The organism is Cupriavidus sp. GW823-FHT07B10, assembly GCF_058794355.1.
Genome location: NZ_JBXAGS010000002.1, coordinates 338,757 through 563,334 on the forward strand (window position 1 = coordinate 338,757; position 224,578 = coordinate 563,334).

Below are 224,578 nucleotides of genomic sequence, written 5' to 3' on the forward strand. Positions count from 1 at the left end.
CGCGCCTGCGGGTGCGTCGTCACTGCATCGCACAATCGCTCCACCCAGGGCTGCAGGTGCTGCGCATAGAAACGCTGCTGCTCGCCCAGGTTGGACACCGCCAGGTCGTCGCCCGCCACCAGGAAGCGCATCACCTCGCACAGCGTGGCGATATGGTCCTCGGTTTCGCTGACATCTTCATGGCGCTCCAGGCCGTAGCGGGCCAGGTCTTCGCGCAGCGCCACCAGCGGGCGCTCGTTCAGGAAGCCGGTCATGTAGAAGGAGCCGTACAGGAACACATCCTGGCGGCCCACGCCCACGAACAGCTGCCGGTACTCGTCCTCGGCCTCGGCCGCCGTGGTCTCCGATGCTGCATCGCACAATGCGTTCCACGCCTTGCCCAGCACGGTGTTCGCGTCCTCGCCCACGGCGCGGTTGGCGGCGATGTGGTGCAGCAGCGCGGCGTCGGGCGCGTGGTAGAACAGCGTGGCAAGCAGACCGTAGAGGTCGGCGCGGGCGGTGTCTTCGGCATCGTCGGCGGGCGGCGCGGCGGTGAGCTGGATCGGCTGGAAATCTGTCATGTCGTGATGATTTGTCCTGGGTGGCCTGGCCGCTGTCAGCGCAGCGTGGCGCCGGTGGCGGTTCCCGTATCGCGCTCTATCATGTCGATGACGCGGCAGTCAGGGCACATCTTCAGGCGCTCGGCCGCGGCGCCGGCAAAGGCCGGATGGCCGGCCAGGCGCACCAGCATCGACTCCACCATCTGCGCCGTGCCGAACGGCTTGGCGCAGCGGATGCAATGGAACGGCTGGGTCTCGTTCAGGGTCACCGGGCGGCGCGCTGCGTCGCCGGCCAGCAGGCGCGGCACCAGGCTGATGGCGTCTTCCGGGCAGGTCTTCTCGCACAGCCCGCACTGCACGCAGTTGCGCTCGATAAAGCTGAGCACCGGGCGCTCGGGATTGTCGCGCAGCGCCTGCGACGGGCACGCGCCGACGCAGGCCATGCACATGGTGCACTTGCCCGTATCCACCGCGATCGCGCCGATCGGCGCGCCGGCCGGCAGCGGCACGCTTGGCGCGGGCACCGGCGCGTGCCGCGCCAGGTGGTCCAGCACAAAGTCCAGCATCTCGCGCTTGGCCGCGACGGGGCCGAACGGCGCCGGCGGCACTGCGTTGCGGCCCGGGCGCAGCGCCGCCAGGCCGGCATCCAGCGCCGGCGTATCGGCGGCCTCGACCAGCGACAGTACCTCGCCGTCATAGCCCAGGCCGGCCAGCAGAGCGCGCCCGACCGCGATCTGCTCCAGCAGCGCGGTGCGGTACTGCGGTGCCTCGTCGCCGGTCAGCAGCACCGCTACGCGGCTGGCGCCCCAGCACAGCGCGGCGAGCCATAGCTCCAGCCCGGCCGAGGCCGGGTGGAACAGCGACAACGGCATCACATTGGCGGGCACCCCCCTGGCCTTGCCGCCGCGGGCGGAACGGCCCAGTGCCAGCAGCGCGGGCGTGCCGTATTCCTCGCCATGCAGCAGCACCACCGGATCGCGCGCGCCGGCCTGGCGGTACGCTGACAGCAGCGTGCGCAGGCGCGCGCCGGTCACTTCCGGCCCCGGGTAGCCATAGCTGATGGCCCCGCTCGGGCACACAGTGGTGCACGCGCCGCAGCCCATGCACAAGTTGGGCGTGACCTCGATGCGCCCCTTGCCGTCGTGCCAGCGCGAGCCGATGGCCTCGGTCGAGCAGATGTCGATGCAGGCGGTGCAGCCGGTGGTCTGGTTGCGGCCATGCGCGCACAGGTTTTCCTTGTAGCGGAAGAACCTGGGCTTCTCGAACTCGCCCACCAGCCCCGCCAGCATCAGCGCCTGGGCCTGCTGGCGCGCGGCATCGGCGCCGGCGTGCAGATAGCCCTGCGGCGGCTGGTGCATGGTGAAGGCAGGCGTGTCGCACAGGTCGAAGACCAGGTCGAAGCGTCCCTGCACAGTGCCCTGCGGGCGGTCGAAGTCGATCGCCGCGGCGGCGCCGCAGGCGCGCACGCAAGCACGGTGCGAGCGGCAGCGCGACAGGTCGATCTGGTAGCTGAAGTCGATCGCGTCCTCGGGACAGGCGTCGATGCAGGCGTTGCAGCGGGTGCACAGGTCCAGGTCGATCGGGTTGCTGCGGCCGGCGCCGGTCTCCCAGCTGGCCTCGAACGCGCCCAGCCAGCCTGTCAGCGAGGCCAGCCGGCCGCTGTGGACCGGATAGGCGCGCGCCGCAGGCTGCGCCGCGGCGCCTTCACGCATGTCGCTGCCGGTCAGCAGCACCGTGACCTCCAGCTGCATCGCGGCCAGCCGCTCGGCCCACGGCAGCGCCCGCTGGGCCGGGCCCAGCACCAGCACCGCGCCGTCGGAACGGTAATCCACCACCGGCACCGGGTCAGGTTCGGGCAGCGCTGCCACGGCCAGCAGCGCGGCGATCTTGGCATTGGCGGTCTTGGGGTCGCGCCGGGCGCCCTGTGACCAGCCGCCGGTCTCGCGGATATTGACGAAGCGCACCGGCGCGGTCACCACCGGGCGGCCATCGCTGCCCTGCGCGGCCTGCGCCGCGACTTCGGTAAATAGCTGGCGTTCCTGGGTGCAGGCGACGATGACGTCGTCGGTGCCGTCGAGCGCGGCGGTGAAGTCGCCGATCTCGCGCCGGCACAGCAGGCGATGGACCTTCAAGGGGCCCTGGTTGGCGTCCTTGGTTGCTTCGGACAATGCCGCCCCGTCAAGCGGCATGGTGTCGTTGCAGTTGCAGATCAGCGTCGGCATGGCGAATGCGGCTGACCGGTCCGGACGTCCTTCTTGGCGAGGGGTCTGCGGGCCGGCGGATTGTGGGGATGCCTATTGTAGGCTGCGCTGCACCTGTGAGGCTACGCGCATTTATCCGGGTCTTGCGGGCCCTGTTCTGCGCTTTGACTTACAGTTTGCTGCGGCGTTTCGACTGGTGCGGGTATGTCCGTAGTGTCGGCGGTCTCGCCGGATTCGGCGAACTCGGCGGGCGCCGCCGGCGGTACATCCACAGGCCCCGCGGCGGCGGCCGCGGCCTGTGCCGCCGCGCGTTCCTCGTCGGTCGGCTCGAACAGGCCCAGTGTCTCGGACTGGCGCAGCTGGCGCAGGATCTCCGGCGGGATCGGGTCGGGCTTGCTGTAGTCGTCGATATAGATGTCGAGCCCGTCCATGACTTTGAAGTGCGGATCAGCGAACAGCGTCTTCAGCGCCGCGCGCTTGACTGACTCATCCACGCCGCGGGCCACGAACCGGGCGATCTCGTCGCCGGGGCGCAGCGCGGCCACGTCCTCCAGCGTCGGGGCCGGTACTTGCGGCGCTTCGGGCGCGGCCCCGGTGGCCGCGGGGACGGCTTCGGCATGCGCCGGTGGTGCCGGTTCTGCCGGCACGGGCACGCCCTCCCGCACCGCGGCCTTGCGGCGCGACCAGCGCGACAGGAAGGACGAATCGCTCATCGGCAGGGCAAGCTCAGGTCGTCAGGATCAGTAGCGGGCGCGGTCTTCCGGCGCCTTGAAGGATTCGGGCCGGCGCCGCTGCTTGGGCTCGGGCCGGTAGTGCTGGTCGACATAGGCCTGCAGCCACTCGCGCTGCTCGGGCGCCAGCGGCACGTTCTCGACGGTCTCGCCGGCATCGAGCCAGCGGCCGGCCTCGTTGTACGACAGCGTCACGGTCATCGGCACCGGATGGGCCTCTTCGCCAGCGCCGTCGTCCTCTGGCATGCGCCACAGCACGAACCAGCACGGCGTGTTCGAGGTCAGGTTCAGGTAATAGCCTTCGCCCTGGTCGCGGAACAACGTCACCTCGAAGCCCGGGTAGAGCCAGTGCGCGCCGTGGGCGTCGTGCTCCAGGCACACGGGATGCGTGCCGAACTCGCCAAGGTCCGGCAGCACCGCGTCCAGCTCCCACTTCCACGGCTGCCAGCGGTTGGCCAGCGCGACCTTGCGCATCACCACCGCCATGGTGACGGCGGGGCGGGCAGCGGGTGCCGGCAGGTCGGGGGCAGGCTGGCTTTCCATGGTTGCTGCGCGCGGCGCGCGCTCAGGTGTTTTGCACCACGATACTCGGAAACTTGCTGGTCATGTCGCGCGCCTTGTCGGCGACCTTGATCGCCACCTTGCGCGCGATGGCGCGGTACATCTCGGCCACCGGGCTGTCGGGCTCGGCCACCACGGTCGGGCGGCCGGAGTCGGCCTGCTCGCGGATCTGCAGGTTCAGCGGCAGGCTGCCCAGCAGGTCAACGCCGTAGTCGGCGCACATCTTCTCGCCGCCGCCGTGGCCGAAGATATGCTCGACATGGCCGCAGTTCGGGCAGCAGTAGACCGCCATGTTCTCGACGATGCCCAGGATGGGAATGCCCACCTTCTCGAACATCTTCAGGCCCTTCTTGGCATCCAGCAGCGCGATATCCTGAGGCGTGGTGACGATCACCGCGCCGGTGACCGGCACCTTCTGCGACAGCGTCAGCTGGACGTCGCCGGTGCCCGGCGGCATGTCGACGATCAGGTAGTCCAGGTCGTGCCAGTTGGTCTGGCGCAGCAGCTGCTCCAGCGCCGAGGTGACCATCGGGCCGCGCCATACCATCGGGTTGTCCTGCTCGATCAGGAAGCCGATCGAGTTGGCCTGCAGGCCGTGCCCTTCCAGCGGCTCCATGGTCTGGCCGTCGGCGGATTCCGGGCGGCCGTCGATGCCCAGCATCATCGGCAGGCTCGGCCCATAGATGTCTGCGTCGAGCATGCCGACGCGCGCGCCTTCCGCCGCCAGCGCCAGCGCCAGGTTCACGGCCGTGGTGGACTTGCCCACCCCGCCCTTGCCCGACGCCACCGCAATCACGTTCTTCACGCCCGGCAGCAGCTTGACCCCGCGCTGCACCGCGTGCGCGACGATCTTCATGGTCACGGCCACGCTGACGTTGCTCACGCCCGGCACTTGCCGCACCGCAGCAACCACCAGCTTGCGGATCGGATCGAACTGGCTCTTCGCGGGGTAGCCGAGTTCGACTTCCAGCGAGACATCGCCGCCGTCGACGCGGATGTTCCTGGCCGAGCGGGTGGACACCAGGTCCTTGCCCGTATTGGGGTCGATGACGGTGCGCAGGGCTTCGGTGACCTGCTCAGTGCTGACGCTCAAGACAAACTCCGCTTCGATGATTTGGGGGACTGGCGCATGATGGCCTGCGCCTAATGTATCAAAGTATGCAGCACCGGCCATGAACGCCGGAAATCCGCGCGCAATACCCTGCATAGGGTGTGGGATTACAGACATTTACAAATCTCACAAGCTTGCACTTGTGCGCGCGCCGCCATATCCATATTGTAGTGCGGTTGGTCGGCCCGGTACGCCGGCACCGCAGGCGGTGCCCGGGCCGGCCGGGCCCGACGCGTACAAAGGGTTACCTGCCGCTAGCCTTGGCGTTACCATCGCGATGCGGTACCAAGAACATTTACGGGAACATCAGAAGGAGAAAGCATGAAGATCAAGCTCGTTACTGTCTCGCTCACCGCTGCCACGCTGCTGGCCGCAGGTTGCGCCACTGAACAGCAAACCCATACGGCAGTCGGCACCGGCGTGGGCGCCGCGGTCGGCGCCGGGCTTGGCAACCTGATCGGCGGCAATACCACCGGCACGCTGGTGGGCGCGGCAGTGGGCGGTGCCATCGGCGGCGCAACCGGCTACAACTGGAACGCCATCCGCGGCAAGCTGAACAAGGACACCGCGGGCACGGGCACCCAGATCACCGAGCAGCCGGATGGCACGCTCAAGGTCAACATCCCCAGCCAGGTTACCTTCGATACCGACAGCGCCACCATCAAGCCGTCGTTCCGCTCGGTGCTCGACCAGGTCGCGCAGACCCTGGGCCAGCACCAGGACGTGAGCGCCAACGTGGTGGGCCATACCGACAGCACCGGCAACCCCAACTACAACATGCAGCTGTCGCAGCGCCGCGCCCAGAGCGTGGCCGGCTACCTGGGTGATCGCGGCGTCGCACGCAACCGACTGACGGCCGAAGGGCGCGGGCAATCCCAGCCGGTTGCGGACAACGGCACTGAGGCCGGACGGGCACAAAATCGCCGCGTCGAAATTTTTTTGAAACCAATTCAAGGATGACCTAGTCATAGAAACAGGTGCCGCTTGCCACCGTTGCTGGCTCGCGATGGGTGGCTGACCTCCCGGGCGGTACCTGATTTCTCCTCCTTTTCCGTTGTGGAAAGCTGCGCCGGTTCTGACCGGCGCTTTTTTTTGGCCGAACGGATCCGTGGGTTTCGCCATTCCGCCATGCGGAACCGGCGCGCAGGCGCTGGCCAGTTGCTAAAATAGCCCCTTCCCGGCACGCGCCCTCCCTTCCTGGCTGGCGCCGTCCCCTGATATTTCCCCGCTCCTGACCGGCTCCTGTTTATGACCGCACGTCGCATCCTCGTCACATCCGCCCTGCCTTATGCCAACGGCCAGATCCATATCGGCCACCTGGTGGAATACATCCAGACCGATATCTGGGTGCGTTTCCAGCGCATGATGGGCAACGAGGTCTACTACGTCGGCGCCGACGACACCCACGGCACGCCGGTCATGCTGCGCGCCGAGAAGGAAGGCATCACACCCAAGGCACTGATAGACCGCGTCTGGACCGAGCACAAGCGCGACTTCGACAGCTTCCTGGTGTCGTTCGACAACTACTACAGCACCGACGCTGAAGAAAACCGCGAGCTGTGCGAAAAGATCTACCTGGCCCTGAAGGCCGAGGACCTGATCGCCGAGCGCGAGGTCGAACAGTTCTTCGACCCGGTCAAGAACATGTTCCTGCCGGACCGCTTCATCAAGGGCGAGTGCCCCAAGTGCGGCGCCAAGGACCAGTACGGCGACTCGTGCGAGGTCTGCGGCACCACCTATGTGCCGACCGACCTGAAGAACCCGTATTCGGTGGTGTCCGGCGCCACGCCGGTGCGCAAGTCGTCGGCCCATTACTTCTTCAAGCTGTCCGATCCGCGCTGCGAGACCTTCCTGCGCGAATGGGTGGCCGACCTGGCCCAGCCCGAGGCCGCCAACAAGATGCAGGAATGGCTGGGCGCCGAGGGCGAGGCCTCGACCCTGTCCGACTGGGACATCTCGCGCGATGCGCCCTACTTCGGCTTCGAGATCCCCGGCGCGCCCGGCAAGTACTTCTACGTGTGGCTGGACGCCCCGATCGGCTACTACGCCAGCTTCCAGAACCTGGCCGCGAAGAAGGGCATCGACTTCGACGCCTGGGTCGGCCCGCATTCGACCGCCGAGCAGTACCACTTCATCGGCAAGGACATCCTGTACTTCCACACGCTGTTCTGGCCGGCGATGCTGCGCTTCTCGGGCTACCGCACCCCGACCAATGTGTTCGCCCACGGCTTCCTGACCGTGGACGGCGCCAAGATGAGCAAGTCGCGCGGCACCTTCATCACCGCGCAGAGCTATGTCGACACCGGCATGAATCCGGAATGGCTGCGCTACTACTTCGCCGCCAAGCTCAACGCGAGCATGGAAGACCTCGACCTGAACCTCGATGACTTCATTGCGCGCGTGAACAGCGACCTGATCGGCAAGTACGTCAATATCGCCAGCCGCGCCGCGGGCTTCCTGGTCAAGCGTTTCGAAGGCAAGGTCGACGAGGCCGCGCTGGCCCACCCGCTGCTCGAACAGCTGCGCCAGGCCGCACCGCAGGTCGCCCACCTCTATGAAGCCCGCGAGTACAGCAAGGCGTTGCGCCTGGTGATGGAGCTGACCGATGCGGTCAACGCCTTCGTCGACACCGAGAAGCCGTGGGAACTGGCCAAGGACGAAAACAAGCGCGCGGCGCTGCATGCGGCGTGCTCGGTCTCGCTGGAAGCCTTCCGCCTGCTGACGGTCTACCTGAAGCCGGTGGTGCCGAACGTGGCTGCCGGCGTTGAGCGCTTCCTGAACGTCGAGCCGTTGGACTGGCGTGCCATCGACAAGCAGCTGTCGGCCGCCAGCCCGGTGCAGGCCTACCAGCACCTGATGACGCGCGTCGATGCCAAGCAGGTCGACGCGCTGCTGGCTGCCAACCGCGAATCGCTGCAGGCAACCGCGGCGCCGGCCGCCGCGGGCGCGGCGATCGAGCCGATCGCCGACACCATCACCATCGACGACTTCGCCAAGGTGGACCTGCGCGTCGCGAAGATCGTCGAATGCCAGAAGGTGGAAGGTTCGAACAAGCTGCTGCAGCTGACGCTGGATCTGGGCGAAGGCCGCACCCGCAATGTGTTCTCCGGCATCCAGTCGGCCTACACGCCGGAGCAGCTGGTCGGCAAGCTGACCGTGGTGGTGGCCAACCTGGCCCCGCGCAAGATGAAGTTCGGCGTGTCCGAAGGCATGGTGCTGGCTGCGTCTGCGGCGGATGAGAAGGCCACGCCGGGCCTGTATATCCTGGAACCGCACGAGGGCGCGGTGCCGGGCATGCGCATCGGCTGAAGCAGGGCACTCATTGCCGTTCCCCTCTCCCGCTGGCGGGAGAGGGCGGCAAACCCGCGGTAACGCCATGTTCCGCGCGTCCCATCGGTAGCGATCCAAGGCCAGCCGGGCCTCTGGATCGACCCGCCACACCGCCCGAGATTCTGCAATGCAGAACAGAACGGGCAGCACCCCTCCTCCCCCTCGCTCGCGCGCTATGCACGCGCGGCATGTCATACATGGTTCTGGCGCATCGCGCTTGTGACCCCTGGACGAGCCGCGTAGATTCCACCTCGCAGAATCACAAACCAAAAAACAGAAGCCGGCCACGCAACGCTGCTTGCGCGACGCCGCTTCGCATGGAAGGGGACATTTGTGAAGAAGCTCCTGATCGCCAATCGTGGCGAGATCGCGTTGCGCGTGCAGCGCGCCGCACGAGACCTTGGCATCGCCACCGTGGCGGTCTATGCCACCGACGACGATGCCAGCCGGCACCGCCTGCTGGCCGACGAAGCTGTCGCGCTGCAGGGCCAGGGGGCCGCTGCCTATCTCGACATTCCCGCCATCATCAGCGCAGCGCGCGCCACCGGCTGCGACGCCATCCACCCTGGCTATGGCTTTCTCAGCGAGCGCGCCGACTTTGCCAGCGCTTGCGCAGCCGCGGAGATCATCTTTGTCGGCCCCGAGCCCGAACAGCTGGCCCTGTTCGGCGACAAGGGCCGCGCGCTGGCGCTGGCCGCGCGCTGCGGCATACCGGTGATGCCCGCCACCGCGGGCGGCGCCACGCTCGATGCGGTGACCGCATTCTTCGACGAACAGGACGGCGCCGGCGTGGTGCTCAAGGCGGTGGGCGGCGGCGGCGGGCGCGGCATGCGCGTGGTGCGCGAGCGCGACGCGCTGCCCGAAGCCTATGCGCGCTGCCGCTCCGAAGCACGCTCGGCCTTCGGCATCGATGCCATCTACGCCGAACGGCTGGTGGCCCGCGCGCGCCATATCGAAGTGCAGATCGCCGGCGACGGCCACCATGTGATCGCACTGGGCGAGCGTGACTGCACGCTGCAACGCCGCTTCCAGAAAGTGGTCGAGATCGCGCCCAGCCCGGCGCTCGATCCCGCGCTGCGCCGGCGCATTGTCGATGCCGCCTGCACGCTGGCGCGCGAAGCGCGCTACCGCAGCCTGGGCACGTTTGAATTCCTGGTCGAAGAGCCCGAGGACGGTGCGCGCCGCGATGGCGCGGCCCTGCCCTTTGTCTTTATCGAAGCCAACCCGCGCCTGCAGGTCGAGCACACCGTCACCGAGCAGGTCACCGGCGTGGACCTGGTGGCCGTGCAGCTGGGGCTGGCCGAAGGCCGGCGCCTGGCGGAACTGGGGCTGGACCCGCAGCACCCGCCGCGCGTGCGCGGCTATGCCATCCAGGTGCGCGTGAATGCCGAGGCCACCGACGCGCAAGGGCTGGCACGTCCGGCACAGGGGCGGCTGGAGCGTTTCGATCCGCCCACCGGGCCGGACGTGCGCGTCGACACCCACGGCTATACCGGCTATGCACCGTCCGCGCATTACGACACGCTGCTGGCCAAGCTGATCGTCACTTCGGCCAGCGACAACTTCGCTGACGCAGTGCGGCGCCTGCAGCGCGCGCTCGGGGAATTCAATATCGGCGGCATCGTCACCAACCTCGACCTGCTGCGGGCGCTGGCCGAGCGCGACGACTTTGCCAGCCAGCACGTGCATACGCGCTATATGGAAGCCGCGCTGCCCGCCCTGCTGGAACGCGCCGCGCAGATTGCGGCGCAGGACGCGGCGCGGCAGGCCCTCGCAGGAGGCAGCGCCCCCAGGGTGGCGGCACCTTCCAGCACGGCAAGCTTCGAGGAGCGACTGGGCGAGGGCCTGTGCGCGGTGCGCGCGTCCATGAACGGACGCGTGATCGAACTGGCGCGCGAGAACGACCTGGTCAAGGCCGGCCAGACCGTGGCCGTGCTCGATGCGATGAAGATGGAACATGCCATCGTGGCCGAGCATGCGGGCCGCGTGATCGACCTGCGCACCGCTTCCGGCGAGCAAGTCGCCGAGGGCCAGGTCATGCTGGTGCTGGAGCCTGCCGACGCCGGCGCCCATGCCGATGGCGAGGCCGAGCACACCGACCCGTCGGCGATCCGCGCCGACCTGCAGCGCGTGCTCGACCGCCATGCCTTCCTGTACGACGCGGCCCGCCCCGAGGCCGTGGCACGCCGCCATGCGCGCGGCCAGCGCACCGCGCGCGAAAACGTCGACGACCTGTGCGATGCCGGCAGCTTCCGCGAATACGGCGGCCTGGCGCTGGCGGCACAGGCCAGCCGGCGCAGCGAGGCCGACCTGATCGCCAACACCCCTGCCGACGGGCTGATCACCGGCACCGGCGCCGTCAACGGCAGCCTGTTCGCACCGGAGCGCGCGCGCTGCGCGGTGCTGGCCTACGACGCCACCGTGCTGGCCGGCACCCAGGGCAAGCGCAACCATATCAAGACCGACCGCATCCTGGAGGTGGCGCTGCGGAACCGGCTGCCCACGGTGATCTTTGCCGAAGGCGGCGGCGGCCGCCCGGGCGACATCGACTTCCCCACCGTGGCCGGCCTGTACCAGCCTTCGTTCGCCGCCTTCGCCGAGCTCAGCGGCGAAGTGCCGGTGGTGGGCATCGCCTCCGGGCGCTGCTTTGCCGGCAATGCCGCGCTGCTGGGCTGTTGCGACCTGATCATCGCCACGCGCAACGCCAATATCGGCATGGCCGGCCCGGCCATGATCGAGGGCGGCGGCCTGGGCGTGTTCCGCCCCGAGGATATCGGCCCGGCCACGGTGCAGTACCACAACGGCGTGGTCGACCTGCTGGTCGACGATGAGGCCGACGCGGTGGCCGCGGCCAGGCATTACCTGTCGATGTTCCAGGGCCGTGTCGACGACTGGCAGGCGCCTGACACGCTGGCGCTGCGCCAGGTGGTGCCGGAAAACCGCCTGCGCGTCTACGACACGCGCGCCGCCATCGCCGGCCTGGCCGACGCGGGCAGCGTGCTGGAACTGCGCGCCGGCTTCGGCACCGGCATCCACACCGCGCTGGCGCGCATCGAAGGCCGGCCCGTCGGCATTCTCGCCAACAACCCGCGCCACCTCGGCGGCGCCATCGATGCCGACGCCGCCGACAAGGCCGCGCGCTTCATGCAGGTGTGCAATGCGCACGGGCTGCCGATCGTGTCGCTGATCGACACGCCGGGCTTCATGGTGGGCCCGGAGGTCGAGGCCCGCGCCCAGGTGCGCCATGTGTCGCGCATGTTCGTCGCCGGCGCCAAGCTGCGCGTGCCGTTCCTGGCGGTGGTACTGCGCAAGGGCTACGGCCTGGGCGCGATGGCGATGGCCGCGGGCGGCTTCCGCGCGCCAACCTTCACGGTCTCGTGGCCAACCGGCGAATTCGGCGGCATGGGCCTGGAGGGCGCGGTGCGGCTGGGCTTCCGCAAGGAGCTGGAAGCGCTGCCGGCCGGCCCGCAGCGCGATGCGCTGTACCAACAGCTGGTGGCGCAGATGTACGAGCGCGGCCATGCCATCAACGCCGCTGCGGCATTGGAGCTGGACGCCGTGATCGACCCCGCCGCCACCCGCCAGTGGGTGGTCAGCGGGCTCGAGGCCGGTGCCGCCAATCCCCAGCGCCCGATGCGCACCTTCGTCGACGCCTGGTAGGCGCGGCGGCGGACAGAACCAGAGCGAAAGCAAGAGGAGACAGCAGATGAACGAACAGGCGTTCTTCGAGGACCTGGAAGCCCGGCATCGCAAGATCTGGCCCGCAGGCCTGCCCGACGCACCGGTCTACCCCCATGGCGAGGCCCCGCTGGGCGACTACCTGCGCGCGTGGGCGCGCAAGCGCCCGGACCACGCCGCGCTGGTCTGGTACGGCACCACCGTGACCTATGCCGAGCTCGACAACCTGTCCGAGCGCTGCGCCGCGCTGCTCAAGGGCCGCGGCGTGGGCGCGGGCGACCGGGTAGCGGTGATGATGGGCAACTGCCCGCAGTTCCACGTGGTCTTCTACGGCATCCTGAAGCTGGGCGCGGTCTATGTGCCGGTCAACCCGCTCTTCAAGGAACAGGAGCTGGTCTACGAACTGAACGATGCCGGCGCCACCACCGTCATCGTGCAGGACCAGCTTGCGCCGCTGCTGATGTCGGTGCGCGCGCAGACGCGGCTGCGCACCGTCTACACCACCAGTGCCGGCGCGATGTTGCCGGCACAGCCGGACCTGCCGCTGCCAGCGGGCCTCGACGCGCCCCCGCTGACCGTGGAAGGCACCATCGACCTGCTGCGGGCACTGCGCGACACCGCGCCGGTCGCACTGCCCCCGGTCGACATGGACGCGCTGGCCGCACTGAACTACACCGGCGGCACCACCGGCCTGCCCAAGGGCTGCATGCACACGCAGCGCGACATGGTCTACACCGCGGCGGCTTCCTACGCGCTCACCGGCGGTGTCGATGCGGAACGGCTGGCAGAAGGCTCCGGCGACGTGATGCTGAACTTCCTGCCGATGTTCTGGATCGCGGGCGAGAACCTCGGGCTGATCTACCCGATCTTCAGCGGCGCGACCGTGGTGCTGCTGGCGCGCTGGGACCCGGTCGCGGTGATGGCCGCGATCGAGCGCTATCGCGTCAACCGCACCTTCGTGGTGGTCGACAACGCGGTCGAGCTGATGAACCACCCCGAATCCGGCCGCTACGACCTGCGTTCGCTGCAGCACACGCGCGCCGCCTCGTTCATCCGCAAGATCACCCCCGACATCCGCCAGCGCTGGCACGCGCTGACCGGCAGCATCATCGCCGAAGGCGCCTGGGGCATGACCGAGACCCATACCAGCGACACCTTCACCACCGGCATGCAGGACGACGACATGGACCTGCGCGGCCGCCCGGTCTTTGTCGGCCTGCCGGTGCCGGGCACGCGCATCAAGATCTGCGACTTCGACACCGGCGCGGTGCTGCCGGTCGGCGCGGAAGGCGAGATCGTGGTCAGCACGCCGTCGCTGTTCAAGGGCTACTGGGGCCGCCCCGACGTCGATGCCGAGGTATTCCGCGACGGCTGGTTCCGCACCGGCGATATCGGTGCCTATGACGAGGCGGGCTACCTGCATTTCCTGGGACGGCGCAAGGAGATGCTCAAGGTGCGCGGCATGAGCGTGTTCCCGTCCGAGCTGGAGGTGCTGCTGTCGCGCCACCCGGCGGTGCTGGGGTCGGCCGTGGTCGGCCGCCCCGACCCGGACAAGGGCCAGGTGCCGGTGGCCTTTATCCGCCTGCGCGCCGAGCACGCCGACGGCATCACTGCCGACACGCTGCATGCATGGTGCCGCGAGCAGATGGCGGTCTACAAGGTGCCCGAGATCCGCATCCTGCCCGAGTTCCCGCTGACCGCCACCGGCAAGGTGCGCAAGGTCGAGCTGCAGGCCTTGCTGGATACCGAGGCCGGCGGCTGAACGGGACCGCTGTCGGGTAGTACCGCCGTACCGGACCAGGACGCCGCGCGCGCGTCCGGCACGCCTGCGCGTCGAGCAAGCGCGGCTGGCGTGCAACGGCACAACGAGGGAGCCAACGGTTATGCAGGACCGATCCACCGGCAATGCCTTCAAGGAAGACCGCCACTTCGTCACCGCGCTGGCGCGCGGGCTGGAAGTGCTGGCCTGCTTCCGCACCAGCGACCGCGTGCTCGGCAACCAGGAAATCGCCCGGCGCTGCGGACTGCCCAAGTCGACCGTATCGCGCCTGACCTCCACCCTGACCCGGCTGGGCTATCTGGCGCAGGCCGAAGGCAGCCACAAGTACAGCCTGGGCACGGCCTGCCTGCGGCTGGGCAGCGCCATGCTGTCGCGGCTGGACATCCGCAAGGTGGCGCGACCGCTGATGCAGGAGCTGGCGGACTTTTCCGGCGGCACGGTGTCGCTGGGCACGCGCGACCGGTTCTCGATGATCTATGTCGAGCACTGCCGCAGCTGCGCCGCGATTGCGCTGACGCTCGATACCGGCTCGCGCATTCCGGTCGCCACCTCGGCCATCGGCCGCGCCTGGCTGGCGGTGGTGCCGGACGAAGAGCGGCAGGCCTTCATGGAACAGGTGCGCGACGTCGACGACATGGCATGGCCGCGCCTGCGCCAGGGCATCGAACAGGGCCTGGCGGACCACCTCACCCTGGGCGTGACCTGCTCGATGGGCGAGTGGCAGCCGGACGTCAACGGCATTGCGCGCGGCTTCGAGCCCGGCCATGGCATGCCGCCCATGGCGATCAACGTGGGCGGACCGTCGTTCCGGCTGTCCCCGTCATTCCTGCTCGACGAGGTGCGCCCGCGCCTGCTGGAGGTGGTACGCCAGCTGGAAGGCAGCTTCCCGCGCTGAGCGCATCCGTTGTTCACACCAACAGCGCCGCCACGAGACGGCGCAACAGGAGGAGCACCATGCAAGTAAAGTTGACCGACGCCGCCCGGCGCCGCCTGCTGGCCGGCATGCTGGCCGCCGCCACCGTCCCCGCGGCCCAGGCCGCCCCGCCCTCGCCGGCCACCGGCAGCCTCACCGTCGCCTTCGGCGCGGAGTCGACCACGCTCGATCCGGTCAAGATCTCGGCCGGCGTCGACCACTACTTTGTCGGCCAGATCTTCGAGATGCTGGTGCGCCGCAATGCCGCGCTCAAGGACGAGAACTGGCTGGCGGAGAACTGGAAGCTGGAAACCGGCAAGGACGGCAAGCCCGTGCTCGACGTGCAGCTGCGCAAGGGCGTGCGCTTCCACAACGGCGACCCGCTGACCTCCGAGGACCTCGAGTTCTCCTGGCAACGCCAGCGCGACCCCAAGAGCAGCTTCTTCTCGCACTATGTCTCGTCGGTCGAGCGTTTCGAGATCGTGGATGCGCACCGCTTCAGGCTGCATTTCAAGGAGCCGGATGCGCAGTTCATCGTCGGCAACATGCAGCTGTGGGCCATGCCCAAGAAGTACATCCAGAAGGTCGGCGAAGAAGAGTTCGCCCGCAAGCCGGTCGGCACCGGGCCATGGAAGTTTGTCTCGCGCACGGTCAAGGACGAGCTGAAGCTGGAAGCCTTTGACGGCTACTGGAACAAGGAGAAACGGCCCGGCGTCAAGGAGCTGACCATCAAGGTGATTCCCGAGGACCTGACCCGGGTGGCGGCCTTCAAGACCGGCAAGGTCGATTTCATCGACAACGTACCGCCTTCGATGGTCGAAGAGTTCAAGAAGATGCCGGGCGTGAAGACCGTCACGCTGGTGAGCGGCAACAACCTCTTCCTCAATTTCAATACGCAGATGCCGAAGTCGCCGTTCAACGATGTGCGCGTGCGGCAGGCGGCCGCGCACGCCATCGATGTCGACGCCATCATCAAGCGCGTGCTGTTCGGCCAGGGCGAGCGCTATGCGCAGGTGGGCAAGGAGTCGAATGGCTACGACCCCGAGCTCAAGCCCTACGCCTTCGACCAGAAGCGTGCGCGCGAGCTGCTCAGGCAGGCGGGCTACCCCAATGGCTTCGAGACCCCCTGCTACAACCTCACCACGCCGCGCGAACCTGGCGTGAAGGAAGTGGGCGAAGCCATGTATGCCTACCTGAGTTCCGTGGGCATCCGCTGCCAGGTGCGCAACCTGGAGTACGGGGCCTGGATCAGCCTGGGCAAGCGCGGCCGCTCGGGCCCGCCGGAGATGGACGGCGTGCTGAGCTGGATGTGGTCGCAGGGCCTGCCCGGCGACCCGGGCCTGGCCTGGTCCGGCCATTTGCACAGCTACCAGGGCGGCGGCGGCTGGGGCACCTATTCCTACACCAGCGACCCCGAGGTCGACGCGCTGCTGGAGAAGCAGCGCCAGACCATGGACCCCGCGGCGCGCACCGCGCTGCTGCGCCAGATCGCGCGGCTCAAGCAGGAGCGCGTGCTGGGTGGCCTGCCGACCTACCGGCCGCTGGTGACCTTTGCCTGGCGCGACAACAAGATCGACTACGTGCCCTGGCCCATCCGCGACTACTGGCGCTCGTTCCAGGAAGTCAGCTGGAAGCAGCGCTGATCCGCCGCCGCGCCCGGCGCCCGTGCCGGGCGCGGCATTCCCGCTGACGAATCTCCGACGGAGCCTGTCATGCCTATTGCAAAACGCGTGCTGCACGGCCTGATCAGCATTCTTGGCGCGAGCGTGATCATCTTCCTGATCTCGCGCCTGTCCGGCGACCCGCTTGCCTTGCTGCTGCCGGCCGACGCGCCGCCGCAGGTGATCGAGGCAACGCGCCGCCATCTCGGCCTGGACCAGCCCCTGGTGGCGCAGTACCTGGTCTTCCTCGGCCATGCCGTCACCGGCGACTTCGGCAACTCCTACCGCTGGCAGGAACCGGCACTGGGGCTGATCCTGGAGCGGCTGCCGGCCACGGTGGAGCTGGCGCTGGCCGCGCTGGGCTTCTCGATTGCGATGGCGGTGCCGTTCGGCGTGCTGTCGGCGGTCTACCGCGGCTCCTGGTTCGACCGCTTTGCCAAGGTCTTCGCCATGCTCGGCCAGGCCATGCCCAACTTCTGGGTCGGACTGCTGCTGATCCTGTTCTTCGCGGTGCAGCTGAACTGGCTGCCCGCGTTCGGGCGCGATTCGTGGAACAGCCTGGTGCTGCCCGCGATTGCGCTGGGCTGGTATCCGGTGGCGGCGCAGACCCGCGTGGTGCGCTCGGCCATGCTGGATGTGCTGGACAGCGACTACATCCGCATGGGCCGCGCCATGGGCCTGCCCGAGCGCGTGCTGATCTGGAAGTACGCGCTGCGCAACGCGGCGATTCCGCTGGTGACCATCCTCGGCGTGTACTTCGCGGCGATGCTGGGCGGCGCCTTCGTGGTCGAAGTCATCTTCGCCTGGCCAGGCGTTGGCCGCACCGTGGTCGAGGCCGTGTTCGCGCGCGATTTTCCCGTGGTGCAGGCGGGCGTGATGCTCACCTCTGTGCTGTTCGTGCTGTCCAACCTGCTGGTCGACCTGAGCTACGGCCTGATCGACCCGAGGATCCGCCATGCCTGAGATCGCCGCTCCTCCCGCCAGCGCCACGGCGGCGCCGGCCCGCAAGCGCCAGCGGCGTGACCTGGGTGGCCTGCCCTGGTTTGCGCTGGCAATCTTCCCGGTGCTGCTGGTCTGCGCCATCGGCGGCGAGGCGCTGCTGCCGCACGACCCCAACGGCCTCGACCTCGGCCTGGCCTTCCAGCCGCCGGCCTGGCTGGAGGGCGGCAGCTGGGCCTATCCGCTGGGCACCGACAACATGGGGCGCGACCTGCTCTCGCGCATCATGGCCGGCACGCGCATCTCGCTGGTGGTCGCGCTGTACGCCATCCTGATCTCGGGCGGCATCGGCACCGCCGCCGGCATGCTGGCCGGCTACTTCGGCGGGCGCCTGGACGCGCTCATCATGCGGCTGGTCGATATCCAGATGTCGATCCCCGCGCTGGCGCTGGCGCTGGTGCTGGCCGCGGTGCTGGGCCCGGGCTTCAATACCGTGGTGCTGGTGATCGTGGTGACCTACTGGACCTGGTACGCGCGCATCGTGCGCGGCGAGGTGATGTCGCTCAAGCAGCGCGACTACGTGGCGCTGGCGCGCGTGGCCGGCTGCGGCACGCTCACCATCTTCCGCCGCCACCTGCTGCCCAACCTGCTCAACACCCTGCTGGTGCTGGCCACGCTGCAGGTGGGCCAGGTGATCATCTTCGAGGCCTCGCTCAGCTTTCTCGGCCTCGGCATCCAGCAACCCGATGTGTCGTGGGGGCTGATGCTGGCCGATGCGCGCAACTACATCACCAACGCGTGGTGGGCCATCACCATGCCCGGACTGGCCATCATGGCCACCTGCCTGGCGTCCAACCTGCTGGGCGACTGGCTGCGCGACCACTTCGACCCGAAAAGGAGGCAGCTATGACCGGCCCCGACCCGCACGTGACGCAACGCCCGTCGCCAACGCCCGCCGCCGGGGGCTCCCCCCGCGGCGCGCCCATGCTGTCGGTGCAGGGGCTGACCACGCACCTAGGACTGCGCCGCGGCACGGTGCGCGCCGTGGACGGCGTCGACCTGCACGTGCATGAAGGCGAGACCCTGGGCGTGGTGGGCGAATCCGGCTCTGGCAAGTCCATGACCATTCTGTCCATCCTGCGCCTGCTGCCGCGCCAGGGCGGCGTGCAACTGGGCGGCAAGGTGCTGCTCGATGGCGTGGACCTGCTGCAGCTGCCCGAGAAGACCATGAGCACGCAGTACCGCGGCCGCAAGATCGCGATGATCTCGCAGGACCCGCTGACCTCGCTGAACCCGGTCTTCACGGTGGGCGACCAGGTCGGCGCGCCGCTGCGCTACCATGGCCGCGCCGACAGCCGCGAGGCGCGCCGGCGCCAGGTGGTGCAGGTGCTGGACAGCGTGCGCATCCCCTCGCCCGAGACGCGGCTGGACGACTATCCGCACCAGTTCAGCGGCGGCATGCGCCAGCGCGTGGTGACCGGCATGGCCATTGCCAGCGCGCCGCGCCTGCTGGTGGCGGACGAACCCACCTCGGCACTGGACGTGACCATCCAGGTGCAGATCATGGCGCTGTTCCGCAAGATCCAGGCGCAGACCGGTGTCGGCATCATCCTGATCACGCACGACCTGGGCGTGGCGGCCAGCATCTGCCACCGGGTGGCGGTGATGTACGCCGGGCGCATTGTCGAGACCGGCGATGTGCGCACGCTGTACCAGCGCCCCGCCCATCCCTACACGCAGGCCCTGCTCCAGGCCATTCCCCACTTCGGCGAAAAACGCGAGCGGCTCTACGCCATCCAGGGCAGCCCGCCCAGCCTGATCGACCCGCCGCACGGCTGCCGCTTCGCGGCGCGCTGCCCGCACCGCAAGCCGCTGTGCGATGACGCCTATCCCCCCGAGATCGAACTTGAATCCGGCCACAAGGTCAGCTGCTGGCTGGCTTCGGCCGGCTGAGAACCCAGGAGGCGCCATGCTGCTCGAAGTCGAAAACCTGAAGAAGCATTTCCCCGCGCGCGGCGGCGGCACAGTGCGCGCCGTCGACGGCGTCAGCTTTGCCGTGGATGCCGGCCAGACCTATGCGCTGGTGGGCGAGTCCGGCTGCGGCAAGACCACCATCGCCAGGCAGCTGCTGCTGCTTGAGCGCCCCAGCGCCGGCACCATCCGCTTCGACGGCCAGGACGTACTGGCGCTGGACCGCAAGGGCGTGCTGGGCTACCGGCGCCAGGTGCAGGCGGTGTTCCAGGACCCGTCGTCCTCGCTCAATCCGCGCCTGAAAGTGGGCATGCTGCTGGCCGAGCCGCTGCTTGCGCACGGCCAGGGCGGCGACCGCGCCGCGCTGCGCCGGCGGCTGCTGGAGCTGCTGGAGATCGTCGGCCTGCCGCCCGGCGCGCTCGACCTGTACCCGCACGAGTTCAGCGGCGGCCAGCGCCAGCGCATTGCCGTGGCGCGCGCGCTGGCGCTGCAGCCGCGGCTGATCGTGCTGGACGAGCCCACCTCGGCACTGGATGTCTCGATCCGGGCGCAGATCGTCAACCTGCTGTCCGATATCCAGCGCAGCTTCGGCCTGGCCTATGTGGTGATCGCCCATGACCTGGCGCTGGTGGAGCACTTCAGCTCGGCCGTGGGCGTGATGTACCTGGGCAATATGGCCGAAAGCGGGCCCAGCGCCGCGGTGTTCAGCACCCCGCGCCACCCCTACACGCAGGCATTGCTGGGCTCGGCGCCGCGGCCCGACCCCGACCACCAGCCGGCCGAGGGGCTGATCCTGGGCGATATCGGCTCGGCGCTGAACCCGCCAGCGGGCTGCAAGTTCCATCCGCGCTGCCCGCGCGCGGTGCCGGCCTGCGCCACCGAGATCCCCCGCATGCTGCGGCTGGACCCGGCCGCCGGCTCAGCCGCGCCGGCGCACGTGGCCGCCTGCCACCTGCTCCATTGACCGCCGGGGCATGCGTCAGCCGCCCTGCATCTTCGACGGATCGTCGCTGCGCGAGGTCGTGGTGACGGTGCCGTCGCTGTTGAAATGCACGTTGAAGAAGGCCTTGTCGGTGGCGGTTTCCATCCAGCGGTAGCCCCACACCTCTTCCTTCTTCAGCGCAAATGCCTCCACCTTGGTGGGCTTGCCCAGCAGGCGGCGGATGTCGTCCTTGCTCATGCCGGCGCGCACGCGGGCGAAGTTCTCGGCCGACAGCACCTGCTCGATCTTCGCGACCTTGCCATCGGCACTGATGGTGACCATCCAGGTGGTGGTGCCCTCGGGGCCGCGCGGGTATTCAAGCCGGCGCCCGCCGTCCGCTTCTTCCCAGACGATCTCCGGCTTGCCGGCCTGGCGCCGCAGGTCTTCCTCGGTGGACTGACCGGGGACGATGCCCTTGAACAGCTCGCTGTCGGGCTTGATCGCGTTCCAGGTGTTGCGGGCGGTCTCGCCCGCCTTCTTCATGGCTTCATCGACCTTCTGCTGGTCGCAGCCGAACAGCGCAAGCAAAGAGGCAAAGAGTCCCATGGCGGCAAGGCGTCGCGGCGACGCGAAAGTGGCGGGGCGTCCGTCAGCGGCGCACGGGCTCGGCAATGGCTGCCGAGGCAGCCTGTGCCGCGCTGTCGGGACTGGTTGGCTGGCTCTCATCCTGCTGGCTCCTTCTGGTGTCGCTGCGACCCGAGGTCCCGCTGAACAGGTTCGCCCAGCTGTCGAAGCGGCGGTTGAACAAGACCGACAAACCGTTGATGGACCCGCCCTTGGCAATCAGCGACCAGCGCCGTGAAAACTGCCAGGTCAGCTTCACCACGTTCGAGGCCGATGTCAGGCTTTGCTCATAGCCTACCGACATACGCTCGGTAATGGCCTTGCCCATGCTGACCACCTGCTGGTCATTGAGACCCGCGGTGCTGGGCCCGATCGAGAATTCGTCGATGCCGAAATGCTGCACGATGCCCTTGCCGGCCTTGCCGCCGATCATGCCCAGCGCCGCGCCGCCCAGCGCGGCGCCACCCAGCTGGCGCTGCTGGCCGGCACCGGCGCTTTCGGCGCCGTAGCCGAACATCAGCCACGAGAGCTTATCCTCATCCGGCACATTGGGTTCCGACACCAGCCGCACGCGCGGCAGCCGCACCGTGCCGGTCACCTCCACGCCCGCCTCCACTTCCTGGTTGCGGCGCATGGCGCGGATGTTCATGTTCGGGTTGTCGATCGGGCCGTTGAAATTGATGATGCCGCGCTCGATGTCCAGCTTGCGCCCGAAGGCTTCATAGGTGCCGTCGGTCACGCGCACCGTGCCGGTGGCCTTCATCGGTACCAGGGGTTCGCTCTTGACACCCATCTGGCCGGCCAGCAACAGGTCCGCGCCCGCGCCCCGGAAGCGGAAGTTGTTGCCCAGGTCCACGGTCAGGTCGATCACCGGGCTGAACTTGCTTGCCGGCTTGGTCTCCGGCGCCTGCGTGGCGGCAGTCTTAACGGCGCGCTGGTCCTTGCGCCGGATCACCACCACATCGTCGCCCAGCACCGGCGCGCCGGCCTTGGGCAGGTCGAACAGGCCGCGGTCGACATGGATCTTGCCGCGGATCACGACCTGCTTGTTCTCGTTGGCGATGGTGGCGTCGCCCGAGACCACCAGCGTGCGCTCGGGGCTGGCGAACAGCTGCAGCTTGTCGGCGACGATCTTGCCGGTCAGGTTGGGATCGGCCTCGCCCAGCTTGACGTTGCCGGTGGCCGTGATCTTGCCGTCGCCGCCGTGGAATTCCACGTGCTTGAGCTCGACCGTGTTCTGGTCCAGCACCACGCGCACAGTGCCGTCGGTCAGGCGCAGGCCCAGGTCGTACAGCGTGACGGCGAGGTTGTCGCCGTCGACGGTGCCGGTCAGCAGCGGCGCGCCGATCGTGCCGGCCAGGCGCATCGCCGCGGCCAGTTTGCCGTCGAAAGCGTACTGCGGGCCTGTCAGCGCTTCCAGCGATTTCAGCCGCGGCACGTCGACGGTGACCGTGCCGCCCAGGGTCGAGGCCGGGCCCACGGTCTGCAGCCCCTGCTCCTGCACCAGTCCGGCGGAGGCGTCCACCACCACCTTGCCGATGCGGCCCGACACCATGCCGCCGCGCATTGCGATACGGTTGCCGCCGGCGTCGGCGCGCAGGCTGGTCTCGCCCAGGCCGAGCGTGGTGAAGCCCCGGCCGGCGTTGACCGAGAGGTCGCCGCTGCGCCGGCGCAGTTCGGCAAAGCCGGTCGCGGTCTCGGCCAGCGCCAGGTTCCAGCGGCCGTCGATGACCAGGTCGGAGCGCACCGGCGGCTTCTCGCCGGTGATGGTTTCCATCAGTTCCAGCACATGGCCCACCTGCAGGCCGTCCAGGCTGCCCGCGCTGCGGATGCGGCCGTGGTCCCAGTCCAGGCTGTCGATGGTCAGCGTGGCGCGGTCCAGCAGCAGGCGCGCCGCGCCCAGGCGCACCCGCTGGTCGGCCACCAGCAGCTGCGTCGGCGCGGCCAGGCGCAGGTTGACGGTGCCGCGCTCTTCCAGCGTGCGGATGGTGCCGTTCCAGCCGTCCTTGCCCTTCCACGCGCCCTGCCCCGCCAGCGCCAGCTGCAATGGCCGCTTGTTCAGGCTGCCGGCCGCCTTGACGTCGAAGGTATGGTTGGCCTGGGTGCCGTCGAGCGTGGCGTCGAGCGTGCTCAGGCTGGCCTGCGGGCCGCGGTAGTCGCGCGCGGCCAGCTGCACCGAGAGCGGGCCGTCCAGGCCGCCGCGCACCTCGGCGCGGCCGCTGGCGCTGGCCACCTTGTGCGGGCCCACTTCCAGCGCCTGCGCGTTGTAGTCGGCCACCACTTCGGGTTTCTTCAGCGTGCCGGTGATGGTGGCGTCGAGCTTGAGCTTGCCGGCCACGCCAAACTTGAGCCGCTCCAGCTGCGGCGCATCGACCGCCAGCTTGAGCGCATCGCCGCGCGCGCCGAAGCTGCCGCGCAGGTTGGCCTGGTTGCCGGCCATGCTGAGCGAAGCCTCGCTCGGCAAGAGCCGCTCGTCGGCCAGGCGCACCTTGCCGCCGCCGGTCATCGGCAGGCCCGCGTATTCGCTCTCATGCACGGCGAAATCCAGCGCCACACCGAGTTCGGGCGCGATCTCGCCGGTCGCGGTGAAGTCCGCATTGATGCGGCCGGCGGCAACCTTGGCCAGGCGCGAGGGATCGAACGAGGCCAGCTTGCCCTTGAAGCTGAACGGCTGCTTGTCCTTCAGGCCGAGCTTGCCTTCCGCGGTCAGCAAACCCGGCCCCACCGCGGCGCGCAGCGTGGCCAGCGTGAGCGCCTCGGCATCGATGCTGGCATCGGCGAAAAGCTTGAGCGGCCCGCCCGACAGGTCCAGCGCCACGCTTTGCCGGCCCGGCTCCATCCGCACCACCACCGGGCCGGACAGGCTGGCGCTGGTCAGCGAGCCATGCAGCGCGGCCGGGTCCAGCTTGCGCACGTCCAGGTCGAAACCGCCACGGCCGCCGCGCAGCGAACCGCCGCCGGAGATCTCGGCCTTGCCGGCCAGCGCCACGCGCAGGTCCGAGACGGCCTGTGCCATCTCGCTCAGCTCGACATGGGCGCGCACCGACTGCACCGGCAGCCGCTCCTTGTCCAGCGGACCGGCTTCCAGGTTGCTGATCTCGATGTCGCCGGCGACAGCCAGCGGTGCGGGCGCAGGCGCGGCCGCAGGGGCGGATGCGGAGACCCCCGATGCCGCCGGGGGGGCCGATGCCGACACGGCGCTGGCCGCCTGCGCGCCGGCAGCCGCCGCCACGCCGCCCACCGGCTGCAGTTCGGCATGCACGGTCAGGTTGGCCTGTGGCGCCGACGGGCTGAACAGGCGCGGGTTGATGCGATCGCCATCGACCAGCAGGTGCGTGAACGGCACCTTGCCGAACGGCGTCAGGTCGGCGCCGGCGCGCAGGTGGATGCGGTCGCCGCTGGCCTGCAGCTCGGCTCGCAGCGCGTCCAGGTTGCCCTTGGCGGTGGCGTTGACGGCAAAGGATTCATCCTGCCAGCTGCTCTCCAGCAAGGCTTCGGCGCTGAGCGCGAACGGGGCGCGTGCGCCCAGCTGGGCGTTGGCTGCCAGCTTGCCGTATGGTGTTTCCAGCTTGTCCACGCTGACGCGGTGGCGCTGGCCGTCGCTGTGCAGCGCGCCGGCCAGGTTGCTGAACACCATCGGCTCGGCCGTGGGCGCCGTGCCCTGCAGCAGCGACAGCCGCTCAAGCGTCAGCGAATCGACATCGATGGCCAGCGGCAGTTCGAGCGAGGTGGGCTTCTGCATCGGCTCGGTGCTCGGCTCGGACGGGCCGAGCTTCACTTCGGCCTTGCCAATGCGCAGCCACTGCACGTGCAGGCGCCGCGCCTGCCAGCCGAGCACCCAGTTGCCATCCACGCGGTCCACCGCCACGCGCGTCTGGCCGCTGGCGAACACCACGTCGCGCAGGCGCAGGCCGTGCGCCACGGTGCCGCCTTCCAGCCGGCCGCTGAGCATGCCGGCCGACAGCCGCGTGGCCAGCGTCCACAGGTGGCGGGTGCCGGTCTCGGTGCGCAGCGCCGCCACGCCCGCCGCCGCCAGCGCCACCATCAGCAGCAGCAGGATGCCGACCAGCCAGGCCAGCACGCGCCACAGCCGCCGCCGCTTGCGCGGCGCGGGCGGGATCGGGGTCCGGGCCGAATCGCCGCCGGGCACCGAAGGCAGATCGTGGGCGCTCATGCCGGCATCCGGGTCAGGCGTGAAATACAAGGGTGCCGCATCAGAACGCCACCCCCAGCGAGATATGCGGGCGGAACTGCTGCTCCTGGATGCCGTAGCCCACGTCCAGCTGCAGCGGGCCCACCGGCGTGCGCCAGCGCACGCCGACGCCCACGCCGTTGTAGATGGTCACGCCGCGCAGGTTGTCGGCGGCGGTGCCGAGATCCCAGAACACCGCCACGCCCCAGTCCGGCTTGAACCAGTACTGGTACTCCAGGCTGCCGGTGCCCAGGTACTTGGCCGGCAAGATGCTGGAGCCGCTGGGCGTGCCGATCGACTGGTAGGTGTAGCCCCGAATCGAATCGGTGCCACCGGCGCGGAAGCGCAGCGTGGCCGGGATCTGGCTGGAGCTGTCGCCGGTCAGGTCGGCACCGAGTTCCAGCCGTGCCACCACCAGGTCGCGCTTGCCCACCGGTATGTACTGGCGGATACGGCCGTACAGCCGCAGGAATGTGGCATCGCTGAGGAATCCCCTGGCGGCCACCCCGATCTGGGTGCTGATCACGTTGCCGCGGCGCGGGAACACGGGATTGTCGACGTCGCGCCGCGTCCAGGCAAAGGCCGGCACCAGCGCCTTGCTGATCTGGGCGGCCTGGCCCTCCGGCAGCAGCTTGTCGTAGTAGAAATCCAGCGACGTCGTCACGTCGTACTTCTCGCGCGAGCGCGAGCGCTTCAGGCCCGCGCGCAGGCTGGTGGTGTCGGTGTTCTCGATGTCGATGGTGCGCTCGTAGCTGCTGTACACGCTGTTGCGGTAGTTGCCCCTGTCCGGCGGCATCGCGGCCTCGGCGAACAGATAGGAGCGCTTCTGCTCCAGCCGCGCCTGCGAGTCGAAGGTCCAGGCGCGGTTGAACAGGTTATAGTACGAATAGCGGCCTTCGATCTGCGCGCCGGTGTCGGTGGTAAAGCCCACGCCGCTGTTGAGCCGGTGCGCCGGATATTCGCGCACGCGCACCGAGACCGGCGCGGTCACCACGCCGTCTGCCGCCTTGTCGGCGTCCGGGGGCGGTTCCAGGTCGACCTGCACGTTGGAGAAGTACGGCTGGTTCTGGATCGCGCGCTGCAACTCGAGCAGCCGCTCCACGCGGTACGGCTCGCCCTCGTTCAGCGGGTTGACGTTGTAGATGATCTGTTGCGGATAGCGGCGCGTGCCGGTCACCTTCAGCGGCCCCAGCAGGTAGGCCGGGCCGCTGGCGTAATGCGCGGACAGGTCCGCGCGCTGGTCGTCCGGCTCCACGCGCGCCTGCGACGCGGCCAGGCGCGCGCCGTAGTAATTGTGGCTCTGCAGCGTGACCAGCGCATCCTCCTTGGCCTTGTCCCAGTCGCCCTGCCGGAACGGCTCGCCCACCGGCAGTCCCCACTTGGCCTGCAGCTCGGCCACCTGTTCGGGCGAACGCGTGGCCGCCGGGCCCGTCACCTGGACGTCGACATTGCGGATCAGCGTGCGCGCGCCGGGGTCGACCATCACGTGGACCACGCGCTTGTCGCCCTCGCCTTCCACGCGGGTGGTGGTGGTCGGGTCGAAGTAGCCCTCGGTTGAGGTGAACGCCCGCACCTGCTCGCCGACGGTCTCGATCATATAGTCGAGCTGGTCCGGCGAAAGGTCGGCGCGGTCCTGGTAGCGTGCCAGGTCCAGATGCTCTTCCAGCATCTCGCGGATCGGCTTGGGCGCCTCGACTTCGACCTTGTAGGCGGCGCGCGCCGGGGCGGCCGCCAGCGCCAGCACCGCGCCCAGCGCGGCCAGTACGCGAACGGCCACGCGCGCGCGGCCAGCGGAGTCAGCGGTAATAGCGGTGTCTTGCGGCATCGCCGATTGTCCACACATACAAAGTCGGTATTTGACCACACCCGGCCTTATGCCCGGAACTTTCCGGCGCCTTGCACCCGGCCTGGATGCATTCCGGGGGGCCGATACTGTAAAATCGTGGCCCACTGTACCTATCTGGCGCCCGCGCGGGCGCATCACGGTTGAACATGGCCATCTACGAATCCGATATCACCCAGTTCCTGAAGCAGCTCAAGCAAGAGCGCCCGACGCTGGAGGCCGAACAGCGCGACGGCCGTGCCCTGCTGTGGGACAAGTCGCCGATCGACCTGGAAGAGCGCGCCCGCGCCGAAGCGTCGCGCGTGGCGCAGAAGCCATACGTCTACGCGCAGGACAACTGATTTCCCGCCGCCCCCGCGAGCGCACGCCGCCCATGAGCGCAGGCGACCAGGACAAGCTGCCGCTGCCCGTCGAGCTGCCTGCCGTGGCCCCGGCCGTTGCAGCCGGCCCTGCCGGCCCCGCCGACATGGTCGACGGGATGGCCTTCGCGCGCCTGTACGGCGAGCCGCTGTTCAAGCTGCCGCAGGACCTGTACATCCCGCCGGACGCGCTCGAGATCTTCCTGGAAGCCTTCGAGGGCCCGCTGGACCTGCTGCTGTACCTGATCCGCAAGCAGAACTTCAATGTCCTCGACATCCCGATGTCGCAGGTCACGCGGCAGTACCTGTCCTACATCGAGCAGATCCGCAAGACCAACCTCGAGCTGGCCGCCGAATACCTGCTGATGGCGGCCATGCTGATCGAGATCAAGTCGCGCATGCTGCTGCCGGTCAAGAAGGCCGACAGCGACGATGAGGCCGAGGACCCGCGCGCCGAGCTGGTGCGCCGCCTGCTGGAGTACGAGCAGATGAAGCTGGCCGCGCAGCGCCTGGACACGGTGCCGCAGCTGGGCCGCGACTTCCTGCGCTCGCAGGTCTATATCGAGCAGAGCCTGGCGCCGCGCTTCCCGGAAGTGGAGACGATCGACCTGCAGGCCGCCTGGGCCGATGTGCTCAAGCGCGCCAAGCTCAACCAGCACCACAAGATCTCGCGCGAGGAACTGTCGGTGCGCGAGCACATGAGCCAGATCCTGCGCCGCTTGCAACACGCGCGCTTCATGGAATTCTCCGAGCTGTTCGAGGACGCGGTGCGCTCCGGCAAGGGCGTGCCGGTGGTGGTGGTGAACTTTATCGCCATGCTGGAGCTGTCGCGCGAAGCGCTGGTGGAGATCACCCAGGCCGAACCGTTCGCCCCAATTTATGTGCGATTGGCGTACAGCCCGACCTGACCCACCCGCGCTGCGGGGTCCGGCCCCGTCCCAACATGTTCTACAATCCGCCGACAGCCGGCCCAATGGCCCACGGTGCAGGTCCCGAAGGCAAGTGCCCGAAGGCCCCGCGCCCGACAGAAGGCCGAGACCGGTAGTCCATGTGCCGCCCCTCGACGGACCGGCGCCCGGGTCACACCTACCACGACCAGCACACCAAGGCAGATGAAAGTCATTTCCTCCATCCAAGAGCTGCGCGACCAACTGCGCGGCCAGAACCGCGCTGCCTTCGTGCCCACCATGGGCAACCTGCACGAAGGCCACCTGTCGCTGATGCGCCTGGCGCGCCAGCACGGCGACCCGGTGGTGGCATCGATCTTCGTGAACCGCCTGCAGTTCGGCCCGAACGAGGATTTCGACAAGTACCCGCGCACGCTGCAGGACGATATCGAGAAACTGCAGAAGGAAGGCGTCTACGTGCTGTTCGCGCCGTCCGAGCGCGATATGTACCCCGAACCGCAGGAATACCGCGTCGAGCCGCCGCATGACCTGGGCGACATCCTGGAAGGCGAGTTCCGCCCCGGCTTCTTCAAGGGCGTGTGCACGGTGGTGATGAAGCTGTTCTCGTGCGCGCAGCCGCGCGTGGCGGTGTTCGGCAAGAAGGACTACCAGCAGCTGATGATCGTGCGCCGCATGGTGCAGCAGTTTGCCCTGCCGATCGACATCATCCCCGCCGAGACCATCCGTGCCGAAGACGGCCTGGCGCTGTCGTCGCGCAACCGCTACCTGAGCCCCGACGAGCGCGCCGAGGCGCCGGTGCTGTACCGCACGCTGCATGACGTGCGCGACACCGTGCTGGGCAGCGACCGCGCTTCGGCCGACCTGCTTGCGGTCGAGGCGAATGCGAAGGAATCGCTGGCCAGGCGCGGCTGGAAGCCGGACTACGTGTCGATCCGCAAGCGCGTCGACCTGCAGGCGCCGACGCGCGAGGAATTCCTCGCCGGCGAGCCGCTGGTAATCCTGACTGCCGCCAAGCTGGGCGCGACCCGGCTGATCGATAACCTGGAAATCTGAGCGGCAGCGCCGCACCAGGCAAAAAAAGCAGGCCGGCGGCCTGCTTTTTTTCATGCCCGGCGCATGCCGGATCGCTGTGCGGCCTTCACCACATGCCGCTGATGACCCCGCCGCCGCTTCCACCAGATCAGCACGCCGGTCACGGCAAACGCCAGCGGCGCCAGCCCGAACAGCGTGATAAACACCCGCCCCGGCAGCCCGAAGGCCTCGCCGGTATGGAGCGGAAACAGCCAGTTCAGCAGCGTGTCGCCCGCCGGCGCCTGCCGCGGATCACGCATGCCCAGCGGCTTGCCGCTCCAGGCATCGAGCCACAGCCGCGTGGCACCGGTATCCTTGCGCACCTCGCCGGGCTGGCGCAGCCGAATCTCGAACGCGTCGCCCGGCTTGCGCGGGAAGCTGATGCGGGTCACCTGCGCTTGCGGGTACTGGGCCTGCGCCGCCGCCATGATCTCGCCCGCGCCCAGCGGCCGGGCCCCGGCCGGCGCCGGTGCCGAGACGTGCTTCACCGGCGGCGTCACGGTCATCACGCCCGCCACCATCGGTGTCACCCACTTCGGCAGGTTCAGGTACCAGCCCGAAAAGGCGATGATGGCCAGCACCGGCGCGGCCAGGATGCCGCCCGCGCGATGCAGCGAATAGTTGAAGCGCGACCATGAGCCGCCGTGCGTGATGCGGAACGCCTGCACCACCGAGCGCAGCTTCATCCTGGGCCACCACACCGCCACGCCCACCAGCGTGGTCAGCAACAGCAGCATGCCGGCCACGCCGGTGATGGTCTTGCCGGTGTCGCCTGACAGCAGGTAGCGATGCAGGTGAAACAGCGTGGGCAGCAACAGGCGGCGCGACAGGCCCGCCTCGCCCCAGACCCGCTCGCCCTTCACCGCAAGCGTGACCGGATCGACCATCACCTGGCGCGAGCGGCCCGGCACCACGCCGTCGGGCCCCTTGACCGGGTACCAGGCGATAAAGACGCCGTCGGCATGGACGGGCAGCATCAGCAGGTTGGGCTTGCCATAGGGGGGCGCAGCCAGCCGCTCGGTCACTGCCTGGACCGTGGCCGGCGACACCGGCTCCGTCATCGGCGCGGACGCCACCAGCAGGTCAGGGTTGAGCCAGGCATCCAGTTCCTCCCGCCAGGCAATGGTCATGCCGGTCAGCCCGAACAGGACGAACAGCAGGCCAAGGCTCAGGCCGATATACAGGTGCAGTTTGACGAGGGCGACGCGCAGGCGGCCGATGACCATGTGGGGGCTGAAGTACGTTGAGCGGACGCTGCCATGCGTGGAATATGGCGCACAGGCCACCTCCACGCAGAATGCAAATGCGAAAGATTCGCGATTCTAGCAGGGCCCCGCCAGGCGGCCGTGCCGCATGCGTCAGCGCCGCAGCGGCGCCAGCATCGCATCGAGGTCCAGGTGCGCGGTCATGGTGTCGGCAAGCCGCTCGATCGATGCTTCGCGCAATGCGTCGAGGTCCACCTCCTGGGCGCCGTCCAGCCCCGCCCAGCGCAGCAGCGCCTGGCAGCCGGCGGGCTCGTCGAACAGGCCGTGGACATAGGTGGCCAGCACCTGGCCGTCGGCCGAGCGCGCGCCGTCGGGCCGCACCGTGCCGTCGCCGCGCTCGAGCCACAGGGCCGGCTGCTCCAGCCCCGCGCCCGTGGTGACGCCAAGGTGGATCTCGTAGCCGCGCACCGGCGCATCGGCCTGATCCAGCGCCAGCCGGCCGCCGACCTGGCGCAGCTGCTTCTCTGCCGCCAGCGTGGTCTCGAAATCCAGCCAGCCCAGCCCCGCGCTGCTGCCGGCCGGGCCTTCGCGGCCATCGGGATCGTGCACCTGCCGCCCCAGCATCTGCATGCCGCCGCAGATCCCGATCAGCTTGCCGCCGTAGCGCAGGTGCCGGGCCAGCGCCGCGTCCCAGCCATTGGCCCGGATGAAGTCCAGGTCGCCGCGCACGTTCTTGCTGCCGGGCAGCACCACCAGGTCCGCGGGCGGGATCGGCATGCCGGGCCCGACAAACTGCAGGTCCACCTGCGGGTGCGCGCGGAGCGCGTCGAAGTCGGTATGGTTGGCGATGCGCGGCAGCACCGGCACGATCACGCGCAGGCGCTGCGCCGGCGTGCCGGCCTTGTCCGCTTGCGCGCCGATGATGGCGTCCTCGGCATCGAGATGCAGGCCGTGCAGGAAGGGCAGCACGCCGAATACCGGTTTGCCGGTGCGCGCCACCAGCCAGTCCAGTCCCGGCTCCAGCAGGCCGACATCGCCGCGGAAGCGGTTGATGATGAAGCCGGTCACGCGCGCGCGTTCGCTCTCGGACAGGCAGTCGAGCGTGCCGACCAGGTGCGCAAACACGCCACCGCGGTCGATGTCCGCCACCAGCACCACCGGGCAGTCGACGCGCTCGGCAAAGCCCATGTTGGCGATGTCGCGCTCGCGCAGGTTGACCTCGGCCGGGCTGCCGGCGCCCTCCACCAGCACCACCTCATAGGCCTGCGCCAGGCGCGTGTGCGAAGCCAGCACGGCCTTCATCGCCTCGGGCTTGTAGGCATGGTAGGCGCGCGCATCCAGGTCCAGCCGTGCGCGGCCGTGGATGATCACCTGCGCGCCGGTGTCGCTGCTGGGCTTGAGCAGCACCGGGTTCATGTCGGTATGCGGTGCCAGCCGCGCGGCCTGTGCCTGCAGCGCCTGCGCGCGGCCGATCTCGCCGCCGTCGGCGGTGACCGCGCTGTTCAGCGCCATGTTTTGCGGCTTGAATGGCACCACGTGCGTGCCGGCACGCGCCAGCACCCGGCACAGGCCGGCCACGATGGTGCTCTTGCCGGCATCGGAAGTCGTGCCCTGGACCATCAGCGTGCCGCGCAGGGCACCCGGCGGCAGGGATTGCGAGGAGTCGGTCTGCATTGGCGGATTATCGCACCGGTGCCTGCAACACCCCCCGTGCGATGCCCGGATGCGGCGGCTACAATACGCGGATGGAAACCCCGGCCATCGCACCCGCCTCCGCCCCCGACACCGCCACCCGGCCGCGTGCCACCGGCGGACACGGTAACCGCCAGCTCACCCTGGTGCTGGGCGGCGCGCGTTCCGGCAAGAGCCATTACGCCGAACAGCTCGCCACCGACCATGCCACCATCACCGGCGGCCCGGTCACCTACATCGCCACCGCGCACCAGGACCTGGCGCACGCCGACCAGGAGCTCGAGGTCCGCATCGCCCTGCACCGCGCCCGCCGCCCGGCCGACTGGCGCCTGGTGGAAGAGCCGGTGCACCTGGCCGATGCGCTCTACGCCAACGCGCGCCACGACGGCTGCATCCTGGTGGATTGCATGACGCTGTGGATGAACAACCTGATCTTCCCCGACGGCCGCGCGTATCCCGAGCATGGCGTGATCACGCCGCCGGATGCCTTCACCGAGGAAATCGAAGCGCTGCTCACCGCGCTGCCGACGCTGCCGGGCCATGTGATCCTGGTCTCGAACGAGATCGGCTTCGGCGTGATCCCGATGGGCGCCATCACCCGCTTCTATGTCGATGAACTGGGCCGCCTGAACCAGAAGCTGGCCGCCGCCGCCGACTGCGTGCGGCTGATGGTGGCAGGCATTCCGGTTGCGGTGAAGGGCGCCGATCCCACATGCTGATGCTGGCCTGGCCGGCATGCGTGGCAGCGGCACTGACGGGCGTTCTGCTGGACCTCTGGCTGGGCGAGCCGCGCCGCTGGCATCCGCTGGTGGGCTTCGGCCGCATCGCTGCCGCGTTTGAGCGGCGGCTCAACCCTGCGCCGCACCGCGGTGCGCCCTGGCGCCAGCGCCTTGCCGGTCTCGCCGGCTGGTGTGTGCTGGTGCTGGTGCCGGCAACGCTCGCATGGTGGCTGGTCGACGCTGCGGCCGGCCTGCATCCTGTTGCCGCCCTGGCGCTGCATGCGGTGGCACTGTACGCCGCACTCGGCGCGCGCAGCCTGCACCAGCATATCGCCCCGATCGCCGCCGCCCTTGCCGCGGCAGACCTGCCCGCCGCGCGCACGCTGACCGCGCGCATCGTCTCGCGCGACACCACCGATGCCGATGCTGAAGCACTGGCCCGTGCCGCCTGCGAGTCGGCGCTGGAAAACGGCAACGACGCGGTCTTCGGCGCGCTGTTCTGGTTCCTGGTCGGCGGCGCGCCCGCCGTGATCGTGTTCCGGCTGGCCAATACGCTCGATGCGATGTGGGGCTACCGTACGCCGCGGCTGCTGTATTTCGGCTGGGCCGCGGCGCGCATCGACGACGGGCTCAACCTCGTGCCCGCGCGCCTGACCGCGCTGTCCTATGCGCTGCTCGGCGCCACCGCGCAGGCGTTGCATTGCTGGCGCACGCAGGCGCCTGCATGGTCAAGTCCCAATGCCGGCCCCGTGATGGCCGCGGGCGCCGGTGCGGTGGGCGTGCGACTCGGCGGCCCGGCGCGCTATCACGGCGAGATCGAGCAACGCCCGCCGCTGGGCGCCGGCCCCGCGCCACAAGCCGCGCACGTGACGGCCTGCCTGCGGCTGGTCGAGCGCACCTTGTGGCTGTGGCTGGCGCTGGCAGGCGCCAGCGCGCTGGCCGTCCTTGCGCTTGCCACGCCGGCATGAGCAGCGCCCTGCCCCCGATCCGCCACGGCGGCGACCTGCTTGCCGCGGTGCGCCGCTACGGCCGCCCCGCCGGCGACTGGCTCGACCTGTCCACCGGCATCAATCCCGACGGCTATCCGGTGCCGGCGCTGCCTGCGCAAGCGTGGCAACGGCTGCCGCAGGATGACGACGGACTGGCCGAGCTGGCCGCACAGGCCTGCGGCGCGCCGCGGGCCTTGCCCGTCGCCGGCTCGCAGGCCGCCATCCGCACGCTGCCGGGTCTGCTGCGCCCGGGCCGCGTGGGCATCGCCGCGCTCGGCTACAGCGAATACGCGCCGGCCTTCGCTGCCGCGGGCCATGCGGTGGCGCCGCTGGATGAAGCGGCTTTCGCGCAGGCGGCGCTGGCCGACGAGCTCGACCATCTCGTCGTCGTCAACCCGAACAACCCGACCGGCCGCATGCTGCCCGCCGCAACGCTGCTGCGCTGGCACGCGAAGCTGGCGGCGCGCGGCGGCACGCTGCTGGTCGATGAAGCCTTTATCGACTGCCTGCCCGATGGCTCGGTGGCCGCGCACAGCGGCAAGGCCGGCCTGGTGGTGCTGCGCTCGATCGGCAAGTTCTATGGCCTGGCCGGCATCCGCTGCGGCTTCGTGCTGGCGCAGCCGGCACTGCTGGACGCGCTGCGCGAGCGCCTGGGCCACTGGACCGTATCGGGCCCGGCACGCGAGGTCGCGCGGCATGCGCTGGCCGACCACGGCTGGCAGGATGCCACCCGCGCGCGGCTGCAAGCATGCGGGGCGAAGCTGGCCGCGCTGCTGGACCGCCATGGCCTGGCGCCGGTGATGCATCCGCTGTTCTGCTGGGTGCCGCATGGCGACGCCGCACGGCTGCAGCACGGGCTCGCGCAACATGGCGTCTGGACCCGCTGCTTCGACGCCGCCGGCGGCTGCCCGCCGAGCCTGCGCCTGGGCCTGCCGCCGGACCAGCCGCACGCCTGGCAGCGGCTGGACGCGGCACTGGCCGCGGTCACTGCCTGAACCACTTTCCCCGATTCCATGCTGAACCGCCTGACGCCCGTTATCGCTTCCACGCTGCTGCTGGCAGCCCTGCCTGCCGCCGCCACGGTGTCTGCCGTCGACGACGCTGGCCAGACGGTGACACTGCCGCAGCCCGCGCGCCGCGTGATCTCGCTGGCGCCGCACGTCACCGAGATGATCTTCGCGGCCGGCGGCGGCGACCGCATCGTCGGCACGGTCAGCTACAGCGACTACCCGCCGCAGGCGCGCGAGATCGCGCGCGTGGGCGACAACAAGGCGCTGGACCTGGAGCGCATCGCCGCGCTCAAGCCGGACCTGATCGTGGTCTGGCGCCACGGCAATGCGCAGAAGCAGACCGACCGTCTGCGCGCGCTCGGCATCCCGTTGTTCTACAGCGAGCCGCGCAGGCTGGCCGCGATCCCGGAGAACATGGAGAAGCTCGGCACGCTGCTGGGCACCGAAGCCACCGCGCGGCGCGCTGCCGACGGCTTCCGCCAGCAGGTGGAGGCGCTACGCAAGACTTACGCGGCCCGCCCGCCGGTGACGGTGTTCTACCAGGTCTGGCAGCAGCCGCTGATGACGCTCAACGGCCAGCACCTGGTCAGCGACATGCTGGCGCTGTGCGGCGGGCGCAACCTGTTCGCGGCCGAGACGCCGCTGGTGCCGACGGTGTCGGTCGAAGCGGTGATCGCGGGCAACCCGGAGGCGATGCTGACGGCGGGCATGGGCGCCACGCGCTCGGATCAGCCGCTGCCGGATTTCGAGATGTGGCGGCGCTGGAAGCAGGTCACGGCGGTGGCGCGCAACAACCTGTTCGTGATCGACGGCGACCTGGTCAACCGCGCCGGTCCGCGCGTGGCGCAAGGCGCCGAGCTGATCTGCAAGGACCTCGAAACGGCGCGCAAGCGCCGGCCCGCACGCTGATCAGGCGGCGCGGTTCCACCAGCCGAGCCGGACCTCTCCCGGCCCCAGCGTGAAGCCACAACTGGCCCCGAAGCCCAACGCCCAGTTGACCGTCGTCGCCAGCGGCACGCCCAGCCAGTGCGCGGCCAGCATGCGCATCGGGCCGGCATGGCCGACCACCCAGAGACATTCAGCGCGATCCGTGGCAAGCGTTCCCGCCCAGCCGGCAACCCGCGCCATCGCCTGCGCCGGCGCTTCGCCGCCATGCGGGCGCGCGTGCAGCAGGTCGGCCGCCCACTGGTCGAGCGCGGCGCGGTCGATCGCATCCCAGGCCACGCCCTCCCAGCTGCCGAAATCGATCTCGCGCAGCCGGGGTTCGGTATCGATGGCCGGCGCGCCGCCCGGCAGCGCCTGCACCAGCGCCTGCGCGGTGCCAAGCGCGCGCGCCAGCGGGCTGGCGACAATGCGATAAGGCGTGGGCAGGCCCGCGGCGATCCGCGCCGCTGCGGGCGCCAGCGGCGCCACCAGCGGCAGGTCGAGGCAGCCATAGCAGGTGCCCGCCGGCACCTGCGGCTGCGCATGGCGGATCAGGACCACATCCATGCCGCGGCCACCAGGTAGAGCAGGATCTCGGCGCACTGCTGGGCCATGCCCAGGCAGTCGCCGGTATAGCCGCCGATGCGGCGCACGAAGTAGCGGCCGAGCAGCAGGCGCAGCCCCAGCAGCGCGACCACTGCCGCCGCGCAGAACCACGGCGACACCAGCCACAGCGGCACCAGCCCGCACAGCAGCGCGAACGCCAGCCCCGCGCCGGCCAGCTTCTGCGCCACCGGCTTGGCCTTGCCTTGCGCGCGCACGTAGGTCAGCGTGGCCAGATAGCTGACCGCCATCGCGCGGCTGGCGGCATGCGCGGCGACGATCACCGCCAGCAGCACCATCAACCCGCCGCGCCCGGCAATCGCCACCAGCAACTGCCACTTGAGCAGCAACGCCACCACCAGCGCGATCGCACCGAACGCGCCGATGCGCGAGTCATGCATGATGCGCAGCACGTCCTCGCGCTGCCACGCGCCGCCGAAGGCATCGACGCAATCGGCCAGGCCGTCTTCATGGAAGGCGCCGGTCAGCAGCAGCGTGGCGGCCATGCCCAGCAGCACGGCCACGCCGGGCGGCCACCACAGCATCGCGCCCCAGGTGACCAGCGCGCCCACGCCGCCCACCAGCAGCCCGACCAGCGGGAAGTAGCGCGCGGCGGCGTGCAGGTAATGCGGTTCGAATCCGGCCCAGCGCGCCAGCCAGCCCGGCAGCGGCACGCGCGTGAAGTAGCCCAGCGCCGTCAGGAAATAGCGCAGCTCGCCGGCCACGCCGGCGGGGCCAGCTTGTGCAGGCACCGGGTCGGACGGCACGCTCATGGCGAGGCGGTGCTGACGCCGGCGCCGCTGAAGGTCGCCATTTCGTTCAGGAATGCCGCCGCCGAGGCCAGCAACGGCCACGCCAGCGCGGCGCCCGTGCCCTCGCCCAGGCGCAGGTCCAGCGCCAGCAGGGGCGCGGCGCCGAACTGGTCCAGCAGCGCACGGTGGCCGCGCTCATGCGAGCAGTGCGTGAACACGCAGTACTGCAGCACATTGGGGTCCAGGCGCTGCGCCACCAGCAGCGCAGCCGTGGCGATAAAGCCATCGACCAGGATCACCATGCGGCTCGCGGCGGCGGCCAGGAAGGCGCCTGCCATCATCGCGATCTCGAAGCCGCCGAAGGTGGCCAGCACGTCCAGCGGCGCCTGCGCATCGGCATGCAGCGCCAGCGCGCGCTCCAGCACCTCGCGCTTGCGCGCGAGGCCGGCATCGTCCAGCCCGGTGCCGCGCCCGATGCAGTCTGCCAGCGGCAGGCCGGTCAGCCGCTGCATCAGGCACGCGGCCGCTGAAGTGTTGGCAATGCCCATCTCGCCGAAGCCGATCACGTTGCAGCCCTGCTGCGCATGGCGCAGCACGCGCGCCATGCCCGCGGTCATCGCCGCGGCGGCCTGCTCCGGCGTCATCGCGGGTTCGACGGCGAAGTTGCGGGTGCCGTCGGCAATGCGGCAGTTGACCAGGCCCGGTGCCGCCGGCAGCGGCGCGCGCACGCCCGCGTCGACGATCTCCAGCGCAATGCCGTGCTGGCGCGAGAACACATTGATCGCCGCGCCGCCGGCCAGGAAGTTCTGCACCATCTGCGCGGTGACCTCGGCCGGATAGGCGCTGACACCGGCGTCGGCCACGCCGTGGTCGGCAGCAAACACGATCACCGTCGGGCGCTGCAACACCGGCCGCGCCGTGCCGAGGATCAGGCCCAGCTGCAAGGCCAGCGATTCCAGCCGGCCCAGTGCGCCGAGCGGCTTGGTCTTGTCGTCAATGGCGGCCTGCAGCTCGGGGCGCAGGGCATCGTCGAGGGGAGTGATTTCCGGAAACTGCATGATGCGTTGACCTTGTATTCAAAAACGATGCGGCTACATCTCGACGCCGCGCTGCGCCTTGATGCCCTGCTGGAAGGCATGCTTGACCGGCGTCATGTCGGTGACGGTGTCGGCCGTCTCCACCAGCGCCGGCGGCGCGCCACGGCCGGTGATGACCACGTGCTGCATCGGCGGGCGCGCGCGCAGGTCGGCAATGACCTGCTCCACATCAAGATAGTGCAGCTTGAGCGCGATGTTCAGCTCATCGAACAGCACCAGGCCGATGCCGGGGTCGCGCAGCATGCCGCGCGCCACTTCCCAGGCAGCCTCGGCCTTGGCCACGTCGCGGGCGCGGTCCTGCGTTTCCCAGGTATAGCCCTCGCCCATCACGTGGAAGGCGCACTCGTCCGGGAAGCGGCGCAGGAACATCTCTTCGCCGGTGGGCTGCGCGCCCTTGATGAACTGGACCACGCCGGTGCGCATGCCGTGGCCAAGCGCGCGCACCACCATGCCAAAGCCCGAGCTGGACTTGCCTTTGCCGTTGCCGGTGGTGATGACAATCACGCCGCGCTCATCCTGCGCGGCGGCAATCCTGGCGTCGACGATTTCTTTCTTGCGCTCCATGCGCGCCTTGTGGCGGGCATCGCGGTCCGGGTCTTCTGCAGGCGGGTTCTGGGTATCAGTCATGACGTGTGTGGGGTATGGGTGGGGCGGCGCCGTCGGGAATCAGCGCAGTATGCGCGCCGTCGGTGACGCTGACGATGGCGGTGCGCAGCGCGCGCGAGCAGTGTTCAGGGGTCAGCACCCGGGCGGCAGTGCCATGCAGCGTAGTGCCGTCTTCGGCCATCAGCAGGGCGTGGGTGGCGTAGCGCAGCGCCAGCGTCAGGTCGTGCAGGATCACCACGATGGCATGGCGCCCGGCCCGGGCCAGCGCGGCCAGCTGTTCCAGAACCAGGATCTGGTGGCGCAGGTCCAGGTGCGAGACCGGTTCGTCCAGCAGCAGCAGCGGCGCCTGCTGCGCCAGCGCCGCGGCCAGCGAGGCGCGCTGGCGCTCGCCGCCGGACAGGGTCAGCACATCGCGCACGGCCAGCGCTTCAATATCCATCGCTCGGATCACTTCCTGCACGATGCGGTCATCCTCGCGCCCGGTCCAGCCCCAGCCGGACAGGTGCGGATGCCGCCCCACGCGCACGGCATCCTGCACCGACATCGAGAAGGTGTCATGCACGGCCTGCGGCAGGTAGGCGCGCTGGCGCGCCAGCACCGCCGGCGCGATCTGCGCCGCCGCGGCGCCGTCGATCTCCGCGCTGCCGCCGTCGGCGTGGCGCAGCCCGGCCAGCACCGTCATCAGCGTGGACTTGCCAGCACCGTTGGGCCCGGCAATGCACCATAGCTGCCCCGCGCCGATGGTCATCGTCAGGCGCTCCACCAGCACGCGCTGGCCGGTGCGCAGCTTCACATCGCGCAGCACGAGCTGCGGACAGGCAGTGAGCGGATGGGACCAGTGCGGGGCCTGGCTCATCGCGGCCTCCGCAGCAGCAGGTAGAGGAAGGTCGGCACGCCCAGCAGCCCGGTGATCACGCCCACCGGCAGCTGCGCGGGCGCGACCACGGTGCGTGCGATCAGGTCGGCGGCCATCAGCAGCGCGCCGCCCAGCAGCGTGGCGGCCGGCAGCAGCAGGCGCTGGTCGTTGCCCCAGGCGAGGCGCACCAGATGCGGCACCACCAGCCCGACAAAGCCGATCGAGCCGGCCGTGGTAATGGCAGCGGCAATGCACAGCGACGCCAGCAGGAAGGTGGCCAGCCGCACGCGGCCCACGCGCACGCCCAGCGACTGCGCCACGGTCTCGCCCAGCAGCATCACGTTGAGCGCGCGCGCCATCGGCATGGCCAGCAGCAGCGCCACCACCAGCATGGCCAGCGCGCCGCCGTAGGCGGCGGTGCCGCCCAGGTCGCCGGTCAGCCAGAACAGCATGCCGCGCAGGCGCGACTCCGGCGCAATGGAGAGGATCAGGGTAATGAGCGCGCCCCAGCCCGCGGCCAGGATCACGCCGGTCAGCAACAGCCGGGCGCCCGCCTCGCGGTGGCCGCCCTGCACCTGCGGATGCAGCAGGTCCCGCCGCGCCAGCGACGCCACCAGCACCATCGCCGCCAGTGCACCGGCGGCGGCGGCGGCCTGAACGCCCCACCACGGGGCCAGCAGCAGCATGGCCAGCAGCGCGGCAGTGGAGGCGCCGCCCGACACGCCCAGCACATAGGGCTCGGCCAGCGGGTTACGCAGCAGCACCTGCATCAGCGCGCCGGACAGGGCCAGCAGCCCGCCGCAGGCAAACGCCGCTGCCGCGCGCGGCAGCCGCAGTTCGCGCACGATCGCTGCGGGGGTGCCGGTGTCGGCACTGCTGAGCGCAAGCCAGAGCTCGCGCGCATCGAGCGGCACGCTGCCCAGCGCCAGCGACAACGCGAACGCCAGCAGCGCCGCGAGCGCCAGCACCAGCCAGATCGCCAGGGCGCGCCGGAACTCAGACATGGCGCGCCCGTGCGCTCATCGCTGGCGCCAGCCCAGCGTGATGAAGCCCGCGCGCCCCTGCGTGTTGTAGGGGTAGGCGAGCTGGTAATCCTTGTCGAACAGGTTTTCGACGCGGGCGGCGATGAACCATTGCTTGTCGATGTTGTAGCGGGCGTTCAGGTTGACGATACCGTATCCGCCCAGCCGGCGCGAGCCGGAATCCATGCGCGACGACGACACCAGCCATTCGCCGCCGAAGCGCCAGTTGCCGAAGTCGCGGCCCACGTCGAGCGCGGCATGGCGGCGCGCTCGGCGCAGCAGCTGGGTGTTGGTCTGCTCGTCGACCGGGTTCTGGAAGGTCACGCTGGCGCCGAAGTCGGTGCCATACACGGTGGCGCGCCACGAAGCCTCGATGCCCTGCACCTTGGCCTTGTTGACGTTCTGCGCCAGGAGCATGCCGCTGGGCTGCTGCGCCGACACGATCAGGTCGTCGTAGCGCGTCTCGAAGGCGGTCACGCGCAGCAGGCCGGCGCTGGCGGTGGCGTACTGCACGCCGGCCTCGACCGACTTGGCACGTTCGGGCTGCAGGTTCGGCTGGCCGAAGTTGGGGAAGTACAGCTCGTTGAAGGTTGGCGCGCGGAAGGCATTGCTGACGCTGGCGATCAGCTTGAGCGCATCGGTCACGTAGTAGCCGTAGCCGGCGCGGAAGCTGCCCTGATTGCCGAAGTCGGAATAATGGTCGTTGCGCGCGTTGAGCTGCAGCTGGTGCTTGCCGATGCGCCCGTCATAGCCGCCGAACACCGAGAACACATTGCGTGTGGGCGCGCCGTAGGCGCTGGAGTCGAGCTCCTGCTGCAGGTAGTCGGTGCCGAACAGCAGCGTGTGGTTGGCGGCCAGCGCATACTCGTTCTGCCAGTTGAACTGGCGGTTGCGGGTATTGAAGGTGCCGTTGGGCCTGCCGTTGAGGAAGGTGTCGCTGCGGTCCTCGCTCTGTGACAGCTTGAAATGGGTGGACCAGTCCGCCCCCACCTTGCCGTTGACGAAGGCCGACAGCGTGTACAGCTCGCTGTTGGTGCGGTTGTCGTCGGTCGGGCGGCCGAAGGCGCTGTCGAACGACAGCTTGCTCTTCGAGTAATAGCCGGTGAAGCCCGCGTCCCAGTTCGGCGCGAAGCGGTGCTTGACCTGGCCCGACACGCTCTGGTTCTCGTACGGGTTGTCGTTGGGATTGGCGCGCGGCGCCTGCTTCGTGTTGATCGACGAGAAGCCGTCGGTCTTGAACGCCGAGCCGGTCAGGTTGAACGAGGTATCGCCGATCTGGCCGCCATAGCCGACCGTGCCCTGGCGCGTGTTGTTGCTGCCGTATTCCACCTGCGCATTGGCCGCCGGCGCCTGGCCCGCGCCGCTCTTGGTGAATATCTGCACCACGCCGCCGATGGCGTCCGAGCCGTACAGCGCCGACACATTGCCGCGCACCACCTCGATGCGCTCGATCTGGTCGGGCAGGATATTGGCCAATTGCGCGGTGCCGCTGCTCGCGGACGATACCCGCACGCCGTCGATCAGGATCAGCGTCTGGTTGGAGTTGGCGCCGCGCATGAACAGCGTGGTGTTGGTGCCCATGCCGCCGTTGGCCGAGAACTCCACGCCGGCCTGGTTGCGCAGCAGCGTGCGCAGGTCGGGCGCCTGCGAATTGACGATGTCCTGCTGCGTCACCACCGTGGTGTGAGGCAGCGCCTCGGTAATGGCTTGCGCGGTACGGGTGGAGGTGACCACCACCGGCGCGAGCTGCGTGGTGCGGCTGTCGGTGCCGCTGTCGGCCGCCTGCGCGAACGAAGTGGCCGGAACCAGGGTGAACGAGGCAATGGCCGCCAGGATGGCGGGCACGGACGGACGCACCGCCGGGGTTGCCGGGCGGGTCGACCTGTGGAGCGATGAACGCATGATGCAGGACTGGATAGGAACGGCCGGGCCCGTTCCCCCGCGGACCATATGGCGATGAGGCGTGCCGCGCACGGGCGGCAGCCCGCGTTCAGGCCGGTATCCGGGCTGGCGACACTGGGCCGGCGCCTTCCCGAACCTGCGGTTCAGTGGCGTGTGGCCGGTCCTGCGGTGCGTGTGGCCGGGAATGGGATCCGGCCTTGCCAGCGGCGTTGCCGGCAGGCTGGCTGTCGGCTATGTCGGAGTCTGGCAGATGCGCACCGCGGTCGCTTACCGTTGCGGGGGCAGCACAGGTTGGCCTGTCCGGCGCGCAGCCGGCCTGGCTCCCTGTTTCCCGTTGAACTGCCCTTTCGCCAGGGACGAAAAGGGCGAGCACCTGGAACGTGCGCGAGTCTAGGGCGTTTCGCCCCCCGCGTCAACGCGGCTGCCAGTAGTGTTTTGTCACAACTCTGGTGGCGTTTTAGGTGCAGAAGCCTGCAACTTCCACGCGGGTCGCCAGTCACAAACCCTTTCCTCCGCATTGTGCAAGCCGGCGCATCGGCTAGAATCGCGATACCTGACACTTCTCCCATCATGACAGGCCCTATGCTCACCGAACTCGAACAACTGGCCGCCAAGATCGGGCGCGTGCTGCACCATGCGGACACCCTGGCGGCGGAGAACCAGCGGCTGCGCGACGAGATCGCCCGGCTGGAGGGCGAAGCCGCGCAGTTGCGCGGCGAGCGCGAGGCCATGGCAGCCGACCGCGAACTGCTCAATATCAAGATCGAGGAAGCGCAGCTGCGCATCCAGTCCATCCTTGACAAGCTGCCGACTGCCAGCGACACGCGCCAGCTCGACCTGCTCGGCGAAGAGGCTGCGGCGCAGGACGCCGAGCCGCACAAGGCCCCCGGAGAACACGCATGAGCAACAAGCAAGTCGAAGTCAATATCGCCGGCCAGCCCTACCGCTTCGCCATCGCGCCCGAGAACGAGGCCGCGCTGCTCGAAGCCGTGGCCCTGGTCGACACGCAAATGAACAAGCTGCGCAACGGCATCGCGGCCAAGGGCGTGGAGCGCGTGGCGGTCATGGCCGCCATCAGCATCGCCTCGGACCTGCTGTCGATGCAGCGCAAGCAGCAGGCCGAGGGCGCGATCCCGGTCGATGCCATCCGCGCGCGCATCCGCGAACTCAACGACCGCGCCGACGAGGCCCTGCGCCAATACGCGCACGTGGGCACCGGTACGCGCGGCTGAGCAATGAAAGGGGGATGTGCTGCGGATGCCGCGCTGCCGCGCAAAATGTAACGATACGCGCGAGTGGACTTGGTATGCCCTGCAACGCGGTGTATAGTGTAGCCAGACTGCACGAGGCACCATAGATGTGCAGCTACAGGCTAGGTTATCGCGCCCGGCCGCCGTTCTCATCCCATCCTAGTCAGAAACGGCAAACGTCTGACATCCCGCACGCGGATCCGGTTTTCCGGGCACGATGATGCGCCTGGAAAGTCAGACGTTTGACAGTTTCCCTGCCTGGTTCGTGAGGGTCATAAACTCCTTGAACCGATATGCATTGCATGGTGCGGGATCATGTCGCGTGGGCGAGCGCGTCGTCGCATTCATAGTCTGGGCCTGGCCTGGACTCCCTGAGTGGATGATGTACCCGAAATGCGACTTCCGCAGCCACTCTGAACCTCACTTGGGTTCAGGATGCCGACCCAGCGGCCAAGGCGGGGACCCCTTAAAAAGGCGGTGGTTTTCTGAACCATCGCCTTTTTTCTTGCCTGCGCGTCCGCGTGTACACCCTGTGCACGCGGCGCCCTGATCTGCTTCGATTCCTGAGCTGCGCCGTGAGCCCGAACCAGAACCAACGCGCCCGCCAGTACTGGCTGATGAAATCAGAACCGGATGAAGCCAGCATCGACGACCTGGCCCGGGAAGGCACGCTGCCCTGGACCGGCGTGCGCAACTACCAGGCGCGCAACTTCATGCGCGACACCATGCGGATCGGCGACGGCGTGCTGTTCTACCACTCGTCGTGCCCGGAGCCCGGCATTGCCGGCCTGGCCGAGGTCTGCTCAGTACCCTACCCCGACCCCACCCAGTTCGACCGCAAGAGCCCGTACTATGACGCCGCCTCCAAGGCTGACGCGCCGCGCTGGCTGCTGGTCGACGTGCGCTTCGAGCGCAAGAGCGCGCTGATCCCGCTGGCCGCCTTGCGCGAGCATGAGGAACTGGCCGACATGGTGGTGCTACGTCGCGGCAACCGGCTGTCGATCACGCCGGTGACACCGGCCGAATGGCGCTTCATCACCGGCAAGCTGATGCGCTGAACCCTGCCCGGCCGGCCCCGGGCAAGGCTGATCACAACAACCCTGAAGATACGATGCAGTTCGACAACCTGCCGGTGCTGGTCCCTGCCCTGCTTGCCCTGGGCGCTTTCACCGGCTTCTGCGCCGGGCTGCTCGGCGTCGGCGGCGGCATGATGATGGTGCCCTTCCTGACGCTGCTGTTCACCAGCCTGGGCTTTGCCGACGAGGCCATCGTCCATATGGCGATCGCCACCTCGATGGGCACCATCCTGTTCACCTCGTTGTCGTCCGTGCGCGCGCACCACCAGCGCGGCGCGGTGCGCTGGCCGATCGTGCTGGCGCTGGCGCCGGGCATCGTGCTCGGCGGCATGATCGGCGGCGGCAAGGTGTTCGCGGCGCTCAAGACCAGCTGGCTGTCGCTGGCGTTTGCCGCCTTCGTCGGGTTTTCCGCGCTGCAGATGCTGCGCAACCGTCGTCCCAAGCCCGGCCGGCAGCTGCCCGGCTTTGCCGGCATGGCGGGCGCGGGCGGCGTGATCGGCTTCCTGTCCAGCCTGGTTGGCGCGGGCGGCGCCTTTGTCTCGGTGCCGTTCATGACGTGGTGCAACGTGCCGATCCACAACGCGGTGGCGACCTCGGCTGCGCTCGGCTTTCCGATTGCAGCGGCCAGCGTGGCCGGCTATGTCTGGAGCGGCTGGCAGACGCCGGGGCTGCCGGCGGGATCGCTCGGCTATCTCTACCTGCCGGCCCTGCTGGTGATCGCAGCGGCCAGCGTAATGACCGCGCCGCTGGGCGCGCGCACCGCGCACCGCATGGATGTGAGCCAGTTGCGCAAGGTCTTTGCCGCGTTGCTGCTGTGCCTGGCGAGCTATATGTTGTGGAAGGCCTGGCAGGCATTCTGACCCGGACGGGGGAGGCGCGCCCGCGCCGGCTTCGCAACAATCGTTTGCAATGTCGCGGAACGATCGGGCACCCGGTCACGTCTGATACCCATCACGTTTGAACGGGAGAACAACATGAAACAATGGCTTGCCGCCACCCTGCTGGGCACCACCGCCATCGTTGCCTCGGCGCACGGTGGCCCCACTGAAACGCCGTCGGGCGTGCTGTCGCTGAACGCGCAGGCCGTCACCGAAGTGCCGACCGATATCGTGCACCTGACGCTTGCCGCGGAGCAGGAAGGCGCTGAACCGGCCGCGATTTCCTCGGGCCTGTCTACCAGGACGCAGGCCGTCATCACGCAGGCGCGCCGCGTCCAGGGCGTGACCGCCGAGTCGGGCGGCTTCACCATCCACCCCAACACCGACCGCAACGGCCGCATCAGCACCTGGCGCGGGCGGTCCGAAGTCATCCTGAAGTCGCGCGATTTCTCGGCCGTGTCCAAGCTCGCTGGCGAGCTGGCCAGCCAGATGCAGGTGCAGAACATCGCCTTCTCGCTGTCGCGCGAAGCGCGCGAGGCGGCCGAAGCCAAGCTGGCCGAGCAGGCCATCGCCTCGTTCCGCAGCAAGGCGCAGTCGACCACCAAACTGTTCGGCTACAACAGCTACACCATCCGCGAAGTCAGCCTGAATGAAACCGGCGTGGTGCCGCCGATGCCGCGCATGTACGGCGCTGCCAAGGCCATGATGGCCGACGCTGCGGTGCCGGTGCCGGTTGAGGGCGGCAAGACGCAGGTGACGGTGTCGGTCAACGGGTCGGTGCAGATGCTGAAGTAAGAAGGGAGCTTGACCACCAGACGGCGCGCTCCCCTCTCCCGCAAGCGGGAGAGGGGAGCAAACCCGCAGCAGTTGAAGTCGCTCAGCCTTCCCAAAGACCCTCAGAGCACCGCGAACTGCTCGCGCAGCACGTTCTTCTGCACCTTGCCCATGGTGTTGCGCGGCAGCTCGTCCACCACGTGCACACGCTTGGGCACCTTGAAGTTGGCGATGCGGCCCTTGAGCGTGCCGATCAGCGCCGCTTCATCGATATCCGCACCCGGCTTGCGCACCACCACCGCCACCACGGCCTCGCCGAAATCCGCGTGCGGCACGCCGATCACGGCGCTCTCGGCCACGCCCGGCATCTCGTCGATAAAGCTCTCGATTTCCTTCGGGTAGACGTTGTAGCCGCCCGAGATGATCAGGTCCTTGCTGCGCCCGACGATGGTCAGGTAGTTGTCCGGCACCGCGCGCTCGCCGGCCTGGCTGGCAATGGCGCCGCCGAAGCGGCCGACGTCGCCGGTCTTGAACCAGCCGTCCTCGGTGAACTCTTCCCTGGTCTTCTCCGGCATGCGCCAGTAGCCCTTGAATACGTTCGGGCCCTTGACCTCGACATTGCCGATCTCGCCCGGCGTGCACGGCTGGCCCTCGCCATCGACCACGCGCACCGACACGCCCGGCAGCGGCATGCCGACGGTGCCGCCGATGCGCTCGCCCAGCGCGGCATCGTACGGGTTGGACACCAGCATCACGGTCTCGCTCATGCCGTAGCGTTCCAGGATGGTATGGCCGGTGCGCTCGCGGAAGGCATCGAAGGTCTCCAGCAGCAGCGGCGCCGAGCCCGACACGAACAGCCGCATGCGGCGGCAGGTGTCGTCGTCGAAGCGCGGCTCCTGCAGCATGCGCACGTAGTAGGTCGGCACGCCCATCATCACCGTGCAGCGCGGCAGGAATTTCAGCACCTGCGCCATGTCCAGCCTGGGCGCCCAGATCATCTTGGCACCGGCCAGCAGCGCGCCGTGCGAAGCCACGAACAGGCCGTGCACGTGGAAGATCGGCAGCATGTGCAGCAGCACGTCGTCGCTGCGCCAGCCCCAGAATTCATGCAGCGTCTGCGCATTGGAGGCCAGGTTGCGGTGCGTCAGCATCGCGCCCTTGCTGCGGCCGGTGGTGCCGGAGGTGTAGAGAATGGCGGCGAGGTCGTCATCCTGGCGCGCGACCGTCTCGAAGGCATCTGGCTTGCCCGCCGCGCGCGACAGCAGCGAGCCGCTGCGGTCGTCGTCCAGCGTAAAGACGTGGTTGACGCCGTGGCGGAACGCCACCTTGGACACCCAGCCGAAATTCTTGCTGCTGCACACCACCACCGACGGCTCGGCATTGCCGACGAAGTAGTCGATCTCTGCCTCCTGGTAGGCGGTGTTCAGCGGCAGGTAGACGTAGCCGGCGCGCAGCGTGGCCAGGTACAGGAACAGCGCTTCGGGGGACTTCTCCACCTGCACCGCCACGCGTGCGCCTTCGGGCAGGTGCAGCGAGGCCAGCAGGTTGGCCAGCTTGGCGGTGGCGCGGTCAAGGTCGTCCCAGCTGTAATACAGCCCGTCATGCGTCTCGATGCAGCAGGCGGTGCGGTCGGCGGGGAAGCGGGATTCGAACAGGGTGAACAGGTTGGCGTTCATGTCGGGGATCGAACGAAAGGCTAAGGAAAACGAAGAAAACAATGGCGTGTGGAAGCAGTGCTGGCAGCGTGCCCTACTCCCCACGGAACTGCGGTGGCCGGTGCGCGAGGAAGGCGGCCACCCCTTCCGCATGGTCCGCGCCTTCGGCGTAGGCAAAATGCGCGTCCAGCTCGGCGGGCGACAGCGGTGCCGGCAGCGGCGCCAGCCGGCGGATGGTGGCCTTGTTGATGCGGGCGGCCACGGGCGCGCCGGCGGCAATGCGGCGCGCCGTGGCCTCGACCTCCGCGGCCAGCGCGCCGGGCTCGACCACGCGCGTCAGCAGCCCTTTGTCGCGCGCCTCGGCGGCGTCGAAGACCCGGCCTTCCAGCAGGATCTCCAGCGCGGCGGCGCGGCCCGCCAGCGCCAGCAGGCCCTGCAGCTCGCCGGGCGCCATCGGGAAGCCCAGGCGGTTGATGGGCACGCCGAAGCGGCTGTCCGAGGCGGCGATGCGCAGGTCGCAGTGGCTGGCGATTTCCAGCCCGCCGCCCACGCATACGCCTTCAATCATCGCCACGGTGGGGTGTGTGCATTGCGCCACCGCCGCCAGTGCCGGCGCGATGGTGGCCATGTGGTAGTGGCGCACCGCGGCCTCGTCGGCGCGCTCTGCCGGGAACTCGGCGATGTCGGCGCCGGCGGCAAAGTTGCCGTCAGCCCCGCGCACCACCACGCAGCGCAGCGAGGTATCGGCGGACAGGCGTGCAAAGCCCGCGGCCAGCTCGCGCCACATCTGAGCGGAAATGGCGTTGAGCTTGCCCGCGTGCGACAGCGTCACGGTGGCGGTGGTGCCCTGCGTGGCAAACAATACGGTGCCGCTCATCGCCGCGCCCCCTTGCATCGGATCAGCGTTGACATGGCGCCCCGTCAGTCGATCTTGGCGCCGGACTGCTGCACCACCTGGGCCCAGCGGCGAATCTCGGCGTGCTGGAACTGCGCGAACTGTTCCTGCGTAAACGCCGGCGTCTCGGAACCGTTGTTAAGCCAGACCTGCTTGAGCTCCGACGTGTTCAGCGCCTTCTCGGTCTCTGCGTACAGGCGGTCGACGATCTCCTTGGGCGTACCCTTGGGCACCCACATCGCATACCAGGTCGACACGTCATAGTTGGGCACGCCCGCCTCGGCCGCGGTCGGCACGTTGGGGAACGCCGCCGAGCGTTTGCTCGAAGCCACCGCCAGCGCCTTGATGCGGCCCGCGCGGATATGCTGCGCCGACGAGCCCAGGCCGTCGAACATCAGGTCGACCTGGCCCGCGATCAGGTCGGACAGCGCCGGGCCCGCACCCTTGTAGGGGATGTGGGTGATGAAGGTCTTGGTCTGGAGCTTGAACAGCTCGCCCGCCAGGTGGTGCGACGAGCCGTTGCCGGCCGAACCGTAGTTCAGCTTGCCAGGATTGGCCTTGGCGTAGGCAATCAGCTCCTGCAGCGTGTTGGCCTTGACGCGGTTGGGATTGACCACCACCACTTGCGGCGGCTGCGCGATCACCGTGACCGGGATGAAGTCCTTCTCGATGTCGTAGTCCAGCTTCTTGTAGAACGACGGCGCAATCGCGTGGTGCGCGCCGCCGATGAACACCGTGTAGCCGTCCGGCGCGGCCTTGGCCGCAATGCTGGCGCCGACCGTGCCGCCGGCGCCGCCGCGGTTGTCGATCACGAACTGCTTGCCGAGCTGCTTGGACAACTGCGCGGTCAGCGGCCGCGCAAAGGCGTCGGTGCCGCCGCCGGCGGGAAACGGCACGATCACGGTGACGGGCTTGGACGGCCAGGTGTCGGCATGCGCGGCGGGTGCGGCGAGCATTGCGCCGGCGCCCAGGCCGGCCAGGCCCAGGGCCACGCCCGTTGCGCGCGCGCACGCGGCCAGGCTGAACTGACGACGATTCATTGGTTGTCTCCTCTCTCTTCTGCGGAAAGTCAATCTGATGGCCGCGCGACACTGCCGCGGCGCGAAGTTACTGCTCAGGTCCCGACAAGAAAACGCGGCGCGCCAGGCGCCGCGGGTGCGGGGGCGACCCGCGTGACCGGACCAGGGTCACAGCAGCTTCCCGACGCTACGGCTGATGCGCGGGTTGCCGGCGCCCAAGCGTGCCAGATTGTCATCCAGCGCCTCGGGCACGTAAAGATAATTGACCATCATCCCGCAGCTCTGGCTGCGGCCTTTGCGCGACAGGTCGGCGCCCCAGTTCAGCCGCTCCACGCATGCCCCGTTGCCCAGGTGGAAGCGCGCGACCGGGTCGGCGGGCATCGACTGGTTGCGCTCGCGCACCAGGAAATGCGCGGCCAGGGTCATCGCGGTATCGCGGATCACGGTATCGGCGGCGTCCGGCACCAGCGCCTCCAGCCACCCGGCGCCGTCCGCTGGCGCCTTGCCGTGGCGCTCGCTCCAGCGCGCCAGGCGCTTGTCGCCCAGCACGCGCGCAACGGCATCGCCGTCCTGCTTGCGCAGCCAGTCGGCAAATCCGGGGATTGGTGAGAGCGTGGCGAACTGATTCACTTTTGGGAATTCACGCTGGACCTCCTCGATCACGCGCTTGAGCAGAAAGTTGCCGAAGCTCACGCCGCGCAGGCCCGCCTGCGTATTGCTGATCGAATAGAAGATGGCCCACTTGACGCGGCGCAGGTCTTCCAGCGGCGCGGCTTCATCCAGCAATGTATGGACATTGGCCGCCATCTCCGGCGCGAATGCCACCTCGACAAAGATCAGCGGCTCGCGCGGGATGCGCGGGTGGAAGAACGCAAAGCAGCGGCGGTCGGAATCGAGGCGGTTGCGCAGGTCGGTCCATGAGGCGATTTCATGCACGGCCTCGTAGCGGATCAGCTTTTCCAGCAGCGATGCCGGCGAATCCCAGGTGATCGGCTGCAGCTCCAGCAGGCCCACGTCGAACCAGTTGGAGAACAGCGCCTCGAGATCGTCGTCAAGCGGGCGCAGCCCTGGCATGCGGCGCTGCCAGCGCAGCATGTCGGCGCGCAGCTGGATCAGGAAGTGCAGGCCGCAGGCGCTGCTGCCGCGCTGGCCGTGCAGCGCGGCCAGCCGCTTGAAGAAGCGGATGCGCGCATTGGACAGGGCCTGGGCCAGGCCCGAAGACGCGGCCTGCGCGCGGGCGGCGCGCGCGCCCTTGTCGCCGTCGGCCCCGGCCTCTTCGCTGCCCTTGCCGCCGCTGCTGGCGACTTCGGCCAGCACCGCCAGCATGCCGCGCCGGGTGGCCTCGCCAGCAGCCTCATACTCGGCCTGCCATGCCTGCGCGGCGGCATTGGCGGCGCCATCGGTCAGGCGCGCGTCGAAGCAAAGCCGCAACTGCTCGCGCTGGCGGCGCACCGCGCGCGCCGCCAGCGGCGCCTCGCCATCGACCGGCGTTGCCGGGGCCTTGGTGTCGCCCTCGCCCTTGCGTCCCCACCAGCGGCCCAGCCGCGACAGGAACTTGGAACCTGCCGGCTCGCTTTCGCCCAGCGGCGCACTGATCTTCTGGTCACCCGTGTCGAAGGAATTCATGCGGTACCTGCCTTGATGCATCGATCTGAACGTGGGAAAAACGTCGGACTGGGGTTGCGGCGCCGGCTACTCTTCGGCGCCGGCCACGCGCAGCACCGGCGGCGCGCGCACGGCCTGGGCCTCGGCTGCGCCGGCGGTGGCGCCGGCATCCAGCGTCTTGAGCGCCGCGCGCTGGCGCAGCAGGTGGGTCTTCATCATCGCCTCGGCGCCTTCCGGGTCGCGGGCCTTGAGCGCGGCAAACACGGACAGGTGCTCGGCGCAGGATTCCTGGATCCGGCCCGGCAGCTTCAGGCTCTTGTGGCGCGACAGCCGCAGCACCTTGCGCAGGTCGCTGATCAGGCCCGACAGCCAGCGGTTGCCGGCCAGCCGCTGGATCGATTCGTGGATCTGGAAGTTGGTTTCGTAGTAGGCGTCGATGTCGCCCGCCTGCGCATAGCGCGCCAGGTCGGCATGCAGGCCGTCCAGTGCGTCCAGGTCGGCGCGCGTGGCGTTGCGCGCCGCCTCGTAGGCACAGCGCCCTTCCAGCAGTGCCATCAGCGGGAAGATCTCGTCCAGGTCCTGCTCGGACAGCTCATTGACGAAGCAGCCGCGCCGCGGCTCCAGCCGCACCAGGCCTTCGGCGGCCAGCACCTTGAGCGCTTCGCGCAGCGGCGTGCGCGAGATGCCAAGCGTTTCGGCCATCGCGCTCTCGTCGATCCATGCGCCGGGCACGAGCGTATGCGCGTCGATCATGGCGCGCAGCCGGTCTGCCACTTCCAGGTACAACGCCTGCTGGACGATGCGCATACTTCCCCCGGGTCGGATCGCGTGACCGATGCGTCCCGGTCACGATCTGGCGTCGGCCAGGGCAGATGCGCCCGGCCAGCCATAATTCATAATTATGGATTAGGACGCGAACGATACAAGGAATTTCGATGCTGCTCTGCAACAAGCAGTAGCGATGGTGGCTGGTGGTCGACCGGCAGGTGCGGTCTGTGAGGATGCGGCGCGGGGTGCGGTATGAGGTGCGGCGGGCGTTTCCATGCCTCCCTGCAAGGAAACACCCGCGCCTGAAAATTACTGCAGTACTGCTTTTCATCGTCGGCGGATACTTGCAAAAATATCTGCCGCGTGGGTCCATGGATTGCCGGCGCTGGCCCTGCGCCCCCCTTTTTGAAACGCGCTTGTTGCGCGGATTTTCCCGTCGCCCTGGCTTTACGTGAAGTGCCGGCAAGTGCGGCCTGTCGGCCTTCACTCCCTCCCTGGCACTTCCGTTGGCGGCTGTGGCTTGCCGCTCATCTTTGTAACAATCAAGATAGCGATTTACGTGCCAGCGGGACTAACCCCATGATTTCATTGGCAACACGCATTCAGAAGTTGTTACAGAATACGTCTAGTGTAACAGGATGTTTCTAGATTGTTACGAGGGTTTTCCCACATTTTCTTATACGCCTGCCCGCCTGGCGGCAATGGCATATGCAGATTGTGCCGTGGTCGCTATTTATCAGTGCGAGAATGTGAGCGCATCGCCGCAAGTGCCCGAACTGAAGTGGTTGCATTCCTGAAACTGCGGTCGAGGCCGCAATCCTTACTGTCGCTTTCCACACACACTGGAGCTCCGCCATGCAAGCTGGCAGCGATTTCACCCTGGCCGGCACCCCGGCAGACGAGACACCGGCGCCTGCCGAGCCGCGCTACGCCGTGCCGCGGGCGCTGGGCCTGTCCTTTACCGGATCAGGTTCGGAATACTTCCGTATCTGGATCGTCAATGCACTGCTGACCATCGTCACCTTCGGCATCTATTCGGCCTGGGCCAAGGTGCGCACGTTGCAGTATTTCTATCGCAACACGCGGCTCGACGGTGCGAGTTTTGACTACCACGGCAAGCCGTCCGCGATCCTGAAGGGCCGCGCCATCGTGTTCGCGCTGGTGCTCGCCTTCCAGTTCGCCTCCACGGTCTCGCCCTTCCTTGCGCTGGCGATGCTGGTGGCGCTGCTGGCGGTGTTCCCCCTGCTGCTGGTGCGCTCGTTGCGTTTCCGCATGGCCAACTCCAGCTACCGCGGCCTGCGCTTCGCCTTTACCGGCGGCGATGCCGATGCCTACAAGGTGTTCGTGCTGTGGCCGCTGGCCGCAGTGGCCACGCTGGGCCTGCTGGGGCCGCTGGCGCACCAGCGCTTCAAGCGCTACCAGCACAACCACACCCGCTTCGGCACCGCGCCGTTTGCCTTCCATGCCGGCGCGGGCGATTTCTACGGCGTCTACCTGCGTGCCTTCGGCGTGATGGTCGCGCTGGTGGCGGCCGCGGCACTGGCCGGCTTCATGCTGGGCGCGACCGCGTCGGGCCAGGCGGGCATGATGTTGTCGTTCGGCATCGGCGTGACCGGTTTCTACCTGGCGCTGCTGGCCGTCAGCCCTTACGTGATGGCACGCTTGCAGAATGTCGTGTGGAGCCACACCACGCTGGCGCCGCATGCGTTCCGCAGCGAGGTGGGGGCCGGCCGCATGGTCTTTATCTTCGTCACCAACCTGATCGCGATCGCGCTGACGCTGGGCCTGTACCTGCCGTTCGCGCGGGTGCGTTCGGCGCGCTACCGGCTCGAATGCGTGACCATGCTGGCGGCGGGCCCGCTCGACACCTTCGTGGCCGGCGAGGCGCAGCAAGTGGGTGCGCTGGGCGATGCGGCAGTAGACTGGTACGACATCGACATCGCGCTCTGAACACGCCGTGCGCTGACCCGGCCCGCACCATGATCCCAGTCACCTTCTTCGATGGCCGCTCGTCGCGCGCGCATCCGGCCACGCTGGCCGTTGAGGCGCAGCAGGCCGTGCTGCGCGACGACTCCGGCGCCGAGCTGCGGCGCGCGCCGCTGTCGGACGTGCGCGTGTCCGAGCGCGTGCGCCGCGCGCCGCGGCTGGTCACCTTTGCCGACGGCGCCTTCTGCGAGATCACCGACCACGCCGCCTTCGACCACCTGCTGGCCGCCACCGGCCATCGCGACAGCCTGGTGGCGCGCGCGCAGAACAGCTGGCGCCTGGCCGGCCTGGCCGTGGCGGGGCTGGTGGCGGTGCTGGTGCTGGGCTATTACGTGCTGCTGCCATGGGGCGCCGGCATCATGGCGCGCACGGTGCCGCCCGAGGTGGAGGCCCATCTCGGCAAGCTGACGCTGGCGAGCCTGGACAACGGCATGGTCAAGCCGACGCAGCTGCCGCCCGCCGAGCAGCAACGCATCCGCTCGGCCTTCGCGGCGCTGAAGCGCCCGCGCGATGCCGGCCACGACTACCAGATCCTGTTCCGCCAGGGCGGCGAGATCGGCGCCAATGCGCTGGCGCTGCCGGGCGGCACCATCGTGGTCACCGACGAACTGGTGAGCCTGGCCGGCACCGGTGCCGGCATGATGGGCGTGCTGGCCCATGAAGCCGGCCATGTCGCCAACCGGCACGGCTTGCAGCAGGTGATTCAGGGGTCGGCGCTGGCGGCGCTGTCGGCCTACCTGTTCGGGGATATCTCGACGGTGCTGGCCGGGGTGCCGGCCGCGATCCTGACGCTGCGCTATTCACGCGACCACGAGCGCGAGGCCGACGCCTTTGCGATCGAGGTCATGCAGCGCAACGGCCTGCCGCCCGCGGCGCTGGCCGAGGTGCTGGTCAGGCTGGACAATCGGCGCGGGGCGGCGTCGGACGCCGAGCCGGAACGCGGCCAGGACTTCATGTCGACCCACCCGCAAACGCAGGCGCGCATCGACGCCTTGCGCCGCGCCGGCAAATAGCGCGCCGACGGGTTCTCAGGCCACCGGCTGTGATGCGCCGGCGCCGGGCTGGCGCCGGTAGGCCCAGACCACCATGGCGATGCCGGCCAGGATCATCGGCAGGCTCAGCCACTGGCCCATCGACAGCTTTAGCGCCAGCAGGCCCAGGAAGTTGTCGGGCTCGCGCGCGAATTCCGCGGCAAAGCGGAAGGCGCCATAGCCGATCAGGAATACCCCCGACACCGCGCCCATCGGCCGCGGCTTGCGCGCGAACAGCCACAGGACGATGAACAGCGCCACGCCCTCGCCGGCAAACTGGTACAGCTGCGACGGATGGCGCGGGATGTTGTCGCCCGCCTGCGGGAAGATCATGCCCCACGGCAGGTCGGTGGCGCGGCCCCACAGCTCGCCGTTGATGAAGTTGCCGATGCGGCCGGCGGCCAGCCCGCAGGGGATCATCGGCGCGATGAAGTCGGTCACCTCCATCCAGTGGCGCCGGCGCAGTTTGCCGAACAGCCACATCGCCACGACCACGCCCAGGAAGCCGCCATGGAAGGCCATGCCGCCTTCCCACACCTTGAGAATCTCGAGCGGATGGGCCAGGTAGTACGACGGCTTGTAGAACAGCACATAGCCCAGCCGCCCTCCCAGGATCACGCCCAGCACGCCGAAGAACAGCATGTCGTCCAGGTCGCGCGTGGTCCAGCCCTTGGCCGCGATATGCGGCTGGCGGATGCGCAGGCGCCCGAAGCCCAGGAACATGATGAACCCGGCCAGGTACATCAGCCCGTACCAGCGGATGGCAAGCGGGCCCAGGTGGATGGCAACCGGGTCGAACTGGGGATGAATCAGCATGTTGGCGTGAATGGAGGTTGTAAAGGCCGCGGCCTGCGTATTGTCAGTGGCCTCGGTGACATTGGTGACGTGTCAGCGAGGGGCGGGCCCGGCTGCGCCTGCTTCTTGCGCGAGCGCGGTCGCAATATCGATGAACGAGCGCAGCACCGGCGCCACGCCGGCGGACGCGCCGTCGCGCCAGACCAGCCCGGTCTCGATCTGCGGGCCGGTCTCGCGCAGCGCCAGGTAGGACACCCCGGTGCGGCGAAGGTTGCACAGCGAGGCCGGCACCAGCGCCACGCCCATGCCCGCCGATACCAGGCTGACGATGGTCTGCATCTGGATGGCTTCCTGCGCGATCACGGGCACCAGGCCCTCGCGCGCATAGTAGCCCGTAATGATGTCATAAAACGCCGGCGCGCTTCGGCGCGGGAAGATGATCAGCGGTTCATGGGCGGCCTCGCGCAGCGACACCGCGGCGTCGCCCGCCAGCACCGCGCCCGCCGGCCGCCAGCCGTCGGGCACGGCCAGCACCAGCGGCTCGCTCACCAGCGGCAGGTAGGCCAGCCCGTGCGGCATGGCCGGCAGCTGCGGCCGGATCACCAGGCCGGCGTCGATCGCCCCCTCCATCAACGCCTCGAGCTGCACGTCGCTGGTGGCCTCGCGCAGTTGCAGCTGCACCTCCGGGTGGCGCGCGCGGAAGCGCCGCAGCAGGTCGGGCAGGATGCCGTAGTCGGCGGTGCTGACAAAGGCCAGCGACAGCGACCCCACCTCGCCGCGCGCCAGCCGCTGCGCCAGCCCGGGCAGCGCCGCGGCATCGGCCAGCACGCGCCGCACCTCTGGCAGCCACTGCTGGCCGGCCGGCGTCAGCGCCACCGAGCGCCGCGTGCGCACGAACAGCTGCACGCCGATTTCCTCTTCCAGCGCCTGGATCTGCTGCGACAAGGGCGGCTGCGTCATCGACAGGCGCCCTGCCGCGCGGCCGAAATGCAACTCTTCCGCCACAGTGACAAAGTAACGCAACTGCCGCAGGTCCAAACCCCCTCCTGATATGTTTTTCGACTCAATAAAGGTCAAATAATATATTTGACACTCCAAAACGCAAGGGTCATTCTTTGGCCCACAACATCGCCGCCGTGCGTTCGTGCCTCCTGGTCTTCGGGCGCAGCGCGGAGCGGCACTGAAGATCCCGGAGATTCCCCACCATGGCATTCAACAAACGCTCGCAGAACATCACGCAAGGCGTGGCGCGTTCGCCCAACCGTTCGATGTACTACGCCCTCGGCTACAAGAAGGAAGACTTCGACAAGCCGATGGTGGGCATCGCCAACGGCCACTCGACCATCACCCCTTGCAACGCTGGCCTGCAGCGCCTGGCCGATGCGGCCATCGACGCGATCAAGGCCTCGGACGCCAACCCGCAGGTGTTCGGCACCCCGACCATCTCGGACGGCATGTCGATGGGCACCGAGGGCATGAAGTACTCGCTGATCTCGCGTGAAGTCATCGCCGACTGCATCGAGACTGCCGCGCAGGGCCAGTGGATGGACGGCGTGGTCGTGATCGGCGGCTGCGACAAGAACATGCCGGGCGGCATGATCGCGCTGGCGCGCACCAACGTGCCGGGCATCTACGTCTACGGCGGCACCATCAAGCCGGGCAACTGGAAGGGCAAGGACCTGACCATCGTGTCGTCGTTCGAGGCCGTGGGCGAATTCACCGCCGGGCGCATGAGCCAGGAAGACTTCGAGGGCGTGGAAAAGAACGCCTGCCCGTCGACCGGCTCGTGCGGCGGCATGTACACCGCCAACACCATGAGCTCGTCGTTCGAGGCGCTGGGCATGTCGCTGCTGTACTCGTCGACCATGGCCAACCCCGACCAGGAAAAGGTCGACAGCGCCGCCGAATCGGCGCGCGTGCTGGTCGAGGCGATCAAGCAGGACATCAAGCCGCGCGACATTATCACGCGCAAGTCGATCGAGAACGCCGTGGCGCTGATCATGGCCACGGGCGGCTCGACCAACGCCGTGCTGCACTACCTGGCCATCGCCCACGCCGCCGAGGTGGAATGGACCATCGACGACTTCGAGCGCATCCGCCGCAAGGTGCCGGTGATCTGCAACCTGAAGCCGTCGGGCCAGTACGTGGCGACCGACCTGCACAAGGCCGGCGGCATCCCGCAGGTCATGAAGATCCTGCTCAAGGCCGGCATGCTGCATGGCGACTGCCTGACCATCACCGGCCGCACGCTGGCTGAAGAACTGGAAAACGTTCCCGACACCCCGCGTGCCGACCAGGACGTGATCCTGCCGATCGAGAAGGCGCTCTACGCCGAAGGCCACCTGGCCATCCTGAAGGGCAACCTGGCCGAAGAAGGCGCGGTCGCCAAGATCACCGGCCTGAAGAACCCGGTCATCACTGGCCCGGCGCGCGTGTTCGAAGACGAGCAGAGCGCGATGGAAGCGATCCTGGCCGACAAGATCAACGCCGGCGACATCCTGGTGCTGCGCTACCTTGGCCCCAAGGGCGGCCCCGGCATGCCGGAAATGCTGGCCCCGACCTCGGCCATCATCGGCAAGGGGCTGGGCGAATCGGTCGGCTTTATTACCGACGGCCGCTTCTCTGGTGGTACCTGGGGCATGGTGGTTGGCCACGTGGCGCCGGAAGCGTATGTGGGCGGCACGATTGCGCTGGTGCAGGAAGGCGATTCGATCACCATCGATGCGCACAAGCTGTTGCTGCAGCTGAACGTGGCGGATGAAGAACTGGCCAGGCGCCGGGCCAACTGGAAGCAGCCGGCGCCGCGTTATACCCGTGGAGTGCTGGCGAAGTTCTCGAAGCTGGCGTCGACGGCGAGCAAGGGGGCAGTGACGGACTGATCTTCGTCCTGCTCAACAAAAAAGCCTGCGAGCGATCGCAGGCTTTTTTGTTTGCCGACGTCTGTCGAGACCCGCCGGTCCGCTCCAGCCCTTCAGCCGCCGTTAATCCTCCCCCGGCGTCTTCTCGATCTCCTCCAGCGTCGCATCCAGCCATTCCACCAGCCGCGCCTCCAGCGACTGGGTCAGCTCGCTGGCCAGTTGCGCCGTCAGCGGCGCCAGGCGCGACTGCAGCGTGGCTTCGGTATGGGCCGCCACGACCTGCGGCCATTCGGTGCGGAAGCGCATCATCACGCGCGTCAGCAACTCGGTGCGCACGGCGCGCAGGTCGTCCTCGCCCGGGGCGCCGCTATCTGCCGGCATCGCCGATGCCGGCGCGGCGCCTTCGTCCGCCACGGCGTCGCCGGTATCGCCGACATGCATGACCAGGCCCGAATCGGCCATGCCGAAGGTATCGATCACGCCCTCCTGCGCAGCGGCAGCCGGCGCTGCTGTCCCTGCGTCCGGCAGTTCGAAGACCTCGGTCAGCAGCGGGATGCTGTCATTCGGATCGAGCCGCGGGATCACCCGCGAGGTGGTGCGTTCGCTCATGCGGCGTCTCCCTTGGGCTGGCCGATGTCGTGGTGCGTCAGCGGATAGCCGCGTTCGCGGTAGAAACGGTAGCGCTGGCGGCCGGCTTCGCGCGCGGCATCGCCCGCGCCCACTACCTCGATCAGCCGTTCGAAGCTGGCAAACTGCGCCGGGGCCTGGTCTGCCAGGTTGATCAGCAGCTGGTGGTGCGGCACGCCTTCGGTGGTGGCGGCCAGCAGGATCGGCGTGACCGCCGCATTGGGGCTTTCCAGCCCGCAATGGGGCAGGAAATCCAGCGCGGAGAAGGTCCACAGGCGCGCATCCAGGTCCGCCAGCTGCGCCGGCGCCCCGTGGATCACCACCTTCTGCCCGGCGCCGTAGGCCTTGCGGACCAGCCGGCAGACATAGCCGAGCACGTCCGGCACGTTGCTGTGGAAATCGATGCGCGTCATGGACCCTTGCTGCCTCTGTTGCCTGCCGCCGCCATCAGGCCGCGCGGTCCATCAGGAACTGCGCCAGCAGCGGCACCGGGCGGCCGGTGGCCCCCTTGGCCGCGCCGCTCTTCCAGGCGGTGCCGGCGATGTCCAGGTGGGCCCAGTCGTATTTCTCGGTAAAGCGCGAGAGGAAGCACGCCGCCGTCACGCTGCCGGCCGGGCGGCCGCCGATATTGCCCATGTCGGCAAAGTTGGACTTGAGCTGGTCCTGGTACTCGTCGTCCAGCGGCATGCGCCAGGCGGTGTCCATGGCGCGGCGGCCGGCCTGCAGCAGGGCATCGGCAAGCGCGTCGGAGCGCGCGTACAGGCCGCTGTTGATGTGGCCGAGCGCGATGATGCAGGCGCCCGTCAGCGTGGCCACGTCGATCACCGCGGCCGGCTTGAAGCGCTCCACATAGGTCAGCGCGTCGCACAGGATCAGGCGGCCTTCGGCGTCGGTGTTCAGGATCTCGATGGTCTGGCCGGACATGCTGGTGACCACGTCGCCCGGCTTGGTGGCGATGCCGCTGGGCATGTTCTCGCAGGTCGGCACCACGGCGATGACGTTGAGCTTCAGGCCCATCTCGGCCACGGCCTGGATCGTGCCCAGCACCGAGGCGGCGCCGCACATGTCGTACTTCATCTCGTCCATGCCCTCGCCCGGCTTGAGCGAGATGCCGCCGGTATCGAAGGTGATGCCCTTGCCCACCAGCACCACCGGGGCCTGCTTGGCGCCGGCGCCGTCGTAGCGCAGCACGATGAACTGCGGCGGCTCTTCGCTGCCCTTGGTCACGGCCAGGAAGGCCCCCATGTTCAGGGCCTCGATCTGCTTGCGGCCCAGCACCTCGGCCTTGAGCTTGTGGCGCTTGGCAATGCCGCGGGCGGTATTGGCCAGGTAGGTCGGCGTGCAGATATTGGACGGCAGGTTGCCCAGGTCGCGCGTCAGCTCCATGCCGTTGGCGATGGCGGTGCCGCGCACCACGGCCTGGGTGGCGGCGCGGGCATCGCCGGTGTCGACCGCGATCACGACCTTGCGCAGCGAGGACTTGTCGTTGCCGTTGGGCTTGCCGTTGGCATTGGCGCGCTTCAGACCCGGATGGCGCTCCAGCAGCCGATAGCCGGCTTCGCGCACCAGCGTGATGGTGGTGATCACCGCCCAGGCGACATCGCGCTGCTGCGGCGCCTGTTGCGCCAGGCACCACAGGGCCGAGGCCGCACGCGTGGACGACAAGGCACGCACGGCGGTGCGGACCGCGTCGGCAAAGGCCTTGTCGCTGAAATCGGCTTCCTTGCCCAGGCCCACCAGCAGCACGCGCGCGGCGCCCACGCCGGCCACCTCATGCAGCATCAGTTGGGTGCCGCGCTTGCCTTCGAAGTCGCCCTGCTTGACCAGCCGCCCCACCAGGCCCTTGGTGGCCACGTCCAGTGCCTTGGCTACTCCGGCCAGGTTCTGGCCTTCGAACAGGCCGACCACCAGGCAGTCGGTCTTGGTCGCCAGGAAACCATTTTGGCCGGCTTTGCTCCAATCCAAGGCTTTTGTGCTAAATTCCATCGCGCTTCCTTCCAGGGGCTCGTTAGACACGAAAGCCTCCATTATCCGCGATTTTTATCCCGCGACCTGCCGCCGCTGATACGCCCCGGTCACGCTGACAGCATGCTGTGCTGCCAGCCAGCTGTTCTGCCAGGCACCTCGCACGGCACATCGCCCGCTCCGGCCGGCAGCCCGGAACCGAACCCGCATGATCCTTCAACAAGCCCTGCGACGCGAGCTTGCCTACACCGCCGGGGCGGTGTTCCTGGTGATGCTGACCTTCATGCTCACCTCGCTCGTGATCCGCATCCTGGGAATGGCTGCCAGCGGCAAGGCCAGTCCCAACGACGTGCTGATGCTGATCGGCCTGGCCACCATCGGCTACCTGTCGATCCTGCTGTCGGCCACGCTCTTCATCTCCACCCTGATCGTGCTGACGCGCTGGTACAAGGATTCGGAGATGGTGGTGTGGTTCTCGGCGGGCATCTCGCTGCGCGAACTGGTCAAGCCGGTGCTGCAGTTTGCGGCACCCTTCATCGTGCTGGCGCTGCTGCTGGGCATGTTCGCCTGGCCCTGGGCCAACCAGCAGAGCGCGCTGTTCCGCGACCGCTTCGAGCAGCGCGGCGTGATGTCGATGATCGCCGCCGGGCGCTTTATCGAGCCCGCCAAGGCCAACTATGTGCTGTTCATCGAGGGCATCGACGCCGACATGAAGCATGCGCGCAATGTCTTCGTCGCCAACTCCGAGGCCGACAAGATCGGCGTGGCGCTGGCGCACCAGGGCAAGTTCGAGACCATGCCCAACGGCGACCGCCTGGTGGTGATGGAAAACGGCCGCCGCTACTCGGGCATGCCCGGCCAGATCGACTACCGCATCGTCGAGTTCGAACGCTACGCGGTCAAGGTGGACAACAAGGCTCCCGAGTCCGAAGCCAAGCTGCCACCCAAGAGCCGCGACACCATCGAGCTGATCCGCAACCCCACGCGCGAAAACCTGGGCGAGCTGATCTGGCGCATCTCGCTGCCGATCCTGGCCTTCAACTTCGTCATGATCGCAATCCCGCTGGCCTACGTTAACCCGCGCCTGGGCCGCTACACGCCGCTGGTGTTCGCGGTGCTGATCTACCTGACCTACAGCAACCTGATCAACCTGACGCAGTCCTGGGTGCGCTCGGGCGCGATCCCGTTCTGGCTGGCGTGGTGGCCGATCCACCTGGCGGTGTTCCTGGGGGCGCTGCTGCTGTTCCGCTACCGCCAGAACCGCAGCCTGGGCGGGTGGCGCGCCGTGTTCGGCCTGCGCAGGCGTGATGCCGCGGCCACCGGAGGCCGGGCATGAGGATCCTGCGCGTCTATGAACGCTACTTCGGCCGGCTGATCTATGGCGTGTTCGCCTTCATCCTGTTCGCGGTGCTGTCGCTGTTCGTGTTCTTTGACATGCTCAACGAGCTGGAGAACGTCAACAACCAGTACACCTCGCTGGTCGCGCTGTTCCACGTCCTGCTGCAGGCACCCACGCGGGTGTATGAGGTGCTGCCGATCGCGGTGCTGATCAGCGCGATCTATGTGTTCTCGCAGCTGGCCAGCCAGTCCGAGTACACCATCTTCCGCGTGGCCGGCCTGAACACGCGCCAGGCGCTGTTCTCGCTGTTCAAGCTGGCGGTGCCGCTGGCCATCGTGACCTTTATCTTCGGCGAGTTCATCGCCCCCCGCGCCGAGCAGTACGCGCAGAAGATCAAGCTCGAGGCGATCGGCGCAACCGTGTCGTCGGGCTTCCGTTCCGGCGTCTGGGTCAAGGACCGCGACAAGGATGCCGCCACCGGCGGCGGCGAGATCACCCGCTTCGTCAACGTGGCGGGGTTGCGGCCGGACCAGACCATCACCGGCATCACCATGTATGAGTTCGACCCGCAATACCGCCTGCGCATGATCCGCGTGGCGCAGGAGGGGCGCTACCAGGGTGGCCAGTTGTGGGAGCTGCAGGGCGTCAACGAGACCCGCTTCATCGAACTGGCGTCCCCGGCCCAGGGCGCGAAGCCGGCACGCGATTCGCTGGCCCCGGATTTCCGCGCCGAGCAAGTCAAGTTCCCGCGCGTGACCATGCATTCCGAGCTGACGCCGCAAATCCTGTCAGTGCTGCTGGTGACGCCTGAGCGGATGTCGACGCTGGACCTGTTCCGCTATATCCGCCACCTGCGCGACAACAAGCAGGACACGCAGCGCTATGAGATCGCCTTCTGGAAGAAGGTGATCTACCCGCTGACGCTGTTCGTGATGATGGCGCTGGCCCTGCCCTTCGCCTACCTGCACGCCCGTGCCGGCGCCGTCGGCGTGAAAGTGTTCGGGGGCATCATGCTGGGGTTGTCGTTCCACTTGTCGAACACGCTGTTCTCGCACGTCGGCCTGCTGCATACCTGGCCGCCGATCATCTCGGCACTGGTGCCAGGTACGCTCTACCTGATGGTGGCGCTGCTGGCGCTGCGCTGGGTGGACCGGCACTGAGGGGCGGGCTGCCATGACCGCACCCACCCGGGCCCTGGTCCTGTTTGCGCATGGCGCGCGCGACGCGCGCTGGCGCGAGCCGTTCGACCGCCTGCAGCAGAAGGTGGCCGCTGCCCTGCCCGGGTGCGAGGTGCGGCTGGCGTTCCTGGAGCTGATGGCGCCCGCTCTGCCCGACGCGCTCGCCGACCTGGCAGCGCGCGGCGTGTCCGACGCCACCGTGGTGCCGGTGTTCCTGGGCCAGGGCGGCCACCTGCGGCGCGACCTGCCAGCCTTGCTCGACCAATGCCGGCAAGCGCATCCCGGGCTGCGCATCCATTGCGCGACGGCGGCAGGCGAGGCCGATGCGGTGCTGGATGCAATGGCCGCATACTGCGTTGCCTCAATGCCCGCAAGCGGCCAGCCCTGAGCAGAAATGTGGTCCCCGATGAAAAAAAGCCCTGTGCCGGCATGCCGGTACAGGGCTTTTTCTAGTGGCGCGCAGCGCGCTCAGGCAGCGCGCGGCGTCTGCACGACGGTTTCACCCACGCCTTCGCGCGGCGTTTCGGTAGCCCGCGCAGCCAGCGCCGCCCCGATCATCAGCAGGCTCGGCTGCACCGGATCGATCCAGGCAGCGGCCTCGCCTGCTGCCATTCGGCCCAGCGTGAATTCACGGCTACGCTGCCGCGGCGTGCTGGCGGCTTCCACCACCCACGCCGGCGTCGACGCCGGCTTGCCATGCGCGATCAGCTGCGCGGCAATCGACGCCGCCTGGTCGCGGCCCATGTAGTAGACCAGCGTATCGGCCTTGACCGCCGCTTCGATATCGGCCGAGCCCTCGCCATCCGCAGCCTTCGCCTGCGTGGCAAACGCCACGCTGCGCGACACACCGCGCTTGGTCAGCGGCTTGCCGATCGCCGAAGCAGCCGCCAGCGCCGCAGTGATGCCCGGCACCACTTCATACTCGATGCCAGCGGCTTCCAGCGCCTGCAGCTCCTCGTCGGCACGGCCGAACAGCATCGGGTCGCCGCCCTTCAGGCGCACCACGCGCTCGTACTTGCCGGCCAGGTCGACGATCTGGCGGTTGATGAACAGCTGCGCGGTGGAGCGCTGCCCGCAGCGCTTGCCCACCTCGACCAGCTCGGCCTGCGGACACCAGGCCAGCATCTCCGGCGCTACCAGTGCATCATGCAGCACCACCTGGGCTTCGCCCAAAAGCCGTGCACCGCGCACCGTAATGAGGTCTGCCGCACCGGGGCCTGCCCCGATGAGGAACACCTTGCCGTAAGTCTTCTGCGCCTGCTTGTCCATCTGCTGCCCCTTTCCTGCCGTTACCGATCAGGAGAACGCACGGATCATGCCTGCGGCCACCGTGTGGTTGGTCGCTTCGTCGATCAGCACGAAGGCACCCGTTGCCGGGTTGTCGCCGTAGGCATCGCACACGATCGGCTTCTGCAGCGAGATCTGCACCGAACCGATGTCGTTCAGGCGGATATCGTGGCGACCGGTCTCGTGCGACAGCGTATGCACGTCCAGCACGCGGTCTACCGCCGACACGCGCGCGAACACGCTGGCCGTGGTGTGCTTGAGCACGTACTTGCGCGCCGGGTTCAGCGATTCGTCGTCGAACCAGCACAGGTCGGCCTGCAGCTTCTTTGCCGAAGCCGTGGTCGCATCGGCGGCAACGAACATATCACCGCGTGATACATCGACGTCCTCGGCCAGGCGCACCGTGACGGTATCGCCGACGTTGGCCGATTCAGCGGCACCATTGGGCGTCAGCACTTCAGCCACCACGGCTTCGCGGTTGGCCGGCAGCACGCGCAGCTTCTGGCCCACGCGCACGGTGCCGGCTTCGATGCGGCCGGCATAGCCGCGGAAGTCGTCCGACTGCGAACCGTCCTGGCGGATCACCAGCTGCACCGGGAAGCGCAGCGCGGCGTCATCCTCGGGTGCGGCCTCTTCCACCGGCAGTTCTTCCAGCAGCGGCAGCAGCGGCTCGCCCTGGTACCAGGCCATGGCATCGCTCTCATGCACGATGTTGTCGCCGCGCAGCGCCGACACCGGCACGTAGCGCACGTCCTTGAGGCCCAGCTGCTCGGCCAGTTCGGTGTAGGCGGTGCGGATCTCGTTGAAGCGCTGTTCGCTGTAGTCGACCAGGTCCATCTTGTTGACGGCAACGATCACGTGCCGGATCTCCAGCAGCTTCAGGATCGCCGAGTGGCGCTTGGTCTGCGCCAGCAGCTCGGCACGGCCGTCGGTGACGGTGACGCGGGTGGCATCGACCAGCACGATGGCCGCGTCCGCGGTCGAGGCGCCGGTGACCATGTTGCGGGTGTACTGCTCGTGGCCCGGGGTATCCGCGATGATGAACTTGCGGCGCGCGGTCGAGAAGTAGCGGTAGGCCACGTCGATGGTGATGCCCTGCTCGCGCTCGGCCTCGAGGCCGTCGGTCAGCAGCGAGAAGTCGATCTGCTCGCCGGCGGTGCGCTTGTTCTTGGCGTTGGCCAGCGCGGTCAGCTGGTCGGACAGCACGGCCTTGCTGTCGTACAGCAGGCGGCCGATCAGCGTGCTCTTGCCGTCGTCGACGGAGCCGGCGGTGATGAAGCGCAGCAGGCCTTGATGGGTTGCTTGGTGAGTCATGTCTGGATCCTTTGCTGCGTGCGGCTTAGAAGTAGCCTTCCTTCTTGCGGCGTTCCATCGAGGCTTCGCTCGTCTGGTCGTCCATGCGGGTGGCGCCGCGCTCGGTGATCTCGGTCACCGCGGTCTCGGCGATGATCGCTTCCGGCGAATCGGCAACGCTGGCCACCGGGCAGGTGCAGCTGATGTCGCCGACGGTACGGAAGCGCACCGACAACACTTCGCTGACGTCGCCGTCCTGCTTGGGCGTGATCGGCGTGACCGGCACCAGCAGGCCGTTCTTGCGCACCACTTCGCGCTGGTGCGAATAGTAGATCGGCGGCAGCGCCAGCTTCTCGCGGGCGATGTACTGCCACACGTCCAGCTCGGTCCAGTTCGAGATCGGGAACACGCGCATCTGCTCGCCCTGCGCCATGCGGGCGTTGTACAGGCTCCACAGCTCGGGGCGCTGGGCCTTGGGGTCCCACTGGCCGAACTCGTCGCGGAACGAGAAGATGCGCTCCTTGGCGCGGGCCTTCTCTTCGTCGCGGCGGGCGCCGCCCATCAGCGCGTCGAACTGATGCTCGCCGATGGTTTCCAGCAGCGTCACGGCCTGGGCCGCGTTGCGCGAATCGGTTTCCTTGCGCAGGCGCACGGTGCCCCGCTTGATCGAGTCCTCGACATGGCCCACCACCAGGCGCGCGCCCAGCTCAGCCACGCGCTGGTCGCGGAAGGCGATCACTTCCGGATAGTTGTGGCCGGTGTCGATATGCACCAGCGGGAACGGCAGCTCGATCTTGCGCTCGCCCAGGCGGAAGGCCTTCAGCGCCAGGTGCAGCATCACGATCGAGTCCTTGCCGCCCGAGAACAGCAGCGCCGGGTTGCGGCACTCGGCCACCACCTCGCGGATGATGTAGATCGACTCCGCTTCGAGGCGGTCGAGGTGATCGTTCTGTACTTGCAACAGGTGCGCCACGCTGCTGGTGGCTTCTGCGATGTCGTTCATGATGCCCATTTTGTCCGGCCTCAATGCTTGATGTTCTGTTCGTGGAGCCCGCACTCTTTCGAGTCCTTGCTCTCCCACCACCAACGTCCCGCGCGCACATCCTCGCCCGCGCGCACGGCACGCGTACACGGCTCGCAGCCGATGCTGGGGTAGCCCTTGGCATGCAGGTCGTTGACGGGCACGTTGTGGCGCTTCAGGTAGGCCCACACTTCGGGCTCGCTCCAGTCCGCCAGCGGATTGAACTTGGGGATGCCGCGGGCTTCGTCCTGTTCCTCGAACGGCAGCTCGGCGCGCGTGACCGCCTGCTCGCGGCGCTGGCCGGTCAGCCAGGCGTCGGCGTGCGAGAGCGCGCGGTTGAGCGGCTCGACCTTGCGGATGCCGCAGCATTCCTTGCGCAGCTCGACGCTGTCGTAGAAGGCGTTGAGCCCGTGCTTCTTCAGGTAGTTCTCGACGGCCTCGGCGTCCGGCGTGAACTGCTCGATGCTGTAGCCGTAGTGCGCCTGCACCTTGTCCAGCACCGCCAGCGTCTCGGCGTGCAGGCGCCCGGTCTGCAGCGTGAACACGCGGATGCCGGCGCGCACGGCTTCGGTGCCGCGCAGGATGGCGTCGGTCAGCACCATGTCCTCGGCCGCCAGGCTCGAGGCAAAGCGCGCGCGGAAGAAGCGTGCGGCGATGCCCGCCAGGCGCTCACCCAGCTCGCGTTCCTTCTGCGCCAGCGCTTCGATGCTGCCGGTGTATTCCGGCGCAACCCACAGCGCGGGCGGACGCAGCGCCGACACCGCTCCGGCATCGACCACCGCGATTTCGCTCAGCACCGTGCTCATGCCGTTTCCTTCGACTGCACGGCACCACCTTCGGTGCGCGCACGGCGGAACAGCGGCAGCGGCTCATCCACCGAAGCCTGGTAGGTCACGGTGAACTCGGTGAAGCCCTTGATGGCGTCCTCGATGTTCTTGTCGGCGCGCACCGCGAAGGCATCGAAGCCGCAGCGCTTCATGAAGTTGAGCTGGTCGCGCAGCACGTCGCCGATGGCGCGCAGCTGGCCCTTCCAGTGGTAGCGGGTGCGCAGCAGGTAGGCCGTGGAAAAGCCGCGGCCGTCGCGGAACACCGGGAAGTCCACCGCCACCAGCGCCACGCGCGCGAAATACGCCTCGGCATCGCCCGGCTCGTCTTCCGGGGCCAGCCACACGCCGGTGCGGGCCGCGTCGCGGCCGGCCAGCAGCGCTTCGTTGGCCTTGAACACCGACAGCGGGAACAGCACCGCGTCCTGGCTTTGCACGGCCGCTGCGATCTGCTCGTCGGTCAGCGGCTGCTCGGCGGTGCCGCGCAGCACGGTCCAGCCGTCATCGACGATGACGGGGGCGACGGTAGCGCCATCCTGTTGCAGTTGAATGATCTTTGCCATGTTCAGTCTCCGGTCCTCAGGCTTCAGCGCGCTCGCGCGGCTGCTTGTCGGCATAAACGCGCTCCTTGAACGGGGCGATGCCGATGCGGGACAGGGTTTCGATAAAGCGTTCGTCCTCGATGCGGTTGGCAACGAAGGTGTCGATGATGCGGGTCACCACCTCGGGCATTTCCTCGGCGCTGAACGACGGGCCGATCACCTTGCCCAGCGCGGTCTGGTTGCCCTGGGCGCCGCCCAGCGTGACCTGGTACCACTCCGAACCGTCCTTGTCGACGCCCAGCACGCCGATATTGCCGACGTGGTGGTGGCCGCAGGCGTTGATGCAGCCCGAGATGTTCAGCGAGATCTCGCCCAGGTCATAGACGTAGTCGAGGTCGTCGAAGCGGTCCTGGATCGCCTGCGCGATGGGGATCGACTTGGCGTTGGCCAGCGAGCAGAAATCGCCGCCCGGGCAGGCGATGATATCGGTCAGCAGGCCGATGTTCGGGGTAGCCAGGCCGGCCTTCCTGGCCAGTTGCCACAGCGCGTACAGGTCCTGCTTCTTCACGTCCGGCAGGATCAGGTTCTGCTCGTGCGCGACGCGCAGCTCGCCGAAGCCGAACTGGTCAGCCAGGTCGGCCACAGCTTCGATCTGCGCGTCGGTGGCGTCCCCCGGGGGCGAAGCCACGCCCGGCTTGGTCGACAGCGTCACCGCGGCGTAGCCCGGCACCTTGTGGCCGTGCACGTTGCGACTGACCCAGCGCGCAAAGGCCTTGTCTTCCAGCAGGTGGTTCTCGTACGAAGCATCGGTGTCGGCCAGCTTTTCATAGGCGGGCGGCGTGAAATACTGCGCCACGCGGTCGAACTCGGCCTGCGTCAGCGTGGCCGGGCCGTCCTTGCTGTGCTGCCACTCTTCCTCGACTTCCTGCGCGAACTTCTCTGCGCCGATGGCCTTCACCAGGATCTTGATGCGCGCCTTGTACTTGTTGTCGCGGCGGCCATAGCGGTTGTACACGCGGATGGCCGACTCGACGTAGGACAGCATGTGCTGCCACGGCAGGTCGTCCTTGATGATCGTGCCCAGGATCGGCGTGCGGCCCAGGCCGCCGCCGGCCAGGATGCGCAGGCGCGTTTCGCCTTCGGCGTTCTTGTAGGCGTAGATGCCGATATCGTGCATCTGCACCACGGCGCGGTCATTGGCCGAGGCCGAGATGGCGATCTTGAACTTGCGCGGCAGGAAGGCGAACTCCGGCTGGAAGGTGCTCCACTGGCGCAGCAGCTCGGCCAGCACGCGCGGGTCCACCGACTCGTCCGGCGCGACGCCGGCGAAGTGGTCGGTGGTGATGTTGCGCACGCAGTTGCCCGAGGTCTGGATGGCGTGCATCTCGACGCTGGCCAGCTCGGCCAGCACGTCGGGCACGCGCTCCAGCTCCATCCAGTTGTACTGGATGTTCTGGCGCGTGGAGAAGTGGCCATAGCCGCGGTCGTACTCGCGCGCGATATGGCCCAGCTTGCGCATCTGCTTCGACGACAGCAGGCCGTACGGAATCGCCACGCGCAGCATGTAGGCATGGCGCTGCATGTACAGGCCGTTCTGCAGGCGCAGCGGCAGGAATTCTTCCTCGGTCAGCTCGTCGGACAGGCGGCGGCGCACCTGGTCACGGAACTGGGCGACGCGCTCGGCGACGATGCGCTGGTCATATTGGTCGTACTGATACATGGCGGGGTCCGTTCAGTATTCGTTGAATTCAGGAAACGAGCTTGATGGCGACCAGCGTCAGCGTGGTCGCCAGTGCGGCACGCACCAGCCGTTCGGGCAGCGCCCGCGACAGTTGCGCGCCCAGCCAGATGCCGGGGATCGAACCCACCAGCAGCGCCAGCAGCAAATTCCAGTCGACCGTGCCGAGCCATACATGGCCCAGCCCGGCAAGCGCCGTCAGCGGGACGGCGTAGGCAATGTCGGTGCCGGCCACTTCAGCCGGCTTCATATGGGGATACAGCAGCAGGATCAGCGTGGCGCCAACCGCGCCGGCGCCGATCGACGACACCGTCACCAGCACGCCGATCACGGCGCCGACCACGATGGTGGCAATGACCTGGGTGCGGCCGTGCAGCTGGAAGCGCGGATTGCGTTCCAGCCAGGCCAGCATCTGCTTGCGGAACAGCAGCGACAATACGGTCAGCAGCACCGACACGCCGATGGTCAGGCGGATCGCGTGCAGCCACTGGGCGTTGAGCTCGCCGGCGCTCTTCAGCACCAGGATGGCGGCCACAGCCGCCGGCAGGCTGCCGATGCACAGGCGCCGCACCACCTGCCACTGCACATGGCCGTGGGCACGGTGCGCGATGGTGCCGAAGCCCTTGGTGATGGCGGCGAAGGCCAGGTCGGTGCCAACCGCGGTAGCCGGCGAAAAGCCGAACAGCAACGTCAGCAGCGGCGTCATCAACGAGCCCCCACCCACCCCGGTCAGACCGACGAGGACGCCTACAAACAGACCGGAAACCGTATAGGCAACAGACATGGGGGACTCGGTGGGAACCTGGCCCGTGGGTCTCGCATCACAAAGTGGCTGCTGCGAGAGGACGCACTGAGGGCTGGCCATTAATTAACAAAGTTCGAGAATCGTAATAAACTGGCCTCATACCTCAAACTAATAAGAAGTTGTTTGTTTATACGAACCCAGATATATGAACCTGCACCAGTTTCGCTTCGTGCGTGAGGCCGTCCGGCAGAACTACAACCTGACTGAGGCCGCCAAAGCGCTCTACACGTCACAACCCGGCGTGTCCAAGGCCATCATCGAGCTGGAAGAAGAGCTGGGCGTTGATATCTTTACCCGCCACGGCAAGCGCATCCGCAGCCTGACCGAGCCCGGCCGCCGCATCCTGAGCTCGGTCGAGAAGATCCTGCAGGAGGTGGAAAGCCTGAAGCGCGTCGGTATGGACTATGCGGCACAGGATCAGGGCAACTTCACCATCGCCACCACCCACACCCAGGCGCGTTACGCCCTGCCGCGGGTGATCAGCGAGTTCACCAAGCGCTACCCCAAGGTGCGGCTGTCGATCCAGCAGGGCAACCCGGCGCAGATCGCCGACATGCTGCTGCACGACCAGGCCGATATCGGCATCGCGACCGAAGGCATCTCCGCCGACAAGAACCTCGTGTCGCTGCCGGGCTACCAGTGGACCCATATGGTGATTACGCCACCCGAGCATCCGCTGCTGGACAAGAAGCACCTGGCGCTGGAAGACCTGATGGGCTACCCGCTGATCACCTACGATGCCAACTTTGCCGGCCGGACCAAGATCGACAAGGCCTTCGCGCTGCGCCACCTGGAGCCGGACATCGTGCTGGAGGCCATCGACGCGGACGTGATCAAGACGTACGTGGAGATCGGGCTGGGCGTGGGCATCGTCGCCGGCGTCGCCTATGATGCCGAGCGTGACCGCAACCTGCGCGGCATTTCGGCCGGCCACCTGTTTGGCAGCAACGTGACGCACCTGGCCGTCAAGCAGGGTGCCTACCTGCGCAGCTTTGTCTACACCTTCATCGAGCTGTTCTCGCCGACGCTCAACCGCAAGCTGGTTGAGCAGGCCATGTCCGGCGAACACGAAGCCTACGAACTCTGAGGACGGCCCGCCGCCTCTCCCTATATAAGAAGCAAACCCAACCATGCATCTGCTGCCCATCACGCCCTGCCGGCCGGAGGCCCTGTGAGCGACCTGCCCCGCATTCACTGGACCGAGGACGGCATCGAGCGCAGCGCCGCCTGGCGCTCTGAAGCCGGCCTGCCGCCGCCGCGCCGCGTGATCATCGCCGACGACACCACCAGCGCCGACACCGCCTACCGCCTGGCCTGCGAGGGCACCGCGCTGCTGTGGCGCGGCGACTTCCAGAACGCGCGCCAGCTGCTGCACGCGCTGGCCCGCCGCACCGAGCGCAAGCCCAAGAAGGCCAGCCGCCCCGGCCAGAAAGCCAGGGACAAGGCCAAGGGCGGGGCCGCTTCGCCAATCGAGGCCTTCAACCTGCACCGGCTGGCCCAGTCGCAGCGCGCCCGCACGCTGGGCATGCTGCTGCTGCCGTTCGAGGCCAGCCACGAGGTGCCGCTGCGCCGCGCGCCGGATGTGCGCGACGCCTGCGAACAGGTCTACGGCCCGGCCAGCGAGCCCTACGTGGCGTCGATGCGCGAGTTGCTGGGCATGATCGGCGCCTATGAATGGCGCAAGAAGGGCGTGGAGATCCCGGCGCTGGAAGACCGCATCCACCCCTGGTACGGCGTGTTCTCGCCGGTGCGCGGCGAGTATGTCGACCTGGTCGCGACCGAGCCGCTGCCGGCCAAGACCCTCGCCTTCGATATCGGCACCGGCACCGGCGTGCTGGCCGCGGTGCTGGCCCGCCGCGGCGTGCAGCGCGTGGTCGCCACTGACCAGGACCCGCGCGCGCTGGCCTGCGCGCGCGAGAACATCGCGCAGCTTGGCTACGCCGGGGAGGTCGAAATCGTGCAGGCCGACCTGTTCCCCGAAGGCCGGGCGCCGCTGGTGGTGTGCAACCCGCCCTGGGTGCCGGCCCGGCCCAGCTCGCCGGTCGAGCGCGCGGTCTACGACCCTGACAGCGCCATGCTGCGCGGCTTCCTGCAGGGGCTGGCCGAGCATCTGGCGCCGGGCGGCGAAGGCTGGCTGCTGCTGTCGGACCTGGCCGAGCATCTCGGCCTGCGCCCGCGCGAGGAACTGATGGGCTGGATCGACGCCGCCGGGCTGAAGGTGCTGGGCCGTTCCGATATCCGCCCGCGCCACCCGCGCGCGACGGATGCTGCCGACCCGCTGCACGCGGCGCGTTCCGCCGAGGTGACCACGCTCTGGCGCCTGGGCGTGCGCTGACCGGCACGGCCGCGGCGGGGCGCAGGCGTGCCCCGGCGGCCGAGTTCGGCTATCCTTCCCGTCACATATAAGAACGGAGGAGACCATGCTGACAATGCCCCTGCGCCCCCTGCTGCTGGCCGGCGCCCTGCTCTTCACCAGCGCCGCCGCGCATGCCGACATCCGTGTCGGCATCGATGTGTCCACCACCGGTCCGGCGGCCTCGATCGGCATCCCCTCCAAGAACACCGTGTTGATGTGGCCCCAGACCCTGGGCGGCCAGAAGGCGCACTACGTCATCCTTGACGACGGCACCGACCCGGCCGCGGCGGTGCGCAACGTGCGCAAGCTGATCTCCGAGGAAAAGGTCGACGTGATCGTCGGCCCCAACATCACCCCTACCGCCATCGCCGCGCTCGACGCCGTGGCCGAGGGCGAAACCCCGATGGTGGCACTGGCCGCCTCGGCCTCCATCGTCGAGCCGCAGACCGACGCCAAGCGCCGCTGGGCCTTCAAGATGCCGCAGAACGACTCGCACATGGCGACCGTGCTGACCGAGTACATGAGCAACCACGGCGTCAGGACCGTCGGCTTTATCGGCTTTGCCGACGCCTACGGCGAGAGCTGGTGGCGCGAGTTCTCGAAGCTGGCCGAGGTGCGCAAGATCAAGGTGGTCGCCAACGAGCGCTTCTCGCGCAACGACACCTCGGTGACCGGGCAGGTGCTCAAGCTGATGGCGGCAAACCCGGACGCGATCCTGATCGCCGGCGCCGGCACGCCGTCCGTACTGCCGCAGAAGACGCTGGGCGAGCGCGGCTACAAGGGCAAGGTCTACCAGACCCACGGCATCGCCACCTGGGACTTCCTGCGCATGGGCGGCAAGGATGTGGAAGGCACGCTGTTCCCGACCGGGCCGGTGGTGGTCGCGCGCCAGCTGCCCGAGAGCCACCCGGTGCGCAAGGTGGCGCTGGACTTCGTCAACCGCTACGAAAGCAAGTACGGCGCCGACAGCGTCACGCAGTTTGCCGGCGACGCCTGGGGCGCGTGGATGCTGCTGGACGACGCCGCCCGCCGCGCGCTGAAGACCGGCGCCCAGCCCGGCACGCGCGACTTCCGCGCCGCCATGCGCGACGCGCTGGAAGCCACCACCAACCTCACCATCCCCAACGGCGTGATGAACCTGAACCCGAAGGACCACCAGGGCTTCGACCAGCGTTCGCGCGTGATGGGGGTGATCCGCAACGGCAAGTTCGCCTATGCGGGCGATAAGTAGCCCGCCGCATCAAGAAAGGAAGCATGGCATGAGCACCACTCTCACCCCCACCACCGTCGCCTTCATCGGCCTGGGCGCCATGGGCTCGCACATGGTCCGCCACCTGCTGGCCGCCGGCCACACCGTGCGCGCCTTCGTGCGTCGCCCGGAAGCGGCCGAGGCCGCGCTCGCGCTGGGGGCGGAGCCCTTCTTCACTCCGGCCGAAGCGGCGCGCGGCGCCAGCGTCGTCTTCACCAACGTGACCTCGTCCGAAGACGTGCGCGAAGTGCTGCTGGGCGAGCAGGGCGTGATCCACGGCGCCGCGCCGGGCACCATCTGCGTGGACCACAGCACCATCTCGCCGATCGCCACGCGCGAGATCGCCGCGGCGCTGGCCGCGCGCGGCATCGAGGCGCTGGACTGCCCGGTCTCGGGCGGCACCATGGGCGCCGAGGCGGGCACGCTGACCATCATGGTCGGCGGCAAGCCCGAGATGCTCGAGCGCGTGCGCCCGCTGCTGCAGCAGCTGGGCAAGACCATCACCCATATCGGCGACCACGGCGCGGGCCAGGTCGCCAAGCTGTGCAACCAGATCGCGCAGGTGGTCAATATCGAAGGCATTGCCGAGGCCATGCGTTTTGCCGCCGCGCAGAACGTCGACACCGGCCGCGTGTTCGAAGCCATGGCGACCGGCATGGCCGGCAGCCGCATGCTCGACCTGATGGGCCCCAAGATGGTGGCGCGCAACTTCGCCGCCGGCATCGAGGCGCGGCTGCACGACAAGGACTTCGGGCTGGCGCGCGATATCGCCGAAGAAATCGGCCTGGACCTGCCCGCGATGCAGGCCACTTCGGCGCAGCTGCGCACGCTGATGGCCAACGGCTGGGGCAAGGACGACACCTCGTCGCTGCTGCGCGTGCTGGAGGGCTGACGCCCTCGCGCCCGGTGCGCGCTCAGCGCTCCATCAGCCGCAGCACCGCGCGCGTCAGGGCACCGTCCGGGCTGGCAAAGCCGTCCAGCACGTTGAAGTGATGGCAGTCCGGCAGCACCAGGTCGCTCGCGGCCGGATGCGCCACCTTGGCCGGCCACGCCGCGCGGATCAGCGCGTGCTGGCGGTGGTATTCGGCGGCCTCGAGTTCCCCCACCGCGATCGCCAGCGGGGCACCGCTGGCCGGCGGCATGTACGCGGGCGACAGCCGCGCGACATCGTCTTCCGAGAACCGCAGGTCGCGCTGCAGGAAGGCAGCGCGCCGCAGCGGCTCCATGTCGTACAGCCCGCTGACCGAGAGCCCGCCCTTGACCAGGTCGGCCGGCAGCTCCGCGCCCAGCTGCGGCCAGCGCGCGGCCATCAGCATCGCCACCAGGTGGCCGCCGACGGAATGCCCGGCCAGGAAGAGCTTGTCCGGATCATGGCCCAGCCGGTCCGCCTGCCGGTACAGCCAGACGACGCTGCGCAACACCTGCCGCACGATCTCCGGCACCGTCACCGCAGGCACCAGCGTGTAGTTCACCACCGCCACCGACACCCCCAGCGCCGGCAGTGCGCTGGCAACAAAGCTGTGGTCGTGCTTGTCCAGCGCCCGGTAGTAGCCGCCGTGCACGAAGACGAGCAGCGGCGGCAGCGCCCCGTTGGCCCGCTGCGCGGGGAAGTAGTCCAGCGTCTCGTCCTGCGCATGGCGCGAGTCCTCGCCGGCATAGCTCAGGTCCGCCAGATAAGCGCCGCGTGCGCGCACCCCGGCGGACCACTGCGCCCAGCGCGCCATATGCACGGCGTTGTCCGGCACATTGGCGCGGTTGTTGTATTCCCGGTCATAGAAGCCGGGGTCCTGCGAAGGCAGGCTGGCGAGGCGCGCCAGCGAAGCTTGGTCGGTCATGGCAGTCGGGGGTGGTCGGGACGATGGGCGAGTGAGAGGCTGGGCGCCATGCTACCGGATTTGCGCAGCCGCGCACTGGTTGTCCGACGACGGGATTTCCGGCATAATTCCCGGCTCAGCACGGTGCCGGTTCCGGCGCCATACACCCTGCCCGGGTGGTGAAACAGGTAGACGCAGGGGACTCAAAATCCCCCGCCGCAAGGCGTGTCGGTTCGAGTCCGACCCCGGGCACCATCGGCTTCTTCCCGACTAGTTCCCAGCATTGCCTCCGTGGCGCCATCTCGGCCGCGGGTCGGCGCACGCCTCCTGGCCTCGGACGTGCCCCGCCAGCCACTTTGCCTGAGCGCCTGTCGGACGGCGCCCACTGGCGCGCCCTCGCCCGGCTACCTATCCTATGGCATTGCCAACCCCCTTTCCCGGAGCGAACCATGAAGCGACTCGCCCTTTCCGCCCTCGCCTGTTCCGCGCTGCTGGCCGGCTGTGCCGGCGCCAATATGGAAAGCCTGACGCAGGCCGGCGGCAGCCTCTTCACCGCCGCGACGCTGTCGGACAGCAACGTCAAGATGCTGTCCGACCAGTCCTGCGCGGAAATGGACCAGAAGAACACCATCGCGCCGGCGGACAGCACCTACGCCAAGCGCCTGGCCAATGTGATGAGCGGGCTGGGCAACACCGGGCTGCCACTCAATGCCAAGGTGTATGTGACCAAGGACGTCAATGCCTGGGCCATGGCCAACGGTTGCGTGCGGGTCTACAGCGGCCTGATGGACTTGCTCAGCGACGATGAAGTGCGTGGCGTGGTGGGCCATGAAATCGGCCATGTGTCGCTGGGCCATACCAAGGCCGCGATGCAGGTGGCCTACACCACGGCTGCGGCGCGCGGGCTGCTGGGGTCGACTGGCGTGGCTTCGCTGACGGCGCTATCGTCGTCGCAGATCGGCGCGCTCGCCGAGCAGTTCGTCAATGCGCAGTTCTCGCAGCGGCAGGAAACCGCGGCCGACGACTATTCGTTCGACCTGCTGACCAAAAACGGCGCCAACCGCCAGGCCCTGGCATCGGCGTTCCGCAAGATGTCGACCCTCGATGGCGGACAATCGAGCATGCTCAGCTCGCACCCGGGATCGCTGGAGCGCGCCAAGCATATCGAAGCCCGCCTGGCCGGCGGGCGCTGACAGCGGCGCATTTGCCCTTGCCGCCGCACCCGTTCGGGTGAGGCGGCACCTCCCTCCCGACTGCCCCGCTTCACTTCCCTCGCGCACCGCTCCCGACACCGTTTCCACGCTCGCGCGGCCATGCCCGCGGCGTGTTGACTGCGCTTAATTCGCCGACAAAAGCTTTCACTACGCTGGCCGGAAACCCGCGGAGATAATGCCTCACGCTGCATTAACGCGGTTGATGCGGTCGCGCCACTGCATGCGCGATCCGCGGCGCCAACGCTGCACCTGCCAGCTGCGGTGTGCGCGCCGCCACCGTGATTGCCGTGATCGCCATGATCACCTTCATGCACGAAGGACACGCCCCCGCGCCATGGACATGCCCCGCCTCCGCTCGCCCCGCACCCGCAGTCCTGCGCTGCCCCGTCCTGCCCTGAATTTCCCGCACCCCCGCAATCCGATGCAACGACTCACCCAACCCGCATCACTCGCTTCAGGAGCCTTCGATGGAATGGTTGCATGAGATTTTCCAGAAGTCGCCCGAATCGGCGCTGTTCCTTGCGCTGTCGGTCGGCTACGCCATCGGCAAGATCACCTTCGGGCGCTTCCAGCTAGGCGGCGTGGCTGGCTCGCTGCTCGCCGCGGTGGTGATCAGCCAGGTCGGCGTCGAGATCGACAACGGCGTCAAGGCCGTGATGTTCGCGGTGTTCATCTACGCGGTGGGCTATGAAAGCGGTCCGCAGTTCTTCAACTCGCTGAACCGCAGCTCGCTGCGCGAGATCGCCATGGCGGTGTTCATGGCGGTGTGCGGCCTGGTCACGGTGGTGGTGCTGGCCAGGCTGTTCCACCTCGACAAGGGCCTGGCCGCTGGCCTGGCCGCCGGCGGCATGACCCAGTCGGCGATCATCGGCACTGCGGGTGATGCCATCACCAAGCTGGGCTTGCCGCCCGACCAGGTCAAGACGCTGCAGGCCAATGTGGCGATCGGCTATGCCGTGACCTATGTGTTCGGCTCGCTGGGCGCGATCATCGTGTGCGTGAATATCCTGCCGCGCTTCATGAAGTCGGACCTGAAGACCGACGCCAAGAAGATCGAAGCCCAGCTCAGCGGCGGCCTGCCGCAGTACGGGCCGGGCCAGCGCGGCGCCCTGCCGCGCCTGGTGGGCCGGATCTTCCGCGTGACGGGCGCGGCCGGCAAGACCGTGTCGCAGATCGAGATCGGCGGCGAGGACCTGGTCACCGTGGAAAAGGTGCAGCGTGGCGGCAAGCCGCTGGACGTCAAGCAGGACCTGGTGCTGCAGGCCGACGACCTGGTGCTGCTGGTGGGCCGGCGCGATGCCATGGTGCCGACTGCCGCGCAAATCGGCGAGGAAGTGGCCGATGCCGAGGGCATGGGCGTGGTGATGCAGTCGCGCAACCTGGTGTTCACGGCCAAGGGCATGAACAACATGACCGTGGCCGAGATCGTCGACACGGTCGGCCGCGACGTGCGCCACGGCGTGTACATCGAGCGTATCGAGCGCTTCGACCATCCGCTGCCGCTGCTGCCCGACCTCAAGCTGCAGCACGGCGACATCATCACGCTCTACGGCACCCCCGCCGACACCAAGCGTGCCGCCGAGATCGCCGGCTATGAGCTGGTGCCCAGCGAGAAGACGGACTTCGTCTACTTCGGCGCCGGCGTGCTGGTGGGCCTGCTGATCGGCCTGCTGGTGTGGCGCGTGGGCGCGATCCCGCTGACGCTCGGCGCCGGCGGCGGCGCGCTGCTGTCGGGCCTGGTGTTTGGCTGGGCGCGGTCCAAGCACAAGATGTACGGAGCGATGCCGACCGCGGCCTGCCAGCTGCTGAAGGACTTCGGCCTGGCCGCGTTCGTGGCCATCGTCGGCATCAACTCCGGCCTGCAGGCGGTGACCACGCTGCGCCAGAGCGGCCTGACCATCTTCCTGCTGGGCGCGGTGGTGACGCTGCTGCCGCTGTTCCTGACCATGCTGTTCGGCCGCTACGTGCTGAAGTACGACAACGCCGCCGTGCTGGCTGGCGCGCTGTCAGGCTCGCGCAGCGCCAACCCGGCCTTCGGCGGCATCCTGGACAAGGCCGAAAGCCCGGTGCCGACGGTGCCGTTCGCCATCACCTATGCCCTGGCCAACGTGCTGCTGACGCTGCTGGGACCACTGGTGGTCGGGCTCGTCTAGCGCGCGTTTCCTTCGATATCCCTCCTGCTGCGCGGGCATTCGCTCTCCACCGGCCCGCCAGCCCTACCGACAAGCGTCCACACAGGAGCAAGCCATGAGCAAGTTCGATATCTCCAAGCTGTCCAGCCTCTCCCCCTTCGAGCTGAAGGACGAGCTGATCAAGCTGGCCAGCAGCGACGCGGAACGCCTGATGCTGAACGCCGGCCGCGGCAATCCCAACTTCCTCGCCACCGTGCCGCGCCACGGCTTCTGGCAACTGGGCCTGTTTGCCATGCGCGAGTCCGAGCGCTCGTTCTCCTACATGCCCGAGGGCGTAGGCGGTTTCCCGCGCCGCGAAGGCATCGAGGAACGCTTCAACCTGTTTGCGCGCGAGTTTGCCGACACCCCGGGGGTGAAGTTCCTCGCCGGAGCGGTGTCGTATGTGCGCGACCAGCTCGGCCTGAGCGCGGGTGATTTCCTCTATGAAATGTGCGAAGGCATCCTGGCCTGCAACTACCCGGTGCCGGACCGCATGCTGAAGCTGTCTGAGGTCGTGGTCGGCCAGTACATCCGCAAGGAAATGATCGGCGACCATCCGTTCATCGGCGATTTTGACCTGTTCGCGGTTGAAGGCGGCACCGCGGCGATGACCTACCTGTTCAACTCCATTCGCGAGAACCACCTGCTCACGGCCGGCGACACCATCGCGCTGGGCATGCCGATCTTCACGCCGTATATCGAGATCCCGGAACTGAACGACTACCAGCTGGTGGAAGTGTCGGTCAATGCCGATCCAGAGTCGCACTGGCAGTATTCGAAGAAGGAGCTCGACAAGCTGCGCGACCCCAAGGTCAAGGCCTTCTTCCTGGTCAACCCGAGCAACCCGCCCTCAGTGCGCATGAGCGACGAAAGCCTGGAGTACCTGGCATCGATCGTCAAGGAGCGCCCGGACCTGATCATCCTGACCGACGACGTCTACGGCACCTTTGCCGACAACTTCGTCTCGCTGTTCGCGATGTACCCGAAGAACACCATCCTGGTGTACTCGTTCTCCAAGTACTTCGGCGCGACCGGCTGGCGCCTGGGCGTGATCGCCACGCACCGCGACAATATCTTCGACCTGCAGATCGGCAAGCTGCCCGACGTGCAACGCCAGCAGCTGAACCAGCGCTACAGCTCGATCACCACCGAGCCGCAGAAGCTCAAGTTCATCGACCGCCTGGTGGCCGACAGCCGCACGGTGGCGCTGAACCACACGGCCGGCCTGTCGACCCCGCAGCAGGTGCAGATGGTGCTGTTCTCGCTGTTCTCGCTGATGGATACGCCGGACAACTACAAGAACGCGATGAAGCGGCTGATCCGCAGCCGCAAGGCCGCGCTGTACCGCGAGATCGGCATCGCGCCGGAAAGCGACGACCCGAATGCCGTGGACTACTACACGCTGCTCGATATCGAGCAGCTGGGCGGCAAGGCGATCGGTCCGGACTTCGTCAAATGGGTGATGAACTCGGTCGAGCCGAACGAATTGCTGTTCCAGCTGGCCGATGAGGCAGGCGTGGTGCTGCTGCCGGGCCGCGGCTTCGGCACGCGCCACCCGTCAGGGCGGGTGTCGCTGGCCAACCTGAATGAAGCTGACTATGCCAAGATCGGGCGCTCGATCCGCAAGTTGTTCGAAGCGTATGTGGAGAAGTACAACGCGGCGACGGGGAGCAAGGCCGACAAGAATGTCGTGAAGAAATAGGCCTTCGCTGGCGTGGCTCGCAGCCCGGCTTCAGGCCGGGCTTTTTTGTTCAGTGTTGCGTTATGCCGGGGCCGAGATGCGATCAAACCCTCAAGCGGATCCTGCGCCCGATGACACCGCAACGTTTTCCAGAATCCCCAAGCGATAACCTGAGGTAAATCGGAGATTCGATCATTTGATTAGAAGCATATTCCAGCCATTGCTATAGTTGTCTCCACTTTCCTGCGCGCAGACCATTGGCTCTGCAGCAGGCTCAAGCCGCATTCTGGTTGCGCGGCGCCGCCAATTACCCATTCCAATAAGATCACCGCCCTTTGAAAGGGCGGATGGAGACATTCGGTCATGCAAGCTGCTGTCCCACTCAGTTCAGGCGTATCACACGCGGCGCCGGTGCTGGCCGCCGCAACCGCCATCTAGCTGCGCCCGTCCCGCCAGACAAGGGTGGCGGCACAACACCGGCCACAGCGTGTCGCCAGCACGCGGGCGATCCCGGTATAGCGAAACCTCGCCACCGCTATCCACCCTCTGTCCCATTCAAAGGAATTCTCCGCGCATCAGGAGATCGGAAATGCCACCTGCGCTTCCCGCGGCCGTGCGCTGGATATTGCCGCTCGGCCTCACGCTTTGCCTCTGCATTCTCGGCGCGCGGGCCGCGCCCGGCTGGCCCGCGCAATGGCTGAGCCGCCCGATTTCCGGTACCGCCGCCGCGCACCACGTCGTGCCCTGGGTAGCCTGGCATGGGCGCCTGATGGTGCTCAGCTGGGGACTATTGCTGCCGCTCGGCATCCTGGTCGCCCGCTTCTTCAAGGTGACGCCGTCGCAAGCCTGGCCTGCCGTGCTCGATCGCAAGACCTGGTGGCGCGCCCACTTGTGGATGCAGGGCAGCGGCGTTGCGCTGATGTCGGTGGGCGTGCTGCTGGTCCTGGGCCACGGCGGCGGCATGCCCGATACGCTGGCGCGCTGGCACCACCTCGGCGGCTGGGCACTGGTAGCCTGCGCCGCGCTGCAGGTAGGCGGCGGGCTGTTGCGCGGCAGCAAGGGCGGGCCCACCAGCAACTGCCTGCGCGGCGACCACTACGACATGAGCGCGCGCCGGGTGGTGTTCGAGTGGCTGCACAAAGTCATTGGCTGGAGTTCGCTGCCGCTTGCCATCGCAACCATCGGCATCGGCCTCGCGCTGGCCGATGCGCCGCGCTGGATGCCGCTGCTGCTGGGCGCCTGGTGGCTGACGCTGGCGGCGCTCGCGCTGGCATTGCAGCGCGCGGGCTTCTGCATCGACACGTATCAGGCGATCTGGGGCCCCGATCCCAGGCACCCGGGCAATCGACGACGGCCCATCGGCTGGGGCATCACCAGCTTTCCCTCACAGCCGGCATCGTCGTCCGGCACGCACCGGCCGCAGGCGTGGCCGGCTGAACACAAGGATTAGACGTGGCAATACTGATATTCGGCGGTGCGGCAGCGATCCTGCTGTTGCTCGCCCTGATCCTGATCGCAAAGCTGCACCCCTTCCTGGCACTGATCCTGGTGGCCACGGGCGTCGCCGTCGTGGCCGGCGTACCGGTGAGCCAGATTGCCGATGCGGTCGAAGGCGGCCTGGGCAAGACCCTGGGCCATGTCGCCGTGATCATCGCCTTCGGCGCGATGATCGGACGCATGATTGAATTGTCGGGCGGCGCGCAGGTGCTGGCCAACCGGTTGATCGAGCGCTTCGGCGACAAACGCGTGCCGCTGGCCATGGCCTGTACCGCATTCGGCGTCGGAATTCCGGTGTTCTTTGAAGTCGGCGTCATGATGCTGATGCCGCTGGTCTACGGGCTCACGCGCACCCGCGGCATTCCGCTGGTGGTGATTGGCCTGCCGGTGTGCGCGGTGTTGCTGGTGGTGCATGCCCTGCTGCCGCCGCACCCGGGCATGGTGGCAGTGGCCGGGGAACTCGGCATCGAGATCGGCCGCCTGCTGCTGATCGGCCTGCCGGTCGCGCTGGTCACTGGCCTGGTGACTTTCCTGGCATCGCGGCGACTGACCAGGCGGCCGTTCCATATGGCAGCCGATATCGCCGCCGAAGTGGGCCAGGCCACAGGCAGCACCCCAAAGGTCCACGCGGCATCCGCCAGCCTGGGCAGCGGTGCGCCGCCGGGCGCCCGTCTCGTCGCCGGGCTGATCGCGCTGCCGATCGTGCTGATCCTGGCCGGGACGCTGGCCCAGGTGCTGTTGCCGCAAGGCTTCTTCGGGCGCTCGGCGCTGATGTTTCTCGGCATCCCGTACGTCGCGCTGTTGCTGGGCCTGATGCTCTGTGCCTACCTGCTGGGCACCCGTCGCGGCGCGCCGCTGGCGACGGTGTCCGAGGTGGCCGGCGCCGCCATCCCGACCGTATCGGTGGTGATCCTGATCACCGGCGCCGGCGGCGCTTTCGCCAAGATCCTGGTGTCGACCGGAATCGGCCCCGCGCTGGCGACGTCGCTGCAGTCTTCGGGACTGCCGCTGGCCGTCCTCGCGTTCCTGCTGGCGATGCTGTTGCGCGCGGCACAGGGGCCCACCACCGTGGCGCTGATGACCACGGCCGGCATCATCGCCCCGCTGGTCGCGCAGGCTTCGCCCGGTCCCAACCATCTGGCCCTGATCGGTCTGGCGATGGGCGCGGGCGGCATGGCAGTCTCCCACGTCAACGATGCGGGCTTCTGGATCGTGACCCGGATGCTGGGCCTGAGCGTCGGCGATGGACTAAGGAGCTGGACGGTGCTGACGACGCTTGCCGGTAGCGCAGCCCTTGGCCTGATCCTCTTGCTGTGGCAGTTCGTGTAAAGACTGCTTGGGTGTCTTTGCAACGGGATAAAGGAAGACCATGGATACAGTCCGGATATTCGATGAGCGCGCACGCGAGCTGCCGCTGGCGGGCGAACGGCTCGAGCAACTGGCATGCAGGGCAACCTGGAGCGAGGGGCCGGTGTGGTTGCCCGACGAGGATGCGGTGCTGTGGAGCGACATCCCCAACGACCGCATCCTGCGCTGGAGCGCCGCGGATGGCATGTCGGTCTGGCGTACGGGCGCCGGGTTCACCAACGGCCACGCACTGGAGGCGGACGGCTCGCTGCTGCATTGCTCGCACGGAAAGCGGGCCATCGTGCGGACGCATCGCAGCGGTGCCCGCCTTGGCGAGGACGAACTGGTCGTCAGCCACTATCAGGGGCGGCGCCTGAATTCGCCCAATGACATCGTGGTCAAGCGCGATGGCACCTTGTGGTTCACCGATCCGCCGTATGGGATCCTGTCGGACCGCGAAGGCCACCGGGCCGATCCCGAGCTGCGACACAACTATGTGTTTCGCTACGATCCCGCCGTCGGTGCGCTGGAAGTCGCCAGCGACTTGATCGAGGAGCCGAACGGGCTGGCATTCTCGCCCGATGAAGACGTGCTTTATGTCTCCGATACCTCGGCGGCATTGCGCGACGATGGTCATCACCATATCGTCGCCTTCGACGTCGTTGCGGGACGGGTGCTGGCCAACCCGCGGGTCTTCGCCGTCATCGCGCCCGGACTGCCGGACGGATTTCGCGTGGACCGGCGCGGATGGCTCTTTACCAGCAGCGCCAGCGGCGTGCAGGTTTTCCATCCGGACGGGACGCGGCTTGCGCATATTCCCGTGCCGGAGAAGGTCGGCAACCTCGTTTTCGGCGGCGCCGAGGGCGATGCCTTGTTCATCGCCGCCAGCACTTCGCTCTACCGCCTGCGGCTTGGTCAGCGCTTGACGTGAGCTGGCAGCGCTGCGCGGCAGCCATCGTGCCGCGCCAGCGCCTTAGCGCGTTTCGACGAACTCCAGCACCGTCGCCAGCATCCCTCGCAAAGCCGGCTGCAAAGCCGCCGCACGCGCCTCATCGTAGGCGAACGGATACGTCTCGCTCATGTAGGCGACCTGCGACAGCTCGAGCTGCACCGCATGCACGCCGTCCTGCGGCTTGCCGTATTGGCGCGTGATATAGCCGCCCTTGAAGCGCCCGTTGAGCACCGCGGTATGGCCGGCCACCGCGCCAGCCTGCTCAAGCAGCTGATGCGCAAGCGACGCGTCGCAGCTCTCGCCGTTGGCCGTGCCGAGGTTGAAGTCCGGCAGCCTGCCTTCGAAGAAGCGCGGCAGCACCGAGCGGATCGAATGCGCATCCCACAGCGCGATGGTGCCGTGCTCCGCCTTCAGGCGGGCCAGTTCCGCGGCCAGCGCCTGGTGGTACGGGCGCCAGATCGCATCGCGGCGCGCGGCGATTTCGGCATCGTCGGGGCCGTTGCCGTCGACGTACAGCGGCGTCTTGTCGAAGGTGTCGACCGGGCACAAGCCCGTGGTGTCCTGGCCGGGATACAGGTTGGCGTTATCGGGCGGTCGGTTCAGGTCGACCACGTAGCGCGAATGCGTGGCCACCAGCACCGACGCACCCAGCTCGCGGGCGAAGCTGTAGAGGCGTTCCAGGTGCCAGTCGGTGTCGGGCACGGTGCGCGCTTCGGCCGTCAGGCGCTGCGAGACCGAAGCCGGCAGGTGCGTGCCGACGTGCGGCATCGATACCAGCAACGGGCGCGTGCCGCGATGCAGGGTGAAGGCGGGGGTATCGGTGGAGAAGGACATTGTCTTTGCGATGCAGTGGGCGTGCGCCCGGTTTCAGTCAGTCGGCCAGCAGGCTGGCGCGCGCCGCGATGAACAGGCGCCCCGCATCCGCCTGCAGCGGATGCGCGCCATGCTGCACGCGGCTGCGTCCGGCGGTGCGGACATCCGCTAGTGTCTCATGACCATGACAGGCAAACACATGCGTGGCCAGCGCCTGCGGCCCGTCGAGGCCCGCCAGCGTCGGATGGGCGCCATCCAGCACCACGAAATCGGCCTGCTGGCCTGGCACAAGCCCCGCCACGGCGCGGCCGCTGGCACGCGTGCCGCCAGCCACGGCTTCGAGATACAGCCGGTCGGCCACCTGTGCATGCGTGTCGGAGGCCAGCACATTGCGCCGCTGCAGGCCGAGCCGCTGGCCGTATTCGAACAAGCGCAGCTCCTCGGCCACGCTGACGCTGGCATGGCTGTCGGAGCCGATGCCCCATGCGCCCTGCTGCGCCAGGTAGGGCGCGGCCTCGAACACGCCGTCGCCCAGGTTGGCCTCGGTGGTCGGGCAGATGCCGGCCACCGCGCCGCTGTGCGCCAGGCGCCGGCGCTCGTCCCAGTCCATATGGGTGGCGTGCACCAGGCACCAGCGCGCGTCGACCTCTACATGGTCGAACAGCCAGGTCACCGGGCGCGTGCCCGACCACGCGATGCAATCGTCGACCTCTTTCTGCTGCTCGGCGATATGGATATGGATGGGCGCCTGCGGGTCGATCGCCTGCAGTCCCGCCAGTGCGTGGGCGAGGCTTTCCTCCGGCACCGCGCGCAGCGAGTGCGGTGCCAGCCCCAGCCTCGCGCCGGACTGCGCGCACGCGGGGGCCAGCCGTTCCAGCAGCCGCAGCATCGCGTCGGTGTCGTGCAGGAAGCGGCGCTGCTCGGCCAGCGGCGGCTTGCCGCCAAAGCCGGCGGTCTGGTACAGCACCGGCAGCAGCGTCATGCCGATGCCAGTACGCCGGGCCGCGCGCAGCAGCCGCAGCGACATCTCGGCGGCATCGGCATAGGGCGTGCCGCCGGCATCGTGATGGACGTAGTGGAACTCGCACACGCTGGTGTAGCCCGCACGCAGCATCTCGATATAGAGCTGGGTGGCGATGGCCTCCAGCGTGTCGGGCGAGAGCCGCTGCGCGAAGCGGTACATCAGCGTGCGCCAGCTCCAGAATGAATCGGCACCCGCCGGATCGTCGCCCTGCGGGCGGCTGCGGAATTCCGTCAGGCCGGCAAAGCCGCGCTGGAACGCATGCGAGTGCAGGTTGGGCATGCCGGGCAGCACGGGACCGGCCGCATGCGGCACGCCTGCAGCTGGCTCCGTGCCGGGCTGCACGGTGGTGAAGCGGCCCTGCTCATCCCAGGCCAGCAGCACATCGCGCGCCCAGCCGGCCGGCAGCAGCGCAAACGGAGCGAAGAGTTGCGAGCCACTCATGCCGAGGCTCCTTCGTGCGCATGCACACGCCCTTGCCGCACCACCGTCGCGACCGGGTTGCGGCCGAACCAGTACGCCAGCTCGGCGGGCGAATCGATGCGCCACAGCGCGAAGTCGGCCACGCGCCCTGCTTCCAGCCGCCCGTGGCGATCCGATGCGCCCAGCGCACGCGCGGCGTGCACGGTCACGCCGGCAAGCGCTTCGGGCACGGTCAGGCGGAACAGGGTGCAGGCCATATTCATCATCAGCAGCAGCGAAGTGACCGGCGACGTACCCGGATTGTGATCGGTCGAGATTGCCATCGGCACGCCGTACTGGCGTAGCAGCGCGATCGGCGGCAGGTTGGTGTCGCGCAGGAAGTAGTAGGCGCCGGGCAGCAGCACCGCCACCGTGCCGGCCTCCGCCATCGCCGCGACGCCGGCCTCGTCGAGATGCTCGAGGTGATCGGCGGACAAGGCGCGGTGGCGAGCGGCGAGCGCGGCGCCGCCGAGGTTGCTCAGTTGCTCGGCATGCAGCTTGACGCGCACGCCATGGCGCGCCGCCGCCTCGAACACGCGCCCGGTCTGTGCAATCGAGAAACCGATCGATTCGCAGAAGGCATCGACGGCGTCGACCAGTCCTTCCCCGGCCAGTGCCGGCAGCATGGTGTTGCAGACCAGGTCGATATAGTCGTCGGCACGGCCCGCGTACTCCGGCGGCAATGCGTGCGCGCCCAGGAAGGTCGTGTAGACCGAAATCCCGAAGTGCTCGCCAAGCCGGCGCGCCACGCGCAGCTGCTTGCGCTCGGCTTCCAGGCTCAGCCCGTAGCCCGACTTGATCTCGATGGCGGTGACGCCCTCGGCCAGCAGCGGCTGCAGGCGCGCGGCGGCCTGGGCAAACAGCGTTTCTTCATCTGCGGCACGCGTGGCGCGCACGGTCGAGACGATGCCGCCGCCGGCGCGCGCAATCTCTTCGTAGCCGGCGCCGGCCAGCCGCATCGCGAACTCGTCGGCGCGCTGGCCGCCGTAGACCAGGTGCGTATGGCAGTCGACCAGCCCGGGCGTGATCCATGCCCCGTGTGCATCATGGCGCGCCGCGCCGCGATAGGCATCCGGCAGGTCCGCCGTGGCACCCAGCCAGGCGATGCGCCCATGCTCCACCACCAGCGCGGCATCGCGGATCGCGTGCGCCGGATCGGCATCGGGCAGCAGGTGGCAGTTGTGCCAGACGCCGTCCGCGCTGGGCGCGGACGATACAGAGGGCAGCGTCATTGACCGGGCTCCGTCTCAAGGGTGACGCACAGGCACAGGGCCGCGTCACCCACAGGTTCAAACGATGGCGTGGATGGGGGTTCCGCAGCGCCGCAGAGCGCTCCTTCGCCCGCTTGCAGCAGCAGGCCGGCATCCTGCGCCTGCCATGCGCCGCTGACGGCCAGCAGGCAGACGGCATGGCCGCCGGTGCCAGGCACGAACCCCTGCCGGAACATCTCGACGCGCGCGCGGCAGTGGCCGCGCCGGGTCATCACGTTGAAGTCGCGCGTGACGCCGTCGATCAGCGTCGCCTGCAGGCTGGTATCGCCGGAGAAGGCGAACGGCTCGCCGATATGGTCAAGGCGATGGCTGAAGCTGGCGTCGTCCGCACGCAGCGTCACGCCGGCGCCCTCCAGCAGCACGATCTGGCGATCGATGCCGGGAAACGCCGAGAACGGCCCGTCCTGCCCGATATCGGCCACGCTCAGGCGCCACATGAAGTCATCCATGCCGGCGCCCGGCGGCCACACCGCGATCTCGCGCGTGTTGCCGCCGCCGTTCTTCCAGCGCGTGGGCGCGATCTCGGCCAGCGCGAACCGTTGAAATAGCGTCAGGCTCATGCGCCCTTCACCATCGGCAGGTTCAGGCCCTTCTCGTGCGCGCATTCGATGGCGATGTCATAGCCCGCGTCCGCATGGCGCATCACGCCGGTGGCCGGGTCGTTCCACAGCACGCGCTCGATGCGCCTGGCCGCGGCATCGGTGCCGTCGCACACGATCACCACGCCCGAATGCTGCGAGAAGCCCATGCCGACGCCGCCGCCGTGGTGCAGGCTGACCCAGGTGGCGCCGCCCGCGGTGTTCAGCAGCGCGTTGAGCAGCGGCCAGTCCGACACCGCATCCGAGCCGTCGCGCATGGCCTCGGTCTCGCGGTTGGGCGAAGCCACCGAGCCGCAGTCCAGGTGATCGCGGCCGATCACCACCGGCGCCTTCAGTTCGCCCGACTTGACCATCTCGTTGAAGGCCAGGCCGGCGCGGTGGCGTTCGTCCAGACCCACCCAGCAGATGCGCGCGGGCAGGCCCTGGAAGGCGATGCGGTCGTGCGCCATGTCGAGCCAGCGGTGCAGGTGCTTGTCCTCGGGGAACAGCTCCTTCATCTTGGCATCGGTCTTGTAGATATCCTCCGGATCGCCCGACAGCGCGACCCAGCGGAACGGGCCCTTGCCGCGGCAGAACAGCGGGCGGATATAGGCCGGCACGAAGCCCGGGAAATCAAAGGCGTTCTTCACGCCCTCGTCGAACGCGACCTGGCGGATATTGTTGCCATAGTCGACCGTCGGCACGCCCATCTTCTGGAAGTCGAGCATGGCCTGCACGTGCTTGACGATGGACGGGCGCGCGGCGGCTTCCACCGACTTGGGATCCTGCGTGCGCGCCGCTTCCCATTGAGCGACGGTCCAACCGGCCGGCAGGTAGCCGTTGACCAGGTCGTGCGCCGAGGTCTGGTCGGTGACGATGTCCGGGCGCATGCCGCCGGCCTGCGCGCGCTTGACCAGTTCCGGCAGGATCTCGGCGGCGTTGCCGAGCAGGCCGACCGAGATCGCTTCCTTCTTTTGCGTGGCCTCGGCGATCATCGCCAGCGCTTCATCCAGCGTGGTGGCCTTCTTGTCGACATAACGCGTGCGCAGGCGGAAATCGATGCGCGACTCCTGGCACTCGATCGCCAGCACGCAGGCGCCGGCGAGCACGCCCGCCAGCGGCTGCGCGCCGCCCATGCCGCCCAGGCCGGCGGTCAGGATCCACTTGCCCGACAGGTCGCCGTTGTAGTGCTGGCGGCCGGCCTCGACAAAGGTCTCGTAGGTGCCCTGCACGATGCCCTGCGTGCCGATGTAGATCCACGAGCCCGCGGTCATCTGGCCGTACATCATCAGGCCGGCGCGGTCCAGCTCGTTGAACTTGTCCCAGTTGGCCCAGTGCGGCACCAGGTTGGAGTTGGCGATCAGCACGCGCGGCGCATCGGCATGGGTGCGGAACACGCCCACCGGCTTGCCCGACTGCACCAGCAGCGACTCGTCCTCACCCAGGCGGCGCAGGCTGTCCAGGATGGCGTCGAAGCATTCCCAGTTGCGCGCGGCCTTGCCAATGCCGCCGTAGACCACCAGGTCCTGCGGACGCTCGGCCACGTCCGGGTCGAGGTTGTTCTGGATCATGCGGTAGGCGGCTTCGATCAGCCAGTTCTTGCAGTGCAGCTGGCTGCCGCGCGGGGCGCGGATTTCGCGCTGGCCGCGCTGGATGAATTGGTTTTCGTTGGCGTTCATGTCTTGTTCTCCTGCTGCGGGTCTGGTCTGGCAGTGTCGGCGCGGGGCGCGTTACGACAGGTTGGTCGGCAGGATCGCGCGCACGGCATCGGGCCAGCCCGCGCCGGCATCGCCCTGCACCACCCATTGCTTCATCGCTTCGATATCCGGTGCCAGGTAGCGGTCCTCTTCGACAAAGGCCACGCGCGCACGGATGCGGGCCAGTTCCTGCTCCACCAGCGGCGACGACTTCAGCGGGCGGTGGAACTCGATGCCCTGCGCCGCGGCCATGGCCTCGATGCCGACCACCACTGCGGTGTTGGCGGCCATCTCGCCCAGGCGGCGCGCACCGTAGGTGGCCATCGACACATGATCTTCCTGGTTGGCCGAGGTCGGCAGGCTGTCGACGCTGGACGGATGCGCCAGCGCCTTGTTCTCGGAGGCCAGCGCGGCCGCGGTCACCTGCGCAATCATGAAGCCCGAGTTCAGGCCGCCGTCGCGCACCAGGAACGGCGGCAGGCCCGACAGCCCGGTATCGAGCAGCAGCGCCAGGCGGCGTTCGGAAATCGCGCCGATCTCGGCAATCGCCAGCGCGATGATGTCGGCGGCAAATGCCACAGGCTCGGCGTGGAAGTTGCCGCCCGAGACCACGTCGCCCTGCGCGGAGAATACCAGCGGGTTGTCCGAGGCGGCGTTGGACTCGATCTGCAGGATGCGCGCGGCGTGCTGCAGGTTGTCCAGGCACGCGCCCATCACCTGCGGCTGGCAGCGGATCGAGTACGGGTCCTGCACGCGGCCGCAGGTCTTGTGCGAGTCGACGATCTCGCTGCCGTCCAGCAGCGCGCGCACGGCGCCGGCCACGGCGATCTGGCCGGCCTGGCCGCGCGCCTCATGGATGCGGGCGTCGAACGGCTTGACCGAGCCCTTGATCGCTTCCAGCGACAGCGCGCCCGCCACCAGTCCGGCGGCAAAGGCGTCTTCGGCGGCGAACAGGCCGGCCAGCGCCAGCGCGGTCGACACCTGGGTGCCGTTGAGCAGCGCCAGGCCTTCCTTGGGGCCCAGCTCGAAGGCCTGCAGGCCGGCGTGCGCCAGGCCCTCGGCGGCGGGCACGCGCTTGCCGTCGACCAGCACGTCGCCCACGCCGATCAGCGTGCACGACATATGCGCCAGCGGCGCCAGGTCGCCCGAGGCGCCGACCGACCCCTTGGCCGGGATGCACGGCGTCACGCCGTGGTTGGCCAGCGCCAGCAGCGCCTCGATCAGTTCCGGGCGCACACCCGAATGGCCGCGCGCCAGGCTCACGGCCTTGATCGCCAGGATCAGGCGCACCGTGTCTTCGGCCAGGTCCGGGCCGGTGCCGACGCTGTGCGACAGCACCAGGTTGCGCTGCAGCTGCGCCAGCTTGTCATTGGGGATGCGGGTCTGCGCCAGCTTGCCGAAGCCGGTATTGATGCCGTAGACCACGGCATCGGCGTCGATGATGTCCTGCACCGTGGCCTGCGCGGCGCGCACGCCGGCCCAGGCCGATTCGGCCATGGCCAGGCGCACTTCGCCGCGGTAGATGCGGCGCAGGTCGGCCAGGGTGACTTGGCCCGGCTGCAGGGTCAGCAGCGGGCGGGAAGCTTGGTCGTCGTGTTGGCTGGCGCTCATTTGTATGTTCCTGTCTATACAGCTTAGAGTAAAAAGTTGAACCGTGCGGCCGGATCTTGTGGATTCAGCCGAAAGCAGGGTTGCCGTCGGCGCGGAAGCGGCTGCCGAGGCGGTAGCGGTTGCCCGGATGCAGGCAGCGCACAAAGGTCACCGGCACGCCGTTGGTCCAGGTGCGGCGCGTCAGCATCAGGCAAGGTTGCGTGGGCGGCATTTCCAGTTGCGCGGCCTGCTCCGGCGTCGCGGCAATGGCATCGACCACGTGCTCTACCTGATCGTAGGGCACATGGCGCAGCAGGTATTCGCCGGGCTGGGTCTCGCTGAAGTCCTGGCTGATGAAGTCCGGCGCCACGCGCGCATTGACGTAGCGGTCCTCCAGCTGCACCGGCACGCCGTCCTCGCGATGCACGCAGACCGAGTGGTACACCGACTCGCCGGTGCGCAGCTCCAGCGCGGCGGCCACCTCGATCGATGCCGACACACGCTCCACCAGGATCACGTCGCAGGCATAGTCATGGCCGCGCATGCGGATCTCGTCCTGCAGGTTGACCACGGACAGCAGCGTCGACTGCGGCTTGTGCTCCGCCACGAAGGTGCCCACGCCGGCAACCCGCACCACCCGGCCCTGCTCCTGCAGCTCGCGCAGCGCCCGGTTGACAGTCATGCGCGAGACGCCGAAGCGGTTCACCAGTTCCTGCTCCGACGGCACCCGGTCGCCCGGCTGCCACGCGCCGCTCTGGATCTGGCGGGCAATGTACTCCTTCACCTGCTGGTAGAGCGCGGTGGGAGAGGCAGAAGCGGAAGAAGCGGTGCCGGCGGCGTGGTTCATGGCGTTGGTTGGATGCCTAGTGCTCGGCCGAGGCCATGGCCTCGGCGCGGATCTCCTCGGTCAGCCGCGCCTTGAGCGCGGAGAACTCCGGAGTGGTCTTGACGGTGTAATGGCGCGGATGCGGGAAATCCACCGCGATCTCGCTCTTGATCCGACCCGGCCTGGCAGAAAACACCGCCACCCGGTTGGCCATGAAAATGGCCTCGTCGATATCATGGGTCACGAATAATACCGTCTTGCGCGACGCCTCCCATATTCCCAGCAGCAACTCCTGCATCAGCACGCGGGTCTGGTTGTCGAGCGCGCCGAAGGGTTCGTCGAGCAGCAGGATCTTGGGATCGTTGGCCAGCGCGCGCGCAATCGCGGTGCGCTGCTGCATGCCGCCCGACAGCTGCTTGGGGAAATGGTGCTCGAAGCCGCGCAGTCCCACACGCTGGATAAAGAAGTCGCTGCGCTCCTTCTGCTCGGCGGCGCTCATGCCGCGCTCGCGCAAGCCGAAGCGCACGTTCTGCTCGATCGTCAGCCACGGGAACAGCGTGTACGACTGGAACACCATGCCGCGGTCCGCGCCGGGGGCGGACACCGGCTGGCCGTCCAGCAGCACGCGGCCGCTGGAGGGCGTATCCAGCCCCGCGACGATGCGCAGCAGCGTGGACTTGCCGCAGCCCGAAGGCCCGAGGATGGTGACGAAGTCATTGTCGCGGACCTCGAAGTCGACCGGCTGCAGCGCCAGGGTCTGGCCGCCGCGCGGGTTGGAGAAGGTGCGCGAGACCTGCTGGATGGACAGTGCGCTCATTGGATCGAACTCCACGGGAACAGGCGCTGGTTGGCGCGCTTGAAGACAAGGTCCGAGACCAGGCCGATGCAGCCGATCACGATGATGCCGAAGATGATCTGCCCGGTATTGAGCAGCGCCTGGCTGTCGGTGATCATGTGCCCGATGCCCGACGATGAGCCGATCAGCTCGGCCACGATCACGTAGGTCCAGGCCCAGCCCAGCACCAGCCGCAGGATCTCGGCAATCTCGGGCGCGGCGCCGGGGATCAGCACGCGCCGCACGATGCCGGCGCTGTTGGCGCCCAGCGTGTAGGCCGCCTCCACCAGGTCCTTGCGCGCGCCGCCGACGGCCACCGCCACCATCAGCACGATCTGGAAGAACGAGCCGATGAAGATCACCAGCAGCTTCTGGGTCTCGCCGATGCCGGCCCACAGGATCAGCAGCGGGATAAAGGCCGACGCGGGCAGGTAGCGGCAGAACGACACGAAGGGCTCGAAGAACGCCTCGGCCGCCTTGTACGCGCCCATGAAGATGCCCAGCGGCACCGCCAGCACCGCCGCCAGCACGAAGCCGCCGACCACGCGCCACACGGTCATGCCGATGTCGCCGATGAAGTTGTGCTCGGTGAACAGGATGAAGCCCTCTTTGGCCATCGTCATCGGATCGGCCAGGAACGTGCGCGGCACGAAGCCGCCCAGCGTTACCACGGCCCAGATGCCGAAGAACAGCACGAAGAAGGACAGGCCCAGCATCCAGCGCGTGTTGGGCGCCACCGGCACCAGCGGGGCCAGCCACGGGTGGCGCCGGCGCACCGGCGCCGCCGCTGTGGCAGGAACCGCCGCGGCAGCGGCCGGGGCGGGTGTTCCAAGTCTGGCTTGCGTCATGACGTCACGCCTCCTGAAGACTGTCGGTTACTTGAGGAAACGCGCGTCATACAGCGCCGTCACGTCCGGCACCTGGCGGATCACGCCGATTTCCAGCAGCACCGCCGCAGCTTCCTTGCTGAAGCTGGCAAGCTCGCCGGCAAAGAACTTGCGGTTGGCCTCGCGGTCCTGCCAGCGCAGGTAGGCAGAGGACTTGGCGAACTGCTCGCCGGTCTGCTTGACCGCAGCGCCCATGATGTCGTTGGCCTTGGCCGGCTCCTTCCGGATCATCTCCAGGGCCTCGAAGTAGCTGTCGACCAGCGCCTGCGCGGCCTTGGGATTCTCTTTAAGCCACTTCGGCGCGCAGCCCAGCGTGTCGGTCACCATCGGGTAGTCGAGCGTGGTCGCCAGGATCTTGCCCTTGTCCGGGTTCTGGCGCACCGTCGACAGATACGGCTCATAGGTCATGGCGCCGTCGTTCTGGCCGGCCACGAAGGCCTGCGCGGCCGCCTGCGGCGACAGCGTGGTGGTCTTGATGTCCTTGAGCGTCATGCCGTTCTTCTTCAGCATCCAGGCCAGGCCGAAATACGGCGCGGTGCCCGGCGCATCGACGCCGATGGTCTTGCCCTTCAGGTCGGCAAAGCTCTTGACGTCGCTGCGCACGGCCAGGCCGTCGGCGCCGTAGGACTTGTCGAGCTGCACGATCTGGGTGATGGGCACGCCGTTGGCGTTCCAGGCCACATGCGTTTCCACCGTGGTGGCCGCGCACTGGATCGCGCCCGAGGCCAGCGCCAGGTGGCGGTCCTTCTGCGGGATCATCTTGATGTCGACGTCCACGCCATGCTTCTTGAAGATGCCGGCCTTGTCGGCCAGCGTCAGCGGCGCGAAACCGGTCCAGCCGCTCATGCCCAGCGTGACCTGGGTATTCTGCGCCTGGGCCGCACCGGCCCCCAATGCCGCAACCAGCACCGCGGCCTGCACTGCCATCCGACCGCGAATCCTGCTGTGATTCCTCATCTGTACGCTCCTTTGGTGTGTCCGTCGACGGCAGGCCATGCGTGTGGCCGCGCTCGTTTTCGGACATTAAACAGTACCTGTATATACAAGTCAACGTAGGGCTTCCACCAAGCATCCAGGCGGATAAACACCTTGAAAGGCGCTTTCCAGAGCGGGGAGCCCTCAACAGGCCTCGCACCACCCCGGTTCACGGATTGCAGTGTCGGCACCAGGCCGGGGCGATGGAAGTGCTGCTGTATAGACAGGACAAAAACGACGCAAAGGCACAGCAATCCCCGTGCCACCCGCACCGGGACGCGCCGGCAAGGCGGTCAGGTGTCGAAGAAGGAGGTGACAGTCGGGTAACGCAGGCGCAGGCGCAGCTCGCGTTTCAAGCGGCGGTTGTCGAGGCGGCGCGATTCGCTCATGAAACTCAGCAGCGTCTTGTCGATCACTTCATGCGCCTGCCCGCGCGTGATGCGCGGCGGGCGCGGCAGGCCGCGGCGGTCCGCGACCAGGTCGAAGTAATCGGCCATGCGCAGCTCGGTGTCGTCGCTGGCATGGACCACGCGCTGCGCGCGGCCGCGGAACAGCGCCGCGACCATGGTGCGCGCCAGGTCGTCGGCATGGATATGGCTGGTGTAGACATCGTCCTGCGGCACCAGCGCGGGCGTGCCGCGGTGCAGGCGCGCCAGCGGCAGGCGGTCTTCGGCATAAATGCCGGGGATGCGCACGATGCTGGCACGCCAGCCGGCATCGCGGCCGAAGCCGCGCACTGCCTGCTCGGCGGCCACGCGGCGGCGCGCGCGGGCGGTCTGGGGCCGCACGGCGTGGAATTCCGAGACCCGGGCGCCCTGCCGGTCGCCGTACACGCCCGACGTGCTGGCGTAGACAAACGCAGCGCGGGGCCTGCCCCGGTCGGGTAGAATGGCGGGCTCGCCGGGAAGCATGCCGGCCGACGTCCTGGCCTTGCGCCAGGCCGCCCGGCGCAAGACGGCGAGCAAGGCACGCGTGCGCGGATCGCCTTCGCCCTGCCCGGGCGGCGGCGCCAGGTCCAGCACCTGCGTGGCCAGCCCATGCAGCCGTGCCAGCGTGGCCGGCCGGTCCAGGTCCGCCACCAGCGGCACCGCGCCGGCGGCGCGCAGTTCAGCCCGGCGCGCCGGCTGTGAGGTCACGGCAAAGACACGCATGCGCGACGACAGGATTCGCAGGCAGCGCGTCCCCACATCCCCGCAGCCGACGATCAACAGGCGCGGGCGGCCCAGCCGGCGCGAAGGCGCCGGCAGCCGCGGGACTTGTGGGAGGCGCGAGGGCTGCAGCTTCGACAGAATTTGGCTCATAGACCGATTATGGCTTATCAAGTAACCGTCATGCCCAGCGGCCACAAGTTTGAAGTGGCAGCGGACGAAACCATCCTCGGCGCGGCCCTGCGCCACAGCATCGGGCTGCCCTACGGCTGCAAGAACGGCGCCTGCGGCTCGTGCAAGGGCCGCGTGCTCGAAGGCACCATCGTGCAGGGCGACCACGCCCCGGCGGCACTGACCGCGCAGGAGAAAACCGAGGGCCGCGCCCTGTTCTGCTGCGCCAACGCCGCCTCGGACGTCACCATCGAGTGCCGCGAAGTCCACGGCGCGGGCGACATCCCGATCAAGAAGGTGCCGTGCCGCGTGACCGCGATCGAGCGCCTGGCCGACGACGTGATCGCCATCAGGCTGCAGCTGCCGGCGACCGAGCGCATGCAGTACCTGGCCGGCCAGTACGTGGAGTTCCTGCTGCGGGACGGCAAGCGCCGCAGCTATTCAATCGCCACGCCGCCGCATGAAGACGGCCCGATCGAGCTGCATATCCGCCATATGCCGGGCGGCGCCTTCACCGACTACGTGTTCGGCGCCAGGGAAGGCCAGCCGGCCATGAAGGAGCGCGACATCCTGCGCTTCGAGGGCCCGCTGGGCAGCTTCTTCCTGCGCGAGGAATCCGAGGCCCCGATCATCCTGCTGGCTTCCGGCACCGGCTTCGCGCCGATCAAGGCCATCGTCGAGCACGCCGCCTACACCGGCATCCAGCGCCCGATGACCCTGTACTGGGGCGGCCGCCGGCCCAAGGACCTGTACATGCACGCACTGTGCGAGCAGTGGGCGCGCGAGCTGCCCAACTTCCGCTACGTGCCGGTGATCTCCGACGCGCTGCCTGAAGACAACTGGCAGGGCCGCACCGGCTTTGTCCACCAGGCCGTGATCGCCGACCATCCCGACCTGTCGGGCCACGAGGTCTATGCCTGCGGCGCCCCGGTGATGATCAATGCCGCGCGCGGCGACTTCACCCGCCAGTGCAAGCTGCACGAGGACGCGTTCTTCGCCGACTCGTTCACCTCCGAGGCCGACATGCACCCGGCCACTCCCGCGGCCTGAGGCCGCCCGAGAGCCGTTCCCTCAGCGCAACAATGCCCGGGCCAGCCAAAATTCGTTTTGACACCCGGGCGCATGCGCCTTATATTTGCCCGCATGCACATGACCTTCAACCGACGCCGCAGCTTCCGTACGTCGCTCCCCGCTGGGGTGCCGCGCGGCTGACCGTCGACTGCGTCTGTTCATGTCAACGAGCCACGGGCAACCCCCGTGGCTTTTTGTTTTTGTCCCGGTTGTTACGCCCGTCCGTCCATCGTTTAAAGCCGACCCCTGGAGTCCGCCATGGCATTTGCTGAGTATCCCGTCCAATCCCTGATGTACATCACCAACCGGCCCGAGCTCGTGTTCACCGAGGGCAAGGGCTCCTGGCTGACGGATCACAACGGCAAGCGATACCTGGACTTCGTGCAGGGCTGGGCAGTGAACTGTCTGGGCCATTCCAACCAGGGCATGATCGACGCGCTGGTGGCCCAGTCGCACCGGCTGATCAACCCGAGCCCGGCCTTCTACAACGAGCCGATGCTCAAGCTGGCCCGGCAGCTGACCGACCACAGCTGCTTCGACAAGGTCTTCTTCGCCAACAGCGGCGCCGAGGCCAACGAAGGCGCGATCAAGCTGGCGCGCAAATGGGGCCGCAAGCACAAGGACGGCGCCTTCGAGATCATCACCATGGACCACAGCTTCCATGGCCGCACGCTCGCCACCATGAGCGCGTCGGGCAAGGCCGGCTGGGACACCATCTTTGCGCCGCAGGTGCCGGGCTTCCCGCGCGCCGATCTCAACGACCTGGCCTCGGTGGAGAAGCTGATCACCGACAAGACCGTCGGCATCATGCTGGAACCGGTGCAGGGCGAAGGCGGCGTGATCCCCGCCACGCGCGAGTTCATGCAGGGCCTGCGCGCGCTGGCCGACAAGCACAGGCTGCTGCTGATCGTCGATGAAGTGCAAACCGGCTGCGGCCGCTGCGGCACCCTGTTCGCCTACGAGCTGGCAGGCGTGGAGCCGGACATCATGACGCTGGGCAAGGGCATCGGCGGCGGCGTGCCGCTGTCGGCGCTGCTGTGCAAGGCCGAGGTCGCCAGCTTCGAGGCCGGCGACCAGGGCGGCACCTACAACGGCAACCCGCTGATGACCGCGGTGGGCAGCGCCGTGATCGAGCAGCTGACCGCGCCGGGCTTCCTCGACGACGTCAAGGCCAAGGGCGAATACCTGCGGGAACAGCTGCTGGCGCTGTCCGCCGAGTTCGGCCTGGCCGGCGAACGCGGCGACGGCCTGCTGCGCGCGCTGATGCTGGGCAAGGACATCGGCCCGCAACTGGTGGAAGAAGCCCGCGACATGGTGCCGCAAGGCCTGCTGCTGAACGCTCCGCGCGCCAACCTGCTGCGCTTCATGCCCGCGCTGAACGTGACGCGTGAAGAGATCGACCAGATGATCGGCATGCTGCGCACGCTGCTGAAGAAGCTGGCCTGAGTCCTGGTCATTCGCCAGACGGAAAAAAAGCCTCGCGCGCGCGAGGCTTTTTTCTTTGTGGTGCCGCAGAGGAGTGAGGGAGAGAGCCAGCGCCGCAGAACCCGCGCACACCAGCCTGAGCAGGCGTTGCGCGGGGCCCCGCGGCAAGGGGAAAGGCCTTGCGCCTGCGTGCGCCTGCCCTCTCCCTCACCCCTCTTGCGGCGGGGTGGGAGGCGGCAGCGCGCGCCTTACTCGCCCAGGTAGGCGGCCCGCACCTTGGGATCGTCGAGCATCTGCTTGGCGTCCCCGCTCATGGTGATCAGGCCCGACTCCATCACGTAGCCGCGGTGGGCAGCCTGCAGCGCCAGGCGCGCGTTCTGCTCCACCAGCAGCACGGTCACGCCCTGTGCCGAGATGTCGCGCACGACCTCGAAGATCTTCTCGACCATGATCGGCGACAGGCCCATCGACGGCTCGTCCAGCAGCAGCACCTTGGGCTGGCTCATCAGCGCGCGCGCCATTGCCAGCATCTGCTGCTCGCCGCCGGACATGGTGCCCGCCAGCTGGTTGGCGCGTTCCTTCAGGCGCGGGAAGATGCCGAACATGCGCTCGACGTCGGCCTTGATGCCGGCGTCGTCGTTGCGCGTGTAGGCGCCCATCTGCAGGTTCTCGGTGATGGTCATGCGCGCGAACACGCCGCGGCCTTCCGGCACCATCGCCAGGCCCTGCTTGAGCAGCGCGTAGCTGGGCACGCCCTTGATCGACTTGCCCATGTATTCCACGTCGCCGCTGGCCCAGCCCTGCAGGCCGGTGATGGCCTTCATGGTGGTGGTCTTGCCGGCGCCGTTGGCGCCGATCAGCGTCACCAGCTCGCCGTCCCGGATTTCCAGGTCAATGCCCTTGACGGCCTGGATGCCGCCGTACGCGACCTTGAGGCCGGAGATCTTCAGTACTGTCTGTGTCATTGCTTGTCCTCCGGCCATCAGTGTGCCGATGCGCCGAGGTAGGCCTCGATCACCGCGGGGTTGTTCTGCACTTCGTGCGGCAGGCCCTGGGCAATCACCTTGCCGTAGTCCAGCACCGTCATGCGGTTGCACAGGCCCATCACCAGCTTCACGTCGTGCTCGATCAGCAGGATGGTCTTGCCATCGTTGCGGATCTTGTCGAGCAGTCCGCGCAGCTCCACCTTCTCGGTCGCGTTCATGCCCGCGGCCGGTTCGTCCAGTGCCAGCAGCTTGGGCTCGGTCGCCAGCGCCCGCGCGATCTCGAGCCGGCGCTGGTGGCCGTAGGAGAGGTTGCGCGCGGTGAAGTTGGCGTACTTGCCGATGCCGACATAGTCGAGCAGGTCGTGCGCCATGTCCTCGATGCCCTCTTCCTCGCGGCGCACCGCGGGCGGGCGGAAGATCGCGCCGAACACGCCGGCCTTGGAGCGCACGTGGCGCCCCACCATCACGTTCTCGAGCGCAGTCATCTCGCCGAACAGGCGGATGTTCTGGAACGTGCGCGCGATGCCGGCCCTGGCGACCTCATGCACGGCGGTCGGCTGGTAGGGCTTGCCGCCCAGCACGAACTCGCCTGAATCCGGCGTGTACAGGCCGGTGATCACGTTGAAGAAGGTGGTCTTGCCGGCGCCGTTGGGGCCGATCAGCCCGTAGATCTCGCCCGGCTTGATCTGCAGGCCCACCTCGGACAGTGCCTGCAGGCCGCCGAAACGCTTGTTGACCCCCTGTACCGACAGGAGGAAATCGTTGTTGCTCATGTTGTCCTCCTGGTCAGAAACGGCCCACGCTGCCCGCACGGCGCACCACCGGGCGGTCTTCCTTGCGCGGCGACGGCCAGATGCCCGCCGGGCGATACAGCATGACGCCGACCAGGGCCAGGCCGAACAGCAGCTGGCGCAGCACTTCGGCATCGACGATGACATGGCCGAACAAACCGGTCTGCATCGGCTCCGCCACCACGCGCAGCAACTCCTGGAAGCCCACCAGCAGGACGCCGCCCAGGATCACGCCCGGGATATGGCCCATGCCGCCAAGCACCACGATGGCCAGCACGTAGATCGATTCCCACAGCGTGAACGATTCCGGCGACACGAAGCCCTGGAACGCGCCGAACACCGCGCCCGAGGCGCCGCCGAACGAAGCGCCCATGGCAAAGGCCAGCAGCTTGATGTTGCGGGTGTTGATGCCCATCGCCTTGGCGGCGATCTCGTCTTCGCGGATGGCCACGAAAGCGCGGCCGATACGCGAGGTCTGCAGCCGCAGGCTCACGAACACGATCACGATGACCAGGAACACCAGCAGGTAGTAGTACATGAACACCGGCGTGAACTTGAGTCCGAAGATCTCGTGCGACTTCGAGAAGTCGAAGCCGAAGATATGGACCGGGTCCACCGCGGTGATGCCCTTGGGCCCGTTGGTGATGTTGACCGGGCGGTCAAGGTTGTTCATGAAGATGCGGACGATCTCGCCGAAGCCCAGCGTCACGATGGCGAGGTAGTCGCCGCGCAGCTTCAGCGTTGGCGCCCCGAGCAGCACGCCGAAGGTGGCGGCTACCAGGATCGCGATCGGCAACACGAACCACATCGACAGGTGGATGCCGGTGGGGAACAGTTGCTGGATCCACTCGAACTGGTTCGCCAGGTGGGGCGAGCCCAGCAGCGCCATCAGGTAGGCGCCGACCGCGTAGAACGCGATATAGCCCAGGTCAAGCAGGCCGGCAAAGCCCACCACGATGTTCAGGCCCAGCGCCAGCATGATGTACAGCAGCGCGAAGTCCAGCACGCGGACCCAGTAGTTGCCGCCCAGGGTCTGGACGAAGAACGGTGCGCACAGGGCGATCACCAGGAAGCCAATCAGTGCGGCCAGGGTCTTGGCCGGCACCTTGGTGGGCGCCGCGACGGCTGCCGTGGATGGAATCGGAGTATTCATGGATTCGCTCTCCTCAGGCGCGATCCGCCACGCGTTCGCCCATGATGCCGGACGGACGGAAGACGAGCACGGTGATCAGCACGATAAAGGCAAAGACGTCCTGGTAGTTCGAACCGAAGACGCCGTTGGTCAGGTCGCCGATATAGCCGGCGCCGAGCGCTTCGATCAGGCCCAGCAGCATGCCGCCGACCATGGCGCCAGCCAGGTTGCCGATGCCGCCCAGCACCGCGGCGGTAAACGCCTTCAGGCCGGGGATGAAGCCCATGTAGAAGTGGGCATTGCCGTAGTTGGTGGCCATCATCACGCCGGCCAGCGCGGCCAGCGTGGCGCCGATCATGAAGGTGGCGGAAATGACGAAATTGGGGTTCACGCCCATCAGGCCGGCCACCTTCTGGTTCTCGGCGGTGGCGCGCATGGCGCGGCCGAGCTTGGTGCGGTTGACCAGGGCCAGCAGGCCGGACATCACCATCACGGCCATGCCGATGATGACCATTTCCTTGCCGGTGATGGTGGCGCCGGTCGTGCCGATGTCGATCGGCTCGGACGGCAGCAGCTGCGGGAAGGTCAGCGGGTTGCGCGACCAGATCAGCATGCCCATCGTCTGCAGGATGATGGAGACGCCGATGGCGGTGATCAGCGGGGCCAGCCGTGGCGCATTGCGCAAGGGCCGGTAGGCGATCCGCTCGATCGAATAGGACAGGATCGCGCAGACTGGCATCGCGACCAGCGTGGCGATCACCAGCGTCAGCCATTCAGGCAGGCCGGGGGCGAACTTCTGCAATCCGAGGATGGCTGACAGGGCGGTCAGCGCGCCGATCATCAGCACATCGCCGTGGGCGAAGTTGATGATGCCGAGAATACCGTAGACCATGGTGTAGCCCAGTGCGATCAGCGCATAGATGCTGCCGAGCACCAGACCGTTCACGATCTGCTGGATAAAGATATCCATGAAAACTCCTGCTTCAGTCCCGGACCTTGCGGCATGGTGTGGATGCCGGGGGCGGGACCATGGTGTGTAATGGGTAACGTTGCGGTGGTTGGTTTGCTGGTAAGCGACCTGCCCTGCTCCATCCATGGTAAGGATGCTTCTACATTAGGCGAGGCTAAAAAGAACGGCACCGCAAAATACTCACGGTGCCGTTCGGATGGGCCGGTAAGCCCAGATTACATCTTCACGACGTCGAGGACGGACTTCTTCTTGTCCTTGTACTCGTACAGCGTGATGGTGCCTTCCTTCATGTCGCCCTTCTCGTCGAAGGCGATATTGCCGATCACGCCCTTGTAGTTGGTCTTGGGCATTTCGGCCAGGATGGCAGCCGGTTCGGTCGAGTTGGCGCGCTTCATGGCGTCGACGACGACCATCACGGCGTCATACGTGAACGGTGCATAGATCTGCACCGGGGCGTTGAAGCGAGCCTGGTAGCGCTTGGAGAAGTCCGCGCCCTGCTCCATCTTCGACAGGGCCAGGCCGGCCTCGGAGCAGATGATGTTGGTCACGGCGTCGCCCGCCAGTTCGGCCACCTTGTCGGTACAGACGCCGTCGCCGCCGACGATCTTGGCACCGATGCCCAGTTCCTTGGCCTGCTTGGCGAACGGGCCGCCGGTGGCGTCCATGCCGCCGTACATGATCACGTCAGGCTTCTTGCCCTTGATCTTGGTGAGAATGGCCTTGAAGTCGGTGGCCTTGTCGTTGGTGGCCTCGCGCGCCACCACGTTCACGCCGGCCGCCTTGGCGGTCTTCTCGAACTCGTCGGCCAGGCCCTTGCCGTAGGCGGTGGCGTCGTCGACGATCGCCACGCTCTTGGCATGGAGCGTCTTGCTGGCATAGTTAGCCAGTGCCGGGCCCTGCTGAGCATCGGTGGCCACCACGCGGTAGGTGGTCTTGAAGCCCTGCTTGGTGTAGTCCGGGTTGGTGGACGAGGGCGAGATCTGCACGATGCCGGCATCGCTATAGATCTTGGAGGCCGGGATCGACGTGCCCGAGTTCAGGTGGCCGACCACGGCCACCACCTTGGCGTCGACCAGCTTCTGCGCCACGGAGGTGCCCGTCTTGGGGTCGGCGGCATCGTCTTCGCCAACCAGTTCCAGCTTGATCTTCTTGCCACCGATCTCCAGGCCGGTCTTGTTGACTTCTTCCACGGCCAGGCGGGCGCCGTTTTCGTTGTCCTTGCCAAGGTGCGCGATGCCGCCGGTCAGCGGGGCCGCGTGGCCGATCTTGACGACGACTTCACCGCCGCCCGCTGCAGGAGCGGCTGCCGCCGGCGCCGAAGGCGCCGCATCAGCCGGCTTCTCTTCCTTCTTGCCGCAAGCGGCTACCAGCGCCACTGCGGCCGCAATCGGCAGAATCTTGGCAAACGTGATTTGCATGAGTGATCTCCTAGGATTCACGAAGACAGGGATTTTCAACGCCTCCCGGACGTTTCCCTGGACCGCCTTTGTTTAGTTTCAATTTGAAACGCGCGCATTGTATCCCCTTTCTTAGTCGATGCAATACGCGACGCAACATCCTTAACCATTTACCGGTCAAATGAGCTAGGGAATTTCCCCAATGCACAGATTGCGGCAATTCCCGCTCACATGACGCGGCCGCCTCACCTACTTACAAGAATCGTGCCTGCGCCGCCCGATGGCGCGGATAAGCATCGCCGGCACCACCTATAATGCGCCTTTATTAATTAGGTGTTTCATTTAAATTCAGCTGCACCGTTCTCTAATGTGCAGAATGTAGCGCCGCACCATAATAGGGAAAACCCCAAACCGGGGGATTACCCTGATTTGTCTGATCAGCAGGACAGCCATGTATTACCTGCACCATCACCGTGCATTATTCGTGCCGGCCGGCTGCAAATCGGGCGTACCAAAGACAAAGGGCGCCGCATCAAGCGGCGCCCTTGTTCAAGGCGGGGCTGGCAGGCGGGCACGGCCCGCACCGGGTCAGGCGGCGGCGCTGGCCGGCAGCAGCCCACGCGGCAGCGGGAAGGCCATGTTCTCTTCGATGCCGTCAAGCGGGCGCACCTGGCTCGCCCCAAGCTCACGCAGGCGCTCGACGATGGACTGGGCTAGCGCCTCGGGCGCCGAAGCGCCGGCGGTCAGGCCGATGCGGCGCTTGCCGGCGATCCATTCGGGGCGCACCTGCTCGGGGGCGTCCACCATATAGGCCGGCACGCCCAGGCGCTCGGCCAGCTCGCGCAGGCGGTTGGAGTTGGAGCTGTTGGGGCTGCCCACCACGATCACCACCTCCACCTGCGGCGCCATGAACTTCACCGCGTCCTGGCGGTTCTGCGTGGCATAGCAGATGTCCTGCTTCTTGGGCTCGCGGATTTGCGGAAAGCGTGCCTTGAGCGCGGCCACGATCTCGCGGGTCTCATCCACCGACAGCGTGGTCTGGGTCACGTAGGCAAGCCGCGACGGGTCGGTAACCTGCAGCGTGGCGACGTCGGCCACCGACTCCACCAGCAGCATGCCACTGCTGGCCTGGCCCATGGTGCCCTCCACTTCCGGATGGCCGCGATGCCCGATCATCACGATCTCGCAGCCCTCGGCGCGCATCTTGCTCACCTCGACATGCACCTTGGTCACCAGCGGGCAGGTGGCATCGAACACGTGCAGCCCGCGCGCGGCGGCGTCGGCACGCACTTCGCGCGACACGCCATGGGCGCTGAAGATGACGGTGGCGCCCGCGGGCACCTCGTCGAGCTCGCGCACGAACACCGCGCCCTTGCGGCGCAGGCCGGCCACCACATAGGCGTTGTGGACGATCTCGTGGCGCACGTAGATGGGCGCGCCGAAGCGCTCGAGCGCACGCTCGACGATCTCGATGGCACGGTCCACGCCGGCGCAGAAGCCGCGCGGCTGCGCCATCAGGATTTCTGCGTCGGGTGCGGGAGTCAGGTCAGGCATGCTGCGGTATCAGGATGGTTCGGCACACGTGCGGCGCGCTCAGAGAATGCCGATCAGCTGCACGTCGAACAGGATGGTCTGCCCGGCCAGCGGATGGTTGAAGTCAAAGAGCGCGGCGGTCTCGCCGAACTCCTTGAGCACACCGGCGTACTTGCCGCCGCCGGGCGCGTTGAACTCCACCAGGTCGCCCGGGCTGTAGTCCTCTTCGAAGGAACTGTTCTCGCGCAGCGTGGCCAGCGACACCCACTGCAGCAGCTCGGGGTTGCGCGGGCCAAAGGCCTGCTCCGCTGCCAGCCGGTAGGTCATGCGCTCGCCTTCGGGCATGCCGAGCAGCGCCTGCTCCAGCGTTGGCGCGAACTGGCCCTGGCCGAGCAGCAGCGTGGCGGGCTTCTCCTCGAACGTGCTGACGACCTCGGTGCCGTTCTCGAGCGCGATGCTGTAGTGCAGGGTCAGGAAAGAGTCGGCCTGGACAGTCTTGCGGCCAGCCGTGCCGCCGTCGGTTTCCGACGCGAAAGTTTGCAAATTCATGGGTGATCAACCGGTCAACAACCCGTATTGTATTCGACTGGCCCATTGCCCGCCGCCCCCGGACCCGGCCTCACCCTCATCACGGCGTGACTACCCTGGAGTGCTCATGACCATTGCCAACTGGCCCGCCTGCGAGCGGCCCCGCGAGAAACTGATGGAAAGCGGCGCCGCCGCCCTGTCCGACGCCGAGCTGCTGGCCATCCTGCTGCGCGTGGGCGCTGCCGGCAAAAGTGCCGTGGACCTCGCACGCGAGCTGTTGCACCGCTTCGGCTCGCTGACAGCCCTGTTCGCGGCAGAGGGGCGCGCACTGACAAGCGTCCGGGGCATGGGCGAAACCAAGTATGCCCAACTGCAGGCCATTCCGGAGCTGGCACGGCGTGCGCTGGCCGAATCGCTGCGCCTGCCCACCGGCTTCGACGGCCCGGCGGCGGTGCGCAACTACCTGCGCCTGACGCTGGCGCCGCTGCCGCACGAGGTCTTCCTGTGCCTGTTCCTGGATCCGCGCAACCGCATGGTGGCCAGTGAAGAAATGTTCCGCGGCACGCTGACGCGCACCGCCGTCTACCCGCGCGAAGTGGCGCGCCAGGCGCTCGTGCATAATGCGGCCGGCATCATCGTGGCGCACAACCACCCGCGCGGCACCACCGCGCCGAGCCAGAGCGACATCCGCCTGACCCACGAACTGGCGCGCACCCTCGATCTGATCGACGTGCGGCTGCTCGACCATTTCATCGTGGCCGGCCAGGAAATCCGCTCGCTGGCCGACTGCTGCGACCGCCTGCCCGGGCTGTGACGCCAACGCCACGGCACATACAGCGCAGCAACACCGGATAACGCCAAAGCACAGAAGGCATTGATTCGGCGCGGGAATCCGGTCTATAATGCCCGTTTTGCTGAAGTCTCAACCGCTGCAGTCCGGGCCCGCGCGCCTTTTGTTGATCTGTTGCGAACATTGTCCACGAATAGAAGATTTAGGAGTGCTTCATGGCACGCGTCTGTCAAGTGACCGGGAAAGCGCCGATGGTCGGCAACAACGTTTCCCACGCAAACAACAAGACCAAGCGCCGTTTTCTGCCCAACCTGCAGAATCGTCGTTTCTTCGTTGAATCCGAAAACCGCTGGGTGAGCCTGCGCGTCTCGAACGCCGGCCTGCGCCTGATCGACAAGAAAGGCATCGACTCCGTGCTCGCCGACCTGCGCGCACGCGGCGAAGTCTAATTAGGAGCACATCATGGCAAGCAAGGGCGGCCGCGACAAGATCAAGCTGGAATCGACCGCAGGTACGGGTCATTTCTACACGACCACCAAGAACAAGCGCACCATGCCGGAAAAGATGGAGATCATGAAGTTCGATCCCGTCGCCCGCAAGCACGTCGCTTACAAGGAAACCAAGATCAAGTAATTGATCCCGGTTCCCGCCAGAAAGCCCCGCCATGCCGCGGGGCTTTTTGTTGCCTGCGCGCCGCGCAGGCCTGCGGGGCGATAAGCGCCCACCCCCACGCGACGCGCTGATGCGCGGGATGGCGCTTCAGGTGTAGACTTTCCCGTTTCCTCCTTTTTGCCTGGCGCCCCCCAGCGCACTCCGCACCATGAATTTCGACGTCGCCATCGTCGGCAGCGGCCTGGCCGGCCTTACGGTCGCGCTGCAACTGGCCGACACCCACCGGGTGGCCATCCTCAGCAAGCGCGCCATGACCCAGGGCGCCAGCGACTGGGCGCAGGGCGGTATTGCCGCCGTGCTGGATTCCGGCGACAGCCATGACGAGCATACGCAGGACACGCTCGTCGCCGGTGCGGGGTTGTGCGACGAAGAGGCCACGCGCTTCATCGTGGAGCATGGGCGCGAGGCCATCCAGTGGCTGATCGACCGCGGCGTGCCGTTCACGCGCGACGAACAGGCCGAACTGGGCTTCCACCTGACGCGCGAAGGCGGCCACAGCCGCCGGCGCATCATCCACGCCGCCGACGCCACCGGCCATGCCGTGGTCAGCACGCTGCTGCAGCAGGCCATGCAGCACCCGAACATCACCATCCTGGAAGACCACTTCGCAATCGACCTGATCACCTCGCGCAAGCTGGGGCTGCCGGGCAACCGCTGCTACGGCCTGTACGTACTGGACGACAGCACCGGCGCGGTGCGCACCCTCACCGCCACGCACACCGTGCTGGCCGCGGGCGGTGCCGGCAAGGTCTACCTGTACACCACCAACCCGGATACAGCCACCGGCGACGGCATCGCCATGGCCTGGCGCGCGGGCTGCCGGGTTTCGAACATGGAGTTCATCCAGTTCCACCCGACCTGCCTGTACCACCCCTACGCCAAGTCCTTCCTGATCTCCGAAGCGGTGCGCGGCGAAGGCGGCCTGCTCAAGCTGCCCGATGGCACCCGCTTCATGCCCGAACACGATGCGCGCGCCGAACTGGCGCCGCGCGACGTGGTGGCGCGCGCGATCGACTTCGAGATGAAGAAGCGCGGCCTGGACTGCGTCTACCTGGATATCAGCCACCAGCCCGAATCCTTCCTGAAAGAACACTTCCCGACCATCCACGCGCGCTGCCTGGAGCTCGGCATCGACATCACGCGCGAGCCGATTCCCGTGGTGCCGGCCGCCCACTACACCTGCGGCGGCGTGGTCACCGACACCTCCGGGCGCACCGATATCGGCAATCTGTACGCCGTGGGCGAAACCGCCTGCACCGGCCTGCATGGCGCCAACCGGCTGGCCTCCAACTCGCTGCTCGAATGCATGGTGATCGGCCGCGCCGCGGCCGAGGACATCGCTTCCAAGGACAAGGCCGGGCTGCCTGACATCACGCTGCCGGCCTGGGATGAAAGCCGCGTCTCCGATGCCGACGAGGAAGTGGTGGTGTCGCACAACTGGGACGAGCTGCGCCGCATGATGTGGAACTACGTCGGCATCGTGCGCACCAGCAAGCGGCTGGAGCGCGCCCAGCACCGCATCGGCCTGCTGCGCGAGGAAATCGCTGAGTACTACGCCAACTTCCGCGTCACCAGCGACCTGCTGGAGCTGCGCAACCTGGTCGAAGTGGCCTCGCTGATCGTGGACAGCGCCTATTCGCGCCACGAAAGCCGGGGCCTGCACTTCAGCCGGGACTATCCGGATACCCTGCCCAAGGCGCTGCCGACGGTGATTCAGCCGCCAGCCACAAGGAAGCGCTGACGGCTGGCCAGGCAAAGCAAAACGGGGTGGCGCCGCAAGGCCCCACCCCGTTTTTCTGGTATCGCGCGAAGCGTCAGCCGATGATCCGCAGCGAATAGTCCGTCGCCCGCACGTCCTTGGTCAGCGCACCAACCGAGATCCGGTCCACGCCGGTTTCGGCAAAGGTGCGGATAGTATCGGCATTGACGCCGCCCGACACCTCCAGCAGCGCCCTGCCCCGATTGATCCTGACCGCATCCTGCATCATCGGCACGGTGAAGTTATCGATCAGCACCGACTTCGCACCGGCCGCAAGCGCTTCTTCCAGTTCGGCCAGCGTTTCCACCTCGATCTGCACCGACGCCCTGGTATCGAGCGCCAGCGCCGCCTGCATGGCCGCGCTGATGCTGCCAGCCGCGGCGATATGGTTTTCCTTGATCAGGATGCCGTCGTACAGCGCCAGCCGCTGGTTCTCGCCGCCGCCGATGCGGACCGCGTACTTCTGCGCCAGGCGCAGGCCCGGCAGCGTCTTGCGCGTATCCAGCACGCGCGCGCGGGTGCCGGCGATCAGGTCGGCATAGCGGCGCGTGGCGGTGGCCACGCCCGACAGCAGCTGCAGGAAATTCAGCGACGGGCGCTCCGCCGTCAGCAGCGAGCGCGCCGGGCCTGTGATCTCGCAGACCACCGAATCGTGCGCCATGCGGGCACCTTCCTGCTGCAGCCAGTGCACCTCGAGCGCCGGGTCGACCGCGCGCATGCAGGCATCGAACCACGGCTGGCCGCACAGCACTGCGGACTCGCGCACGATCACGCGCGCGCGTGCCGCCTTGGCCGCAGGCACCAGCAGGCCGGTCAGGTCGCCGCTGCCGACATCCTCGTCAATGGCGGCCTGCACATTGGCTTGCAGCGCTGCCTGCAGCGCCGGACCGTAGCTGTCGAAAATCGAATTCACGCTCATGCCGGGCCAATCCCCTTGAACAGCGCCTGTTCCTTGGCCAGGTCTGCCGACGGACGCACATTGCGCTTCTGCGCGGCGGCGAAGTCCAGCATGCGGTTGATGCAGGTCACCGCCTGGCGCCCGATCACCGGGTCGACATGGATCTCGTTGCGGCCGGTTTCCAGCACCTCGGCCAGGTTGGTGAGCGCGTTCATGGCCATCCACGGGCAGTGCGCGCAGCTCTTGCAGGTCGCGCTGTTGCCGGCCGTGGGCGCTTCAATGAAGTGCTTGCCGGGCGCCGCCATGCGCATCTTGTGCAGGATGCCGTTGTCGGTGGCGACGATGAACTCGGTCGCGTCCAGCTTCTGTGCGGCCTCGATCAGCTGCGAGGTCGAGCCGACCACATCGGCCTGTGCCACCACGTTTTCCGGCGACTCAGGGTGCACCAGGATCTTGGCGTTGGGGAATTCGCGGCGCAGCAGGTCCAGCTCGATGCCCTTGAACTCGTCGTGCACCAGGCACGAGCCCTGCCACAGCAGCATGTCGGCACCGGTCTGCTTCTGGATATAGCTGCCCAGGTGCTTGTCCGGCGCCCACAGGATCTTCTTGCCCTGCGCATGCAGGTGCTCGACGATCTTCAGGCCGATGCTGGAGGTCACCATCCAGTCCGCGCGCGCCTTCACGGCGGCGCTGGTGTTGGCGTAGACCACCACGGTGCGGTCCGGGTGCGCATCGCAGAAGGCGGCGAACTCATCGGCCGGGCAACCCAGGTCGAGCGAGCAGGTCGCGTCCAGGTCCGGCATCAGCACGGTCTTCTCGGGGCTCAGGATCTTGGCGGTCTCGCCCATGAAGCGCACGCCCGCCACCACCAGGGTCCGGGCCTCGTGGTCGCGGCCGAAGCGGGCCATTTCCAGGGAGTCGGAGACACAGCCGCCGGTTTCCTCGGCCAGGTCCTGCAGGTCGGCGTCGACGTAATAGTGCGCCACCAGCACCGCATTGCGTTCCTTGAGCAGGCGGCGAATACGCGTCTTCAGGGACTGGCGCTCGTCGGGTGTCAGCACCGGCGGCACCTTGGCCCAGGCATGGGCCACGCAGCTGCTGCCAGTGGCGTTTTCGGCATCCGCCAGGTTCGGCTTTTCGAACTCGACGGTCTTGATCGATTGTGGGGTCATCTCCGGTACTCCTCTAGACCTTCGCCAGCAAGGATGCGGCCCGGCCAGAATATTGGGGAGTTTATCTAAAACAAAAGCCCCGCCATGGGCGGGGCTTTGTCAAACCATACGGCGCGGCCGGATTGTATCAGGCGTAGCGGCGCAGGCGCAGCGAGAAATCTTGCAGCGCCTGGATGCCGCTGGCCTCGGCACGATGGCACCAGGCCTGCAGCTGCTGCAGCAGCTGCTCGCGCGTCAGGTTGGAACGGCCCCAGATGGCGGCCAGTTCACGGCGCATTTCGACGAAGGTCTGCAGCGCCTTGTTCTGTTCAACGATGCTTGCCAGCTGTTCGCGCTGCGGCGCGGCCAGCTTGGTTTCCTCGCGGTGGAACCACTTGCTGGCGGGCTTGAAGCTGCGGTACTCGGCCACGCGGCCTTCCTTGAGCTTTTCCAGTTCCTGGCGGAACGCGCCCTTGACGGCCTTGGCATAGCGCGCCATCACGTCATAGCGGTTGGCGATGATCGCTTCCAGCGTGTTGTGGTCAACCGGGCGGGCTTCCACCAGGCGTGCCTTGGGCGGAGTCTTCTTGACCTTGGCCAGGCCGACTGCCTGCATCGCGCGGATATAGCCCCAGCCCACATCGAACTCATACCACTTGATCGAGAACTTGGCCGAGGTCGGGTACGTGTGGTGGTTGTTGTGCAGCTCTTCGCCACCAATGATCAGGCCCCACGGCGACACGTTGGTCGAGGCGTCCTCGCAATCGTAGTTGCGATAGCCCCACCAGTGGCCCAGGCCATTGATGATGCCGGCGGCATGGATCGGGATCCACAGCATCTGCACGGCCCAAACGGTCATGCCGATCACGCCGAACAGCGCGAGGTCGATGATCAGCATCAGGCCGACACCCTGCCAGCCGAAGCGCGAGTACACGTTGCGCTCGATCCAGTCATTGGGGCAGCCATGGCCAAACTTGGCGATGGTTTCCTTGTTCTTGGATTCGGCACGATACAGCTCCGCTCCCTCCAGCAGCACCTTGCGGATGCCGCGGGTCTGCGGGCTGTGCGGATCTTCTTCGGTTTCGCACTTGGCGTGGTGCTTGCGGTGGATGGCGGTCCACTCGCGCGTGACCATGCCCGTGGTCAGCCAGAGCCAGAAGCGGAAGAAATGCTGGGCGATCGGGTGCAGATCCAGCGACCGGTGCGCCATGCAGCGGTGCAGGAAAATGGTGACACTGGCGATCGTGATATGCGTCATCACGAGCGTGTAGATGACGATCTCCCACCAGGTCCAGTTGGCAAGGCCGTTGGCGGCCCAGTCAAGAATAGTGTCGAACAAACTGTTCTCCGTCGGTTAAACAGGGACTTTCCCGTGCAGCCCGGCGGGGCCGGTGCACGCAACGCGCAGAAAAAAGGCTGCGAATCCAAGTGATTGCGATAGCTTTCTGGCGCCTGCCACGGGACCCGAAGTCATACCGGGCTCCCAGGCACACGAGTCTCGCGCCGGCGCCGGGATGGCCTGCGCTGGCGGGACAAGGTACGAGCCGCTGCAATCTGGCGGCTGTCTGATGTGGGAGCGTGCGCTGCAACCTGAAGCTGCAACCCGCGACAACCCGGCATTCTACCGGATCGCGCGACGCGCAAGCATACGCTATTTCCCGGATTTGGACGGAGCGCCACAGTTTTCGTTCCGTGGGTGGCGCATGCTGCGCCCATCTTGCGGTCTATGCGGCACTCGCCGCATTCGCTGCATCCGCTACCGTCTTAGATGGGGGCAGATCGTTGCCGGGCAAGGGTGCCTCGCCCAGCACGCGGAGTTCACGCTGCGGATAGGGGATGGAAATCCCATGCTCGCGCAGCGTGCGCCAGATCGCGCGGTTCATCGCCGACTGCACCCCCAGCTTGCCGTTCTGCGGATCGGCCACGAAGACCGCAACCTCGTACTCGATGCCGCTATCGGCAAACAGCACCAGGAAAGCGGCGGGCTCCGGGTCGGGCAGCACGCGCGGCAGGTCGCGCACGCATGCGGTCAGCAGCGCGATCACCGTTTCCGGATCGGCGTTGTAGTCTGCCTGCACCCGGGTGGCCACGCGCACATTGGTGTTGGAGAACGAATGGTTCTGCACCGGCTGCGCCACCAGCTGCTCGTTCGGCACCAGGGTTTCGCCATCGCCATTGCGCACCACCGTGTAGCGGGTGCGGATCTGCGACACGATGCCGGTGTACTTGTCCACCGTGATCTGGTCGCCCAGCTTGACCGAGCGGTCCAGCAGGATGATGAAGCCGGAGATGTAGTTGCTGGCGATCTTCTGCAAACCCAGCCCCAGGCCCACGCCCAGCGCGCCGCCGAACACCGACAGCACGGTCAGGTCGATCCCCACCAGAGACAGGCTCAGCAGCAGCGACACCAGCAGCAGCACGGCCTTGGAGATGCGCGTCAGCACCACCTTCAGGTTGCCGTCGAGGTTGGCCGAGCGCATCAGCCGCTCTTCCAGCCAGGAACCGAACCAAAGCGCCACCAGCACCGTCAGCAGGATCCAGACCACCGCCATCAGGGTCTCGGCCAGGTTGATCTTCTGCTTGCCGCCGATCGAGAAGCGCACGCCCTCCATCCACGCCACCACGTCCGCCAGCACCCCCACCACGTACAGCGCCATGCCGACCCACACCAGCGTGGTCAGCACCTTCTCCACCAGCAGCAGCATGCCGTGCAGCTGGCCGCTGCCCGACATTACCCGGCGCAGCACATAGAAGGTGAAGTTCAGGAAGGTGATGCCGAACAGCGGCACCAGCGCCAGGCGCAGCACGCTGACCGGGATCAACGGCTCCAGCGCAAAGCGGGCGATCAGCACCAGCACCCAGCCGGCCAGCGGGAACATGGCGCGCTCGAGACTGGCGGCGGCAAAGCGCACGGAGAAGCTTGAGCTTTCGTAGCGCGCTTCCAGGCGCCGCACCACGAAGCGCGCCAGCGGCCACGCCACCAGCAGGCAGCCGGCCAGCACCAGCAGCTGCCAGAAGAAGCCCGGCCCGCCTGCGTCGCGGATCAGGTCGTCCAGCATCTTGCCGAACATCGAATGGGAGGCCTTCAGGTCCTTCAGGCCGCCCAGGTCGGACAGGGTCTCACCGTTCATGGAGGAAACTCAGGGTTGGCGCGGCCGCCCGCGCGATCGGCAGGCGGCCCGGCAGGCACCGGCGCTCAGCTGGTGCGTTCCAGCACCGCGGCAAAGAAGCCGTCGGTCTGGTGCAGGTGCGGATACAGGGCAAACATGCCGTTGTCCGGCAGCCCGGTCACTTCGATCTTCTGCTCGGCCAGCACTTCGGCGGCCGGCACCAGGCGGAAGTTGGGGTGCGCAGCCAGGAAGTCGCGCACGATCTGCTCGTTTTCGGCTTCCAGCACGCTGCAGGTCGCGTAGACCACGCGGCCGCCGCCCTTCACCAGCCGCGCGGCCGAATCCAGAATCGCGCTCTGCTTGGCAGTCAGTTCCAGCACCGACTCCGGCGATTGCCGCCATTTCAGGTCGGGGTTGCGGCGCAGCGTGCCCAGGCCGCTGCAGGGCGCGTCGACCAGCACGCGGTCGGCCTTGCCGGCCAGGCGCTTGATCTTGGCGTCGCGCTCGGAGTCGATCAGCACCGGATGGACGTTGGACAGCCCGCTGCGCGCCAGCCGCGGCTTCAGGTTGGCCAGGCGCTTTTCCGATACGTCGAAGGCATAGAGCCGGCCGGTCGAGCGCATCGCCGCGCCCAGCGCCAGGGTCTTGCCGCCCGCGCCGGCACAGAAGTCGACCACCATCTCGCCGCGCCTGGGTGCGACCAGGTTGCACAGCAGCTGGCTGCCCTCGTCCTGCACCTCGACCAGGCCGTTGACGAAAATCGGCAACTGGTTCAGTGCCGGCTTGCCGGCCATGCGGATGCCGGCCGGCGCCATCGGCGTCGGCTCGGCGCCCAGGCCGGCGGCGTGCAGCTCGGCCAGCGCGGCCTCGCGGCTGGTCTTGGCCAGGTTGACGCGCAGGTCCAGCGGCGCCGGGCGCAGCAGCGCGTCGCCCAGGGCTGCGGCGAAGGCCTCGCCGTGGCCGCGCACCAGTTCGTCGTACAGCCACTCGGGCAGGTTGGCGCGCACGCGCGGCGCCAGGCTGGAGCGCTCGATCGTGGTCAGACGGTCCAGCCACTCGGCTTCTTCGGGATGCAGGAACGGCGTCAGCGTGTCGCGGCCCAGGGTCGCGGCCAGGCCCAGCAGCGCCAGCCGGCGCGAGGTCGCGCCCGTGCCGCTTTCGGCAAACTGGGCAAACTCGACGCGCCGGCGCAGCACCGCGTAGATGGCCTCGGCGATGATGCCGCGCTCGCGGTGGCCAAGCTTGCTGTTCTCGCGGAAGTAATAGCTCACCACGGCATCGGCCGGGCGCGCAAACAGCATGACCTTGCCCAGCAGGCGGTCGATATGCTGGATATGGGTGGCATGGAGGCCGCCATGCGAGCGGACCGGGGCACCGTTGGCATTGGGCGACTTGCGGATGGGGCTGCCCTTGCCCTTGCCCTTGCTGCGCGCGGGGGCATGTCCTTCGCTGCGCGGGGATCGGGTTCCTGCCTGGGTGCGACTCATGCCTTGACTCCTCCCGCCGGGGTATCGGCGGAGATGGCCATCAGCAATTGCGATTCGGCCGGGTTGATAACGTTGACTACGCCGTCCTGAAGTTGCAGGCGGTCCTCTACGAACCATTGCACGGCGCGGGGATAGATCACGTGCTCGCATTCGAGCAGGCGCGCGGCCAGGCTCTCGGGCGTGTCCGCCGGCCGCACATCAAGTGCAGCCTGAATCACGATCGGGCCATGGTCGAGTTCTGGGGTGACAAAGTGCACGGTGGCGCCATGCAGCTTGACGCCGGCGTCGAGCGCCTGCTTGTGGGTGTTCAGGCCCGGGAAGCATGGCAGCAGCGACGGATGGATATTCAGCAGCCGGCCCGCATAGCGGTCGACGAAGCCGGGCGTGAGTATACGCATGAAACCGGCCAATACCACCAGGTCGGGCGCGTGGGCGTCGATGGCCTCGGCCAAAGCCGCATCAAAAGCGGCACGGTCAGGGTGCTGGCGATGGTCGACCACGCCGGTTTCGATGCCATGCTGCTGCGCGAATTGCAGCCCGGCGGCGTCCGGCCGGTTCGACAGTACTGCCGCCACCCGGGCGGGCCAGCCGCCACCCGCGCAGGCACGGACGATGGCTTCCATATTGGAGCCTCGTCCGGAAATCAAGATGACAATTTTTTTCATCGCGCAATTCTACCAAGGCAAGGCGCTAAACTCTGGTAAAGCCAACGCATTACGTGCTTAATTCACGAGATTCGGACAGGGCGCGATGTCTCTAACATGTGACGGCATGCCCGTATACCCCCGATTGATGGATTGTGACGCTTCGCCCCCTCTGCTAGAGTGGGCGCTACGTCCACGCGCCAACCCTGTGCATGACACAGTGCTCGCCAAGAGCTGGTGACAACAAGGACGAAACGGGAATTTGAACGGGAATTCGCATGTCGAACGCTGCACCGACGTTGTTGGTGGTCGATGATCATCCTATGGCTTTGTCAGGCACTACGGCTTTCCTCGCCGAAGTCATGCCGGATGTGGCAGTCCATGCCGCCGGCAGTGCCCGCGAAGCCCTGACAAGCCTGCAGCAGGGTCTGCGCCCCGATATCGTGCTGCTCGATATCTGGCTGAACGATGGCACCGGCTTCGATGCCATGCAGTCGTTCAAGACCGTCATCCCCGGCGCACGCTTCATCTTCATGTCCGCCGAGGCCACCCCCGAGATCGTCGGCCGCGCCCGCGCGCTGTCGGCCTGCGGCTTCGTCGGCAAGCACCTTGATGCCAATGCCTTCACCGCCGCGGTGCGCAAGGTGCTGGCAGGCGACACCTCCTTCCCCACCGATGAGGCCCTGAACGGCCGCGCGCAGTCGTTCGGGCCCGCCCACGGCATTCCGGTCACGCCGGCCGAGCTCGGCCTGACGCCGCGCCAGGGCTCGGTGCTGGCACTGGTGCTGGAAGGCCTGCCGAACAAGGTGATCGCGCGCCGCCTGGGGCTGACCGAGAACACCGTCAAGGAGCACGTGTCAGCCATCCTGCAGCGCCTGGGCGTGCGCACGCGCATGCAGGTGATGTCGCGCATGGAGCGGTTCCGCCTGCGCCAGTAACGCAGGCCGGTACCCTACGCCGGCCGCAGCCAGCGGCGCAGCAGCAGCCGCAGCGAAGCCGGGTCCACCGGCTTGGGCAGCACGAAATATCCCGCCTCTTCCGCCGCCGCCAGCGCGGCGGATTTCAGGTCGCCGGTCAGCAGCGCGCTGCGCGCCTGCGGCTGCGTGTTCTGCCAGCGCTCGAGCAAATCCAGTCCGTTCTCGCTGCCGGGCAGGCGCAGGTCGCAGAAGATGATATCCGGGCGCAGGCCCTTGGCAAACAGCTTGTCGGCCTCGGCGCCGTGCGCGGCGCAGGCCACGCGGATGCCCCAGGCCTCCATCAGCGCGATCCAGGCCTTGCGGATCTGGCTGTCGTCGTCGACCACCAGCACCGTGCCCTGCAGGCGGTCGGGCTTGGCCTCTTCCGCCTGCGCCATCGCGCGCATCTCGCGCACGCTGGCCACGGTCTCGGCCGGCACCGTCGCCAGCGCGAACCAGAACACCGAACCCTTGCCCGGCACCGAGCGCACGCCATAGGTGCCGCGCATCAGGCGCACGCATTCCTTGAAGATGGCCAGCCCCAGGCCCAGGCCCTGCGACGGGTCGCGCTGCGGGTTATGGACCTGGTAATACGGCGAAAAGATGTCGGGCAGGTGCTCGGGTGTCACGCCGGCGCCGGTATCCCAGACTTCCAGCCGCACATGCTTGCGGCGCTGGCGCGCGGTCACCAGCACACCGCCGCGCTGGGTGTAGCGCAGCGCGTTCTGCACCAGGTTGAACAGGGCCCGGCGCAACAGCACCGGCTCGGCCATGGCGTAGAGCTCGTCGGGCACGCGCGGGGTCAGGGTCAGGCCGCTTTCGCGCGCATCGGCGGCAAACTGGCTCATCACGTCGCGAATCAGCGCGCCCAGCTCGCATGGCTCCAGCGTCGGCAACACCTTGCGCCCTTCCAGCTTGGACAGGTCCAGCAGCGAACGGAACAGGAGGTCGATGGTCTGGGTGCCCGCCGCCACCTGCTCCACCAGCGGATGCAGCGCCGACGACTGGTTGCGCGCGCGCAGCGCCTCCACCAGCATCACCAGCGCATGCACCGGCTGGCGCAGGTCGTGGCTGGCGGCAGCCAGGAAGCGCGACTTCTCCTCGCTGGCATGCAGCGCGCGCTCCTTTTCCTCCTGGAACTGCTTGGCCAGGCGGCGGCTGTCGCCCTCGAGCTGGATGGCGCGCACCAGCGTGACCTGCAGGTGCAAGGCATGGCGCGACAGCATCAGACCATAGATCACCAGCAGCACCTGCACATAGACGCCATGGCCGGGGAAGGCGAATTCCGCCATCAGGATATTGGGCACCAGGATCGGCACGCCGGCATAGACCAGGTTCGACGGCACCGGCGCCTGCGACACCGCGCCGCCTGCCAGCACCCCAAGGGTCAGCAGGTACAGCACGCTGGAGAACACGGCCGAGCCCGTATACAAATGCAGCAGCGCCGAACTGCCCCAGGTCACGCCGGTCAGGAAGGCAACCGCGCGCATATTGTTCCACCACTTGCGCGTGTGCGCGGAGCGGCTCATCGAGGCATGGTCGCGCTGGTAGCCGACATAGAACCACAGGCCGCCGACCGTCAGCAGCAGCATCACCGCGCACCAGCCGAGCAAGGCCGCGCGGCTCACGTCGTTCCAGAATCCCAGCGTGGTCAGCGCGGGCAGCAACACCGAGGCCACGATCGCCGTGGGCGAGTTCTTGTGCACGATGGCCATCAGCTTGGCGCGCGTCTCGACGTCGAGCTGGGCGGTCGCCTGAGGCAGGACTCGGGGCAGGAGCCGGGAAAAGAACCGGTTGGGCAGCGCTTTCAAGTGTGGCTGGCTTGGAATGGGCGGATGTCGGGGGCAGCAGGTGCCAGCGCCGAAGTGAAGCCGAAGTGGGCCATATCATGCCGCCTTTTGCGGCATTGCGCCATGCCGCGAGGGCCGGTTGCGGCACAAAAACAGCAGCGCGGCACCGGCCGCGGGCGGCGGGAGCGGCAAGCGGACCCATTCGCCTTATAATGCTCGCTTTACCTGAAACGTTTCCCGCCGTCCCCGTGAAAGTCTTCCGCGGCCTGCCCAACGCCGAAAGCCGGGCGCCCTGCGCGCTCACCATCGGCAATTTCGACGGTGTGCATCGCGGCCACCAGTCGCTGCTCGCGCGTGCGCGTGCAGCCGCCGACGCACGCGGCCTGCCGCTGTGCGTGATGACCTTCGAGCCGCATCCGCGCGAGTTCTTCACCCCGGACAAGGCCCCCACCCGCATCGCGCTGCTGCGCGACAAGCTGGAAAGCCTGCGCCGCAACGGCGTGGACCGGGTGGTGGTGGAACACTTCAACGCCCACTTTGCCGCCCAGTCGCCGCAGGCGTTCGTTGAGAACGTGCTGTGGCACGGCCTGCACGCGCGTTGGGTGCTGGTCGGCGACGACTTCCGCTTCGGCGCCAGGCGCGCCGGCGACTTTACCTACCTGCAGGAAGCCGGGCGCCGCTACGGCTTCGATGTCGAGCAGATGGGATCGGTGTCCGAAGGCGGCATCCGCATCTCCAGCTCTGCCGTGCGCCAGGCGCTGGCCGACGGCGATCTGGAGCATGCCCGGCGCCTGCTCGGCCACGGCTATGCCATCAGCGGCCACGTGATCCACGGCCGCAAGCTGGGCCGCGACCTGGGCTTCCCGACGCTGAACCTGCGCATCTCGCACAAGCGGCCGGCAGTCAGCGGCATCTTCGTGGTGCAGGTGCACGGCATCGCCGACCAGCCCCTGCCGGGCGTGGCCAGCATCGGCGTGCGCCCCACCATCGAGGACGCCGGCCGGGTGCTGCTGGAAGTCCACCTGTTCGATTTCAAAGAGAACCTGTACGGCAAGCTGGTGCGGGTTGAATTCATGAAGAAGCTGCGCGACGAAGCGCGCTTCGACAACCTGGACGAGCTCACCGCCGCCATCGCCAAGGACAGCGCCGATGCGCGCGCCTTCTTCGGCCTGACCGCCCCGGGCGCGGCCGAAGGCAGCGGCGGGCGCGACTTCGCCACCTCCGCCACCGACCGAATTAGGTAGCGGCCGGCGCCCGCCCGCACGCCAGTGGCGCGGGCCCGGCACGCACGCCGCCGCCCCAGTCTTTCCGCGCGCCCGCCGGCCTGCCGCCGCCCGCGCGCCAACCCGAATTGCCCTGAGAATCGAAATGCCTGACGACAAACGCGCCAAGCCCGAGAAAAGCAAATATCCGGTCAACCTGCTCGACACGCCCTTCCCGATGCGTGGCGACCTGCCCAAGCGCGAGCCGCAGTGGGTCAAGCAGTGGCAGGACAAGCAGCTCTACAAGAAGATCCGCGCGGCCCGCAAGGGCGCGAAGAAGTTCGTGCTGCACGACGGCCCGCCGTATGCCAACGGCGACATCCATATCGGCCACGCCGTCAACAAGGTGCTCAAGGACATGATCATCAAGGCGCGCGGCCTGACCGGGCTGGACGCCGTCTACGTGCCGGGCTGGGACTGCCACGGCATGCCGATCGAGATCCAGATCGAGAAGAAATTCGGCAAGGGCCTGCCGGTGCAGGAGGTCCAGGCCAAGGCGCGCGCCTACGCCACCGAGCAGATCAAGCGCCAGATGGTGGATTTCGAACGCCTGGGCGTGCTGGGCGACTGGGACCACCCCTACCTGACCATGAACTACAGCAACGAGGCGGATGAACTGCGCGCACTCGGCAAGATCATGGAGAAGGGCTATGTGTTCCGCGGCCTGAAGCCGGTGAACTGGTGTTTCGACTGCGGCTCGGCGCTGGCCGAGGCCGAGGTCGAATACAAGGACAAGGTCGACCTGTCGATCGACGTGGGCTTCCCGTTCGCGCAAGCCGACAAGCTGGCACACGCCTTCAAGGTGCCCTTCGAGCAGCTCGACGGCAAGCCCGGCTGGATCGTGATCTGGACCACCACGCCATGGACCATCCCGAGCAACCAGGCGCTGAACGTGCACCCGGAAGTGGAATACGCGCTGGTCGAGACCCCGCGCGGCTACCTGATCCTGGCCACCGAGCGCGTCGAGGAGCAGCTCAAGGTCTACGGCCTGGAAGGCAAGGTCGTGGCCACCACCACCGGCGCGGCATTGTCGGAAATCCGCTTCCACCACCCGCTGGCCAGGATGGACGCGGGCTATGACCGCCTGTCGCCGGTCTACCTGGGCGACTATGTCACCACCGACACCGGTTCGGGCATCGTGCACTCGGCGCCGGCCTACGGCGTGGAAGACTTCCAGTCGTGCAAGGCGCACGGCATGGCCGATTCCGACATCATCAGCCCGGTGATGGGCAACGGCGTCTATGCCGGCACGCTGCCGCTCTTTGGCGGGCTGTCGATCTGGGACGCCAACCCGAAGATCGTCGAGGTGCTGCAGGCCTCGGGCAACCTGTTCAATTCGCACAAGTACACCCACAGCTACATGCACTGCTGGCGCCACAAGACGCCGATCATCTACCGTGCCACCTCGCAGTGGTTCGCGGGCATGGACGTGGACCCGGCCGACGAGAACGGCAAGACCGGCCCCACCCTGCGCGAGACCGCGCTGGCCGGCATCGACGCCACCGAGTTCTTCCCGGCCTGGGGCAAGCAGCGCCTGCACAACATGATCGCCAACCGGCCGGACTGGACGCTGTCGCGCCAGCGCCAGTGGGGCGTGCCGATGGCCTTCTTCCTGCACAAGGAAACTGGAGCGCTGCACCCGCGCACGCCGCAGTTGCTGGAAGAAGTGGCCAGGCGCGTCGAGCAGCATGGCATCGAGGCCTGGCAGACGCTGGACCCGGCCGAGCTGCTGGGCGACGAGGCCAGCCAGTACGAGAAGAACCGCGACACGCTGGACGTGTGGTTCGACTCCGGCACCACGCACTGGTCCGTGATCCGCGGCTCGCACCGCGACGACCTGTACGATCCGTCCGCCGATGAAGCCGATGGCCGCCTCGCCGACCTGTACCTGGAAGGCTCGGACCAGCACCGCGGCTGGTTCCACTCGTCGCTGCTGACCGCGTCGATGCTGTACGGCAAGCCGCCCTACAAGGCGCTGCTGACGCACGGCTTCACAGTCGACGGCGAAGGCCGCAAGATGTCCAAGTCGATCGGCAACACCGTGTCGCCGCAGGACATCTCGAACAAGATGGGCGCCGAGATCATCCGCCTGTGGGTAGCCTCGACCGACTACTCCGGCGAGCTGTCGATCTCGGACGAGATCCTCAAGCGCGTGGTGGAAGGCTACCGCCGCATCCGCAACACGCTGCGCTTCCTGCTGTCCAACCTGTCCGACTACGACCACGCCAGGCACGCGCTGCCGGCGTCGGAATGGCTGGAGATCGACCGCTACGCAGTGGCGCTGACCGCGCAGCTGCAAAAGGAAGTGCTGTCGCACTATGAGGCGTATGAATTCCACCCGGTGGTGTCCAAGCTGCAGACCTTCTGCTCCGAGGACCTGGGCGGGTTCTACCTCGATGTGCTGAAGGACCGCCTGTACACCACCGCGCCGGACTCCAAGGCCCGCCGCGCGGCGCAGAACGCGCTGTACCACATCACCCAGGCGATGCTGCACTGGATGGCGCCGTTCCTGTCGTTCACCGCCGAGGAAGCGTGGCAGATCTTCGCCCACGGCACCGAGCACACCGACACCATCTTCACCAGCACCTACTACGCGATACCGGAAGTCGACGATGGCGCCGACGACCTGCTGCAGAAGTGGCACACGCTGCGCGAAGTGCGCGCCGAGGTCACCAAGCAGCTGGAAGCGGTGCGCGTGGAAGGCGAGATCGGCTCGTCGCTGCAGGCCGAGCTGACCATCCAGGCCGGCGGCCCGGTGCTGGACGCGCTGCAGAGCCTGGGCGACGACCTGCGCTTCGTGCTGCTGACCTCATCGGCCAAGGTAACGCACGCGCCCGAGGCCGGCGACCTGCTGGTCACGGTGACCCCGTCGACCCATGCCAAGTGCGAGCGCTGCTGGCACTACCGCGCCGATGTCGGCCACAACCCGGACCATCCGACCCTCTGCGGGCGCTGCGACAGCAACCTGTTCGGCGCCGGTGAACACAGGAGCCATGCCTGATGGCATCGACCACTTCCCGTTCCGCGCGCCCGGCACGCCGCAACAACAAGGCCGCCAGCACCACCCCGCTGCTGTGGATGGCCTTCGCGCTGCTGGTGGTGGTGCTCGACCAGTTCTTCAAGATCGTCATCGTGCGCACCTTCACCTATGGTGAATCGCGCCCGGTGACCGGCTTCTTCAACCTGGTGCTGGTCTACAACAAGGGCGCGGCGTTCAGCTTCCTGGCCGATGCCGGCGGCTGGCAGCGCTGGTTCTTCACCGGGCTGGGCATCGTGGTGGGCGCGTTCATCGTGTGGCTGCTGTATCGCCACACCGGACAGCGGCTGTTCTGCTTCGCGGTGTCGCTGATCCTGGGCGGCGCGGTCGGCAACGTGATCGACCGCGTGGTCTACGGGCACGTGGTCGATTTCATGGATTTCTATGTGCGCAACTACCACTGGCCGGCCTTCAACGTGGCCGACTGCGCGATCACGGTCGGCGCGGTGCTGCTGATCGTGGACGAGCTGCGCAGGGTGCGGCGCCACTGAGCGCCCTGATTGTGTTCCGCTCTCCCCTCACGGGGAGAGGCCAGGGTGAGGGGCGGTTCAGCAAGGCACCACGCCACCAGAACCGCCCGCCCTCACCCCCGGCCCCACTCCCGCCGTGCGGGAGTGGGGAGCCAACCCTCAGCCGGCTTCCCCGGTATCATTTCCCTTTCTCCCCAGCCAGGTTCCCCACCATGGATTTGCGCGGCAAGCACATCGTTCTCGGCCTGACCGGCGGCATCGCCTGCTACAAGTCGGCCGAACTGGTCCGCCTGCTGACCAAGGCCGGCGCCACCGTGCAGGTGGCCATGACCGAGGCGGCGACGCACTTCATCACGCCGGTGACGATGCAGGCGCTGTCCGGCCGTCCGGTCTTCCTGTCGCAGTGGGATGCCCGCATCGACAACAACATGGCGCACATCGACCTGTCGCGCGAGGCCGATGCCATCGTCATCGCTCCGGCCTCGACCGATTTCATGGCGCGCCTGGCCAACGGGCTGTGCGACGACCTGCTCAGCACCCTGTGCATCGCGCGCGACTGCCCGCTGCTGGTGGCACCGGCGATGAACCGCCAGATGTGGGCCGCCCCCGCCACCCAGCGCAACGCCGCGCAACTGCGCGCCGACGGCGTGATGATCCTGGGCCCCGGCAGCGGCGACCAGGCCTGCGGCGAGGTCGGCGACGGCCGCATGCTGGAGCCCGAAGAACTGCTCGACGACATCATCGCCTTCTTCCAGCCCAAGCCGCTGCAAGGCAAGCGCGTGCTGATCACCGCCGGCCCGACCTTCGAGGCGATCGACCCGGTGCGCGGCATCACCAACCTGTCGTCCGGCAAGATGGGCTTCTCGATCGCGCGCGCGGCGCGCGAGGCCGGCGCCGAGGTGCTGCTGGTGGCCGGCCCCACCGGCCTGCCCACCCCGCGCGGCGTGCTCCGCACCGACGTGCGCAGCGCGCAGCAGATGCATGACGCGGTGATCGCGCAGCTGCACGGCGTGGATGTCTTTGTCGCCGTGGCCGCGGTGGCAGACTGGCGCCCGGCTGAAGTCGCGCAGCAGAAGCTGAAGAAGGCCAACGATACCGACACCCCCACGCTGCAGTTCGTGCAGAACCCCGACATCCTGGCCACGGTCGCGGCGCGGGCCGACGCACCCTACTGCGTCGGCTTTGCCGCCGAGAGCGAGAACCTGGAGCGGTACGGCGAGCAGAAGCGCCAGCGCAAGGGCGTACCGCTGCTGGTCGGCAATATCGGCCACCATACCTTCGGCCTGGACGACAACGAAATCGTGCTGTTCGACGCCGCCGGCATGACGCGGCTGCCGCGCGCCGACAAGCTGTCACTGGCGCGCCAGCTGGTGGCGGCGATCGGCCAGCGCCTGCCCGGGCGCACACGGCCCTGATGGCGGGCGCGCGTCCGGTATCATGCGCGGCTGCCACCTATTCCGTTGAACCGATTTCCCCCAGGATTCCCATGACCCAGCCACTGAACCCAACCGTCGAAATCAAGGTGCTCGATGCGCGCCTGAATGAATGGGGCCTGCCCGCCTACCAGAGCGAAATGGCCGCCGCCATCGACCTCCATGCCTGCGTCGACGCCCCGGTATCGATCGCGCCGGGCACGCCCGCGCAACTGGTGCCGGCCGGCATCGCCGTGCACATGGGCAACCCGTACATGGCCGCGACCATCGTGCCGCGCTCGGGCCTGGGCCACAAGAAGGGCCTGGTGCTGGGCAATTCGATCGGCGTGATCGATGCCGACTACCAGGGCCAGATCATGGTCAGCGTGTGGAACCGCAACGCGCCCGGCACCGAGCCGATCGTGATCCAGCCGGGCGAGCGCATCGCGCAGATGATGTTCGTGCCGGTGCTGCGGCCGGTGTTTTCGACGGTGGCAGAATTCAGCGAAGACAGCGAACGCGGCGCGGGCGGCTTTGGCTCGACCGGCGTGCACCACGCCAAGGCCAGCGCCTGACGCAGCCTCTGGCCGCACAAGACACTGGCGCCCCGCGGGGCGCCAGTTTGCTTTTCAGCCCTGCTGCTCGAACAGCAGCGCCACGCCGCTGGCGGCATCCGCCAGCACCAGGGTCTCGCGCGGGCCCAGGTCGTGGGTCGGCACACCCTGTTCGCGCCAGCCGGCACGTGCCGCCGCCAGGTCATCGGTGCGCAGGCGGATTGCAGCGTAGCCCGGCCCCTCGCGCCGGATATGCGCGGTGCCGGTGGCCGAAGCCAGCGCCTGCGGCGTGCTGACCACCAGCGTGGCATCGTCCAGCGCCAGGCTGCAGACATGTTCGCTCAGCTGCGTCAGCTCGCCGCCGGTCAGCTCCGCGTAGGCGTGCGCGGCGGCGTCCACCAGCGCGGGCGCCACCACCAGGAACATGGTGGCGATGCTGTGCGCGCCGTTGGCATGGCGGGTCCATTCGGGCCGCCACAGCAGTTCGGGCGTACGGTGCTCGCAGACGAAGTAGCGCGCGCCCGGCGCATCGTCAAGCGCGGTCACGCGGAAGGTGGCCGGGTGCTCGCTGCCGTCATCCAGCCGCACTGGACGCGAGAACTCGATCGGGTCCGAGGTGTGCCAGCCCGCCGCACGCAGCCGTGCCGCGGTGGCAAAGGCATCGGCGCTCTTGCACGACATCGCCGCGCAGCCGCCGCCGTGCGCCTGCGCATCCCAGTAGTACTGGCGGCTTGGGCTGGGCGCGGTCACGTGCAGCAACTCAAGGTAGTCCCGCCGCAGCATGATGCAGTGGTTCTGCGAGCCGAGCGTGTGGTAGCCGCGCGGCGTCAGCGTAAAGCCGAGCCGGCGCCATGCCCGGGCCCCGGCATCGAGGTCTGGGCACACCACCACCGCGTGGTCGAACATTTCCGCTTGCGTTGCCATCGGCATCCTCTCGGTTTCACGGCGCACCCGCGCCGGACATCGTCATTCGAACTGGATATTGGCCTTGCGCGCCACGGCCTGCCATTTGTCATGCTCGCGGCGCACCAGGTTGCCGAGGTCGGCCGGGCTGCCGCCCACGATCTCGAAGCCCTGCGCGGCCAGCGCATCGAGCACGCGCGGCTGGCGCAGCGATTCGACCAGCGCGTCGTGGATGCGCGTGACCGTGGATGCCGGCAGGCCGGCCGGGCCGAACACGCCGATCCAGGAGTAGGCCTCGAAGCCCTTGAGCCCCTGCTCTGCCACCGTCGGCACCTGCGGCAGCTGGCGCAGCCGGCTGGTGCCGGTCACGCCCAGCACCTTGATGGTGCGTGCGGCCACGTGCGCCTGCACGGCGGCGTAGCTGCTGAAGAAAATATCGACCTCGTTGGACAGCACCGCCTGCACGGCCGGGCCGCCGCCCTTGTAGGGCACATGCAGCATGCGTACGCCGGCTTCGGTCGCCAGCGCCTCTGCCGCCAGCTGGTTCAGGCTGCCGATGCCGGACGAGGCATAGCGCACGCCGTCGGGCCTGGCCTTGGCCAGCTCCACCAGCTCGCGCACATTGGCCACGGGCAGCGCGGGATTGGCGGCAATCACCAGCGGAAAGCGCACCAGCTGCGAGATTGGCGAGAAATCGCGGAAGGTGTCGTAGGGCAGCTGCTTGTAGGCGAAAGGGTTGATGGCGTGGGTGTCGAAGGCCATCAACAGGGTGGTGCCGTCCGGCTTCGCGCGCGCCACGGTGCTCGATGCGATCAGGCCGCCGGCACCCGGCTTGTTGTCGACCACCGCGGCCTGCCCCAGCGTCGCCTTCAGCCCAGGCTGCAGCTGCCGGGCCACGATGTCGACGCTCCCGCCAGGCGGGAACGGCAGCACCAGCGCGATCGGGCGGTTGCCCGCCAGCGGTTCGGCGCCGGCGGCTGCAGCGACGTGGAGCATCGGGACGGGCATGGCACCCAGCGGCAGGATCTTGAGCAGCAGGCGGCGGCGCCGCGTGCGTTCGGCAGAGGACATCAGGGTTTTCAGGCTGGATTCCTGGCCGGTTGCGCGGCCAGCTGCGGCCGCAAACCCGTGCCCCGACGGGCATGGCCGGCGGCCGCCGGGACAAAAAGAAAAGGGGCGGCATGACTGCCGCCCCCGTATTTTGCCCGATGACCGGCCACGTTGCTGGCAACGCGGCCGATAACCGCTCAGGCTTCTGCGCGCTGTTCCTCGGGCGCCTCGGGCGGTTCCGGCTCGATCTCGGAGAAATCGAGCTTGATCTGGTCCTGCTCGTCCAGGTCCACCACCACCTTGCCGCCCGAAACCAGCCTGCCGAACAGCAGTTCGTCGGCCAGGGCCTTGCGGATCATGTCCTGGATCAGGCGCTGCATCGGGCGCGCGCCCATCAGCGGATCGAACCCCTTGTGCGCCAGGAACTTGCGCAGCTTCTCGGTAAAGCTGGCTTCCACCTTCTTCTCGTGCAGCTGCTCTTCCAGCTGCATCAGGAACTTGTCGACCACGCGCAGGATGATTTCCTCGTCCAGCGAGCGGAAGCTGATCATGGCATCCAGCCGGTTGCGGAACTCCGGCGTGAACATGCGCTTGATGTCAGCCATCTCGTCGCCCTGCTCGCGCGAGCTGGTGAAGCCGATGGTGGCGCGGTTCATGGTCTCCGCTCCCGCGTTGGTGGTCATGATGATGATCACGTTGCGGAAGTCGGCGCGCCGGCCGTTGTTGTCGGTCAGCGAACCATGGTCCATCACCTGCAGCAGGATATTGAAGATATCCGGATGCGCCTTCTCGATTTCGTCCAGCAGCAGCACGCAGTGCGGCTTCTTGGTGACGGCCTCGGTCAGCAGGCCACCCTGGTCGAAGCCGACGTATCCCGGCGGCGCGCCGATCAGGCGGCTCACCGCGTGGCGTTCCATGTACTCGGACATGTCGAAGCGCAGCAGCTCGATGCCCATGATGAAGGCGAGCTGCTTGGCGACTTCGGTCTTGCCCACGCCGGTGGGGCCGGAGAACAGGAACGAGCCGATCGGCTTGTCGGTCTTGCCCAGGCCGGCGCGCGACATCTTGATCGCCGAGGCCAGTGCCTCGATCGCCGGGTCCTGGCCGAACACCACCGACTTCAGGTCGCGGTCCAGCGTCTGCAGCTTGCTGCGGTCGTCCTGGTTCACGCTCTGCGGCGGGATGCGTGCGATGCGCGAGACGATGTCCTCGATCTCGCCCTTGCCGATGGTCTTCTTCTGCTTGGACTTCGGCAGGATGCGCTGCGCCGCGCCGGCTTCGTCGATCACGTCGATCGCCTTGTCGGGCAGGTGACGGTCGGTGATGAAGCGGGCCGACAGCTCCGCTGCCGCGGTCAGCGCCGAGGCCGCGTACTTGACGCCGTGGTGCTCCTCGAAGCGCGACTTCAGGCCGCGCAGGATCTGCACGGTCTGGTCGACCGAAGGCTCGACCACGTCGATCTTCTGGAAGCGCCGCGACAGCGCCGCGTCCTTCTCGAAGATGCCGCGATATTCCGTGAAGGTGGTCGCGCCGATGCACTTGAGCTGGCCCGACGACAGCGCCGGCTTGAGCAGGTTGCTGGCGTCCAGCGTCCCGCCCGAGGCAGCGCCCGCGCCGATCAGCGTGTGGATCTCATCGATGAACAGGATCGCGTTCGGATTGTCCTTGAGCGACTTGAGCACGCCCTTCAGGCGCTGCTCGAAGTCGCCGCGGTACTTGGTGCCGGCCAGCAGCGCGCCCATGTCGAGCGAGTAGACGGTCGCCTTTTCCAGGATGTCCGGCACCTCGTTCTTGGTGATGCGCCACGCCAGGCCCTCGGCGATCGCGGTCTTGCCGACGCCGGCCTCGCCCACCAGCAGCGGGTTGTTCTTGCGCCGGCGGCACAGCACCTGGACCACGCGCTCGACTTCGCTCTCGCGGCCGATCAGCGGGTCGATCTTGCCGGCCTTGGCCAGCGTGTTCAGGTTCTGGGTGTATTGCTCGAGCGGGCTTTCCTTGCCGTCGCCGCCCTCGCCTTCGCCGGCGGCATCGCCATGCTTGGCGGGCTCGGACTGGTCCTTGCGGATGCCGTGGCTGATGAAATTGACCACGTCCAGCCGCGTCACGCCCTGCTGCTGCAGGTAATAGACCGCGTGCGAATCCTTCTCGCCGAAAATCGCGACCAGCACGTTGGCACCCGTCACTTCCTTCTTGCCGTTGGAAGTGGACTGGACGTGCATGATCGCGCGCTGGATCACGCGCTGGAAACCGAGCGTGGGCTGGGTATCGACCTCGTCGGTACCCGGCACTACCGGCGTGTTATCCGCGATGAAGTTCTTAAGGCTGGTGCGCAGGTCTTCTATATTGGCCGCGCAGGCGCGCAAGACTTCCGCTGCCGTGGGATTGTCGAGCAATGCCAGCAGCAGGTGCTCCACGGTAATGAACTCGTGGCGTGCCTGCCTGGCTTCGACAAACGCCATATGCAGGCTCACTTCCAATTCTTGCGCAATCATGCTTCCTCCATCACGCACTGCAGGGGATGCCCCGCCTGCCGCGCGTGCGTTGACACCAGCTCGACCTTGGTCGCTGCAATATCCCTGGTGTAGATACCGCAGACGCCCTTTCCTTCCCGGTGCACGGTGAGCATGATCTGCGTCGCCGTTTCCCGGTCCCTGCTGAAATACTGCTGCAGGATCATCACTACAAACTCCATCGGAGTGTAGTCGTCATTAAGCAGCACCACCTTGAACATGGCGGGCGGTTTAAGCGCCTGCTCTTTCCGCTCCAGGATGGTGCCCGCTTCGCGTTGTGGGACATTCGCAAGCCGTGTAGCCATGGCTTTATTCTAACCCTTACTCGCAACTCTGCAATTTGGGGAAAAGGCGCCGGATTCAAGAGCCGGGCCACCTGTTTCCGGTGGTGGAAGGACGCGGGATTTCACGCGGGAGGCATTGCAAGGCACGTGGCCGGCGCGGGCGGGACAGCAAGCACGGCAGCCCTGGCGCATGCCGCCAAGGTACCACCAGGTGCCGTCCCATTCCCGCCACACCCTGCTGGCAGTGGGGAATCCGCCAACTTGACAGTATCCTGCTTTGCCAGAAGAATCGTTCGCACACCTGCCGACGGCCAACGAGCCAAAGCAACAGCCGAGACAGGTGATCCGTGAGCAGGGAGGCCACGGCCGCCGCGGCGGCGAGTCAGCATCGAGACTGTCCGCCACGCGATTGCACCTCGCCGCGCGTCATCGCCGGCCGCGCCTCAGGACGCGGCAGGTCATGGCGCCGCAGTCCGTGCCGTCTGGCCGGCAAGGCTTCCCCGCTTTGAAATCTGCTATTTCGTGGGGGAGTATATGGCAAGCGGTATCGTCAAATGGTTCAATGACGCCAAGGGCTTCGGGTTCATCAAGCCGGACGAGGGCGAAGAAGAACTGTTTGCGCACTTTTCGGCTATCCAGATGTCCGGCTTCAAGACGCTGAAGGAAGGTCAACGCGTCTCGTTCGAGGTGGTCCAGGGCCCCAAGGGCAAGCAAGCCACCAATATCCAGGACGCCAGCTAAAGCGCGCCGCGACCGCATCCCGGCCGCAGAGCCGCGGAGCGGTCAACCAGGGTGTGGGGGGAGCTCCCCCGGGACGGGATCGATGCCAGCGCCCCGCGTTGCCGCCACGGCGGTGCGGCGGGTGCCGGCGCGGATCAGCTGCACGCACCACATCCGACCGAAAGCCCGGCCTCGCGCCGGGCTTTCTGCTTGGGCCCCGGGGTCGGGCCATCAGGCCCAGCCGTCGATCTTGAGCCCGCTGGCCTGCTCGGCTTCTTCCCTGGTGACCTTGCGCACAGTCTGGCCGAAGGTCCAGACATGGCCCTCCGCGTCCCGGGCCGTGTAGGTCCGGTCGCCGTAGAACTCGTCCTGCGGCTCGCGCAGGATCACGGCGCCGGCGGCGCGGGCGCGCTCGCAATGCTGGTCCAGCCCTTCCCGCAGGTGCACGTGCAGGGTCTGGGTATTCTTGCCCCCGATCGAGGCCGGGCTGGCGGTAAAGTCCGCCCACTCGCTGCCCACCATCAGGTAGCTGTCGCCGAAACGCATTTCAGAATGCACCAGCTGGTCCTGCTGGTCGCGGATCACCATGACCCGCTCAAAGCCGAAGGCGCGCTCCAGCCAGTCCAGGGCCGCCAGCGGGTCCTTGTAGAAGAGGGCCGCACCGAACGCGGTGCGGCGGAAGGGATCGTCCATGCCTGTCTCCTCGGGCCGCCAGGCCCGTCAGTCCAACCCCTGACGTTCTAGGCAACAGTGGCGCCCGGGGCAAGAAAAAACCCCGGCGCCGACCAGACGGCACCGGGGTTTTCCTTGGCAGGTCGCCCGCCGCAGCGGGAGTCCGTGCTTACATATTGTCGATCATCACCTGGCCAAAGCCCGAGCACGACACCTGCGTCGCGCCTTCCAGCAGGCGGGCGAAGTCATACGTCACCTTCTTGGACAGGATCGACTGCTCCATCGACGAGATGATCAGGTCCGCGGCTTCGGTCCAGCCCATGTGACGCAGCATCATTTCGGCCGACAGGATTTCCGAGCCCGGGTTGACGTAGTCCTTGCCGGCGTACTTCGGCGCGGTGCCGTGGGTGGCCTCGAACATGGCAACCGAGTCAGACATATTGGCGCCCGGGGCGATGCCGATGCCGCCGACCTGTGCGGCCAGCGCGTCGGAGACATAGTCGCCGTTCAGGTTCAGCGTGGCGATCACCGAGTATTCGGCCGGACGCAGCAGGATCTGCTGCAGGAAGGCGTCGGCAATGGCGTCCTTGATCACGATGTCCTTGCCGGTCTTCGGGTTCTTGAACTTGCACCACGGGCCGCCGTCGACCAGCTCGGCGCCGAATTCCTTTTGCGCCAGCTCGTAGCCCCAGTCACGGAAGCCACCTTCGGTGAACTTCATGATGTTGCCCTTGTGCACCAGCGTCACCGACGGCTTGTCGTTGTCGATGGCGTACTGGATCGCCTTGCGCACCAGACGCTCGGTGCCCTCGCGCGAGACCGGCTTGATGCCGATGCCCGAGGTCGCCGGGAAGCGGATCTTCTTCACGCCCATCTCGTCCTGCAGGAACTTGATGAGCTTCTTCGCCTGCTCGCTTTCCGCCGCCCATTCGATGCCGGCGTAGATGTCTTCCGAGTTCTCGCGGAAGATCACCATGTCGGTCTTTTCCGGCTCACGCACCGGCGAGGGCACGCCCTTGAAGTAGCGCACCGGGCGCAGGCAGACGTACAGGTCCAGCTGCTGGCGCAGTGCCACGTTCAGCGAGCGGATGCCGCCGCCCACCGGCGTGGTCAGCGGACCCTTGATCGAGACCACGTAATCCTTGAGCACCTCCAGGGTTTCGTCCGGCAGCCACACGTCCGGGCCGTAGACCTTGGTGGACTTCTCGCCGGCGTAGATCTCCATCCAGGCGATCTTGCGCTTGCCGCCATAGGCCTTGGCCACAGCCGCGTCGACCACCTTGATCATCACCGGGGTGATATCGAGGCCCGTACCGTCGCCTTCGATGTAAGGAATGATCGGATTGTCCGGGACATTCAGCGAAAAGTCCTGGTTGACCGTGATCTTTTCGCCGGCCGGAACCTTGATATGTTGGTACATGACGTCTCCAGTACGGAACGGTTGTGACTGCCGCCGGTTCATGGCCGGTCGGCGAGATTCGGGGAGATGGCGCTGTGGCATTGTAGCGGGCCTTGCTGCGCGCCCGTGCTGCATTGCATCACCCTGGCGCCATCCTGGGCTGCCTTCAGTCTTATATAAGACACAAGACTAATTTCGTATTATGCAGCAATTTTTCATCATCCGCCAATCGGGCCGGACCCCAGATCCGCCGATTTCCCGGCCCGGCGCGCCGCTGCGGCATACTTGCGCCCCATGACCCTGATTGCCCTGAACAAGCCGTTTGGCACCATGAGCCAGTTCTCGGAACACCCGACGCGCCCGACGCTGGCCGCGTGCGTGAGCGTGCCCGGCGTCTACCCGGCCGGGCGGCTCGATGCCGACAGCGAGGGCCTGCTGCTGCTGACCGACGACGGCGCGCTGCAGGCGCGCATCGCCGACCCGCGCCACAAGCTGGAGAAGACTTACCTGGCCCAGGTCGAAGGCATTCCCGATGCCGCCGCGCTGGCCCGGCTGCGCGCCGGGGTAGACCTCGGCGACTTCGTGACCCAGCCCGCCAGGGTACGCGCCATCGACGCGCCCGACTGGCTGTGGCCGCGCCAGCCGCCGGTGCGCTTTCGCGCGGCGATCCCGACCGCGTGGCTGGAGCTGAAGATCCGCGAGGGCAAGAACCGGCAGGTGCGCCGCATGACCGCCGCGGTCGGCTTTCCCACATTGCGGCTGGTGCGCGTCGGGATCGGCCCGCTCGACCTGCGCGCGCTCGGCCTCGCGCCCGGGGCCTGCTGCGAGGTGTTGCCGGCGCAACTGGGACTGGCACCGGCAGCACCGCGCATGCGCCAGGAGCCGGCACCTCGATCCCATGTCTCGAAGACCAGACAGGCGAACGACACCAAGCGGCGTTCTCGTTACAAAAACTAACAAGTCGCGGGTCAACGCTGGCGGCAGCGGCCTCGTTCTTGTCGGGGACACGTCCTATCACGCGTCAAACTTTCCGACTGTTCTCATCCTTCGAGGTAATACGTCATGAAAAAACTGATCGCTGCTCTGGTTGTTGGCCTGTTCGCCACCGGCGCCTTCGCCCAGGCTTCGGCACCTGCTGCCGCCGACGCTGCAGCGCCCGCGGCCACCAAGGAAGCCCCGAAGACCACGACCAAGAAGAAGGCCACCAGCAAGAAGCACAGCAAGAAGAAGGCTACCCCCGCCGCTTCGGCCCCGGCTGCCCAGTAATCGCTGGCGCCCTTCCTGCCCCGTGCGCTCGCGAGGCAGGAAAGAGAAGGCAGGCTGCCGCCAGGCGCCTGCCTTTTTTGTTGCCGCGACAGCTCGTGATGCACGACGTACGGCCCGCCGCACATCGGTACACTGCGCGTGCGCTATGCTTGCGGCTGCCGCTGCCCGCGCCATTTCAGACTGAACACCATGTCCTTCCTGTCCAACACGCTGTTGTCACGATGCTCCTCGATTGCCGGCCTGCTCGCGCTGAGCGCCGGGATCGCGCACGCGCAGGCCGCGCTGCCGGTGGTGCCGCTCACCGCAGGCATGTTTGCAATCCAGGCCGAGGTTGCCGCCACGCCGGCGGCACGCGAGCAGGGGCTGATGTACCGCACGACCATGGCCCCCAACGCCGGCATGCTGTTCGTGTTCGAGCAGAAGGCGGGCCACTGCTTCTGGATGCGCAACACCGAGCTGCCGCTGTCGATCGCCTTCCTGGCCGATGACGGCACCATCGTCAATATCGAGGACATGGCGCCGCGCACGGAGAGCAATCATTGCCCGAAGGCGGCGATCCGCTATGCGCTGGAAATGAACAGGGGATGGTTCGCGCAGAAAGGCATCAAGGCCGGCGCGAAAATCGGCGGACTGCCGCAGCCTCGCTGAGTGCGGCAGCGCCAGGCGGCGCCGGCAGGAGCGCCGGCGCGGGAGGCAGGAATCAGTCGCGGAAGTTGTTGAAGTCCAGCGGCGCCTCGGACACGTCCTTGCGCAGCATCGCCATCACGCTTTGCAGGTCGTCGCGCTTGGCGCCCGACACACGCACCGCATCGCCCTGGATGCTGGCCTGCACCTTGATCTTGCTGTCCTTGATGATGCGCACGATCTTCTTGGACAGGTCGCCGGTCACTCCCTTCTTGATCGAGATCACCTGCTTGACCTTGTCGCCGCTGATCTTGTCGATCTTGCCGTAGTCCAGGAAGCGCACGTCAACGTTGCGCTTGGCCATCTTGTTGATCAGCACATCCTTGACCTGGCTCAGCTTGAAATCATCGTCGGCAAAGGCAGTCAGTTCATTTTCCTTGTGCTCGACCCGGGCGTCCGAGCCCTTGAAATCGAAGCGCGTCGAGATTTCCTTGTTGGCCTGCTCGACGGCGTTCTTCACCTCAACCATGTTCGCTTCGCACACTACATCAAACGACGGCATTGCATTCTCCTTGTGATCCGTATGCCCGGAAGCCGGCCGCGCACGGCGCCTTCCGTATAATCCAGCCTACCTCGCAGTTCCGGGTCGCTTGCCCTCCAGCGGCGGCCGCGTCACCTTTCCCTTGCATGGCAGATTTCCACGAATTCTATCCCCTGCGTCGCCACAATACATTCGGATTCGACGCGCGCGCGCGCTTTGCGGTGCATGTGCGCAGCGAAGCCGACCTGACCGCGGCCCTGGCCGACCCGCGTGCCGACGGCCTGCCCCTGGTGGTCCTGGGCGGCGGCAGCAATGTGGTACTGACCGGCGACCTGCACGCGCTGGTGCTGCTGATGGAAATCCCCAGCTACCAGCCGGAGGAGACTGGCGATGCCTGGCTGGTCACCGCCGGCGCCGGCGAGAACTGGAACGCGCTGGTCAACCGCACCATCGCCGACGGCATGCCCGGCCTGGAAAACCTGGCGCTGATCCCCGGCACCGCGGGCGCGGCGCCGATCCAGAATATCGGCGCCTACGGGGTGGAGCTGCGCGAGCGCTTCGAAGGCGTGCGCGCCTATGACCGCCACACCGGCGCATTCGTGTGGCTGGACCTGCGGGCCTGCGGCTTCGGCTACCGCGACAGCCTGTTCAAGCACGCCGGCGCCGGCCGCTACATCATCACGGCGGTGACGCTGAGCCTGCCCAAGGCGTGGCAACCGGTGCTGTCGTACGGGGAGCTGGCGCGCGAACTCGATGGCCGGGCTGCGCCCGATGCGGCCACGATTCGCGACGCCGTGGTCGCGATCCGTTCGCGCAAGCTGCCCGACCCGGCACAGCTGGGCAATGCGGGCAGCTTCTTCAAGAATCCGCTGGTCAGCGCGGCGCAGCGCGACGCGCTGCTGCAGGCCAACCCGGACCTGGTCAGTTATGCGCAGCCGGACGGCTCGTACAAGCTGGCAGCCGGCTGGCTGATCGACCGCTGCGGCTTCAAGGGCATGACCGATGGCCCGGTGGGCGTCTACGGCAAGCAGGCGCTGGTGCTGGTGCACCACGGCGGCGGCACCGGCGCGATGCTGCTGGCACTGGCCAACCGCATCGCCGATGCGGTGCAGGCGCGCTTTGGCGTGCGCATCGAACCGGAGCCGGTAGTGCTGTAAAGCAGGTGGGCCAGGACCGGCCCGCCGCGCCGGTCACGCGAAGTGGCAGACGTAGTCCAGCGTTTCCTGCACCTCGATATCGAAGCTGCTGTTGCCCGGCACGCTGAACTGCTGGCCCGCGCCATAGGTCTGCCAGTCTTCCGAACCGGCCAGGCGCACGCGGCAGGTGCCGGCGTTGATTTCCATGATCTCGGGCGCGCCGGTGTTGAAGGTCAGCGCGGCCGGGAAGATCACGCCCAGCGTCTTGCGGGTGCCGTCCGGGAACAGCACGGTGTGGCTGACGCACTTGCCGTCAAAGTACAGGTTGGCTTTCTTGACGACCGACACGTTGTCGAACTGGCTCACTTCCATCTCCTTGGGTTTCTGTACGAAAGACGTAAAAAGAGGGGCCATCGCGGCCCCTCCCTGTTCACCCCGCGCCGCGCTGGTTCAGTAGCGGCCGCAGAGCAGGTATTCCATCAGCGCCTTCTGCACGTGCAGGCGGTTCTCGGCCTCTTCCCAGACCACGCTCTTGGGACCGTCGATCACGGCGGCCTCGACTTCCTCGCCGCGGTGCGCCGGCAGGCAGTGCATGAAGAGCGCGTCGGGCGCGGCGCGGTCCATCATCGGGGTCGTGACCATCCAGTCCTTGAAGGCGCGCTTGCGGGCGTCGTTCTCGGCCTCGAAGCCCATGCTGGTCCAGACATCGGTGGTGACCAGGCTGGCGCCCTGGCAGGCCGTTAGCGGATCGTCGAAGACCTTGACCAGGCCGGCTGCCGACGCCGGCACCATCGCCGGATCAAGCTGGTAGCCCGGCGGCGCCGAGAAATGGAAGGTAAAGCCGAGCCGCTCGGCGGCCTGGATCCAGGTGTAGGCCATGTTGTTGGCATCGCCGATCCACGCCACGGTCTTGCCGCGGATACTGCCGCGCTGCTCGATGTAGGTGAAGACGTCGGCCAGCACCTGGCACGGGTGGTATTCGTTGGTCAGGCCGTTGATCACCGGCACGCGCGAATGCGCGGCAAAGCGCTCGATGATGTCCTGGCCGAAGGTGCGGATCATGATGATGTCGACCATGCGCGAGATCACCTGCGCCGCATCCTCGATCGGCTCGCCGCGGCCCAGCTGCGAGTCGCGCGTGTTCAGGAACACCGCGTGGCCGCCCAGCTGGTGGATGCCGGCTTCGAACGACAGGCGCGTACGCGTGGAATTCTTCTCGAAGATCATGGCCAGCGTGCGGTCGTGCAGCGGGTGCCAGGTCTCGTAGTTCTTGAACTTGGCCTTCAGGATCCGCGCGCGATCCAGCAGGTACTCATACTCGTCGGGAGTGAAGTCGCTGAACTGGAGGTAATGCTTGATCGGGGTTGAGCTCATAAAACAAAGAAGGCGGCTCGGTGGGGACGCGCCGTCACGAAGTGTTCATGACTCAAGCGCGCCGCGGAGCCGCCTTTCGCGTCGCATACGCAATTTAACTGCAAGAATCATAAGGGATTTTTTCTGCTTTGGCGAGTCCGGGACAACCCGGCACGGACTTGCGCCCTGCACTTGCCCGGGCCCGCTGACAGGTTGCCGACAGGATTTCGCCCTTATGCGCAACTCTTATATAAGATATAATACCCGCTGATTCACGCGGGGCCCGGCATACCCATGCCGCTGCCCGCCGCCGGCATCAAAAGTGCCCCCGCAAGACACCGACGCCCCGCCTTCCGGCTGGAACCAGCGCGAACCAAACGCGCCCCGGCCGCGTCAAACGGGCGCCCGTCCAGCGGGTTTACCGTCGAGTCGTCCGCCTCACCCGCAGTGTCCAGCCTCATGAACCCCAACGTTCGCGAATTCTTTATCCAAGGCATTACCAAGGAAGGCAAGACCTTCCGCCCGAGCGACTGGGCCGAACGGCTGTGCGGCGTGATGGCGCAGTTCCGCCCCGAGGGCGACAGCGGCGACCCGCGCCTGACCTACTCCCCCTACGTGCGGCCGATCTTCGCCGGCAATGTCAAATGCGTGGTGGTGGACGTGCGGCTGCGCGACATTGAACCCAAGGCGCTGGATTTCGTGCTTAACTTTGCGCGCGACAACAACCTGCAACTGGTTGAAGCCTGTTCGCTGGAATAAGCGTGCCGGCCTGGCGCCGGAAAGCAAAAAAGCTCGTCGGATGACGAGCTTTTTTGTTGGCGGATGCCTGGGCACCCTCCTCTGCTGGACCGCCGGGGCGGCCCGGGCAGCGATCAGGCAGCCATCGACTTGATGGCGGCCGACAGGCGCGACTTGTGACGTGCAGCCTTGTTCTTGTGCACGATCTTCTTGTCGGCAATGCTGTCGATCACGGCTTGCGAGTTCTTGAAGATCTCGGCGGCAGCGGCCTTGTCGCCAGCGTCGATGGCCTTGCGGACGGCCTTGACGGCGGTGCGCAGACGCGAACGCAGGCTGGAGTTGTGAGCGTTCTGGGCAACGGCCTGGCGGGCGCGCTTGCGAGCTTGTGCGGAATTTGCCATGTAAAAATATCCTGAATTCAGATGCGTGCCGCGGGGGACACAACAATTAAGTCATATCGAGCGACCCGGGATGCACTGACACACGAATCCGGAACGCAACTGTCCTTGTGAATCGGCAATTATACACAGATGCCGGCGCACAAAGCAACACGGCGGACACTTTGCCAGCTCAGGCCCGGGCGGGCGCCGGGCCGGTCCGTATAATAAGCGCCACATTGTGCCGGGGCACGTGGCGCGCCGGCAACTTTATCGCCCGGACCGCGTCTCAGTGGCGTCCCCGGCATGCGGTGCGCCCGCACCGATCCACCGTCCCGCACCGACCCGCACCTTGAACCTGCTCAAAGCGCTCGCCACCATCAGCAGCCTGACGATGCTCTCGCGCATCACCGGCCTCGTGCGCGAGATCCTGATCGCCCGCGCCTTCGGCGCGTCGGAGATGACCGACGCGTTCAACGTGGCCTTCCGCATTCCCAACCTGCTGCGCCGCATTTTCGGCGAAGGCGCGTTCTCGCAGGCCTTCGTGCCGATCCTGGGCGAATACCACACCAAGCGCGGCGACGAGCCGACCAAGACACTGATCGACGCCGTCGCCACGGTCATGACCTGGGTGCTGATGGGCGTGTCCCTGCTTGGCGTGATCGGGGCACCGCTGGTGATGACCGCGGTCGCCACCGGCTTCCGCGGGCAAAGCGAGACCTATACCGCGGCCGTGTTCATGACGCGGGTGATGTTCCCGTATATCGGCCTGATCTCGCTGGTGGCGCTGGCGTCCGGCATCCTCAATACCTGGCGCAAGTTCGCGGTGCCGGCCTTCACGCCGGTGCTGCTCAACCTGTGCCTGATCATCGCGGCCCTGTTCGTCGGCCCGCACATGGACCAGCCGATCTACGCGCAGGCGTGGGGCGTGCTGGTCGGCGGCGTGCTGCAGCTGGCGATCCAGGTGCCGGCGCTGCGGCGCCTGGGCGTGATGCCGCGGCTGAGCTTCAACCTGCGCGGGGCGTGGTCCGATCCCGGCGTGCGCCGCATCCTGCGGCAGATGGGGCCGGCGCTGCTGGCCGTGTCGGTGGCGCAGATCAGCCAGATCATCAATACCAATATCGCCTCGCGGCTGGCCGCGGGCAGCGTCTCTTACCTGACCTATGCCGACCGGCTGATGGAATTCCCGACCGCGCTGCTGGGCGTGGCGCTGGGGACCATCCTGCTGCCGAGCCTGTCCAAGGCCAACGCCTCGGGCGACCATGCCGAGTACTCGAGCCTGCTCGACTGGGGCCTGCGCCTGACCTTCCTGCTGGCGGTGCCCTGCGCGGTGGGGCTGTTCGTGTTCGGCGCGCCGCTGACCGCCGTGCTGTTCAACTATGGCAAGTTCGACGCCCACGCGGTCGAGATGACGCGCCAGGCGCTGGTCTCGTACGGCGTCGGCCTGATGGGGCTGATTTCGATCAAGATCCTGGCGCCCGGCTTCTATGCGCGCCAGGATATCCGCACGCCGGTGAAGATCGCACTGCTGGTGCTGGTGATCACGCAGGCCTGCAACTATGCGTTCGTGCCGTGGATCGGCCATGCCGGGCTGGCGCTGTCGATCAGCGCCGGCGCCACCATCAACGCGCTGCTGCTGTTCTTCGGCCTGCGCCGGCGCGGCCTGTACCGGCCGGCGCCGGGCTGGTGGCTGTTCCTGGCGCAGCTGTGCGCCTCGGTGCTGCTGCTGTCCGGCATGCTGCTCTGGTTCGCGCGCAACTTCGACTGGATCGGGCTGGGCGCGACGCCGCTGCTGCGCATCGCGCTGCTGGCTTCGTGCCTGGTACTTGCAGCGGTGGTCTACTTCGGTACACTGTGGCTCATGGGACTGCGCTACTCTGCCTTCAGGCGCCGCGCCGGCTGATGGGCCAGCGAATCTGCCAACGCATGGGCCACCTAACGAGCCGGCAATGGTGACCCACGCTGCGCGCGGTGCCGGCGGCTGCACCGGGAAACCGACATGACATCCACCAAAGTCCTGGATTATTTCGCCAGCCTCGTGGCTGACGAAAACGGCATCCCGCTGACCGAAACCGCGCTGTCCATCGCGCAGGACGCCTACCCCGACCTGGACCTGCAGTCCGAGCTTGCGGCGCTGGACGTGCTGGCGCTGCGCCTGAAGCGCCGGATCGCCGAAGGCACCCCCGCGATCCAGCGGCTGCGCCTGCTGAACCATTTCTTCTATCGCGACCTGGGTTTCGGCCCGAACGCGAACGACTACTACGACCCCGACAACTCCTACCTGAACGTGGTGCTGCGCCAGCGGCGCGGCATCCCGATCTCGCTTGCGGTGCTGTTCATGGAGCTGGGCCAGCAGATCGGCCTGCCGCTCAAGGGCGTGTCGTTCCCCAACCATTTCCTGCTGCGCATGACGATTCCTGCCGGCGAGGTGATCCTGGACCCGCTCACCGGCGAGACCCTGTCGAAGGAACGGCTGCAGGAAATGCTGGACCCGTACCTGGAGCGCGAAGGCATCAGCGATGCCAGCCAGGTGCCGCTGGGCCTGTTCCTGCGCGCGGCCAGCCACCGCGAGATCGTCGCACGCATGCTGCGCAACCTGAAGGCGATCTACCTGCAGGAGTCGCGCTGGCAGAGGCTGCTGGCGGTGCAGAACCGGCTGGTGATCCTGCTGCCGGGTTCGATCGAGGAAGTGCGCGACCGGGGGCTGGCGTACGCCAACCTGGAGTGCTTCCGCCCCGCGCTGGCCGACCTGGAAGCCTATGTGCTCGCCCGGCCCGATGCGGCCGATATCGGCCAGATCCGCGAGCGCATGCCGGCGCTGCGGATGATGAGCCGCAGCCTCAACTAAGAACCCGCTTCATAGTGAAAAAAGGGCGCGAAGGCTGCGCGGCCCCTCACTTGCTCAGCGCTCCACGCGCGTGGGCCGGCGGCGGTTGCCGCGCACCAGCTTCCACAGCCCGCCCAGAACCAGCGGCACCACGGCCGCGCCAATGCCGGCCAGCACGATCAGGTTCAGGTACTGGCGGATGAACGGCAGGTTGCCGAAGAAGTAGCCGGCAAAGACCAGGCCGACCACCCAGGCCACGGCGCCGACCACGTTGAACATCTGGAAGCGCGCAAAGGTCATCTGCGACACGCCCGCCACGAACGGGGCGAAGGTGCGCACGATCGGCACGAAGCGCGCCATCACCAGCGTCTTGCCGCCGTGCCGCTCATAGAAGTCATGGGTGCGGCGCAGCGCATCCTGGTCCAGGAAGCGCCACTGATGGTCGAACACCTTGGGCCCGATCCAGCTGCCCACCAGGTAGTTGACGGTATTGCCGGAAATCGCCGCCACCAGCAGCAGGCCGATCAGTGCCCACTCGTTCATGGCGCCGGTTGCGCAGAAGGCGCCCGCGATAAACAGCAGCGAGTCGCCCGGCAGGAACGGCAGGACCACCAGACCGGTTTCGGCAAAGACGATCAGGAACAGGATGGCATAGACCCAGTGGCCGTACTGGTCGATGACCGTGCCGAGGTATTTGTCGACATGCACCAGCATGTCGATGAGCTGCAAAGCGAGATCCAAGTCGTTCCCCGTTGATGGTTTGGTTGACTGCGTTCTGTCCGATGCGGCCTGGGCCGCCTTGGCCTGAATCATACAAGAGCCGCCGCGCCAATCCGTCACCTGCGGCGCCTTTGCGCGTCCGACTCCGTGCGGGCGTCCACGTATAATCGCCGGATGCCTGCCTCCGCCTCCAGCACCGCCCTGCGCACCACCCAGCAGCCGCGCCCGATCCGGCCGCTGCCGGACCAGCTCATCAGCCAGATCGCCGCCGGCGAAGTGGTGGAACGACCGGCCTCGGTGGTCAAGGAGCTGCTGGAAAACGCGCTCGACGCCGGCGCCACGCAGCTCGGCATCCGGCTGGAAGAAGGCGGCGTGCGGCGCATCGTCATCACGGACAACGGCTGCGGCATCCCTGCGGCAGAGTTGCCGGTCGCGCTGATGCGCCACGCCACCAGCAAGATTGCGTCGCTCGACGAACTGGAATCAGTGCTGACGCTGGGCTTCCGCGGCGAGGCCCTGGCCTCGATCGCCTCGGTGTCCCAGCTGGCCCTGACCAGCCGCACCGCGGCCGATGCCCATGCCACCCAGGTCAGCGCCGATACCGGCACGGTGCAGCCTGCCTCGGGCGGGGTCGGCACCACCGTCGACGTGCAGCACCTCTACTTCAACACGCCAGCGCGCCGAAAGTTCCTCAAATCGGAGCAAACCGAGCTGGGGCACTGCCTGGAGATGGTGCGGCGCGTGGCGCTGGCGCGGCCCGACGTGACCATCTCGGTCCACCACAACGGCAAGCCGCTGGAGCACTGGAATGCCGGCGACGTCGCCACCCGTACCGCGCAGGTGCTGGGCAATGACTTTGCCCGCGCCCGCCTGCCACTGGACGAAGAGGCCGACACGCTGCACCTGTATGGCTTTGCCGGGCTGCCCACCGCCTCGCGCGGGCGGCCGGACCAGCAGTACTTCTTTGTCAACGGCCGCTTCGTGCGCGACAAGCTGCTCAATCACGCGGTGCGCAGCGCCTACCAGGACGTGCTGCACGGCGACCGCTTCCCGTCCTATGTGCTGTGCCTGGACCTGCCGCCGGAGATGGTCGACGTCAACGTGCACCCGTCGAAGATCGAAGTGCGCTTCCGTGAATCGCGCGCCGTGCACCAGTTCGTCTACCACGCGGTGCAGCGTTGCCTGGCGCGGCAGGCCGGCGGGAACGGCGACAGCCTGCATACCGATGCCGACGGCGAGATCACCCTGCCGTCTGGCGGCGCGACACCGGCGGGCGGCGCACGGCCGGGCTATGGCGGCGGCAGTGGTGGCGGCGGCCAGTGGATCAATTATTCCGCGGCACGCCAGACCGAACTCGGCATCGCCCAGCCACGCCAGGCCTACCTGGGCATGGTGCGCGATGCCGCCGCACCGGCAGCGCGGCCGTATGGCGCCATGCCCGGCACCCCGGCGCAAGCGCCGGCCTGGCTGGCCGACGCGCAGGCGGCACGCGCCGACGACCCGCCCGGCCTGCTGGACCGCCTGCCGCCGGCCGCGCGCGCCGGCTTTGCCGATCCTGCCGACGCCCCCGACGACCACCCGCTCGGCTACGCCATCGCCCAGCTGCATGGCATCTATGTGCTGGCGCAGAACGCGCGCGGGCTGGTGCTGGTGGATATGCATGCTGCGCACGAACGCATCCTGTATGAGCAGATCAAGGCCGGCCTGGACGCGCGCGACCTCGCGGTGCAGCCGCTGCTGATCCCGGTCACGCTGCCCGGCAGCCCGGTCGAGATCGGCGTGGCCGAAGAACACCAGGAGACACTGACGCTGCTGGGCTTCGATATCGCCCCGGTGTCGCCCACCACTCTCGCGGTGCGAGCGGTGCCGGCGCTGCTGCAGCAGGCCGATGCCGAAGCGCTGGCGCGCGATGTGTTGCGCGACCTGCATGCCTACGGCGGCTCGCGCGTGCTGGCCGAGCGCCGCAACGAACTGCTGGCCACCCTCGCCTGCCACAGTGCGGTGCGCGCCAACCGCAAGCTCACGCTCGAGGAAATGAATGCGCTCTTGCGCCAGATGGAGCAGACCGAGCGCGCCGACCAGTGCAACCACGGCCGCCCGACCTGGGTGCAACTGACCGTGACCGAGCTGGACCGGCTGTTCCTGCGCGGGCAATAAGCCGCTCGCCCCACGATTCATCCAAGGCTTTCGATGTCCGCCGTACCCCACGATTCCGCCACGCATCCGCCCGTGGTCTGCCTGCTCGGCCCCACCGCCTCGGGCAAGACCGCGGCCGCGCTGGCGCTGGCGGCCGACGCGCCGGTGGAGATCATCAGCCTGGATTCGGCGCTGGTGTACCGCGAGATGGATATCGGCACCGCCAAGCCCACGCGCGAAGAACTTGCAGCCGCGCCGCACCACCTGATCGACATCATCGACCCGGCCGACAGCTACTCCGCGGCGCAGTTCGTCACCGATGCCGAACGGCTGATCGCACAGATCCGCGCGCGCGGCCATGTGCCGCTGATCGTCGGCGGCACCATGCTCTACTACAAGGCACTGACGCAGGGGCTCAATGACCTGCCCCAGGCCGATGCCGCGCTGCGCGCGGAGCTGGACCAGCTTGCCGCCGAGCGCGGCTGGCCGGCGCTGCATGCGATGCTGGCCGAGGTCGACCCGGTCACCGCGGCGCGGCTCGCGCCCAATGACGCGCAGCGCATCCAGCGCGCGCTGGAGATCCACCGCCTGTCCGGCCAGCCGATGTCGGCACTGCTGGCGCGCCAGGCCGAGGGGCGCACCTTTGCCGGCGCGGCGGACCAGCGCTTCCGCGTGATTGCGCTGGAGCCATCGGACCGCCTGGCGCTGCACGCGCGCATCGCTCAGCGTTATGACGCGATGCTGGCCAACGGCTTTATCGAGGAAGTCGAGCGGCTGCGCCGGCGCGGCGACCTGCATCCGGGCTTGCCGTCGATCCGCTGCGTCGGCTACCGGCAGGTATGGGAGTACCTGGACGGCGACGCAGACTTTGCCACCATGCGCGAGCGCGGCATCGCCGCCACGCGCCAGCTGTGCAAGCGCCAGCTGACCTGGCTGCGCAGCACGCCCGAGCGGCTGGTGGTGGATTGCCTGGCGCCCGGGTATGTCGACCAGGTGCGCAAGCTGGCGGACTTCGGGCACTGACCCGGTTGCATGCAAGCTGGCATGGCAAGTGACGCACAGGCGATAATTCCGAATTCCTGTTTTCCGGAGAGCCGACCCAGCATGTCCAAGCCCGCCTTCACGCTCCGCCCCGCCACCGCCGCCGACAGCGAGACGCTGTTCAACCTGATCCTGGCGCTGGCCGAATACGAGAAGCTGACGCATATTGTCGAAGCCACGCCGCAGAAGATCCAGGATGCACTGTTCGGCGCCACGCCGCATGCCGAAGCGGTGCTGGTCGAAGTCGACACCGATGGCGGCCGGCAAGCCGTCGGCTTTGCCCTCTTCTTCCACAATTTCTCAACCTTCCTGGCCAGGCCCGGCCTGTACCTGGAAGACCTCTATGTCGATCCGGCCTGGCGCGGCCACGGCCTGGGCAAGGCGCTGCTCAAGCACCTCGCGGCGCTGGCGGTCGAGCGCGGCTGTGGCCGCTTCGAATGGTCGGTGCTGGACTGGAACCAGCCGTCGATCGACTTCTACCAGGCCATGGGTGCGGACGTGCTGCCCGACTGGCGCATCTGCCGCGTGACCGGCGAGGCGCTGGACAAGCTCGGCGCGAGGTAAGAACGGCAACCGGTCCGACGCCGCTGTTATACACTTGATAGCAAGCCGCCATACAATAGCGACACCGACTGTCTTTTTTTCCGGGCCGCCAACGCCAACCGCCATGCCACAAACCAAAGCCGACCTGCCCGCCACCGACGGTATCAATGAGACCGACACGGACAGCGCGCGCGGCGCGTCGGTCGAGGCAATCGCCGACCGCATCCTGACCGCGATCTGGGAGCACCGGCTGCCGCCGGGTACCAAGCTGGTCGAGGAAAAGCTGGGCGGCGTGTTCGGCGTGAGCCGCACCAAGGTACGGCTGGCCTTTGCCAAGCTGGCGCATGAAGGCGTGCTGACGGTCCATCCCAACCGCGGCACCTTCGTCTCCAGCCCGAGCGTGGCCGAAGCGCGCCAGGTGCTGCATTCACGCCACCTGCTGGAACCCGCGCTGGTGCGCGACCTGGCCGGCGCCATTGGCGCGCCGGGGGTGCGCGCGCTGCGCGAAACCACGCGCCAGGAAGCGCAGGCGCGCGACAGCAACGACCGCCGCGCCATCATCCGGCTGTCGGGCGAGTTCCACTGCAAGCTGGCGGAAATGACCGGCAACCAGTACCTGGGCAAGTACATGCGCGAGCTGTGCTCGCTGACCTGCCTGATCATCGCGCTCTATGACGCACCGGGCGTGCCGTCCTGCCCGCACCATGAACACGACGACATCGTCGATGCACTGGAAGCCGGCGACGGCGAGCGCGCCGCGCGGCTGATGTCCGAGCACCTCGGCCATGTCGAGAGCACGCTGCGGCTGCAGGCGCCGGCCGAGGAAAAGGTCGATCTCGAAGCGGTGTTCGCCGCGGTCTGAGCCGCGGCGTCATCGGCGGCGAAGTGGCTTAGCGGTGCTCGATGCGCGCTGCCAGCGCCGCGGGCAAACCCAGCGTGGGCTTGGCATCCGGGCGGCGGAACGTGCCCGCGGTGGCCTTGCGCGGCTGCAGCGCGACCAGCGCCTCGGCCTGCTTGACGGCGGCGGCCATCTGGTCGACCACCGGCACCGGAATGCGGTCGCGCACGCGCGCGGCCAGGCCGGCCAGCGGCGCGCCGGCCAGGATCACCACATCGGCTTCATCCTCCGCCACGGCGCGGTTGGCCAGTTCCACCAGCACGGCTTCCTTCTCTTCCTGGACGTCCGACACCGAGGCAAAGCTGCCGTCCAGCATGCGGATGCCGGCCAGCCGGCCGCGCAGGCCATGCATGTCCACGCACTCCTCATACCAGGGCCCCAGCGCCCGCGCAAAGGTCACGATGGCAAAGCGCCGGCCCAGCATGCAGGCCGACAGCATCGCCGCCTCGGCCATGCCCACCACCGGCAGGTCGAACAGTTCGCGCGCGCCCATCAGGCCGGGGTCGCCGAAGGCCGCGATGATGGCCGCGTCGAACTGGCCATGGTGCTCGGCCAGCATCTCCAGCGCGATGGCGCCGCCGATCTGCGCCTCGGCGCGCGTGGCGATATAGGGCACGCCGCGGCTGGCGGTCAGCGGCACCAGCTCGGTGCCGGGGGCCGCGGCCTCGGTGGCCGCCGCCATCAGCCGCGCGGTGATGCCTTCGCTGGTATTGGGATTCAGGACAAGGATTCGCATGACGGTTATCCGGCAGGGTTGAGCAGCGGCGCCAGCACGCTTTCGGCCAGCCTGGCCGCGGCCAGCACGTTGCGGTCGGCACCGCGCGGGCCGGCGATCTGCAGGCCCGCCGGCAGCCCGTCGCGGCCATGGCCGCAGGGCACCGAAATGGCCGGCGCCAGCGCATGATTGAAGAAGGGCGTGAACACCGCATGGGCGCGCGGCTCCACCGCCACGCCGCCGATCCGCTCCGGCCCGAGCCGGTCGTTGCGCCACGCCACGCACGGGGTGGTCGGGCACAGCAGCAGGTCATAGCGGGTAAAGAACCCGGCCACGGCCAGCGCGATCTGGTGGCTGGCTTCGCGCGCGCGCGCCACGTCGGCGCCGCTCCAGGCCAGCCCGCGCTCGATCTGGCGCGCCACGTCGGGATCGAACAGCTCCGGGTCGCGGCGCCAGGCCTCGCCGTAGAGATTGGCCAGGCCGACATGCTGCAGCGGCATCAGCGCGGCCTCGTCGGCGCCCTTTGGCCAGGCCGGGTCGGCACGCTCGATGGTCAGGCCCGCGGCCTGCAGCCGGGCCACGGCCTGCTCGAAGGCCTGCGCGACATCGTCGTCGACCGGCGTGTCCAGGCCCAGGCGCGGGCTGACCGCGATCTTCAGCGTATGCAGCGGGCGCGCGGCGCCAAGCGAGAAGCCCAGCGTATCGGGATCGCGCGGATCGGCGCCGGCCAACGCCTCGAACATCAGCTCGGCATCGGCCACCGTGCGCGTGATCGGCGCAATCACCTGGATGCCGTTGAAGGCATGGGGAAAGCCGACCGAATCGGGAATCGCACCGTAGGAAGGCTTGAAGCCGACCACGCCGGCATGCGCGGGCGGGCGCCGGCTGGAACCGCCGCCGTCGGTGCCCAGCGCCAGCGGCGCCATGCCGGCCGCCACCGCCACCGCGCAGCCGCCAGACGAGCCGCCCGCGGTCAGCGTGGCATCGAGCGGATGGCGCGTCAGCCCGTAGACCTTGTTGGTGGTCAGGCCCTTGCAGGCGAACTCCGAGGTATTGCCCATGCCGAGCACGATCGCGCCGGCCTGGCGCAGGCGCTCGACCGCGATCGCGTCGGCGGGCGCAATGAAGTCGCGATACAGCTGCGAACCCTGCGTGACGCGGCGGCCCTGGCTCCAGATCACGTCCTTGACGATCACCGGCACGCCCGCCAGCAGCGGGCGCTCGCCCTGCGCCAGGCGCGCGCGCAGCTGCGCCAGGTCGGCATCGACCAGCTCCTGGCGCTGCTCGAACACGGCGTTGAGCTGGTCATTGCGCGCCGCGATGCGAGCCTGGAAGGCGGCGACCACCTCGGCGGGATCGAGGCGGCCCGCGGCGACGCGGGCCGCGATAGTGGTGGCGTCCAGGCGGTTGGTCAGTTCCATGTCAGTCGTTTCAGTCAAAGCATTGGCAAGGCTGCCGTCACAGGCTGCCGCCCGAGGTGCGATAGCGCGGCCTGGCCATCTCCGGCAGGCCGCACGGCAGGAACTGGCCGTGGCCGGCCTCGGCCAGCACCTCGCCCTCATGCGCCACCACCTTGCCGCGCACCAGCGTGGTCACCGGCCAGCCGGTCACGCGCAGGCCTTCATACGGGGTGTAGTCGACAGCATGATGCAGGTCGGCGTTGCGGATCGTCACTTCACGCTGCGGATCCCAGATCGCCAGGTCGGCATCGGCGCCGATGGCAATGGTGCCCTTGCGCGGATGCAGGCCGTAGAGCTTGGCGGGGTTGGTCGAGGTCAGCGCGACGAACTGGTTGACCGAGATGCGGCCGCCCACCACGCCAGCCGAGAACAGCAGCGGCAGCCGCGTTTCCAGGCCGGGGATGCCGTTGGGGATGTACTGGAACGGGACTTCCTTGCCGCCAGGCTTCTTGCCCTGCGCGTCTTCGTAGCGGAACGGTGCATGGTCGGACGAGAAAATGGTGAAGAGGCCGTCGGCCAGGCCGTCCCAGATCACTTCCTGGTTGCTGCGGTCGCGCGGCGGCGGGCTGCACACGCACTTGGCGCCGTGGTAGCCGGGCTGGTCGAGGTCTTCGGCAGTCAGGAACAGGTACTGCGGGCAGGTCTCGGCAAAGATCTTCATACCGCGGTTGCGCGCCCAGCGGATCTGCTCCACCGCTTCCTTGCCCGATACATGGACGATCAGGATCGGCACGTCGACCAGCTCCGAGAACGTGATGGCGCGGTGCGTGGCCTCGCGCTCGATCGCCATCGGCCGGGCCAGCGCGTGAAACTTCGGCGCGGTGTTGCCCGCCGCTTCCAGCTTCTCGGTCAGCCAGGCGATGCAGTCCGAGTTCTCGGCATGCACCATCACCAGCGCGCCCTCCTGGCGCGCCACCGACAGCACCTCAAGGATCTCGCGGTCGTTCAGCTTGAGGTCGTCGTAGGTCATGTAGACCTTGAACGACGAATAGCCCTCGCGGATCAGCCCCGGCAGTTCGTCCTGCAGCACCGCCTCGGTAGGATCGGCCACGATCAGGTGGAAGGCGTAGTCGACCACAGCCTTGCCATCGGCGCGCTGGTGGTAGTCGTTCACCGCGGCGCGCAGCGAATGGCCCTTCTCCTGCGCGGCGAACGGGATCACGGTAGTGGTTCCGCCGCAGGCCGCCGACACCGAGCCGGTGCCGAAGTCGTCAGCCATCCTGAGGCCGTCCGGCATCGGCTGGTCCAGGTGGCAGTGCGCATCGACGCCGCCCGGCAAGACCAGCTTGCCGCTGGCGTCGATGGTCTGCGCGGCCTCGCCCAGGTCGTGGCCGAGCTGTACGATGCGCCCGCCGGCGATGCCGATATCGCACTGCATGGTGTCGCTGGCGGTCACGACGGTGCCGTTGCGGATGATCAGGTCGAACTGTTTCACGATACTGCTCACGAGAAGATTGTTACTGCCGCTCACCGTGGTCCGCATTCAGCGGTCCGCGTCGGACAGGTGCATGCGATTGGTTTCCCGCGCGGCCGCCGCGGCGATTGCGATCAGCGCGCACACCGCCGCCAGGTACAGCGCAACGGGCGCGGTGCTGCCGAAGCGGTCGAGCAGGCCCACCGCGATCAGCGGGGCCAGCGCGCCGCCGAACACACCGGCGAACTGGAAGCCGAGCGAGGCACCGGTCACGCGCACCCGGGTGGCGAACAGCTCCGGCAGGAACGACGCCAGCGGCGAGAACATGAACGACACCAGCACCATGCCGACGAACGAGGCCAGCATGATCAAAGCCGGGCTGCCGGTCTTGACCAGCGTGAAGAAGACAAAGGCCCACACCGCACCGCCGATGCCGCCGATCATCAGCACCGGGCGACGCCCGATGCGGTCGGCCAGGTAACCGGCCACCGGGATGAACAGGATCTGCGCCACCGCACCCAGCAGCACGGCATTGAGCGCGATGCTCTTGGGCAGGCCCAGCTTGGTCGGCACGAAGTACAGCAGGAACAGCGTGAACACGTAGAAGGCGATATCGCCGCCCAGCCGCGCGCCGAAGGCGATCAGCAGCTGCTTCTTGTAGTTGCGCAGCACTTCCATGATCGGCGCGCGCGCTTCGGCGTGGGATTCCTCCAGCTTCTCGAACATGCCGGATTCACGCACGTTGGAGCGGATGTAGAGCCCAACGCCCACCAGCAGCGCCGACAGCAGGAACGGCACGCGCCAGCCCCAGCTCAGGAAGGCTTCTTCCGAGACCTGCCAGGTCACCAGCGCGAATACGCCGTTGGCAAGCAGCAGGCCGATCGGCGCGGCGAGCTGCACCAGGCTGCCGAGGATGCCGCGCCTCTTCCCTTCAGGGTCGAGCTCGTTGACCATGATCGCCGCCCCGCCCCATTCGCCGCCCAGCGCCAGGCCCTGCACCACGCGCAGCAGCACCAGCAGCACCGGCGCCAGCGCGCCCGCGGCGGCATAGGTCGGCAGCAGGCCGATACCGAAGGTGGCCAGGCCCATCATCAGCAGCGTAATGATCAGGATGGACTTGCGCCCCATCTTGTCGCCGAAGTGGCCGAAGATCGCCGCGCCCAGCGGCCGCGCCACGAAGGCAACGCCGTAGCTGGCAAAGGACAGCAGCGTCGCGGTCAGCGGGTCGCTCTGCGGGAAGAACAGCTTGGGGAAGACCAGCGCGGCGGCCGATCCGTAGATGAAGTGGTCGTAGAACTCGAGCGTGGTGCCGGCGAGGCTGGCCCCCGCGACGCGCGCGACGGACTGCTTCTGGGCCGACGCGCCTTTTGCCGCTGCGTCGATGCTGACTGCTTGCATGGTGGATCCTCCAATGGTCCTGGCCTGCCCCCAGCGCCGCCAGTGGTTGCCGGCATCGCGCGGAGGCGTTGTCTCCGGACGCGGCATACGTGTGCTGCGTCTTTGCTCAGTACATTAGGCGATAAACCGCCATACAATCAAGCAAAATATTGTTTATCAGGCTTGGTGCAGATGCATGCTGGATTTTGGTGCGATGCACGAAAACGGGACTCGGGCAGCGCAGGGCACAAAGCCGGTGTGAGCCTTTGGGTAAACCCTTATGAGCCGTACGCAGGACGAAAAAAAAGCGCATGCCCTAAGGCATGCGCCGTTCTTGCCGGAAGGCTTCGGTGTCGTCAGACCACGATGGTCTGCGCCTCGCCCTCGGCGCGTTCGCGGATCTCACCGATCTGCCACACGGCCTCGCCGGCCGCTTGCAGGTGGCGGATGGCGCGTTCAACGTCTTCCTTGGCCACGATCACGACCATGCCGATGCCGCAGTTGAACACGCGGTGCATTTCGTCGTCGGCCACGCGGCCCTGCGCCTGCAGCCACTGGAACAGCGGCGGCAGCGTCCAGGCATCGCGCTTGAGCACGGCGGTGACGTCCTGCGCCAGCACGCGCGGCACATTCTCGGTCAGGCCGCCGCCGGTGATATGGGCCATGCCCTTGACCGGCAGGGTTTCGATCAGCGACAGCAGCGGCTTCACGTAGATGCGCGTCGGCGCCATGATCGCGTCCTGCAGGCGCTGGCCGTGGAAGTCGGCGTTCAGGTCCGGCCTGGCCACTTCGATGATCTTGCGCACCAGCGAGTAACCGTTGGAGTGCGCGCCCGACGAAGCCAGGCCCAGCACCACGTCGCCCGGGGTGATGGTGCTGCCGTCGATGATCTTCTTCTTTTCGACCGCACCGACGGCAAAGCCGGCCAGGTCGTATTCGCCGTCCGGGTACATGCTGGGCATTTCGGCGGTTTCGCCGCCGATCAGGGCGCAGCCGGCCAGTTCGCAACCGCGGGCGATGCCCTGGATCACGGTGGCGGCGGTGTCCACATCCAGCTTGCCGCAGGCAAAGTAGTCGAGGAAGAACAACGGCTCGGCACCCTGCACCAGGATGTCGTTGACGCTCATGGCGACCAGGTCCTGGCCGACGGTGTCATGGCGGTTGAGCTGGAACGCAAGCTTGAGCTTGGTGCCCACGCCGTCGGTGCCCGACACCAGCACCGGCTCCTGGAACTTCTTCGACAGTTCGAACAGCGCACCGAACCCGCCGATGCCCGCCATCACGCCTTCGCGCATGGTGCGCTTGGCAAACGGCTTGATGCGGTCGACCAGTGCGTCGCCGGCATCAATATCAACACCGGCGTCGCGGTAGGAAAGGCCTGCCTGGCCGGCGGTCGGGGATGCGCTCATGGGAACCTGCTTGTCCTGGAGGAAATAAAGTGAGGAATCCGGCGCTCGGGCCACCGCGGCTTCCGTTGCTTGGCATCGGAACGCGGGCGCGAGTCCAGTAGAATTGCAATTTTAACGGATAGAGGCTCCCCGCTTCCAGTTTCCGGCGAGATTCCGCCGCAAACGGCGCAGTCGCCCGTCCTTCCCAACTATTGATGAATGCCCCGCTGTTGAACCAAGAGGCCAAGCGTATCCTGCTCTGGGTCGTCGTGGCCGTCGCGCTGTTCGCCGCCATCATCGCGCTGGCGCCGGTGCTGACGCCGTTCCTGTTCGCGTTCATCTTCGCCTATGTCCTGAACCCGGGCGTGGACTGGCTGCAGCGCCGCCGGGTGCCGCGCGCAGTCGGCGTGACGCTGATGATCCTGCTGCTGACGGTGATCTGCGTGATGCTGGTACTGCTGGCAATCGCGGTGCTGCAACGCGAGATCCCGCAGATCCGCGAACAGTTGCCGATTCTGCTGAAGAAGCTCAACTCCGTGGTCTCGCCCCGGCTGGCGGAGTTCGGCGTGCGCATCCGCTTTGACTTCCCGGGCCTGCGCAACATGCTGTCGGACCGCTTCTCGGCCAGCCCGGAAGACCTGCTGGTGGTGTTGCTGAACTACGTCAAGATGTCGGGCTCGGCGCTGATCACGGTGGCGGGCATCGTCTTTATCGTGCCCATCGTCATGTTCTACCTGATGATGGACTGGCACATGGTGATGCGCCGCATCGAGGGCGTGGTGCCGCGCCGCTGGGTGCCCAAGGTGCGCGAACTGACCAACGAGACCGACGCGCTGCTGTCGCAATACCTGCGCGGCCAGATCCTGGTGATGGTGATCCTGGCGGCGATCTACTCGATCGGTCTGACCATCGCCGGCTTCGATATCGGCGTGCCGGTCGGGGTCTTCACGGGACTGGCGGTGTTTATCCCGTATATTGGCTTTGGTGTCGGGCTGGTCATGGCGATCCTGGCCGCGCTGCTGCAGTTCGGCAACTGGTACGGGCTGGCCGCGGTGGCGGTGGTCTACGGCTTCGGCCAGTTTATCGAGAGCTTTTACCTGACCCCGCGCCTGGTGGGCGAACGCATCGGCCTGCACCCGCTGGTGGTGATCTTCGCGCTGCTCGCCTTCGGCCAGCTGTTCGGCTTCTTCGGCGTGCTGCTGGCGCTGCCGACCTGTGCCGTGCTGCTGGTCGGTGCGCGGCAGCTGCGGCGGGTTTACCTGGCCAGCGACCTGTACCGAAAATAACGGCTGCCCCACTGCTGCCCACACCCGCAAGTTAGCCATACGTCATGTCCCCGCGTCCCAAGCAACTGTCGCTCGAGCTGGGCAGCCCGCCGCCTTCGACCTTCGAGAATTTCGTGGTGGCATCCAACCGCGAAGCGGTGCAGCGCCTGCGCGAACTGCCCGCCGCGCTCGCCCAGGAGCACGCCAGCGACCGGCTGGTCTACCTGTGGGGCGAGGTCGGCTGCGGCCGTACCCACCTGCTGCACGCGCTATGTGAGGCCGGGCCGCAGCACGGCATCCGCAGCCGCTACCTGAGCCCACACCACCCGCTGTCGGACTTCCTGTTCGACCCGTGGTGCCAGCTCTACACCGTCGATGACGTCGAGCTGCTGGATGAAGCGCGCCAGATCGCGGTGTTTTCGCTCTACAACGAGGTGCGCGCCCACGTGCGCACCGCGCTGGTGGTGGCCGGCGGCCTGGCCCCGCGCGCGATGCCGGTGCGCGAAGACCTGCGCACGCGCCTGGGCTGGGGCCTGGTGTACCAGGTCGCGCCGCTGTCGGACGACGACAAGAAGGCCGCTGTGCTGCATGCGGCACGCGAGCGCGGCCTGCAGCTGTCGCCGGAGATCACGCACTGGCTGGTGACGCGGCATTACCGCGACATGCCAAGCCTGATGGCGCTGCTGGACGCGCTCGACACCTACTCGCTGGAACGCAAGCGGCCGGTGACGCTGCCGCTGCTGCGTGAAATGTTTGCTGAATTCCGGGATTAGCGCCGGATCGGCGCCCATACCGCACCCAATGCGGCCCCGGCGCCTGCCTGCCTGCCCGCCCGACCTCTCGCCTTAAGGTAAAATCGCCGCCCATGAATCTGGCACTCTTTGACCTCGACCACACCCTGATCCCGACCGACAGCGACCATGAATGGGGCCGCTTCCTGGTCCGCCTGGGCGTCGTCGACGAGGAAACCTACCGGCAGAAGAACGACGAGTTCTACGGCCACTACAAAGCCGGCACCCTCGATATCCAGGCCTTCCTGCGCTTTGCGCTGGCGCCGCTGGCGGCCAACCCGCGCGACCGGCTCGATGCCATGCGGGTGCGCTTCATGCACGAGGTGATCGACCCGGTGATCACGCCGCAGGCGCGCGCGCTGGTCTACAAGCACCTGGAAGCCGGCGACCTGTGCGCCGTGGTGACCGCCACCAACAGCTTTGTCACCGCGCCGATCGCCGCGGCCTTCGGCATCAAGCACCTGATCGCCACCGAGCCCGCCACCATCGACGGCAAGCCGGAAAGCCAGTTCACCGGCGAGGTCCACGGCGTGCCCAGCTTCCGCGAAGGCAAGATCACCCGCGTCGAATCCTGGCTCAGGAGCCAGGGCGCGCAGTGGGACCACTTCGAAACGACCACCTTCTACAGCGACTCGGCCAACGACCTGCCCTTGCTGGAAAAAGTCTCCGAGCCGATCGCCACCAACCCGGACGATCGCCTGCGCCACCACGCCGCCGCGGCCGGCTGGCGCATCATGGATCTGTTCTGACGTGATCAAGAAGCTCATTACCCGGCTGCTGGGCAAACCCAGCCCCAAGCTGCGCCGCACCGGCCGCGCCCATACGCCGCGCATCGTCGGCGCCGACGAACACCAGATCGACCCCGCGCTGCTGTCGCGCAATGCCGTCAAGGTCACCTCCACGCTGCAGCAGGCCGGCTACCAGGCCTACATCGTGGGCGGCGCGGTGCGCGACCTGCTGCTCGGCATCAAGCCCAAGGATTTTGACGTCGCGACCAACGCCACGCCCGACCAGGTGCAGGCGCTGTTCCGGCGCTCGCGCATCATCGGCAGGCGCTTCCAGATCGTGCACGTGACCTTCTACGGCGGGCGCGAGCAGGAAATCATCGAGGTCTCGACCTTCCGCGCGCTGGTCGACGCCATCGCCAGCGAAACGCTGCCCGAAGGCCGCCGCCTCAAGCGCGCCGAGCTCGACAGCAAGACCCATGCGATCGATGCCTCGGGCCGGGTGCTGCGCGACAACGTGTGGGGCTCGCAGGCCGAAGACGCGGAACGCCGCGACTTCACCATCAACGCGATGTACTACGACCCGGCCGCGCAGACCGTGCATGACTACCATCACGGCATGGAAGACATCCGCGCGCGCACGCTGCGCATGATCGGCGACCCGGTCACGCGCTACCGCGAAGACCCGATCCGGATGCTGCGCGTGGTGCGCTTCGCCGCCAAGACCGGCTTCGACATCGACGAGGCCACGCGCCACCCGATCGCCGGCCTGGCGTCGCTGATCCACAACGTGCCCAGCGCGCGCCTGTTCGACGAGATGCTCAAGCTGCTGATGTCCGGCCACGCCTGGGCCTCGCTGCAGGAGCTGCGCAAGGCCGGCCTGCACCAGGGCCTGCTGCCGCTGCTGGACGTGGCGCTGGAGCAGCCCATGGGCCAGCGCTTCGTGCAGCTGGCACTGGACAACACCGACCGCCGCGTGCAGGCCGGCAAGCCGGTCTCGCCGGGCTTCCTGTTCGCCGCGCTGCTGTGGCACCACGTGCTGCAGCGCTGGACCAGGCTGCGCGAGGAGGGCGAGCACGCCATCGCCGCGCTGAACACCGCCATGGACATGGTGCTGGAAAAGCAGACCGGCCAGCTGGCGATCCAGCGCCGCTTTGTCACCGACATGCGCGATATCTGGGGCATGCAGCCGCGCTTTGAAAAGCGCGTGGGCCGCATGCCGTTCCGGCTGCTGGAGTCGCCGCGCTTCCGTGCCGGCTTCGATTTCCTGCACCTGCGCTGCCAGTCGGGCGAGCTGCCCGAGGAACTGGCCGCCTGGTGGCAGGACTTCCAGGACGCCGACCCGGGCGAGCGCGAGGACCTGATCGACGCGGTACGCAGCGCGCGCGGCCCTGGTGGTCAAGGCGGTCATGGCAGTCAGGGTGGCCAGGGCGCCGAGGGCGAAGGCCCGGCACGCAAGAAGCGCCGCCGGCGCGGTCCGCGGAAATCGGATAAAGTGTCTTCCCGGAGCGACACGGACGCGGGCGAGGCAGCACATGCCGGCCCCGGCCAGCCGGAGGAAACCTAAATGACGCTTGCCTTCATCGGCATCGGGGCCAATCTTGGCGATGCCCGCCAGGCCATCAAGGACGCCATCGTGTGTCTGGCCCAGCAGGTCGGCATCACGGTGCTGGCGCGCTCATCGCTCTACCGCACCGCCCCGGTCGATGCCGGCGGCGACGACTACTACAACGCGGTGGTCAAGGTGCAGACCTCGTTCACCGCGGCGCAGCTCCTGCGCATCTGCCACCACATCGAAGACCAGTTCGGCCGCGAGCGGCCGTTCCGCAACGCGCCGCGCACGCTGGACCTGGACCTGCTGCTGTTCGGCGACGAGCAGCACGACCACGAGCACCTGACGGTGCCGCATCCGCGCCTGACCGAGCGCGCCTTCACGCTGGTGCCGCTGCTGGAGCTGGACGCCGCGCTGGCCATCCCCGGGCGCGGACGCGCCGCCGACTACCTGGCCGGCGTGGGCGCGCAGCGTATCGAGAAGGTGTCCACCTGCAAGTGCCTGCGCATGCAGGCCGCCGCTGGCGAGACCGGCGATGGCGGCAGCCCTGGCTGACCCCGCCCGGCTGCGCCCGCGGCGCAGCCTTCCACCCCACTGAAGCCCGGAGCGCCATGCTCGATCACCTGCGCCGCATCGTCGTCGAAGGCCCCGTCGGATCCGGCAAGACCTCGCTGGCCCAGCGCCTGGCGCGCACGCTGCAGGCCCAGGAGCTGCCCGACAGCGCACGCCGCAGCCCCTTCCTCGAACCCTTCTACCGCGATCCCGCGCGCCATGCGCTGGCGCTGCAGCTGTGGTGCCTGACCCAGCGCGCGGTGCAGCTGCAGCAATGGCAGGCGGGGGTGCTGGCCGGACAGCGCATGGTCACCAATTTCCTGATGGCCAAGGACCGGCTGCACGCGGCGCTGACGCTGTCCGACGACGAACTGGCGCTCTACGACGCCATCGCCGCACGCCTTGACCTGCCGCCGCAGCGCGCCGACCTGGTGATCGTGCTGCAGGCCACCCCGTCGCTCCTGCGCGAGCGCATCGTGCGCCGCGGCGAGCCCGGCGAGGCCGGCATCGACGAACACTACCTGCAGCGCCTGGCCGGCGCCTACGGCGAATTGTTCCACCGGTACGACGACGCCCCGGTGATGGTGGTCGACACCGCCCACTTCAATCCGGTGGACAATGATGACGATTTCCGTACACTACTGTCGCGCATCGAAAACATGCGCGGCCGCAAGGCCTTTCTCAATCTCGCTGCGCCCTGACAGGCCACGCCTGCCAGACCCAACACAATAACGACGGCTGTCGTTGCCGTGCGGGCGGCCCTCCCGGCACCGGCAAAGCCGTCCTATATGGGCACTGCCATGAGCTACCTCCTCGATCCCTCCCGCAAGACCATCACGATTCCCAAACTGCAGGCGATGCGTGACGCCGGCGAGAAAATCGCCATGCTGACCGCGTACGACTCCAGCTTCGCCGCGCTGCTCGACTACTGCGGCGTGGAAATGATCCTGGTCGGCGATTCGCTGGGCAATGTGATGCAGGGCCAGCAGACCACGCTGCCGGTCACGCTGGAACAGATGGCCTACCACACCGAATGCGCGGCGCGCGGCAACCAGACCTCGCTGCTGCTGACGGACCTGCCGTTCGGCACCTATCCCACGCCTGAGGCCGCGTTTGCCAGCGCGGTCACGCTGATGAAGGCCGGCGCGCAGATGGTCAAGCTCGAAGGCGGCGACTGGCTGGCGCCCATCGTCAAGTTCCTGGTCGAGCGCAGCATCCCGGTATGCGCGCATATCGGCCTGACGCCGCAGTCGGTGCACGCGCTGGGCGGCTTCAAGGTGCAGGGCAAGACCAACGCCGGCGCGGCCCAGCTCAAGCGCGACGCGCTGGCGCTGCAGGCCGCCGGCGCGCAGGTGGTGCTGATGGAGGCGGTGCCCGCGGCGCTGGCCGGCGAGATCACGCAATCGCTGACGGTCCCCACCATCGGCATCGGCGCGGGCGCGGACTGCTCCGGCCAGGTGCTGGTGCTGCAGGACATGCTCAATGTCTACCCGGGCCGCAAGGCCAAGTTCGTGCGCAACTTCATGGACGGCCAGACCTCGATCGAGGCAGCCGTGCGCGCCTACGTGGCCGCCGTCAAGGACGGCAGCTTTCCCGCCGCCGAGCACACCTTCTCCGCCTGAGCCGGTGGAGATCGGCACCGCCACCGCCGACGCCTTCCGCCTGCTGGCCAGCGGCGACGCTGGCCTGTGGTTCATCGTCTGGACCTCGCTGATGGTGGCGGTGCTGGGACTGGCGCTGGCCACGGTGCCGGCGATCGCCGCGGCCTGGCTGATCGCCACCCGGCAGTTCCCGGGCCGGCGTGCGGTGGTGGTGGTGGCGCAGGCTTTCCTGTCGTTCCCGACCGTGCTGGTCGGGCTGGTCCTCTACCTGCTGCTGACGCGCCAGGGCCCGCTGGGCAGCCTGCACCTGCTGTTCACGCCGGCGGGCATGGTGCTGGGGCAGGCGGTGATCGGCTTCCCGGTGGTGCTGGCGTTTGCGCTGTCGACCCTGCAGGGCGCCGACGTGCGCCTGCGCGAGACCGCCTGGGTGCTGGGCGCAGGCCGCTGGCGCACCTTCCTGACCGTGATCCGCGAGCTGCGCTTCGGGCTGATGGCGGCAGTGGTCGCCGGCTTCGGGCGCGTGATTGCCGAAGTCGGCTCGGCCCTGATGATCGGCGGCAATATCGAAGGCTCGACCCGCACCATCACCACGGCCATTGCGCTGGAAACCAGCAAGGGCGAGTTCGCCCAGGGCATTGCGCTGGGCATCGTGCTGGTGGCGCTGGCGCTGCTGGTCAATATCGGCATGGCCTGGCTGCAGGGTGCCGGAGGCTTCCGCCGATGACCCCCTCAGTTGCCCATGACCACAGCCCGCTGCTGACCGTGCGAGGGCTGGCGCGCACCATCGGCCTGCGCAAGCTCTTTGCCATCGACAGGCTGGTGATCCCGCGCGCCACCGCGATCGTGCTGACCGGCATGAACGGCGCCGGCAAGACCACGCTGCTGCGCATGCTGGCCGGGCTGGAGCCGGCACCCGGCGCCAGCGCGCAGTGGACCGACGCGCACGGCCAGGCGCACGACGCCCCCCTCTCCCCGCTGCCGCCGGCGTTGCGCCAGCGCATTGCCTACCTGCACCAGCATCCGTACCTGTTCCGCACCTCAGTGCGCGAGAACATCGCCTACGGCCTGCACGCACGCGGGATGCCGCGCGACGAGATCGCCCGCCGCGTGGGCGAGGCGCTGGGCTGGGCCGGCGTGTCGCACCTGCAGGACACCGCGCCCGAATACCTGTCAGGCGGCGAGATCCAGCGCGTGGCGCTGGCGCGCGCCAAGGTGCTGGAGCCGGAGTTGCTGCTGCTGGATGAGCCTACCTCGAGCCTGGACGGCCATGCGCGCGAACAGGTGATTGGGCTGGTCGGCGACCTGGCCGCCGAAGGCCGCACCGTGGTGATGATCTGCCACGACCGCGAGCTGATCAACCTGCCGGGCGTGGTGCGCTGGAAGCTGGGCGACGGCGTCCTGGACACGCACCACCCTTAGTCTTCAGGCTTACTGACTCAGCGTCGCCGGCATCGCGCCACGCAAGGCGTTGACCAGGACGATGGCCTCGGCGCGCGCGAGCATCGCGCGCGTGATCACCGCTTCCGTCACCACTTCGCCGGGGGCGCCCAGGGCCGCCCCTCCCTCGTCCAGCGCCACCGCGCGCATCACGCCGGGCAGGATGTCAGCCGACAGCGGCGGCGTCAGCCAGCGGCCATCGATACGGACGAAGACCGAGCTGCGCCCGCCTTCCAGCAGTTCACCGCGCGTGTTGAAGAACAGCAGGTCAAAGCCACCGGCACGCTCGGCGGCCTGCCAGCCCGCATCGAACACTGCGCGCGCGCTGGTCTTGTGGCGGCGCAGCGGATCGGCGGCGGGTAGTGGCTCGGGGGCGATATCGATCCTGACCGGACCGGCCGGCATCGGTGCCACCGCGCCGCTGGCAAATGCGAGCGCGCCGCGCTTGTCCACGCTCATACGCAGGCGCCATGTCCCCGCGCCCAGCTGCGCTACCTGAGCGGCCACCGCGTTGCGTGCCGCATCGGCATCGAAAGCGAAGCCGAACGTATGTGCCGAAGCGCCAATGCGCGCAAGATGCCGCGCCAGGTAAAGGCACTCGCCGTCCTGCACGCGCATGGTTTCGAACAGCGTAAAACCGGGATCGTGCCGCGTCAGGAAACGCGCCTTCCAGCCGCATTCATCGAACTCCTCCGCCGCGACGCTGTCATGGACGATGCCGCCGCCCACGCCCATTTCACCCGCGCGCAGGCCGGTATCCGCGAGAGGCGCCAGTACCAGCGTGCGGATTGCCACCGACAGCGCGAACGGTCCCGCGGTACCTTCGTCGGTTGGCACATCGATCCAGCCGATCGCCCCGGTGTACAGCCCGCGCGGCGTGCCTTCCAGTTCGGCAATGATCTGCATGGTGCGCCGCTTGGGCGCGCCGGTGATGGAGCCGCACGGGAACAGCGCCGCCATCAGTGCGCCAAAGCGCGTGCCGGGCCGCGCCGTCGCGGTGACGGTAGAGGTCATCTGCAGCACCGCGCCAAACGGCTGCACCGCAAAGCGCTCCGGCACCGCCACGCTGCCCGGCTGCGCGATGCGCCCCAGGTCGTTGCGCAGCAGGTCGACGATCATCACGTTCTCGGCGCGGTTCTTGGCATCGGCGGCCAGCGCGGCGGCGGCCTGCGCATCGCGCACGGCATCGCCCGAGCGCGGCGCGGTGCCCTTCATCGGCCGGGTCAGCAGGTGGCCCTGGCCGTCGTGGCGCACGAACAGCTCGGGCGACAGCGACAGCACCGTGGCACGATCCGGCAGGCTGGCCAGCACGCCATACGGCACCGGCTGCGCGGCGCGCAGCGCGGCATACAGCGCCACCGGGTCGCCAAAGGCATCGAAGTGCAGGCGCTGGGTGTAGTTGACCTGGTAGGTGTCGCCGGCTTCGATCCACTGGTGGATGCGGGCGATGGCATCGTCGAATGCCTCGCGGGAGGTATCGGAGGCCACGTCCATCAGGCCCGCCGGCCTGGGGTCGGCTTTCGCCTGCAGCCACGCCGTGACCGCCGCGGCATCGAGCCGGCGCAGGTTGCGGAACCACAGCAGGCGCAGCGCGCCGTCGTGGAACGGCATCGCGTTGCCGGTGTGCACCGGGGCATCGACCAGCGCGCCGCCGAATTCGTAGGGGGCAAACAGGGTGGCATGCCAGCCCTGGCGCCAGCCTTCGGCAAGCATGGTGTCGAGTTGCGCGATGTCGCTGCCGGCGGGCAAGACGTCTTCACGGATGAAGCCGGTGTAGAGGCGTGATGCGGCTTGCGCCGCCGGGGCCGTGGCGTCGTCGAGAAGGACGAAGACATCTCCTCCCCCTGGCTGGGTGCTCCCCTCGCCCGCTTGCGGGAGAGGGGCCGGGGGAGAGGGCGGGGGCTGGATGCTGGCTACCACGGGGAAATCGTCAGGAAAGGGGCGGTGGGGACAACCTTGGCATTATCGCGCGCCAAAAACAAAACCGGCCACGCTCGCACGTGGCCGGTCCGATACTGCAAACCCGGTCAGCTGAAGAAGCTCTTCACCTTGTCCAGCCAGGATTGCTCCTGCGGGCTGTGGCGCGAGCCGCCCTCATGCACCGAGCGGTCGAACTGGCGCAGCATCTCCTTCTGCGCCTCGGTCAGCTTGACCGGCGTCTCCACGTTCACATGCACATAGAGGTCGCCCGGATAGCCGGAACGCACGCCCTTGATGCCCTTGCCGCGCAGACGGAAGGTCTTGCCCGACTGGGTGGCTTCAGGCACCGGGAAGGTGGCCTTGCCGCTCAGCGTCGGCACTTCCAGGTCGCCGCCCAGCGCCGCGGTGGCGAAGGAGATCGGCATCTGGCAGTGCAGGTCGTCGCCGTCGCGCTCGAACATCGGGTGCGCCTTGATGTGGACTTCCACATACAGGTCGCCCGGGGGGCCGCCGTTGATACCCGGCTCGCCGTTGCCCGACGAGCGGATGCGCATGCCTTCGTCGATGCCGGCCGGGATCTTCACTTCCAGCGTCTTCTGCGACTTCAGCTTGCCCTGGCCGTGGCACTTGGTGCACGGCTTGGGGATGTACTTGCCGCTGCCGTGGCACTTCGGGCAGGTCTGCTGCATGGTGAAGAAGCCCTGCGACACGCGCACCTGGCCCGCGCCGTGGCAGGTCGGGCAGGTTTCCACGCTCGAGCCCGGCTCCGCGCCGTTGCCGTGGCAGTGGTCGCAGTCGTCCCAGTGCGGCACGCGGATCTGCGCCTCGTGGCCGTGCGCGGCCTGCTCCAGCGAGATCTCCATGCTGTAGCGCAGGTCGGCGCCGCGATAGGCCTGCGGGCCGCCGCCGCCGCGACGGCCACCGGCCTGCTGGCCGAAAATGTCGCCGAAGATGTCGCCAAAGGCCTCGGCGAAACCGCCGTAGCCCTGCGCACCGCCGAAGCCGCCCGCCATATTGGGGTCGACACCGGCATGGCCATACTGGTCGTAGGCCGCCTTCTTCTCCGGGTCGGAAAGCATCTCGTAGGCCTCTTTGACCTCCTTGAATTTTTCCTCGGCGATCTTGCCGTCCTTGCCTTCCGGATTGCGGTCCGGGTGGTACTTCATCGCGAGCTTGCGATAAGCCTTCTTGATCTCGTCGTCGCTCGCGTTCTTGCCTACCCCGAGCACTTCGTAATAGTCACGTTTTGCCATGGTGGCTCAAACCTTTTTGGCCGGCACGCACATGTGGCGCGATACCGGCGAATAGCAAAAAAGCCGAGCGAGGCATCCGACGGCGGTTTCCCGCTGGGTCCGATGGCCGCGCCCGGCGTCGGGGCGGGGGCGGTGCCGGCCAGTGCCTGCACCGCCGCCCGCGTGTCCCGATTACTTCTTGTCGTTGACTTCCTTGAATTCGGCGTCCACAACGTTGTCGTCCTGCGGCTGCGCCTGCTGGCCACCGGCCGCGCCGGCACCGGCAGCAGCACCGGCCGTGGCGCCTTCGCCAGCCTTGGCCTGCATGTCGGCGTAGACCTTCTCGCCCAGCTTCTGGCTGACTTCGGACAGCGCGTTGACCTTGGCATCGATCTCGGCCTTGTCGCCGCCGCGAGCGGCGTCTTCCAGTTCCTTGATCGCGGCTTCGATCTTTTCCTTCTCGCCGGCTTCCAGCTTGTCGCCGTATTCGGTGAGCGCTTTCTTGGTCGAGTGGATCAGCGCGTCGGCCTGGTTGCGGGCATCAGCCAGCTCGCGGGCCTTCTTGTCTTCCTCGGCGTTGGCCTCGGCGTCCTTCACCATGCGCTGGATCTCGTCTTCCGACAGGCCCGAGTTCGCCTTGATGGTGATCCTGTTTTCCTTGCCGGTCGCCTTGTCCTTGGCGCCCACGTGCAGGATGCCGTTGGCGTCGATGTCGAACGACACTTCGATCTGCGGCGTGCCGCGCGCTGCGGGCGGAATGCCTTCCAGGTTGAACTCGCCCAGCAGCTTGTTGCCGGAGGCCATTTCACGCTCGCCCTGGAACACCTTGATGGTCACCGCCGGCTGGTTGTCGTCGGCGGTCGAGAACACCTGCGCATGCTTGGTCGGGATGGTGGTGTTCTTGGTGATCATCTTGGTCATCACGCCACCCAGGGTCTCGATCCCCAGCGACAGCGGCGTCACGTCCAGCAGCAGCACGTCGGTACGGTCGCCCGACAGCACCGAGCCCTGGATCGCGGCGCCGACGGCCACGGCTTCATCCGGGTTCACGTCCTTGCGCGCTTCCTTGCCGAAGAACTCCTTGACCTGTTCCTGCACCTTGGGCATGCGGGTCATGCCGCCGACCAGGATCACGTCGTCGATGTCGCTGACCTTGACGCCCGCGTCCTTGATGGCGATGCGGCACGGCTCGATGGTGCGCGTGATCAGCTCTTCCACCAGGGATTCGAGCTTGGCGCGGGTCATCTTCAGGTTCAGGTGCTTCGGACCCGAGGCATCGGCCGTGATGTACGGCAGGTTGATCTCGGTCTGCTGCGAGCTCGACAGTTCGATCTTGGCCTTTTCAGCGGCTTCCTTCAGGCGCTGCAGCGCGAGCACGTCCTTGGACAGGTCCACGCCCTGGTCCTTCTTGAACTCGCTGATGATGTAGTCGATGATGCGCTGGTCGAAGTCTTCGCCGCCCAGGAAGGTGTCGCCGTTGGTCGACAGCACTTCGAACTGCTTCTCGCCGTCCACGTCCGCGATCTCGATGATCGAGATGTCGAAGGTGCCGCCGCCGAGGTCATACACGGCGATCTTGCGGTCGCCCTTCTCGTTCTTGTCCATGCCGAACGCCAGCGCGGCCGCGGTCGGCTCGTTGATGATGCGCTTGACGTCGAGGCCGGCGATGCGGCCGGCGTCCTTGGTGGCCTGGCGCTGCGAGTCGTTGAAGTAGGCCGGCACGGTGATCACGGCTTCGGTCACCGGCTCGCCGAGGTAGTCCTCGGCCGTCTTCTTCATCTTGCGCAGCACTTCGGCGGAAACCTGCGGCGGCGCCAGCTTCTGGTCGCGCACCGACACCCATGCGTCGCCGTTGTCGGCCTTGACGATGGAATACGGCATCAGGCCGATGTCCTTCTGGACTTCCTTCTCTTCGAACTTGCGGCCGATCAGGCGCTTGACCGCGTACAGGGTGTTGCGCGGATTGGTGACGGCCTGGCGCTTGGCCGGCGCGCCGACCAGGATCTCGCCGTCTTCCATGTAGGCGATGATCGACGGGGTGGTGCGGGCACCCTCCGAGTTTTCGATGACCTTGGGGGTGTTGCCTTCCAGGATCGCGACGCAGCTATTGGTGGTACCGAGGTCGATACCGATGATCTTACCCATTATTCTCTCCTCTTGAGCCGGCGCTATCCGCGCGGCTGCAATTCAACCTGAGGCCGAAATGTGGCCGCCCGGGGGCTTTTCAAGGGCAGAACCGGCAAATCCGAGTAATTTTCTCGGTTTCTGCATGCTTTCAACGGCATCCGCCGCCGCAGGTTAAGCGGACGGCGCGGCGCGGCCGCCGAAAGTGGCCTATTCCATACCTCCTGGCGCGTCGCGATCGCGCTGCCACAACACGTCGGAACCGCCGCCGGCCCGGTTCAGCACCCGCGCCAGCACGAACATCAGGTCCGACAGCCGGTTCAGGTACTGGCGCGGGGCCTCGTTCAGTGGCTCGGCCGCGCCCAGCGCCACCAGCGCGCGCTCGGCACGGCGGCACACGGTGCGGCAGACATGGGCCTGCGCCGCGGCGCGGCTGCCGCCGGGCAGGATGAATTCGGCCAGCCGCGGCAGGTTGGCGTTGTAGTCGGCGAGCCAGGTATCGAGCTGCGCCACCTGCTCAGGCTTGAGCAGGGTGTAGCCCGGGATGGACAGCTCGCCACCCAGGTCGAACAGGTCGTGCTGGATATGCAGCAGGGCGGCGCGCACGTCGTCGGGCAGGGCCTCGGTCAGCAGCACGCCGACGTGGCAGTTGAGCTCGTCGACGTCGCCGATGGCGGCGATGCGCGGGCTGGCCTTGCCGGTGCGGCTGCCGTCGCCCAGGCCGGTGGTGCCGGCGTCGCCGGTGCGGGTGGCAATCTTGGACAGGCGGTTGCCCATGCCGGTCTCCTCGTAAGCGTGTGGTAGTCGTGGTCCGCCCTGCAACGCGGGGCGCCCGGGGGAAAGACGCATTATCGCGCCGGACCGCCTCGGCGCGCCAAGCGCTTGTGTCCCGGCGCTTGCTGTGCGGCTATCGGCCAGTACCGGCCGCCGCAGTGCCCGGCCAGGGTGCATGAGCCGCCGCGCGGCGTAGAATGCCGGTAGCCCCCATTCGTCGCCCATTCGATAACCGGGTCGCGCCCCTGCCGGCCAGACCGGAGCTTGCTCCGCAGCGCCGCCGCCGGCACCACCGTCGCGCCGACCCGCCGGAGACCCGCATGAACCACCCCACGCCGTCCGCCACGCTCGCCCGCCGTCCGCTGCCGCCCGCCTTCAGCGAAGCCCTGGCGGCGCGCTTCGGCGACCGCTTCACCACCTCCGCCGGCGTGTGCGAACACCACGGCCGCGACGAATCCCCGTTCCCGCCGGCCGTGCCCGACGCCGTGGTCTTCGCCCACAGCACCGAGGAAGTGGCCGAGGTGGCGCGCCTGTGCAACCAGCATGGCGTGCCGCTGATCCCGTACGGCGCGGGCTCGTCGCTGGAAGGCCATCTGCTGGCCGTGGCAGGCGGCATCAGTCTGGACCTGTCGCAGATGAACCACGTGCTGGCGGTGCAGCCCGAGGACCTGACCGTGACCGTGCAGCCCGGCGTCACGCGCAAGCAGCTGAACCAGGAAATCAAGGACACCGGCCTGTTCTTCCCGATCGACCCGGGCGCCGACGCCTCGCTGGGCGGCATGTGCGCCACGCGCGCCTCCGGGACCAACGCGGTGCGCTACGGCACCATGCGCGAGAACGTGCTGGCGCTGACAGTGGTAACCGCCGACGGCCGCGTGATCCGCACCGGCACGCAGGCGCGCAAGTCGGCGGCGGGCTATGACCTGACCCGGCTCTTTATCGGCAGCGAAGGCACGCTCGGCATCATCACCGAGGTGACGGTGCGGCTCTACCCGCAGCCGGAGGCGATCTCCGCCGCGGTGTGCGCCTTCCCCAGCATGGGCAGCGCGGTGCAGGCGGTAATCCAGACCATCCAGCTGGGCGTGCCGGTGGCGCGCGTGGAGTTCGTCGATGCGCTGGCGATCCGCGCCATCAACCGCCACGACAACCTGACCCTGCCCGAGACCCCGCACCTGTTCTTCGAATTCCACGGCACCGAGGCCGGCGTGCGCGAGCAGGCCGAGACCGTGCAGCAGATCACCGCCGAGCACGGCGGCCAGGGCTTCGAGTGGGCCACCCGCCCGGAGGACCGCAGCCGGCTGTGGAACGCGCGCCATACCGCCTACTTCGCCATGCTGCAGCTCAAGCCGGGCTGCAAGTCGGTGACCACCGACGTGTGCGTGCCGATCTCGCGCCTGGCCGACTGCGTCACCGAGACCGAGAAGGACCTGAACGCCTCGGCGCTGCCCTGCCCCATCGTCGGCCATGTCGGCGACGGCAACTTCCACGTGGCGATCCTGGTCGACCCCGACAAGCCCGAAGAGATGGCCGAGGCCGAGGCCATCAACCAGCGCATCGTCGAACGCGCGCTGGCGATGGGCGGCACCTGCACCGGCGAGCACGGCGTGGGCTTGCACAAGCAGCGCTTCCTGGTGGAAGAACACGGCGAGGATGCGCTCGACGTGATGCGCGCGATCAAGGACGCGCTGGACCCCAAGCACATCCTCAACCCGGGCAAGATCTTCAGCGCCACGCGCGGCGGCTCGCAGTAAGGCGTGCCGAGCTGATGGCCTCCATGTTCAACCGCGTCCCGCCGCTGCACCTGCTGATCGCCTTCGAGGCAGCGGCGCGCCTGGGCAGCTTCGCGCGCGCGGCCGAAGAGCTGTCGGTCACGCCCAGCGCGGTCTCGCACCGCATCAAGAATCTTGAGGAGCTGTGGGGCGAAGACCTGTTCGTGCGCGCCAACGCGGCGCTGCGGCTGACCGCCGCCGGCACGCGCTATCTGCGCAACGTGCAGGACGCGCTCAAGTCGCTCAACGAGCTGGCGCGGCCCGAATACAACAAGCTGCGCACCCGGCTGCGGGTGGCGATCCCGCCCACCTTCGGGCGCCAGCACCTGGTGCCGCGCCTGCCCGAGTTCGGCGCGCTGTATCCGCATATCGACCTCGAGCTGCACCTGGCGATCCCGTTCCTGGACGTCAAGGCCGAGGACACCGATGTCGAGATCCGCTACGGCACCGGCCGCTACCCTGACCTGAAGACCACCCGGCTGCTGGTCGAGCCGGTGTTCCCGGCGTGCGGGCGCGAGTACTACGAGCGCGTCAACGGCCGCGCCATCACCAAGCCCGAGCACCTGCACGGCCTGGTGCTGCTGCGCAGTCCGCTGGAGCCGTGGAAGCCGTGGTTCGAGACTGCCGGGCTGGATTGGGCCGAGCCGCAGACCGGGCCGCAGTTCAACGACATCGGCCTGATGCTGGAGGCGATCGCGTCCAACCAGGGCGTGGCGCTGGTGCGCCAGCGCATGGCGCGGCACTGGCTGTCGCTGGGGCAGATGGTGCGGCTGCTGGAGGTGGAATCGGTCTCGCCGCACGGCTACTACATCGTCGAGCGCGAACAGGCCCCGCTCAAGCCCGAGGCGCGCTATTTCGTCGACTGGCTGCTGAGCCTGGACTGGTAGGAGACTGACCCCATGGAAATCCGCTTGCTGACCCCCGCCGATGCCGCCGCCTTCCAGGCGCTGCGGCTGCACGGCCTGGCCGAAGCGCCGGAAGCCTTCGCTTCCAGCCTGGAGGAGGAACAGGACCGGCCGCTGGAAGTCGTCGCCGGGCGCCTGGCCGCGACCGAGGGCAAGGCCGTATTCGGCGCCTTTGTCGACGGCAGCGATGGCAGCGCGCTGGCCGGCGTGGTCGGGGTGATGCGCGAGGAAAACGCCAAGCACCGGCACAAGGCCTTTATCTGGGGCATGTACGTGGCCCCGGGCTGGCGCGACCGCAAGCTCGGCCGCGCGCTGATGGAGCGGGCCATGGAACAGGCCGCCGCCATGCCGGGCGTGCGCCAGGTGACGCTGTGCGTCAATGCCGGCAGCGCGGGCGCGGTGCGGCTGTACGAGTCGCTCGGCTTCGTGCGCACGGGGCTGGAGCCGGATGCGCTGTACGTCGCGCCGCACTTCCACGACAAGCTCGACATGGTCTGCTTCCTGCCGCAGCCGCCGGCACGCTGAGTCCGGCCGGACCGCCTTCCCTGCACCCGCGCTGCGGTGTACGCTGGACTTGCGTCGCCTGCCAGGAGTGATTTCCCGCGCAGCCATGATGAGCATTTTTGATCGGCCTGCCATGCGGAATTCACGTGTCCCGTGGTGCCCGCGCCAGGTGCCCTGCGCTATAGTCACCCGTCCCCGCGGCAGGCCCTGCATTGCCGCGACCGGCAGACCGCGCACCGGCCGCCATCCAGGAGGCCCCACAGGAGTCGTTCATGAATGCCCCGCACGAAGCCCAAACCATCGCCCCCGACGGCGCCCATGCCACGGCCGAAGGCCGCCGCAGCGCGCTGCTGGCCGGCCTGGCGCAGATCCTGCCGGATGCCGCGCTGCTGTGGAAGCCGGAAGACACCGTCCCCTATGAATGCGACGGCCTGGCCGCGTACCGCCAGGTGCCGATGGCCGTGGCCCTGCCCGACACCGAGGAACAGGTCTGCGCGATCCTGCGCCTGTGCCACAAGCTGGGCGTGCCGGTGGTGCCGCGCGGCGCCGGCACCAGCCTGTCGGGTGGCGCCATGCCGATCGCCGAGGGCCTGGTGCTGTCGCTGGCCAAGTTCAAGCGCATCCTGTCGGTCGATCCGTACTCGCGCACCGCGGTGGTCCAGCCGGGCGTGCGCAACCTGGCGATCTCCGACGCCGCCGCACCCCACAACCTGTACTACGCGCCGGACCCGTCCTCGCAGATCGCCTGCACCATCGGCGGCAACGTCAGCGAGAACTCCGGCGGCGTGCACTGCCTGAAGTACGGCCTGACCGTGCACAACGTGCTGCGCGTGCGCGCGGTGACGATGGAGGGCGAGGTGGTGGTGTTCGGCTCCGAGGCCCCCGACTCGCCGGGCCTGGACCTGCTGGCCGTGCTGATCGGCTCCGAAGGCATGCTGGCCGTGGTCACCGAGGTCACGGTGCGCCTGATCCCCAAGCCGCAGCTGGCGCAGGTGATCATGGCCTGCTTCGACGATGTCGAGAAAGGCGGCAATGCGGTGGCGGACGTGATCGCCGCCGGCATCATCCCGGCCGGACTGGAAATGATGGACAAGCCCGCCACCGCCGCGGTCGAGCAGTTCGTGCATGCGGGCTATGACCTGGATGCCGCCGCCATCCTGCTGTGCGAATCCGACGGCACCCCGGAAGAAGTGGCCGAGGAAATCGAACGCATGAGCGCGGTGCTGACGGCATCGGGCTGCACCCGCATCGTGGTCTCGCAGAACGAAGCCGAGCGCCTGCGCTTCTGGAGCGGCCGCAAGAACGCCTTCCCCGCCGCCGGCCGGATCTCGCCGGACTACTACTGCATGGACGGCACCATTCCGCGCAAGCACATCGGCACGCTGCTCAGGCGCATCGAAGCCATGGAGCAAAAGTACGGCCTGCGCTGCATCAACGTGTTCCATGCCGGCGACGGCAACATGCACCCGCTGGTGCTGTTCGATGGCGCGGACCAGGACCAATGGCACCGCGCCGAGCTGTTCGGCGCCGACATCCTGGAAACCTGCGTGGAACTGGGCGGCACCGTCACCGGCGAGCACGGCGTGGGCGTGGAGAAGCTCAACTCGATGTGCGTGCAGTTCTCGCCCGCCGAGCGCGATGCCTTCTTCGGCGTCAAGGCCGCCTTCGACCCGGCGCGGCTGCTCAACCCGGACAAGGCCATCCCCACGCTGGCGCGCTGCGCGGAGTACGGCAAGATGCATGTGAAGCGGGGCCTGCTGCCGCACCCGGAACTGCCGCGCTTCTGAGCCACGCCATGTCCAGCCCACGCCGACGCCAGCAGCAGGAAGCGTTCGTCCGCCAGCGCCTGGGGCAGCCCGAGGCCGGCTGGCGCCAGCGCTGGTACACCATCATCTTCGAGGCCGATACCCGCGAGGGCCGGCTCTTCGATGTCGCGCTGCTGCTGGCCATCGTCGCCAGCGTGACGGTGGTGATGCTCGACAGCCTGCCCGCGGTGAACAACCGCCTGGGGCTGGCGTTCACCGTGCTGGAATGGATGTTCACGCTGTTCTTCACGGCCGAGTACGTGATGCGCATCCTGGTGGTGCGCCGGCCGTGGCGCTATGTGTTCAGCTTCTACGGCATCATCGACTTCGTCTCGATCATGCCGACCTGGCTGGCCTTCTTCCTGCCCGAGCTGCATTTCCTGATCGACGTGCGCCTGCTGCGGCTGCTGCGCGTGTTCCGGATCCTGAAGCTGACCGTGTACTTCGAGGAAGCCGAGATCCTGTACCGCGCGCTGGTCAACAGCCGCCGCAAGATCTTCGTGTTCCTGGGCACGGTGTTCATCATCACGGTGATCCTGGGCACGGTAATGTACGTGGTGGAAGGCCCGCAGCACGGCTTCACCAGCATCCCGGTCAGCATGTACTGGGCGGTGGTGACGCTGACCACCACGGGCTTCGGCGACATGGTGCCCAAGACCCCGCTGGGGCAGTTCATCACCTCGCTGACCATCCTGCTGGGCTACGGCATCATCGCCTTCCCCACCGGTATCGTCGGCGCCGAGCTGGCCGCCAGCATCCTGAAGCGGCCGCTCACCACGCGCACCTGCACCCATTGCCTGACCGAGGGCCACGAACCCGACGCCGGCTACTGCAAGCATTGCGGCAGCCAGCTGCCCGAATACCAGAACGACCGGCCGGAAGTGCCCGGCGGACCTGCCGGCTCCTGAGCCGGCCTTCCCTACCCCACGACGCATATGCAAGCCACCCTCGACGCCATCCGCGACGCCGTCAGGCAAGCCACCGAGACCCGCACCGCGCTGCGGCTGCGCGGCGGCGGCAGCAAGGACTTCTACGGCCAGCCCGCCGCGGGCCAGCTGCTGGACACGCGCGCCTATGCCGGCATCGTCGACTACGACCCGGCCGAGCTGGTGATCACCGCGCGCTGCGGCACGCCGCTGGCCGAGATCGAGGCGGCGCTGGCCGAGAAGCGCCAGATGCTGGCCTTCGAGCCGCCCCATTTCGCACTGCCGGGCCAGCCCAGCACCGCGACGCTGGGCGGCGCCGTGGCCGCGGGATTGTCGGGCCCGCGCCGGCAGTCGGTGGGCGCGCTGCGCGACTTCATGCTGGGCGCGCAGCTGATGGACGGCCGCGGCGAGGTGATGGACTTCGGCGGCCAGGTGATGAAGAACGTGGCGGGCTATGACGTGTCGCGGCTGCTGGCGGGCTCGCTCGGCACGCTCGGGCTGATCCTGCAGGTGTCGGTCAAGGTGCTGCCGGCACCGTTCGACGAGGCCACGCTGCGCTTCGAGCTGGCGCAGGCCGATGCCATCGAGCACCTGAACCGTTGGGGCGGCCAGCCGCTGCCGCTGGCGTCTTCGGCCTGGCACGCGGGCGTGCTGCACGTGCGCCTGGCCGGCGCCACCGCCGCCGTGCGCGCCGCGTGCGCCAGGCTGGGCGGCGAGCGCGTGGACGCTGCGGAAGCCGCGGCGCTGTGGCAATCGCTGCGCGAGCAGACCCACCCGTTCTTCGCCCCCGCCCAGGCGGGCCGCGCGCTGTGGCGCCTGGCGGTGCCCACCATCGCCGCGCCGCTGGCGCTGCCGGGCCCACAGCTGATCGAATGGGGCGGCGGCCAGCGCTGGTGGCTGCCCGAGGACGGCACTGACAAGACCGATGCCGAAAGCGTGCGCGCCGTGGCGCAGGCCGCCGGCGGCCATGCCACGCTGTTCCGCAATGGCGACAAGTCAGTGGGCGTGTTCACGCCGCTGGCCTCGCCGCTGGCCGCGATCCACCGCCGCCTGAAAGAGACCTTCGACCCGGCCGGCATCTTCAACCCGCAGCGCATGTACCCCGGGCTCTGACCCGGCACGTCCAGGCATCCCCCCGGCACAACCTCCCCACACCATGCAAACGAACCTGGCCGATTTTCTTCGCAACACGCCCGAAGGCGAGGAAGCCAAATCCATCGTCGGCAACTGCGTGCATTGCGGCTTCTGCACCGCCACCTGCCCCACCTACCAGTTGCTCGGCGATGAGCTGGACGGCCCGCGCGGGCGCATCTACCTGATGAAGCAGGTGCTGGAAGGCCATGCCATCACCGAAAGCACGCGCCTGCACCTGGACCGCTGCCTGACCTGCCGCAACTGCGAATCGACCTGCCCGTCGGGCGTGCGCTACGGCCGCCTGGTCGATATCGGCCGCAAGCTGGTCGACGACAAGCTCGAGGCCGAAGGCGTGCAGCGCCCCGCCCGCGAGCGCATCGCGCGCTGGGTGCTGCGCGAGGGGCTGACGCGCCCGGCGCTGTTCGGCACGGCGCTGCGCCTGGGCCAGATGGTGCGGCCGCTGCTGCCGGGCACGCTGCGCAACAAGGTGCCGGCGCTGTCCAGCACCGCCGCGCCCGGCACGTGGCCGCGCAATGCGCATGCACGCAAGATGTTGTTGCTCGACGGCTGCGTGCAGCCGTCAATGTCGCCCAACATCAATGCCGCAACTGCGCGTGTGTTCGACCGTGTCGGCGTACAACTGCTGGTGGCGCGCGAAGCCGGCTGCTGCGGCGCGATCCGCTTCCACACCGGCGACCACGACGGCGGCCTCGACAATATGCGCCGCAATATCGATGCCTGGTGGCCGCATATCGAGGACGGCGCCGAGGCCATCGTGATGACAGCCTCGGGCTGCGGCGCGATGGTCAAGGACTACGGGCACCTGCTGCGCAACGATCCGAAGTACGCCGAGCGCGCCCGCCGCGTCTCGGCGCTGACGCGCGACCTGTCCGAAGTCTTGCCGGACTTTGCCGACGAGCTGCACACCCTGGCCGGCGCGGTCCCGCGCGACAACCGGCGCGTGGCTTACCACCCGCCCTGCACGCTGCAGCACGGCCAGCAGATCCGCGGCAAAGTCGAAGCGCTCTTGACCGGCCTCGGCGTCGAAGTCAAACTCTGCGCTGACAGCCACCTGTGCTGCGGCTCGGCGGGCACTTATTCGGTGTTGCAGCCGGAACTGGCCTACCGCCTGCGCGACGACAAGCTCGCCAAACTGCAGGCCACGCAGCCCGAAGCCATCGTCTCGGCCAATATCGGCTGCATCTCGCACCTGCAGGGCGGCACCGGCACCCCGGTGATGCACTGGATCGAACTGGTCGACAAGATGCTCGGCTAGCGCGGGCGGGCAGCATGGGCGGCAGCGCGCATCCTTCCGGACGCGCGCCGCGCACCTGCGACCAAACGCCACGCCCCATGCTCCAGACCTTTGCAATCCTGTTGGTTTTCCAGTCCGTCGGCGAGGTGATCAGCTACGCGCTGACCCTGCCGGTGCCCGGCCCCGTGCTGGGCATGATTTTGCTGTTCGGCTGGCTCGTCTTCGACGACCGCCTGCTGCCCATCATCCAGGGCACCACATCTGAACTGCTCAAGCACCTGTCGCTGCTGTTCGTGCCGGCCGGTGTCGGCATCATGGTCCATGCCAACCGCATCGAGGGCGAATGGATGCCGATCCTGGTGGCGCTGGTGGTGTCCACCTGGCTGGCCATCGCCACCACCGCCGTGGTCACGCGCATGCTGATGCGCAAGCGCGCCGATGTCCCGCCCGCCGATGCGAAAGGAGAGCAGGCATGATGACGCCCCGCCTCAACGAGATCTGGGTCTACCTGGCCGCGAGCCCCCTGGTCGGGCTGACCGCCACGCTGCTGGCCTATGTCTTTGCCTTCCGCATCTATGAGCGTTCGCGCTTCTCGCCGCTGGCCAACCCGGTGATGATCGCGGTGGCGCTGCTGGTCACGGTGCTGACCGTCACCGGCACGCCCTACAAGACCTACTTCGACGGCGCGCAGTTCGTGCACTTCCTGCTGGGGCCGGCCACGGTGGCACTGGCGGTGCCGCTGTACCTGCAGCTGCCCAAGCTGCGCACCCATGTGTTCCCGCTGCTGGCAGGACTGGTGGCGGGCTCGGTGGTGGCAGTGGTGTCGGCGGTGGGAATTGCCTGGCTGCTGGGCGCATCGCCCGAGACCGTGCGCTCGCTCGCGCCCAAGTCGGTGACGATCCCGATCGCCATGGGCGTGGCCGAGAAGATCGGCGGGCTGCCCTCGCTGACCGCGGTGCTGGTGATGGCCACCGGCATCATCGGCGCGGTCAGCGCCACCAGCGTGCTGAACCTGCTGCGCATCCGCGACTACAGCGTGCGCGGTTTCGCCACCGGCGTGGCAGCCCACGGCATCGGCACCGCGCGCGCCTTCCAGGTCAACCAGGAAGCCGGCGCCTTTGCCGCGCTGGGCATGGGCCTGAACGGCGTGCTGACGGCGATCATGGTGCCGGTGATGGCGGCGTGGATGCCACACTGACACGCTCCTGACAGCACGCTGTCAGCAGCCCCCGCGCATGATGCGAGCTCCCCACTCCCCTTCACCTGGAACCAAGGAGTCTGTCATGAGCAACCGTCTGATCAACTGGCTGGAAATCCCCGTCGTCGACATGAGCCGCGCGGTCGGCTTCTACGAGCAGGTGTTCAATATCCAGCTGCGCCGCGAGACCATGAGCCAGGTCGACATGGCCGTGTTCCCCCACCCCGACCCGGGCGGCGCGCTGGTCGCCGGCGAGGGCTATCGCCCCAGCAACTACTACGGCGCGGTGCCATACCTGCATGCGCCGGAACTGGATGTGCTGCTGGAGCGCGCCGCGCGCGCCGGCGGCAAGACGGTGTTCGGGCCGCTGCGCCTGCCGGGCGAGATCGGCCGCATCGCCCATATCACCGACAGCGAAGGCAACCGCATCGGGCTGCACGAGCCCGTGGCCGCCTGACCCCGATGGCAAGCCGCCCCCGATGAGCCGCCGCGCCGACCGCCTGTTCCAGATCGTGCAGGTGCTGCGCGGCCGCCGCCTGACCACGGCGGCGCTGCTGGCGCAGCGGCTCGGGGTGTCGGAACGCACCGTCTACCGTGATATCCAGGCGCTGTCGCTGTCAGGCGTGCCGGTCGAGGGCGAGGCCGGCATCGGCTACCGGCTGCGCGCCGACTTCGATGTCCCGCCGCTGATGTTCACCGCCATGGAAGTCGAAGCACTGGTCGCCGGCCTGCGCCTCCTGAAAGCCTGGGGCGGCGGCGCGCTGGCCGCCGCGGCCGATCCCGCGCTGGAAAAACTGATGGCCGCGCTGCCGCCGCCGCGCCGGCTGGCAGCGCAGCAAAGCCGCGTGTTCGCGCCGGAATACGTCAACCAGGCGCATGTGCGCGAGGCCTTCGACGTGGTACACGGGGCGCTGGGCGAACAGAAATTGCTGCTGCTCGACTATTGCGACGTGCAGCAGCGCATCACCGAACGCGTGGTGATGCCGCTGGGCCTGTTCTTCTGGGGCAATGCCTGGTTGCTGGCGACGTGGTGCACCACGCGCTCGGACTATCGCAGCTTCCGGCTGGACCGCTGCCGCGCCATCCGCATGCTGGACGACCATTTCCACGAAACGCCCGACCGCTCGCTCAACGGTTTCCTGCGCGCGGTGCGCGCCAGCGGCACCTAGTCCCGCTCAGGCAGCCGGGTCGGACAGCAGCATCTCGATATCGGCGCGCAGCTCGTCGGGCTTGGTGGTCGGCGCATAGCGCTTGAACACCGTGCCGTCGCGGCGCAGCAGGAACTTGGTGAAGTTCCATTTGATGCCCTGGGTACCGAGCACGCCACGCTTTTCCGTGGTCAGCCACTGGTACAGCGGATGGGCGTCGGCACCGTTCACGTCGATCTTGGCGAACATCGGGAAGCGCACCGCAAAGCGCGTTTCGCAGAACTGGCCGATCTGCTGCGCATCGCCCGGCTCCTGCTTGCCGAACTGGTTGCACGGGAAGCCCAGCACCTCCAGGCCGCGCTCGTGGTATTCGTCGTAGAGCTTCTGCAGGCCCTCGTACTGCGGCGTGAACCCGCATTCGCTGGCGGTGTTGACGACCAGCATCACCTTGCCCTGGAACTGCGACAGCGGTACCGGCTGGCCGGCCAGCGAGTTGGCTTCGAACTGGTAGACATTGCTCATGGCAGACTCCTGGGGCCGGAACTGGCCCTTGCGTGGCCCAAGCATAACGCCATGCGCATCACCGTGCACGAATCAGATGACATTGAGATGCTCGGTGCCGGCACCCAGGTCGGTGTCCTTGGCGCTCGCGCTGTGCAGCTTGATCATCAGGCGCAGGTCGTTGAGCGAGTCGGCATTGCGCAGCGCGTCCTCGTAGGTGATCTTGCCTTCCTCGTACAGGTCGAACAGCGCCTGGTCGAACGAGACCATGCCCTGCTCGCGCGACTTCTTGATGACTTCCTTGAGCTCGTGGATCTCGCCCTTGAAGATCAGGTCGGCCACCAGCGGCGTGCCGATCATGATCTCCACCGCCGGCACGCGCCCCTTTTTGCCGGCGCGCGGCAGCAGGCGCTGCGAGATCATCGCCTTCAGGTTCAGCGACAGGTCGATCAGCAGCTGCTGGCGCTTTTCCTCGGGGAAGAAGTTGACCACGCGGTCGATCGCCTGGTTGGCATTGTTGGCGTGCAGCGTGGCCAGGCACAGGTGGCCGGTCTCGGCGTACTGCATCGCGTACTCCATGGTCTCGCGGTCACGGATTTCGCCGATCAGGATCACGTCGGGCGCCTGGCGCAGCGTGTTCTTCAGCGCCACGTGCCAGGACTCGGTATCGATGCCGACCTCGCGCTGCGTGACGATGCAGTTCTGGTGCGCATGCACGTACTCGATCGGATCCTCGATGGTGATGATATGGCCGTACGAATGCGCGTTGCGGTGATCCAGCATTGCCGCCAGCGTGGTCGACTTGCCCGAGCCGGTGGCGCCGGTCACGATCACCAGCCCGCGCTTGGCCATCACCACCTCATGCAGCGTCGCCGGCAGGTCCAGGTCGGCCACCGAGGGAATGCGCGTATTGATGGTGCGCACCACCATGCCGGCCTTGCCCTGCTGGATAAAGGCCGACACGCGGAAGCGCCCGGCCTTGGGCGCGGTGATCGCGAAATTGCATTCGCGGCTGGTGTCGAAGTCCTGCACCTGGCGCTCGTTCATCACCGAGCGCACCAGGCCCAGCGCCTGGGTCGGGTTCAGCGGCTGCTGCGACACCGGCTTGATCTTGCCGTCGACCTTGATCGCCGGCGGGAAGTCAGAGGTAATGAACAGGTCCGAGCCGCGGTTGCTGACCATCAGCTCCAGCAGGTCGTTGATGTACTTGGCGGCGGATTCGCGATCGAGCATGTCGGTGTCCTGCTGGGGAGCGGGCCTCAGCCCATGAACGCGTCGGGGTTCTTGGCGATGGCGCGCGCGTCGTTGTAGCTGATGACGCTGCGCTTGATCAGGTCAGACAGGCACTGGTCCAGCGTCTGCATGCCCAGCCCGCTGCTGGTCTGCATCATCGAGTACATCTGCGCGATCTTGTTCTCGCGGATCAGGTGGCGGATCGCGGGCGTGGCGATCATGATCTCGTGCGCGGCGGTGCGGCCATTGCCGTCGCGCGTCTTCAGCAGCGTCTGCGAGATCACCGCCTCCAGCGATTCCGACAGCATGGTGCGCACCATGTCCTTCTCTTCGGGCGGGAACACATCGACCACGCGGTCGATGGTCTTGGCCGCTGAGCTGGTGTGCAGCGTGCCGAAGACCAGGTGGCCGGTCTCGGCCGCGGTCAGCGCCAGGCGGATGGTTTCCAGGTCGCGCAGCTCACCCACCAGGATCACGTCCGGGTCTTCACGCAGTGCCGAGCGCAACGCGTTGGCAAACGAATGCGTGTGCGGCCCCAGCTCGCGCTGGTTGATCAGGCTCTTCTTGGAGCTGTGCACGAATTCGATCGGGTCCTCCACCGTGAGGATGTGGCCCATGTCGCTTTCGTTGCGATGGTCGACCATCGCCGCCAGCGTGGTGGACTTGCCCGAGCCGGTCGGGCCCGTCACCAGCACCAGCCCGCGCGGCTTCATGCACAGGTCGGCAAACACCGCGGGCGCGCGCAGCTCTTCGAGCGTGAGCACCTTGGAGGGAATGGTACGGAACACCGCGGCGGCGCCGCGCTGGGTGTTATAGGCATTGACCCGGAAGCGGGACAGGCCGGCGATCTCGAACGAGAAATCGATTTCGAGGCGTTCTTCGTAGGCCTTGCGCTGGGTGTCGCTCATGATGTCGTACACCATGGCGTGGACATCCTTGTGCGTCATCGAGGCGATGTTGATCCGGCGCATGTCGCCGTGGATCCGCACCATCGGCGGCATGTCCGCGGAGAGATGAAGATCAGACGCCTTGTTCTTGACAGCGAAAGCCAATAGCTGCGCGATGTCCATCTATAATGACCCCACCCTAGTTATCAGTACTTTGCGTACTTTCTTTTGTATGTTCGCCGGATTATGTCTGTAATTGCCGCCAACTTGCAAGCCGTTCACCAGCGCATCGCGGCGGCCGCACAACAAGCCGGCAGACAGCCCGCGGACATCGCCCTGCTGGCGGTTTCCAAGACCGTTCCCCCCGACCGCATAAGGGCCGCATACGCCGCCGGACAGGTCGCTTTCGGCGAAAACTACGTCCAGGAAGGCGTCGACAAGATCGCCGCGCTGGCCGACCTGCGCCACCGCCTGCAATGGCATTTCATCGGCCCGCTGCAGAGCAACAAGACCCGCCTGGTGGCGGAGCATTTCGACTGGGTGCACGCCGTCGACCGGCTCAGGATCGCCGAGCGGCTGTCGGCCCAGCGCCCGGCCGGCATGGCCGCGCTGCAGGTCTGCATCCAGGTCAATATCAGCGGCGAAGCCAGCAAGAGCGGCGTCGCCCCGGCAGAGGTGCCCGGCCTGGCACATGCCGTCGCCGCGCTGCCAGGCCTGCGCCTGCGCGGGCTGATGGCCATCCCCGAGCCCGAGCACGACCCCGCCGCGCAGCGCCGCCCGTTCGCGGCCATGCGCGCCATGCTGCAGGCGCTGCGCACCGACGGCCTGGACCTCGACACGCTGTCGATGGGCATGTCGGGCGACATGGAAGCCGCCATCGCCGAGGGCGCCACGCTGGTGCGGATCGGCACCGCCATTTTCGGAGCGCGCCAATACCCGTAGTCCGGCGCGCCCAGTCCATTCCCTTCAAGCCCCCCAACGGATCTCCATGCTCGATACCCTTACCTTTGGCTTTCTCGGCGGCGGCAACATGGCCACCGCACTGATCGGCGGCCTGATCGCCCGCGGCGTGCCGGCCGGCTCGATCCGCGTGGTCGACCCCTTCCCCGAGGCCCAGCAACGCCTGGCGCGCGACCTCGGCGTGCATGCCGCCGGCGCGCCGGATGCCGCCTTCGGCGCCTGCGACGTGCTGGTGCTGGCGGTCAAGCCGCAGCAGTTCCGCGACGCCGCGGCGCAGCTGCTGCCTATCCTGCCGGCCAGCGGCAAGGGCAACCTGGTGATCAGCGTGGCCGCCGGCATCCGGCTGCAGGACATGGAGCGCTGGCTGGACGGGCGCGCCCGGCTGGTGCGGGCGATGCCGAACACGCCGGCGCTGGCCGGCATGGGCATGACCGGGCTGGCCGCGCCGGCCGGGCTGTCGGCCGAAGACCGCGCGATCGCCAGCGCGGTGGCCGAGGCCGTCGGCAAGTGCGTATGGGTGGATGGGGATGACCAGATCGATGCGGTCACCGCCATTTCCGGCAGTGGGCCGGCCTATGTCTTCTACTTTATCGAAGCGATGGAACGCGCCGCCACCGAGCTGGGCCTGACGGCGGAGCAAGGCCGCGAACTGGCGGTAGAGACCTTCCGTGGCGCTGCTACCCTGGCCGGGCAGTCTTCCGAGCCGGTGTCGACGCTGCGTGAGCGCGTGACGTCCAAGGGCGGCACGACGTATGCGGCGCTGACGGCGATGGAGGCTTCGGGCATTGGTGATGCCTTCGTGCGCGCGATGCATGCTGCCGCGGCGCGGGGCAAGGAGATGGGGGCGGAGTTCGGGAAGGATTGAGGCGCGGCCAAACCGCGGGCGCTCTGACCTGGCCGCCGCCCCATGTGAACGCTCCCCTCTCCCGCAAGCGGGAGAGGGGAGAAAACCAGCGGGATCTAATCAGCGAATTGCATAAGCCACCGCCGTCCCCGCAAACACACAGGCCCCCAGCCAGTTGTTATGCCGGAACGCCGCGAAACACCGCATCCGGTCGCGGTCACGAATCAGCGTGTAATGATACCCGGCGCAACCCGCAGCCGCCGCCAGCCCCACCCAGTAAGGCCACCCCAGCCCCAGCAGCACCCCCGCCCACGCCATCAGCGCCAGGAACGCGGCATAGCAGAGCATGATCGCCGCCACGTCGAAGCGGCCAAAGGTAATGGCCGAAGTCTTCATGCCGATCAGGAGGTCGTCGTCACGATCGACCATCGCATAAGCCGTGTCATACGCCACCGCCCAGAACACATTGGCCAGCAGCATCAGCCACGCCACCGGCGGCACCTGGTCCTGGATCGCGGCAAACGCCATCGGGATACCAAAGCCAAACGCGATGCCGAGATAAGCCTGCGGAATCGCAAAGAAGCGCTTGAAGAACGGGTAAGTGCCGGCCACCACCGCCGCCACCACCGCCAGCCATTTGGTCAGCGCATTGAGCGGCAACACCAGCGCAAAAGCCACCAGCGCCAGCACGGCGGCGACGGCCAGCGCTTCCCACGCTGCGATCTTGCCCGCGGTCAGCGGCCGTTCCCTGGTGCGCTTGACGTGCTTGTCGAAGTCGCGGTCCGCCCAGTCGTTGATGGCGCAGCCAGCCGAGCGCATCAGAAAGGTGCCCGCCACGAAGATCCAGAACAGCCCCCACGCCGGCGGCCCGCCCGCGGCCATCCACATGGCCCACAGCGTCGGCCACAGCAGCAGCAGCGTGCCGATCGGCTTGTCGATGCGCACCAGGCGCGCGTAGAGGGAAAGGCGTTCAAGCATGGGCGTGGGGGGCAACGGCGAGAGGGTCTGCACTGCGCGGATCCGGGAAGGAGGATTCAATGAAAACGCGCCGCAGCCCGGACGGTTGCGACGCGCAGTGCCGGCCGCTACTGAAGGGCAGCCGGAGGTGGCAAGCTGGCCTCAGGCCAGCATCGCGCGCAGCATCCACGCGGTCTTTTCGTGCGTCTGCATGCGCTGGGTCAGCAGGTCGGCCGACGGTTCGTCGCCGGCGGCGTCGATCACCGGGAACAGCGAACGCGCGGTGCGCACCACGGCTTCCTGGCCTTCGACCAGCTTGCGGATCATTTCGGTGGCCTCGGGCACGCCCTCTTCCTCCGCGATCGAAGACAGGCGGGCGTATTCCTTGTAGGTGCCCGGTGCCGGGTAGCCCAGCGCGCGGATACGCTCGGCGATCGAGTCCACGGCGAGCGCCAGCTCGGTGTACTGGGTCTCGAACATCAGATGCAGCGTATTGAACATGGGACCCGTCACGTTCCAGTGGAAGTTATGGGTCTTGAGGTAGAGGGTGTAGGTGTCCGCCAGCAGCTTGGACAGGCCTTCCGCGATCTTCTTGCGGTCCTTGTCGGAAATACCGATATTCACGCTCATCTCATTCTTCTTTGCCATGGTAAATACGCTCCGTTCTGGTAAAGCCACGAGGGGCGCCGCCGGCGCTTGCCATGTTTTGGGGCCGGGCGGCGCAGTACCCGCATTATTGCACTAGCCGGCAATCCCGGCCAAACCCCGGGCCACCTCGCTGAACATCACGGTCGCGCCGAGCACGATCACGGCGGCGCCGATTTCCTTGCGCCACAGCTTGTGGCGCAGCCGCGCGGCATCGGCGCGCCCGGGCTGGTCGTGCCCGTCATGCCACAGCTGTCGCCACTCTTGGATAAACAACCGGATCATCGCCATCATCGTTCTCCGCGGCGCGGCATCCCGCCAGGGGCGCCGCGCCCGGCTGCCGCTTACTTCAGGTTGAGCGCGCGCTTCACGCCCTCGCCGTAGGCCGGGTCGGCCTTGGTGAAGTGCTCCAGCTGCACGCGCACGATCGCCTCAGGCACGCCCTGCATCGCCGCCGCGATATTGGCGAACAGGCGCTGGCGCTGGCCTTCGTCGAACAGGCGGAACAGCGCGCCGGGCTGGCTGTAGTAGTCCGGGTCGACGCGGTGGTCCCAGTGGTCGGCGGCACCATCCAGTGCCAGCGGCGGCTCGATCGCGCGTTCGCTGGCGGCGTAGGCGCCTTCGCGGTTGGGCTCGTAGTTGAGCTTGCCTCCCTGGTTGCCGTCCACGCGCATCGCGCCGTCACGGTGGAAGCTGTTGTGGAACGGGCATTTCGGCGCATTCACCGGGATCTGGTTGTGGTTGATCCCCAGGCGGTAGCGCTGCGTGTCGCCGTACGAGAACAGCCGCCCCTGCAGCATCTTGTCGGGCGAGAAGCCGATGCCCGGCACGATATTGGCCGGATTCATCGCCACCTGCTCGACCTCGGCAAAGTAGTTGTCCGGGTTGCGGTTGAGCTCGAGCACGCCCACGTCGATCAGCGGGTAGTCCTTGTGCGGCCAGACCTTGGTCAGGTCGAACGGATTGATGTGGTACTTGGCCGCATCCGCCTCCGGCATGATCTGGACGCGCAGGTTCCAGCGCGGGAAATTGCCTGTCTCGATGTTCTCGAACAGGTCGCGCTGCGCGCTTTCGCGGTCCGTTGCCACGACCTTGGCCGCTTCTTCATTGGTCCAGTTGGCGATGCCCTGCTGCGACTTGAAGTGGAACTTGACCCAGAAGCGCTCGTTGTTCGCGTTGATGAACGAGTACGTGTGCGAGCCGAAGCCGTGGATCTGGCGGTAGTTCTGCGGCAGACCGCGGTCGCTCATCAGAATGGTGACCTGGTGCAGCGATTCCGGATGGCGCGACCAGAAGTCCCACACCGCGATCGGGTCGCGCAGGTTGGTGCGCGGATTGCGCTTCTGCGTGTGGATAAAGTCCGGGAACTTGAGCGGGTCGCGCACGAAGAACACCGGGGTATTGTTGCCGACCACGTCCCAGTTGCCTTCGTCGGTGTAGAACTTGATCGAGAAGCCGCGCACGTCGCGCTCGGCATCGGCCGCGCCGCGCTCGCCGGCCACGGTCGAGAAGCGGATGAACAGCGGCGTCTCCTTGCCGACCTGGGCAAAGACCGAAGCCTTGGTGTACCTGGTGATGTCGTGGGTGACCTTGAGCGTGCCATAAGCGCCCGAGCCCTTGGCATGCACGCGCCGCTCGGGGATGACCTCGCGGTCGAAGTGGGCCAGCTTTTCGAGGAACCAGACATCCTGCAGCAGCATCGGGCCGCGCGGACCGGCCGTCTGCGCGTTCTGGTTGTCGGCGACGGGTGCGCCGGCGGCAGTGGTAAGGGTGTCCTTCTTGCTCATCTTTTCCTCTTTGTGGGTAGGCTGAAAGGGAACGCCGCATCAGAGCGCGGCGGCATAGCAGGCAAGGCAATCGAGCAGGCAGCGCCCCACGCGGAGGGGAAACGGGCGCCCGTTGATTGTTGTCGGAGAGAACTGGGCGCTGGTGCTCATCATTGGTTCCTGTCTCAGGTCGATGCCATCTGCATCGACAGGAGTCAGCCTACCAACGATCTATCGAATTGAGAATTCAATTATTTATACCTATGTGTTAGGTCAAATCTATCTGGGATTTCTGCAACTTATCGCAGCGGAAGGTGACCGCCCGAAGACAGGTCCCTGAAATACCCCGTTGCGGGGCCGGAAATGGCAACGGCCGCAGCGGAATCTCCGGTGCGGCCGAGGGAAATGCCTGTACTGTGGGGGCAGGAAGATCAGGCCGCTTCGGCCAGCTCCTTGGCGTCCAGCTTGCGCACGCCGGCGAGCTCGCACGCGGCCACGGCGTTGGCCAGCGCTTCCATAGCCGGCAGCCGGGTGAAGCTCTTGCGCCAGGCCAGCACCACGCGCCGGTCGGGCACCGGATCGGCAAACGGCACGTAGGACAGCATGTCGCCCTTGGCCTTCAGGTCGGGCACCGAGGTGCGCGGCAGCACGGTGATGCCGACCCCGCTGGCCACCATATGGCGAATGGTTTCCAGCGACGAGCCCTCGAAGGTCTTCTGGATGCCGTCGGCCGCCTGCGAGAAGCGCGACAGTTCCGGGCACACGCCCAGCACATGGTCGCGGAAGCAGTGGCCGCTGCCCAGCAGCAGCATGGTTTGCTGCTTCAGTTCATCGGGGTCGATGGAGCGCGCCTGCGCCAGCTGGTGGCCGCGCGGCACGGCGACGACAAAGGGTTCGTCGTAGAGCGGGCGCACCGTCAGGCCCGAATCCGCGAACGGCTCGGCCATCACCGCGCAGTCGATCTCGCCCTGCTTGAGCAGCTCGATCAGCTTGTGGGTGTAGTTCTCCTGCAGCATCAGCGGCATCTGCGGCACGGTCTCGATCATCTGCTTGACCAGCGACGGCAGCAGGTACGGCCCGATGGTGTAGATCACGCCCACGCGCAGCGGACCCGCAAGCGGGTCCTTGCCCTGCTTGGCGATCTCGCGAATGGCCATGGTCTGTTCAAGCACGCGCTGAGCCTGCGCCACGATCTGCTCGCCGACCGACGTCACCGACACCTCGGAGGTGCCGCGCTCGAAAATCTGCACGTTGAGTTCGTCTTCCAGCTTCTTGATCGCGACCGACAGCGTCGGCTGCGACACAAAGCAGGCTTCGGCGGCCCGGCCGAAATGGCGCTCGCGCGCCACGGCGACGATGTACTTGAGTTCGGTGAGCGTCATGACTTATCAGTTTCCGGTAGGCGATAGATTTTACCTTCGATTGCCGCTTCTGTCAGAGCGCCAGCCCGAATAGCCCGCAGCGGACTGGCGGGTGCGCTGGATGGCGCACATCCCGTCGAAAAACCAGCCCGCGATCAAGCCTTGAGGTAGTGCTCGCGCCCACCCAGCCAGCGCGAAAGGTGCGCTTCCACCGCTTCCGGGTAGCGCGCCAGCATCAGTTCGGCCGCCTCCTGCGCGTATTCCACCAGCCACGCGTCGGTCTGCAGGTCGGCAAAGCGCAACATCGCTTCGCCGGACTGGCGCGCACCCAGGAACTCGCCCGGGCCGCGGATCTCCAGGTCGCGCCGGGCGATCTCGAAGCCGTCGGTGGTCTCGCGCATGGTCGCCAGGCGCTCGCGCGCGGTCGGCGACAGCGGCGCCTGGTACATCAGCAGGCAGACCGATTCGGCGCTGCCCCGCCCCACCCGCCCGCGCAGCTGGTGCAGCTGCGCCAGGCCGAAGCGCTCGGCGTGCTCGATCACCATCAGCGAGGCATTGGGCACGTCCACGCCCACTTCGATCACGGTGGTGGCCACCAGCACCTGCATGCGGTTGGCGCTGAAGTCGTCCATCACCGCGGCCTTCTCGGCCGGCGGCAGGCGCCCGTGCACCAGGCCCACGCGCAGGTCGGGCAGCGCGGCCACCAGCGTTTCATAGGTCTCCACCGCGGTCTGCAGCTGCAGCGCCTCGCTTTCCTCGATCAGCGGACACACCCAGTAGACCTGGCGGCCTTCGGCGGCGGCGTGATGGATGCGTCCGATCACTTCGTCGCGCCGCTCGTCGTTGACCAGGCGCGTGACGATGGGGGTGCGGCCCGGCGGCAATTCATCGATCACCGACACATCGAGGTCGGCGTAGTAAGTCATGGCGAGCGTGCGCGGGATCGGCGTGGCCGACATCATCAACTGGTGCGGCACGGTCTCGGCCGCGGTCGCCGCTGAATCGGGGGTATCGGCGGCACCGGCCTTGCCGCGCAGCGCCAGCCGCTGCGCCACGCCGAAGCGGTGCTGCTCGTCGACCACCGACAGCCCCAGTTTGGCAAAGCGCACGGTGTCCTGGATCAGCGCGTGGGTGCCGATCACCAGCTGCGCCTGGCCCGATTCCACGCGCGCCACGGCCTCGCGCTTGTCGCGTGCCTTCTGGCTGCCGGCCAGCCACGCCACCGGCACGCCCAGCGGCTCCAGCCATGCGGACAGCTTGCGGTAGTGCTGCTCGGCCAGGATTTCGGTGGGCGCCATCAAAGCGGCCTGGTAGCCGGCATCGATCGCCTGGCAGGCCGCCAGCGCGGCGACGATGGTCTTGCCGCTGCCCACGTCGCCCTGCAGCAGCCGGTGCATCGGGTGCGGGCGCGTCATGTCGGCGGCGATTTCTTCCACCACGCGCTGCTGCGCCCCGGTCAGCCGGAACGGCAACGCGGCCAGGAAGCGCGTCAGCAGGCCGCCCTCGCGGCGCGGCATGGTCGGCGCGGTCTTTTCGCGCCGCGCCGCGTGCGCGCGCCGCAGCGAGATCTGCTGCGCCAGCAGTTCGTCGAACTTGATGCGCTGCCAGGCCGGGTGCGAGCGGTCGGCCAGCGCGGCCTCACTCTCCTGCGGCGGAGGCGCGTGCAGCAGCCGCAGGCAGTCGGCCAGCGGGCGCAGGTGCAGGCGTGCCAGCGGCCCGTCCAGCACCGCCTGCGGCAGCGTCTCGGGCATGGGCGTGCGCGACAGCGTGCCGCCGATGGCCTTGCGCAGATAGGCCTGCGGGATGCCGGCGGTGGACGGATACACCGGCGTCAGGCGGTCGGGCAGCGCTTCGCCGGGCACCACCGGGCGCACCGTCGGGTGGACCATCTCGGCGCCGAAGAAGCCGCCGCGCACCTCGCCGCGCACGCGCAGGCGCACGCCTTCGGCCATCTGCTTGGTCTGGTTGCCGTAGAAGTTGAGGAAGCGCAGCGTCAGCTCGCCGCTGTCGTCGGCGATCTTGACCACCAGCTGGCGGCGCGGCCGGAACGTGACTTCGTTGGAGATGACCTCGCCTTCCACCTGCGCCGGCAGCCCGAGCCCGGCGCGGTGGATCGCCTCGGCGATCGGCGCCAGCGTGGTCTCGTCCTCATAGCGCATCGGCAAGTGCAGCACCAGGTCGACGGGACGGCGCAGGCCGAGCTTGGCCAGGCGCGCGGCCGCGGAAGACGTGCCGGAGGCGGCGGCCTTGCCCCTGGCTTCGCCGGCCTTGCCGCGCGCGGGCGCCGCCGTTTCCTTGGCGGCGTCGGCGGGGTCGTGGATCGGTTCAGCGGCGGTTCCGGGCATCGGCGAAAAAGTTGGCAGCGGTCGCTCTCGTGCTGCGGGGTTGGCTGGCGCGGCGCCGGCGAATAGCCGGCATCACGCCTGGCCCGGCGGCAAGCGCGCCCGTGGCCTTACAATATCGGATTCGCCGATTGTACCCATGCCGGCTGCCACCACGGGCAGCGGAGTGCCGTTTTGTGCCCCGCTCCGGCCTGCATGGGATCGCGCAGCCCGCCGCTCCCACGATGTTGACGCTTTCCGATTTCGATTTCCCGCTGCCGCCAGAACTGATTGCCCAGAGTGCGCTGCCCGACCGCAGCGCGAGCCGGCTGCTGGTGGTCGAACGGCTGGCCCCGGCCGACACCGCCGACGCGGTGCGCATGGTCGACCGCGCCTTCAGCGACATCGTCGACTACCTGCGTCCCGACGACTTGCTGGTCTTCAACGACACCCGCGTGATCAAGGCGCGCTTCTTCGGCCACAAGCCCAGCGGCGGCAAGATCGAGGTGCTGGTCGAGCGCGTGGTCGACAGCCACACCGTGCTGGCCCAGGTGCGCGCCTCCAAGACCCCGACCGAGGGCAGCATACTGCACCTGGCTGACGGCGCCTTCGCCGTCACCGTGGGCCCGCGTGTGGACCAGTTCTTCACGCTGGGCTTCCCCGAACCGGCGCTGGACCTGATCGAGCGCTACGGCCGCCTGCCGCTGCCGCCATATATCAGGCACGACCCGGACGCCTACGACGAGACCCGCTACCAGACCGTCTACGCGCGCAGCCCGGGCGCGGTGGCCGCACCCACCGCGGGCCTGCATTTCGACGATGCGCTGTTCGCGCGGCTCGATGCCGCCCGCGTGCGGCGCGCCTTCCTGACGCTGCACGTGGGCGCCGGCACCTTCCAGCCGGTGCGCACCGAGAACCTGGCCGAGCACAAGATGCACTCGGAGTGGTACGCCGTCTCCGCAGACCTGGCCCAGGCCGTGCGCGACACCCGCGCACGCGGCGGCCGCGTGATCGCGGTCGGCACCACCTCGCTGCGCGCGCTGGAATCGGCCGCGCAGGCCGACGGCACGCTCGCCGCCGGCAGCGGCGACACCGATATCTTCATCACCCCCGGCTACCGCTTCCGCCTGGTCGATGCCCTGATCACCAACTTCCACCTGCCCAAGTCGACGCTGCTGATGCTGGTGTCGGCACTGGCCGGCGTGGAAGCCATCCGCGCCGCCTACCGCCATGCGGTCGAGCAGCGCTACCGTTTCTTCAGCTACGGCGACGCCATGCTGCTGACCCGCCAGCCCGGCGCCTGAATCCAGAATCACAAGCCATGCTCAACTTCGAACTCATCACCACCGACGGCAACGCCCGCCGCGGCCGCGTCACGCTGAACCACGGCGTGGTCGAGACGCCGATCTTCATGCCGGTCGGCACCTACGGCTCGGTCAAGGCGATGTCGCCGCTGGAACTGAACGAGATTGGCGCGCACATCATCCTGGGCAATACCTTCCACCTGTGGCTGCGCCCCGGGTTGGACGTGGTCAACGCCCACGAGGGCCTGCACAAGTTTATCGGCTGGGACAAGCCGATCCTGACCGATTCCGGTGGCTTCCAGGTGTTTTCGCTCGGCGATCTGCGCAAGATCACTGAAGATGGCGTCACGTTCGCATCTCCGGTCAATGGCGACAAGCTTTTCCTGTCGCCCGAGATCTCGATGCAGATCCAGCGCACGCTGAACTCCGACATCGTGATGCAGTTCGATGAGTGCACGCCGTACGAGATCGACGGCCGCGCCGCCACGCACGAGGAAGCGGCCAAGTCGATGCGCATGAGCCTGCGCTGGGCCAAGCGCTCGCGCGACGAGTTCGAGCGCCTGGCCAACCCCAACGCGCTGTTCGGCATCGTCCAGGGAGGCATGTACGAAGACCTGCGCGACGAATCGCTGGCCGGCCTGTCCGAGCTGGACTTCCACGGCTTTGCCATCGGCGGGCTGTCGGTGGGCGAGCCCAAGGAAGACATGATGCGCGTGCTCGAGCACGTCGCGCCGCGCCTCCCGGCCCACAAGCCGCACTACCTGATGGGCGTGGGCACGCCCGAAGACCTGGTCGCCGGCGTCGCCGCCGGGGTGGACATGTTCGACTGCGTGATGCCCACCCGCAACGCACGCAACGGCTGGCTCTTCACCCGCTTCGGCGACGTCAAGATCAAGAACGCGGCGCACCGCAACGATCCGCGCCCGCTCGATGAAAGCTGCGCCTGCTACACCTGCCGCAACTTCTCGCGCGCCTACCTGCACCACCTGCACCGCGTAGGCGAGATCCTGGGCGCGCGCCTCAATACCATCCACAACCTGCACTACTACCTGCAACTGATGCGCGAGATGCGCGAAGCCATCGAGCACCACCGCTTTGCCGACTTCCGGCGCCAGTTCGCCGCTGACCGCGCCCGCGGCACGCAGTGACAATGCCCGCTGGCGCGAACTTTTGCGCTGCCGGCGGTCGAATAGCCGGGTCATCCGGGGGCGAGCCGCGATCCGGAGCGCCCGGCCTTGCCGCCCCCTGCCGCAAGTTGTCCCGGGCGCACCCGAACAAACCCGTATTCCGCCCTAGAATGCCAAGGGTGGGCGGAATGCGAATGGTAGAATGATCGATTATTTGACTAATTTTGTGACGGAGAATCAACGTGCTGATTTCTAACGCATTTGCCCAGACCACCGGTACCGGCGGCGCGGCTGGCGGCCTGATGAGCTTCCTGCCCATCATCCTGATGTTTGGCGTGCTGTGGTTCATCATGATCCGCCCGCAGATGAAGCGTCAGAAGGAAGCCAAGGCAATGCTCGAAGCGCTGGCCAAGAACGACGAAGTCGTGACCGCCGGCGGCATCCTGGGCAAGGTGACCAAGGTCACCGACCAGTACGTCAGCCTGGAAATCGCCGAAGGCACGGAAATCACCGTGCAGAAGAACGCCGTGACGACGGTGCTGCCGAAGGGCTCGCTGAAGGCGCTCTGATCCACCGATCGCGCGCGCGACTCCCGCCTTTGTCTTTTCCGGCATGCCCGTTCGCGCATGCCCCGGCAGCCGCCTGATCCAGCCCGACGAAGCCCCCGTGGCTTCGATCCGTGGTTGCCAGGCGGCTGTTTGCCAAACCGGTTCGGCCCCGCCGACGTGGTGCGCCACGCCAGCGCCGGCCCCGCCAACCGCTGAATGACTGGCCAGAGATGAATCGTTATCCGCTTTGGAAATACCTCGTGATCCTGGTGGCCCTGGCCATCGGCATCATCTATACCTTGCCGAATTTCTTCGGCGAGGCGCCTGCGGTGCAGGTGTCCTCGGGCAAGGCCACGGTCAAGGTCGACCTGTCGATGCAGAAGCAGGTCGAAGAGATCCTGGCGCAGAACCAGCTGCAGCCTGACGGCGTCTTCTTTGATATTTCCGGCCAGTCCGGCTCGGTCAAGGCGCGCTTCCGCACCACCGACGAGCAGCTCAAGGCCAAGGACATCCTGTCGCGCACGCTCAACCCCGACGCGGCCGACCCCACCTATGTGGTCGCGCTGAACCTGCTGTCGGGCTCGCCGCGCTGGCTGACCGCCATGCACGCGCTGCCGATGTACCTGGGCCTGGACTTGCGCGGCGGCGTGCACTTCCTGCTGCAGGTCGACATGAAGGGCGCGGTCGACAAGAAGCTCGACAGCCTGGGCGGCGACGCGCGCACCCTGCTGCGCGACAAGAGCATCCGCCACGGCGGCATCGACCGCGATGGCGAGCGCCTGACGGTGCGCTTCAACAACGCCGACGACGCCAACCGCGCGCGTCCGCTGCTGGCCGACAACCTGCGCGAAGTCGCCTTCGCCATGGACGGCAACAATATCGTCGGCACCTTCACCGAAGCCGCCCGCAAGGCCGTGCAGGATGCCGCGGTCAAGCAGAACATCACCACGCTGCATAACCGCGTCAATGAGCTTGGCGTGGCCGAGCCGGTGATCCAGCAGCAAGGCGCCGACCGCATCGTGGTGCAGCTGCCCGGCGTGCAGGACACCGCCAAGGCCAAGGACATCATCGGCCGCACCGCCACGCTCGAAGCCCGCCTGGTCGACAACGACGCGCCGCGCAGCCCGCGCCCGGGCGACCCGATCCCGTTCGGCAGCGAGCTCTTCACGCAAGGCAACGGCGCCCCGGTGGTGCTGAAGAAGCAGGTCATCTTCACCGGCGACCGCATTGAAAGCGCCTCGGCCGGCTTCGACCAGAACCAGCAGCCTTCGGTCAACATCAAGCTCGACGCCCAGGGCGGACGCGTGCTGCGCGACGTCTCACGCGAGAACCTGAAGAAGCCGATGGCGATCGTGCTGTTCGAAAAGGGCAAGGGCGAAGTGCTGACGGTGGCGACGATCCAGTCCGAACTGGGCTCCAGCTTCCAGATCACCGGCTCCTACTCCACCGAAGCCGCCAACGACCTGGCGCTGCTGCTGCGCGCCGGCTCGCTGGCCGCGCCGATGGAGATCATCGAAGAGCGCACCATCGGCCCGTCGCTGGGCGCGGACAACATCCGGAAGGGTTTTGACTCGGTCGCCTACGGCTTTGCCGCCATCGGCGTGTTCATGATCCTGTACTACATGCTGTTCGGCGTGTTCTCGGTGGTGGCGCTGGGCGTGAACCTGCTGCTGCTGATCGCGGTGCTGTCGATGCTGCAGGCCACGCTGACGCTGCCGGGCATTGCCGCCATCGCGCTGGTGCTGGGCATGGCCATCGACGCCAACGTGCTGATCAACGAGCGCATCCGCGAGGAACTGCGCGCGGGCGCGTCGCCGCAGATGGCGATCGCGGTCGGCTTCGACCGCGCCTGGGCCACCATCCTGGACTCCAACGTGACCACGCTGATCGCCGGCCTGGCACTGCTGGCCTTTGGTTCGGGCCCGGTGCGCGGCTTTGCCGTGGTGCACTGCCTGGGCATCCTGACCTCGATGTTCTCGGCGGTGTTCTTCAACCGCGGCCTGGTCAACCTCTGGTACGGCCGCAAGAAGAAGCTGCAGAGCGTGGCCATCGGCCAGATCTGGAAGCCGGGCAACACCACCGACACGCCGGTCGCCAAGTAAGGCGAGCAGCAACAACTAGCAGTACAGAACAGGATTCAACATGGAATTCTTCCGCATCCGGCGCGACATTCCGTTCATGAAGCACGCGTTGGTCTTCAACGTGATTTCCTTCCTGACGTTTGCCGCAGCCGTGTTCTTCCTCTGGCACAAGGGCCTGCACCTGTCGATCGAATTCACCGGCGGCACGGTGATGGAAGTCAGCTACCAGCAGACCGCCGACCTGGAAAAGATCCGCGGCCAGGTGGGCAAGCTGGGCTATACCGACGTGCAGGTGCAGAACTTCGGCACCTCGCGCGACGTGATGATCCGCCTGCCGCTGCAGAAGGGCGCGGACGGCAAGCCCGTCACCTCGGCCCAGCAGAGCGAGCAGGTGATGGCCTCGCTGCAGGCGGCCTCGCCTGACGTGAAGCTGCAACGGGTGGAGTTCGTCGGCCCGCAGGTGGGCAAGGAACTGGCCACCGACGGCCTGCTGGCGCTGCTGTGCGTGGTGGCCGGCATCGTGATCTACCTGTCGTTCCGCTTCGAATGGAAGTTCGCGGTGGCGGGCATCATCGCCAACCTGCACGACGTGGTCATCATCCTGGGCTTCTTCGCCTACTTCCAGTGGGAATTCTCGCTGTCGGTGCTGGCGGCGATCCTGGCGGTGCTGGGCTATTCGGTCAACGAATCGGTGGTGATCTTCGACCGGATCCGCGAGAACTTCCGCAAGTTCCGCAAGATGAGCACCCACGAGATCATCGACAACGCGATCACCAGCACCATCTCGCGCACCATCATCACCCACGGCTCGACCCAGATGATGGTGCTGTCGATGTTCTTCTTCGGTGGCCCCACGCTGCACTACTTTGCCCTGGCACTGACGGTCGGCATCTTGTTCGGCATCTACTCGTCGGTGTTCGTGGCCGCGGCGCTGGCGATGTGGCTGGGCGTCAAGCGCGAGGACCTGGTCAAGGGCGAGAAGAAGTCCGACTCGACCGACCGCAACGACCCCAACTACGGCGCGCAGGCCTGACGGCTTGCCGCCCACGAAAACAAAGGCGCCCCGGGCGCCTTTGTTTTTTTCCGCGGCCGGCCGGTGTTATGCCTGGCCTGACCAGCGTGAGCGCGCTCCCGCGGGCGGGGCCGGCATCAGCGGCTCGCGGTCCTGTCCCGGCTCGGGCTCGGGGATGGGGCGGCCGGAATCGCGCCATTCCACGGCGGCGGCAAGACCGTAGCGCTCGGCATACTCCTTGAACCAGATCCCTTCGGGCGAATGTCGCGTGATGCCGCGGCGCGGGCCCGCGCCGGCGTTGCGTCGCCGGCGGGCTTTGCCGGGGGCGGGACATCGCCGGTGGCCGCGCGCACGTATTGCTGCAACTGGAGCAGGGACTCGCCCAGCACCGCGGCGTAAAGGACTTCGATGTTCTCGAAATACAGATAGAGGGTCGCCGGGGCGATGCCGGCCGCCAACGCGATCCGCCTGGCGGACGCTGCCTCGAGTCCCGCGGAAACCAGGATGGTTCGAGCCGCCTCGACAATCGCTGCGCGCTGCGTATCGACGTTCTGCGCGGAGCGCGCAGGCCGCCCCCTGCGCCTGGCGGCTACGGCAGCGGCCGCGCCGATCGTCTTGCTTGCCATGTCAGCCTGCACCTCACCGGCTACAGCCCGGCTCCATGTCAACGTTGCTCGGCAAAGCGCTCGATCCACGCCGCCAGCCGGTCGGCCGCGAAGAACTCGGTACGCTGGCCGGCACGGCACAGGATGGCGTCGCCATCGCGCGCAAACTGCAGCGCACCGCCGGCCTCGTCCAGCCACAGCAGGCTGGCCAGCCACGCCGCATGCGCGGCAGACACCGGCGCGCCCACCGGCTGCACCAGGTACTCGGCCAACGTGGCCGGCGCGGTCCAGACCACGGTATCGCCATCGCGGCGCACCACCTCGCTGCCCAGCGCGTCGGCGATTACCGCGACGGCATCGGCCGCCCCCTTGCCCGCGTTGGCGCTGCGCAGGCCCGCCAGGCGCGTGCCGACGGCATGGCCGAAGCTGCCGCTGCGCTCGGCCTCGGCCCGCACCAGGTCGGCGTAGTCCATGCGCTGCCAGTCCGGCTCGACGCTGCCCGCGCCGGCCAGGTCGACCGCCGCGAGGTAGGTCTCCACCGGCTGGAAACGGCCCGGCCCGATCAGGCTGGCGCACAGCGCATGCACCATGCCGATGCGCGAGGCCACGGTCTGGGTCTGCAGCACGGACAGCTTCTCGCGCAGCAGCTGGTCGCGTTCCTTGCGCAGGCCGGCCAGTTCCAGCGCCTGCTTCAGCTCCATGCGCAGCGCGGTGATGTCCCACGGCTTCTTGATGTAGCGGTGGATCTGCCCCTGGTTGACCGCCTCGACGGTCTGGTCGAGCTCCGAATACGCGGTGGTCAGGATGCGCACGATATGCGGGTAGCGCTCGCGCGCGTAGCGCAGCAGTTCGTTGCCATACTCGCCCGGCATGCGCTGGTCCGACACCAGCACCGCAAGGCTGTCTGCGTGGGCGTCGAGCAAGGCCTTGCCCTCTTCAACGGAGCCGCCGGTGGCCACCGGTGCCAGCGCCCCGATGGCACGCTGGAAATACTTGACTGCAGTCGCTTCGTCATCGACGAACAGAATCGCCGGGGGTGGTGCCTGCGTGGCATTCGGTTCGGTCATCGGTCACTCCTATGCTTTCGACTCTTGAAACTTGGAAAGTCCAGCGTCACCGTCGTGCCGGCACCGGATGCGGATTCGATCCGGATGCCGCCGCCAAACGACTGCATGACGCGGTTGCAGAAAATCATGCCCAGGCCGCTGCCGCCGGCACTGGCGTGGGTGGTGACCGGGTCGACCAGCAACCGCTCCATCACTTCCGGCGCAATCCCCGGCCCGTTGTCGCAGATGCGGATTTCCGGGCGCGGCTGCGCCACCACCACAAAGCGCAACGCCGGCGTGCCGACACTGCCCAGCGCCCGCAGCGCGTTGCTCATCACCGAGGAGAGCACCAGCGCCACGCAGTTGGGCAGCGTCTGCACCGGGAAATCGCCGTGCATCTCCACCTGCACCCAGCTGCGCTGGTCGCCTGCGAACGGGTAGCTGTCCAGCAGCGAAGTGACCAGCGAGCCGGCGCTGACCTCGGCGCCGGCATCGGGCCGCGCCGGCGTGCTGCCGGCACTGTTGCGCACCGACTGCAGGAACGACGACAGCACCGCCAGGCAATACTGGGCGTTGTCGTACATGGCGCTGGCCGCCTGGCCGATCTCGGCCTGGCGCTGCGCACTGTACTCGCCGGCGACACGTCCGCGGATGCCGTGGGCAAAGTTGGCGATGGCAGCCAGCGGGGTATTCAGCTCATGCGCCAGGAAGGCCAGGGTCTCGTCGATCGCCATCAGCCGGTGCTGGCGCAGGGTGCGCTCGCGGTGGCGCTCGGCGGCGCCTGCCAGCACCTCGCGCAGGTCGGCCACGCTCAGCGGCTTTTCCAGGATGCGGAAGACTTCGCCGCTGTTGACCGTTTCCAGCAGCACATCCTTGTCGGCATAGGCGGTGACCAGGATGCGCACGATCTGCGGGTATTCCTGCGCCACCTGGCGCAGCAGCTGGCCGCCGTCGCGCCCGGGCATGCGGAAGTCGGTCACCAGCACCGCCACGCGGGCGGGGTCCGCGCGCAGCACCGCCAGGGCCTCGTCGGCGCTGTCTGCCACCAGCACCTCATAGTCGCTGCCGGCGGCCCGGGCGAAATACTTGCGCGCCATCTCCTCGTCGTCGACATAGAGGACGGCAAGCCGTGCCTGCTTCGCTTCGCTCATGGCTGGTTACTCCGCACGCGGCAGGTCGAAGCTGAACGCGGTCCACTGGCCCAGTTCGCTCTCGGCATACAGCTGCCCGCCGTGGCGTTCCACCACCGCGTAGCTGATCGACAGGCCCAGGCCAAGCCCCTGCCCCACCTCGCGCGTGGTGAAGAACGGCTCGAACACGCGCGCCAGGTTTTCCTGGGGGATGCCAGGGCCGTTGTCGCGCACCATGACGTGCAGGCGGTGGTTGTCCCAGCGGGCCGTGGTATGGATCGCGGGCGCGGCCGTGCCCGCCTTGCGCATGGCCAGCGCGGCATTCGAGAACAGGTTGATCAGCACGCCGATGATGGCCGCCTCGTCGCCCAGCACCAGGGTGTCGGCAGGCAGTTCGCGGCTGAGGCTGACCCCGCGCAGCTCATGCGCGGTCAGGCGGATCGACGAATCGAGCGCCTTCTCGAACAGGAACGGCGTGCCTTCCACCTCGGCGCCCGGCTTGCGGTAGGCAAAGGTCTTGAGGTCGGAGACGATATGCTGGATGCGCTGCATCCCCTGCTTGGCGTCGACCAGGCACTCTTCCAGCGAAGGGTTCTCCTTGGCCTGTGGCTCTTCCATCGCCACTTCGATCGCCATCAGGCAGAAGTTGACCGGGTTGTTCACCTCGTGCAGCAGCCCCGCCGCCAGCGTACCGATGGCGGCCATCTTCTCCTGCTGCAGCATCTGGCCCTTGATGTCGGCCAGCCGGCGGTTGATGTCGGCAAGCTCGTCGTTCTTGTGCGCCAGCTCTTCCTTGAGCCGGATCAGGTGGAAGTGGCCGCGCTCGTTCATGAACGTGTAGACCGCGCTGGCCACGATCGAGAACATGATGAACAGCGAATTGACGGTGAAGTGCGCGCGCTGCGCCAGGCCATCGGGGTGGATCAGGCAGGCGCCGAGGTAGAGCAGGTAAGTGACCACGCCAAAGCCGATGGTCTGCCACAGGCCCATGGGCATGGCGATGCCGACCGCGAAGATGACCAGGTTCAGCCCGGCATAGTAGATGGACGAGGCGCCGTCGGTGGTGGCGATCATCCATGTGATCATCATCTGCGGCAGCAGCAGCCAGGCCAGCGTGAGCGGCTGCACGAAGCGCCGGCCGGCCTGGTTGGCCAGCAGCAGGAAGATCAGCCCGATCAGGACCGAGACCACCAGGCGGGCGACAAAGAACTGCAGCTGGTGGCTGGGATAGATCCCGTAGTCGAGCCCGACGCCGGCCATCACCAGCACGATGGCCGTCAGCGCGCCGGCCCGGCTCGAGACCAGGCGAAACTCGCGCAGGTCAGCCTCGTACGGGGAATACCTGCTCGCAGTCCGTTTCAGCATGGTGGTCAGGCCTTGGCCGGATCAGTCACGATCGCTTCCACAAACACGTTGACGCCGGTCGGGTCGACGTAGGTGCGGCCGTCGCGCGTATTGGCCGGCAGCAAAGACTGCATGCCGGCCTCATCGCGGTAGATCAGGTACCACTCCAGCATATGTTCCATGCTGTACCGTTCCGGGTTGTCGACGTGGACGTTGGTGGCCAGGATGCGCCCCTCGGGATGGGTGCGCGTGGAGAAATAGCTCAGCAGGCGCGCGCAGACGCGGTCGGACAGGTAGTCGAACAGGCCGGCGCAGTAGACCCCGTCGAACTCGCGCAGCGACGGATCGTGGTCGATCCGGCGCTTGAGCAGTTCATGCACCGAGTGGTGGACATATTCCACCTCGACCTTCGCATTGGCCTTGCGGCAGCTCTCTTCGATGCGCCCGCGCGCGTAGTCCAGCGTTTCCTGGCTGAAGTCGAGCAGCTGGAACGACAGCCAGTGCGGCTCGGGGTATTCGGTAATGAAGCGGTTGATCTCGACCGCCGGGCCGCAGCCAACGTTGAGCAGCCGGAACGGCTTGCCCGCGGCCCGGGCCTGCTCGGCCATGCGCACCAGGAAATCGACCAGCAGGTCGATGCGGTTGCGGTGGGCAGCGGCCACGGACGACTGCAGGAAGGTTGCGTTGACGATCTGGAAGTAGGTGCTGGGGCCCTGGCGCGGATCCGACAGGATCTGGTTGACCATTTCGTAGTCGCCGGCATAGCCGAGCGGCTTGGTATAGGTCCGGAACACGAACGGTGAGCGCAGCAGCAAGGGATGCAGCGCCGCCTGCGTGAAGGTGCGGTGCATCACGGTGTCTTCTTCCGGCACGTGCGCGGCTTCGCCGTCGAGCCGCGCGGAATACTCGCGGATCTTCAGTGCGATCGGGGTGGCCAGCTCCTCGAACACGTCCATGCGCAGCGTATCGCCTTCCTTGGGCAGCGTGCTGGTCATGTCGACCTGCTCCACCCAGCGCGACACCTCGGACAGGAACGCGCGCATTTCATTGACCACGATCTGGTAGTCGGGCCGGATATTGAAGCGCTCATTCCAGTCCTGCACGAAACGCTGCGACTCGCGCGCGACCGACTTGGGCTCGTTGTCCAGGTTGCTCAGTTCCAGCCACTCGTCGATCAGCGTCAGCGACACCACCGCGGTCAGGCCGGTGTTCACCAGGCTCATGACCACGGCCTTGCCGAGGTAGGCATTCTTCGAGCCCATGCGGACGCTGAGTTCGCTCAGCACCTCACTGACCTGCACGATCGAATACGGGTTGTAGATCTCCATCACCAGGGACTTTCTCTGGAGATTGACAATCGTGCCCCGCACCTGCTCGCCCTGCGAGTTGCGGAAACTAACTACCGGATCGATTTGCGTTTTGGAATACACGGTATTGCGCCAGGGAAAACCGAGAAACGCTGCGGGCCATACAGCCAGGGCAGAACGGCCGGGTACAGCATGAGGGGCGAGGAGGTCGCGGGGGTGGCTACCGGTATCGGGACATGCAGCGAATGCTCATAGTGATGCGCTTTAGCCGGTTGCGGGCATGGCTGCCCCCGCCTTGGCAGGAGTAGCAATGCCACGATCAAGGAGGGATTGCCGCGGGCCATTGTACTGTGCCCGTCGGGGGTCGTACAACCAAGTGCCCTGGCAGGCGCCTGAATCATACCGGCCAATAAAAAAGGCCGGCATTGCCGGCCTTGACTGCCTGGAAGCCCGGCGCAGCGGGCTGGCACGCTCAGTCCGCGCGCACGCCTTCCACCTGGATGGCAAGCTTGACCTCGGGCTTGAAGCCCATCTTCACGCCGTAGTCCAGGCCGAAGTCGGCACGGTTGAAATGGCCCACGGCGTCGGCGCCGCAGGCTTCGCGCTTGAGCATCGGGTGCTGGATGCACTTGAAATCGCGGATTTCCAGCTTGACCGGCTTGGACACGCCGCGCAGCGTCAGCATGCCGTCAACCTCGGTCGGCACGTCACCCTTGAACTTGGAGAACTTGCCCTTGTAGACGGCCTCGGGGAAGGCTTCCACGTCGAACATGTCCGGGCCCTTGGCGTGCTGGTTCAGCTTGGCATTGCCGAAATCGATCGAAGCCGGGTCGATCTTGACCTCGACCGAGCCCGCCTTGGCGGCACGGTCCAGCGTGACCACGCCGCTGGACTTGTCGAACTTGCCGCGCCAGGTCGACAGGCCGCCCAGGTGGTCGGCCTCGAAGCTCGGGTAGGTGTGGGTCGGATCGAGGTTGTAGGTCACGGTATTGGCCGAAGCCACGCCGAAGGCGGCGGTTGCGGAAATGGCCGCGACGGCGGCAACGAGGGAACGCAGTTTCATGGAATCTCCCGACAAATCAGGTTGGGGCGGAACGTTCTCACGAACGCCGATTGGGTACGTCAGCGGAATGCCGGCCTTGCTTGTTACTTCTTGGCCAGCACGATACGGAATTTGATCTGCACGTCGTCGGCCACCACGGAAGTGTCCTTCCACTCGCCGTCGCCGATATTGAAGACCGTGCGCTTGATCGGCAGCGCGCCCTCGAACACCTGCACGGCGCCTTCCTGGCGGTAGGTGGCGGGCACCACCACGTCAACGGTCTTGCCCTTGATGGTCAGCTTGCCGGCCACGTCGTACTTGCCCGGCGTGCCGTTCTTGATGCTGGTGGACTGGAACACGGCCTTGGGGTACTTGGCGGCGTCGAACCAGTCCTTGCCCTTCACTTCCTTGGTGGTCTCGGCGTCGCCGATCTCGAAGCTGGACACATCGATCTCGACCTTGGCCGACGAGGTCGCCAGCTTGGCCGGGTCGAAGCTGACCGCGGCATCGAACTTCCTGAACTTGCCTTCCATCGGCACGCCGATCTGGCGCGCGACCGCGGTCACCGAGCTCTTGGCGGCGTCAACCTGCGCCCAGGCCAGGTTGGCTGCGATGCCGGAGGCGGCCAGGACGGCGGCGATGACGAGCGAGCCGCGGCGGGAATTGCGTTTCATCTCAAAAAACTCCTGTCAGGGTCGGCGCAGCGCGCCGCGGTACGGAAAAAGTTGGCCGGGGCGGCGCCTCAGCGCAGGAACGGCAGCATCCGGCCCAGCGTGCCGTCGCGGTCGACGAACTGGTGCTTGACCGCCGCCGCCGCATGGACAACGACCACCGCCGCCATCAGGTAGTTCAGCCAGATATGGACAAACTTGAGTATTTCTTTCAGTTCGTCGTTCTTCTCCAGCAGCGCCGGCATCTTCCACAGGCCCAGGTAGACCACCGGCACGCCCGCGGCCGAGCTGTACAGGTAGCCGCTGATAGGAACGATCACGATCAGCAGGTACAGCAGGTGATGGGCGCCGGCCGCGGCTTTGGCCTGCCAGGCCGGCGTGCCGGGCGCCACCGGCGGTGCCGCATGGGTTGCACGCCACAGCACGCGCAGCACGGCAACCGCGAAGATCGTCACGCCCAGCCACTTGTGCCAGGAGTAGAGCTTGAGCTTGGTCGGCGTCAGCCCCGGAATGCCGGTCATGTACAGGCCGAGCCCGAACGCGGCGAAGATCGCCAGCGCAATGACCCAGTGCAAGGCGATCGCGGTGGCACCGTAGCCGGTGGGGGCGTTGGCGGTAGAACGCATCGGATTCCTCTCGCCCCGCGCAGGAGCGTTTCACAATTTTGGGGAAGGCACCGGCGGGGGCTGGCCCGCCCGTGCGCTTACGATTCTCGCATTATTGCGGCGGGCTGTGCGCCGATGAAGGACAGTCCTTCATTAAGTTATTCAAATGCTTTGAAGTGACATTCTGTCGCAAGCGGCACAAAGCCGCAGTGACCTGCCCGCCGCGCTGCGCCAGAAAAGCAAAAAGCCATCCTCGCGGATGGCTTTTGCAGCACGTCGCCCCGGTTCAGGGGCGAAATGTGGCGTCAGATGCGCTCGGCCAGCACCACGGCCTTGCCGATGTAGCTGGCGGGCGTCATGTCCAGCAGCAGCTTCTTGGCGTCGTCGGGGATCGCCAGGCCGTTGATGAAGGTCTGCAGCGCCTCGCGCGAGATGCCCTTGCCGCGAGTCAGCTCCTTGAGCTGCTCGTACGGGTTGGGCACGCCGAAGCGGCGCATCACGGTCTGCACCGGCTCGGCCAGCACCTCCCAGCAGTTGTCCAGGTCTTCGTCCAGGCGCTCGGGGTTGGTTTCCAGCTTGCCCAGGCCACGCAGGCAGGCCTCATAGGCCAGCAGGCTGTAGCCGAAGGCCACGCCGATATTGCGCAGCACGGTCGAATCGGTCAGGTCGCGCTGCCAGCGCGACAGCGGCAGCTTCTCGGACAAGTGGCGCAGCACGGCGTTGGCCAGGCCCAGGTTGCCTTCGGAGTTCTCGAAGTCGATCGGGTTGACCTTGTGCGGCATGGTCGACGAGCCGATTTCGCCGGCCTTGGTCTTCTGCTTGAAGTAGCCCAGCGAGATATAGCCCCAGACGTCGCGGTTCAGGTCGAGCAGGATGGTGTTGGCGCGGGCGATCGCGTCGAACAGCTCGGCCATGTAGTCGTGCGGCTCGATCTGGATGGTGTACGGGTTGAAGACCAGGCCCAGGCGGGTCTCGATCACCTGCTTCGAGAAGGCTTCCCAGTCGAAGCTCGGGTAGGCCGACAGGTGCGCGTTGTAGTTGCCCACCGCGCCGTTCATCTTGCCCAGCAGCTCGACCTGCTCGATGCGCTGGATCGCGCGCGCCAGGCGCGCGGCCACGTTGGCCATTTCCTTGCCCAGCGTGGTCGGGCTGGCCGGCTGGCCGTGGGTGCGCGACAGCATCGGCTGCGCGGCATTGAGCTTGGCCAGCTCGACCAGGCGGGCGTGCACGCGCTTGAGCGCCGGCACCACCACGCCTTCGCGGGCGCCCTTGAGCATCATGCCGTGCGAGGTGTTGTTGATGTCTTCCGAGGTGCAGGCGAAGTGGATGAACTCGCTGGCGGCTTCCAGCTCGGCGTTGCCCTTGACCTGTTCCTTGAGCCAGTATTCGACCGCCTTGACGTCATGGTTGGTGACGGCTTCGATTTCCTTGATGCGGGCGGCGTCGGCCTCGCTGAACTTGTCCACCAGCGCCAGCAGCGCGGCCTCGGAGGCGGCCGAGAACTTGGGCATGTCGGGCAGGCCGGCCTGCGCCAGCGCGATCAGCCAGTGCACCTCGACCTTGACGCGGTTGCGCATGAACGCGGCCTCGGACAGCCATTCGCGCAGCGCATCGGCCTTGGCGGCGTAACGGCCATCGATCGGGGACAGGGCGGTGAGCGGCGAAAGCGAAGAGGAGGTCATGCTGGAAACCGGGAAAAGGGAGGCAATGGAAGAAGGCGACGAACAAGAAGCGCCGCGGGGGCTGGCGCTGTCAGCGTTGGCGGCGGGAGGGACCGGAAAAGCGACCTTATGCGGCCGGATGCGTCCAAAACGCCGCGCCGGCAGGCCCGCCGGCGCTGCGCAACGCGGGATTTTACCACCCCTGCCCCGGCTCCGGGCAGCGGTAAAGCGCCGCCGCGGGGCATCGGTGCGCAAGCCCGCATTCGCCATGCACCACGGGTATACTCGCGCACGCCGTTCCAGTAGCCTGTTATGAAGTGCATCGGGCAAGCCGCGCGCCCCACCGCCGCTGCCACAGAGCGACGATGCACTTCATAACAAGCTCAAGGGGAGAATATGAAGCTGTATGCATCCCGGACCAGTCCCTACGCGCGCAAGGTGCGCGTGGTGATGGCGGAGAAAAAGATCGAGTGCCAGCTCATCGAAGAGGATGTCTGGTCGCCCGAGACCAGGATCGGCCAGTTCAACCCGCTCGGCAAAGTGCCTTGCCTGGTCATGGAAGACGGCGGCGCAATCTTCGATTCGCGCGTGATCGTCGAATATGTCGACACCTTGACGCCGGTCAGCCGGTTGATCCCGCAGGGCGGGCGCGAGCGCCTGGAAGTCCGCTGCTGGGAGGCGCTGGCCGACGGCCTGCTCGACGCAGCGCTGCTGGTGCGCCTGGAGGCCACCCAGCGCGAGCCGCATGAGCGCAGCGAACGCTGGGTGCAGCGCCAGCGCGGCAAGATCGATGCGGCGCTGGTGGCCATGGCGCACGGCCTGGCCGACCGCCCCTTCTGCACCGGCACGCACTATTCGCTGGCCGACGTGGCGGTGGGCTGCGCGCTGTCCTACCTGGATTTCCGCTTCCCCGAGATCGCCTGGCGCGAGCGCCATCCCAACCTGGCGGCGCTGGAGGAAAAGCTGTCCAAGCGCCAGTCGTTTATCGATACGGAACCGCCGCGCGGCTGATCCACAGCGGCCGACAAGAAAACACCCGCCTCGAGCGGGTGTTTTTTCGTGCAGCGGCAGCGCTTACTGGATGATGCCGCCGCCCAGGCAGATGTCACCGTCATACAGCACCGCCGACTGCCCGGGCGTGACCGCCCATTGCGCCTCGGCAAACCGGAGCGTCAGCGCGTCGCCGTCCACCGCCTGCACCGTGCAGGCCGCATCGCTCTGGCGGTAGCGCGTCTTGGCCGCCATCGCCGCGCCCGCGGCGGGCGGCTCGCCGGCCACCCAGGACAGGTCCGACGCGGTCAGCACCGGCGTCAGCAGCCACGGGTGGTCGTGGCCCTGCACCACGTAAAGCGTATTGTTCGCCATATCCTTGCGCGCCACATACCAGGCGTCGCCGTTGCCCTCGCGGCTGCCGCCCAGGCCGATGCCCTTGCGCTGGCCCAGCGTGTAGAAGGCGAGGCCGATATGCTCGCCCACGACCTTGCCCTCGGGCGTCTTCATCGGGCCCGGCTTGGTCGGCAGGTAGCGGTTCAGGAAATCGCGGAACGGACGCTCGCCGATAAAGCAGATGCCGGTGGAGTCCTTCTTCTTCGCGTTCGGCAGGCCGATCTCGGCGGCGATCTCGCGCACGCGCGTCTTGGGGATCTCGCCCAGCGGGAACAGCGTGCGCGACAGCTGCGCCTGGTTCAGCCGGTGCAGGAAGTAGCTCTGGTCCTTGGTATGGTCGAGCGCCTTGAGCAGCTCGAACCGGCCGGCCGCGTTCTGCCGCACACGCGCATAGTGGCCGGTGGCGATGGTTTCCGCGCCCAGCGACATGGCATGGTCGAGGAAGGCCTTGAACTTGATCTCGGCATTGCACAGCACGTCGGGGTTGGGCGTGCGCCCGGCGGAGTATTCGCGCAGGAAGTCGGCAAAGACCCGGTCCTTGTACTCGGCGGCAAAGTTGACCGCCTCCACGTCGACGCCGATCAGGTCGGCCACCGAGACCACGTCCAGCCAGTCCTGGCGCGTTGAGCAGTACTCGCTGTCGTCATCGTCCTCCCAGTTCTTCATGAACAGGCCGATGACCTCGTAGCCCTGCTGCTTGAGCAGCCACGCGGTGACCGACGAATCGACCCCGCCCGACATGCCCACCACGACACGTTTTCCGGCACCACTCACGGCTGCGCTCCCAGCGGGACGGCCGCGGCCAGCGCCGACGGGTGCGTGTACAAGGCGTCCAGCGCAAAGCGCTTGCCGGCCAGGTAGTCGTTGACACAGGCCATCACCAGCGGCGTACGGTGACGCTCCGTGCAGGCGCGCAGTTCTTCCGCGCTCATCCAGACCGTGCGCACGATGCCGGTGTCGAGCTGGCGGCCCGCATCGAGCGAGCCCAGGTCGCCGGTAAAGGCAAAGCGCACATAGGTCACATCGGTGCCGGTGCGCGACGACAGCGAACGGCCCATGTAGCAGCCCAGCAGCGCGCGCGGCTCAAAGGTGTGTGCGGTCTCTTCCAGGGTTTCGCGGATCACTGCGCGGATCAGGCTCTCGCCCGGGTCCAGATGCCCGGCGGGCTGGTTCAGGCGCAGCCCGTCGGCGGTTTCCTCTTCGACCAGCAGGAAGCGTCCGCCGCGCTCGATCACGGCGGCAACGGTCACGCTGGCATTCCAGTCACTTGACATGATGCTCAATTTTTAGGCAATCCCGCATTCTACCGGTTGCGGGCCCATCGTGCAGCGCCGCCGGCCCGCCATGGCCCCCGGCCGGTAAGCCAGGCTGGTGCTGGAATGGCGGCTGCAACTCCCTCTTTGGCGGTCGCCGCAAAAGCCGACCGGCCGGTCACCATTGAACGTCAGATTCCTGTAAGCTGCGAAAAAATTGTTGCGCTGCGGCTTAAGCTTGCGGCGCGCACGGGCCAGACGTCGGTCCGCCCAACCACACAAGACGCCAGCTAAAGGAGAAATTGACGATGTACATCGGCATCCCGCAGGAGACGCGGGCCGGCGAGACTCGCGTCGCCGCCACCCCGGAGACAGTCAAGAAGTACGTCGCCCAGGGCCACAAGGTGGTCGTGCAGGCCGGCGCCGGCGTAAGCGCCAGCCAGCCCGACGGCGCGTATGAGGCGGTCGGCGCCACCATCGGCACCGCCGCCGAAGCTCTGGGCGCCCAGCTGGTGCTCAAGGTGCGCGCACCGGACGCCGCCGAACTGGCGCAGATGAAGCCGGGCGCCGTGCTGATCGGCATGCTCAATCCCTTCGACGCCGAGAACAACGCGCGCATGTCCGCCGCGAACATCACCGCCTTTGCCCTGGAAGCCGCGCCGCGCACCACGCGCGCGCAGAGCATGGACGTGCTGTCGTCGCAGGCCAACATCGCCGGCTACAAGGCCGTGCTGGTGGCCGCGCACCACTACCAGCGCTTCATGCCGATGCTGATGACCGCCGCCGGCACCGTCAAGGCCGCGCGCGTGCTGATCCTGGGCGCGGGCGTCGCCGGCCTGCAGGCCATCGCCACGGCCAAGCGGCTGGGCGCGGTGATCGAGGCCTCCGATGTGCGCCCCGCGGTCAAGGAGCAGATCGAATCGCTCGGCGCCAAGTTCCTCGACGTGCCCTTCCTCACCGATGAAGAGCGCGAGATCGCCCAGGGCGTGGGCGGCTATGCCCGCCCGATGCCGCCGGACTGGATGAAGCGCCAGGCCGAGCTGGTGCACCAGCGCGCGGTCCAGGCCGACATCGTCATCACCACCGCACTGATCCCGGGCCGCAAGGCACCGGTGCTGCTGCAGGAAGCCACCGTGGCGCAGATGAAACCCGGCTCGGTGGTGGTGGACCTGGCCGCGGCACAGGGCGGCAACTGCCCGCTGACGGTGGCCGACGAAGTGGTCAACCACAACGGCGTCATCATCATCGGCCACACCAACCTGGCCAGCATGGTCGCGGCCGACGCCTCGGCGCTCTATGCCCGCAACGTGCTGGACTTCCTCAAGCTGGTCGTCGACAAGGACGGCCAGTTCACGCTGAACCTTGAAGACGACATCGTCGCGGCCTGCCTGATGTGCAGGGACGGCAAGGTCGTGCGCGAGGCGGCGTAATTTCCACGGGCGCCATGCGCCCACTGCTTTTGCATCAAATATAAGGACGTATCACCCATGCAACGCATCATGCTCCGCGCCAAGCTCCACCGCGTCACCGTGACGCAGGCGGACCTCAACTACGAGGGTTCGTGCGGCATCGACCAGGACCTGCTGGACGCTGCCGACATGAAGGAGTTCGAGAAGATCGAGCTGTACAACGTGAACAACGGCGAGCGCTTCTCCACCTACATCATCAAGGGCGAGCGCGGCAGCGGCGAGATCTCGCTGAACGGCGCCGCGGCCCGCCGCGCGCACCTGGGCGACCAGCTGATCATCTGCACCTACGCGCCGATGAGCGACGAGGAAATCGCCGCCTACAAGCCCAAGGTCATCCTGGTGAACGAGAAGAACGGCATCAAGGAAATCAAGAAGTTCTGAGGGTTTGCTCCCCTCTCCCGCCTGCGGGAGAGGGGCAGGGGGAGAGGGCAGGCGCTGGCATACCGCCGGCCTGACTTCGTGGGCAAGCCTGCCCTCTCCCCAACCGTCTCCCGCAAGCGGGAGAGGGGGCACGCAATGGGTCGATCTGAGCCACTGGACCTTGACGTGCCCTGACCGCAATGCAGCAATAAGAATTCAGTAAAACGCCGCATCCCGGATTCAAAGCAACGGAGGAGAAGTCGATGGAGATGGTGAACCACACGGTGATCAACCTGATCATCTTCGTGCTGGCGATCTACGTGGGTTACCACGTGGTCTGGACGGTAACGCCAGCCCTGCATACGCCCCTGATGGCGGTGACCAATGCGATCTCGGCGATCATCATCGTCGGCGCCATGCTCGCCGCGGGCCTGACCGAAGGCGGGGTCGGGCGCGTGATGGGCACGCTGGCGGTGGCGTTGGCCGCGGTCAATGTGTTCGGCGGCTTCCTGGTCACCCAGCGCATGCTGGAGATGTTCAAGAAGAAGGAACCGAAGGCCAAGGCGCCTGAGTCCAAGCCGGCGCTGGCCAGGGAGGGTGCGTGATGACCGGTCTTGTCAGCATGAACCTTGTCACCCTGCTCTACCTGGTGGCCTCGGTCTGCTTTATCCAGGCGCTCAAGGGCCTGTCGCACCCGGCCTCGGCGCGCAAGGGCAATGCCTTCGGCATGATCGGCATGGCCATTGCCGTGGTGACCACGCTGGTCCTGATCATCAAGCTGAAGAATGAATTCCTCGCGGCGGGCACGGCCCAGTCGTCGGTGGGCACGGGCCTGGCGCTGATCTTCGCCGCGCTCGTGGTCGGCGGCGGCATCGGCGCCTACGTGGCGAAGAAGGTGCAGATGACCAAGATGCCCGAGCTGGTCGCGGCGATGCACTCGCTGATCGGCCTGGCCGCGGTCTTCATCGCCGTGGCGGCGGTGGCCGAGCCGGCGGCGTTCGGCATCAGCCCGGCAGGCTCGCACCTGATCCCGCTGGGCAACCGCATCGAGCTCTTCATCGGCTGCTTCGTCGGCGCGATTACGTTCTCCGGCTCGGTGATCGCCTTCGGCAAGCTGGCCGGGCGCTACAAGTTCCGCCTGTTCCAGGGCGCGCCGGTGGTGTTTGCCGGCCAGCACTGGCTGAACCTGCTGCTGGCGGTGGCAATGGTGGGCTTCGGCGTCATCTTCTTCCTGTCGCAGGACTGGCTGCCGTTCCTGATCATGCTGGCGATCGCCTTCGTGCTGGGCGTGCTGATCATCATCCCGATCGGCGGCGCCGACATGCCGGTGGTGGTGTCGATGCTGAACTCGTACTCGGGCTGGGCAGCGGCGGGCATCGGCTTCTCGCTGAACAACCCGATGCTGATCATCGCGGGCTCGCTGGTGGGCTCCTCCGGTGCGATCCTGTCGTACATCATGTGCAAGGCGATGAACCGGTCGTTCTTCAACGTGCTGCTGGGCGGTTTCGGCGGCGCGACCGCGGCGGCGGCAACCGGCGACCAGCAGCAGCGCCCGGTCAAGTCGGGTTCCGCCGACGATGCCGCGTTCCTGATGGGCAACGCCGAGACCGTGATCATCGTGCCGGGCTATGGCCTGGCCGTGGCGCGCGCCCAACACGCGCTCAAGGAACTGACCGAGAAGCTGGCCGAAAAGGGCGTGACCGTGAAGTACGCGATCCACCCGGTGGCAGGCCGCATGCCGGGCCATATGAACGTGCTGCTGGCCGAGGCCGAGGTGCCGTACGACCAGGTCTTCGAGATGGAAGACATCAACAGCGAGTTCGGCCAGGCCGACGTGGTGCTGGTGCTGGGCGCCAACGACGTGGTCAACCCGGCGGCCAAGAACGACCCCCAGTCGCCGATTGCCGGCATGCCGATCCTGGAGGCCTACAAGGCCAAGACCATCATCGTCAACAAGCGCTCCATGGCCGCCGGCTACGCCGGGCTGGACAACGAGCTGTTCTACATGGACAAGACCATGATGGTGTTCGGCGACGCCAAGAAGGTGGTCGAGGATATGTTCAAGGCGGTCGACTAAGGCCGTCCGCGCGCCGCGCGCAGGCCCGGGCCATCCCGGCCCTGCCGCGGGCGCCTCCCGCCGCCGGCCCTGGCTGCAAGGCGTGCCTTGCAAGGCAGCCGTGGCGCGCTATACTGGCCTGCGAATGCGCACACTGGCTTGCCGCTTGCGCCACGCCCGTGCCGAACCACTGCGCCGAACCCCTGCCCGCCGCTCCATGACCTTCAACCCGCACGACAGGAACCTGTCGGTCTTCCATCACCCGGTCCTGACCGTCCTGGTCGATGACAGCAAGTCGTTCATCGACAGCCTGGCGTTCCAGATGGATGCCTCGCGCGCGGTGATCACCTTCACCGACCCGCGTGAAGCGCTGCAATGGATCCGCGAGGCCTATGCCACCCGCTTCCCGGGCTTCCTGCCGGTGCGCGTGACGCACGACGACCTCACCTTCCTGACCGAGCGGCGCACCGTGCAGCTCGACATCGACCGCATCTACCGCCAGATCCACGATTTCAAGCGCTTCCTGCAGCCGGGCGTGGTGGTGGTCGACTATTCGATGCCGCAGATGGACGGGCTGGAATTCTGCCAGGCGCTGCAGGACCTGCCCTGCAAGACCATCCTGCTGACCGGCACCGCCGACGAGAGCATCGCCGTGCAGGGCTTCAACCACGGGCTGATCGACCGCTACGTGAAGAAGCATGAAAGCAATATGGTCGAGCGGCTGGACCAGGAAATCGAGGCCATGCAGCAGGCGTACTTCGCCACGCTGTCGCGCACGCTGCGCGAGCTGCTGACGCGGCATTCCTTTTCGTTCCTGTCCGATCCGGCCATCACCGAGCGCGTGCGCCAGCTGATCGCGCGCTATGGCTTTGTCGAGTACTACCTGTACCCCAACCCGGCCGGCATCCTGCTGCTGACCGCGCAGGGCCACGCCACGCTGATGGTGATCGAGACCCGCGCCGGGCTGATGAGCCAGGTGGAATCGGCCGAGGCCTACGACGCCCCGGCGGCACTGATCGAAGGCCTGCGCGAAGGCCGGCTGGTGCCGTTCTTCTGGCCCGGCAACGGCATGTACACGCCGGCGTGCGTGGACTGGGAACAATACTGCCTGCCGGCCGAGCGCTGCGAAGGCAATGAAGAATTCATTTACGCGCTGTTCGACCTGCCGCGCCACCTGCTGCAGGAGCCGGTGGTCAGCCTGCAGGGCTTCCTGGCGGACTTCAGCCGCAATCCCGACGCACTGACGGGGCGCAAGCGCCCCTGACCCGGCGGCCCGGCGCCGTCAGTCAGCCTGCGGCGCCCGGTTGGCGCCGCGCACCATGTCAAAGCGGAACAGCCGGCATTCGATATTGCCGTTGTAGAGCGGCGTGCGGCGCGACTCCTTGAGCCGCAGCCGGCGCGGGAAGCCCATGTCGCCGGTAAACACCCACGCCTGCCAGCCCGCGAAATGCTGCTTGAGCGTGGTGGCGAAGGCACTGGCGAACTGGTTGGCGGCGGCCTCCTCCACCTCGTCGCGCGGCATCTCTTCCTCTGGCAGGCGGCGCTGGCCGCGCACCGCGATGCGCTCGCCGTACGGGGGATTCATCAACAGCAAACCCGGCTCATCAAAAGGCGGCTGCACGAAGCGCGCATCCACCTGCTTGGTGCGCGCCTCGCCCGGCAGGCCGGCACGCTCCCAGTTGGCGCGCGTGATCGCCAGCATGTCGGTGGAGATGTCCGAACCCACCACCTGCAGCTCATCGGCCGAGGCCAGCATGCGGGCGCGCTGCGCGTCCGACTTCAGCTTCTGCCAGGCCTTGGTGTCCATGCCCTTGAGCCATTCGAAGGCAAAGCTGCGGCTGCCGCCCGGCGCGATACCCAGCGCCACCTGCGCGGCCTCGATCAGGAAGGTGCCGCTGCCGCACATCGGGTCGTAGAAGGGCCGGAAGGTCTGGCCCGGCACCCAGCCCGCCAGGCGCAGGATGCCGGCGGCCAGGTTTTCCTTCAGCGGCGCCTCGCCCTTCTCGGTGCGCCAGCCGCGCTTGAACAGGGGCTCGCCGGTGGTGTCGAGGTACAGCGTGCAGTCACGCTCGGTCAGGTGGGCATAGATGCGCACATCCGGGCTGGCGGTATCGACGCTCGGGCGCGCGCCCACCCGCTCGCGCAGGGCATCGCAGACCCCGTCCTTGACCCGCAGCGCGGTGAAATTCAGGCTGCGCAGCGGCGACTTGTGCGAGGTGATGTCCACGCGCAGCGATTCATCGGGCGAAAACCACTGCTCCCAGCGCACGCCGCGTGCCAGCGTATAGATGTCGTCTTCATGCCGGTAGCCGCGCGCGGCCACGCGCATCAGCACCCGGCTGGCAATGCGCGAATGCAGGTTGACCGCATAGGCGGCGGCCATCTCGCCCGAGAAATTGACGCCGCCCGGCACCTCCTGGTGCACCGTGAACGGCGCCAACGCGGCCATGCCCGGCATCGCGGCGATCTCGCGCAGTTCTTCGGCGAGCGCGCTCTCCAGGCCGCGCGGGCAAGGGGCAAAGAAGGCTTGGGTCATGTGTTGGGTTTCCTGCAAACAAAAACGTCCGCCGTAGCGGACGGGGATCTATCCGAAGCTTAGCTCAAGCCGCCGCCAGGGCGCGCTCGAGGAAATCCAGCCGGTCCTGGCCCCAGAAGGGCTGGCCGTCATGGACGTACCACGGCGCGCCGAACACGCCGGCCGAAATCGCGTCCTGGGTGTTCTGCGCATAGGCGGCCTGCACCGACTGCGCCTCGCTGGCCCTGAGCAGGCTGGCGCCGTCCAGGCCGGCCTCGTCGGCAATCTGCGCCAGCGTGGCGGCATCGGCGATATTGCGCTGCTGCGCCCACACTGCCGCGCCGATGGCGCCGGTCAGCTGCATCGCGCGGGCGGTGCCGTGCGCCAGCTGCGCCGCGATGATCAGCTTGCTGGCCGCGTCGCCCGATACCGGGAAGAACGTCGGCTGCAGATGCAGCGGCAGGCCCAGGAAGTCGCTCCAGCGCGCCAGCTCCACCAGGCGGTAGGCCTGGCGCTGGGGCGGGCGCTGCGACAGCGGCAGCCCGCCGGAGACGGAAAACACCTTGCCCAGGTCGCACGGCTTCAGGTTCACCTGCGCGCCATGGCGCTCGGCGATGGCGGCAAAGCGCGCATGGCCCAGGTAGACGTACGGCGACTGCGGCGTCAGGTAATAGTCAACCAGCTTGCTCATTTCGGTTCCGCTACAGGATTGGCAACAACAGACCGGGCGCCAGGCTCAGAACGGCTTGACGACCACCAGGATCACCACCGCCAGCAGCACCAGCACCGGCAGCTCATTGAACCAGCGATAAAACTTGTGCGAGCGCGTATTGCGCCCCGCCTCGAACTTGCGCAGCAACACGCCGCAGCCATGGTGGTAGCCGATCAGCACCAGCACCAGCGCCAGCTTGGCGTGCATCCAGCCCTGCCCCGCGCCGCGGCCGATGCCGTAGCCCAGGTACAGCCACAGACCGAACACCACCGCCGGCACCGCCAGCATGGTCATAAAGCGGAACAGCTTGCGCGCCATCAGCAACAGGCGCTGCGTGCTGGCGGCGTCGGTTTCCAGCGCCAGGTTGACGAAGATGCGCGGCAGGTAGAACAGGCCGGCGAACCACGAGACCACGAAGACGATATGCAGCGCTTTGACCCAGAGCATCGGCAGAGAGACGTTCGAGAACGATTGTTATTGTTGTTGGCGCGCGAGCGTCAGGTGCGGATCTCGCCGTGCCCGAATACCACGTACTTCAGCGAGGTCAGCCCTTCCAGCCCGACCGGGCCGCGTGCATGCAGCTTGTCGTTGGAGATGCCGATCTCCGCGCCCAGGCCATACTCGAAGCCATCGGCAAAGCGGGTCGAGGCATTGATCATCACGCTGGCCGAATCGACCTCGCGGATAAAGCGCATGCCCGCCGAGTAGTTCTCGGTGATGATCGAATCGGTATGGTGCGAACCGTATTCGTTGATATGGGCGATGGCGTCGTCGAGTCCGGCCACGGTCTTGATGGCGAGGATCGGCGCCAGGTATTCCAGGCGCCAGTCTTCCTCGGCGGCATCGACCAGGCCGGTAAAGCCGGCGGCTTCCAGCGTGGCGCGGGTGGCCGGACACACGCGCAGCTCGACGCCCTTCTCCTGGTAGATGCGGCACAGCGGCGGCAGCGCGGCGGCGGCGATGTCCTGCGACACCAGCAGCGTCTCCATGGTGTTGCACGGCGCATAGCGCTGCGTCTTGGCGTTGTCGCAGACGCGCACGGCCTTGTCCAGGTCGGCATCGGCGTCGATATAGACGTGGCAGATGCCGTCCAGGTGCTTGATCATCGGCACGCGCGCTTCTTCCATCAGCCGCGCGATCAGGCTCTTGCCGCCGCGCGGCACGATCACGTCGACGTATTCGGTCATGGTGATCAGCCGGCCCACGGCAGCGCGGTCAGTGGTCTCGATCACCTGCACCGCCTCGGACGGCAGGCCGGCCGCGGACAGGCCCTCGGCCACCAGCGCCGCCAGCGCGGTGTTGGATTCGATTGCTTCGGAGCCGCCGCGCAGGATGGTGGCGTTGCCCGACTTCAGGCACAGCGCCGCGGCGTCGATGGTCACGTTCGGGCGCGACTCGTAGATGATGCCGATCACGCCCAGCGGCACGCGCATCTGGCCGACCTGGATGCCGGTCGGGCGGAACTTCATGTTCGAGATCTCGCCGATCGGGTCGGCCAGCGCGGCGATCTGCTCCAGGCCCGCGGCCATGGTGGCGATGGCCTTGTCCGACAGCGTCAGGCGGTCGATGAAGGCGGCGTCCTGGCCGTTGGCGCGGGCGCGTTCAACGTCACGCGCGTTGACCGCCTTGAGCTTGTCGGCATCGCGGCGGATGGCCGCGGCGATGGTCAGCAGCGCGCGGTTCTTGTCGGCCGTGGAGGCACGCGCCATGGCGCGCGACGCGGCGCGGGCCTGGCGGCCGACGCGGTCCATGTATTGGTTGAGGTCGAGCTCGTTCATGTCAGTGGCCCTGGGGTGGTGGCCGTCAGTGTGTTTTCCGTCCCCCCGCCGCACGCGGCGGGGGAAGCAAACCTGTGGAGTTGCGCGTTCAGCGCGCGATCATCAGGGCAAGCTGCTGCAGCCCGTCCCATGGTTCCGCCGGCAGCGGGCTGCCGCCCGGTGGCGGCAGGTCCGACAGGCCCTTGACCTGGCGGTCCAGCCGCGCCGCCAGCGCCAGCGCCGCTTCCAGCCTTGGCTGCGCCAGGCGCTGCGCGGCCTGCGGCACCAGCCGCTCGCGCGGGCCCCAGACGCGCAGCTCGCGCATCAGCACACCCGCCGGCTTGCCGGCCGCCAGCCCTTGCCGGACCTTGGATAATACGCGAATTTCCTCGGTCAGCGCCCACAGCACCAGCACCGTGGCCTCGCCCTCGCCGCGCAGCCCTTCGAGCATGCGCACCAGCCGCGGCACGTCGCCGGAGAGCATCGACTCAGACAGCTTGAACACGTCATAGCGGGCCACATTCAGCACCGCATCGTGCACCTGGTCGAAGGTGAGCTCGCCGGGCGGGTACAGCAGCCCCAGCTTCTGGATTTCCTGGTGCGCCGCCAGCAGGTTGCCCTCGACCTTGTCGGCGATGAACTGCAGCGCACGCCGGCCCGGCTCGCCGCCTTCGACGCGTTGCTGCTGCAGCGACAGCCGCTCGCCGACCCAGGCCGGCAGCCGGGTGCGGTCCACGGTGTCGACCTTGATCGACACGCCGGCGCTTTCCAGCGCCTGGAACCAGGCCGACTTGGACGCGGCAAAATCCAGCCGCGGCAGCGTCACCAGCAGCACCACGTCGGGCGACGGCTGGGCGGCCACAGCGCGCAGCGCCTCGCCGCCGTCCTTGCCGGGCTTGCCCGACGGGATGCGGAGTTCAACGATCTTGCGGTCGCCAAAGAGCGACATCGACTGCTGCGCCTCGACCAGCTGGCCCCAGTGGAAGCCGCGCTCGGCCACCAGCACGTCGCGCTCGGAGAAGCCGGCTTCGCGCGCCGCGGCGCGCAGGCGGTCGACGGCTTCCAGCACCAGCAGGTGTTCGTCGCCATGTACCACGTACAGCGGTGCCAGGCCCTTGGCCTTGGCCTGCCTCAGGTGCGCGTCGAGCCCGTCGAGCTTGAGCTGCATGCCGTGATCAGATGGCCTTGACGGCGGCCAGCCGGCGCATCAGCTGCTGCACGATATCGCGCTGCATGTCGCGGTACAGCTGCTGCTCTTCGTAGTCCTTGGCCAGCGTGTTGGCTTCGTTGTAGGTCAGGTCGCGGGTCAGCACCAGCTGCGACGGCGCGATCAGTTCATTGCCGGCGGGGTCGCGCAGGCGGAAGGTGAAACGCTGCGTCAGGCGGTATTCACGCACCACGCCCTCGGTCGTGATCGACAGGATCGACTTGGTGCGGGTGTCCTGCAGCACGTCCAGCAGGGCGTCGGCCTCTTTCTGGTCGGCCACCACCTGGGTGTCGGAACCGCCGCGGATGGCGCGGCGCAGGTCCGCGCCCATCAGCGAATTGGCCGGAATCCCGATATAGAGCCGCTTGAAGGCGAAATCCGCGTTGCCGCGCATGTGGAAGCCGCAACCGGCCAGCAGGCCCGTTGCCGGCACTGCCAGCATTGCCGCGAGCACCTTGCGGCGCCCCATGTTCAGTCGCTTCATTCTTGGCGATTCCTTGTCAGGTTCCGGGGCCAGCTTACAACACCACGTTGACCAGGCGGCCGGGTACCACCACGATCTTCTTCGGCGCCTTGCCCTCGGCAAACTTGGCCACGGTCTCGCTGGCGGCGGCGGTTGCCTCGATCGCGGCGCGGTCGGCTTCGGCGGGCACGGTGATGCTGCCGCGCACCTTGCCGTTGATCTGCAGCACCAGTTCGATCTCGCTGCGCACCAGCGCGGCTTCATCGACCTGCGGCCACGGCGCGTCGAGCAGGTCGCCGGCTTCGGCGGCGTAGCCCAGCTGGTCCCACAGGCCGTGGGTGACGTGCGGCACCACCGGGTACAGCACGCGCAGCAGGATGCCGAAGCACTCGCGGCGCGCGGCCGGCGAAGCGGTCTTGGCGTCGTCCAGCGCGTTCAGCATCTTCATCGTGGCGGACACCACGGTGTTGTACTGGATGCGCTGGTAGTCGTAGTTGGCCTGCTTGAGCACGCCGTGGATCTCGCGGCGCAGGTCGGCGTCATCGGCAGTCGGCTTGCCGCCGGCGCCGTCGCGGATGGCCGCGGCATTGGCATAGCCGTAGTTCCACACGCGGCGCAGGAAGCGCGAGGCGCCCTCGACGCCCGAGCCGCTCCACTCAAGCTGCTGCTCCGGCGGCGCGGCGAACATCACGAACAGGCGCGCGGTGTCGGCGCCGTACTGGTCGATCAGCGCCTGCGGATCGATGCCGTTGTTCTTGGACTTCGACATCTTCTCGACGCCGCCGATCACCACCGGCTGGCCGTCGGCGATCAGCGTGGCGCCTACCGGGCGGCCGCGCTCGTCGGTGCGCAGGTCGACCTCGGCCGGGTTGTACCAGTGCTTCTTGCCCGACGCGTCTTCACGGTAGTAGGTCTCGTTGAGCACCATGCCCTGCGTCAGCAGGTTGGTGAAGGGCTCGTCGAACTTGACCAGGCCCAGGTCGCGCATGACCTTGGTCCAGAAGCGTGCGTACAGCAGGTGCAGGATCGCGTGCTCGATGCCGCCGATGTACTGGTCCATCGGCATCCAGTAATCGTTGCGCGCATCGACCATGGTGGCCGCATCCGGGCAGGTATAGCGCATGTAGTACCAGCACGAGTCGATGAAGGTATCCATCGTGTCGGTCTCGCGGCGCGCCGGCTTGCCGCACGACGGGCAGGTGCACTGCAGGAAGCGCGCATCCTTGGCCAGCGGGTTGCCGGTGCCGTCCGGCACCAGGTCTTCGGGCAGCACCACCGGCAGGTCTTTCTCAGGGACCGGCACCACGCCGCAGCTGTCGCAGTGGATCAGCGGGATCGGCGTGCCCCAGTAGCGCTGGCGCGAGATGCCCCAGTCGCGCAGGCGCCAGGTCACCTTCTTCTCACCCAGGCCCTTGGCGCCCAGGTCGGCGGCAATGGCTTCGACCGCGGCCTGGTAGCCGAGGCCATCGTACTTGCCGCTGTGGATGCAGGTGCCCTGCTCCTTGTCGCCGTACCATTCCTGCCAGGCTTCGGTCGAGTACGGCTGGCCCTTCACGTCAATGACTTGCCTGATCGGCAGCTTGTACTTGAGCGCGAAGGCGAAGTCGCGCTCGTCGTGCGCGGGCACGCCCATCACGGCGCCGTCGCCGTAGCTCATCAGCACGTAGTTGCCGACCCACACGTCGACCTTCTCGCCGGTCAGCGGGTGCACCACTTGCAGGCCGGTCGGCATGCCCTTCTTCTCCATGGTCGCCATGTCGGCTTCCATGACCGAGCCGTGCTTGCATTCGTCGATAAAGGCAGCCAGTTCGGGGTTGTTCAGCGCGGCATGGGTGGCCAGCGGGTGCTCGGCGGCGACCGCGCAGAAGGTCACGCCCATGATGGTGTCGGCGCGCGTGGTGAACACGTACAGCTTGCCGTCATTGATCGGCTTGCCGTCCTCGCCGGGGATGTCGTGCGGGAACGCAAAGCGCACGCCCACGCTCTTGCCGATCCAGTTCTGCTGCATCACCTTGACGCGCTCGGGCCAGCCCAGCTGGTCCAGGTCGCCCAGCAGTTCCTCCGCATACTCGGTGATGCGCAGGTAGTACATCGGGATCTCGCGCTTTTCCACCACCGCGCCGGAGCGCCAGCCGCGGCCGTCGATGACCTGCTCGTTGGCCAGCACGGTCTGGTCGACCGGATCCCAGTTGACAGTGCCGGTCTTGCGGTAGGCGATGCCCTTTTCCAGCATCTTCAGGAACAGCCACTGGTTCCAGCGGTAGTAGTCCGGGCTGCAGGTGGCGACCTCGCGCGACCAGTCGATCGCCAGGCCCATCGACTGCATCTGCTTCTTCATGTAAGCGATGTTGTCGTAGGTCCAGGCCGCCGGCGCCACGCCGTTGTTCAGCGCGGCGTTCTCGGCCGGCATGCCGAAGGCGTCCCAGCCCATCGGCATCAGCACGTTGTTGCCGTTCATGCGCAGGTAGCGCGCCATCACGTCGTTGATGGTGTAGTTGCGCACGTGGCCCATGTGCAGCTTGCCCGACGGATACGGCAGCATCGAGCAGGCGTAGAACTTGGGCTTTTCCTTGCCGTCGGCCCCGGCCGCATGCTCCGACACGCGATAGGCGTCGATGGCTTGCCAGTGCTGCTGGGCGGCTTGTTCAACGGCGGAAGGAAGGTATTTGTCTTGCATGGTCGGGACAGCAGTCAGGACAACGTTTGCGCGGCAACTGGCCTGCCGGCATCCGGGGGAATCGTTGGAATGAGAGCAGCGGGCGCGCCGCTTGCGCGGCGCCCGCCGGGCGTGCAATGCGAAAGAAGACGATTATAACCGTGGCGGCAGGCCAGTTTCGGCCCTGCGCGCCCCGCGGCGCCTTACTTCAGGCCCAGCACGTCCTGCATGTCGAACAGGCCGTTGGGCTTGTCGGCGAGGAAACGGGCGGCGCGCACGGCACCGTCGGCATACGACTGGCGGCTGGAAGACTTGTGGCTGATCTCGATGCGCTCGCCGATGCCGGCGAACATCACGGTGTGGTCGCCGACGATATCGCCGCCGCGCACGGTGGCAAAACCGATCGAGTTGGGATCGCGCTCGCCGGTGTGGCCTTCGCGGGCATAGACGGCACAGGTCTTGAGGTCGCGGCCAAGCGCATCGGCAATCACTTCACCCATCTTCAGCGCGGTGCCCGACGGGGCATCGACCTTAAAGCGGTGATGCGCCTCGATCACTTCGATATCATAGCCAGTCGACAGCAGCCTGGCGGCCACTTCCAGCAGCTTGAAGGTGGCGTTGACACCGACGCTGAAGTTGGCGGCGAAGACGATCCCGATCGACCTGGCGGCCTCGGCCAACGCGGCCTTGCCGGCCTCGTCGAAGCCAGTGGTGCCGATCACCATCTTCACGCCCAGCTTCTTCGCCGCGGCCACGTGGGCCAGCGTGCCTTCGGGA

203 protein-coding genes, 1 tRNA gene and 1 other RNA gene (2 of these 205 only partly in view) are annotated in these 224,578 nt (G+C 67.6%); 97 read left to right on the plus strand and 108 right to left on the minus strand.

All coding sequences use genetic code 11. The features are described 5' to 3' along the window. The 5 genes from AC1Q6V_RS06395 to apbC all read right to left on the minus strand — a co-directional run. A protein-coding gene (locus tag AC1Q6V_RS06395) for a TorD/DmsD family molecular chaperone (RefSeq protein WP_010813851.1) crosses the window boundary here: on the minus strand, positions 1–560 show its 5' portion. Its footprint begins 73 nt before the window's first position; only the first 560 of its 633 coding nucleotides appear in the window; its start codon is at positions 558–560; its stop codon lies off the left edge, out of view. 35 nt (positions 561–595) lie between these two features. Then, the gene (locus AC1Q6V_RS06400) at positions 596–2,761 is read right to left on the minus strand and encodes a 4Fe-4S binding protein (protein WP_011615920.1); all 2,166 of its coding nucleotides are present in this window, start codon (positions 2,759–2,761) and stop codon (positions 596–598) included. A 101-nt stretch (positions 2,762–2,862) separates the two neighbouring features. After that, positions 2,863–3,453, minus strand: a complete 591-nt coding sequence (locus AC1Q6V_RS06405; RefSeq protein WP_010813853.1) for a DUF3306 domain-containing protein — start codon at positions 3,451–3,453, stop codon at positions 2,863–2,865. Positions 3,454–3,480: 27 nt separating this feature from the next. Continuing rightward, a complete protein-coding gene (locus tag AC1Q6V_RS06410; RefSeq protein ID WP_492316402.1) occupies positions 3,481–4,014 on the minus strand; it encodes a DUF3305 domain-containing protein in 534 nt (177 codons plus the stop codon). A 22-nt stretch (positions 4,015–4,036) separates the two neighbouring features. Beyond that, a complete protein-coding gene (gene apbC / locus AC1Q6V_RS06415) occupies positions 4,037–5,125 on the minus strand; it encodes an iron-sulfur cluster carrier protein ApbC (RefSeq protein ID WP_013952601.1) in 1,089 nt (362 codons plus the stop codon). Positions 5,126–5,464: 339 nt separating this feature from the next. Between apbC and AC1Q6V_RS06420 the strand changes: the two genes are divergently transcribed. From AC1Q6V_RS06420 to AC1Q6V_RS06465, 10 genes are all read left to right on the plus strand, one after another. Next, a complete protein-coding gene (locus AC1Q6V_RS06420) occupies positions 5,465–6,103 on the plus strand; it encodes a YiaD family glycine zipper/OmpA-like lipoprotein (protein ID WP_010813856.1) in 639 nt (212 codons plus the stop codon). Positions 6,104–6,391: 288 nt separating this feature from the next. Then, positions 6,392–8,452 carry a methionine--tRNA ligase gene (gene metG / locus AC1Q6V_RS06425; protein ID WP_011615922.1) on the plus strand — a complete coding sequence of 687 codons (2,061 nt, stop codon included), beginning with the start codon at positions 6,392–6,394 and terminating at the stop codon, positions 8,450–8,452. A gap of 354 nt (positions 8,453–8,806) precedes the next feature. Continuing rightward, entirely contained in the window at positions 8,807–12,133 is a 3,327-nt protein-coding gene (locus AC1Q6V_RS06430) for an acetyl-CoA carboxylase family protein (protein WP_010814893.1), read from the plus strand. Between the two features lie 46 nt (positions 12,134–12,179). Further along, positions 12,180–13,913: an AMP-binding protein gene (locus tag AC1Q6V_RS06435; RefSeq protein ID WP_058697767.1), complete on the plus strand. Its 1,734-nt coding sequence runs from the start codon at positions 12,180–12,182 to the stop codon at positions 13,911–13,913. A 121-nt stretch (positions 13,914–14,034) separates the two neighbouring features. Then, positions 14,035–14,826 (plus strand): IclR family transcriptional regulator, encoded by a 792-nt coding sequence (locus AC1Q6V_RS06440; protein ID WP_010814895.1) that lies wholly within the window; start codon positions 14,035–14,037, stop codon positions 14,824–14,826. A gap of 59 nt (positions 14,827–14,885) precedes the next feature. Beyond that, a complete protein-coding gene (locus tag AC1Q6V_RS06445; protein WP_454749630.1) occupies positions 14,886–16,487 on the plus strand; it encodes an ABC transporter substrate-binding protein in 1,602 nt (533 codons plus the stop codon). Positions 16,488–16,556: 69 nt separating this feature from the next. Further along, positions 16,557–17,468 carry an ABC transporter permease gene (locus AC1Q6V_RS06450; RefSeq protein WP_010814897.1) on the plus strand — a complete coding sequence of 304 codons (912 nt, stop codon included), beginning with the start codon at positions 16,557–16,559 and terminating at the stop codon, positions 17,466–17,468. Beyond that, positions 17,461–18,354: an ABC transporter permease gene (locus AC1Q6V_RS06455; RefSeq protein WP_010814898.1), complete on the plus strand. Its 894-nt coding sequence runs from the start codon at positions 17,461–17,463 to the stop codon at positions 18,352–18,354. Before AC1Q6V_RS06450 ends, AC1Q6V_RS06455 begins: the two co-directional genes overlap by 8 nt. After that, positions 18,351–19,397: an ABC transporter ATP-binding protein gene (locus AC1Q6V_RS06460; RefSeq protein WP_010814899.1), complete on the plus strand. Its 1,047-nt coding sequence runs from the start codon at positions 18,351–18,353 to the stop codon at positions 19,395–19,397. Before AC1Q6V_RS06455 ends, AC1Q6V_RS06460 begins: the two co-directional genes overlap by 4 nt. A 16-nt stretch (positions 19,398–19,413) precedes the next feature. Further along, the gene (locus AC1Q6V_RS06465) at positions 19,414–20,379 is read left to right on the plus strand and encodes an ABC transporter ATP-binding protein (protein WP_011615927.1); all 966 of its coding nucleotides are present in this window, start codon (positions 19,414–19,416) and stop codon (positions 20,377–20,379) included. A 15-nt stretch (positions 20,380–20,394) separates the two neighbouring features. On the opposite strand, the gene bamE is transcribed toward AC1Q6V_RS06465, so the two are convergent. Genes bamE through AC1Q6V_RS06480 form a run of 3 tightly spaced genes read right to left on the minus strand, consistent with a single transcriptional unit; the run spans position 20,395 to position 26,978 of the window. Next, complete coding sequence (bamE, locus tag AC1Q6V_RS06470; RefSeq protein ID WP_010814901.1) at positions 20,395–20,943, minus strand: outer membrane protein assembly factor BamE domain-containing protein; 549 nt, start codon at positions 20,941–20,943, stop codon at positions 20,395–20,397. Between the two features lie 43 nt (positions 20,944–20,986). Next, positions 20,987–25,135: a translocation/assembly module TamB domain-containing protein gene (locus AC1Q6V_RS06475; protein ID WP_454749631.1), complete on the minus strand. Its 4,149-nt coding sequence runs from the start codon at positions 25,133–25,135 to the stop codon at positions 20,987–20,989. Positions 25,136–25,175: 40 nt separating this feature from the next. Then, complete coding sequence (locus AC1Q6V_RS06480; protein ID WP_010814903.1) at positions 25,176–26,978, minus strand: autotransporter assembly complex protein TamA; 1,803 nt, start codon at positions 26,976–26,978, stop codon at positions 25,176–25,178. A gap of 167 nt (positions 26,979–27,145) precedes the next feature. On the opposite strand from AC1Q6V_RS06480, the gene AC1Q6V_RS06485 reads away from it, so the two are divergent. From AC1Q6V_RS06485 to panC, 3 genes are all read left to right on the plus strand, one after another. Further along, a complete protein-coding gene (locus AC1Q6V_RS06485) occupies positions 27,146–27,337 on the plus strand; it encodes a DUF3460 family protein (RefSeq protein ID WP_010814904.1) in 192 nt (63 codons plus the stop codon). A 32-nt stretch (positions 27,338–27,369) separates the two neighbouring features. Further along, positions 27,370–28,263: a segregation and condensation protein A gene (locus AC1Q6V_RS06490; RefSeq protein ID WP_010814905.1), complete on the plus strand. Its 894-nt coding sequence runs from the start codon at positions 27,370–27,372 to the stop codon at positions 28,261–28,263. Between the two features lie 204 nt (positions 28,264–28,467). Continuing rightward, on the plus strand, positions 28,468–29,316 hold the full coding sequence (gene panC / locus AC1Q6V_RS06495) for a pantoate--beta-alanine ligase (protein ID WP_010814906.1): 849 nt from the start codon (positions 28,468–28,470) through the stop codon (positions 29,314–29,316). 50 nt (positions 29,317–29,366) lie between these two features. On the opposite strand, the gene AC1Q6V_RS06500 is transcribed toward panC, so the two are convergent. Together AC1Q6V_RS06500 and AC1Q6V_RS06505 are read right to left on the minus strand one after the other, a co-directional pair. Continuing rightward, positions 29,367–30,560, minus strand: a complete 1,194-nt coding sequence (locus tag AC1Q6V_RS06500; RefSeq protein ID WP_454749632.1) for a PepSY-associated TM helix domain-containing protein — start codon at positions 30,558–30,560, stop codon at positions 29,367–29,369. 132 nt (positions 30,561–30,692) lie between these two features. Beyond that, positions 30,693–32,213 carry a cobyric acid synthase gene (locus tag AC1Q6V_RS06505; protein ID WP_454749633.1) on the minus strand — a complete coding sequence of 507 codons (1,521 nt, stop codon included), beginning with the start codon at positions 32,211–32,213 and terminating at the stop codon, positions 30,693–30,695. 41 nt (positions 32,214–32,254) lie between these two features. On the opposite strand from AC1Q6V_RS06505, the gene cobU reads away from it, so the two are divergent. The 4 genes from cobU to AC1Q6V_RS06525 are packed head-to-tail and all read left to right on the plus strand — an operon-like array spanning position 32,255 to position 35,858. Next, positions 32,255–32,950: a bifunctional adenosylcobinamide kinase/adenosylcobinamide-phosphate guanylyltransferase gene (gene cobU / locus AC1Q6V_RS06510; protein WP_439669049.1), complete on the plus strand. Its 696-nt coding sequence runs from the start codon at positions 32,255–32,257 to the stop codon at positions 32,948–32,950. Continuing rightward, a complete protein-coding gene (locus AC1Q6V_RS06515; RefSeq protein ID WP_010814910.1) occupies positions 32,944–33,918 on the plus strand; it encodes a CobD/CbiB family cobalamin biosynthesis protein in 975 nt (324 codons plus the stop codon). The genes cobU and AC1Q6V_RS06515 overlap by 7 nt, the downstream gene beginning before the upstream one ends. Continuing rightward, positions 33,915–34,934 (plus strand): threonine-phosphate decarboxylase CobD, encoded by a 1,020-nt coding sequence (cobD, locus tag AC1Q6V_RS06520; protein WP_439668195.1) that lies wholly within the window; start codon positions 33,915–33,917, stop codon positions 34,932–34,934. The genes AC1Q6V_RS06515 and cobD overlap by 4 nt, the downstream gene beginning before the upstream one ends. A gap of 18 nt (positions 34,935–34,952) precedes the next feature. Next, positions 34,953–35,858, plus strand: coding sequence for a cobalamin-binding protein (locus AC1Q6V_RS06525; RefSeq protein WP_454749634.1), 906 nt, complete (start codon positions 34,953–34,955; stop codon positions 35,856–35,858). On the opposite strand, the gene AC1Q6V_RS06530 is transcribed toward AC1Q6V_RS06525, so the two are convergent. From AC1Q6V_RS06530 to AC1Q6V_RS06560, 7 genes are read right to left on the minus strand one after another with little or no spacing between them, the layout of a single operon-like run. Further along, positions 35,859–36,440: a histidine phosphatase family protein gene (locus AC1Q6V_RS06530; protein ID WP_454749635.1), complete on the minus strand. Its 582-nt coding sequence runs from the start codon at positions 36,438–36,440 to the stop codon at positions 35,859–35,861. Continuing rightward, positions 36,425–37,249, minus strand: a complete 825-nt coding sequence (locus AC1Q6V_RS06535; RefSeq protein WP_058697777.1) for an adenosylcobinamide-GDP ribazoletransferase — start codon at positions 37,247–37,249, stop codon at positions 36,425–36,427. The genes AC1Q6V_RS06530 and AC1Q6V_RS06535 overlap by 16 nt, the downstream gene beginning before the upstream one ends. Then, a complete protein-coding gene (cobT, locus tag AC1Q6V_RS06540) occupies positions 37,246–38,286 on the minus strand; it encodes a nicotinate-nucleotide--dimethylbenzimidazole phosphoribosyltransferase (protein WP_010814915.1) in 1,041 nt (346 codons plus the stop codon). Before cobT ends, AC1Q6V_RS06535 begins: the two co-directional genes overlap by 4 nt. 33 nt (positions 38,287–38,319) lie before the next feature. Then, positions 38,320–38,952 carry a cob(I)yrinic acid a,c-diamide adenosyltransferase gene (gene cobO / locus AC1Q6V_RS06545; protein WP_011615935.1) on the minus strand — a complete coding sequence of 211 codons (633 nt, stop codon included), beginning with the start codon at positions 38,950–38,952 and terminating at the stop codon, positions 38,320–38,322. Continuing rightward, positions 38,945–39,787: an ABC transporter ATP-binding protein gene (locus AC1Q6V_RS06550; protein ID WP_454749636.1), complete on the minus strand. Its 843-nt coding sequence runs from the start codon at positions 39,785–39,787 to the stop codon at positions 38,945–38,947. Before AC1Q6V_RS06550 ends, cobO begins: the two co-directional genes overlap by 8 nt. Then, positions 39,784–40,791, minus strand: coding sequence for a FecCD family ABC transporter permease (locus AC1Q6V_RS06555; RefSeq protein ID WP_010814918.1), 1,008 nt, complete (start codon positions 40,789–40,791; stop codon positions 39,784–39,786). The genes AC1Q6V_RS06550 and AC1Q6V_RS06555 overlap by 4 nt, the downstream gene beginning before the upstream one ends. A gap of 15 nt (positions 40,792–40,806) precedes the next feature. Continuing rightward, positions 40,807–42,711, minus strand: coding sequence for a TonB-dependent receptor domain-containing protein (locus AC1Q6V_RS06560; protein WP_454749637.1), 1,905 nt, complete (start codon positions 42,709–42,711; stop codon positions 40,807–40,809). A 582-nt stretch (positions 42,712–43,293) separates the two neighbouring features. On the opposite strand from AC1Q6V_RS06560, the gene AC1Q6V_RS06565 reads away from it, so the two are divergent. The 6 genes from AC1Q6V_RS06565 (at position 43,294) to AC1Q6V_RS06590 (ending at position 46,710) form a co-directional block, all read left to right on the plus strand. Further along, complete coding sequence (locus tag AC1Q6V_RS06565) at positions 43,294–43,614, plus strand: hypothetical protein (protein ID WP_010814920.1); 321 nt, start codon at positions 43,294–43,296, stop codon at positions 43,612–43,614. Beyond that, entirely contained in the window at positions 43,611–43,943 is a 333-nt protein-coding gene (locus AC1Q6V_RS06570; RefSeq protein ID WP_010814921.1) for a cell division protein ZapA, read from the plus strand. The genes AC1Q6V_RS06565 and AC1Q6V_RS06570 overlap by 4 nt, the downstream gene beginning before the upstream one ends. Positions 43,944–44,209: 266 nt before the next feature. After that, positions 44,210–44,427: non-coding RNA, 6S RNA (gene ssrS / locus AC1Q6V_RS06575), on the plus strand. Positions 44,428–44,536: 109 nt separating this feature from the next. Beyond that, positions 44,537–45,019 carry an EVE domain-containing protein gene (locus tag AC1Q6V_RS06580; RefSeq protein ID WP_010814922.1) on the plus strand — a complete coding sequence of 161 codons (483 nt, stop codon included), beginning with the start codon at positions 44,537–44,539 and terminating at the stop codon, positions 45,017–45,019. 53 nt (positions 45,020–45,072) lie between these two features. After that, on the plus strand, positions 45,073–45,897 hold the full coding sequence (locus AC1Q6V_RS06585) for a sulfite exporter TauE/SafE family protein (RefSeq protein ID WP_010814923.1): 825 nt from the start codon (positions 45,073–45,075) through the stop codon (positions 45,895–45,897). Between the two features lie 114 nt (positions 45,898–46,011). Further along, a complete protein-coding gene (locus AC1Q6V_RS06590; protein ID WP_011615939.1) occupies positions 46,012–46,710 on the plus strand; it encodes an SIMPL domain-containing protein in 699 nt (232 codons plus the stop codon). Positions 46,711–46,811: 101 nt separating this feature from the next. Here AC1Q6V_RS06590 and AC1Q6V_RS06595 read toward each other — a convergent pair whose 3' ends face one another. The 5 genes from AC1Q6V_RS06595 to AC1Q6V_RS06615 all read right to left on the minus strand — a co-directional run bounded on the left by AC1Q6V_RS06595 (position 46,812) and on the right by AC1Q6V_RS06615 (position 52,670). After that, a complete protein-coding gene (locus AC1Q6V_RS06595) occupies positions 46,812–48,365 on the minus strand; it encodes a malonate--CoA ligase (RefSeq protein WP_454749638.1) in 1,554 nt (517 codons plus the stop codon). A gap of 73 nt (positions 48,366–48,438) precedes the next feature. Continuing rightward, positions 48,439–49,221, minus strand: a complete 783-nt coding sequence (locus AC1Q6V_RS06600; RefSeq protein WP_010814926.1) for an enoyl-CoA hydratase/isomerase family protein — start codon at positions 49,219–49,221, stop codon at positions 48,439–48,441. A 44-nt stretch (positions 49,222–49,265) separates the two neighbouring features. Then, positions 49,266–50,279, minus strand: a complete 1,014-nt coding sequence (locus AC1Q6V_RS06605) for a Bug family tripartite tricarboxylate transporter substrate binding protein (protein WP_010814927.1) — start codon at positions 50,277–50,279, stop codon at positions 49,266–49,268. 147 nt (positions 50,280–50,426) lie between these two features. Further along, the gene (locus tag AC1Q6V_RS06610; RefSeq protein WP_439668204.1) at positions 50,427–51,884 is read right to left on the minus strand and encodes a malonyl-CoA decarboxylase domain-containing protein; all 1,458 of its coding nucleotides are present in this window, start codon (positions 51,882–51,884) and stop codon (positions 50,427–50,429) included. A gap of 66 nt (positions 51,885–51,950) precedes the next feature. Continuing rightward, positions 51,951–52,670, minus strand: a complete 720-nt coding sequence (locus AC1Q6V_RS06615; RefSeq protein WP_011615942.1) for a GntR family transcriptional regulator — start codon at positions 52,668–52,670, stop codon at positions 51,951–51,953. An 816-nt stretch (positions 52,671–53,486) separates the two neighbouring features. Between AC1Q6V_RS06615 and AC1Q6V_RS06620 the strand changes: the two genes are divergently transcribed. Then, positions 53,487–54,581, plus strand: a complete 1,095-nt coding sequence (locus AC1Q6V_RS06620) for a YjgN family protein (protein WP_011615943.1) — start codon at positions 53,487–53,489, stop codon at positions 54,579–54,581. Between the two features lie 29 nt (positions 54,582–54,610). Then, positions 54,611–55,630: a M48 family metallopeptidase gene (locus tag AC1Q6V_RS06625; protein WP_010814931.1), complete on the plus strand. Its 1,020-nt coding sequence runs from the start codon at positions 54,611–54,613 to the stop codon at positions 55,628–55,630. Between the two features lie 15 nt (positions 55,631–55,645). Here the strand turns inward: AC1Q6V_RS06625 and lgt are convergent, their stop codons facing one another. Together lgt and AC1Q6V_RS06635 are read right to left on the minus strand one after the other, a co-directional pair. After that, positions 55,646–56,464: a prolipoprotein diacylglyceryl transferase gene (lgt, locus tag AC1Q6V_RS06630; protein WP_010814932.1), complete on the minus strand. Its 819-nt coding sequence runs from the start codon at positions 56,462–56,464 to the stop codon at positions 55,646–55,648. A gap of 72 nt (positions 56,465–56,536) precedes the next feature. After that, positions 56,537–57,481 (minus strand): LysR family transcriptional regulator, encoded by a 945-nt coding sequence (locus AC1Q6V_RS06635; protein ID WP_010814933.1) that lies wholly within the window; start codon positions 57,479–57,481, stop codon positions 56,537–56,539. 167 nt (positions 57,482–57,648) lie between these two features. Here AC1Q6V_RS06635 and ilvD point away from each other — a divergent pair, with 167 nt between their 5' ends. Next, positions 57,649–59,322, plus strand: a complete 1,674-nt coding sequence (gene ilvD / locus AC1Q6V_RS06640) for a dihydroxy-acid dehydratase (protein ID WP_010814934.1) — start codon at positions 57,649–57,651, stop codon at positions 59,320–59,322. Between the two features lie 102 nt (positions 59,323–59,424). Here ilvD and AC1Q6V_RS06645 read toward each other — a convergent pair whose 3' ends face one another. From AC1Q6V_RS06645 to AC1Q6V_RS06655, 3 genes are read right to left on the minus strand one after another with little or no spacing between them, the layout of a single operon-like run. Next, positions 59,425–59,910, minus strand: coding sequence for a hypothetical protein (locus AC1Q6V_RS06645; RefSeq protein ID WP_010814935.1), 486 nt, complete (start codon positions 59,908–59,910; stop codon positions 59,425–59,427). Beyond that, entirely contained in the window at positions 59,907–60,341 is a 435-nt protein-coding gene (locus tag AC1Q6V_RS06650) for a DNA polymerase III subunit chi (RefSeq protein WP_010814936.1), read from the minus strand. Before AC1Q6V_RS06650 ends, AC1Q6V_RS06645 begins: the two co-directional genes overlap by 4 nt. Positions 60,342–60,375: 34 nt before the next feature. Next, a complete protein-coding gene (locus tag AC1Q6V_RS06655; RefSeq protein ID WP_454749639.1) occupies positions 60,376–61,914 on the minus strand; it encodes a leucyl aminopeptidase in 1,539 nt (512 codons plus the stop codon). Positions 61,915–62,101: 187 nt separating this feature from the next. On the opposite strand from AC1Q6V_RS06655, the gene lptF reads away from it, so the two are divergent. From lptF to AC1Q6V_RS06670, 3 genes are read left to right on the plus strand one after another with little or no spacing between them, the layout of a single operon-like run. Next, a complete protein-coding gene (lptF, locus tag AC1Q6V_RS06660; RefSeq protein ID WP_011615947.1) occupies positions 62,102–63,229 on the plus strand; it encodes an LPS export ABC transporter permease LptF in 1,128 nt (375 codons plus the stop codon). Beyond that, positions 63,226–64,392, plus strand: a complete 1,167-nt coding sequence (gene lptG, locus AC1Q6V_RS06665; RefSeq protein WP_454749640.1) for an LPS export ABC transporter permease LptG — start codon at positions 63,226–63,228, stop codon at positions 64,390–64,392. Before lptF ends, lptG begins: the two co-directional genes overlap by 4 nt. Before the next feature lie 13 nt (positions 64,393–64,405). Beyond that, the gene (locus tag AC1Q6V_RS06670; protein ID WP_454749641.1) at positions 64,406–64,798 is read left to right on the plus strand and encodes a sirohydrochlorin chelatase; all 393 of its coding nucleotides are present in this window, start codon (positions 64,406–64,408) and stop codon (positions 64,796–64,798) included. An 80-nt stretch (positions 64,799–64,878) separates the two neighbouring features. Here AC1Q6V_RS06670 and cobA read toward each other — a convergent pair whose 3' ends face one another. Genes cobA through AC1Q6V_RS06705 form a run of 7 tightly spaced genes read right to left on the minus strand, consistent with a single transcriptional unit; the run spans position 64,879 to position 71,899 of the window. Beyond that, positions 64,879–65,679, minus strand: a complete 801-nt coding sequence (gene cobA, locus AC1Q6V_RS06675; protein WP_010814941.1) for a uroporphyrinogen-III C-methyltransferase — start codon at positions 65,677–65,679, stop codon at positions 64,879–64,881. Between the two features lie 27 nt (positions 65,680–65,706). Further along, positions 65,707–67,011 carry a sulfate adenylyltransferase subunit 1 gene (locus AC1Q6V_RS06680; RefSeq protein WP_010814942.1) on the minus strand — a complete coding sequence of 435 codons (1,305 nt, stop codon included), beginning with the start codon at positions 67,009–67,011 and terminating at the stop codon, positions 65,707–65,709. 25 nt (positions 67,012–67,036) lie between these two features. After that, positions 67,037–68,002 carry a sulfate adenylyltransferase subunit CysD gene (gene cysD / locus AC1Q6V_RS06685; RefSeq protein WP_010814943.1) on the minus strand — a complete coding sequence of 322 codons (966 nt, stop codon included), beginning with the start codon at positions 68,000–68,002 and terminating at the stop codon, positions 67,037–67,039. An 11-nt stretch (positions 68,003–68,013) separates the two neighbouring features. Beyond that, positions 68,014–68,817, minus strand: a complete 804-nt coding sequence (locus AC1Q6V_RS06690; protein WP_439668211.1) for a phosphoadenylyl-sulfate reductase — start codon at positions 68,815–68,817, stop codon at positions 68,014–68,016. Beyond that, entirely contained in the window at positions 68,814–69,398 is a 585-nt protein-coding gene (locus AC1Q6V_RS06695) for a DUF934 domain-containing protein (RefSeq protein ID WP_010814945.1), read from the minus strand. The genes AC1Q6V_RS06690 and AC1Q6V_RS06695 overlap by 4 nt, the downstream gene beginning before the upstream one ends. 16 nt (positions 69,399–69,414) lie before the next feature. Then, entirely contained in the window at positions 69,415–71,097 is a 1,683-nt protein-coding gene (locus tag AC1Q6V_RS06700) for a nitrite/sulfite reductase (protein ID WP_010814946.1), read from the minus strand. Positions 71,098–71,125: 28 nt separating this feature from the next. Beyond that, complete coding sequence (locus AC1Q6V_RS06705; RefSeq protein WP_454749642.1) at positions 71,126–71,899, minus strand: sulfite exporter TauE/SafE family protein; 774 nt, start codon at positions 71,897–71,899, stop codon at positions 71,126–71,128. 166 nt (positions 71,900–72,065) lie between these two features. On the opposite strand from AC1Q6V_RS06705, the gene AC1Q6V_RS06710 reads away from it, so the two are divergent. From AC1Q6V_RS06710 to AC1Q6V_RS06725, 4 genes are all read left to right on the plus strand, one after another. Then, entirely contained in the window at positions 72,066–73,007 is a 942-nt protein-coding gene (locus AC1Q6V_RS06710; RefSeq protein ID WP_010814948.1) for a CysB family HTH-type transcriptional regulator, read from the plus strand. Positions 73,008–73,091: 84 nt separating this feature from the next. Further along, positions 73,092–74,255, plus strand: coding sequence for a methyltransferase (locus AC1Q6V_RS06715; RefSeq protein ID WP_010814949.1), 1,164 nt, complete (start codon positions 73,092–73,094; stop codon positions 74,253–74,255). Between the two features lie 94 nt (positions 74,256–74,349). Next, on the plus strand, positions 74,350–75,507 hold the full coding sequence (locus AC1Q6V_RS06720) for an ABC transporter substrate-binding protein (RefSeq protein ID WP_037023635.1): 1,158 nt from the start codon (positions 74,350–74,352) through the stop codon (positions 75,505–75,507). Continuing rightward, a complete protein-coding gene (locus AC1Q6V_RS06725) occupies positions 75,491–76,417 on the plus strand; it encodes an NAD(P)-dependent oxidoreductase (protein ID WP_454749643.1) in 927 nt (308 codons plus the stop codon). The genes AC1Q6V_RS06720 and AC1Q6V_RS06725 overlap by 17 nt, the downstream gene beginning before the upstream one ends. Positions 76,418–76,439: 22 nt before the next feature. On the opposite strand, the gene AC1Q6V_RS06730 is transcribed toward AC1Q6V_RS06725, so the two are convergent. Continuing rightward, positions 76,440–77,360 (minus strand): alpha/beta hydrolase, encoded by a 921-nt coding sequence (locus AC1Q6V_RS06730; protein WP_454749644.1) that lies wholly within the window; start codon positions 77,358–77,360, stop codon positions 76,440–76,442. A gap of 149 nt (positions 77,361–77,509) precedes the next feature. On the opposite strand from AC1Q6V_RS06730, the gene AC1Q6V_RS06735 reads away from it, so the two are divergent. The 7 genes from AC1Q6V_RS06735 to AC1Q6V_RS06765 all read left to right on the plus strand — a co-directional run bounded on the left by AC1Q6V_RS06735 (position 77,510) and on the right by AC1Q6V_RS06765 (position 86,180). After that, positions 77,510–77,594: transfer RNA gene (locus tag AC1Q6V_RS06735), tRNA-Leu, on the plus strand. Positions 77,595–77,788: 194 nt separating this feature from the next. Then, on the plus strand, positions 77,789–78,532 hold the full coding sequence (gene loiP / locus AC1Q6V_RS06740; protein WP_010814953.1) for a metalloprotease LoiP: 744 nt from the start codon (positions 77,789–77,791) through the stop codon (positions 78,530–78,532). 488 nt (positions 78,533–79,020) lie between these two features. Beyond that, on the plus strand, positions 79,021–80,706 hold the full coding sequence (gene aspT / locus AC1Q6V_RS06745) for an aspartate-alanine antiporter (RefSeq protein ID WP_010814954.1): 1,686 nt from the start codon (positions 79,021–79,023) through the stop codon (positions 80,704–80,706). 94 nt (positions 80,707–80,800) lie between these two features. Then, positions 80,801–82,426: a bifunctional aspartate transaminase/aspartate 4-decarboxylase gene (locus tag AC1Q6V_RS06750; RefSeq protein WP_492344473.1), complete on the plus strand. Its 1,626-nt coding sequence runs from the start codon at positions 80,801–80,803 to the stop codon at positions 82,424–82,426. A gap of 568 nt (positions 82,427–82,994) precedes the next feature. Further along, the gene (locus tag AC1Q6V_RS06755) at positions 82,995–83,855 is read left to right on the plus strand and encodes a cytochrome b561 domain-containing protein (RefSeq protein ID WP_011615954.1); all 861 of its coding nucleotides are present in this window, start codon (positions 82,995–82,997) and stop codon (positions 83,853–83,855) included. A gap of 2 nt (positions 83,856–83,857) precedes the next feature. After that, entirely contained in the window at positions 83,858–85,231 is a 1,374-nt protein-coding gene (locus tag AC1Q6V_RS06760) for a GntT/GntP/DsdX family permease (protein WP_058697787.1), read from the plus strand. 40 nt (positions 85,232–85,271) lie between these two features. After that, the gene (locus AC1Q6V_RS06765) at positions 85,272–86,180 is read left to right on the plus strand and encodes an SMP-30/gluconolactonase/LRE family protein (RefSeq protein ID WP_010814958.1); all 909 of its coding nucleotides are present in this window, start codon (positions 85,272–85,274) and stop codon (positions 86,178–86,180) included. A gap of 42 nt (positions 86,181–86,222) precedes the next feature. Here the strand turns inward: AC1Q6V_RS06765 and hutG are convergent, their stop codons facing one another. From hutG to AC1Q6V_RS06820, 11 genes are all read right to left on the minus strand, one after another. Next, on the minus strand, positions 86,223–87,035 hold the full coding sequence (gene hutG / locus AC1Q6V_RS06770) for an N-formylglutamate deformylase (protein WP_010814959.1): 813 nt from the start codon (positions 87,033–87,035) through the stop codon (positions 86,223–86,225). A 37-nt stretch (positions 87,036–87,072) separates the two neighbouring features. Next, positions 87,073–88,479 carry a formimidoylglutamate deiminase gene (locus AC1Q6V_RS06775; RefSeq protein WP_011615956.1) on the minus strand — a complete coding sequence of 469 codons (1,407 nt, stop codon included), beginning with the start codon at positions 88,477–88,479 and terminating at the stop codon, positions 87,073–87,075. Next, entirely contained in the window at positions 88,476–89,729 is a 1,254-nt protein-coding gene (gene hutI, locus AC1Q6V_RS06780) for an imidazolonepropionase (protein WP_439668219.1), read from the minus strand. Before hutI ends, AC1Q6V_RS06775 begins: the two co-directional genes overlap by 4 nt. Beyond that, the gene (locus tag AC1Q6V_RS06785; RefSeq protein WP_439668220.1) at positions 89,726–90,328 is read right to left on the minus strand and encodes a HutD/Ves family protein; all 603 of its coding nucleotides are present in this window, start codon (positions 90,326–90,328) and stop codon (positions 89,726–89,728) included. The genes hutI and AC1Q6V_RS06785 overlap by 4 nt, the downstream gene beginning before the upstream one ends. Next, positions 90,325–92,025, minus strand: a complete 1,701-nt coding sequence (hutU, locus tag AC1Q6V_RS06790) for a urocanate hydratase (protein ID WP_010814963.1) — start codon at positions 92,023–92,025, stop codon at positions 90,325–90,327. Before hutU ends, AC1Q6V_RS06785 begins: the two co-directional genes overlap by 4 nt. A gap of 51 nt (positions 92,026–92,076) precedes the next feature. Further along, positions 92,077–93,654 carry a histidine ammonia-lyase gene (gene hutH, locus AC1Q6V_RS06795; protein WP_454749646.1) on the minus strand — a complete coding sequence of 526 codons (1,578 nt, stop codon included), beginning with the start codon at positions 93,652–93,654 and terminating at the stop codon, positions 92,077–92,079. Positions 93,655–93,718: 64 nt separating this feature from the next. Beyond that, complete coding sequence (gene hutC, locus AC1Q6V_RS06800) at positions 93,719–94,480, minus strand: histidine utilization transcriptional repressor HutC (protein WP_010814965.1); 762 nt, start codon at positions 94,478–94,480, stop codon at positions 93,719–93,721. A 16-nt stretch (positions 94,481–94,496) separates the two neighbouring features. Beyond that, positions 94,497–95,276: an ABC transporter ATP-binding protein gene (locus tag AC1Q6V_RS06805; protein WP_010814966.1), complete on the minus strand. Its 780-nt coding sequence runs from the start codon at positions 95,274–95,276 to the stop codon at positions 94,497–94,499. Further along, positions 95,273–96,142, minus strand: a complete 870-nt coding sequence (locus AC1Q6V_RS06810; protein ID WP_454749647.1) for an ABC transporter permease — start codon at positions 96,140–96,142, stop codon at positions 95,273–95,275. Before AC1Q6V_RS06810 ends, AC1Q6V_RS06805 begins: the two co-directional genes overlap by 4 nt. Before the next feature lie 27 nt (positions 96,143–96,169). Further along, entirely contained in the window at positions 96,170–97,138 is a 969-nt protein-coding gene (locus tag AC1Q6V_RS06815) for an ABC transporter substrate-binding protein (protein WP_011615958.1), read from the minus strand. Between the two features lie 311 nt (positions 97,139–97,449). Further along, positions 97,450–98,457 carry an NAD-dependent epimerase/dehydratase family protein gene (locus AC1Q6V_RS06820; RefSeq protein WP_454749648.1) on the minus strand — a complete coding sequence of 336 codons (1,008 nt, stop codon included), beginning with the start codon at positions 98,455–98,457 and terminating at the stop codon, positions 97,450–97,452. Positions 98,458–98,466: 9 nt separating this feature from the next. Here AC1Q6V_RS06820 and AC1Q6V_RS06825 point away from each other — a divergent pair, with 9 nt between their 5' ends. Then, positions 98,467–99,525: a CDP-6-deoxy-delta-3,4-glucoseen reductase gene (locus AC1Q6V_RS06825; RefSeq protein ID WP_454749649.1), complete on the plus strand. Its 1,059-nt coding sequence runs from the start codon at positions 98,467–98,469 to the stop codon at positions 99,523–99,525. Positions 99,526–99,804: 279 nt separating this feature from the next. Then, on the plus strand, positions 99,805–100,992 hold the full coding sequence (locus AC1Q6V_RS06830; protein ID WP_010814971.1) for an acetylornithine transaminase: 1,188 nt from the start codon (positions 99,805–99,807) through the stop codon (positions 100,990–100,992). 227 nt (positions 100,993–101,219) lie between these two features. Here the strand turns inward: AC1Q6V_RS06830 and AC1Q6V_RS06835 are convergent, their stop codons facing one another. From AC1Q6V_RS06835 to AC1Q6V_RS06865, 7 genes are all read right to left on the minus strand, one after another. Beyond that, a complete protein-coding gene (locus tag AC1Q6V_RS06835; RefSeq protein WP_010814972.1) occupies positions 101,220–101,936 on the minus strand; it encodes an ABC transporter ATP-binding protein in 717 nt (238 codons plus the stop codon). A 17-nt stretch (positions 101,937–101,953) separates the two neighbouring features. Then, positions 101,954–102,730, minus strand: a complete 777-nt coding sequence (locus AC1Q6V_RS06840; RefSeq protein WP_010814973.1) for an ABC transporter ATP-binding protein — start codon at positions 102,728–102,730, stop codon at positions 101,954–101,956. Between the two features lie 13 nt (positions 102,731–102,743). Continuing rightward, positions 102,744–103,901, minus strand: a complete 1,158-nt coding sequence (locus tag AC1Q6V_RS06845) for an ABC transporter permease subunit (protein WP_010814974.1) — start codon at positions 103,899–103,901, stop codon at positions 102,744–102,746. Between the two features lie 13 nt (positions 103,902–103,914). Continuing rightward, positions 103,915–104,850 carry a branched-chain amino acid ABC transporter permease gene (locus AC1Q6V_RS06850; protein ID WP_439668224.1) on the minus strand — a complete coding sequence of 312 codons (936 nt, stop codon included), beginning with the start codon at positions 104,848–104,850 and terminating at the stop codon, positions 103,915–103,917. 215 nt (positions 104,851–105,065) lie between these two features. After that, the gene (locus AC1Q6V_RS06855) at positions 105,066–106,268 is read right to left on the minus strand and encodes a branched-chain amino acid ABC transporter substrate-binding protein (RefSeq protein ID WP_010814976.1); all 1,203 of its coding nucleotides are present in this window, start codon (positions 106,266–106,268) and stop codon (positions 105,066–105,068) included. A 567-nt stretch (positions 106,269–106,835) separates the two neighbouring features. After that, positions 106,836–107,801 carry a 4-hydroxy-3-methylbut-2-enyl diphosphate reductase gene (ispH, locus tag AC1Q6V_RS06860; protein ID WP_010814977.1) on the minus strand — a complete coding sequence of 322 codons (966 nt, stop codon included), beginning with the start codon at positions 107,799–107,801 and terminating at the stop codon, positions 106,836–106,838. 39 nt (positions 107,802–107,840) lie between these two features. Then, the gene (locus tag AC1Q6V_RS06865) at positions 107,841–108,329 is read right to left on the minus strand and encodes an FKBP-type peptidyl-prolyl cis-trans isomerase (RefSeq protein WP_454749650.1); all 489 of its coding nucleotides are present in this window, start codon (positions 108,327–108,329) and stop codon (positions 107,841–107,843) included. 106 nt (positions 108,330–108,435) lie between these two features. Here AC1Q6V_RS06865 and radC point away from each other — a divergent pair, with 106 nt between their 5' ends. From radC to nadB, 4 genes are all read left to right on the plus strand, one after another. Next, on the plus strand, positions 108,436–109,122 hold the full coding sequence (radC, locus tag AC1Q6V_RS06870; protein WP_010814979.1) for a RadC family protein: 687 nt from the start codon (positions 108,436–108,438) through the stop codon (positions 109,120–109,122). A gap of 191 nt (positions 109,123–109,313) precedes the next feature. Then, a complete protein-coding gene (gene rpmB, locus AC1Q6V_RS06875) occupies positions 109,314–109,547 on the plus strand; it encodes a 50S ribosomal protein L28 (RefSeq protein WP_006575661.1) in 234 nt (77 codons plus the stop codon). Between the two features lie 13 nt (positions 109,548–109,560). Beyond that, positions 109,561–109,731 carry a 50S ribosomal protein L33 gene (rpmG, locus tag AC1Q6V_RS06880; protein WP_010814980.1) on the plus strand — a complete coding sequence of 57 codons (171 nt, stop codon included), beginning with the start codon at positions 109,561–109,563 and terminating at the stop codon, positions 109,729–109,731. A gap of 187 nt (positions 109,732–109,918) precedes the next feature. Beyond that, on the plus strand, positions 109,919–111,511 hold the full coding sequence (gene nadB / locus AC1Q6V_RS06885) for an L-aspartate oxidase (protein ID WP_010814981.1): 1,593 nt from the start codon (positions 109,919–109,921) through the stop codon (positions 111,509–111,511). A 73-nt stretch (positions 111,512–111,584) separates the two neighbouring features. Here nadB and nadC read toward each other — a convergent pair whose 3' ends face one another. The 6 genes from nadC to purN form a co-directional block, all read right to left on the minus strand. Further along, positions 111,585–112,448 carry a carboxylating nicotinate-nucleotide diphosphorylase gene (nadC, locus tag AC1Q6V_RS06890; RefSeq protein ID WP_439668226.1) on the minus strand — a complete coding sequence of 288 codons (864 nt, stop codon included), beginning with the start codon at positions 112,446–112,448 and terminating at the stop codon, positions 111,585–111,587. Then, complete coding sequence (gene nadA, locus AC1Q6V_RS06895; RefSeq protein ID WP_010814983.1) at positions 112,445–113,599, minus strand: quinolinate synthase NadA; 1,155 nt, start codon at positions 113,597–113,599, stop codon at positions 112,445–112,447. Before nadA ends, nadC begins: the two co-directional genes overlap by 4 nt. Positions 113,600–113,726: 127 nt before the next feature. Beyond that, entirely contained in the window at positions 113,727–114,917 is a 1,191-nt protein-coding gene (locus tag AC1Q6V_RS06900; protein ID WP_010814984.1) for a DesA family fatty acid desaturase, read from the minus strand. 385 nt (positions 114,918–115,302) lie between these two features. Beyond that, positions 115,303–116,709 carry a mechanosensitive ion channel family protein gene (locus AC1Q6V_RS06905; protein ID WP_454749651.1) on the minus strand — a complete coding sequence of 469 codons (1,407 nt, stop codon included), beginning with the start codon at positions 116,707–116,709 and terminating at the stop codon, positions 115,303–115,305. Positions 116,710–116,774: 65 nt separating this feature from the next. After that, the gene (locus tag AC1Q6V_RS06910) at positions 116,775–118,175 is read right to left on the minus strand and encodes an RsmB/NOP family class I SAM-dependent RNA methyltransferase (protein WP_010814986.1); all 1,401 of its coding nucleotides are present in this window, start codon (positions 118,173–118,175) and stop codon (positions 116,775–116,777) included. Then, complete coding sequence (purN, locus tag AC1Q6V_RS06915; protein ID WP_037023529.1) at positions 118,172–118,840, minus strand: phosphoribosylglycinamide formyltransferase; 669 nt, start codon at positions 118,838–118,840, stop codon at positions 118,172–118,174. The genes AC1Q6V_RS06910 and purN overlap by 4 nt, the downstream gene beginning before the upstream one ends. Positions 118,841–119,097: 257 nt before the next feature. Here purN and AC1Q6V_RS06920 point away from each other — a divergent pair, with 257 nt between their 5' ends. After that, a complete protein-coding gene (locus AC1Q6V_RS06920; protein WP_011615962.1) occupies positions 119,098–119,757 on the plus strand; it encodes a response regulator in 660 nt (219 codons plus the stop codon). 14 nt (positions 119,758–119,771) lie between these two features. On the opposite strand, the gene AC1Q6V_RS06925 is transcribed toward AC1Q6V_RS06920, so the two are convergent. After that, positions 119,772–121,586 carry a hybrid sensor histidine kinase/response regulator gene (locus AC1Q6V_RS06925; RefSeq protein WP_010814989.1) on the minus strand — a complete coding sequence of 605 codons (1,815 nt, stop codon included), beginning with the start codon at positions 121,584–121,586 and terminating at the stop codon, positions 119,772–119,774. A 227-nt stretch (positions 121,587–121,813) separates the two neighbouring features. Between AC1Q6V_RS06925 and AC1Q6V_RS06930 the strand changes: the two genes are divergently transcribed. From AC1Q6V_RS06930 to dut, 5 genes are all read left to right on the plus strand, one after another. Then, complete coding sequence (locus AC1Q6V_RS06930) at positions 121,814–122,809, plus strand: bifunctional riboflavin kinase/FAD synthetase (protein WP_010814990.1); 996 nt, start codon at positions 121,814–121,816, stop codon at positions 122,807–122,809. A gap of 124 nt (positions 122,810–122,933) precedes the next feature. Further along, positions 122,934–125,828 carry an isoleucine--tRNA ligase gene (gene ileS / locus AC1Q6V_RS06935; RefSeq protein WP_010814991.1) on the plus strand — a complete coding sequence of 965 codons (2,895 nt, stop codon included), beginning with the start codon at positions 122,934–122,936 and terminating at the stop codon, positions 125,826–125,828. Beyond that, positions 125,828–126,355, plus strand: a complete 528-nt coding sequence (gene lspA / locus AC1Q6V_RS06940) for a signal peptidase II (RefSeq protein ID WP_454749652.1) — start codon at positions 125,828–125,830, stop codon at positions 126,353–126,355. The genes ileS and lspA overlap by 1 nt, the downstream gene beginning before the upstream one ends. Before the next feature lie 191 nt (positions 126,356–126,546). Next, positions 126,547–127,749, plus strand: coding sequence for a bifunctional phosphopantothenoylcysteine decarboxylase/phosphopantothenate--cysteine ligase CoaBC (gene coaBC / locus AC1Q6V_RS06945; protein ID WP_010814993.1), 1,203 nt, complete (start codon positions 126,547–126,549; stop codon positions 127,747–127,749). A gap of 71 nt (positions 127,750–127,820) precedes the next feature. Beyond that, complete coding sequence (gene dut / locus AC1Q6V_RS06950; RefSeq protein WP_011615967.1) at positions 127,821–128,321, plus strand: dUTP diphosphatase; 501 nt, start codon at positions 127,821–127,823, stop codon at positions 128,319–128,321. Positions 128,322–128,375: 54 nt separating this feature from the next. Here dut and AC1Q6V_RS06955 read toward each other — a convergent pair whose 3' ends face one another. From AC1Q6V_RS06955 to clpS, 4 genes are all read right to left on the minus strand, one after another. Further along, positions 128,376–129,224 (minus strand): VOC family protein, encoded by an 849-nt coding sequence (locus tag AC1Q6V_RS06955; protein WP_011615968.1) that lies wholly within the window; start codon positions 129,222–129,224, stop codon positions 128,376–128,378. Positions 129,225–129,266: 42 nt separating this feature from the next. Then, positions 129,267–130,274: a tripartite tricarboxylate transporter substrate binding protein gene (locus tag AC1Q6V_RS06960; protein WP_010814996.1), complete on the minus strand. Its 1,008-nt coding sequence runs from the start codon at positions 130,272–130,274 to the stop codon at positions 129,267–129,269. Between the two features lie 176 nt (positions 130,275–130,450). After that, complete coding sequence (clpA, locus tag AC1Q6V_RS06965; protein ID WP_010814997.1) at positions 130,451–132,745, minus strand: ATP-dependent Clp protease ATP-binding subunit ClpA; 2,295 nt, start codon at positions 132,743–132,745, stop codon at positions 130,451–130,453. Then, on the minus strand, positions 132,742–133,068 hold the full coding sequence (gene clpS / locus AC1Q6V_RS06970; protein WP_010814998.1) for an ATP-dependent Clp protease adapter ClpS: 327 nt from the start codon (positions 133,066–133,068) through the stop codon (positions 132,742–132,744). The genes clpA and clpS overlap by 4 nt, the downstream gene beginning before the upstream one ends. Positions 133,069–133,581: 513 nt before the next feature. Between clpS and AC1Q6V_RS06975 the strand changes: the two genes are divergently transcribed. After that, positions 133,582–133,788 (plus strand): cold-shock protein, encoded by a 207-nt coding sequence (locus tag AC1Q6V_RS06975; protein WP_010814999.1) that lies wholly within the window; start codon positions 133,582–133,584, stop codon positions 133,786–133,788. Positions 133,789–133,998: 210 nt separating this feature from the next. Here the strand turns inward: AC1Q6V_RS06975 and AC1Q6V_RS06980 are convergent, their stop codons facing one another. Continuing rightward, positions 133,999–134,460, minus strand: a complete 462-nt coding sequence (locus AC1Q6V_RS06980; RefSeq protein WP_011615969.1) for a VOC family protein — start codon at positions 134,458–134,460, stop codon at positions 133,999–134,001. A gap of 148 nt (positions 134,461–134,608) precedes the next feature. After that, positions 134,609–135,859, minus strand: coding sequence for an NADP-dependent isocitrate dehydrogenase (gene icd / locus AC1Q6V_RS06985; protein ID WP_010815001.1), 1,251 nt, complete (start codon positions 135,857–135,859; stop codon positions 134,609–134,611). Positions 135,860–136,132: 273 nt separating this feature from the next. Here icd and AC1Q6V_RS06990 point away from each other — a divergent pair, with 273 nt between their 5' ends. The 3 genes from AC1Q6V_RS06990 to AC1Q6V_RS07000 all read left to right on the plus strand — a co-directional run bounded on the left by AC1Q6V_RS06990 (position 136,133) and on the right by AC1Q6V_RS07000 (position 137,752). Continuing rightward, on the plus strand, positions 136,133–136,795 hold the full coding sequence (locus AC1Q6V_RS06990; protein WP_010815002.1) for a pseudouridine synthase: 663 nt from the start codon (positions 136,133–136,135) through the stop codon (positions 136,793–136,795). 105 nt (positions 136,796–136,900) lie between these two features. After that, complete coding sequence (locus AC1Q6V_RS06995) at positions 136,901–137,104, plus strand: hypothetical protein (protein ID WP_454749653.1); 204 nt, start codon at positions 136,901–136,903, stop codon at positions 137,102–137,104. 189 nt (positions 137,105–137,293) lie between these two features. Next, positions 137,294–137,752, plus strand: coding sequence for a DUF192 domain-containing protein (locus tag AC1Q6V_RS07000; protein ID WP_010815004.1), 459 nt, complete (start codon positions 137,294–137,296; stop codon positions 137,750–137,752). A 52-nt stretch (positions 137,753–137,804) separates the two neighbouring features. On the opposite strand, the gene AC1Q6V_RS07005 is transcribed toward AC1Q6V_RS07000, so the two are convergent. Continuing rightward, a complete protein-coding gene (locus AC1Q6V_RS07005) occupies positions 137,805–138,290 on the minus strand; it encodes a YajQ family cyclic di-GMP-binding protein (RefSeq protein WP_010815005.1) in 486 nt (161 codons plus the stop codon). 125 nt (positions 138,291–138,415) lie between these two features. On the opposite strand from AC1Q6V_RS07005, the gene murB reads away from it, so the two are divergent. Then, on the plus strand, positions 138,416–139,426 hold the full coding sequence (gene murB, locus AC1Q6V_RS07010; protein WP_439670978.1) for a UDP-N-acetylmuramate dehydrogenase: 1,011 nt from the start codon (positions 138,416–138,418) through the stop codon (positions 139,424–139,426). 33 nt (positions 139,427–139,459) lie between these two features. On the opposite strand, the gene ppnP is transcribed toward murB, so the two are convergent. Continuing rightward, the gene (ppnP, locus tag AC1Q6V_RS07015) at positions 139,460–139,771 is read right to left on the minus strand and encodes a pyrimidine/purine nucleoside phosphorylase (protein ID WP_010815007.1); all 312 of its coding nucleotides are present in this window, start codon (positions 139,769–139,771) and stop codon (positions 139,460–139,462) included. A gap of 84 nt (positions 139,772–139,855) precedes the next feature. After that, the gene (gene argF, locus AC1Q6V_RS07020; RefSeq protein ID WP_010815008.1) at positions 139,856–140,779 is read right to left on the minus strand and encodes an ornithine carbamoyltransferase; all 924 of its coding nucleotides are present in this window, start codon (positions 140,777–140,779) and stop codon (positions 139,856–139,858) included. 438 nt (positions 140,780–141,217) lie between these two features. Here argF and AC1Q6V_RS07025 point away from each other — a divergent pair, with 438 nt between their 5' ends. Beyond that, positions 141,218–141,517, plus strand: a complete 300-nt coding sequence (locus AC1Q6V_RS07025) for a DUF3579 domain-containing protein (RefSeq protein WP_010815009.1) — start codon at positions 141,218–141,220, stop codon at positions 141,515–141,517. Between the two features lie 113 nt (positions 141,518–141,630). Here the strand turns inward: AC1Q6V_RS07025 and rpsT are convergent, their stop codons facing one another. Then, complete coding sequence (gene rpsT, locus AC1Q6V_RS07030; RefSeq protein ID WP_010815010.1) at positions 141,631–141,897, minus strand: 30S ribosomal protein S20; 267 nt, start codon at positions 141,895–141,897, stop codon at positions 141,631–141,633. 328 nt (positions 141,898–142,225) lie between these two features. Between rpsT and murJ the strand changes: the two genes are divergently transcribed. Continuing rightward, a complete protein-coding gene (gene murJ, locus AC1Q6V_RS07035) occupies positions 142,226–143,776 on the plus strand; it encodes a murein biosynthesis integral membrane protein MurJ (protein WP_454749654.1) in 1,551 nt (516 codons plus the stop codon). A gap of 96 nt (positions 143,777–143,872) precedes the next feature. Next, entirely contained in the window at positions 143,873–144,721 is an 849-nt protein-coding gene (locus tag AC1Q6V_RS07040; protein ID WP_010815012.1) for a SirB1 family protein, read from the plus strand. Between the two features lie 54 nt (positions 144,722–144,775). Here AC1Q6V_RS07040 and AC1Q6V_RS07045 read toward each other — a convergent pair whose 3' ends face one another. After that, on the minus strand, positions 144,776–145,429 hold the full coding sequence (locus AC1Q6V_RS07045) for a VTT domain-containing protein (protein WP_035821236.1): 654 nt from the start codon (positions 145,427–145,429) through the stop codon (positions 144,776–144,778). Positions 145,430–145,594: 165 nt separating this feature from the next. Between AC1Q6V_RS07045 and mutL the strand changes: the two genes are divergently transcribed. The 4 genes from mutL to AC1Q6V_RS07065 all read left to right on the plus strand — a co-directional run bounded on the left by mutL (position 145,595) and on the right by AC1Q6V_RS07065 (position 150,002). Beyond that, positions 145,595–147,577 carry a DNA mismatch repair endonuclease MutL gene (mutL, locus tag AC1Q6V_RS07050; protein WP_439668231.1) on the plus strand — a complete coding sequence of 661 codons (1,983 nt, stop codon included), beginning with the start codon at positions 145,595–145,597 and terminating at the stop codon, positions 147,575–147,577. 33 nt (positions 147,578–147,610) lie between these two features. Next, a complete protein-coding gene (gene miaA / locus AC1Q6V_RS07055) occupies positions 147,611–148,579 on the plus strand; it encodes a tRNA (adenosine(37)-N6)-dimethylallyltransferase MiaA (protein ID WP_439668232.1) in 969 nt (322 codons plus the stop codon). Between the two features lie 81 nt (positions 148,580–148,660). After that, positions 148,661–149,161 carry a GNAT family N-acetyltransferase gene (locus AC1Q6V_RS07060; RefSeq protein WP_058697798.1) on the plus strand — a complete coding sequence of 167 codons (501 nt, stop codon included), beginning with the start codon at positions 148,661–148,663 and terminating at the stop codon, positions 149,159–149,161. A gap of 103 nt (positions 149,162–149,264) precedes the next feature. Further along, positions 149,265–150,002, plus strand: coding sequence for a GntR family transcriptional regulator (locus AC1Q6V_RS07065; RefSeq protein WP_439668233.1), 738 nt, complete (start codon positions 149,265–149,267; stop codon positions 150,000–150,002). Between the two features lie 28 nt (positions 150,003–150,030). Here the strand turns inward: AC1Q6V_RS07065 and AC1Q6V_RS07070 are convergent, their stop codons facing one another. The 5 genes from AC1Q6V_RS07070 to purM form a co-directional block, all read right to left on the minus strand. Continuing rightward, positions 150,031–150,774: an aspartate/glutamate racemase family protein gene (locus AC1Q6V_RS07070; protein ID WP_114133729.1), complete on the minus strand. Its 744-nt coding sequence runs from the start codon at positions 150,772–150,774 to the stop codon at positions 150,031–150,033. A gap of 5 nt (positions 150,775–150,779) precedes the next feature. Next, entirely contained in the window at positions 150,780–152,174 is a 1,395-nt protein-coding gene (locus AC1Q6V_RS07075) for an amidase (RefSeq protein ID WP_058697799.1), read from the minus strand. A 37-nt stretch (positions 152,175–152,211) separates the two neighbouring features. Further along, positions 152,212–153,648: a dihydropyrimidinase gene (gene hydA, locus AC1Q6V_RS07080; protein WP_041687507.1), complete on the minus strand. Its 1,437-nt coding sequence runs from the start codon at positions 153,646–153,648 to the stop codon at positions 152,212–152,214. A 48-nt stretch (positions 153,649–153,696) separates the two neighbouring features. Next, positions 153,697–155,025 carry an MFS transporter gene (locus AC1Q6V_RS07085; RefSeq protein WP_010815021.1) on the minus strand — a complete coding sequence of 443 codons (1,329 nt, stop codon included), beginning with the start codon at positions 155,023–155,025 and terminating at the stop codon, positions 153,697–153,699. A gap of 335 nt (positions 155,026–155,360) precedes the next feature. Continuing rightward, positions 155,361–156,413 carry a phosphoribosylformylglycinamidine cyclo-ligase gene (gene purM / locus AC1Q6V_RS07090; RefSeq protein ID WP_454749655.1) on the minus strand — a complete coding sequence of 351 codons (1,053 nt, stop codon included), beginning with the start codon at positions 156,411–156,413 and terminating at the stop codon, positions 155,361–155,363. Positions 156,414–156,607: 194 nt separating this feature from the next. Between purM and AC1Q6V_RS07095 the strand changes: the two genes are divergently transcribed. From AC1Q6V_RS07095 to AC1Q6V_RS07135, 9 genes are all read left to right on the plus strand, one after another. After that, complete coding sequence (locus tag AC1Q6V_RS07095) at positions 156,608–157,678, plus strand: AI-2E family transporter (protein WP_010815023.1); 1,071 nt, start codon at positions 156,608–156,610, stop codon at positions 157,676–157,678. A 44-nt stretch (positions 157,679–157,722) separates the two neighbouring features. After that, positions 157,723–158,430 carry a DnaA regulatory inactivator Hda gene (gene hda / locus AC1Q6V_RS07100; protein ID WP_010815024.1) on the plus strand — a complete coding sequence of 236 codons (708 nt, stop codon included), beginning with the start codon at positions 157,723–157,725 and terminating at the stop codon, positions 158,428–158,430. Positions 158,431–158,522: 92 nt separating this feature from the next. Next, positions 158,523–159,197: a histidinol-phosphatase gene (locus AC1Q6V_RS07105; RefSeq protein ID WP_058697802.1), complete on the plus strand. Its 675-nt coding sequence runs from the start codon at positions 158,523–158,525 to the stop codon at positions 159,195–159,197. A 1-nt stretch (position 159,198) separates the two neighbouring features. Continuing rightward, a complete protein-coding gene (gene pcnB / locus AC1Q6V_RS07110) occupies positions 159,199–160,740 on the plus strand; it encodes a polynucleotide adenylyltransferase PcnB (protein ID WP_010815026.1) in 1,542 nt (513 codons plus the stop codon). Further along, positions 160,741–161,280, plus strand: coding sequence for a 2-amino-4-hydroxy-6-hydroxymethyldihydropteridine diphosphokinase (folK, locus tag AC1Q6V_RS07115; RefSeq protein WP_010815027.1), 540 nt, complete (start codon positions 160,741–160,743; stop codon positions 161,278–161,280). It abuts the gene before it with no gap. A 56-nt stretch (positions 161,281–161,336) separates the two neighbouring features. Further along, positions 161,337–161,978 carry a deoxynucleoside kinase gene (locus AC1Q6V_RS07120; protein WP_010815028.1) on the plus strand — a complete coding sequence of 214 codons (642 nt, stop codon included), beginning with the start codon at positions 161,337–161,339 and terminating at the stop codon, positions 161,976–161,978. A 99-nt stretch (positions 161,979–162,077) separates the two neighbouring features. Next, positions 162,078–162,899, plus strand: a complete 822-nt coding sequence (gene panB, locus AC1Q6V_RS07125) for a 3-methyl-2-oxobutanoate hydroxymethyltransferase (RefSeq protein WP_010815029.1) — start codon at positions 162,078–162,080, stop codon at positions 162,897–162,899. Between the two features lie 4 nt (positions 162,900–162,903). Then, on the plus strand, positions 162,904–163,602 hold the full coding sequence (locus AC1Q6V_RS07130) for an ABC transporter permease (RefSeq protein ID WP_010815030.1): 699 nt from the start codon (positions 162,904–162,906) through the stop codon (positions 163,600–163,602). Further along, positions 163,599–164,297 carry an ATP-binding cassette domain-containing protein gene (locus AC1Q6V_RS07135; protein WP_010815031.1) on the plus strand — a complete coding sequence of 233 codons (699 nt, stop codon included), beginning with the start codon at positions 163,599–163,601 and terminating at the stop codon, positions 164,295–164,297. Before AC1Q6V_RS07130 ends, AC1Q6V_RS07135 begins: the two co-directional genes overlap by 4 nt. A 9-nt stretch (positions 164,298–164,306) precedes the next feature. Here the strand turns inward: AC1Q6V_RS07135 and pabB are convergent, their stop codons facing one another. The 4 genes from pabB to AC1Q6V_RS07155 all read right to left on the minus strand — a co-directional run bounded on the left by pabB (position 164,307) and on the right by AC1Q6V_RS07155 (position 170,368). Beyond that, entirely contained in the window at positions 164,307–166,235 is a 1,929-nt protein-coding gene (pabB, locus tag AC1Q6V_RS07140) for an aminodeoxychorismate synthase component I (RefSeq protein WP_439670982.1), read from the minus strand. Between the two features lie 107 nt (positions 166,236–166,342). After that, positions 166,343–167,488, minus strand: a complete 1,146-nt coding sequence (gene dnaJ / locus AC1Q6V_RS07145; RefSeq protein WP_010815033.1) for a molecular chaperone DnaJ — start codon at positions 167,486–167,488, stop codon at positions 166,343–166,345. A 171-nt stretch (positions 167,489–167,659) separates the two neighbouring features. Next, positions 167,660–169,612 (minus strand): molecular chaperone DnaK, encoded by a 1,953-nt coding sequence (gene dnaK, locus AC1Q6V_RS07150; protein ID WP_010815035.1) that lies wholly within the window; start codon positions 169,610–169,612, stop codon positions 167,660–167,662. A 189-nt stretch (positions 169,613–169,801) separates the two neighbouring features. Next, complete coding sequence (locus tag AC1Q6V_RS07155) at positions 169,802–170,368, minus strand: cob(I)yrinic acid a,c-diamide adenosyltransferase (protein WP_010815036.1); 567 nt, start codon at positions 170,366–170,368, stop codon at positions 169,802–169,804. Between the two features lie 317 nt (positions 170,369–170,685). On the opposite strand from AC1Q6V_RS07155, the gene AC1Q6V_RS07160 reads away from it, so the two are divergent. The 11 genes from AC1Q6V_RS07160 to AC1Q6V_RS07210 all read left to right on the plus strand — a co-directional run bounded on the left by AC1Q6V_RS07160 (position 170,686) and on the right by AC1Q6V_RS07210 (position 181,030). Next, entirely contained in the window at positions 170,686–172,116 is a 1,431-nt protein-coding gene (locus tag AC1Q6V_RS07160) for an FAD-binding oxidoreductase (RefSeq protein WP_011615984.1), read from the plus strand. Positions 172,117–172,130: 14 nt separating this feature from the next. Continuing rightward, on the plus strand, positions 172,131–173,021 hold the full coding sequence (locus AC1Q6V_RS07165; RefSeq protein WP_011615985.1) for a LysR substrate-binding domain-containing protein: 891 nt from the start codon (positions 172,131–172,133) through the stop codon (positions 173,019–173,021). A 12-nt stretch (positions 173,022–173,033) separates the two neighbouring features. Then, a complete protein-coding gene (locus AC1Q6V_RS07170) occupies positions 173,034–173,564 on the plus strand; it encodes a GNAT family N-acetyltransferase (protein ID WP_010815039.1) in 531 nt (176 codons plus the stop codon). 251 nt (positions 173,565–173,815) lie between these two features. Continuing rightward, entirely contained in the window at positions 173,816–175,330 is a 1,515-nt protein-coding gene (locus tag AC1Q6V_RS07175; RefSeq protein ID WP_010815040.1) for an FAD-linked oxidase C-terminal domain-containing protein, read from the plus strand. Between the two features lie 8 nt (positions 175,331–175,338). Beyond that, a complete protein-coding gene (locus AC1Q6V_RS07180; protein WP_011615987.1) occupies positions 175,339–176,256 on the plus strand; it encodes an ion transporter in 918 nt (305 codons plus the stop codon). Between the two features lie 27 nt (positions 176,257–176,283). Next, positions 176,284–177,387: a glycolate oxidase subunit GlcE gene (gene glcE / locus AC1Q6V_RS07185; protein ID WP_010815042.1), complete on the plus strand. Its 1,104-nt coding sequence runs from the start codon at positions 176,284–176,286 to the stop codon at positions 177,385–177,387. Between the two features lie 43 nt (positions 177,388–177,430). Further along, on the plus strand, positions 177,431–178,684 hold the full coding sequence (glcF, locus tag AC1Q6V_RS07190; protein WP_010815043.1) for a glycolate oxidase subunit GlcF: 1,254 nt from the start codon (positions 177,431–177,433) through the stop codon (positions 178,682–178,684). A gap of 77 nt (positions 178,685–178,761) precedes the next feature. After that, positions 178,762–179,139, plus strand: a complete 378-nt coding sequence (locus AC1Q6V_RS07195) for a CidA/LrgA family protein (RefSeq protein WP_010815044.1) — start codon at positions 178,762–178,764, stop codon at positions 179,137–179,139. Next, on the plus strand, positions 179,136–179,861 hold the full coding sequence (locus AC1Q6V_RS07200) for an LrgB family protein (RefSeq protein ID WP_010815045.1): 726 nt from the start codon (positions 179,136–179,138) through the stop codon (positions 179,859–179,861). Before AC1Q6V_RS07195 ends, AC1Q6V_RS07200 begins: the two co-directional genes overlap by 4 nt. 85 nt (positions 179,862–179,946) lie before the next feature. Beyond that, positions 179,947–180,318, plus strand: coding sequence for a VOC family protein (locus AC1Q6V_RS07205; protein WP_010815046.1), 372 nt, complete (start codon positions 179,947–179,949; stop codon positions 180,316–180,318). Between the two features lie 22 nt (positions 180,319–180,340). Continuing rightward, entirely contained in the window at positions 180,341–181,030 is a 690-nt protein-coding gene (locus AC1Q6V_RS07210; RefSeq protein ID WP_010815047.1) for a helix-turn-helix transcriptional regulator, read from the plus strand. Positions 181,031–181,036: 6 nt separating this feature from the next. Here the strand turns inward: AC1Q6V_RS07210 and AC1Q6V_RS07215 are convergent, their stop codons facing one another. The 3 genes from AC1Q6V_RS07215 to AC1Q6V_RS07225 all read right to left on the minus strand — a co-directional run bounded on the left by AC1Q6V_RS07215 (position 181,037) and on the right by AC1Q6V_RS07225 (position 183,813). Next, positions 181,037–181,531: a glutathione peroxidase gene (locus AC1Q6V_RS07215; protein WP_010815048.1), complete on the minus strand. Its 495-nt coding sequence runs from the start codon at positions 181,529–181,531 to the stop codon at positions 181,037–181,039. Positions 181,532–181,603: 72 nt separating this feature from the next. Beyond that, a complete protein-coding gene (locus AC1Q6V_RS07220) occupies positions 181,604–182,743 on the minus strand; it encodes a PilT/PilU family type 4a pilus ATPase (RefSeq protein ID WP_010815049.1) in 1,140 nt (379 codons plus the stop codon). A gap of 26 nt (positions 182,744–182,769) precedes the next feature. Next, positions 182,770–183,813 (minus strand): type IV pilus twitching motility protein PilT, encoded by a 1,044-nt coding sequence (locus AC1Q6V_RS07225; RefSeq protein WP_010815050.1) that lies wholly within the window; start codon positions 183,811–183,813, stop codon positions 182,770–182,772. Between the two features lie 63 nt (positions 183,814–183,876). Between AC1Q6V_RS07225 and AC1Q6V_RS07230 the strand changes: the two genes are divergently transcribed. After that, a complete protein-coding gene (locus AC1Q6V_RS07230) occupies positions 183,877–184,572 on the plus strand; it encodes a YggS family pyridoxal phosphate-dependent enzyme (protein WP_010815051.1) in 696 nt (231 codons plus the stop codon). A 46-nt stretch (positions 184,573–184,618) separates the two neighbouring features. Continuing rightward, positions 184,619–185,455 carry a pyrroline-5-carboxylate reductase gene (gene proC, locus AC1Q6V_RS07235; RefSeq protein WP_011615991.1) on the plus strand — a complete coding sequence of 279 codons (837 nt, stop codon included), beginning with the start codon at positions 184,619–184,621 and terminating at the stop codon, positions 185,453–185,455. A 99-nt stretch (positions 185,456–185,554) separates the two neighbouring features. Here proC and ubiA read toward each other — a convergent pair whose 3' ends face one another. The 6 genes from ubiA to recG all read right to left on the minus strand — a co-directional run bounded on the left by ubiA (position 185,555) and on the right by recG (position 192,508). Then, positions 185,555–186,412: a 4-hydroxybenzoate octaprenyltransferase gene (gene ubiA / locus AC1Q6V_RS07240; protein WP_010815053.1), complete on the minus strand. Its 858-nt coding sequence runs from the start codon at positions 186,410–186,412 to the stop codon at positions 185,555–185,557. Positions 186,413–186,553: 141 nt separating this feature from the next. Next, positions 186,554–187,039, minus strand: a complete 486-nt coding sequence (locus AC1Q6V_RS07245; RefSeq protein WP_010815054.1) for a Dps family protein — start codon at positions 187,037–187,039, stop codon at positions 186,554–186,556. Positions 187,040–187,132: 93 nt separating this feature from the next. Then, positions 187,133–187,330, minus strand: a complete 198-nt coding sequence (locus AC1Q6V_RS07250) for a hypothetical protein (RefSeq protein ID WP_041687510.1) — start codon at positions 187,328–187,330, stop codon at positions 187,133–187,135. A gap of 50 nt (positions 187,331–187,380) precedes the next feature. After that, the gene (locus AC1Q6V_RS07255) at positions 187,381–188,823 is read right to left on the minus strand and encodes a catalase (protein ID WP_454749656.1); all 1,443 of its coding nucleotides are present in this window, start codon (positions 188,821–188,823) and stop codon (positions 187,381–187,383) included. Between the two features lie 410 nt (positions 188,824–189,233). After that, the gene (locus tag AC1Q6V_RS07260; protein ID WP_010815057.1) at positions 189,234–190,184 is read right to left on the minus strand and encodes a LysR substrate-binding domain-containing protein; all 951 of its coding nucleotides are present in this window, start codon (positions 190,182–190,184) and stop codon (positions 189,234–189,236) included. 134 nt (positions 190,185–190,318) lie between these two features. Continuing rightward, on the minus strand, positions 190,319–192,508 hold the full coding sequence (gene recG / locus AC1Q6V_RS07265; RefSeq protein WP_454749657.1) for an ATP-dependent DNA helicase RecG: 2,190 nt from the start codon (positions 192,506–192,508) through the stop codon (positions 190,319–190,321). A gap of 221 nt (positions 192,509–192,729) precedes the next feature. Here recG and queA point away from each other — a divergent pair, with 221 nt between their 5' ends. The 5 genes from queA to secF all read left to right on the plus strand — a co-directional run bounded on the left by queA (position 192,730) and on the right by secF (position 198,577). Beyond that, positions 192,730–193,788 carry a tRNA preQ1(34) S-adenosylmethionine ribosyltransferase-isomerase QueA gene (gene queA / locus AC1Q6V_RS07270; protein ID WP_010815059.1) on the plus strand — a complete coding sequence of 353 codons (1,059 nt, stop codon included), beginning with the start codon at positions 192,730–192,732 and terminating at the stop codon, positions 193,786–193,788. 17 nt (positions 193,789–193,805) lie between these two features. Beyond that, entirely contained in the window at positions 193,806–194,936 is a 1,131-nt protein-coding gene (gene tgt / locus AC1Q6V_RS07275; RefSeq protein WP_010815060.1) for a tRNA guanosine(34) transglycosylase Tgt, read from the plus strand. Between the two features lie 221 nt (positions 194,937–195,157). Continuing rightward, a complete protein-coding gene (gene yajC, locus AC1Q6V_RS07280) occupies positions 195,158–195,484 on the plus strand; it encodes a preprotein translocase subunit YajC (RefSeq protein WP_010815061.1) in 327 nt (108 codons plus the stop codon). A gap of 209 nt (positions 195,485–195,693) precedes the next feature. Beyond that, entirely contained in the window at positions 195,694–197,565 is a 1,872-nt protein-coding gene (gene secD / locus AC1Q6V_RS07285; RefSeq protein WP_011615996.1) for a protein translocase subunit SecD, read from the plus strand. Between the two features lie 40 nt (positions 197,566–197,605). Beyond that, positions 197,606–198,577, plus strand: a complete 972-nt coding sequence (gene secF / locus AC1Q6V_RS07290) for a protein translocase subunit SecF (protein WP_011615997.1) — start codon at positions 197,606–197,608, stop codon at positions 198,575–198,577. Positions 198,578–198,693: 116 nt separating this feature from the next. Here the strand turns inward: secF and AC1Q6V_RS07295 are convergent, their stop codons facing one another. From AC1Q6V_RS07295 to purB, 9 genes are all read right to left on the minus strand, one after another. Further along, positions 198,694–199,182 carry a TetR/AcrR family transcriptional regulator gene (locus AC1Q6V_RS07295; protein WP_051398494.1) on the minus strand — a complete coding sequence of 163 codons (489 nt, stop codon included), beginning with the start codon at positions 199,180–199,182 and terminating at the stop codon, positions 198,694–198,696. Positions 199,183–199,220: 38 nt separating this feature from the next. Next, positions 199,221–200,228, minus strand: a complete 1,008-nt coding sequence (locus tag AC1Q6V_RS07300; RefSeq protein ID WP_010815065.1) for a response regulator — start codon at positions 200,226–200,228, stop codon at positions 199,221–199,223. Beyond that, entirely contained in the window at positions 200,225–201,358 is a 1,134-nt protein-coding gene (locus AC1Q6V_RS07305; protein WP_010815066.1) for a hybrid sensor histidine kinase/response regulator, read from the minus strand. The genes AC1Q6V_RS07300 and AC1Q6V_RS07305 overlap by 4 nt, the downstream gene beginning before the upstream one ends. Positions 201,359–201,364: 6 nt before the next feature. After that, on the minus strand, positions 201,365–202,702 hold the full coding sequence (locus tag AC1Q6V_RS07310; protein ID WP_035817222.1) for a sensor histidine kinase: 1,338 nt from the start codon (positions 202,700–202,702) through the stop codon (positions 201,365–201,367). 5 nt (positions 202,703–202,707) lie between these two features. Beyond that, positions 202,708–204,111, minus strand: a complete 1,404-nt coding sequence (locus AC1Q6V_RS07315) for a class I SAM-dependent methyltransferase (RefSeq protein ID WP_439670988.1) — start codon at positions 204,109–204,111, stop codon at positions 202,708–202,710. Positions 204,112–204,460: 349 nt separating this feature from the next. Next, positions 204,461–205,051, minus strand: coding sequence for a YceI family protein (locus AC1Q6V_RS07320; protein WP_010815069.1), 591 nt, complete (start codon positions 205,049–205,051; stop codon positions 204,461–204,463). 83 nt (positions 205,052–205,134) lie between these two features. Then, positions 205,135–205,704 (minus strand): YceI family protein, encoded by a 570-nt coding sequence (locus AC1Q6V_RS07325; RefSeq protein WP_010815070.1) that lies wholly within the window; start codon positions 205,702–205,704, stop codon positions 205,135–205,137. A 68-nt stretch (positions 205,705–205,772) separates the two neighbouring features. Then, positions 205,773–206,327, minus strand: coding sequence for a cytochrome b (locus AC1Q6V_RS07330; protein ID WP_010815071.1), 555 nt, complete (start codon positions 206,325–206,327; stop codon positions 205,773–205,775). 284 nt (positions 206,328–206,611) lie between these two features. Then, the gene (gene purB / locus AC1Q6V_RS07335) at positions 206,612–207,988 is read right to left on the minus strand and encodes an adenylosuccinate lyase (protein ID WP_010815072.1); all 1,377 of its coding nucleotides are present in this window, start codon (positions 207,986–207,988) and stop codon (positions 206,612–206,614) included. A gap of 375 nt (positions 207,989–208,363) precedes the next feature. On the opposite strand from purB, the gene AC1Q6V_RS07340 reads away from it, so the two are divergent. Further along, positions 208,364–208,978 carry a glutathione S-transferase C-terminal domain-containing protein gene (locus AC1Q6V_RS07340; protein ID WP_010815073.1) on the plus strand — a complete coding sequence of 205 codons (615 nt, stop codon included), beginning with the start codon at positions 208,364–208,366 and terminating at the stop codon, positions 208,976–208,978. A 63-nt stretch (positions 208,979–209,041) separates the two neighbouring features. On the opposite strand, the gene mnmA is transcribed toward AC1Q6V_RS07340, so the two are convergent. Next, positions 209,042–210,127, minus strand: a complete 1,086-nt coding sequence (mnmA, locus tag AC1Q6V_RS07345) for a tRNA 2-thiouridine(34) synthase MnmA (RefSeq protein WP_010815074.1) — start codon at positions 210,125–210,127, stop codon at positions 209,042–209,044. After that, positions 210,124–210,627, minus strand: a complete 504-nt coding sequence (locus AC1Q6V_RS07350; RefSeq protein WP_037023515.1) for an NUDIX hydrolase — start codon at positions 210,625–210,627, stop codon at positions 210,124–210,126. The genes mnmA and AC1Q6V_RS07350 overlap by 4 nt, the downstream gene beginning before the upstream one ends. Positions 210,628–210,914: 287 nt before the next feature. On the opposite strand from AC1Q6V_RS07350, the gene AC1Q6V_RS07355 reads away from it, so the two are divergent. From AC1Q6V_RS07355 to AC1Q6V_RS07375, 5 genes are all read left to right on the plus strand, one after another. Continuing rightward, complete coding sequence (locus AC1Q6V_RS07355; RefSeq protein ID WP_439668244.1) at positions 210,915–212,036, plus strand: Re/Si-specific NAD(P)(+) transhydrogenase subunit alpha; 1,122 nt, start codon at positions 210,915–210,917, stop codon at positions 212,034–212,036. Positions 212,037–212,093: 57 nt separating this feature from the next. Next, entirely contained in the window at positions 212,094–212,456 is a 363-nt protein-coding gene (gene panD, locus AC1Q6V_RS07360; protein WP_010815077.1) for an aspartate 1-decarboxylase, read from the plus strand. A 242-nt stretch (positions 212,457–212,698) separates the two neighbouring features. Next, positions 212,699–213,040: an NAD(P) transhydrogenase subunit alpha part 2 gene (locus AC1Q6V_RS07365; RefSeq protein WP_010813224.1), complete on the plus strand. Its 342-nt coding sequence runs from the start codon at positions 212,699–212,701 to the stop codon at positions 213,038–213,040. Continuing rightward, positions 213,040–214,512: an NAD(P)(+) transhydrogenase (Re/Si-specific) subunit beta gene (locus tag AC1Q6V_RS07370; protein WP_010813223.1), complete on the plus strand. Its 1,473-nt coding sequence runs from the start codon at positions 213,040–213,042 to the stop codon at positions 214,510–214,512. Before AC1Q6V_RS07365 ends, AC1Q6V_RS07370 begins: the two co-directional genes overlap by 1 nt. Before the next feature lie 196 nt (positions 214,513–214,708). Continuing rightward, entirely contained in the window at positions 214,709–215,755 is a 1,047-nt protein-coding gene (locus AC1Q6V_RS07375) for a response regulator (protein ID WP_010813222.1), read from the plus strand. Positions 215,756–215,773: 18 nt separating this feature from the next. Here AC1Q6V_RS07375 and AC1Q6V_RS07380 read toward each other — a convergent pair whose 3' ends face one another. The 8 genes from AC1Q6V_RS07380 to dapB form a co-directional block, all read right to left on the minus strand. Next, on the minus strand, positions 215,774–217,027 hold the full coding sequence (locus tag AC1Q6V_RS07380; RefSeq protein WP_010813221.1) for a THUMP domain-containing class I SAM-dependent RNA methyltransferase: 1,254 nt from the start codon (positions 217,025–217,027) through the stop codon (positions 215,774–215,776). 64 nt (positions 217,028–217,091) lie between these two features. Next, the gene (locus AC1Q6V_RS07385; protein WP_010813220.1) at positions 217,092–217,697 is read right to left on the minus strand and encodes a 2-hydroxychromene-2-carboxylate isomerase; all 606 of its coding nucleotides are present in this window, start codon (positions 217,695–217,697) and stop codon (positions 217,092–217,094) included. 45 nt (positions 217,698–217,742) lie between these two features. Beyond that, positions 217,743–218,165: a CopD family protein gene (locus AC1Q6V_RS07390; protein ID WP_010813219.1), complete on the minus strand. Its 423-nt coding sequence runs from the start codon at positions 218,163–218,165 to the stop codon at positions 217,743–217,745. Between the two features lie 50 nt (positions 218,166–218,215). Further along, complete coding sequence (locus tag AC1Q6V_RS07395; RefSeq protein ID WP_454749658.1) at positions 218,216–219,496, minus strand: glutamate-5-semialdehyde dehydrogenase; 1,281 nt, start codon at positions 219,494–219,496, stop codon at positions 218,216–218,218. A gap of 88 nt (positions 219,497–219,584) precedes the next feature. Then, positions 219,585–220,643 carry a DNA polymerase III subunit delta gene (gene holA, locus AC1Q6V_RS07400; RefSeq protein WP_454749659.1) on the minus strand — a complete coding sequence of 353 codons (1,059 nt, stop codon included), beginning with the start codon at positions 220,641–220,643 and terminating at the stop codon, positions 219,585–219,587. A 7-nt stretch (positions 220,644–220,650) separates the two neighbouring features. Next, positions 220,651–221,166 carry an LPS-assembly lipoprotein LptE gene (locus AC1Q6V_RS07405; RefSeq protein WP_010813216.1) on the minus strand — a complete coding sequence of 172 codons (516 nt, stop codon included), beginning with the start codon at positions 221,164–221,166 and terminating at the stop codon, positions 220,651–220,653. A 34-nt stretch (positions 221,167–221,200) separates the two neighbouring features. Then, positions 221,201–223,822 carry a leucine--tRNA ligase gene (leuS, locus tag AC1Q6V_RS07410; protein ID WP_010813215.1) on the minus strand — a complete coding sequence of 874 codons (2,622 nt, stop codon included), beginning with the start codon at positions 223,820–223,822 and terminating at the stop codon, positions 221,201–221,203. A gap of 182 nt (positions 223,823–224,004) precedes the next feature. Beyond that, positions 224,005–224,578: the 3' portion of a 4-hydroxy-tetrahydrodipicolinate reductase gene (gene dapB, locus AC1Q6V_RS07415; protein ID WP_010813214.1), read on the minus strand. Its footprint extends 224 nt past the window's final position; the window shows 574 of its 798 coding nt (coding positions 225–798); its start codon lies beyond the right edge, outside the window — the gene reads right to left on this strand; its stop codon occupies positions 224,005–224,007.

What these genes read in the sequence shown, in the direction of transcription:
- AC1Q6V_RS06400 (WP_011615920.1), bottom strand. Translation starts at nt 2,761, where the DNA reads ATGCCGACGCTGATCTGCAACTGCAACGACACCATGCCGCTTGACGGG.
- AC1Q6V_RS06405 (WP_010813853.1), bottom strand. Translation starts at nt 3,453, where the DNA reads ATGAGCGATTCGTCCTTCCTGTCGCGCTGGTCGCGCCGCAAGGCCGCG.
- AC1Q6V_RS06410 (WP_492316402.1), bottom strand. Translation starts at nt 4,014, where the DNA reads ATGGAAAGCCAGCCTGCCCCCGACCTGCCGGCACCCGCTGCCCGCCCC.
- AC1Q6V_RS06420 (WP_010813856.1), top strand. Translation starts at nt 5,465, where the DNA reads ATGAAGATCAAGCTCGTTACTGTCTCGCTCACCGCTGCCACGCTGCTG.
- metG (WP_011615922.1), top strand. Translation starts at nt 6,392, where the DNA reads ATGACCGCACGTCGCATCCTCGTCACATCCGCCCTGCCTTATGCCAAC.
- AC1Q6V_RS06435 (WP_058697767.1), top strand. Translation starts at nt 12,180, where the DNA reads ATGAACGAACAGGCGTTCTTCGAGGACCTGGAAGCCCGGCATCGCAAG.
- AC1Q6V_RS06440 (WP_010814895.1), top strand. Translation starts at nt 14,035, where the DNA reads ATGCAGGACCGATCCACCGGCAATGCCTTCAAGGAAGACCGCCACTTC.
- AC1Q6V_RS06445 (WP_454749630.1), top strand. Translation starts at nt 14,886, where the DNA reads ATGCAAGTAAAGTTGACCGACGCCGCCCGGCGCCGCCTGCTGGCCGGC.
- AC1Q6V_RS06450 (WP_010814897.1), top strand. Translation starts at nt 16,557, where the DNA reads ATGCCTATTGCAAAACGCGTGCTGCACGGCCTGATCAGCATTCTTGGC.
- AC1Q6V_RS06455 (WP_010814898.1), top strand. Translation starts at nt 17,461, where the DNA reads ATGCCTGAGATCGCCGCTCCTCCCGCCAGCGCCACGGCGGCGCCGGCC.
- AC1Q6V_RS06460 (WP_010814899.1), top strand. Translation starts at nt 18,351, where the DNA reads ATGACCGGCCCCGACCCGCACGTGACGCAACGCCCGTCGCCAACGCCC.
- AC1Q6V_RS06465 (WP_011615927.1), top strand. Translation starts at nt 19,414, where the DNA reads ATGCTGCTCGAAGTCGAAAACCTGAAGAAGCATTTCCCCGCGCGCGGC.
- bamE (WP_010814901.1), bottom strand. Translation starts at nt 20,943, where the DNA reads ATGGGACTCTTTGCCTCTTTGCTTGCGCTGTTCGGCTGCGACCAGCAG.
- AC1Q6V_RS06475 (WP_454749631.1), bottom strand. Translation starts at nt 25,135, where the DNA reads ATGAGCGCCCACGATCTGCCTTCGGTGCCCGGCGGCGATTCGGCCCGG.
- AC1Q6V_RS06480 (WP_010814903.1), bottom strand. Translation starts at nt 26,978, where the DNA reads ATGCCGCAAGACACCGCTATTACCGCTGACTCCGCTGGCCGCGCGCGC.
- AC1Q6V_RS06485 (WP_010814904.1), top strand. Translation starts at nt 27,146, where the DNA reads ATGGCCATCTACGAATCCGATATCACCCAGTTCCTGAAGCAGCTCAAG.
- AC1Q6V_RS06490 (WP_010814905.1), top strand. Translation starts at nt 27,370, where the DNA reads ATGAGCGCAGGCGACCAGGACAAGCTGCCGCTGCCCGTCGAGCTGCCT.
- panC (WP_010814906.1), top strand. Translation starts at nt 28,468, where the DNA reads ATGAAAGTCATTTCCTCCATCCAAGAGCTGCGCGACCAACTGCGCGGC.
- AC1Q6V_RS06500 (WP_454749632.1), bottom strand. Translation starts at nt 30,560, where the DNA reads ATGGTCATCGGCCGCCTGCGCGTCGCCCTCGTCAAACTGCACCTGTAT.
- AC1Q6V_RS06505 (WP_454749633.1), bottom strand. Translation starts at nt 32,213, where the DNA reads ATGCAGACCGACTCCTCGCAATCCCTGCCGCCGGGTGCCCTGCGCGGC.
- cobU (WP_439669049.1), top strand. Translation starts at nt 32,255, where the DNA reads ATGCCCGGATGCGGCGGCTACAATACGCGGATGGAAACCCCGGCCATC.
- AC1Q6V_RS06515 (WP_010814910.1), top strand. Translation starts at nt 32,944, where the DNA reads ATGCTGATGCTGGCCTGGCCGGCATGCGTGGCAGCGGCACTGACGGGC.
- cobD (WP_439668195.1), top strand. Translation starts at nt 33,915, where the DNA reads ATGAGCAGCGCCCTGCCCCCGATCCGCCACGGCGGCGACCTGCTTGCC.
- AC1Q6V_RS06525 (WP_454749634.1), top strand. Translation starts at nt 34,953, where the DNA reads ATGCTGAACCGCCTGACGCCCGTTATCGCTTCCACGCTGCTGCTGGCA.
- AC1Q6V_RS06530 (WP_454749635.1), bottom strand. Translation starts at nt 36,440, where the DNA reads ATGGATGTGGTCCTGATCCGCCATGCGCAGCCGCAGGTGCCGGCGGGC.
- AC1Q6V_RS06535 (WP_058697777.1), bottom strand. Translation starts at nt 37,249, where the DNA reads ATGAGCGTGCCGTCCGACCCGGTGCCTGCACAAGCTGGCCCCGCCGGC.
- cobT (WP_010814915.1), bottom strand. Translation starts at nt 38,286, where the DNA reads ATGCAGTTTCCGGAAATCACTCCCCTCGACGATGCCCTGCGCCCCGAG.
- cobO (WP_011615935.1), bottom strand. Translation starts at nt 38,952, where the DNA reads ATGACTGATACCCAGAACCCGCCTGCAGAAGACCCGGACCGCGATGCC.
- AC1Q6V_RS06550 (WP_454749636.1), bottom strand. Translation starts at nt 39,787, where the DNA reads ATGAGCCAGGCCCCGCACTGGTCCCATCCGCTCACTGCCTGTCCGCAG.
- AC1Q6V_RS06555 (WP_010814918.1), bottom strand. Translation starts at nt 40,791, where the DNA reads ATGTCTGAGTTCCGGCGCGCCCTGGCGATCTGGCTGGTGCTGGCGCTC.
- AC1Q6V_RS06560 (WP_454749637.1), bottom strand. Translation starts at nt 42,711, where the DNA reads ATGCGTTCATCGCTCCACAGGTCGACCCGCCCGGCAACCCCGGCGGTG.
- AC1Q6V_RS06565 (WP_010814920.1), top strand. Translation starts at nt 43,294, where the DNA reads ATGCTCACCGAACTCGAACAACTGGCCGCCAAGATCGGGCGCGTGCTG.
- AC1Q6V_RS06570 (WP_010814921.1), top strand. Translation starts at nt 43,611, where the DNA reads ATGAGCAACAAGCAAGTCGAAGTCAATATCGCCGGCCAGCCCTACCGC.
- AC1Q6V_RS06585 (WP_010814923.1), top strand. Translation starts at nt 45,073, where the DNA reads ATGCAGTTCGACAACCTGCCGGTGCTGGTCCCTGCCCTGCTTGCCCTG.
- AC1Q6V_RS06590 (WP_011615939.1), top strand. Translation starts at nt 46,012, where the DNA reads ATGAAACAATGGCTTGCCGCCACCCTGCTGGGCACCACCGCCATCGTT.
- AC1Q6V_RS06595 (WP_454749638.1), bottom strand. Translation starts at nt 48,365, where the DNA reads ATGAACGCCAACCTGTTCACCCTGTTCGAATCCCGCTTCCCCGCCGAC.
- AC1Q6V_RS06600 (WP_010814926.1), bottom strand. Translation starts at nt 49,221, where the DNA reads ATGAGCGGCACCGTATTGTTTGCCACGCAGGGCACCACCGCCACCGTG.
- AC1Q6V_RS06605 (WP_010814927.1), bottom strand. Translation starts at nt 50,279, where the DNA reads ATGAATCGTCGTCAGTTCAGCCTGGCCGCGTGCGCGCGCGCAACGGGC.
- AC1Q6V_RS06610 (WP_439668204.1), bottom strand. Translation starts at nt 51,884, where the DNA reads ATGAATTCCTTCGACACGGGTGACCAGAAGATCAGTGCGCCGCTGGGC.
- AC1Q6V_RS06615 (WP_011615942.1), bottom strand. Translation starts at nt 52,670, where the DNA reads ATGCGCATCGTCCAGCAGGCGTTGTACCTGGAAGTGGCAGACCGGCTG.
- AC1Q6V_RS06620 (WP_011615943.1), top strand. Translation starts at nt 53,487, where the DNA reads ATGCAAGCTGGCAGCGATTTCACCCTGGCCGGCACCCCGGCAGACGAG.
- AC1Q6V_RS06625 (WP_010814931.1), top strand. Translation starts at nt 54,611, where the DNA reads ATGATCCCAGTCACCTTCTTCGATGGCCGCTCGTCGCGCGCGCATCCG.
- lgt (WP_010814932.1), bottom strand. Translation starts at nt 56,464, where the DNA reads ATGCTGATTCATCCCCAGTTCGACCCGGTTGCCATCCACCTGGGCCCG.
- ilvD (WP_010814934.1), top strand. Translation starts at nt 57,649, where the DNA reads ATGGCATTCAACAAACGCTCGCAGAACATCACGCAAGGCGTGGCGCGT.
- AC1Q6V_RS06645 (WP_010814935.1), bottom strand. Translation starts at nt 59,910, where the DNA reads ATGAGCGAACGCACCACCTCGCGGGTGATCCCGCGGCTCGATCCGAAT.
- AC1Q6V_RS06650 (WP_010814936.1), bottom strand. Translation starts at nt 60,341, where the DNA reads ATGACGCGCATCGATTTCCACAGCAACGTGCCGGACGTGCTCGGCTAT.
- AC1Q6V_RS06655 (WP_454749639.1), bottom strand. Translation starts at nt 61,914, where the DNA reads ATGGAATTTAGCACAAAAGCCTTGGATTGGAGCAAAGCCGGCCAAAAT.
- lptF (WP_011615947.1), top strand. Translation starts at nt 62,102, where the DNA reads ATGATCCTTCAACAAGCCCTGCGACGCGAGCTTGCCTACACCGCCGGG.
- lptG (WP_454749640.1), top strand. Translation starts at nt 63,226, where the DNA reads ATGAGGATCCTGCGCGTCTATGAACGCTACTTCGGCCGGCTGATCTAT.
- AC1Q6V_RS06670 (WP_454749641.1), top strand. Translation starts at nt 64,406, where the DNA reads ATGACCGCACCCACCCGGGCCCTGGTCCTGTTTGCGCATGGCGCGCGC.
- cobA (WP_010814941.1), bottom strand. Translation starts at nt 65,679, where the DNA reads ATGGACAAGCAGGCGCAGAAGACTTACGGCAAGGTGTTCCTCATCGGG.
- AC1Q6V_RS06680 (WP_010814942.1), bottom strand. Translation starts at nt 67,011, where the DNA reads ATGACTCACCAAGCAACCCATCAAGGCCTGCTGCGCTTCATCACCGCC.
- cysD (WP_010814943.1), bottom strand. Translation starts at nt 68,002, where the DNA reads ATGGGCATCATGAACGACATCGCAGAAGCCACCAGCAGCGTGGCGCAC.
- AC1Q6V_RS06690 (WP_439668211.1), bottom strand. Translation starts at nt 68,817, where the DNA reads ATGAGCACGGTGCTGAGCGAAATCGCGGTGGTCGATGCCGGAGCGGTG.
- AC1Q6V_RS06695 (WP_010814945.1), bottom strand. Translation starts at nt 69,398, where the DNA reads ATGGCAAAGATCATTCAACTGCAACAGGATGGCGCTACCGTCGCCCCC.
- AC1Q6V_RS06700 (WP_010814946.1), bottom strand. Translation starts at nt 71,097, where the DNA reads ATGTATCAGTACGACCAATATGACCAGCGCATCGTCGCCGAGCGCGTC.
- AC1Q6V_RS06705 (WP_454749642.1), bottom strand. Translation starts at nt 71,899, where the DNA reads ATGTCTGTTGCCTATACGGTTTCCGGTCTGTTTGTAGGCGTCCTCGTC.
- AC1Q6V_RS06710 (WP_010814948.1), top strand. Translation starts at nt 72,066, where the DNA reads ATGAACCTGCACCAGTTTCGCTTCGTGCGTGAGGCCGTCCGGCAGAAC.
- AC1Q6V_RS06720 (WP_037023635.1), top strand. Translation starts at nt 74,350, where the DNA reads ATGCCCCTGCGCCCCCTGCTGCTGGCCGGCGCCCTGCTCTTCACCAGC.
- AC1Q6V_RS06725 (WP_454749643.1), top strand. Translation starts at nt 75,491, where the DNA reads ATGCGGGCGATAAGTAGCCCGCCGCATCAAGAAAGGAAGCATGGCATG.
- AC1Q6V_RS06730 (WP_454749644.1), bottom strand. Translation starts at nt 77,360, where the DNA reads ATGACCGACCAAGCTTCGCTGGCGCGCCTCGCCAGCCTGCCTTCGCAG.
- loiP (WP_010814953.1), top strand. Translation starts at nt 77,789, where the DNA reads ATGAAGCGACTCGCCCTTTCCGCCCTCGCCTGTTCCGCGCTGCTGGCC.
- aspT (WP_010814954.1), top strand. Translation starts at nt 79,021, where the DNA reads ATGGAATGGTTGCATGAGATTTTCCAGAAGTCGCCCGAATCGGCGCTG.
- AC1Q6V_RS06750 (WP_492344473.1), top strand. Translation starts at nt 80,801, where the DNA reads ATGAGCAAGTTCGATATCTCCAAGCTGTCCAGCCTCTCCCCCTTCGAG.
- AC1Q6V_RS06755 (WP_011615954.1), top strand. Translation starts at nt 82,995, where the DNA reads ATGCCACCTGCGCTTCCCGCGGCCGTGCGCTGGATATTGCCGCTCGGC.
- AC1Q6V_RS06765 (WP_010814958.1), top strand. Translation starts at nt 85,272, where the DNA reads ATGGATACAGTCCGGATATTCGATGAGCGCGCACGCGAGCTGCCGCTG.
- hutG (WP_010814959.1), bottom strand. Translation starts at nt 87,035, where the DNA reads ATGTCCTTCTCCACCGATACCCCCGCCTTCACCCTGCATCGCGGCACG.
- AC1Q6V_RS06775 (WP_011615956.1), bottom strand. Translation starts at nt 88,479, where the DNA reads ATGAGTGGCTCGCAACTCTTCGCTCCGTTTGCGCTGCTGCCGGCCGGC.
- hutI (WP_439668219.1), bottom strand. Translation starts at nt 89,729, where the DNA reads ATGACGCTGCCCTCTGTATCGTCCGCGCCCAGCGCGGACGGCGTCTGG.
- AC1Q6V_RS06785 (WP_439668220.1), bottom strand. Translation starts at nt 90,328, where the DNA reads ATGAGCCTGACGCTATTTCAACGGTTCGCGCTGGCCGAGATCGCGCCC.
- hutU (WP_010814963.1), bottom strand. Translation starts at nt 92,025, where the DNA reads ATGAACGCCAACGAAAACCAATTCATCCAGCGCGGCCAGCGCGAAATC.
- hutH (WP_454749646.1), bottom strand. Translation starts at nt 93,654, where the DNA reads ATGAGCGCCAGCCAACACGACGACCAAGCTTCCCGCCCGCTGCTGACC.
- hutC (WP_010814965.1), bottom strand. Translation starts at nt 94,480, where the DNA reads ATGAACCACGCCGCCGGCACCGCTTCTTCCGCTTCTGCCTCTCCCACC.
- AC1Q6V_RS06805 (WP_010814966.1), bottom strand. Translation starts at nt 95,276, where the DNA reads ATGAGCGCACTGTCCATCCAGCAGGTCTCGCGCACCTTCTCCAACCCG.
- AC1Q6V_RS06810 (WP_454749647.1), bottom strand. Translation starts at nt 96,142, where the DNA reads ATGACGCAAGCCAGACTTGGAACACCCGCCCCGGCCGCTGCCGCGGCG.
- AC1Q6V_RS06815 (WP_011615958.1), bottom strand. Translation starts at nt 97,138, where the DNA reads ATGAGGAATCACAGCAGGATTCGCGGTCGGATGGCAGTGCAGGCCGCG.
- AC1Q6V_RS06820 (WP_454749648.1), bottom strand. Translation starts at nt 98,457, where the DNA reads ATGAGCCAAATTCTGTCGAAGCTGCAGCCCTCGCGCCTCCCACAAGTC.
- AC1Q6V_RS06825 (WP_454749649.1), top strand. Translation starts at nt 98,467, where the DNA reads ATGGCTTATCAAGTAACCGTCATGCCCAGCGGCCACAAGTTTGAAGTG.
- AC1Q6V_RS06830 (WP_010814971.1), top strand. Translation starts at nt 99,805, where the DNA reads ATGGCATTTGCTGAGTATCCCGTCCAATCCCTGATGTACATCACCAAC.
- AC1Q6V_RS06835 (WP_010814972.1), bottom strand. Translation starts at nt 101,936, where the DNA reads ATGACACAGACAGTACTGAAGATCTCCGGCCTCAAGGTCGCGTACGGC.
- AC1Q6V_RS06840 (WP_010814973.1), bottom strand. Translation starts at nt 102,730, where the DNA reads ATGAGCAACAACGATTTCCTCCTGTCGGTACAGGGGGTCAACAAGCGT.
- AC1Q6V_RS06845 (WP_010814974.1), bottom strand. Translation starts at nt 103,901, where the DNA reads ATGAATACTCCGATTCCATCCACGGCAGCCGTCGCGGCGCCCACCAAG.
- AC1Q6V_RS06850 (WP_439668224.1), bottom strand. Translation starts at nt 104,850, where the DNA reads ATGGATATCTTTATCCAGCAGATCGTGAACGGTCTGGTGCTCGGCAGC.
- AC1Q6V_RS06855 (WP_010814976.1), bottom strand. Translation starts at nt 106,268, where the DNA reads ATGCAAATCACGTTTGCCAAGATTCTGCCGATTGCGGCCGCAGTGGCG.
- ispH (WP_010814977.1), bottom strand. Translation starts at nt 107,801, where the DNA reads ATGCCTGACCTGACTCCCGCACCCGACGCAGAAATCCTGATGGCGCAG.
- AC1Q6V_RS06865 (WP_454749650.1), bottom strand. Translation starts at nt 108,329, where the DNA reads ATGAATTTGCAAACTTTCGCGTCGGAAACCGACGGCGGCACGGCTGGC.
- radC (WP_010814979.1), top strand. Translation starts at nt 108,436, where the DNA reads ATGACCATTGCCAACTGGCCCGCCTGCGAGCGGCCCCGCGAGAAACTG.
- rpmB (WP_006575661.1), top strand. Translation starts at nt 109,314, where the DNA reads ATGGCACGCGTCTGTCAAGTGACCGGGAAAGCGCCGATGGTCGGCAAC.
- rpmG (WP_010814980.1), top strand. Translation starts at nt 109,561, where the DNA reads ATGGCAAGCAAGGGCGGCCGCGACAAGATCAAGCTGGAATCGACCGCA.
- nadB (WP_010814981.1), top strand. Translation starts at nt 109,919, where the DNA reads ATGAATTTCGACGTCGCCATCGTCGGCAGCGGCCTGGCCGGCCTTACG.
- nadC (WP_439668226.1), bottom strand. Translation starts at nt 112,448, where the DNA reads ATGAGCGTGAATTCGATTTTCGACAGCTACGGTCCGGCGCTGCAGGCA.
- nadA (WP_010814983.1), bottom strand. Translation starts at nt 113,599, where the DNA reads ATGACCCCACAATCGATCAAGACCGTCGAGTTCGAAAAGCCGAACCTG.
- AC1Q6V_RS06905 (WP_454749651.1), bottom strand. Translation starts at nt 116,709, where the DNA reads ATGAACGGTGAGACCCTGTCCGACCTGGGCGGCCTGAAGGACCTGAAG.
- AC1Q6V_RS06910 (WP_010814986.1), bottom strand. Translation starts at nt 118,175, where the DNA reads ATGAGTCGCACCCAGGCAGGAACCCGATCCCCGCGCAGCGAAGGACAT.
- purN (WP_037023529.1), bottom strand. Translation starts at nt 118,840, where the DNA reads ATGAAAAAAATTGTCATCTTGATTTCCGGACGAGGCTCCAATATGGAA.
- AC1Q6V_RS06920 (WP_011615962.1), top strand. Translation starts at nt 119,098, where the DNA reads ATGTCGAACGCTGCACCGACGTTGTTGGTGGTCGATGATCATCCTATG.
- ileS (WP_010814991.1), top strand. Translation starts at nt 122,934, where the DNA reads ATGCCTGACGACAAACGCGCCAAGCCCGAGAAAAGCAAATATCCGGTC.
- lspA (WP_454749652.1), top strand. Translation starts at nt 125,828, where the DNA reads ATGGCATCGACCACTTCCCGTTCCGCGCGCCCGGCACGCCGCAACAAC.
- coaBC (WP_010814993.1), top strand. Translation starts at nt 126,547, where the DNA reads ATGGATTTGCGCGGCAAGCACATCGTTCTCGGCCTGACCGGCGGCATC.
- dut (WP_011615967.1), top strand. Translation starts at nt 127,821, where the DNA reads ATGACCCAGCCACTGAACCCAACCGTCGAAATCAAGGTGCTCGATGCG.
- AC1Q6V_RS06955 (WP_011615968.1), bottom strand. Translation starts at nt 129,224, where the DNA reads ATGGCAACGCAAGCGGAAATGTTCGACCACGCGGTGGTGGTGTGCCCA.
- AC1Q6V_RS06960 (WP_010814996.1), bottom strand. Translation starts at nt 130,274, where the DNA reads ATGTCCTCTGCCGAACGCACGCGGCGCCGCCGCCTGCTGCTCAAGATC.
- clpA (WP_010814997.1), bottom strand. Translation starts at nt 132,745, where the DNA reads ATGATTGCGCAAGAATTGGAAGTGAGCCTGCATATGGCGTTTGTCGAA.
- clpS (WP_010814998.1), bottom strand. Translation starts at nt 133,068, where the DNA reads ATGGCTACACGGCTTGCGAATGTCCCACAACGCGAAGCGGGCACCATC.
- AC1Q6V_RS06975 (WP_010814999.1), top strand. Translation starts at nt 133,582, where the DNA reads ATGGCAAGCGGTATCGTCAAATGGTTCAATGACGCCAAGGGCTTCGGG.
- AC1Q6V_RS06980 (WP_011615969.1), bottom strand. Translation starts at nt 134,460, where the DNA reads ATGGACGATCCCTTCCGCCGCACCGCGTTCGGTGCGGCCCTCTTCTAC.
- icd (WP_010815001.1), bottom strand. Translation starts at nt 135,859, where the DNA reads ATGTACCAACATATCAAGGTTCCGGCCGGCGAAAAGATCACGGTCAAC.
- AC1Q6V_RS06990 (WP_010815002.1), top strand. Translation starts at nt 136,133, where the DNA reads ATGACCCTGATTGCCCTGAACAAGCCGTTTGGCACCATGAGCCAGTTC.
- AC1Q6V_RS06995 (WP_454749653.1), top strand. Translation starts at nt 136,901, where the DNA reads ATGAAAAAACTGATCGCTGCTCTGGTTGTTGGCCTGTTCGCCACCGGC.
- AC1Q6V_RS07000 (WP_010815004.1), top strand. Translation starts at nt 137,294, where the DNA reads ATGTCCTTCCTGTCCAACACGCTGTTGTCACGATGCTCCTCGATTGCC.
- AC1Q6V_RS07005 (WP_010815005.1), bottom strand. Translation starts at nt 138,290, where the DNA reads ATGCCGTCGTTTGATGTAGTGTGCGAAGCGAACATGGTTGAGGTGAAG.
- murB (WP_439670978.1), top strand. Translation starts at nt 138,416, where the DNA reads ATGGCAGATTTCCACGAATTCTATCCCCTGCGTCGCCACAATACATTC.
- argF (WP_010815008.1), bottom strand. Translation starts at nt 140,779, where the DNA reads ATGAGCTCAACCCCGATCAAGCATTACCTCCAGTTCAGCGACTTCACT.
- AC1Q6V_RS07025 (WP_010815009.1), top strand. Translation starts at nt 141,218, where the DNA reads ATGAACCCCAACGTTCGCGAATTCTTTATCCAAGGCATTACCAAGGAA.
- rpsT (WP_010815010.1), bottom strand. Translation starts at nt 141,897, where the DNA reads ATGGCAAATTCCGCACAAGCTCGCAAGCGCGCCCGCCAGGCCGTTGCC.
- AC1Q6V_RS07040 (WP_010815012.1), top strand. Translation starts at nt 143,873, where the DNA reads ATGACATCCACCAAAGTCCTGGATTATTTCGCCAGCCTCGTGGCTGAC.
- mutL (WP_439668231.1), top strand. Translation starts at nt 145,595, where the DNA reads ATGCCTGCCTCCGCCTCCAGCACCGCCCTGCGCACCACCCAGCAGCCG.
- miaA (WP_439668232.1), top strand. Translation starts at nt 147,611, where the DNA reads ATGTCCGCCGTACCCCACGATTCCGCCACGCATCCGCCCGTGGTCTGC.
- AC1Q6V_RS07060 (WP_058697798.1), top strand. Translation starts at nt 148,661, where the DNA reads ATGTCCAAGCCCGCCTTCACGCTCCGCCCCGCCACCGCCGCCGACAGC.
- AC1Q6V_RS07065 (WP_439668233.1), top strand. Translation starts at nt 149,265, where the DNA reads ATGCCACAAACCAAAGCCGACCTGCCCGCCACCGACGGTATCAATGAG.
- AC1Q6V_RS07070 (WP_114133729.1), bottom strand. Translation starts at nt 150,774, where the DNA reads ATGCGAATCCTTGTCCTGAATCCCAATACCAGCGAAGGCATCACCGCG.
- AC1Q6V_RS07075 (WP_058697799.1), bottom strand. Translation starts at nt 152,174, where the DNA reads ATGGAACTGACCAACCGCCTGGACGCCACCACTATCGCGGCCCGCGTC.
- AC1Q6V_RS07085 (WP_010815021.1), bottom strand. Translation starts at nt 155,025, where the DNA reads ATGCAAGCAGTCAGCATCGACGCAGCGGCAAAAGGCGCGTCGGCCCAG.
- purM (WP_454749655.1), bottom strand. Translation starts at nt 156,413, where the DNA reads ATGAGCGCATCCCCGACCGCCGGCCAGGCAGGCCTTTCCTACCGCGAC.
- AC1Q6V_RS07095 (WP_010815023.1), top strand. Translation starts at nt 156,608, where the DNA reads ATGAATGCCCCGCTGTTGAACCAAGAGGCCAAGCGTATCCTGCTCTGG.
- hda (WP_010815024.1), top strand. Translation starts at nt 157,723, where the DNA reads ATGTCCCCGCGTCCCAAGCAACTGTCGCTCGAGCTGGGCAGCCCGCCG.
- AC1Q6V_RS07105 (WP_058697802.1), top strand. Translation starts at nt 158,523, where the DNA reads ATGAATCTGGCACTCTTTGACCTCGACCACACCCTGATCCCGACCGAC.
- folK (WP_010815027.1), top strand. Translation starts at nt 160,741, where the DNA reads ATGACGCTTGCCTTCATCGGCATCGGGGCCAATCTTGGCGATGCCCGC.
- AC1Q6V_RS07120 (WP_010815028.1), top strand. Translation starts at nt 161,337, where the DNA reads ATGCTCGATCACCTGCGCCGCATCGTCGTCGAAGGCCCCGTCGGATCC.
- panB (WP_010815029.1), top strand. Translation starts at nt 162,078, where the DNA reads ATGAGCTACCTCCTCGATCCCTCCCGCAAGACCATCACGATTCCCAAA.
- AC1Q6V_RS07135 (WP_010815031.1), top strand. Translation starts at nt 163,599, where the DNA reads ATGACCCCCTCAGTTGCCCATGACCACAGCCCGCTGCTGACCGTGCGA.
- dnaJ (WP_010815033.1), bottom strand. Translation starts at nt 167,488, where the DNA reads ATGGCAAAACGTGACTATTACGAAGTGCTCGGGGTAGGCAAGAACGCG.
- dnaK (WP_010815035.1), bottom strand. Translation starts at nt 169,612, where the DNA reads ATGGGTAAGATCATCGGTATCGACCTCGGTACCACCAATAGCTGCGTC.
- AC1Q6V_RS07155 (WP_010815036.1), bottom strand. Translation starts at nt 170,368, where the DNA reads ATGGGCAACCGCCTGTCCAAGATTGCCACCCGCACCGGCGACGCCGGC.
- AC1Q6V_RS07160 (WP_011615984.1), top strand. Translation starts at nt 170,686, where the DNA reads ATGAACCACCCCACGCCGTCCGCCACGCTCGCCCGCCGTCCGCTGCCG.
- AC1Q6V_RS07165 (WP_011615985.1), top strand. Translation starts at nt 172,131, where the DNA reads ATGGCCTCCATGTTCAACCGCGTCCCGCCGCTGCACCTGCTGATCGCC.
- AC1Q6V_RS07170 (WP_010815039.1), top strand. Translation starts at nt 173,034, where the DNA reads ATGGAAATCCGCTTGCTGACCCCCGCCGATGCCGCCGCCTTCCAGGCG.
- AC1Q6V_RS07175 (WP_010815040.1), top strand. Translation starts at nt 173,816, where the DNA reads ATGAATGCCCCGCACGAAGCCCAAACCATCGCCCCCGACGGCGCCCAT.
- AC1Q6V_RS07180 (WP_011615987.1), top strand. Translation starts at nt 175,339, where the DNA reads ATGTCCAGCCCACGCCGACGCCAGCAGCAGGAAGCGTTCGTCCGCCAG.
- glcE (WP_010815042.1), top strand. Translation starts at nt 176,284, where the DNA reads ATGCAAGCCACCCTCGACGCCATCCGCGACGCCGTCAGGCAAGCCACC.
- glcF (WP_010815043.1), top strand. Translation starts at nt 177,431, where the DNA reads ATGCAAACGAACCTGGCCGATTTTCTTCGCAACACGCCCGAAGGCGAG.
- AC1Q6V_RS07195 (WP_010815044.1), top strand. Translation starts at nt 178,762, where the DNA reads ATGCTCCAGACCTTTGCAATCCTGTTGGTTTTCCAGTCCGTCGGCGAG.
- AC1Q6V_RS07200 (WP_010815045.1), top strand. Translation starts at nt 179,136, where the DNA reads ATGATGACGCCCCGCCTCAACGAGATCTGGGTCTACCTGGCCGCGAGC.
- AC1Q6V_RS07205 (WP_010815046.1), top strand. Translation starts at nt 179,947, where the DNA reads ATGAGCAACCGTCTGATCAACTGGCTGGAAATCCCCGTCGTCGACATG.
- AC1Q6V_RS07210 (WP_010815047.1), top strand. Translation starts at nt 180,341, where the DNA reads ATGAGCCGCCGCGCCGACCGCCTGTTCCAGATCGTGCAGGTGCTGCGC.
- AC1Q6V_RS07215 (WP_010815048.1), bottom strand. Translation starts at nt 181,531, where the DNA reads ATGAGCAATGTCTACCAGTTCGAAGCCAACTCGCTGGCCGGCCAGCCG.
- AC1Q6V_RS07220 (WP_010815049.1), bottom strand. Translation starts at nt 182,743, where the DNA reads ATGCTCGATCGCGAATCCGCCGCCAAGTACATCAACGACCTGCTGGAG.
- AC1Q6V_RS07225 (WP_010815050.1), bottom strand. Translation starts at nt 183,813, where the DNA reads ATGGACATCGCGCAGCTATTGGCTTTCGCTGTCAAGAACAAGGCGTCT.
- AC1Q6V_RS07230 (WP_010815051.1), top strand. Translation starts at nt 183,877, where the DNA reads ATGTCTGTAATTGCCGCCAACTTGCAAGCCGTTCACCAGCGCATCGCG.
- proC (WP_011615991.1), top strand. Translation starts at nt 184,619, where the DNA reads ATGCTCGATACCCTTACCTTTGGCTTTCTCGGCGGCGGCAACATGGCC.
- ubiA (WP_010815053.1), bottom strand. Translation starts at nt 186,412, where the DNA reads ATGCTTGAACGCCTTTCCCTCTACGCGCGCCTGGTGCGCATCGACAAG.
- AC1Q6V_RS07245 (WP_010815054.1), bottom strand. Translation starts at nt 187,039, where the DNA reads ATGGCAAAGAAGAATGAGATGAGCGTGAATATCGGTATTTCCGACAAG.
- AC1Q6V_RS07250 (WP_041687510.1), bottom strand. Translation starts at nt 187,330, where the DNA reads ATGATGGCGATGATCCGGTTGTTTATCCAAGAGTGGCGACAGCTGTGG.
- AC1Q6V_RS07255 (WP_454749656.1), bottom strand. Translation starts at nt 188,823, where the DNA reads ATGAGCAAGAAGGACACCCTTACCACTGCCGCCGGCGCACCCGTCGCC.
- AC1Q6V_RS07260 (WP_010815057.1), bottom strand. Translation starts at nt 190,184, where the DNA reads ATGACGCTCACCGAACTCAAGTACATCGTCGCCGTGGCGCGCGAGCGC.
- recG (WP_454749657.1), bottom strand. Translation starts at nt 192,508, where the DNA reads ATGCCCGGAACCGCCGCTGAACCGATCCACGACCCCGCCGACGCCGCC.
- queA (WP_010815059.1), top strand. Translation starts at nt 192,730, where the DNA reads ATGTTGACGCTTTCCGATTTCGATTTCCCGCTGCCGCCAGAACTGATT.
- tgt (WP_010815060.1), top strand. Translation starts at nt 193,806, where the DNA reads ATGCTCAACTTCGAACTCATCACCACCGACGGCAACGCCCGCCGCGGC.
- secD (WP_011615996.1), top strand. Translation starts at nt 195,694, where the DNA reads ATGAATCGTTATCCGCTTTGGAAATACCTCGTGATCCTGGTGGCCCTG.
- secF (WP_011615997.1), top strand. Translation starts at nt 197,606, where the DNA reads ATGGAATTCTTCCGCATCCGGCGCGACATTCCGTTCATGAAGCACGCG.
- AC1Q6V_RS07295 (WP_051398494.1), bottom strand. Translation starts at nt 199,182, where the DNA reads ATGGCAAGCAAGACGATCGGCGCGGCCGCTGCCGTAGCCGCCAGGCGC.
- AC1Q6V_RS07300 (WP_010815065.1), bottom strand. Translation starts at nt 200,228, where the DNA reads ATGACCGAACCGAATGCCACGCAGGCACCACCCCCGGCGATTCTGTTC.
- AC1Q6V_RS07305 (WP_010815066.1), bottom strand. Translation starts at nt 201,358, where the DNA reads ATGAGCGAAGCGAAGCAGGCACGGCTTGCCGTCCTCTATGTCGACGAC.
- AC1Q6V_RS07310 (WP_035817222.1), bottom strand. Translation starts at nt 202,702, where the DNA reads ATGCTGAAACGGACTGCGAGCAGGTATTCCCCGTACGAGGCTGACCTG.
- AC1Q6V_RS07320 (WP_010815069.1), bottom strand. Translation starts at nt 205,051, where the DNA reads ATGAAACTGCGTTCCCTCGTTGCCGCCGTCGCGGCCATTTCCGCAACC.
- AC1Q6V_RS07325 (WP_010815070.1), bottom strand. Translation starts at nt 205,704, where the DNA reads ATGAAACGCAATTCCCGCCGCGGCTCGCTCGTCATCGCCGCCGTCCTG.
- AC1Q6V_RS07330 (WP_010815071.1), bottom strand. Translation starts at nt 206,327, where the DNA reads ATGCGTTCTACCGCCAACGCCCCCACCGGCTACGGTGCCACCGCGATC.
- purB (WP_010815072.1), bottom strand. Translation starts at nt 207,988, where the DNA reads ATGACCTCCTCTTCGCTTTCGCCGCTCACCGCCCTGTCCCCGATCGAT.
- AC1Q6V_RS07340 (WP_010815073.1), top strand. Translation starts at nt 208,364, where the DNA reads ATGAAGCTGTATGCATCCCGGACCAGTCCCTACGCGCGCAAGGTGCGC.
- AC1Q6V_RS07350 (WP_037023515.1), bottom strand. Translation starts at nt 210,627, where the DNA reads ATGTCAAGTGACTGGAATGCCAGCGTGACCGTTGCCGCCGTGATCGAG.
- AC1Q6V_RS07355 (WP_439668244.1), top strand. Translation starts at nt 210,915, where the DNA reads ATGTACATCGGCATCCCGCAGGAGACGCGGGCCGGCGAGACTCGCGTC.
- panD (WP_010815077.1), top strand. Translation starts at nt 212,094, where the DNA reads ATGCAACGCATCATGCTCCGCGCCAAGCTCCACCGCGTCACCGTGACG.
- AC1Q6V_RS07365 (WP_010813224.1), top strand. Translation starts at nt 212,699, where the DNA reads ATGGAGATGGTGAACCACACGGTGATCAACCTGATCATCTTCGTGCTG.
- AC1Q6V_RS07370 (WP_010813223.1), top strand. Translation starts at nt 213,040, where the DNA reads ATGACCGGTCTTGTCAGCATGAACCTTGTCACCCTGCTCTACCTGGTG.
- AC1Q6V_RS07375 (WP_010813222.1), top strand. Translation starts at nt 214,709, where the DNA reads ATGACCTTCAACCCGCACGACAGGAACCTGTCGGTCTTCCATCACCCG.
- AC1Q6V_RS07380 (WP_010813221.1), bottom strand. Translation starts at nt 217,027, where the DNA reads ATGACCCAAGCCTTCTTTGCCCCTTGCCCGCGCGGCCTGGAGAGCGCG.
- AC1Q6V_RS07385 (WP_010813220.1), bottom strand. Translation starts at nt 217,697, where the DNA reads ATGAGCAAGCTGGTTGACTATTACCTGACGCCGCAGTCGCCGTACGTC.
- AC1Q6V_RS07390 (WP_010813219.1), bottom strand. Translation starts at nt 218,165, where the DNA reads ATGCTCTGGGTCAAAGCGCTGCATATCGTCTTCGTGGTCTCGTGGTTC.
- AC1Q6V_RS07395 (WP_454749658.1), bottom strand. Translation starts at nt 219,496, where the DNA reads ATGAACGAGCTCGACCTCAACCAATACATGGACCGCGTCGGCCGCCAG.
- holA (WP_454749659.1), bottom strand. Translation starts at nt 220,643, where the DNA reads ATGCAGCTCAAGCTCGACGGGCTCGACGCGCACCTGAGGCAGGCCAAG.
- AC1Q6V_RS07405 (WP_010813216.1), bottom strand. Translation starts at nt 221,166, where the DNA reads ATGAAGCGACTGAACATGGGGCGCCGCAAGGTGCTCGCGGCAATGCTG.
- leuS (WP_010813215.1), bottom strand. Translation starts at nt 223,822, where the DNA reads ATGCAAGACAAATACCTTCCTTCCGCCGTTGAACAAGCCGCCCAGCAG.